General features: G+C 38.2%; 193 protein-coding genes, 1 tRNA gene, 1 pseudogene and 1 riboswitch (1 of these 196 cut by a window edge). Of the genes and pseudogenes, 158 read left to right on the top strand and 37 right to left on the bottom strand.

The window, feature by feature from the left end; all coding sequences use genetic code 11:
• Positions 1 to 681 carry the 3' portion of a Nif3-like dinuclear metal center hexameric protein gene (locus ACRX5O_RS01995; protein WP_433904390.1) on the top strand. Its footprint begins 435 nt before the window's first position, so the window shows 681 of its 1116 coding nt (coding positions 436-1116); the start codon falls outside the window, past its left edge; the stop codon is at positions 679 to 681.
• 45 nt (positions 682 to 726) lie between these two features.
• Here ACRX5O_RS01995 and ACRX5O_RS02000 read toward each other — a convergent pair whose 3' ends face one another.
• Together ACRX5O_RS02000 and vrrA are read right to left on the bottom strand one after the other, a co-directional pair.
• The gene (locus ACRX5O_RS02000) at positions 727 to 1665 is read right to left on the bottom strand and encodes a 4-hydroxy-3-methylbut-2-enyl diphosphate reductase (RefSeq protein WP_433904391.1); all 939 of its coding nucleotides are present in this window, start codon (positions 1663 to 1665) and stop codon (positions 727 to 729) included.
• A gap of 102 nt (positions 1666 to 1767) precedes the next feature.
• Entirely contained in the window at positions 1768 to 2412 is a 645-nt protein-coding gene (gene vrrA, locus ACRX5O_RS02005; protein ID WP_433904392.1) for a VrrA/YqfQ family protein, read from the bottom strand.
• A 221-nt stretch (positions 2413 to 2633) separates the two neighbouring features.
• Here vrrA and ACRX5O_RS02010 point away from each other — a divergent pair, with 221 nt between their 5' ends.
• Positions 2634 to 3944 carry a DEAD/DEAH box helicase gene (locus ACRX5O_RS02010; RefSeq protein ID WP_433904393.1) on the top strand — a complete coding sequence of 437 codons (1311 nt, stop codon included), beginning with the start codon at positions 2634 to 2636 and terminating at the stop codon, positions 3942 to 3944.
• Between the two features lie 19 nt (positions 3945 to 3963).
• Positions 3964 to 4860, top strand: a complete 897-nt coding sequence (locus ACRX5O_RS02015) for a deoxyribonuclease IV (protein WP_433904745.1) — start codon at positions 3964 to 3966, stop codon at positions 4858 to 4860.
• Between the two features lie 39 nt (positions 4861 to 4899).
• Here ACRX5O_RS02015 and ACRX5O_RS02020 read toward each other — a convergent pair whose 3' ends face one another.
• Positions 4900 to 5154, bottom strand: coding sequence for a DUF2624 domain-containing protein (locus ACRX5O_RS02020; protein ID WP_433904394.1), 255 nt, complete (start codon positions 5152 to 5154; stop codon positions 4900 to 4902).
• 151 nt (positions 5155 to 5305) lie between these two features.
• On the opposite strand from ACRX5O_RS02020, the gene ACRX5O_RS02025 reads away from it, so the two are divergent.
• Genes ACRX5O_RS02025 through ACRX5O_RS02035 form a run of 3 tightly spaced genes read left to right on the top strand, consistent with a single transcriptional unit; the run spans position 5306 to position 7355 of the window.
• Complete coding sequence (locus tag ACRX5O_RS02025) at positions 5306 to 6094, top strand: metal ABC transporter ATP-binding protein (protein WP_433904395.1); 789 nt, start codon at positions 5306 to 5308, stop codon at positions 6092 to 6094.
• Positions 6091 to 6942, top strand: coding sequence for a metal ABC transporter permease (locus tag ACRX5O_RS02030; RefSeq protein WP_119709152.1), 852 nt, complete (start codon positions 6091 to 6093; stop codon positions 6940 to 6942). The genes ACRX5O_RS02025 and ACRX5O_RS02030 overlap by 4 nt, the downstream gene beginning before the upstream one ends.
• The gene (locus ACRX5O_RS02035; RefSeq protein ID WP_433904396.1) at positions 6939 to 7355 is read left to right on the top strand and encodes a Fur family transcriptional regulator; all 417 of its coding nucleotides are present in this window, start codon (positions 6939 to 6941) and stop codon (positions 7353 to 7355) included. The genes ACRX5O_RS02030 and ACRX5O_RS02035 overlap by 4 nt, the downstream gene beginning before the upstream one ends.
• A gap of 4 nt (positions 7356 to 7359) precedes the next feature.
• On the opposite strand, the gene ACRX5O_RS02040 is transcribed toward ACRX5O_RS02035, so the two are convergent.
• A complete protein-coding gene (locus tag ACRX5O_RS02040; protein ID WP_433904397.1) occupies positions 7360 to 7929 on the bottom strand; it encodes a hypothetical protein in 570 nt (189 codons plus the stop codon).
• 127 nt (positions 7930 to 8056) lie between these two features.
• Between ACRX5O_RS02040 and ACRX5O_RS02045 the strand changes: the two genes are divergently transcribed.
• A complete protein-coding gene (locus ACRX5O_RS02045) occupies positions 8057 to 8434 on the top strand; it encodes a hypothetical protein (RefSeq protein WP_433904398.1) in 378 nt (125 codons plus the stop codon).
• 57 nt (positions 8435 to 8491) lie between these two features.
• On the opposite strand, the gene ispG is transcribed toward ACRX5O_RS02045, so the two are convergent.
• The 3 genes from ispG to ACRX5O_RS02060 all read right to left on the bottom strand — a co-directional run bounded on the left by ispG (position 8492) and on the right by ACRX5O_RS02060 (position 10943).
• On the bottom strand, positions 8492 to 9589 hold the full coding sequence (gene ispG, locus ACRX5O_RS02050; RefSeq protein WP_433904746.1) for a flavodoxin-dependent (E)-4-hydroxy-3-methylbut-2-enyl-diphosphate synthase: 1098 nt from the start codon (positions 9587 to 9589) through the stop codon (positions 8492 to 8494).
• 126 nt (positions 9590 to 9715) lie between these two features.
• Complete coding sequence (locus ACRX5O_RS02055; RefSeq protein WP_433904399.1) at positions 9716 to 10072, bottom strand: hypothetical protein; 357 nt, start codon at positions 10070 to 10072, stop codon at positions 9716 to 9718.
• Positions 10073 to 10172: 100 nt separating this feature from the next.
• Entirely contained in the window at positions 10173 to 10943 is a 771-nt protein-coding gene (locus ACRX5O_RS02060; RefSeq protein WP_433904400.1) for a DUF1189 domain-containing protein, read from the bottom strand.
• 269 nt (positions 10944 to 11212) lie between these two features.
• Between ACRX5O_RS02060 and ACRX5O_RS02065 the strand changes: the two genes are divergently transcribed.
• Complete coding sequence (locus ACRX5O_RS02065; RefSeq protein ID WP_433904747.1) at positions 11213 to 12826, top strand: Na/Pi cotransporter family protein; 1614 nt, start codon at positions 11213 to 11215, stop codon at positions 12824 to 12826.
• Positions 12827 to 12870: 44 nt separating this feature from the next.
• Positions 12871 to 13353 (top strand): DUF456 domain-containing protein, encoded by a 483-nt coding sequence (locus ACRX5O_RS02070; protein ID WP_433904401.1) that lies wholly within the window; start codon positions 12871 to 12873, stop codon positions 13351 to 13353.
• A gap of 37 nt (positions 13354 to 13390) precedes the next feature.
• Here ACRX5O_RS02070 and ACRX5O_RS02075 read toward each other — a convergent pair whose 3' ends face one another.
• Complete coding sequence (locus tag ACRX5O_RS02075) at positions 13391 to 14086, bottom strand: Crp/Fnr family transcriptional regulator (protein WP_433904402.1); 696 nt, start codon at positions 14084 to 14086, stop codon at positions 13391 to 13393.
• A 373-nt stretch (positions 14087 to 14459) separates the two neighbouring features.
• On the opposite strand from ACRX5O_RS02075, the gene ACRX5O_RS02080 reads away from it, so the two are divergent.
• From ACRX5O_RS02080 to phoU, 8 genes are all read left to right on the top strand, one after another.
• Positions 14460 to 15068 carry a superoxide dismutase gene (locus ACRX5O_RS02080; RefSeq protein ID WP_433904403.1) on the top strand — a complete coding sequence of 203 codons (609 nt, stop codon included), beginning with the start codon at positions 14460 to 14462 and terminating at the stop codon, positions 15066 to 15068.
• Positions 15069 to 15177: 109 nt separating this feature from the next.
• Positions 15178 to 16389: an MFS transporter gene (locus ACRX5O_RS02085; protein ID WP_433904404.1), complete on the top strand. Its 1212-nt coding sequence runs from the start codon at positions 15178 to 15180 to the stop codon at positions 16387 to 16389.
• Between the two features lie 55 nt (positions 16390 to 16444).
• Positions 16445 to 18529 carry a peptidoglycan D,D-transpeptidase FtsI family protein gene (locus ACRX5O_RS02090; RefSeq protein WP_433904405.1) on the top strand — a complete coding sequence of 695 codons (2085 nt, stop codon included), beginning with the start codon at positions 16445 to 16447 and terminating at the stop codon, positions 18527 to 18529.
• A 151-nt stretch (positions 18530 to 18680) separates the two neighbouring features.
• Complete coding sequence (locus tag ACRX5O_RS02095) at positions 18681 to 19655, top strand: PstS family phosphate ABC transporter substrate-binding protein (protein WP_433904406.1); 975 nt, start codon at positions 18681 to 18683, stop codon at positions 19653 to 19655.
• Between the two features lie 127 nt (positions 19656 to 19782).
• Positions 19783 to 20754: a phosphate ABC transporter permease subunit PstC gene (gene pstC, locus ACRX5O_RS02100; protein WP_433904407.1), complete on the top strand. Its 972-nt coding sequence runs from the start codon at positions 19783 to 19785 to the stop codon at positions 20752 to 20754.
• A gap of 1 nt (position 20755) precedes the next feature.
• Entirely contained in the window at positions 20756 to 21640 is an 885-nt protein-coding gene (gene pstA / locus ACRX5O_RS02105; RefSeq protein ID WP_433904408.1) for a phosphate ABC transporter permease PstA, read from the top strand.
• 74 nt (positions 21641 to 21714) lie between these two features.
• Positions 21715 to 22494, top strand: coding sequence for a phosphate ABC transporter ATP-binding protein PstB (pstB, locus tag ACRX5O_RS02110; RefSeq protein ID WP_433904748.1), 780 nt, complete (start codon positions 21715 to 21717; stop codon positions 22492 to 22494).
• Between the two features lie 62 nt (positions 22495 to 22556).
• Positions 22557 to 23216: a phosphate signaling complex protein PhoU gene (gene phoU, locus ACRX5O_RS02115; protein WP_433904409.1), complete on the top strand. Its 660-nt coding sequence runs from the start codon at positions 22557 to 22559 to the stop codon at positions 23214 to 23216.
• 26 nt (positions 23217 to 23242) lie between these two features.
• Here phoU and ACRX5O_RS02120 read toward each other — a convergent pair whose 3' ends face one another.
• Both ACRX5O_RS02120 and ACRX5O_RS02125 read right to left on the bottom strand, forming a co-directional pair.
• The gene (locus ACRX5O_RS02120) at positions 23243 to 23755 is read right to left on the bottom strand and encodes a hypothetical protein (RefSeq protein ID WP_433904410.1); all 513 of its coding nucleotides are present in this window, start codon (positions 23753 to 23755) and stop codon (positions 23243 to 23245) included.
• Entirely contained in the window at positions 23748 to 24116 is a 369-nt protein-coding gene (locus tag ACRX5O_RS02125) for a hypothetical protein (RefSeq protein WP_119709135.1), read from the bottom strand. The genes ACRX5O_RS02120 and ACRX5O_RS02125 overlap by 8 nt, the downstream gene beginning before the upstream one ends.
• Positions 24117 to 24429: 313 nt before the next feature.
• On the opposite strand from ACRX5O_RS02125, the gene ACRX5O_RS02130 reads away from it, so the two are divergent.
• From ACRX5O_RS02130 to ACRX5O_RS02205, 16 genes are all read left to right on the top strand, one after another.
• Positions 24430 to 24918 carry a DUF4912 domain-containing protein gene (locus ACRX5O_RS02130; protein WP_433904411.1) on the top strand — a complete coding sequence of 163 codons (489 nt, stop codon included), beginning with the start codon at positions 24430 to 24432 and terminating at the stop codon, positions 24916 to 24918.
• Positions 24908 to 26089 carry a glycosyltransferase family 4 protein gene (locus tag ACRX5O_RS02135; protein ID WP_433904412.1) on the top strand — a complete coding sequence of 394 codons (1182 nt, stop codon included), beginning with the start codon at positions 24908 to 24910 and terminating at the stop codon, positions 26087 to 26089. Before ACRX5O_RS02130 ends, ACRX5O_RS02135 begins: the two co-directional genes overlap by 11 nt.
• A 40-nt stretch (positions 26090 to 26129) precedes the next feature.
• Positions 26130 to 27572 (top strand): nucleotidyltransferase family protein, encoded by a 1443-nt coding sequence (locus ACRX5O_RS02140; protein ID WP_433904413.1) that lies wholly within the window; start codon positions 26130 to 26132, stop codon positions 27570 to 27572.
• 1 nt (position 27573) lies between these two features.
• A complete protein-coding gene (locus ACRX5O_RS02145; RefSeq protein ID WP_433904414.1) occupies positions 27574 to 28203 on the top strand; it encodes a hypothetical protein in 630 nt (209 codons plus the stop codon).
• A gap of 74 nt (positions 28204 to 28277) precedes the next feature.
• On the top strand, positions 28278 to 28427 hold the full coding sequence (gene rpmG, locus ACRX5O_RS02150) for a 50S ribosomal protein L33 (protein ID WP_066049658.1): 150 nt from the start codon (positions 28278 to 28280) through the stop codon (positions 28425 to 28427).
• Positions 28428 to 28497: 70 nt separating this feature from the next.
• Positions 28498 to 29064 carry a 5-formyltetrahydrofolate cyclo-ligase gene (locus ACRX5O_RS02155; RefSeq protein WP_433904415.1) on the top strand — a complete coding sequence of 189 codons (567 nt, stop codon included), beginning with the start codon at positions 28498 to 28500 and terminating at the stop codon, positions 29062 to 29064.
• Positions 29057 to 29833, top strand: coding sequence for a DUF92 domain-containing protein (locus tag ACRX5O_RS02160; protein ID WP_433904416.1), 777 nt, complete (start codon positions 29057 to 29059; stop codon positions 29831 to 29833). Before ACRX5O_RS02155 ends, ACRX5O_RS02160 begins: the two co-directional genes overlap by 8 nt.
• 56 nt (positions 29834 to 29889) lie before the next feature.
• The gene (locus tag ACRX5O_RS02165) at positions 29890 to 30846 is read left to right on the top strand and encodes an L-lactate dehydrogenase (protein ID WP_119709129.1); all 957 of its coding nucleotides are present in this window, start codon (positions 29890 to 29892) and stop codon (positions 30844 to 30846) included.
• A gap of 62 nt (positions 30847 to 30908) precedes the next feature.
• Positions 30909 to 31100, top strand: a complete 192-nt coding sequence (locus tag ACRX5O_RS02170) for a hypothetical protein (RefSeq protein WP_433904417.1) — start codon at positions 30909 to 30911, stop codon at positions 31098 to 31100.
• Between the two features lie 141 nt (positions 31101 to 31241).
• A complete protein-coding gene (locus ACRX5O_RS02175) occupies positions 31242 to 32762 on the top strand; it encodes a rhomboid family intramembrane serine protease (RefSeq protein ID WP_433904418.1) in 1521 nt (506 codons plus the stop codon).
• A gap of 140 nt (positions 32763 to 32902) precedes the next feature.
• On the top strand, positions 32903 to 34360 hold the full coding sequence (locus tag ACRX5O_RS02180) for a spore germination protein (protein ID WP_433904749.1): 1458 nt from the start codon (positions 32903 to 32905) through the stop codon (positions 34358 to 34360).
• 124 nt (positions 34361 to 34484) lie between these two features.
• Positions 34485 to 34685: a YqgQ family protein gene (locus ACRX5O_RS02185; protein WP_119709126.1), complete on the top strand. Its 201-nt coding sequence runs from the start codon at positions 34485 to 34487 to the stop codon at positions 34683 to 34685.
• An 11-nt stretch (positions 34686 to 34696) separates the two neighbouring features.
• On the top strand, positions 34697 to 35674 hold the full coding sequence (locus ACRX5O_RS02190; protein WP_433904419.1) for an ROK family glucokinase: 978 nt from the start codon (positions 34697 to 34699) through the stop codon (positions 35672 to 35674).
• Positions 35675 to 35924: 250 nt separating this feature from the next.
• A complete protein-coding gene (locus tag ACRX5O_RS02195) occupies positions 35925 to 37805 on the top strand; it encodes an LTA synthase family protein (RefSeq protein ID WP_433904420.1) in 1881 nt (626 codons plus the stop codon).
• A 116-nt stretch (positions 37806 to 37921) separates the two neighbouring features.
• The gene (locus ACRX5O_RS02200) at positions 37922 to 39109 is read left to right on the top strand and encodes a M14 family metallopeptidase (protein ID WP_433904421.1); all 1188 of its coding nucleotides are present in this window, start codon (positions 37922 to 37924) and stop codon (positions 39107 to 39109) included.
• A 73-nt stretch (positions 39110 to 39182) separates the two neighbouring features.
• Positions 39183 to 40328 (top strand): YqgU-like beta propeller domain-containing protein, encoded by a 1146-nt coding sequence (locus tag ACRX5O_RS02205; RefSeq protein ID WP_433904422.1) that lies wholly within the window; start codon positions 39183 to 39185, stop codon positions 40326 to 40328.
• 55 nt (positions 40329 to 40383) lie between these two features.
• Here the strand turns inward: ACRX5O_RS02205 and ACRX5O_RS02210 are convergent, their stop codons facing one another.
• The gene (locus ACRX5O_RS02210; RefSeq protein ID WP_119709121.1) at positions 40384 to 40557 is read right to left on the bottom strand and encodes a DUF2759 domain-containing protein; all 174 of its coding nucleotides are present in this window, start codon (positions 40555 to 40557) and stop codon (positions 40384 to 40386) included.
• A 236-nt stretch (positions 40558 to 40793) separates the two neighbouring features.
• On the opposite strand from ACRX5O_RS02210, the gene ACRX5O_RS02215 reads away from it, so the two are divergent.
• Both ACRX5O_RS02215 and ACRX5O_RS02220 read left to right on the top strand, forming a co-directional pair.
• A complete protein-coding gene (locus tag ACRX5O_RS02215) occupies positions 40794 to 41426 on the top strand; it encodes an MBL fold metallo-hydrolase (RefSeq protein ID WP_433904423.1) in 633 nt (210 codons plus the stop codon).
• A gap of 138 nt (positions 41427 to 41564) precedes the next feature.
• On the top strand, positions 41565 to 42641 hold the full coding sequence (locus ACRX5O_RS02220) for a class I SAM-dependent methyltransferase (RefSeq protein WP_433904424.1): 1077 nt from the start codon (positions 41565 to 41567) through the stop codon (positions 42639 to 42641).
• Positions 42642 to 42700: 59 nt separating this feature from the next.
• Here ACRX5O_RS02220 and ACRX5O_RS02225 read toward each other — a convergent pair whose 3' ends face one another.
• Both ACRX5O_RS02225 and ACRX5O_RS02230 read right to left on the bottom strand, forming a co-directional pair.
• Positions 42701 to 42946 (bottom strand): DUF2626 domain-containing protein, encoded by a 246-nt coding sequence (locus ACRX5O_RS02225; RefSeq protein ID WP_066049620.1) that lies wholly within the window; start codon positions 42944 to 42946, stop codon positions 42701 to 42703.
• 86 nt (positions 42947 to 43032) lie between these two features.
• Complete coding sequence (locus tag ACRX5O_RS02230; protein WP_433904425.1) at positions 43033 to 43731, bottom strand: helix-turn-helix transcriptional regulator; 699 nt, start codon at positions 43729 to 43731, stop codon at positions 43033 to 43035.
• 201 nt (positions 43732 to 43932) lie between these two features.
• Between ACRX5O_RS02230 and ACRX5O_RS02235 the strand changes: the two genes are divergently transcribed.
• Positions 43933 to 44310, top strand: a complete 378-nt coding sequence (locus tag ACRX5O_RS02235; RefSeq protein WP_433904426.1) for a Spx/MgsR family RNA polymerase-binding regulatory protein — start codon at positions 43933 to 43935, stop codon at positions 44308 to 44310.
• A gap of 165 nt (positions 44311 to 44475) precedes the next feature.
• Here ACRX5O_RS02235 and ACRX5O_RS02240 read toward each other — a convergent pair.
• Positions 44476 to 44547 (bottom strand) — tRNA-Gln (locus ACRX5O_RS02240).
• Between the two features lie 143 nt (positions 44548 to 44690).
• Here ACRX5O_RS02240 and comGA point away from each other — a divergent pair.
• The 8 genes from comGA to ACRX5O_RS02280 all read left to right on the top strand — a co-directional run bounded on the left by comGA (position 44691) and on the right by ACRX5O_RS02280 (position 48921).
• Positions 44691 to 45764 (top strand): competence type IV pilus ATPase ComGA, encoded by a 1074-nt coding sequence (comGA, locus tag ACRX5O_RS02245; protein WP_490885379.1) that lies wholly within the window; start codon positions 44691 to 44693, stop codon positions 45762 to 45764.
• Entirely contained in the window at positions 45751 to 46782 is a 1032-nt protein-coding gene (comGB, locus tag ACRX5O_RS02250) for a competence type IV pilus assembly protein ComGB (RefSeq protein ID WP_433904427.1), read from the top strand. The genes comGA and comGB overlap by 14 nt, the downstream gene beginning before the upstream one ends.
• Before the next feature lie 19 nt (positions 46783 to 46801).
• Complete coding sequence (gene comGC / locus ACRX5O_RS02255; protein WP_119709116.1) at positions 46802 to 47122, top strand: competence type IV pilus major pilin ComGC; 321 nt, start codon at positions 46802 to 46804, stop codon at positions 47120 to 47122.
• 43 nt (positions 47123 to 47165) lie between these two features.
• Complete coding sequence (gene comGD / locus ACRX5O_RS02260) at positions 47166 to 47549, top strand: competence type IV pilus minor pilin ComGD (RefSeq protein ID WP_433904751.1); 384 nt, start codon at positions 47166 to 47168, stop codon at positions 47547 to 47549.
• On the top strand, positions 47533 to 47853 hold the full coding sequence (comGE, locus tag ACRX5O_RS02265; RefSeq protein ID WP_433904428.1) for a competence type IV pilus minor pilin ComGE: 321 nt from the start codon (positions 47533 to 47535) through the stop codon (positions 47851 to 47853). The genes comGD and comGE overlap by 17 nt, the downstream gene beginning before the upstream one ends.
• The gene (comGF, locus tag ACRX5O_RS02270; RefSeq protein WP_433904429.1) at positions 47840 to 48280 is read left to right on the top strand and encodes a competence type IV pilus minor pilin ComGF; all 441 of its coding nucleotides are present in this window, start codon (positions 47840 to 47842) and stop codon (positions 48278 to 48280) included. Before comGE ends, comGF begins: the two co-directional genes overlap by 14 nt.
• Positions 48277 to 48648: a hypothetical protein gene (locus ACRX5O_RS02275; RefSeq protein ID WP_433904430.1), complete on the top strand. Its 372-nt coding sequence runs from the start codon at positions 48277 to 48279 to the stop codon at positions 48646 to 48648. Before comGF ends, ACRX5O_RS02275 begins: the two co-directional genes overlap by 4 nt.
• A 66-nt stretch (positions 48649 to 48714) precedes the next feature.
• Entirely contained in the window at positions 48715 to 48921 is a 207-nt protein-coding gene (locus ACRX5O_RS02280; protein ID WP_433904431.1) for a YqzE family protein, read from the top strand.
• 10 nt (positions 48922 to 48931) lie between these two features.
• Here the strand turns inward: ACRX5O_RS02280 and ACRX5O_RS02285 are convergent, their stop codons facing one another.
• A complete protein-coding gene (locus ACRX5O_RS02285; RefSeq protein WP_433904432.1) occupies positions 48932 to 49726 on the bottom strand; it encodes a YqhG family protein in 795 nt (264 codons plus the stop codon).
• Positions 49704 to 51392 carry a DEAD/DEAH box helicase gene (locus ACRX5O_RS02290; RefSeq protein WP_433904433.1) on the bottom strand — a complete coding sequence of 563 codons (1689 nt, stop codon included), beginning with the start codon at positions 51390 to 51392 and terminating at the stop codon, positions 49704 to 49706. Before ACRX5O_RS02290 ends, ACRX5O_RS02285 begins: the two co-directional genes overlap by 23 nt.
• 167 nt (positions 51393 to 51559) lie before the next feature.
• Positions 51560 to 51651: riboswitch (glycine riboswitch) on the top strand.
• Between the two features lie 139 nt (positions 51652 to 51790).
• Here ACRX5O_RS02290 and gcvT point away from each other — a divergent pair.
• From gcvT to gcvPB, 3 genes are read left to right on the top strand one after another with little or no spacing between them, the layout of a single operon-like run.
• Positions 51791 to 52903, top strand: coding sequence for a glycine cleavage system aminomethyltransferase GcvT (gcvT, locus tag ACRX5O_RS02295; protein ID WP_433904434.1), 1113 nt, complete (start codon positions 51791 to 51793; stop codon positions 52901 to 52903).
• Positions 52904 to 52919: 16 nt separating this feature from the next.
• On the top strand, positions 52920 to 54266 hold the full coding sequence (gene gcvPA / locus ACRX5O_RS02300; RefSeq protein WP_433904435.1) for an aminomethyl-transferring glycine dehydrogenase subunit GcvPA: 1347 nt from the start codon (positions 52920 to 52922) through the stop codon (positions 54264 to 54266).
• A complete protein-coding gene (gene gcvPB / locus ACRX5O_RS02305) occupies positions 54259 to 55716 on the top strand; it encodes an aminomethyl-transferring glycine dehydrogenase subunit GcvPB (protein WP_433904436.1) in 1458 nt (485 codons plus the stop codon). The genes gcvPA and gcvPB overlap by 8 nt, the downstream gene beginning before the upstream one ends.
• 170 nt (positions 55717 to 55886) lie before the next feature.
• Here gcvPB and ACRX5O_RS02310 read toward each other — a convergent pair whose 3' ends face one another.
• The gene (locus ACRX5O_RS02310; RefSeq protein ID WP_119709106.1) at positions 55887 to 56267 is read right to left on the bottom strand and encodes a rhodanese-like domain-containing protein; all 381 of its coding nucleotides are present in this window, start codon (positions 56265 to 56267) and stop codon (positions 55887 to 55889) included.
• A 173-nt stretch (positions 56268 to 56440) separates the two neighbouring features.
• Here ACRX5O_RS02310 and ACRX5O_RS02315 point away from each other — a divergent pair, with 173 nt between their 5' ends.
• From ACRX5O_RS02315 to ACRX5O_RS02330, 4 genes are all read left to right on the top strand, one after another.
• Positions 56441 to 57277, top strand: a complete 837-nt coding sequence (locus ACRX5O_RS02315) for a lipoate--protein ligase family protein (protein WP_433904437.1) — start codon at positions 56441 to 56443, stop codon at positions 57275 to 57277.
• 387 nt (positions 57278 to 57664) lie between these two features.
• Complete coding sequence (locus tag ACRX5O_RS02320; protein ID WP_433904438.1) at positions 57665 to 60217, top strand: vitamin B12-dependent ribonucleotide reductase; 2553 nt, start codon at positions 57665 to 57667, stop codon at positions 60215 to 60217.
• A gap of 106 nt (positions 60218 to 60323) precedes the next feature.
• Positions 60324 to 61349 (top strand): spore photoproduct lyase, encoded by a 1026-nt coding sequence (gene splB / locus ACRX5O_RS02325; protein WP_433904439.1) that lies wholly within the window; start codon positions 60324 to 60326, stop codon positions 61347 to 61349.
• Between the two features lie 107 nt (positions 61350 to 61456).
• On the top strand, positions 61457 to 62341 hold the full coding sequence (locus ACRX5O_RS02330) for a patatin-like phospholipase family protein (RefSeq protein ID WP_433904440.1): 885 nt from the start codon (positions 61457 to 61459) through the stop codon (positions 62339 to 62341).
• A 16-nt stretch (positions 62342 to 62357) separates the two neighbouring features.
• Here ACRX5O_RS02330 and ACRX5O_RS02335 read toward each other — a convergent pair whose 3' ends face one another.
• Positions 62358 to 62732, bottom strand: coding sequence for an SA1362 family protein (locus ACRX5O_RS02335; protein WP_433904441.1), 375 nt, complete (start codon positions 62730 to 62732; stop codon positions 62358 to 62360).
• 364 nt (positions 62733 to 63096) lie between these two features.
• On the opposite strand from ACRX5O_RS02335, the gene ACRX5O_RS02340 reads away from it, so the two are divergent.
• The 3 genes from ACRX5O_RS02340 to efp all read left to right on the top strand — a co-directional run bounded on the left by ACRX5O_RS02340 (position 63097) and on the right by efp (position 65352).
• A complete protein-coding gene (locus ACRX5O_RS02340; protein ID WP_433904442.1) occupies positions 63097 to 63621 on the top strand; it encodes a YqhR family membrane protein in 525 nt (174 codons plus the stop codon).
• 86 nt (positions 63622 to 63707) lie between these two features.
• A complete protein-coding gene (locus ACRX5O_RS02345; RefSeq protein WP_433904443.1) occupies positions 63708 to 64769 on the top strand; it encodes a M24 family metallopeptidase in 1062 nt (353 codons plus the stop codon).
• A gap of 25 nt (positions 64770 to 64794) precedes the next feature.
• Entirely contained in the window at positions 64795 to 65352 is a 558-nt protein-coding gene (efp, locus tag ACRX5O_RS02350; RefSeq protein WP_433904444.1) for an elongation factor P, read from the top strand.
• A gap of 55 nt (positions 65353 to 65407) precedes the next feature.
• Here the strand turns inward: efp and ACRX5O_RS02355 are convergent, their stop codons facing one another.
• Positions 65408 to 66085, bottom strand: a complete 678-nt coding sequence (locus ACRX5O_RS02355) for an SIMPL domain-containing protein (RefSeq protein WP_433904445.1) — start codon at positions 66083 to 66085, stop codon at positions 65408 to 65410.
• Between the two features lie 158 nt (positions 66086 to 66243).
• Between ACRX5O_RS02355 and spoIIIAA the strand changes: the two genes are divergently transcribed.
• From spoIIIAA to spo0A, 22 genes are all read left to right on the top strand, one after another.
• Positions 66244 to 67161 (top strand): stage III sporulation protein AA, encoded by a 918-nt coding sequence (gene spoIIIAA, locus ACRX5O_RS02360; protein WP_433904446.1) that lies wholly within the window; start codon positions 66244 to 66246, stop codon positions 67159 to 67161.
• Positions 67162 to 67677: a stage III sporulation protein SpoIIIAB gene (gene spoIIIAB / locus ACRX5O_RS02365; protein ID WP_433904447.1), complete on the top strand. Its 516-nt coding sequence runs from the start codon at positions 67162 to 67164 to the stop codon at positions 67675 to 67677.
• Between the two features lie 32 nt (positions 67678 to 67709).
• Complete coding sequence (gene spoIIIAC, locus ACRX5O_RS02370) at positions 67710 to 67916, top strand: stage III sporulation protein AC (RefSeq protein ID WP_077213937.1); 207 nt, start codon at positions 67710 to 67712, stop codon at positions 67914 to 67916.
• Positions 67917 to 67924: 8 nt separating this feature from the next.
• On the top strand, positions 67925 to 68320 hold the full coding sequence (gene spoIIIAD, locus ACRX5O_RS02375) for a stage III sporulation protein AD (RefSeq protein WP_119709093.1): 396 nt from the start codon (positions 67925 to 67927) through the stop codon (positions 68318 to 68320).
• 36 nt (positions 68321 to 68356) lie between these two features.
• On the top strand, positions 68357 to 69565 hold the full coding sequence (gene spoIIIAE, locus ACRX5O_RS02380) for a stage III sporulation protein AE (protein WP_433904448.1): 1209 nt from the start codon (positions 68357 to 68359) through the stop codon (positions 69563 to 69565).
• A gap of 10 nt (positions 69566 to 69575) precedes the next feature.
• A complete protein-coding gene (spoIIIAF, locus tag ACRX5O_RS02385) occupies positions 69576 to 70190 on the top strand; it encodes a stage III sporulation protein AF (RefSeq protein WP_433904449.1) in 615 nt (204 codons plus the stop codon).
• Positions 70191 to 70871 carry a stage III sporulation protein AG gene (gene spoIIIAG / locus ACRX5O_RS02390; protein ID WP_119709090.1) on the top strand — a complete coding sequence of 227 codons (681 nt, stop codon included), beginning with the start codon at positions 70191 to 70193 and terminating at the stop codon, positions 70869 to 70871.
• Positions 70872 to 70886: 15 nt separating this feature from the next.
• Positions 70887 to 71432, top strand: coding sequence for a SpoIIIAH-like family protein (locus ACRX5O_RS02395; protein WP_066047158.1), 546 nt, complete (start codon positions 70887 to 70889; stop codon positions 71430 to 71432).
• 254 nt (positions 71433 to 71686) lie between these two features.
• The gene (accB, locus tag ACRX5O_RS02400; RefSeq protein WP_433904450.1) at positions 71687 to 72196 is read left to right on the top strand and encodes an acetyl-CoA carboxylase biotin carboxyl carrier protein; all 510 of its coding nucleotides are present in this window, start codon (positions 71687 to 71689) and stop codon (positions 72194 to 72196) included.
• 13 nt (positions 72197 to 72209) lie between these two features.
• Positions 72210 to 73568: an acetyl-CoA carboxylase biotin carboxylase subunit gene (gene accC, locus ACRX5O_RS02405; protein ID WP_433904451.1), complete on the top strand. Its 1359-nt coding sequence runs from the start codon at positions 72210 to 72212 to the stop codon at positions 73566 to 73568.
• A 17-nt stretch (positions 73569 to 73585) separates the two neighbouring features.
• Complete coding sequence (locus tag ACRX5O_RS02410) at positions 73586 to 73993, top strand: Asp23/Gls24 family envelope stress response protein (RefSeq protein ID WP_119709082.1); 408 nt, start codon at positions 73586 to 73588, stop codon at positions 73991 to 73993.
• Between the two features lie 140 nt (positions 73994 to 74133).
• Complete coding sequence (nusB, locus tag ACRX5O_RS02415; RefSeq protein WP_433904452.1) at positions 74134 to 74532, top strand: transcription antitermination factor NusB; 399 nt, start codon at positions 74134 to 74136, stop codon at positions 74530 to 74532.
• Positions 74533 to 74562: 30 nt separating this feature from the next.
• Positions 74563 to 75417 (top strand): bifunctional methylenetetrahydrofolate dehydrogenase/methenyltetrahydrofolate cyclohydrolase FolD, encoded by an 855-nt coding sequence (folD, locus tag ACRX5O_RS02420; RefSeq protein ID WP_433904453.1) that lies wholly within the window; start codon positions 74563 to 74565, stop codon positions 75415 to 75417.
• A gap of 143 nt (positions 75418 to 75560) precedes the next feature.
• Positions 75561 to 76919, top strand: a complete 1359-nt coding sequence (gene xseA / locus ACRX5O_RS02425; RefSeq protein WP_433904454.1) for an exodeoxyribonuclease VII large subunit — start codon at positions 75561 to 75563, stop codon at positions 76917 to 76919.
• Positions 76912 to 77145 (top strand): exodeoxyribonuclease VII small subunit, encoded by a 234-nt coding sequence (locus tag ACRX5O_RS02430; protein WP_119709078.1) that lies wholly within the window; start codon positions 76912 to 76914, stop codon positions 77143 to 77145. Before xseA ends, ACRX5O_RS02430 begins: the two co-directional genes overlap by 8 nt.
• Positions 77145 to 78038 (top strand): polyprenyl synthetase family protein, encoded by an 894-nt coding sequence (locus tag ACRX5O_RS02435; protein ID WP_433904752.1) that lies wholly within the window; start codon positions 77145 to 77147, stop codon positions 78036 to 78038. Before ACRX5O_RS02430 ends, ACRX5O_RS02435 begins: the two co-directional genes overlap by 1 nt.
• Before the next feature lie 136 nt (positions 78039 to 78174).
• A complete protein-coding gene (gene dxs / locus ACRX5O_RS02440) occupies positions 78175 to 80079 on the top strand; it encodes a 1-deoxy-D-xylulose-5-phosphate synthase (protein ID WP_433904753.1) in 1905 nt (634 codons plus the stop codon).
• Positions 80076 to 80918: a TlyA family RNA methyltransferase gene (locus ACRX5O_RS02445; RefSeq protein ID WP_433904455.1), complete on the top strand. Its 843-nt coding sequence runs from the start codon at positions 80076 to 80078 to the stop codon at positions 80916 to 80918. The genes dxs and ACRX5O_RS02445 overlap by 4 nt, the downstream gene beginning before the upstream one ends.
• A gap of 142 nt (positions 80919 to 81060) precedes the next feature.
• On the top strand, positions 81061 to 81510 hold the full coding sequence (gene ahrC, locus ACRX5O_RS02450; RefSeq protein ID WP_119709076.1) for a transcriptional regulator AhrC/ArgR: 450 nt from the start codon (positions 81061 to 81063) through the stop codon (positions 81508 to 81510).
• Positions 81511 to 81526: 16 nt separating this feature from the next.
• Positions 81527 to 83215 carry a DNA repair protein RecN gene (recN, locus tag ACRX5O_RS02455; protein ID WP_433904456.1) on the top strand — a complete coding sequence of 563 codons (1689 nt, stop codon included), beginning with the start codon at positions 81527 to 81529 and terminating at the stop codon, positions 83213 to 83215.
• A 131-nt stretch (positions 83216 to 83346) separates the two neighbouring features.
• A complete protein-coding gene (gene spoIVB, locus ACRX5O_RS02460) occupies positions 83347 to 84636 on the top strand; it encodes a SpoIVB peptidase (protein ID WP_433904457.1) in 1290 nt (429 codons plus the stop codon).
• 230 nt (positions 84637 to 84866) lie between these two features.
• Complete coding sequence (spo0A, locus tag ACRX5O_RS02465) at positions 84867 to 85670, top strand: sporulation transcription factor Spo0A (RefSeq protein ID WP_433904458.1); 804 nt, start codon at positions 84867 to 84869, stop codon at positions 85668 to 85670.
• A 105-nt stretch (positions 85671 to 85775) separates the two neighbouring features.
• Here the strand turns inward: spo0A and ACRX5O_RS02470 are convergent, their stop codons facing one another.
• Entirely contained in the window at positions 85776 to 86576 is an 801-nt protein-coding gene (locus ACRX5O_RS02470) for a CsxC family protein (protein WP_433904459.1), read from the bottom strand.
• A 146-nt stretch (positions 86577 to 86722) separates the two neighbouring features.
• Positions 86723 to 87301, bottom strand: coding sequence for a hypothetical protein (locus ACRX5O_RS02475; protein ID WP_433904460.1), 579 nt, complete (start codon positions 87299 to 87301; stop codon positions 86723 to 86725).
• Positions 87302 to 87474: 173 nt separating this feature from the next.
• Here ACRX5O_RS02475 and ACRX5O_RS02480 point away from each other — a divergent pair, with 173 nt between their 5' ends.
• The gene (locus tag ACRX5O_RS02480; RefSeq protein WP_433904461.1) at positions 87475 to 89049 is read left to right on the top strand and encodes a flagellar assembly protein A; all 1575 of its coding nucleotides are present in this window, start codon (positions 87475 to 87477) and stop codon (positions 89047 to 89049) included.
• 16 nt (positions 89050 to 89065) lie between these two features.
• On the top strand, positions 89066 to 89806 hold the full coding sequence (locus tag ACRX5O_RS02485) for a glycerophosphodiester phosphodiesterase (RefSeq protein ID WP_433904462.1): 741 nt from the start codon (positions 89066 to 89068) through the stop codon (positions 89804 to 89806).
• Between the two features lie 8 nt (positions 89807 to 89814).
• Here ACRX5O_RS02485 and ACRX5O_RS02490 read toward each other — a convergent pair whose 3' ends face one another.
• Positions 89815 to 90066 carry a DUF2627 domain-containing protein gene (locus tag ACRX5O_RS02490; protein WP_433904463.1) on the bottom strand — a complete coding sequence of 84 codons (252 nt, stop codon included), beginning with the start codon at positions 90064 to 90066 and terminating at the stop codon, positions 89815 to 89817.
• A 135-nt stretch (positions 90067 to 90201) separates the two neighbouring features.
• Between ACRX5O_RS02490 and ACRX5O_RS02495 the strand changes: the two genes are divergently transcribed.
• The 14 genes from ACRX5O_RS02495 (at position 90202) to ACRX5O_RS02560 (ending at position 107894) form a co-directional block, all read left to right on the top strand.
• Positions 90202 to 92262, top strand: a complete 2061-nt coding sequence (locus ACRX5O_RS02495) for a sigma 54-interacting transcriptional regulator (protein WP_433904464.1) — start codon at positions 90202 to 90204, stop codon at positions 92260 to 92262.
• A 134-nt stretch (positions 92263 to 92396) separates the two neighbouring features.
• Positions 92397 to 93302 (top strand): phosphate butyryltransferase, encoded by a 906-nt coding sequence (yqiS, locus tag ACRX5O_RS02500; RefSeq protein WP_433904465.1) that lies wholly within the window; start codon positions 92397 to 92399, stop codon positions 93300 to 93302.
• A 33-nt stretch (positions 93303 to 93335) separates the two neighbouring features.
• The gene (gene bcd, locus ACRX5O_RS02505; RefSeq protein ID WP_119709067.1) at positions 93336 to 94430 is read left to right on the top strand and encodes a branched-chain amino acid dehydrogenase; all 1095 of its coding nucleotides are present in this window, start codon (positions 93336 to 93338) and stop codon (positions 94428 to 94430) included.
• 69 nt (positions 94431 to 94499) lie between these two features.
• On the top strand, positions 94500 to 95624 hold the full coding sequence (buk, locus tag ACRX5O_RS02510; protein WP_433904754.1) for a butyrate kinase: 1125 nt from the start codon (positions 94500 to 94502) through the stop codon (positions 95622 to 95624).
• Positions 95625 to 95640: 16 nt separating this feature from the next.
• A complete protein-coding gene (gene lpdA, locus ACRX5O_RS02515) occupies positions 95641 to 97062 on the top strand; it encodes a dihydrolipoyl dehydrogenase (protein ID WP_433904466.1) in 1422 nt (473 codons plus the stop codon).
• Between the two features lie 71 nt (positions 97063 to 97133).
• The gene (locus tag ACRX5O_RS02520; RefSeq protein WP_433904467.1) at positions 97134 to 98129 is read left to right on the top strand and encodes a thiamine pyrophosphate-dependent dehydrogenase E1 component subunit alpha; all 996 of its coding nucleotides are present in this window, start codon (positions 97134 to 97136) and stop codon (positions 98127 to 98129) included.
• 14 nt (positions 98130 to 98143) lie between these two features.
• Positions 98144 to 99127, top strand: a complete 984-nt coding sequence (locus tag ACRX5O_RS02525; protein WP_119709063.1) for an alpha-ketoacid dehydrogenase subunit beta — start codon at positions 98144 to 98146, stop codon at positions 99125 to 99127.
• A gap of 31 nt (positions 99128 to 99158) precedes the next feature.
• Positions 99159 to 100424 carry a dihydrolipoamide acetyltransferase family protein gene (locus ACRX5O_RS02530; protein WP_433904468.1) on the top strand — a complete coding sequence of 422 codons (1266 nt, stop codon included), beginning with the start codon at positions 99159 to 99161 and terminating at the stop codon, positions 100422 to 100424.
• Between the two features lie 129 nt (positions 100425 to 100553).
• Entirely contained in the window at positions 100554 to 102416 is a 1863-nt protein-coding gene (locus ACRX5O_RS02535) for a methylmalonyl-CoA mutase family protein (RefSeq protein WP_433904469.1), read from the top strand.
• Complete coding sequence (gene scpA, locus ACRX5O_RS02540; RefSeq protein WP_433904470.1) at positions 102409 to 104589, top strand: methylmalonyl-CoA mutase; 2181 nt, start codon at positions 102409 to 102411, stop codon at positions 104587 to 104589. Before ACRX5O_RS02535 ends, scpA begins: the two co-directional genes overlap by 8 nt.
• Positions 104589 to 105635: a methylmalonyl Co-A mutase-associated GTPase MeaB gene (gene meaB, locus ACRX5O_RS02545; protein WP_433904471.1), complete on the top strand. Its 1047-nt coding sequence runs from the start codon at positions 104589 to 104591 to the stop codon at positions 105633 to 105635. Before scpA ends, meaB begins: the two co-directional genes overlap by 1 nt.
• A gap of 169 nt (positions 105636 to 105804) precedes the next feature.
• On the top strand, positions 105805 to 106242 hold the full coding sequence (locus ACRX5O_RS02550; RefSeq protein ID WP_119709059.1) for a BrxA/BrxB family bacilliredoxin: 438 nt from the start codon (positions 105805 to 105807) through the stop codon (positions 106240 to 106242).
• Between the two features lie 115 nt (positions 106243 to 106357).
• Complete coding sequence (locus ACRX5O_RS02555) at positions 106358 to 107362, top strand: aromatic acid exporter family protein (RefSeq protein WP_433904472.1); 1005 nt, start codon at positions 106358 to 106360, stop codon at positions 107360 to 107362.
• Between the two features lie 16 nt (positions 107363 to 107378).
• Entirely contained in the window at positions 107379 to 107894 is a 516-nt protein-coding gene (locus ACRX5O_RS02560; RefSeq protein ID WP_433904473.1) for a L,D-transpeptidase, read from the top strand.
• A 40-nt stretch (positions 107895 to 107934) separates the two neighbouring features.
• On the opposite strand, the gene prli42 is transcribed toward ACRX5O_RS02560, so the two are convergent.
• Complete coding sequence (prli42, locus tag ACRX5O_RS02565) at positions 107935 to 108030, bottom strand: stressosome-associated protein Prli42 (RefSeq protein WP_162927785.1); 96 nt, start codon at positions 108028 to 108030, stop codon at positions 107935 to 107937.
• Positions 108031 to 108165: 135 nt separating this feature from the next.
• Here prli42 and mce point away from each other — a divergent pair, with 135 nt between their 5' ends.
• From mce to gnd, 6 genes are all read left to right on the top strand, one after another.
• A complete protein-coding gene (gene mce, locus ACRX5O_RS02570; RefSeq protein ID WP_433904474.1) occupies positions 108166 to 108591 on the top strand; it encodes a methylmalonyl-CoA epimerase in 426 nt (141 codons plus the stop codon).
• Positions 108588 to 110138 (top strand): acyl-CoA carboxylase subunit beta, encoded by a 1551-nt coding sequence (locus ACRX5O_RS02575; protein ID WP_433904475.1) that lies wholly within the window; start codon positions 108588 to 108590, stop codon positions 110136 to 110138. Before mce ends, ACRX5O_RS02575 begins: the two co-directional genes overlap by 4 nt.
• A 75-nt stretch (positions 110139 to 110213) precedes the next feature.
• Positions 110214 to 111332: a tripeptidase T gene (locus ACRX5O_RS02580; RefSeq protein ID WP_433904476.1), complete on the top strand. Its 1119-nt coding sequence runs from the start codon at positions 110214 to 110216 to the stop codon at positions 111330 to 111332.
• A 126-nt stretch (positions 111333 to 111458) separates the two neighbouring features.
• A complete protein-coding gene (locus ACRX5O_RS02585) occupies positions 111459 to 111932 on the top strand; it encodes a chemotaxis protein CheW (protein ID WP_433904477.1) in 474 nt (157 codons plus the stop codon).
• 75 nt (positions 111933 to 112007) lie between these two features.
• On the top strand, positions 112008 to 113282 hold the full coding sequence (locus tag ACRX5O_RS02590; RefSeq protein ID WP_433904478.1) for a DNA polymerase IV: 1275 nt from the start codon (positions 112008 to 112010) through the stop codon (positions 113280 to 113282).
• A gap of 135 nt (positions 113283 to 113417) precedes the next feature.
• Complete coding sequence (gene gnd, locus ACRX5O_RS02595; RefSeq protein WP_433904479.1) at positions 113418 to 114824, top strand: NADP-dependent phosphogluconate dehydrogenase; 1407 nt, start codon at positions 113418 to 113420, stop codon at positions 114822 to 114824.
• A 114-nt stretch (positions 114825 to 114938) separates the two neighbouring features.
• Here gnd and zwf read toward each other — a convergent pair whose 3' ends face one another.
• Positions 114939 to 116408: a glucose-6-phosphate dehydrogenase gene (gene zwf / locus ACRX5O_RS02600; protein ID WP_391559411.1), complete on the bottom strand. Its 1470-nt coding sequence runs from the start codon at positions 116406 to 116408 to the stop codon at positions 114939 to 114941.
• A gap of 333 nt (positions 116409 to 116741) precedes the next feature.
• On the opposite strand from zwf, the gene ACRX5O_RS02605 reads away from it, so the two are divergent.
• The 4 genes from ACRX5O_RS02605 (at position 116742) to rnz (ending at position 120269) form a co-directional block, all read left to right on the top strand.
• On the top strand, positions 116742 to 117626 hold the full coding sequence (locus ACRX5O_RS02605) for an ABC transporter ATP-binding protein (RefSeq protein ID WP_433904480.1): 885 nt from the start codon (positions 116742 to 116744) through the stop codon (positions 117624 to 117626).
• 3 nt (positions 117627 to 117629) lie between these two features.
• Positions 117630 to 118427, top strand: coding sequence for an ABC transporter permease subunit (locus tag ACRX5O_RS02610; protein ID WP_433904481.1), 798 nt, complete (start codon positions 117630 to 117632; stop codon positions 118425 to 118427).
• A 16-nt stretch (positions 118428 to 118443) separates the two neighbouring features.
• Positions 118444 to 119244, top strand: a complete 801-nt coding sequence (locus ACRX5O_RS02615; protein WP_433904482.1) for an ABC transporter permease — start codon at positions 118444 to 118446, stop codon at positions 119242 to 119244.
• Positions 119245 to 119342: 98 nt separating this feature from the next.
• Positions 119343 to 120269 (top strand): ribonuclease Z, encoded by a 927-nt coding sequence (gene rnz, locus ACRX5O_RS02620; protein WP_433904483.1) that lies wholly within the window; start codon positions 119343 to 119345, stop codon positions 120267 to 120269.
• A 37-nt stretch (positions 120270 to 120306) separates the two neighbouring features.
• Here the strand turns inward: rnz and namA are convergent, their stop codons facing one another.
• The 4 genes from namA to ACRX5O_RS02640 form a co-directional block, all read right to left on the bottom strand.
• Positions 120307 to 121326: an NADPH dehydrogenase NamA gene (namA, locus tag ACRX5O_RS02625; RefSeq protein ID WP_433904484.1), complete on the bottom strand. Its 1020-nt coding sequence runs from the start codon at positions 121324 to 121326 to the stop codon at positions 120307 to 120309.
• 70 nt (positions 121327 to 121396) lie between these two features.
• Positions 121397 to 122554 (bottom strand): glycosyltransferase family 2 protein, encoded by a 1158-nt coding sequence (locus ACRX5O_RS02630; protein ID WP_433904485.1) that lies wholly within the window; start codon positions 122552 to 122554, stop codon positions 121397 to 121399.
• A gap of 418 nt (positions 122555 to 122972) precedes the next feature.
• Positions 122973 to 123158 (bottom strand): hypothetical protein, encoded by a 186-nt coding sequence (locus ACRX5O_RS02635; protein WP_433904486.1) that lies wholly within the window; start codon positions 123156 to 123158, stop codon positions 122973 to 122975.
• A 940-nt stretch (positions 123159 to 124098) separates the two neighbouring features.
• Positions 124099 to 125217, bottom strand: a complete 1119-nt coding sequence (locus ACRX5O_RS02640) for an oxygenase MpaB family protein (protein ID WP_433904487.1) — start codon at positions 125215 to 125217, stop codon at positions 124099 to 124101.
• A gap of 454 nt (positions 125218 to 125671) precedes the next feature.
• Between ACRX5O_RS02640 and ACRX5O_RS02645 the strand changes: the two genes are divergently transcribed.
• The 28 genes from ACRX5O_RS02645 (at position 125672) to ACRX5O_RS02785 (ending at position 157493) form a co-directional block, all read left to right on the top strand.
• Entirely contained in the window at positions 125672 to 126871 is a 1200-nt protein-coding gene (locus tag ACRX5O_RS02645) for a coiled-coil domain-containing protein (protein ID WP_433904488.1), read from the top strand.
• A gap of 313 nt (positions 126872 to 127184) precedes the next feature.
• On the top strand, positions 127185 to 128942 hold the full coding sequence (locus ACRX5O_RS02650) for a sensor histidine kinase (RefSeq protein ID WP_433904489.1): 1758 nt from the start codon (positions 127185 to 127187) through the stop codon (positions 128940 to 128942).
• Between the two features lie 4 nt (positions 128943 to 128946).
• Positions 128947 to 130500, top strand: coding sequence for a response regulator transcription factor (locus tag ACRX5O_RS02655; RefSeq protein WP_433904490.1), 1554 nt, complete (start codon positions 128947 to 128949; stop codon positions 130498 to 130500).
• An 81-nt stretch (positions 130501 to 130581) separates the two neighbouring features.
• On the top strand, positions 130582 to 131877 hold the full coding sequence (locus ACRX5O_RS02660) for an ABC transporter substrate-binding protein (protein WP_433904491.1): 1296 nt from the start codon (positions 130582 to 130584) through the stop codon (positions 131875 to 131877).
• 337 nt (positions 131878 to 132214) lie between these two features.
• A complete protein-coding gene (gene bglB / locus ACRX5O_RS02665; RefSeq protein WP_433904755.1) occupies positions 132215 to 133258 on the top strand; it encodes a beta-galactosidase BglB in 1044 nt (347 codons plus the stop codon).
• A gap of 82 nt (positions 133259 to 133340) precedes the next feature.
• On the top strand, positions 133341 to 134345 hold the full coding sequence (locus ACRX5O_RS02670) for a TRAP transporter substrate-binding protein (protein ID WP_433904492.1): 1005 nt from the start codon (positions 133341 to 133343) through the stop codon (positions 134343 to 134345).
• Between the two features lie 12 nt (positions 134346 to 134357).
• Complete coding sequence (locus tag ACRX5O_RS02675; RefSeq protein ID WP_433904493.1) at positions 134358 to 134879, top strand: TRAP transporter small permease; 522 nt, start codon at positions 134358 to 134360, stop codon at positions 134877 to 134879.
• A gap of 24 nt (positions 134880 to 134903) precedes the next feature.
• Positions 134904 to 136202 (top strand): TRAP transporter large permease, encoded by a 1299-nt coding sequence (locus tag ACRX5O_RS02680; RefSeq protein WP_433904494.1) that lies wholly within the window; start codon positions 134904 to 134906, stop codon positions 136200 to 136202.
• A 279-nt stretch (positions 136203 to 136481) separates the two neighbouring features.
• Positions 136482 to 136649, top strand: coding sequence for a hypothetical protein (locus tag ACRX5O_RS02685; RefSeq protein ID WP_433904495.1), 168 nt, complete (start codon positions 136482 to 136484; stop codon positions 136647 to 136649).
• A 1126-nt stretch (positions 136650 to 137775) separates the two neighbouring features.
• Complete coding sequence (locus ACRX5O_RS02695; RefSeq protein WP_433904497.1) at positions 137776 to 138072, top strand: DUF2961 domain-containing protein; 297 nt, start codon at positions 137776 to 137778, stop codon at positions 138070 to 138072.
• A gap of 71 nt (positions 138073 to 138143) precedes the next feature.
• A complete protein-coding gene (locus ACRX5O_RS02700) occupies positions 138144 to 139478 on the top strand; it encodes an ABC transporter substrate-binding protein (protein WP_433904498.1) in 1335 nt (444 codons plus the stop codon).
• A 92-nt stretch (positions 139479 to 139570) separates the two neighbouring features.
• Entirely contained in the window at positions 139571 to 140461 is an 891-nt protein-coding gene (locus tag ACRX5O_RS02705) for a carbohydrate ABC transporter permease (protein ID WP_223588955.1), read from the top strand.
• Positions 140462 to 140479: 18 nt separating this feature from the next.
• Positions 140480 to 141367, top strand: a complete 888-nt coding sequence (locus ACRX5O_RS02710) for a carbohydrate ABC transporter permease (RefSeq protein WP_433904499.1) — start codon at positions 140480 to 140482, stop codon at positions 141365 to 141367.
• Positions 141368 to 141437: 70 nt separating this feature from the next.
• Complete coding sequence (locus tag ACRX5O_RS02715) at positions 141438 to 142781, top strand: NosD domain-containing protein (protein WP_433904500.1); 1344 nt, start codon at positions 141438 to 141440, stop codon at positions 142779 to 142781.
• Between the two features lie 49 nt (positions 142782 to 142830).
• A complete protein-coding gene (locus tag ACRX5O_RS02720; protein WP_433904756.1) occupies positions 142831 to 143139 on the top strand; it encodes a glycoside hydrolase family protein in 309 nt (102 codons plus the stop codon).
• Positions 143140 to 143490 carry a GH32 C-terminal domain-containing protein gene (locus tag ACRX5O_RS02725; protein ID WP_433904757.1) on the top strand — a complete coding sequence of 117 codons (351 nt, stop codon included), beginning with the start codon at positions 143140 to 143142 and terminating at the stop codon, positions 143488 to 143490. It abuts the gene before it with no gap.
• Between the two features lie 99 nt (positions 143491 to 143589).
• Positions 143590 to 145338: a cache domain-containing sensor histidine kinase gene (locus ACRX5O_RS02730; RefSeq protein WP_433904501.1), complete on the top strand. Its 1749-nt coding sequence runs from the start codon at positions 143590 to 143592 to the stop codon at positions 145336 to 145338.
• 13 nt (positions 145339 to 145351) lie between these two features.
• Positions 145352 to 146896, top strand: coding sequence for a response regulator (locus ACRX5O_RS02735; protein ID WP_433904502.1), 1545 nt, complete (start codon positions 145352 to 145354; stop codon positions 146894 to 146896).
• Positions 146897 to 148517: 1621 nt separating this feature from the next.
• Positions 148518 to 148877, top strand: coding sequence for a hydrogenase maturation nickel metallochaperone HypA/HybF (locus tag ACRX5O_RS02740; protein ID WP_433904503.1), 360 nt, complete (start codon positions 148518 to 148520; stop codon positions 148875 to 148877).
• On the top strand, positions 148874 to 149533 hold the full coding sequence (gene hypB / locus ACRX5O_RS02745) for a hydrogenase nickel incorporation protein HypB (RefSeq protein WP_433904504.1): 660 nt from the start codon (positions 148874 to 148876) through the stop codon (positions 149531 to 149533). The genes ACRX5O_RS02740 and hypB overlap by 4 nt, the downstream gene beginning before the upstream one ends.
• Positions 149518 to 151800 carry a carbamoyltransferase HypF gene (gene hypF, locus ACRX5O_RS02750; protein ID WP_433904505.1) on the top strand — a complete coding sequence of 761 codons (2283 nt, stop codon included), beginning with the start codon at positions 149518 to 149520 and terminating at the stop codon, positions 151798 to 151800. Before hypB ends, hypF begins: the two co-directional genes overlap by 16 nt.
• A 33-nt stretch (positions 151801 to 151833) precedes the next feature.
• Positions 151834 to 152085 (top strand): HypC/HybG/HupF family hydrogenase formation chaperone, encoded by a 252-nt coding sequence (locus ACRX5O_RS02755; RefSeq protein ID WP_433904506.1) that lies wholly within the window; start codon positions 151834 to 151836, stop codon positions 152083 to 152085.
• Positions 152042 to 153148 (top strand): hydrogenase formation protein HypD, encoded by a 1107-nt coding sequence (gene hypD, locus ACRX5O_RS02760; protein WP_433904507.1) that lies wholly within the window; start codon positions 152042 to 152044, stop codon positions 153146 to 153148. The genes ACRX5O_RS02755 and hypD overlap by 44 nt, the downstream gene beginning before the upstream one ends.
• 5 nt (positions 153149 to 153153) lie before the next feature.
• On the top strand, positions 153154 to 154161 hold the full coding sequence (gene hypE, locus ACRX5O_RS02765) for a hydrogenase expression/formation protein HypE (RefSeq protein WP_433904508.1): 1008 nt from the start codon (positions 153154 to 153156) through the stop codon (positions 154159 to 154161).
• 54 nt (positions 154162 to 154215) lie between these two features.
• Positions 154216 to 154734 carry a cytochrome b5 domain-containing protein gene (locus ACRX5O_RS02770; RefSeq protein ID WP_433904509.1) on the top strand — a complete coding sequence of 173 codons (519 nt, stop codon included), beginning with the start codon at positions 154216 to 154218 and terminating at the stop codon, positions 154732 to 154734.
• On the top strand, positions 154734 to 155639 hold the full coding sequence (locus ACRX5O_RS02775; protein WP_433904510.1) for a hydrogenase small subunit: 906 nt from the start codon (positions 154734 to 154736) through the stop codon (positions 155637 to 155639). The genes ACRX5O_RS02770 and ACRX5O_RS02775 overlap by 1 nt, the downstream gene beginning before the upstream one ends.
• Positions 155632 to 157038: a nickel-dependent hydrogenase large subunit gene (locus ACRX5O_RS02780; RefSeq protein WP_433904511.1), complete on the top strand. Its 1407-nt coding sequence runs from the start codon at positions 155632 to 155634 to the stop codon at positions 157036 to 157038. The genes ACRX5O_RS02775 and ACRX5O_RS02780 overlap by 8 nt, the downstream gene beginning before the upstream one ends.
• Positions 157038 to 157493: a hydrogenase maturation protease gene (locus ACRX5O_RS02785; protein ID WP_433904512.1), complete on the top strand. Its 456-nt coding sequence runs from the start codon at positions 157038 to 157040 to the stop codon at positions 157491 to 157493. Before ACRX5O_RS02780 ends, ACRX5O_RS02785 begins: the two co-directional genes overlap by 1 nt.
• Positions 157494 to 157642: 149 nt before the next feature.
• Here the strand turns inward: ACRX5O_RS02785 and proC are convergent, their stop codons facing one another.
• Positions 157643 to 158488, bottom strand: a complete 846-nt coding sequence (gene proC, locus ACRX5O_RS02790; RefSeq protein WP_433904513.1) for a pyrroline-5-carboxylate reductase — start codon at positions 158486 to 158488, stop codon at positions 157643 to 157645.
• A gap of 461 nt (positions 158489 to 158949) precedes the next feature.
• On the opposite strand from proC, the gene ACRX5O_RS02795 reads away from it, so the two are divergent.
• Entirely contained in the window at positions 158950 to 159918 is a 969-nt protein-coding gene (locus ACRX5O_RS02795; protein ID WP_433904514.1) for an MBL fold metallo-hydrolase, read from the top strand.
• Between the two features lie 43 nt (positions 159919 to 159961).
• Here ACRX5O_RS02795 and ACRX5O_RS02800 read toward each other — a convergent pair whose 3' ends face one another.
• Positions 159962 to 160873 (bottom strand): DMT family transporter, encoded by a 912-nt coding sequence (locus ACRX5O_RS02800; protein WP_433904515.1) that lies wholly within the window; start codon positions 160871 to 160873, stop codon positions 159962 to 159964.
• 115 nt (positions 160874 to 160988) lie between these two features.
• Between ACRX5O_RS02800 and ACRX5O_RS02805 the strand changes: the two genes are divergently transcribed.
• Together ACRX5O_RS02805 and ACRX5O_RS02810 are read left to right on the top strand one after the other, a co-directional pair.
• Positions 160989 to 162392: an aminotransferase-like domain-containing protein gene (locus tag ACRX5O_RS02805; RefSeq protein ID WP_433904516.1), complete on the top strand. Its 1404-nt coding sequence runs from the start codon at positions 160989 to 160991 to the stop codon at positions 162390 to 162392.
• A 67-nt stretch (positions 162393 to 162459) separates the two neighbouring features.
• Positions 162460 to 163263 (top strand): SDR family NAD(P)-dependent oxidoreductase, encoded by an 804-nt coding sequence (locus tag ACRX5O_RS02810; protein ID WP_433904517.1) that lies wholly within the window; start codon positions 162460 to 162462, stop codon positions 163261 to 163263.
• A gap of 23 nt (positions 163264 to 163286) precedes the next feature.
• Here the strand turns inward: ACRX5O_RS02810 and ACRX5O_RS02815 are convergent, their stop codons facing one another.
• A complete protein-coding gene (locus tag ACRX5O_RS02815) occupies positions 163287 to 163466 on the bottom strand; it encodes a YqzH family protein (protein ID WP_433904518.1) in 180 nt (59 codons plus the stop codon).
• A 159-nt stretch (positions 163467 to 163625) separates the two neighbouring features.
• On the opposite strand from ACRX5O_RS02815, the gene ACRX5O_RS02820 reads away from it, so the two are divergent.
• Together ACRX5O_RS02820 and ACRX5O_RS02825 are read left to right on the top strand one after the other, a co-directional pair.
• Positions 163626 to 164885: a Y-family DNA polymerase gene (locus ACRX5O_RS02820; RefSeq protein WP_433904519.1), complete on the top strand. Its 1260-nt coding sequence runs from the start codon at positions 163626 to 163628 to the stop codon at positions 164883 to 164885.
• A 12-nt stretch (positions 164886 to 164897) separates the two neighbouring features.
• The gene (locus ACRX5O_RS02825; RefSeq protein WP_119709030.1) at positions 164898 to 165230 is read left to right on the top strand and encodes a YolD-like family protein; all 333 of its coding nucleotides are present in this window, start codon (positions 164898 to 164900) and stop codon (positions 165228 to 165230) included.
• A gap of 35 nt (positions 165231 to 165265) precedes the next feature.
• On the opposite strand, the gene ACRX5O_RS02830 is transcribed toward ACRX5O_RS02825, so the two are convergent.
• Positions 165266 to 165475, bottom strand: coding sequence for a CDGSH iron-sulfur domain-containing protein (locus ACRX5O_RS02830; protein WP_433904520.1), 210 nt, complete (start codon positions 165473 to 165475; stop codon positions 165266 to 165268).
• Between the two features lie 145 nt (positions 165476 to 165620).
• On the opposite strand from ACRX5O_RS02830, the gene ACRX5O_RS02835 reads away from it, so the two are divergent.
• Positions 165621 to 165950, top strand: coding sequence for an iron-sulfur cluster biosynthesis family protein (locus tag ACRX5O_RS02835; protein ID WP_433904521.1), 330 nt, complete (start codon positions 165621 to 165623; stop codon positions 165948 to 165950).
• A gap of 106 nt (positions 165951 to 166056) precedes the next feature.
• Positions 166057 to 166587 carry a hypothetical protein gene (locus tag ACRX5O_RS02840; RefSeq protein ID WP_433904522.1) on the top strand — a complete coding sequence of 177 codons (531 nt, stop codon included), beginning with the start codon at positions 166057 to 166059 and terminating at the stop codon, positions 166585 to 166587.
• A 16-nt stretch (positions 166588 to 166603) separates the two neighbouring features.
• Here ACRX5O_RS02840 and ACRX5O_RS02845 read toward each other — a convergent pair whose 3' ends face one another.
• A complete protein-coding gene (locus ACRX5O_RS02845; RefSeq protein WP_433904758.1) occupies positions 166604 to 167530 on the bottom strand; it encodes an alpha/beta hydrolase in 927 nt (308 codons plus the stop codon).
• An 81-nt stretch (positions 167531 to 167611) separates the two neighbouring features.
• A complete protein-coding gene (locus ACRX5O_RS02850) occupies positions 167612 to 168514 on the bottom strand; it encodes a hydroxymethylglutaryl-CoA lyase (protein ID WP_433904523.1) in 903 nt (300 codons plus the stop codon).
• A 150-nt stretch (positions 168515 to 168664) separates the two neighbouring features.
• Here ACRX5O_RS02850 and ACRX5O_RS02855 point away from each other — a divergent pair, with 150 nt between their 5' ends.
• The 3 genes from ACRX5O_RS02855 (at position 168665) to ACRX5O_RS02865 (ending at position 170345) form a co-directional block, all read left to right on the top strand.
• Positions 168665 to 169354, top strand: a complete 690-nt coding sequence (locus ACRX5O_RS02855) for a CoA transferase subunit A (protein WP_433904524.1) — start codon at positions 168665 to 168667, stop codon at positions 169352 to 169354.
• A gap of 15 nt (positions 169355 to 169369) precedes the next feature.
• A complete protein-coding gene (locus ACRX5O_RS02860; protein WP_433904525.1) occupies positions 169370 to 170029 on the top strand; it encodes a CoA transferase subunit B in 660 nt (219 codons plus the stop codon).
• A gap of 64 nt (positions 170030 to 170093) precedes the next feature.
• Positions 170094 to 170345 (top strand): YqkE family protein, encoded by a 252-nt coding sequence (locus ACRX5O_RS02865; RefSeq protein WP_433904526.1) that lies wholly within the window; start codon positions 170094 to 170096, stop codon positions 170343 to 170345.
• A 368-nt stretch (positions 170346 to 170713) separates the two neighbouring features.
• Here the strand turns inward: ACRX5O_RS02865 and ACRX5O_RS02870 are convergent, their stop codons facing one another.
• A complete protein-coding gene (locus ACRX5O_RS02870; RefSeq protein WP_433904527.1) occupies positions 170714 to 171622 on the bottom strand; it encodes an aldo/keto reductase in 909 nt (302 codons plus the stop codon).
• Between the two features lie 85 nt (positions 171623 to 171707).
• On the bottom strand, positions 171708 to 171842 hold the full coding sequence (gene mciZ / locus ACRX5O_RS02875; RefSeq protein ID WP_160546505.1) for a Z-ring formation inhibitor MciZ: 135 nt from the start codon (positions 171840 to 171842) through the stop codon (positions 171708 to 171710).
• 73 nt (positions 171843 to 171915) lie between these two features.
• Here mciZ and ACRX5O_RS02880 point away from each other — a divergent pair, with 73 nt between their 5' ends.
• Together ACRX5O_RS02880 and ACRX5O_RS02885 are read left to right on the top strand one after the other, a co-directional pair.
• The gene (locus ACRX5O_RS02880; protein WP_433904528.1) at positions 171916 to 172470 is read left to right on the top strand and encodes an NUDIX hydrolase; all 555 of its coding nucleotides are present in this window, start codon (positions 171916 to 171918) and stop codon (positions 172468 to 172470) included.
• Entirely contained in the window at positions 172467 to 173630 is a 1164-nt protein-coding gene (locus ACRX5O_RS02885) for an endonuclease Q family protein (protein ID WP_433904529.1), read from the top strand. Before ACRX5O_RS02880 ends, ACRX5O_RS02885 begins: the two co-directional genes overlap by 4 nt.
• A 31-nt stretch (positions 173631 to 173661) precedes the next feature.
• On the opposite strand, the gene ACRX5O_RS02890 is transcribed toward ACRX5O_RS02885, so the two are convergent.
• Positions 173662 to 174222: a GNAT family N-acetyltransferase gene (locus ACRX5O_RS02890; RefSeq protein WP_433904530.1), complete on the bottom strand. Its 561-nt coding sequence runs from the start codon at positions 174220 to 174222 to the stop codon at positions 173662 to 173664.
• Positions 174223 to 174380: 158 nt separating this feature from the next.
• Between ACRX5O_RS02890 and spoIIM the strand changes: the two genes are divergently transcribed.
• The 16 genes and pseudogenes from spoIIM to ACRX5O_RS02970 all read left to right on the top strand — a co-directional run.
• Positions 174381 to 175025 carry a stage II sporulation protein M gene (spoIIM, locus tag ACRX5O_RS02895; protein ID WP_433904531.1) on the top strand — a complete coding sequence of 215 codons (645 nt, stop codon included), beginning with the start codon at positions 174381 to 174383 and terminating at the stop codon, positions 175023 to 175025.
• A 117-nt stretch (positions 175026 to 175142) separates the two neighbouring features.
• On the top strand, positions 175143 to 175601 hold the full coding sequence (gene fur, locus ACRX5O_RS02900; RefSeq protein ID WP_119709011.1) for a ferric iron uptake transcriptional regulator: 459 nt from the start codon (positions 175143 to 175145) through the stop codon (positions 175599 to 175601).
• Between the two features lie 716 nt (positions 175602 to 176317).
• Entirely contained in the window at positions 176318 to 176545 is a 228-nt protein-coding gene (locus ACRX5O_RS02905; RefSeq protein ID WP_391559503.1) for a YqzK family protein, read from the top strand.
• Between the two features lie 6 nt (positions 176546 to 176551).
• Positions 176552 to 177442: a site-specific tyrosine recombinase XerD gene (gene xerD, locus ACRX5O_RS02910; protein WP_433904532.1), complete on the top strand. Its 891-nt coding sequence runs from the start codon at positions 176552 to 176554 to the stop codon at positions 177440 to 177442.
• 196 nt (positions 177443 to 177638) lie between these two features.
• Positions 177639 to 178820 (top strand): phosphopentomutase, encoded by a 1182-nt coding sequence (gene deoB / locus ACRX5O_RS02915; protein WP_433904533.1) that lies wholly within the window; start codon positions 177639 to 177641, stop codon positions 178818 to 178820.
• 22 nt (positions 178821 to 178842) lie between these two features.
• Positions 178843 to 179664 carry a purine-nucleoside phosphorylase gene (locus ACRX5O_RS02920; RefSeq protein WP_433904534.1) on the top strand — a complete coding sequence of 274 codons (822 nt, stop codon included), beginning with the start codon at positions 178843 to 178845 and terminating at the stop codon, positions 179662 to 179664.
• Between the two features lie 35 nt (positions 179665 to 179699).
• A complete protein-coding gene (locus ACRX5O_RS02925; protein WP_433904535.1) occupies positions 179700 to 181004 on the top strand; it encodes a pyrimidine-nucleoside phosphorylase in 1305 nt (434 codons plus the stop codon).
• 122 nt (positions 181005 to 181126) lie between these two features.
• Positions 181127 to 182296 (top strand): D-alanyl-D-alanine carboxypeptidase family protein, encoded by a 1170-nt coding sequence (locus ACRX5O_RS02930; RefSeq protein WP_433904536.1) that lies wholly within the window; start codon positions 181127 to 181129, stop codon positions 182294 to 182296.
• A gap of 125 nt (positions 182297 to 182421) precedes the next feature.
• On the top strand, positions 182422 to 182772 hold the full coding sequence (gene spoIIAA, locus ACRX5O_RS02935; protein WP_119709004.1) for an anti-sigma F factor antagonist: 351 nt from the start codon (positions 182422 to 182424) through the stop codon (positions 182770 to 182772).
• 3 nt (positions 182773 to 182775) lie between these two features.
• On the top strand, positions 182776 to 183216 hold the full coding sequence (spoIIAB, locus tag ACRX5O_RS02940) for an anti-sigma F factor (RefSeq protein WP_433904537.1): 441 nt from the start codon (positions 182776 to 182778) through the stop codon (positions 183214 to 183216).
• A 13-nt stretch (positions 183217 to 183229) separates the two neighbouring features.
• Entirely contained in the window at positions 183230 to 183988 is a 759-nt protein-coding gene (gene sigF / locus ACRX5O_RS02945) for an RNA polymerase sporulation sigma factor SigF (RefSeq protein ID WP_433904538.1), read from the top strand.
• A 125-nt stretch (positions 183989 to 184113) separates the two neighbouring features.
• Positions 184114 to 184734, top strand: coding sequence for a stage V sporulation protein AA (locus ACRX5O_RS02950; RefSeq protein WP_433904539.1), 621 nt, complete (start codon positions 184114 to 184116; stop codon positions 184732 to 184734).
• A complete protein-coding gene (locus ACRX5O_RS02955; RefSeq protein WP_433904540.1) occupies positions 184724 to 185146 on the top strand; it encodes a stage V sporulation protein AB in 423 nt (140 codons plus the stop codon). Before ACRX5O_RS02950 ends, ACRX5O_RS02955 begins: the two co-directional genes overlap by 11 nt.
• Before the next feature lie 25 nt (positions 185147 to 185171).
• Positions 185172 to 185741, top strand: coding sequence for a stage V sporulation protein SpoVABEA (spoVAEA, locus tag ACRX5O_RS02960; protein WP_433904541.1), 570 nt, complete (start codon positions 185172 to 185174; stop codon positions 185739 to 185741).
• Positions 185734 to 187215 carry a spore germination protein gene (locus tag ACRX5O_RS02965; protein ID WP_433904542.1) on the top strand — a complete coding sequence of 494 codons (1482 nt, stop codon included), beginning with the start codon at positions 185734 to 185736 and terminating at the stop codon, positions 187213 to 187215. Before spoVAEA ends, ACRX5O_RS02965 begins: the two co-directional genes overlap by 8 nt.
• 120 nt (positions 187216 to 187335) lie before the next feature.
• Positions 187336 to 187563, top strand: a pseudogene (locus ACRX5O_RS02970) (diaminopimelate decarboxylase); the annotation flags it as partial.

Raw genomic sequence — 187563 nt, forward strand, 5'->3', positions numbered from 1 at the left:
GGGTATGAAGAAGCTATAAAAAAAGCATTAGGTGATGCGGGAGCAGGTTCAATAGGGCAGTACTCTCACTGTTCCTTTACATCTGAAGGAAAGGGAGAGTTTATTCCTTTAGAAGGGGGAAATCCTTTCTATGGGACGATAGGAAAAGTGGAGCAAGTGGAAGAAGCTAGAATTGAGACCGTGTTTCCTGCTCATCTAGAAAAGAAGGTACTATCTGCTATGATGAAAGCACATCCATACGAAGAAGTAGCATATGATGTGTACCGACTAAAAAATAAATCAAAGTCACTTGGTTTGGGTAAGATAGGGACCGTCCAAGAAACAACCCTCCGAGAATTCGCAGATTTTGTGAAAGTAGCCCTAGATGTACCTACCGTTCGAGTCGTTGGGGACTTAGATTCTAAGGTGAAAAAGGTTGCTGTACTTGGTGGGGATGGGAATAAATATATTCAAACTGCAAACTTCAAAGGTGCGGATGTATATATAACGGGTGATATGTATTATCACGTTGCTCATGACGCCATGATGCTAGGATTAAATATCATTGACCCAGGTCACAATGTAGAAAAGGTGATGAAGCAGGGAGTGGCAAACAAGCTTACGGAAATGTGTAAGCAAAAGGGATATGAAGTAAATATTTTTGCGTCAACCATCCATACGGACCCTTTTCAATTTGTATAAGCAACAAAAAGCCACGAAATTTTTCGTGGCTTTTTGTTGCTTATATTAATTTTTTACTTTAGGTAATATTTTGTGAAGTGGTACTTTTTTCTCTGGGGTCCATGTAGATTCATCAATAGGATTAAATTGCTCGATAAAGGCAATGACTTCTTTTGTAATAGGAGTAGGTGTTGATGCTCCGGAGGTTACTCCTACGGTTCGTGCATCTTTAATCCAATCAATATTTAATTCTGATATATCACTAATTCGATAAGCCTTCGTCCCCGCAATCTCTTCGGAAACTTGCGCCAGACGATTGGAGTTATTACTTTTTGGATCACCAACAACGATCACTACATCAGCCTCACCTGCTTGTTCGGCAACCGCTTCTTGTCGAACTTGTGTAGCCATACAGATTTCCTTATGGAATTCTGCATGTGGATATTTCTTTTCAATTTTCTCCATAATATGGCCAACATCCCATTGACTCATTGTTGTTTGATTCGTGACAAGTATTTTGTCAGCATGAATGGCTAATAAATCAACATCCGCTTCCTTCTCTACAAGGTGAACGATATCAGGAGCTACTCCAATCGCTCCTTCCGGTTCCGGATGCCCTTTTTTACCAATATAGATCACTTGATAACCTTCATCCTTTTTTGCTTCAATCAGCTGATGGGTGCTTGTTACATCTGGACAGGTAGCATCGATTGTAACAAGTCCTTTTTTCTTTGCTAACTCTCTTACTTCCGGAGATATTCCATGGGCAGTAAATATAACAGTCCCTTTATCTACTTGTTCAAGTATTTGTTTTCGATTAGGGCCGTCTAGCGTAATAATCCCTTCTTCAGCAAAAGCATCCGTAACGTGCTTATTGTGTACAATCATTCCTAATATATATATAGGCCGTGGCAGAGATTTATCAAGTGCTGCATTTCTTGCGATGACCATCGCGTCAACAACACCGTAGCAATAGCCACGGGGTGATATTTTTATAACTTTCATTGAGTTGGTTCTCCCCTTTAAGCATGCTTATTCTATCATTATATATAAAGTGTTAGGATTATACAAAGAAGAGAAAAAGGAATATGCACCAAGCATATTCCTTTATACATATATTTTAGGTACTGATTTTCCTTGTAATTTTTTCGATACCTTTTCTTCGATCTCTATCGAATGTGTATCGTTTTCAGTACTCACTGGGTTTGTGCGTTTCCGTTTTGTTTTTGTTTCAGATTTTTGATCAGTGTTGGTGGACTCTATGTCTACATCTTCCTTAGTTTCCTCATCCGAACTCGCAGCATTTAAACCACGGTATAGTTTCCACATTGCTGGTAAGTTTTTAACAATTGGACCATATTGCTGTACCATCGGTCCGATTTGCTGTGCGGTGTTTAAAACCCGTTGCGTATTATTCAAGAAACCCGTAATTGCTGTGGGGTCTGTTAGTGATTTTAACAGACCGCCACCTGCAGCTGGTGCAGCAGAGCGAGAAGCATTGCCAAACATTTGCATACCGACTTGTGCGCCTTGAGTTTTCCCTTTGCCAAGTATTTTAGCAAGTAAACCTCCACCGCTATTTCTTGTGGCACCCCTCATTCCTCTTGCAGTATTCACCCCCATAGGGGCTCCCCTCATTCCCATATTCCCCATTCTTGCAGGGGGCATCATTGGTCTCATTTGGTTTCGTCCAAATCCAAGCATAGGTTGAGGCATTCCTCCTCGAACAGGAAATGGTTGTCTTGGTGGCATACGAACACCCTCCTTTCATATTTTTCCCTCTTATACCCTATGCAACAAATGGATATTTGGTCTAGGTGAATGATGATAAGTTATGAACTGGTTTGAAAATACTGTAATTCGTAAAACATAATTATATGGGAAGTGAACTGTAGGTGGCGCTTTATGAAGAACTTTATTATAATTACATGATGGGTATGGACATCCTTACCAAAACTGAAGGAGCTTTAAAAATGACGAAGACAAAATTTTCAACGTATCAACTTAAACCATTTATAAACAAGGCAATTGAAGCCATTGGATTTTATGAACCAACTGAAATTCAAGAAAGATTGATTCCGACGGTACTAAAAGGTGAAAGTGCAATTGGACAATCTCAAACAGGGACTGGGAAAACACATTCGTATGTATTACCAGTTCTTCATAAAATTAATCCTATGAAGCAAGAGGTACAAGCTGTTATCACCGCGCCAACAAGAGAGCTTGCCACGCAAATATACCAAGAGGTATTAAAGGTCACCGAGCATGCGAATGAGGGTGAAGAGATCACAAGTCGTCTTTTTATCGGTGGCACAGACAAAGTTCGTACCATTGAGAAACTAAAAACTCAACCACATATCGTTGTTGGGACTCCAGGTCGTATTAATGATTTAGTAAAGGAACAAGCCCTTTTTGTACATACGGCAAGCATGTATGTAGTCGATGAAGCGGATTTAATGCTTGATATGGGATTTTTAGAAGATGTTGACCAAATTGGAGCAAGAATGCCAGAAAAGCTTCAAATGCTTGTTTTTTCAGCAACCATTCCAGAAAAGCTAAAACCATTTCTGAAGAAATATATGGAAAATCCAAAGTACATTCATATCGAACCGAAGCAGTTAACTGCAGCAAAAATTGAACATATTCTTCTTCCATCAAGACATCGTGAAAAGTCAACACTCGTGTATGAGGCACTAAAGCTGTATAACCCGTATTTAGCGATTGTCTTTACTAATACAAAGAAAAAAGCCGAGGAAGTTGCCACGGCACTTACTCATAAAGGCTTGAAGGTTGGTAGAATTCATGGGGATTTAAGTCCTCGTGAACGTAAGCGGATGATGAAGCAAATCACGGATTTAGAATTTCAATATATTGTGGCTACCGATTTAGCTGCAAGAGGTATTGATATTCCAGGGATTAGCCATGTGATTAACTATGAACTTCCAACTGACTTAGATTTTTATGTACACCGCGTCGGTAGAACAGCTAGAGCGGGGAATTCGGGAGTAGCTCTCACTATTTATGAACCATCTGATGAAGATGCATTAAATAGGCTTGAAAAACTGGGGATTGAATTTAAGCATATTGATATAAAAAAAGGTGAACTCTCGGAGCTTGAAGATCGCAACAGACGTAAAAAGAGAACGAAGCAGTCTGATGAGGTAGATAAGCTGGCGAAGTCTTTTGTTAAAAAACCAGCAAAGGTGAAGCCAGGCTATAAGAAGAAGATGCAGTTTGAAATGGATAAAATTAAGAAAAGACAGAACCGATTGAAAAAGAAATAACAGGTGGGAGAGTGTGAAAATGCTAAAATTAGGTTCACATGTTTCAATGAGTGGGAAAAGTATGTTGCTAGCATCAAGTGAAGAAGCGGTCTCATATGGTGCGAATACTTTCATGATCTACACAGGTGCTCCTCAAAATACTAGAAGAAAGAAAATAGAAGATTTAAATATCGAAGCAGGTCAAAAGCATATGGAGCTAAATGGAATCAATCTAGAAGATATTGTTGTTCATGCTCCATATATTATTAATATTGGAAATACTACGAACCCAGATACATTTGACCTTGGGGTAAGATTTTTAAAATCAGAAATCGAACGTACAGAGGCGATCGGTGCAAAGCAAATTGTTCTGCATCCAGGAGCACATGTAGGAGCAGGGGAAGAGGCTGGAATCAAGAAGATCATTGAGGGTCTTAATGAGGTTCTAACAGGAAATGAACAGCTTCAGATTGCTCTAGAAACAATGGCTGGAAAAGGATCTGAATGCGGAAAAAGCTTCGAAGAATTAGCGATGATCATCGATGGAGTCAAACATAATGAGAAGCTTTCTATTTGCTTTGACACTTGTCATATTCATGATGCGGGGTATAATATTGTTGAGGATTTTGATGGAGTTCTTAATGAGTTTGATAAAACCATTGGAATTGATCGCTTAAAGGTCCTGCATATAAACGATAGTAAGAATGATCGTGGTTCAAGAAAAGATAGACATGAAAATATTGGATATGGAAAGATTGGATTTGATGCGCTTTCTTATATCGTGCATCATCCGCAGCTAATGAGTATTCCAAAAATCCTTGAAACACCGTTTGTTGGGGAAGATAAGAATAATAAAAAAGCACCGTACAAACAAGAGATTGAAATGTTAACTTTAAAGATATTTAACGAAAACTTACTCGAACATATTATGGCATAGAAAAGAGAAGGCTCATTGAATAATGGGCCCTCTCTTTAATTATTTAGTGAATTGTGTAACCAACTGACTGACGGCTTTTGCTGTCGCAGGGCTCGTTAATCGTTCAATTTCCTTTAACAGTTTCGCTCTTTCAGAGGTATTGAAAATATCTACATGTCGTCCCCTAAGATAAGATGCAATTTTTTTCGCCTCATTAACGCTAATGGCAACCCCAAATTGTTTGGCGTATTTCAGTAACTCTTCTGCCGTGATTGTGTTTATTTTGTGATTAACAATTGAATGAAAAATACTCACGAATTCACCACTCCCTGATGTTAATCTATGTGGCTACCAAATAAAAGGTGTAAACAAAGAGGGCAGGAAGTACTTCCTTTACATCTCTTCATTTCTCATGTATACTACTTTTTGTAAATCGGAATGATTCTGATAATAATAGGTGGTTAAAATGGAAGATATTATAAATGTAAATAAACTGACATATAAGTACGAAAAGGAAAATGTACTTGAAGATATTCATTTTTCGGTTCCTCGCGGAGCATTTTTAGGACTTGTTGGACCTAATGGGTCAGGAAAGTCTACTTTACTTAAAATAATCTTAGGCTTATTAAAGCTTCAAAAGGGAGAAGTCGAATTATTTGGAACAGCCATTGAGCAGTTTAAAGATTGGCATCGAATAGGCTTTGTTTCTCAGAAAGCAAATTCCTTTAACTCGGGATTCCCTGCAACAGTATACGAAGTTGTATCAAGTGGGTTAACCAAAAAAGTGGGATTGTTTAAAAGGCATAAGGAAGAGGATAAAGAGAAGATACGAGCAGCGATTGATTCTGTGGGGCTAACTGAAAAAATAGGAAGCAATATCGGTGAGTTATCAGGAGGACAACAACAAAGAGTTTTTATAGCTCGTGCATTAGTAAGTGACCCAGACTTACTTATCTTAGATGAGCCAACAGTTGGTGTTGATGCAAAGAATGTCCAAACCTTCTACGAAATGCTTACGGAGCTTAATCAAGATCGAGGTATTACTTTAATTTTAGTAACTCATGATATCGGCACGATTACAGATAAAGTTACCCATGTTGCTTGCTTGAATAAGCATATGCACTTTCATGGTGATACAGAGGAGTTTGAAAAACAAAATATGTCTGACCTATATGGCCATGATGTTCAAGTTCTTATGCATCAACATGACCATCACCATCATCATGTTCATCATCACGGAGGGGAAAACCGGTGATTGAAGCGATATTTAAATACGAATTTTTACAAAATGCATTTCTTACAGGTGCAATCATTGGAATAATTGCACCTTTACTCGGTGTCTATATTGTTGTAAGAAGACTTTCTCTAATAGCCGATGCTTTAAGTCATGTTACCTTAGCCGGAATAGCTGCAAGCTTGCTTCTTGAAAAAAGGTTTTTGCTCACTACGGGATTAAATCCCATCTATTTAGGAATGACCTTTTCTGTAGTAGGTTCTCTGTTTATAGAAAAGCTTAGAACCGTTTATAAACATTATCAGGAGTTGGCTATCCCAATTATATTGTCTAGTGGTATTGGCTTAGGTGTTATTTTTATTTCATTAGCCGATGGTTTTAATACAGATTTATATAGTTATTTATTCGGTAGTGTTAGTGCAGTTAGCCGAACAGATTTAATCATTATCATCATCATCAGTATGATTGTGGTAGCTTTTATTACGCTTTTATATAAGGAATTATTTCTTCTATCATTTGACGAAGAACACGCAAAAGCCTCAGGTATAGCGGTGAAGTCTCTTCATTTCTTTTTCATTGTTTTAGTTGCATTAGTCATTGCAGCTTCGATGAGAATTGTTGGAATTTTACTAGTATCTTCTCTCATGACTCTCCCTGTAGCTGCAAGTATTCGGGTTGCAAAAGGATTTAAACAAACAATCCTACTTTCTATCGTTTTCGGAGAAGTTTCTGTACTCGGTGGGCTAACCATATCTTATTATCTTGATTTGGCTCCGGGTGGAACGATTGTAGTTATTGCTGTATTGATTCTCATTCTTGTTATATTATTAAAGAAAATGTTCCAATGGAAACATGAGGTGAGAGTATGAATGTAACGGAAGCTCTTGAGTTATTAAAAAATAAAGGCTACAAGCATACAGGGAAAAGAGAAGAAATGCTTGGTCTTTTTGCTAACAGCAATAAATATTTAACGGCTAAGGACGTGCTTGACCAGATGAAGGATCATTATCCTGGGTTAAGCTTTGATACGATTTATCGCAATCTCTCGTTATTTGTAGATCTAGGTATTTTTGAAATGACTGAATTATCAGGTGAAAAACATTTTCGTTATTCTTGTGAAAGTAAACACCATCACCATCATTTTATTTGTTTGGACTGTGGAAAAACGAAGGAAATTGATACTTGCCCCATGAATAGTTTACAGGAAAGCTTGAAGGACTATGATATCTCTGGCCATAAATTTGAAATTTATGGCCGATGCCCAGAATGTACGGTTAATTGAAAATTTAACAATTGAACCATTTCTCTACCCAATTATTGGCTTCCTTCCAACTAAAAACTCTTTTTACCTCATTTGGAAGGGAGCCCTGATTATAGGGCGTATCAAATAGAAGTACAGGTATATGGCATTTTTTAGCAATTTCAATGGCATTTTCATACTTATCTTCAAAAAATATTTCCACCCCGTACTTTTTTGCTGCTTCAACTTTTTCATGTGATCCGATAAGCTCTAAATGATCGTAGCCGATCCCATGGTTAATAAACCACTCTTTGGTCACCTCTAACACATTTTCTCCACGTGCGCTGATAAAAATTAATTCGTGGTGTTTTCCCCATTCTGATAATACTTCCTTTGCACCCATAGCTAACGGGGACATAGTGAAGATGTCTGCCTCTTTTTGTTCATACCAATCGGTAAATTCTTTTTCTGGAACATTCACTACTTTTAATAAATCATAGTCAGTTAAATCTGCGAGTGATAATTGTAATTGAAAGGCTTCATTTATAAAAGGAACAATAGCTGCAGGGCAGGTAATGGTTCCATCAATATCAAATCCTAATGTTCTTTTCTTCATGTAGTACTTCCCCATTTCGTTATATTCCATAATTGAAAATAGTCGAATTAGAAATGATTAACAACATAATTGTTGTGTAAAAGCAAATAATAATACTGCTCCTATCAAAGGAAAGCGAGGGATCAATATGGCAGATCAAGAACGCAACAACGAAGGGTCATTCGATTACCTTCGTACGAGCGACAATGTTGGTGAAACAAATAAATACCAACCTGCAGATTATTTAGAAGAAACCTCAGCTGAAATTGCTGCACCAACTACTTTTAACAGAGAAAGATCAACAAATAATGTTGGTCAGACGATGAAAAGCGGCACAGGGATAGGGTTTGCTGCTTTAATCATTTCTATCCTTTCATTGTTTGTTGCACCAATCTTGTTTGGAGCAGTTGGGATTGTATTAGGGTTTATCGCCCGAAGACGTGGAGCAACTGGCCTTGGTAGCTGGGCTATCGGGATTGGAGCGATTTCCATCATTGTCGGTATGTTTATACTACCATTTTTTTAACCGCTACAGATAAAAGAAGAGGCTCCGGCTATTACGCCAGAGCCTCTTTCCTTCATATTATGATTGCAGTGCTTCCTCATCACGTTTTGCTTGAAATTCTGCTGCAATTTGATCGATTTCCTTTTTAAGCTCTTCAACCATTGTCGCTTCAGGAACTTTGCGGACAATTTCCCCTTTACGGAATAAAAGGCCTTCGCCTCGAGCTCCCGCTATTCCAATATCGGCTTCTCTAGCTTCACCAGGACCATTTACCGCACAGCCCAATACTGCCACTTTAATTGGTACTTTAATCTGCTGAATGTACTCCTCTACCTCATTTGCGATCGAAATTAAGTCAATTTCAATTCTTCCACATGTTGGACAAGAAATAAGTGTTGCCGCATTTGAAGATAAACCAAATGATTTTAATAATTCACGGGCAACCTTCACTTCTTCTACAGGGTCAGCACTAAGTGAAATTCGAACGGTGTTACCAATTCCCTTGCTTAAGATCGCTCCCAAACCTGCTGCACTTTTTACAGTACCTGCAAACAAAGTTCCTGATTCAGTAATTCCAAGATGTAAAGGGTAATCGAACGCTCTTGCCGCTTTATCATAGGCTTCAATAGCAAGATTTACATCTGATGCCTTCATACTGACGATGATATCGTGAAAGTCGAGGTCTTCTAAAATTTTGATATGGTGCAAGGCACTTTCTACCATCCCATCAGCTGTTGGGTACCCATATTTCTCTAATATTCTTTTCTCCAACGAACCAGCATTGACACCAATTCGGATTGGAATGCCCTTTTCTTTAGCCGCTTTAACAACTGCCTCCACTTTTTCGCGGCGACCAATATTACCGGGATTAATACGGATTTTATCCGCTCCTCCCTCAATGGCTTTTAGAGCTAGTTTGTAATCAAAGTGGATATCTACCACTAGAGGAATATTAATTCTTTTTTTAATTTCAGAAATGGCGTTAGCTGCTCTTTCATCAGGGCAAGCAACACGCACGATTTGACAACCGGCTTCTTCTAGCCTCTTTATTTCAGCAACCGTGGCCTCAACATCATGAGTTTTTGTGGTAGTCATGCTTTGAATAACAACCTCATTATTTCCACCAATAGTTAAAGGTCCGACTTTTATGGGACGAGTTTTTGTACGATGTATAATTTCACTCAACAGTGATTCTCTCCTTTTGAAAAAAAGATCTAAAATAATCTTAGTACTTTCCTATTGAACATTGTAACAATGAACGTTAATGGTGACAAGAATCTTGATAACGGGAAAAAGTCTCCATTATTGTGAGTTGCTATCGGACTTGCTGTAATCAGGAAATAGGTATGACTTTCCGGCTTGAATCTCCTCTGGTTTTTTGCCTTTATTTAATTGAATAAAATCATTTACTACTTTTTCTATAGGAACTGGTACTGCTCCCTCAATTTGTGCCTCTATGATCGAAAGAACAGTTTCTCCCTGCTCCACGGTTTTACTAAAAGATGCAATAACAGTCTCTTCTGTATGATTCACTTTAGAATCTACTTTAATGGATTCTATCGTTTCATTGTTTGTGTTTGGTATCGTACCTATGCTTAAGTCAACATATATGATATACAAAATAAGAGTAACTAGTAGAGAAACGATGAGACGTTTCATGGACGATTCTCCTTATTAGTAGAGTTACTCTATTTATATGCAGTAGATAGATTGATAGTACAAATAAAAAAAGAAAAACGCGTAATATCGCGTTTTTCTTTTATTGCTTAGCTTTCTGAGGGATTTCTCGTACTGTTAAATACAACATAATGATAGAAACAAACCAATTAATTAGGAAACCGCTAGGAACGTTCGTTTGAAAAGCTTCCATTATCGTAAAGAAAATAGTAGGGAGAGTCACACTATAAGCTGATAGTCTCCACAATTGACGATATGGTAGATTACGACTGGTTACATTCTTAATAAATAGACCGAACAATGCAAGAATGGTAATTTCAATAAATTTGATTCCGCTTGAAAAAATATAAATGGTAAGTGCAAGGACGGGAATAATAACTGCCAATAAACCGTCAACAGAATGGATCACTTCCAAGATACTGTCCTTCGTAATGTTTAGGTCGGATAAAGTTGAATAGTCGTAAGTGTCGAGCGTTCCTCCTGCAATGAGAACAAACTCATTTTGAAGAAGAGCGAAGGCATTCTCATAGCCTTCTAAATCATTCTCACTAACTTCACCAGTAGAATCAAAAATGATTGTAAAATCTGCATCCTCAATATAGATCGGTTCCTCTTGGTCTGCTGAGAGCTCACCATTTTCTATTGAAAAATCAGGAAGCTCCTTATCTACTGTGTGGGCGGCTGTCTCAATTCCATTATTTATAGCTGAACTTACATAGCTAACGGTTGGAATAACAGAAACGAGAGTTAGTAGAAAGACATAAAGAATGGTTTTTCCAATACCTTGGAATCTGGTTTTAGCAATGTCTTTAGGAGAGTAGAGACTTTTAAATAATTGCTGAAATATGTTCATGAGCGCATGACACACACCTTTCTATGTAATCCTTCATTATTTTATCGTGATATGGCTTTGTTGTCCAAGTAAACACGATTCGTTAAAAAAATAGGGATGTGCTTTGTAACATAATTGTAACATTACTATCCTTTTGTTAAGGCATTGTAAATTTGAAGATAATAATATTTACTTTTTTCTTTACGTTACACATAATGATTAAGGGGTTTTTAAGAATAATGTCGAAAAAAGTGTAGGGGTTGAATTACTTGGAATTAAACATCCAGCAAATGATTTTTGAGTTTTTAGGTGGCCTTGGAATTTTCTTGTTTGGTATCAAGTTTATGGGGGATGGCTTGCAAAAGTCGGCAGGAGATAAATTAAGAGATATTCTTGATCGATTTACAACCAATCCTTTCATGGGTGTGTTAGCAGGTATTATTGTTACAGTGCTAATCCAAAGTAGTTCTGGTACTACGGTCATTACCGTTGGGTTAGTTAGTGCTGGTTTTATGACATTACGACAAGCAATTGGTGTCATCATGGGGGCAAACATCGGTACAACCGTTACCGCATTTATCATTGGTATTGATATTGGTGAATATGCGCTTCCAATTATTGCTCTTGGTTCAATCCTTATATTCTTCTTTAAAAGCAATAAAACAACTAGCATTGGACAAATTATTTTTGGGTTCGGTGCATTGTTTTATGGATTAGAGTTAATGAGTGGTGGGATGAAGCCGCTAAGAAGCTTAGAGGCATTTCACGAGTTAACCGTTAATATGAGTTCTAATCCTATTTTAGGTGTTGTGATTGGAACGGTATTTACGGTTATTGTACAAAGTTCTAGTGCAACGATTGGGATACTACAAGGTCTATATGCCGAAAATCTAATTAATATTGATGCTGCACTTCCTGTATTGTTTGGAGATAATATTGGAACAACGATAACAGCTGTTTTAGCATCAATTGGTGCATCGGTTGCAGCAAGAAGAGCGGCTGCCACACATGTACTATTTAATCTCATTGGTACAGCCATCTTTATGATTTTATTGATTCCTTTTACTAAAATTATCACATCTTTACAAGGTGTTTTAAATTTAAATGAAGAAATGACGATTGCTTTTGCTCACGGTATCTTCAATACGACAAATACAATTATTCAGTTTCCGTTTATTGGATTACTTGCACTTATTGTGATCAAACTAATACCAGGTGATGACTCTCTGATTGATTACAAATCGAAGCATTTAGACCCTAACTTTATAAAGCAGTCTCCTTCTATTGCTTTAGGACAAGCAAAGGAAGAAGTGTTAAGAATGGGGCAATTTGCCATTAAAGGGTTAGAGGAAACAAGTAATTTTGTTAATACAAAGCAGAACAAGCATGCAGAATCAGCGTATCAGTTAGAAAGTGCAATAAATAATCTTGACCGAAAAATTACCGATTATCTAGTGCAACTAGCTACAAGCCCTCTCTCAACAAATGATTCAGAAGAGCATACAACGCTAATGGATACGGTTCGTGATATTGAGAGAATAGGGGACCATTTCGAAAATATTGTTGAGCTTGTTGAATATCAAAATTCAAATAAAGTAAAAATTACAGAGAGTGCAATGAAAGATTTAGAAGAAATGTTTGCTTTAACTATTTCGACTGTTCAAGAAGCGCTTCAATCTCTTGATCATAAAGACTTGGATGCGGCTCGTCATGTAGTTGAAAAAGAAAACCAAATTGATAAAATGGAAAGAACTCTTCGTAAGCAACATATACTTCGTTTGAATGAAGGAAAGTGTTCCGGTTCTGCAGGGATTGTGTTTGTTGATATTATTAGCAATCTAGAGCGTATTGGTGATCATGCTGTAAATATTGCAGAAGCAGTTCTTGGAGTAAGACATTCTTAAAAAACAAGGGATCCTCCCTTGTTTTTTTGTACAGAGGTGACAAGATGGAACTAGTGTATTGGCTTATCATTGTATTGTTTTTTCTAGTTTCTTTTGTAGGTTTGATTTATCCGATCATTCCAGGTATGTTATTTTTGGTTGGCGGTTTTATCGTTTACGGCTTATTATTCTCCTTTGAACCTTTTAATTGGTTATTTTGGAGCATTCAAAGCTTATTTGTCCTCTTATTATTTGGCGCAGATTATTTAGCGAATATGTTTGGTGTAAAAAAATTTGGTGGCTCAAAAGCAGGGATATGGGGAAGTACGATTGGATTATTAATAGGTCCGTTTATCATCCCAATACTAGGGATTATTTTGGGGCCCTTTATTGGTGCGGTTATTGCAGAACTTCTTATAAATAAAAGAGGCTTGAGTGAGTCCTTACGGGTTGGTGTTGGGTCAGTAGTTGGGTTTATTAGTAGCGTGATTACAAAAGGGCTTATTCAATTATTTATGATTATATATTTTGTCTTAGTGGTACTTTAAGAAAGAAGAGAAAAGAGGTTTTGAGCCCTTTTCTCTTTTAGTTTAACCCGCATATTTCATGTGGGCAGTTTTGACAATCTACTTCTTGCTTTAAATAGGCTAAATTTTTTACGGTAAACTTTTGTTGATCATACGATATAACATCTAGTTCCCTAAGTTCCTTTAACATTCGCTGTATGACTTCTCTTGTTCCATACGTAAGACTTGCGAGTTCCTGGTGGGTGAGTGGTAAGTCAATTAAAATTCCCTTTTCAGTCATTATTCCGTAACTATTACAAAGTCGAATTAAGATACTATAAAGTCCACCTTTTTTTCCGTTCATAATTAGATCCTGGCACTTCATTTGAGCTTTTAAATATCTAGTGCTAAGCCAAGAAGTCAATGCACTCATGACGCGAGGTGAACTCATCGCAAACTTTTCGAACTCTTCTCTTTTGATTATAAGAAATTCGCAATCTGAAATGGTTTTTGCAAAAAAGTGATAAATCGGATTTGTTTTAAATAATTGATATTCAATGATTAATTCTTCTCCATTAAGAATTTTAATAATAAATTCCTTGCCTCTCATATGAACTCTTCCAAGAGACAGACTTCCCTGTAAAAGAATATAAATATGACTCACTGAATCTCTTTCATTAAATATGGTTGTACCTGCTTTTACTTTCTGTATATTTTCTTTATCTATAAATTCTTGTATGAGTAAGCTATATAATGAAACATTTATTTCATTCATGTAATACCCGCCTTTCCTCTCCTCTCTTTGATTTAATAAAAATACATAAAGAGTGTCAATAACGTAGTGTCCTTTAAAAAGAACAACAAACGGCTGCTATGACTTAAATCATTGACATGACGCTAATATTTACAATTTTGACAAATTATCGAAACATCAGAAATGGTATGATGAAAGGAGGAAATACCATCTAGTAATGCGAATATTTCTTTCCAGAAAGGGTAATGTAAATCTGTTGGCTTAAGCTTAATATTTGAACAATGTTGCCAAGTTTGGTAATCTTAAGTTAATAACTTTAGGAATATCCAAATGTTAAAAATGAAAGGATTTTTCTAAAGAAAAAATCATTATACATATATAGGAGGAGTTATTCATGGCATTCGAATTACCGCAATTACCTTATGCTTACGACGCTCTAGAACCACATATCGACAAGGAAACAATGAACATTCACCACTCAAAACATCACAACACATACGTAACGAACTTGAATAATGCTTTAGCTGGGAATGAAGAATTGCTGTCAAAGTCAGTTGAAGAAGTAATTGCTAATCTTGATGCAGTACCAGAAGCTGCTCGCACAGCAGTGCGTAACAACGGTGGTGGACACGCTAACCACACATTATTCTGGCAGATCTTATCTCCAAATGGGGGAGGAGAACCTACTGGTGATCTTCTAGATGCAATCAATGCAAAGTTTGGAAATCTTGATAGCTTTAAAGAAGAATTCGCAAAAGCTGCTACAACTCGTTTTGGTTCTGGTTGGGCTTGGCTTGCGGTAAATAACGGAGAACTAGAAGTGACAAGCACACCAAATCAAGACTCTCCATTAATGGAAGGGAAAACACCAATCCTTGGTCTTGATGTTTGGGAGCACGCTTACTACTTAAAATTCCAAAACCGTCGTCCAGACTATATCAATACTTTCTGGAACGTTGTAAATTGGGATGAAGTTTCAAAGAGATATGCTGAAGCAAAATAAATAAACAAGAAACGACGTGGATAATTCCACGTCGTTTTTGTTTATTTTGTACATAATTAAGGTGTCCTTGTTGAAAACTACCCTTAGATACGAAGGGGAGTTTCTATTCATGAGTAAAGTTAAAAAATTAATTGGTGACATCGATCTGACAAAGGATTTGCTTCTACTTTTGTTAATCGGAGGTCTGTATTCCTTAAGTGTTGCTTTATCCAATACATTTGTAAATATTTATTTGTGGAAACAATCCGGTGATTTTAAAGATTTAGCTATTTATAACCTCTCAGTTGTTGTTCTCCAACCTTTAACATTTATCCTAGCAGGCAGATGGGCTAAAAAGATTGACCGAGTAATAGTTTTGCGTATTGGAGTCATTTTTTTAGCTATTTTCTACCTAACCGTTTTAACAATAGGAACCAATGCTTCGCAATTTTTAATTGTGTTAGGAGGATTACTAGGGATTGGTTATGGTTTTTACTGGCTGGCCTTTAATGTGTTAACCTTTGAAATTACGGAACCAGAAACAAGAGATTTCTTTAACGGCTTTTTAGGAATTCTGTCTTCTGTTGGAGGAATGATCGGTCCTATTGCTGCTGGAACTGTGATTTCAAAACTAGAGAAATTAACAGGGTATTCCGTTATCTTTGCTACTTCCTTAGGGTTATTTTCCGTTGCGGTTATTCTAAGTTTTTTCTTAAAGAGAAGGCCTGCGAATGGAAGATACATGTTTTTAAGGATTTTGGAAGAGAGGAAAAACAACTTTAATTGGAGGCAAATTACGAACGCTCATTTTGTCCAGGGAGTTAGAGAAGGAACGTTTGTATTTGTAATTTCGGTATTTGTATTTATTACGACTGGAAGCGAATTGGCACTAGGAACCTTTGGATTGGTGAATTCAGGAATTGCCTTTATTGGGTACTATTTTGCTTCACGTTGGATTAAAAAACAGCATCGAAAAAAAGCCATTCTTCTCGGTGGTATACTATTGTATTTAGCTATTTTGTTATTAGTATTTAACCTCACTTATACAAAGCTTTTAATTTACGCTGCGATCATTGCCATTGCTTATCCGATGCTATTGGTACCATATTTATCGATGACCTACGATGTAATCGGTAAAGGCTGGAATGCTGCAGAAATGAGAATTGAATATATAGTGGTCAGAGAAATTTTTCTGAATTCGGGAAGAATTGTCTCTATTCTTATCTTTTTAATGGCTGTATCATTGTTTGATCCAAAAGAAAGTATCCCAATCCTTTTATTATTGATTGGATCGGGGCATAGTCTAATTTATTTTTTTGTTAGGAAAATCGAATTTCATTGATAGTAACCGCCTCTCCTATTGAATATTGGGAGGGGCACTGAAATGAGGTGGAGAAATGCATCAGGAAAAGAAGAAAAAAAAGAAGAGAAAGCAGCTACCTGTTCGGTTAAATATGCTGTTTTTTTTCGTGTTTTTGCTCTTTTCCATTCTTGTACTTCGCCTTGGCTTTATCCAAATTGTCTATGGAGAAGATTATCGTAGGGAGATAGAAAGAACAGAGGATGTTACCATCAATCATCCCGTTCCAAGAGGTCGCATGTACGATAGAAATTTTAGAATGATTGTTGATAATGCCCCTCAAAAGGCAATCGCTTATATAAATCAAGGACATGGACCAAAAGAAATGTTACAGGTTGCAGAGAGATTAGCTTCAATTATTACGATGGATTCAAGCAGGATTTCCGATCGAGACAAAAAAGAGTATTGGATGATGCGTTTCCCTGATGAAGCAGAAAACAAGGTGCAGGAAAAAGAAAGGAAAACTTTTAAAAAAGGACTAACCACCCAGGATTGGAATAAAAAGATTTACCAATTAACGTTAGAACGAATAACGCAAAAGGATATCGAACAATTAAGTGAGAATGATTTGGAGATCATATCCATATGGAAGGAATTAAGAAACAGTACGGAATTTACTCCGCAAGTGATAAAAAATAAAGATGTTTCAGATAAAGAGTTTGCAGAAGTAAGTGAAAGCTTGCAATCTTTACCTGGTATAGAAACGATTACTGATTGGGAAAGAGTGTATAAGTTTAACAATACGTTAAAAACAGTCCTTGGAAAAGTGACTGACACAAAGGAAGGGATACCGAGAGATCATCTGGATTACTACGTTGCAAGAGAGTATAACCGCAATGATCGGGTTGGTAAAAGTTATATTGAATATCAGTACGAGGACGTCCTTAGCGGGCAAAAATCAAAGATTAAGAAGGTCACAAACAAATCTGGAGAAATCATTGAGTCAGAAACCATATCTGAAGGTGAACAAGGGAATGACCTTATATTAAGTATTGATATGGAATTGCAACTAGCAGTCGAAAAAATAATTGAAGACGTGCTAATGAAAACGAAGGCAAACAAGGATACCGAGTTTTTAGACCGAGCATTTGTCGTCTTAATGGATCCCCGTACAGGTGAAGTTTTAACAATGGCTGGAAAGTTATTGGTGCAGAATGATGATGGAAACTATGAAGCAGAAGATTTTTCATTAGGGAATATTACTACTTCCTACAATGTTGGTTCGACTGTAAAGGGTGCAACGATTTTGACAGGTTACCAACGGGGAGTAATAAAGCCTAGAACTATACTAGTTGATGCCCCTATGAAAATAAAAGGAACACCTGTGAAGAAATCTTGGCAGAATTTTGGTCCGATAGATGATGTATACGCACTAAGAAGATCTTCCAATGTGTATATGTTTCATACCGCAATAAAAATTGGAAAAGGTCATTATGTATACGATAAACCATTAATTCTAGAACCGAATACCTTTCATATTGTTCGTGATTCCTTCGGTCAATTTGGTCTCGGAACTAGAACGGGAATTGATCTTCCCAATGAAACCATCGGATTTAAAGGAACAAGCACAAAGCCTGGGTTTTTATTGGATTTAGTGATCGGGCAATATGATACATACACACCCATGCAGCTTGCCCAATATGTAAGTACAATCGCAAATGGGGGAAATCGACTACAGCCAAGAATGGTGAAGGAGATACGGCAAACGAATCTTCAAAATATACATGCTCCTGGGACACTCGTGAGGGAGATAAAACCAAAAATACTAAATCGAATTGATGTTAATGAGGCGAATATTAAGAGGGTACAAGAGGGCTTTCGCCAAGTCATGCAGCATCCGTTAGGAACGGCTTATAAAGAATTTAAGGGTGCTGCCTATTCGCCAGCTGGAAAAACGGGAACTGCACAGGCCTTTTATGATGGGCCATCAAGGAATTTATATAAAGAGCCGCCAGCTGTGATGAATTTGAGCCTAGTGGCGTATGCGCCTTCCAACAATCCTGAGATTTCGATGGCTGTAGTTGTCCCGTGGGTATATACAGGGGAAAAAGGACCTTCTCCTAATTTGGAAATAGGGAGAAAAGTGTTAGATGAGTACTTTCATTTAAAGAAAACAAAATAATAGTATGCCCAAATTCCGACAGGTTCACACACATTTCTACTTAATTTACAAAACCTTTACAATCGATTAAAACCCCTTTAACAGTTCAGTATTATTGTATTACTTGTAGGACAGAATAAAACAACCTTTATTTCTTAGGAGGAATTACCGAATGAAAAATCTCAAGAAACTCAGCCTACTTCTAATGCTTGCAGCCGTTATGTCCATTATTGCTGCTTGTGGTGGCGGAGAAGATGAAGCTACTGAAGGTACGGAAGGTACTAGCGAAACAGCTGAATTAGAAGGATCTGTAGTAATTGATGGTTCAGGTACAGTTTACCCGTTCATGGTTGAAATGGCTGAACAATATATGACAAATGCTCAAGAAAATGTTTCAGTTGAAGTTGGACGTGCTGGTACTTCTGCTGGTTTCAAGAAATTTTTAGTTGAAGATGGTACAGACTTCAATGATGCTTCTCGTCAAATTAAGGAAGAAGAAGCTGCAACTGCTGAAGATTTAGGAATTGAAGTTCAAGAAATGAAAGTTGCTTTAGATGGATTAACATTTGTAATTAACCAAGATAATGACTGGGCTGAAGAGCTTACTCAAGATGAAGTAAAACAAATCTTCTTAGGTGAAAAGAAAAACTGGTCAGATATTCGCCCGGATTTCCCTAATGAGCCAATTGTGACGATGGGCCCTAATGAAAACCACGGAACATATGAGTTCTTCTGGGAGAAAATTCTTGAAGAGCAAGACTTAGTTGAAGGTGTGAACCTACAGCAAGACTATTCAACACTTGTAGACTTAGTTTCTAAAGAAGAAAATGCTATTGCTTTCTTCGGTTACGGTTACTATGAAAACAACAAAGATAAGCTAAAAGCTGTAAAAGTTGACTTTGGTAACGGTGGGGTTGAGCCTACTTTAGAAACAATTGGTGAAGGTGAAGAGTTTGCTTATTCTCCGTTCACTCGCCCAGTGTTCACTTACTTAAACGTAAATATGGCAAAAGAAAAGCCTCAAGTATTAGATTATGCAATTTACACAATTGAAAATGCTCAAGATGTTGCTAAAAATACTGGTTTCGCTCCATTAACAGACGAAGAAGTGGAAGCAACAATCAGCACTCTTGAAGGATTAAAATAATAAACAAGGTATTCAGATACTAATCTGAAGTACTAAGAAGATGAGATGGTTCATTCTCATCTTCTTAGCTGTTTAAAATTAGAATAAATTGAGTCATTCTTTTTATGATAAGGATGATAGGGTTTGGATGAAAGGGGTTTTATCCTTGGAAAAAGATGTAACAAAGGAATCAAACACGTTAAGTGTTCGAGAGATGATTGCGAAAAACAAGCAATCTGTTAGTACAGCTAGTATTTTAGAGGGGTTAATGCCTAAAATACTACTCACAATTGCTATTATTTCTATTTTAACAACTATAGGTATTGTACTAACTTTATTAACCGAGACAGTCGCTTTCTTTAGAGATGTATCCTTTGTAGAGTTCTTTACTAGTACCGTCCTAAAGCCATTAGGGGAAAATGCACAGTTCGGAGTTTTGCCATTACTAACTGCAACGATCATTTCTTCGACCATAGCCATGTTAGTAGCGATTCCTATTGGATTAATGACAGCTGTGTACTTAAGTGAGTATGCGTCGGATAGAGTTAGAAAGTTACTAAAACCAATGTTAGAAATACTTGCGGGTATTCCAACGATTGTATATGGTTTCTTTGCTTTTACATTTGTTACTCCCCTATTAACAAAGCTAATACCTACACTTGAGCCTACTAATATCCTCAGTCCTGGTATAGTTATGGGGATTATGATTATCCCAATGGTTGCCTCTTTGTCAGAAGACGCAATGAGCTCCGTGCCTAATGCAATGAGGGAAGGAGCCTTAGGATTAGGGTCGACAAAATTCGAAGTAACCTGGAAGGTAGTCGTTCCCGCTGCTATATCTGGAATTGTTGCTTCATTTGTTCTCGGAATATCCCGTGCAATTGGTGAAACGATGATTGTAACGATAGCAAGTGGAAGTAACAAAGTCTTCACATTTGATATTACCCAATCCATGCAAACAATGACTGCATATATAGTAGAAGTTACAGGAGGAGATGCTCCTGCAGGTTCCACCCTTTATTACAGTCTTTACGCAGTGGCAATGACATTATTTGTTTTTACATTAGTTATGAATTTAATTGCCCAATATATCTCTCGTAAATTTAGGGAGGAATATTAAGATGAAATACGTTGATACAACTCAAGTTCAAAAAAAGATGTCATCTCGTCTACTTACTAATCGTATAGCAAAAACTTTGTTTCTTTTAGCTACCTTATTTGGACTACTTGTTTTGGTCGTATTAATTTATCGAGTAGTTGCACAGAGCCTTGGCTGGATTGATTTTGATTTCTTAAATAATAGACTTTCTACAAACCCAGAGAGAGCCGGAATAAAGGGAGCTATTATGGGTACCTTGTGGTTAATGCTAGTGGTCGCACCAGTGACGTTAATCTTAGGAGTAGGTACTGCCATTTATTTGGAGGAGTATGCAAAAAAAGGGCGTTTACAAGCCTTTATTCAAATGAATATATCTAATCTAGCTGGAGTTCCTTCAATCGTTTTTGGAATTTTGGGATTAACGATCTTTGTAAGAGGATTAAATTTAGGGGCAGTTGTTTTAGCCGGTGGTTTTACAATGGCTCTATTAGTTCTTCCGGTAGTAGTCGTTGCGAGTCAGGAAGCAATTCGTGCGGTTCCTCAGTTTTTAAGGGAAGCTTCCTATGGAATGGGAGCGACGAAATGGCAAACGATTAAAAACGTAGTTTTACCTGCAGCACTACCTGGGATATTAACCGGTGTTATTTTAGCATTATCCCGTGCAATTGGTGAAACAGCACCACTTGTAGTAATTGGTATTCCAGCATTTATTATTCCACTACCTGAAGGTATGTTAGATAAATTTACGGTCATGCCGCTGCAAATTTATTACTGGACCATTGATTCAGCTTTAGTGGATGAATATGCAAACCTAGCTGCTGCAACGATTGTTGTTCTATTATTAGTATTATTCATAATGAACTCTATAGCAGTGTTAATAAGAAACAAATTTCAAAGAAGATTTTAATTGGGTGGAGGGGTTTTACGATGGTCGTTTCAACATACAGTGAAAATAAAACAGCAGAAGAGTCTAGTGATCATATGGGTGTAAACAAGGAAAGTAAGAAGAACCTTGCTTATCAAACGAAGGATTTAAACCTTTGGTACGGTACAGACCATGCATTAAAGAACATTAACCTTGATATAAATGAGAGGGAAGTTACAGCCATTATTGGTCCTTCAGGATGTGGGAAGTCAACGTTTATTAAAACGTTAAATCGAATGGTTGAACTGATTCCAGTGGTGAAAATTTCTGGAGATATTTTGTATCGAGAAAGAAATATACTAGATAAATCATATAAAGTGGAAGATTTACGAACAAATGTGGGGATGGTATTCCAAAAGCCAAATCCATTCCCAAAATCCATTTATGAAAATATTGCATATGGCCCAAAAATTCATGGGATTCGCAATAAAAAAGTACTTGATGAGATCGTTGAAAAGAGCTTGCGCGGTGCCGCAATATGGGATGAAGTAAAGGATCGTTTGAACGAAAATGCGTACGGTCTATCAGGTGGTCAGCAACAACGTCTTTGTATTGCACGCTGTTTAGCCATTGAGCCAGATGTTATTTTAATGGATGAACCTACATCAGCCCTTGACCCTATTTCGACTCTTAAAGTGGAACAATTGGTTCAAGAGCTTAAAAAGGATTATAGTATCATTATTGTTACTCATAATATGCAGCAAGCTGCCCGTATTTCTGATAAAACGGCATTTTTCTTAAATGGAGAAGTAGTTGAATTTGACGATACAAATAAAATATTCTCAACTCCTTCTGATCAACGTACAGAAGACTATATTACTGGTCGCTTCGGGTAATATACAAAAAACAAACGATTTGATTGTAAAGAACACCAATCGGAGATGAAAGGAAGTCAAATATGGTTGTACGTGAAAAATTTCATTTTGATCTTAAGGAACTTCAGAATAAGCTGATTGAGCTCGGTGAGTTTGCCGATCAAGCATTAAGCGAAGCAATTAAAGCATTAGAAACAAAAAACGTTGAACTCGCTTTAGAAATTATGGAGAATGATACGAGAGCAGATGTCTTGTATGAAGAAATTAACGACTTTGCTATTCTATTAATCGCAAAGCAACAGCCTGTTGCGATTGACTTACGTCGAATTATTGTTGCCATTAAGATCGCAACAGATATCGAGCGGATTGCCGATTTTGCCGTAAACGTAGCTAAATCAGCTATTCGAATTGGTGGTGAGGAACATGTAAAGCCGATTGTCCGTATTAGAGAAATGTACGAGGCAACATCTAAAATGTTAAAGCTTTCGTTAGAATCATTCATCGAGGAAGATGTACAAAAAGCAAAACAAGTTGCGGATATGGACGATGAGGTTGATCATTTATACGGTCAAACGATTCAGGAACTATTAAGAATCAATCAGGAAAAGCCGGAATTTTTGGCGCAAATCACACAACTATCGTTTACTTGCCGTTATTTAGAAAGAGCGGCGGATCATGTGACCAATATAGCTGAACACACGTTTTATCTTGTTAAAGGTAGACATTATGATTTAAATGAATAATATAAAAAGCTGAAGAGAATTCATCTTCAGCTTTTTGTTATGATCTTTGCAAGTTGTTCGTAAGTCATATCACTTTTTACGACAAACTCACCTAGTTGAACTTTTGTATGAGAACCAGTATTGATTAAATACTGCTCGAAATCAAAGGCATCAGTGATTATTCCTGCATCCTTTAAAAGTGTGGCAATCTCACTTGATTGCATACCACTAATAATGTTAAGCTTGTACTCCTTAACAGCTTCTGCAGGCTTCTCCTCTTCTTTTGCTGCCTCTTCTTTCGTTGTATCCGTTTGTTCTGTCTCTTTTGTTTCTTCCTCTTCAGTTGGTGTTGCTTCAGCGTCTTTTGCCTTTGCTTCTAACTCTTCATATGCTTTTTCATCAACTACTTTATATCCCTTGTCTTCTACTTGAGCAATTAACTCTTCATTGCTTAATTTTGCTGCTGCTCCATTATCTCCAGAAAAATAATAATAGGTCCCAAATATACAAGTTGATAAGAGGAGACCAAAAGCAAATGCTCTAAGGTGAATCTTATTCATAGGTTTCTCCCCTCATAGAAAATTCATTTAAAATAATCTCAACATCCTCGATGGGAAGAGAAGATTGCTTTGCAATTTGTTCAATTGAGAGACCTTGTTGGGATAGTGACCAAACTTGATTCTTTAATATTGCATGAACTTCTCTTTTTTGAGAAGCAGTACCAGAGAAGTCAGAATCAGGTACTAGAAGTTCCTCTTCAAGAATCTTTATTTTTCTCTTCATTTGGTATAGCTCTTGAATTTGGTTTAGGGATAACTGATCGATTTCACTCTTAAGCTCTTTCACTGGATCCTTAACAAAAAAGGATAGGACGAAGAGTAGTATTGATACAACCAATAAACTTAGTAACACATATTCCATTTCTTTCACCTCTTAAAAATCAATAAAAACATTGTATCACTATATACGACAATTTTCGAATCAAAGTAAGAAGATAAGAGGGTTTTGTCGAGGGAAATGAGAAAAAAAGGTCGAAATGACTAGTTTTTCTTACAAGACTTGTAAATAAAAAAAATAATTCTTCCTATAAAGAAGGTGTGACGGGGATAAGCAGATTACGACAAAATGTGTTTATTGTGAGAGAAACCTATCAATGCTACGATGAAACTAACAAATAGGTATTTTTAAAGAAAGAAAACATATACTGTTAATTTCTAAATTCTTGAGGTGCATAATGACGATTGTTTCCAATACATTAGCTAAAATAAAAGAAAAGGATGGGATACACACTCAATTTATTGCTAAAGACAAGCTTTTCGTATGTTGGTATACATCACCGCTAAAAATGGATGTTATACAACGCTTTTTTAAACAGTCTATAGAAGGTCAGATTGTGAGAGTGTATGACGTGACCAAGCAATTACGTAATAATGAGGCAACTTGTCCTTACCTAGATATAAGAGTTCCCTTACAACAAAACTATTGGACGTTAAAAGGTTTGAAAGAAAACAAGGTATATTTGCTGGAATTAGGGTTTTTCTTGGAAGATCAATACTTCCCAGTTCATCGTTCTGAGTTTATTCAAATAGCACAAACTGATTTCATTGAAGAACAAAAATCACTTCGTATGGTTGTAAGAAATTCACGTGGCTGGAATGAATATGTAAGCACATACAGCTTCTATGAAAATGTGAAGGAAAGTGAGTGGGAACGTGAACAATAAGAAAATTCTTATGCTTTCATGGGAGTACCCTCCTAATGTTGTTGGAGGCTTGTCCAGACATGTGGAAGGATTAGCTAAAGCATTAACCTCAATTGGCTATCAGATCCATATCATAACGACTTGGATTGAGGAGCTTCCTATGTATGAAAGAAAAGGAAATATAGAAATATTTAGAGTGGTTCCCTTAAATGAGGGAGACCCCAGTTTTATTCGTTGGGTCGGAGGCTTGAACTTAGCAATTATTCATCAAGCTACGGATCTTTTGGAAGAACATGAATATGCTTTGATTCATGCTCATGATTGGCTCGTAGGCGCTGCTGCGGTGACATTGAAAGAGAAACGACAATTACCTTTAGTTACTACGATTCACGCTACTGAACATGGTAGGAACGAAGGCATATATACTGAAATGCAAAAGAAAATTTATGAACAAGAGAAAGAGCTCATTCATCATTCAGATAAAGTCATTATTTGCAGCACATCTATGAAAGAAGAAGTACTTCACATTTTTGATATAGAGCCCCAAAAAATTGTCATGATTCCCAATGGAATAGATACAAGCATTGCCAACATTATTTATAGTAAAGAAGTATTGGGGAAATTCCCTATCCATCCAGAGAAAAAAATGGTGTTTTCAATTGGTAGGATGGTAAAGGAAAAGGGTTTCCATACTCTTATTGAGGCAGCGAAAGAGATGGAAAGAAGTCGACCTGATGTTTACTTTATTATTGCTGGGAAAGGTCCGATGCTCCAAGAGTTTAGACATCGAGTGGAAATGCTCGGGCTGAAAAATATTCATTTTATTGGATTTGTTACAGATGCTGAGAGAGAAGCCCTTTTTAAGCAATGTTATTTAGCTGTGTTTCCAAGTTTGTATGAGCCTTTTGGGATCGTTGCGCTAGAAGCTATGGCCTATTCGAAACCAACGATTGTATCAAATGTTGGAGGTCTAAAGAGCATTATTCATCATCTAAACACGGGTTTATTAATGAGCAGCAATAATCCAAAGAGTTTTATTGAGCAGGCAACGATTCTTTTAGACAATAAAGAACTTGCTATTCAATTAGGTGAGAGTGGGAAAAGAATGGTTGAGGCTATGTATAGCTGGAAAAGAATTGCGGAGGATACACACCGAGTTTTTGAAGAAACAGTTTTGCAGATTAGGTTATAACTAAGTTCGCACAAACAAAGGATGTAGGGGAGAGATAAGAATGAAGGGCGTGATTTTGGCTGGTGGGAAAGGTTCCCGGATGTCGCCACTTACATTGTTAACTCCAAAACCTCTCGTACCCATCATGAATATTCCTGTAATTGATCTTTGTATCTCATGGTTAAAATCACAGGGAGTAACTGAAATAGCCATAACAATCCATCATCTAGCGACGAAAATACAAAAACATTGTGGTGACGGGAGCAAATATGGAGTAAAGCTTGTTTATTTCTATGAGACAAACCCAATGGGTACTGCAGGTGGTCTTCAAGCTTTAAAGGAGTTTATTGATGGAACATTTATTGTGATATCTTCAGATGTGGTTAATCAATTTGATCTTAAAAAGGCTGTTACCTTCCATTTTGAATCAAGAAGTGACCTTACGGTAATAACAACCTCGATAGCACACCCAGAGCATTATGGGATAGTCATTAAAGATAAAAAAGGAAAAGTTCGTTACTTTTTAGAAAAGCCACCACAACACTTAATCTTTAGTGATCAAATTAATACAGGAATTTATATTATTGAACCAACCATATTAAACTATATTCCAAGCGACCGTCCATTCGATTTTAGCCATGATTTATTTCCTCTATTACTACAGAAGAATGTTGCTCTTTACAGCTTTAGTTTGGAGGGCTACTGGATTGATATTGGTCAGATTCATACATATCACCAAGTTCATCGAGATTATTTGTCACCCTTCTTGGGATGGGAAGAAAGAAGAGGTTACAAGGAGATTAAAAAGGGTGTGTGGGTTGGTCCGAACTGTGAGATTGATCCATTGTGTAGAATTGAAGGTCCGGTTCTTATTGGTGAAGGTTCTCAACTTAGTTCAAATACGATCATAGGTGCCAACACCGTCATCGGTAATAATTGTGTAATTGAGAGTGACTGTTTTATAGAAGATTCTATTCTATGGGACGGAGTTCAAATTAAAAAGGATTCTCACATTGTAAATTGTGTCATTGCTTCATTTGTTGTGGTTGAAGAGGGAGCAAGTATGGTAGATAATATGTTGGTGTTTGGAAAGAAAGAGATACAGAGTAAAATAAGTAGAAGTATCACTTCTAAACCTGTGGATTTTTTTGAAAGTGGACCCACCTATGAGCATGAGGATCATCCCGGTAGTGAATACAGTATGGAGAAACTTGAAACCAAAATACCATTTGATGCAATAGTGACCGTAACAAAAATTCACTGTCCATCAAATTTAAAAAGTAAAATGGTTAGAATACTCATTGAGAGTATGCTTGAAAAGACTAAGGATATAAACATAAAAGAAGGAATCAAGCTCCACTTGAGTGATAATCGTTGGGTATATATTTTTCCGTTCGAAATGGAAGAGTATATTACCATCTATACACATGCGGAGAGTATCGAAGTTGCTAGAGCAATGGCCTATGAATGCCGTAACCAAATAACGATCTATCAAGGGGTGTAAAATGATAACAAATACGTATTTGTCAATGGAAAAGGACCCAGTTGAGCACACTCCTAATATGAGAAAACAGTTTTCAACTATTCCTGGTATTTGGATAGGTGGGAATATGCACTGGATTTCAAATGGGCATGAAAAATTAATTTCTTCAGAGTCGATTTCCATTCATGTTAAAGAAGAAAGTATCCATTCAAAAGTTCGTTTGTTCCAAGTATATGTCAGAAATCATAACGTAGTGGAAAAGAACATGAAGCTAGTCTTTATGAGCCGTCACCACGAAGTAGCGACCGAGCACCTCTCGTTTGTATCGCCCCTTGAAAAAGTAATTTTTCATCATTCAGGTGAAAAAATGTTTCTAGTAAATGGGCGGTCTGAAGAAGGAACAATTCAGCAAACCGTTCAGCCTCTTTGGAATATTCCAACTGAACAAATATGGGCAGATCAAACCAAAGGAATATTGAAATATCAACCGATGGGAAAGGGAGCTGCTGCAAGTATCTTTACACTCGATTTAACTATTCCTGCTCAAACTCTAAGAAAAGGCACCGCATGGGTGATTCAAGGAACTGAGAAGAATTTGCTTCTACATCTTAATGATACAATTTTAAAAAAACACACTAGCATTTCAAAATAAATAATGGTATTATAGAAAAGTCGTATGAACAAATAACGAACAAGTCTGAACAGATAGAGTTTGGAGGGATAAATATGCGTGTGAACATTACATTAGCTTGCACTGAAACTGGTGATCGTAACTATATCACTACAAAAAATAAGCGCAATAACCCAGATCGTATCGAGCTGAAAAAATATTGCCCAAGATTAAAGCGAGTTACTTTACACCGTGAAACAAAATAAGCAGTAGGGTCATTCCCACTGCTTTTTTTTGTGTTTACAAACAAATATTCAGATACCAGGGGGAAATTCATTGACTAGTAAAAGGTCCCTTCGCTCCATCCTTCAACAAGATCTTCAGCAAAAGCCGCAACAACAATATGAAAACCAATCCACTCAGATTGCTACTCGTTTATTCAAAACAGAGGAGTGGAAGGACGCTACTACCATTGCAATTACCATTTCAAGAACACCTGAAGTAGATACATACCCCATCATTCGTGAAGCCTGGCAAACAGGGAAAACGATTGTTGTTCCAAAGTGTCACAAGCAGACTCGTACAATGACTTTTCATGTTATTCAATCTTTTGAACAACTAGAATCCGTCTTTTTTGGTCTACTAGAACCAATTGTCAGTCAAACGGTTGAAGTTCATAAAAGTAAAATAGATTTAGTTATTGTCCCAGGCTTAGGGTATACAACAAATGGCTACCGTATAGGTTTCGGTGGTGGTTATTATGATCGATTTCTAAGTGATTATGAAGGTAAGACCATCTCTTTGGCTTTTCCAGAACAAATCTTACTTTCCCTTCCGTTAGAACCACATGATATTCCTGTAAAAAAGCTTATTTCCCCAGAGGAGGTTATTAGTATTGATTGAATATATCCTAATACCTTCCTTTATCATTTTGGCATCCCTTCTTGGGTATGCCTTGCGCTTTTTGACGAAGTCAGGAAGTGTTTTAGCCGTATTTGTCGGGCTACTTATTTGCTTTGGCTTAGGGATAAAAGGATTGATTTTATTAGGGATATTTTTTGCTTCTTCAAGTTTTTGGTCTGTATACAAAAGGAAGGACAAGATGGTAGTAGAAGAGAAGCATGCAAAGGGTTCAAGGCGGGATTATCAACAAGTGTTGGCAAATGGTGGAATGGCGGCACTAATAAGCGTTTTGTATGGATTCTTTCAAACCAATAGTTTACTTTTAGCTTTTTGTGTTTTTATTGCTACTTCTAACTCTGATACTTGGGCATCGGAAATTGGCACGTTAAGTAAAAAACGCCCTTACTCTGTTCGTACATTTTCAGTTGTCGAAAGGGGAACGTCGGGAGCAGTCAGTCTGTTAGGGACAATGGCAGCGGTAGTAGGTGCAATGGTGATTGCCTATTCATCTTATGTACTATTCAACTTACAAATATCTGAATTTTGGGTGATTTTTCTATTTGGGTTTCTCGGCAATGTCATTGATACTTTCCTCGGTGCATATGTACAAGCATTGTTTAGGTGTTCACGCTGTGGAGTGGAAACCGAGAAAATGGTTCATTGTCAAAGAAAAACAGCCTTAATTAGAGGAAGAAAATTCTTTAATAATGACGTTGTTAACTTTATATCTGGCTTTGCTCCTGCGATTGCGATATTGTTAATGTATTAGGTCATGAAAATAATTGATTGTGGAAACCATAAGTAATGAACTAAGGAGGGAATGGAATGAAAAATCATGTTAATCGTGTAGCTCTAATTGGAACAGGTGCTGTAGGTTCGAGTTATGCATTTGCACTGTTAAACCAAGGGGTAACGGAAGAACTAGTGCTAATTGATTTAAATAAAGAAAAATCAGAAGGTGATGCTATGGATTTGAACCATGGGATGCCTTTTGCTCCAAGCCCAACAAAGATATGGTTTGGTGATTATAGTGATTGTAAAGATGCTGATTTAGTTGTCATTTGTGCAGGGGCAAATCAAAAGCCTGGTGAAACAAGATTAGACCTAGTTGAAAAAAACACCCGTATTTTCAAAGGGATTGTTGAGCAAGTTATGGCAAATTCCTTTGACGGTATTTTTTTAGTTGCTACAAATCCGGTAGATATTTTAACCTATGCTGTCTGGAAATTTTCAGGCCTGCCTAAGGAGAGAGTCATCGGATCTGGTACGATTCTCGATACAGCAAGGTTTCGCTACCTGTTAGGAGATTACTTTAATGTGGATACAAGAAATATTCATGCCTACATTATCGGTGAGCATGGTGATACTGAGCTTCCTGTATGGAGTCGCGCTGATATTGCCGGCATTCCAATTTCACAATGGATTAAGAAAAATAGTGAGTATAAGCAAGAGGATTTAGAGGAGCTATTTCTTAACGTAAGGGATGCAGCTTATCACATTATTGAAAGAAAAGGCGCGACTTTTTATGGAATCGCCATGGGCTTAGTTCGTGTAACAAAAGCGATCCTGCAAAATGAAAATTCGGTTCTTACTGTTTCAGCCTACCTTGATGGGGAATACGATCAAAAAGATGTATACATAGGCGTACCTGCAGTAGTGAACAGAAATGGCATTAGAGAAGTAATCCATTTGGATTTAGATGAAACAGAGAAGGTAAAGTTTGCTCACTCTGTTAAAGTGCTAAAAAAGACAATGGAACCTGTCATGAAGATTGAAAAATGATTTTCATTTGTCATGGATAAAAATGAATTTGACGTTTCAAACTATAGGTAGGAGGGATGAAAATGTCACGTTTATTTTCCATGGTATTAGTTGGTATTGGTGGCTATTATGCCTATAAGAATCGTTTTCGATTGGTTAATATCGTACTCGGTAGTCCAATGTTAAGAAGACTCGTTGTTAGTTCTTTAATGAATGTACCGTTTGTTCGAAATCTAATGACAAAAACGGTATTCTCAGGACGTCCTGCCTATTAATAAAAAAGACCAAAGTTTCGTACTTTGGTCTTTTTTATGTTCATTTATCGTTTGTGAAAGTACCAAACTCAAAACTTTTTTATTAGGAACTAATCTCGTATATAATGTGAGTAAATGTTTGTAAAGGAAAGAGGGGGAAGCTTGAATAAATTAGAAGATTATTTATTTTGGAAGCTTGCAAATTTTCTTATTCATAAAAAGGAGTATCGACTGTTAAGGACCTCTCCTTCGCAAGAGGAATTGTGGTTTGAAAGAGTAGAAAACAAACAAGTACCAATTATTCGCCTCAGACGGATCGACTTAGACTGGAGCAATTGGCTTGCTCGGGATATTGAGAATAGTGGAAACAATGGTGAAGCAATCCGACGTCAATTGATTCGCGGCGAGGCAAACGTATTAAATATATATGTGTCAGCCTATCCACCGGTCGATGATTATGATTTTCTACTTTCAGAAAAAAAGATTCTCAAAACAAATGTTACAACAAAGGTGATTACCCGGGACACATATAATAAGGAAATATCTGAATTGGAACATGTATTCAGTGAAGAAATACCACTTGAGAGCAAGGAGGAGTACTCTCTAAATGAAATTGAACTCTTAAAAAACGCTACGTTAGAAACAGCTATTGAACGTATAAAAATTGAGAAGTCAATGTTTGAAAATGGAAAACCATTATTTACATATTTCTTCATAGTCCTCCAAATCATTGCTTTCCTTTTTCTTGAATGGAAAGGTGGCAGCACAAATACGGCCACACTCATCAAGTATGGTGCGAAGTTCAATCCGCTTATTTTAGAGGGAGAATGGTGGAGGTTTTTAACACCCATCCTACTTCATATCGGATTTATTCATTTATTTATGAATACATTGGCGTTGTACTATCTTGGCCCAACGATTGAAAGAATATATGGACGAATGAGATTTCTTTTTATATACTTGGTCGCTGGTTTTAGTGGTTCACTGGCAAGTTTTTTATTCACTACAAATCTTTCGGCTGGTGCAAGTGGAGCAATCTTTGGCTGCTTTGGAGCTCTTCTATACTTTGGGCTTAACTATCGTTCCCTCTTCTTTCGGACAATGGGCTTTAATGTTCTTGTTGTCATTGCCATCAACCTGTCTCTTGGTTTTACGATCCCAGGAATTGATAACGCTGGTCATCTTGGTGGTCTTATGGGAGGATTTCTAGCCACAGCGATTGTCCATTTTCCAAAACAAAAAAAATGGGTACAGCAACTATTGTTTTTATTCCTTACTGTAGCAGCGATGGGTAGTGTGTTATGGTATGGATACGCAAATCCAGAAAAAATTACAGATACACAATCGGTTATGGTCTTGTCTCAGGTGTATCTTCAAGACGAGAATTATGATAAAGCTTATCATTTATTGAGTAATGCCATTCAAACTCATCAGTCCTCTGCAGAATTATTTTTTCAGCTTTCTTATGTTGAGATTAAACGAAACGATCTATCTTCTGCGGAAATACATTTACAAAGGGTAATTGAACTTGATAAATACTTTCATGAGGCATTCTATAATCTTTCCCTCATTTACTATGAATTAGGAAACATAGAAGATTCACTTACATATGCACAAAAAGCAGCTGAGCTTGCTCCCAATCGAGAGGAGTATCAAAGTTTTATAGACAAATTACAAGAATAAATCCATTTTTCCCAAGGTGATGTTTTTTAGCATCACCTTTTTCAATTGATAGAGTATGTTTTTTTGGGGGGATGTCTAAGATGTTGAAGTATACATGGAAATGTTTGGAGCAAGCTCTTCAATTGAACGAGGTGGACGCTATGGAAGCAGCAAAACATAAGGTGAGTTCAAAACTACATACCAATACAAGTTATTTAAGGGATGCTCTTGGTGTTGATAAAAGCTTTGATGTTATTCAGTTAGATGTAGAATACGCAGAGAAAGGAATGGCGTTTTATTTTGTCGATGGCTTTGTAAAAGATGATATTCTTCACTATTTAATGAAGCTGTTAGCAGATTTAAAGAAGGAGCAGCTTGAGCCTGATGCACTGAGTGCGTTGCTAAAAACGTATATTCCTTATGTCGAAGTAGAAACTACCGACGATTTGGATAAGGTTGTTGACACCGTATTAGCAGGTCCTACAGCTCTTCTTGTAGATGGGATACCAACGGCCATTCTAATTGACGCAAGAACCTACCCAGTTCGTGGTCCTCAAGAGCCGGATATTGAAAGGGTGGTTAGAGGAGCAAGAGATGGCTTTGTCGAGACACTAGTTTTTAATACAGCCTTGACACGAAGAAGAGTGAGAGATCGTACGTTACGGATGGAATATTTGCAGGTTGGGAGAAGATCAAAGACTGATATCGTCATTAGTTATATAGAAGATATTGCGGATCCCCATATGGTTAAACAGCTGAAAGATTCTTTATCAAAAATTGATACGGATGGCTTACCAATGGCAGACAAAACAATCGAGGAATATTTGTCAGGTAGACATTGGAACCCGTTTCCTGTTATTCGATATACAGAAAGGCCGGATACAGCTGCAACACACTTATATGAAGGACATGTATGTATTATCGTTGATGGGTCACCGAGTGTGATCATTGCACCGGTTACCTTTTGGCATCATCTACAGCATGCAGAGGAGTATCGGAACAAACCCATTGTTGGTGCGTATCTTAGATTAGTACGTTTTATTGCGGTTTGGTCTTCTATTTTTTTGTTGCCAATGTGGTATTTATTAGCAACGAATAAAGAATTGTTGCCAAAAGCTCTTGCCTTTATAGGGCCAAATGAGATGGGACAAATACCGCTCTTTTTACAGTTTCTGCTGATTGAGATCGGGCTCGATGTGCTAAGGATGGCAGCTATTCATACTCCATCAGCTTTAGCAACTGCACTTGGTCTTGTTGCAGCCTTGATGATTGGACAAGTTGCTGTCGAAGTAGGATTATTGAGTAACGAAGTCATATTATACTTCTCTATTGCAGCGCTTGGAACGTTTGCAACACCAAGCTATGAGTTAAGCTTAGCATCAAGATTAGTAAGGCTGTGCTTACTAATTTTTACAGCGTTATTCCATACGATAGGGTTTGTGGTAGGGACCGTATTACTAATTCTATTGCTTGCAAATATGAAATCTTTTGGTGTCCCATATCTTTGGCCATTCATCCCCTTTGATATAAAAGCACTAAAAGATGTTTTAATTCGATCACCAATTCCTTTAAAAAGTAAGAGACCAGAAGTTTTACATCCACAAGATCCTGATAGATAACGCATGTCTTTCTTTTTAGAAAGGCATATTTTTTTTGCAGTATTGAGTAAAGCGTGGTTTTCGATTATACTTTTTATGAAAGCGTTTGTACAAGCTTTCACAATTTAGTGTTTGAGGTAAATACATGAAGAATACATATGATATTCAACAATTTTTAAAGAAATTTGGAACCATTATTTACGTTGGTGACCGCCTTGCTGATTTAGAGTTGATGGAGGAAGAACTGAAGGAATTATATCAATCTCAGTTGATTGAAGAACAGGACTTTCAAACGGCATTATTTATTGTCCGTCATGAAATTCAACAATTAAAAAATAAAGAATAGTAGGTGTGAATATGACAGATAAGTGGTTGGTTGGGGTAGATTTAGGAGGAACAACAACAAAGCTTGCTTTTATTAATCAATACGGTGAAATCTTAAAGAAATGGGAAATTCCAACAGATAATAGCAATAAGGGGAAAAATATTACGATAAATATTGCCAAATCAATTGATCAGGCTCTTGAGGAATTAGATCAGCCTAAAAGTAAGCTTTCAGGGATAGGAATGGGTGCACCTGGTCCAGTGGATTATGCAACTGGCATTATCTACAACGTTGTAAACTTAGGTTGGGATGATAACTATCCTTTAAAGGATTTATTAGAAGTAGAAACATCTTTACCTGCTATCATTGATAATGATGCTAACTGTGCGGCACTTGGTGAAATGTGGAAGGGTGCTGGAAATGGTGGGAAGGATATCGTTGCTGTCACGTTAGGAACAGGAGTTGGAGGCGGTGTGATCGCTAACGGGCATATTGTTCAAGGTGTAAGTGGGGCGGCTGGTGAAATTGGTCATATTACATCCATCCCTGTTGGTGGAGCGCCTTGTAACTGTGGAAAAACAGGCTGCTTGGAGACCATCGCTTCAGCAACAGGTATCGTTCGAATAGGAAAGGAAAAACTTCAAGCGGCACAGGATTCAAGTGGAGAACTCGCATCGATTTATCGTGAAGAGGGTACCATCTCAGCCAAAAATATATTCGATGCTGCGAGAAATGGGGATGTCCTTGCAAAAGAAGTAATTGAAGAAGTAAGTTTTCATCTTGGATTAGCATTAGCAAATATTGCAAACACACTTAACCCAGAAAAAATTGTTCTTGGTGGAGGAGTTTCAAAAGCGGGAGATATTTTACTAGACAGCGTTCGTCAAAACTTTGAGAAATACGCCTTCTCAAGAGTAAAGGAATCAACAAAAATCGCTGTTGCGACACTCGGAAATGATGCAGGTGTTATTGGTGCAGCTTGGTTAATAAGGGATTATGTAAGTAAATAAAATGGGAGGAGCCTCTACAATTATAGTGGAGGTTCTTTTTTTATTTTTAAAAAATGGGACAAAGTTGAAACTATTTTAGGTTTCAAACGTCTATTATTAGGGTAATATGGAGGTCAGTAATTTAACATTCTATAAAACAATTATAATGATGAGTTTGATTTTTCGTTAAAAAAGTATTAAGATTATTTTTGGTTAACTATAATTATACCAAAAAATACCATTGACCAAAGATACAGGAGGTACCAGCTGCATGAACAAGTTGAAATGGTCAAAGTTCCCTTTGATTGCGATTGCAATCGTATTGCTCTGGATAAAAACGTATATCGTTTATAAAACTAGCTTTGATATTAAAATTGAAAACTGGAGACAAGAGTTTATTTTATTTATAAACCCGCTAAGTTTCCTTATGTTTATCTTTGGTATTGGCTTGTTTTTAAAGGGAAAAAGCCAAAACCGATTCATTATTACGACAAGTTTTCTTATGTCGGCCGTTTTGTTTGGTAATGTTGTTTTTTATCGTTTCTTTAATGATTTCTTAACAATACCGGTATTGTTCCAAACAAGTAATATGGCGGACTTAGGAAGTAGTGTGAATGAACTATTAGAATGGAAGGATCTTTTATATTTCACTGATTTCTTTCTTATTGTTGCATTTGTCTTACGGAGACCAACCTTAACTGAACAGAAGAGTCGTAATAAAGTGGTGATAAGTGCGTATTATTTACTTACTGCTGCCATTGCATTTTTTAATTTAGGTTTGGCTGAAGCAGAAAGACCACAACTCCTTACTCGTACATTTGATAGAGAAATGCTTGTTAAAAATATTGGAACATATAATTACCATATTTACGATGCCTTTTTACAGTCCAAATCATCCGCTCAAAGAGCATTAGCAGACGGCAGTGAATTGGTGGATATTGAAAACTATGTTCGAGCGAATTACAAGCGTCCTAGTGATGATATGTTTGGAATTGCCGAAGGAAAAAATGTGATTTTAATTTCAATGGAATCAACTCAAAGCTTTGTCATTAATCAGGAAGTAAATGGCCAAGAAATTACTCCTTTCCTAAATCAATTTATTAAGGAAAGTTATTATTTTGATAACTTCTATCACCAAACCGCACAAGGCAAAACGTCAGATTCTGAGTTTATCGTTGAAAATTCTCTATATGGCTTAAGCCGCGGGGCAGTATTCTTTACTCATTCAGAAAATGAGTATCGAGCGACACCAGAAATTCTAAATGAAAATGGGTATTACACAGCTTCTCTTCATGCTAATAACAAGAGCTTCTGGAATCGTGATTTAATGTATGATTCATTAGGCTATACAAGATTCTATGCCCTAGGTGAGTATGACGTAGATGAGACAAACTCGATTGGTTGGGGACTTAAAGATATTCCTTTCTTCGAACAATCAGTTGATCATTTATTAAATATGCCAAAACCGTTTTACTCGAAATTTATTACTCTAACTAATCACTTCCCATTTGAACTTGGCGAGGAAGATTTGTATATTCAACCTTATGATTCTACTAATAAAACAGTAAATAATTATTTCCCTACGGTCCGTTATCAAGATGAAGCATTAAAACTGTTTATTGAGGATTTAAAGGCAACTGGATTGTACGAGGACTCAATAATCATCCTTTATGGTGATCATTACGGAATATCGGAAAATCATAATAAGACAATGGGTGAGTTTTTAGGAAAAGAAATTACACCGTTAGAGAGTACACAGCTTCAAAGAGTACCATTAATTATTCATATTCCTGGGCAAGAAGGAAAGGTTATTCACAATGTTTCAGGTCAGGTTGATTTAAAGCCTACAATCCTTCACTTACTAGGAATTGATACTAAGCAAAATATTGATTTTGGTTCGGATCTGTTTTCTAAAGACTATACAGAGTTTACAGTGCTTCGTGATGGAAGTTTTATCACGAAGGACTATGTATACACGAAAGGCACATGTTATGACAAATCGACAGGGGAAGCAATTGATTCTGTTGATGCTTGCGAGCCATACATGGAAAAAGCGAAAAATGAGCTAGAGTACTCTGATAAAATTGTTTATGGAGATTTGCTTCGGTTTTACGAAAAATCTGGGAATATCAAAAAAGAGACAAATGAGTGATCAAAGAGAAGCCTACTTTTTGTAGGCTCTTTTTTATAGCTCAGATTTCCCTATTCTTTCTAGGAATCTTTTTTCATCTTCTTCATATGAATCGATAAAGGAAGGAGATGATGGTCTTGAAAGTTAAGGTTCGGACTGGAGACTCATTGGACTATTATAGTCAATTATTTATGTTGCCAATTCATTTGCTGCTAGACGCTAACAAACTGACAAAAGATACGATCCTTGAAAAAGGGCAAACGATACAGATTCCAGGATTTGATCTAGAAACTCGTTGTATCGGCCAGGATGATGCTTTCTGGAGACTAGCTCTTCACTATAATCTTTCCATTGATGCATTATTGTTAGTCAATCAGAAGCGTAATCCAAACAGCTTTGAGCAAGGTGAAGCTGTTAATATTCCAAAGCGAATGATTAAACCAATTATACATGGGCAGACATTTTATGATTCAGCCCAACTTGAAACAGATATTAAAAAGCTTGTTGAAGTGTATCCTTTTGTCTCAACAAGTACCATTGGGCAAAGTGTACGTGGAAATCCAATTCATGAGCTTCGGTTCGGAAAGGGAGATTTAAAAATACACTATAATGCTTCTTTTCATGCGAATGAATGGATTACTACCCCGATTCTCCTACAGTTAGTGAATACCTTTCTATTAGGATTAACCAATCAGAGAACGATCAGAGGAATAGATATTCAGGCCCTTTATAACCGTGTGGATGTTTCTATCGTACCTATGGTGAATCCAGATGGAGTGGATTTGGTTTTACATGGTCCGTTAGAAAGTGAAAGGGATAATTTAAGAACATACAACGGTGGCAGTAGTGATTTTGTAGGTTGGAAAGCAAATATTCGTGGAGTTGATCTAAATAATCAATTTCCGGCAAAATGGGAAATTGAAAAAGAGAGGAAAATACCAAAAGCACCGTCGGCTAGAGATTTCCCTGGTAATGAACCTTTAACAGAACCTGAGGCAATCGCAATGGCTCAACTGGCTAAAGACAGAAATTTTCATCGACTATTGGCCTTTCACACACAAGGAGAAGAGTTTTATTGGGGTTATGAGGGGTTAGAACCTTCGGAGGCACATTCGCTTGCAAACGAGTTTGAACGTGTTAGTGGATACCGTTCTGTACAGTATATTGACAGCCATGCAGGCTATAAGGATTGGTTTATACAAGAGTTTAAAAAGTGCGGGTTTACGTTTGAACTTGGGAAAGGAATCAATCCACTCCCATTATCACAGTATAGAAAGATATACCATGAGATGCTAGGGATTTTTTTAGCTGCCATGTATGTTTAGGAAAGTTTTTACTTGTTCACCGCAATAGAGAAAGGTAAAATGAATTTAATTGTCTTTAAGGAGGAAAAGAATAGTGTTTTCAGTAAAAATTAAACAGGCACTTTATTTCATTCTTTTCCTTCTTTTTGTTGTTCTATTGTTTGGGTGTAGTAAGGAAAGTGTACCAAATAGCTTACCTCAATCATTACATAATAATGAGTTAAAAAAGAAGGAAATACCCCTATCATTTATTGGTGGTGAAGTTATGCTACCAATTAAAGAGATGAAGGGAAGCTTTTCTTCCGCTAGTGGCTGGTTAGATAATCAAACAATATTGTATGTAACCGATACTAGTGAGGGCTCCGCCTTATATTCCTATGACTTAGTGGAAGGTCAGTCGACACTGTTGTATTCGAGTGTCTATCCTATTGTTTCGGTAACTGTTAATCCTAATAGAAGCAGCATACTTATTCATTCCTCACCTAATTCAAGTACGGGATTGGTGACGATTATCTCGTCAAGTGGAAAGATCATCTTGTCTTCAGAGATACCTTCGAATGAATTGGCTATCGAATGGAATGAGTATAATGAAAATCTTTTGCTAATAACGAGCTTTACAGAAGATTGGCAATATCACACCTATACATTAGATATAAGCAATAATACACTTGCTCAAATAACCATCCCTCAACCATTTGCATATTGGAGTAATGTAAACGAAATTCTATATCTTGATTGGCGTACGGATAGTCCATCGCTTTCTGCGCCGTTAAAAAAATATAATATTAATAGTAAAGTAAGTAAGGATGTCTTGAAGGATGTCTATCAGGTAGATGTTTTTCCGAAACACACGCTTACCATAACCATAGACCCTAGTGAGGAATCATCTATAGGAAACTACACATTTTATGACCAGGACTTTCAAGTGAAGTCACGATTGTTGTTGCCGCAGCTGTCGAATTTTTCAGGATGGTCTGTTCCTTTTTATGATTATAACAAGGATTCTCATGCATTCTATACATTTAAGCCAGAATATAGTTCGGAGATTGACACCTACGAAGGGACCTTCGACCTTATAAAGTTTTCAGTCGAGTCTAATGAGGAGCTTGTAGTAATCGAAGACTTAGTAAATGAACCTATCAGCTGCTCCCCTAACGGAACATTATGTCTGTACGGGTACAGCCTAGAGAACCTCCTCCTCCTTGGTGAGAAAAAGGAATTAGGGTTGATAGAAGAATAAAAAAGGACTGTGAAAATTTCTTTTCACAGTCCTTTTTATCGCATCGCTATTTTAGTTAGTGCGTTGCTGGATATCCATGGTGGATCACAGTCATAACTGTAAAGAAACCGAAAACAGCTAAAGTTCCTACAGCAAAAAATAAACCTAGGAAATTTTTGTTTTTTAGTGAACTAAATGCTCCATATGCTGCTAGCAATGTAACTAAAGCAAATATAATGACCAATCCCACTTTGACAGCCCCCTTTATCAAATGGTAAAGACAAATGCCTTTTATCATTTCGTGCATATTCAGTATTCTATGTAACGTAAGTGTTTACATTCGTATTTTATTGTATCGGTTTTTATCCCATTTGTCGAGGTCTAAAAATGACACATTCTTGACGTTAATTCTGTAGAGCAATATTTCTCCTTTCCATAAAACTAGTGTAAAATATTCTTAAGATCTAATGATATGGAGGAAATGTTATGAAATGGGAACAGGTCCCCCTCGGTCCGTTACAAACCAACAGCTATATCGTAACCGAAGGGAATCATTGCCTCGTTATTGACCCGGGGGATGAAGGGAAAAAACTTATTCAATTACTAGAAAAAAGAAAAGTGGTACCACAAGCAATCCTGTTGACACATGCTCATTTTGACCATATTGGAGCAGTGGACATCATTAGAGACCATTATCGTGTACCCGTATACATACATAAGAAAGAAGAAAGCTGGTTAGGAGATCCTTCTTTAAATGGTTCGAAGTTCTTTATGATGCCAGTCTCTACATCAGTAAAGCCAGCAAATATTTTCTTTGAAAAGGAAGAAACAATAACCATTGGAGACTTTACTTTTTCCGTGTTTGAGACGCCTGGACATTCTCCTGGTAGTGTCTCGTTTTACTTTGAGGAAGCAGAATTTGTTATTTCAGGAGATGCGTTGTTTCATCAGAGTATCGGGAGAACAGACCTGCCTGGGGGAAATCATGATCAGCTTCTGAAGAGTATTCATAGTAAACTACTTGTACTTCCCGAGCAAACGTTAGTATTGCCTGGACATGGATACACAACAACTATTGGTGACGAGATGGATTCCAATCCGTTTTTAAATGGTTTTTAACAAATGAAAAGACCCTTCTCATGTGAGTAGGGTCTTTTATAGGGATACTTCCATTCCTTCTTTGGGAGGGATGGTTAATTACTATTACGATATTACAAAATAAATACTGTGTCAATAGAGGATAGTGGGGATATGATAGTGAAGGAAAAGATAAAAGAAATGATCACTTCATCCAAACAACAGCAAATCTCATATGCTGAATATATGTCAGTAGCTTTATATGATAGGGAAAGTGGCTATTATATGAAAGCTGGGGAGAAGGTTGGTCGTCAAGGAGATTTTATTACAACAAGTAACATTGGAAATATTTATGGCCAGCTAATTGCAAGGTGGTACTATAAGCAAGTATCCAAGGGGGTTATCCCTGCTAATGTTTGTGAAATCGGAGCTGGATCAGGAAGATTTGCTCAAGCATTTTTGGAAGAATGGAGTGTATTAACTACCGAACCTATTACATATTTCGTTTTAGAGGCCAGTCCTTTTCATCAGCAACTTATACAAAAAGGGATGGATGATGGGAAAATTAAAATAATTGATAGCTTGAGTAAGCTTAAAGGCTTCCATGGAATGATTTTTTCAAATGAGTTATTCGATGCTCTCCCGGTACATGTTATCGAGAAGAACAAGGGGATCCTTCATGAAGTGATGATTACGGTAGAGAACGAGGACTTAAAGGAGTTTTTAGTACCGCTAGCAAACACGAATGTTCAATCCTATGTGTCAGAATATATGCGAAACTTGCGAGAACACGAGCGAGCAGAAGTACCCGTAGCAATGGTTGAATTCATTAAAGAGGTTTCAAAAATAATTGACTCAGGAATTTTGCTATCTGTTGATTACGGTTATACTGACTCAGAATGGGAAGAACCAGCCCGATCACAAGGTAGCTTAAGGGGATATTCAAAACACACAATAAAAACAAACCTTCTTGCACACCCAGGCGAGATGGATATCACATCACATGTGCAGTGGGATCCATTCATTCGGATTGGAAAAAAGTATGACCTTAACTTAGAACGATTTATGAGGCAAGATGAATTCTTCTTAGAGATTGGTATTTTGGATTTATTGAAAGATCATTATGATCCAAATCCTTTTTCGGAACAAAGTAAACGAAACCGAGCGATTCGGAGTTTAATCACTCCGGGTGGAATGAGTAGCCATTTTCAAGTAGTTGTCCAATCGAAAAATTTATCAAAGGAGTTCTCTATATAATAAAAAGCGATGGATCAATTCCATCGCTTTTTCCCCTTTTTCATGGGGCTTCGTTCCTATTAATGCCCGCCAGCACCTGGTGTCATCATAAATGTTGTCCAGTATGTAAAGCCAACGAAGAACACTGTTAAATAGGCACCGAAAATATAAATATACATACGTTCAGAAAGCTTTAGGTAGCTTAACAGAATGAAAAACCCCGTTTGACCAAAGAATAGCAATGATGTTTGTGGCATATGCCCTAGGTAGAACATAACGGCAAAAATACCTGTCCAAAACCCCATTACTCTAAACATACGATCCATATGATCCCTCCTTTTCACCCTACAAGTCCCTTACCTTACAATATTATAATGTAAACGCTATGAAAAAGTAAACAGGAGTTTGTTTTTTAATTCGTGATTAATGCTTGATAAGCACAAGCATCGCAGCCCTTGATTAAGTTTTGCTTCTCTATAAGCTGGGCGTCATTAAAAAGTGACTCAAACATCCCTTTTAAAAATTCGTGATGTGTTTCACAAATAGCATCTGGATGTTCTGTCGCAATTTCTTTAAATGGACAGTTGAAAATTTGGAAGTATATACGAGTCTGGTCTTCACTCACTTCGAATTCTGGATAGAAGCCAGCCATTGTTGCAGCATTTTTTAACGTATTTAACTTTTGTTCAAACGTAGGGAACTCTCCATAATGAGATCTGGCCATTTCTTGCTCAATCATTTCCTTACCAAATCTTTTCCCGGTCATTCGTAATACTTTATGACCTTCTTCTCCGAGAGAGAGCATGGATTCCATAGTAATTTTAGCTAACATTTGATAGTCTCGGAACGGAAAATTTAACTGAATGACGTCTTCGGACAATCGGTATAACCTACTTGGTCTACCACCTTTGCCTGTTTTTTTTGTTTCCGAGATCAGCATATTCACATCTTCAAGCTTAGAAAGATGTAATCTTGCTACGTTCGGATGAATATTAAAATTGTCTGCAATTTCTTGAACGGTAACTTCCTGATGTCTTTTTGTAATGTACTGATAAATGTAATAACGAGTTGGGTCCGATAATACATTTGTTATTTTCAATGTTTGTTCCATCTTAGCCACACCTCTCGGATCTCCTTAAATTTATTCCATTATAATACAGGCGACGGTAGTAAAAACTGTATTCACTATAAGTTTATAAAATGTTCACAACTTGTTGGCGAAATATTGAACAAATAACTATACAAATGTTATACAAAAGATTAAAATATATTTAACAAAACAATGAAAACACCATCAAAGGCGGGGAAAAGGATGAATGATTTGATATTTTTCACTTATCCAAGTTGTACATCTTGTCGAAAAACGAAGAAGTGGCTGACAGCCAATGCAGTTGCATATGAGGAGAGGCATTTATTTAAAGAAACTCCGACAAGTGAGGAGCTAAAAGAATTACTTTCTCTTACCACAGAGGGATTGGACGAATTGCTTGCCACAAGAAGTCGAATATTTAAAAGTCTTAATCAGGATGTGAATGATCTTACTCTTTCACAGGTAATCAATATGCTCGTTGAAGAACCTAGATTGCTAAAACGACCTATTGTTACTGATGGCAAAAAGTTAGTGGTCGGTTACAATCCAGACGCATTAAAGAGCATCGCGAACAAAAAAATGATAAAAAAAAGTAGCTAACAGTAATAAAAAAGGGAAGACCGCGGTCTTCCCTTTTTTATTTGTTGTCCAGCTACGAAAGCTAGCCCCTCGGGGTCATAAGCCAAATCCCTCCGGAAGGCAGGCCTTCCTCCAAGATCCGTCTTATGCCTGTCGGGGCTGAACAAGCTTTCTCCGCTTTTCTAACTGGGCTAGCTGGATTCGAACCAACGCATGACGGAGTCAAAGTCCGTTGCCTTACCGCTTGGCTATAGCCCATCTTCGTAATAATTAATGATGTAACTAACGTGTTTGTACTAATTATTATGTTTGCTTTGTTGAAAAATATACACACTTTTTCTCCCATCATTTACTATTGAAGTGATACGATAGGTTTATCCAAATGAAAAGGTGGTGTCTAATTGGTTACTTCGATTGAAGAATTAGCCGATCGAATGTTGAAGGATGCTGTTATAAAGCAAGCAACCGATATCCACATTATCCCCCGAAAGCATGACACTCTTGTTCAATTCAGAGTGGCACATCGCCTCGTCACTCGCTACTCGTTCCCTATTGAAGAATGCGAAAGGTTAATCTCCCATTTTAAATTCAGTGCATCCATGGATATTGGGGAAAAAAGACGTCCCCAAAACGGTTCGTATTCGATAGTGGTCGATCATCAGCAAATTGGTTTGCGCCTTTCTACTCTTCCAGGTAACAAGAAAGAAAGTTTAGTTATACGACTGCTCCCCGAACACCAATCAAATCCTTCCTACCAAGTTTCCTTATTCCCTTATATGACAAATAAGCTTCTTGCCTTACTTAAACATGCCCACGGATTAATTATCTTGACTGGTCCAACTGGAAGTGGGAAAACCACAACCTTATACACCTTGCTCGAAAAGAGTACGAATTTATTTGACCGAAATGTGATTGCTTTAGAAGATCCAATTGAAAAGGAAAGTGACGCTGTTTTACAGGTTCAAGTGAATGAAAAAGCTGGAATATCATACGCGGCTGGTTTAAAAGCCATCCTTCGTCATGATCCAGATATTATTATGGTGGGGGAAATTCGGGACAGTGAGACAGCCAAAACGGCCGTGAGAGCCGCGTTAACAGGCCATCTTGTGTTATCAACCATGCACACTCGAGATGCAAAGGGGGCCATTTATCGACTCCTTGAGTTTGGAGTAGATTGGATTGAAATTGAACAAACTCTTGTTGCTGTAACGGCTCAAAGGTTAGTAGAACTTAGTTGTACACTCTGTACAACCGAATGTTCAAGCACTTGTTTTGTTTGTGAGCGTTCAAAGAAAGCATGTGTCTTTGAGATATTAGCTGGTCAACCATTAAGTCATGTCATTAATGAGGCAAGAGGAGAGAAAAGAGTGTATGACTATACGACACTAAGAAAGGTCATATCGAAGGGGATTGCACTCGGTTTTATTAAAGAAACGGAGTATGATCGATGGGTGTTAGACAATGAAATCAAATAAGTGGTTATTAACGGAACAATCCAACTTGCTAAAACATGTGGGAGAATTACTGGATAGGGGGTACTCTCTTGCCGAAGCGTTGGAATCTACTTCTTTGCAGATGGCAGAAGGGAAGAAAATCCAGCTTAATAACAGCATAAAATTACTAAGAGAGGGTTTCGCTTTTTCGTTAGTTATTCAAAAATTAGGATTTCACCAAACCTTAGTTAGCTATGTGTATTTTGCAGAGCAACATGGTGGCCAAGCTTACGCGTATAAAGAAGCAAGTAAATATATGATGAAGCAGCAGAAAGATAAGAAAGAACTAATTAAAGTATTAACTTATCCTCTTATTCTTGTTTTTACTACTATTATCCTATTTGTATTTGTTGATCAATTTCTTTTACCAAAGTTTGTATCTCTCTTTCAATCCATGGGTTTGCCTTCAAACCTCTTTACAAGGGTTATTATCCTTATTGGCTCTACTTTCCCCTTCTTTAGTACTCTCTTAGTCGTAACTCTACTTATTTTTGCTAGTTACTATCTTTTTGCATTCAAAAATTATTCCGCCATGAAACAAAAAAAGATTTTAGTATCCATTCCGTGGTGTGGTCCGTTTTTCCAATTATTAATTACTCACTATTTTTCTGTGCAAATGAGCTATTTGTTAGGTGGGGGGCTTTCAATTTATGAGGCGGTTAGTCTCTTCGAAGGGAATAAGGAAAACAAGTTTGATCAAGAACTAGGAGTTTATTTAAAGCAACATCTATTAAAAGGGACTAGTCTAGAAGAAATCATTAAAAAGCAGACGATATTTGAAGGTGATTTATCAATTATCATACAGCACGGGCAAAAAAATGGCCGGCTTGATCAAGAGCTTCATTTCTTTAGCAACTATTGTATGAATAGATTCCAAGAAAAAGTGAATTATATAATGAAATTTATTCAACCGTCTATTTACCTACTCGTAGGATTATTGGTTATTTCAATGTATTTATCCATCCTACTTCCAATGTTTCATTTAATGGATGGTATATAAATCTTAAGGAGAGAAAAAAATGAAAAAATTCATCCAAAATGAGAAGGCTTTTACACTTATTGAAATGATGATTGTTTTGCTTGTGATTTCAGTATTATTAATCATAGCAGTACCGAATATCAGCAAGCATAACAGCAATATTAAGGAAAAAGGATGTGAAGCTTTTATAAAAATGGTAGAGGCACAGGTTCAGTCCTTTGAAATGGACAAAAATCGTTTGCCAACAGGTTTGGCAGAATTGCAAACAGAAGGGTTTTTACAAGAAAACCAATCGACCTGTCCAAATGGAGATATCGTGACGATCTCGTCTACGGGAGCTGTCACAGCTAATAATGAATAACAATAATGGGTTTACTTTAATTGAATCTATTTTTGTGTTAAGTATGTTTGTTTTGATTGTCTCGTTTTCTTTTCTTTTTGTTCGTCCTCAAATGTTTTTCCTCGATAAACAGCTCTTTTTTTCTCAATTCAAAGACGACCTTTATTATATGCAACAATATGCTATTTCAAATCATACAGTTGTTTCTGTAAATATCCTCCCCCTATCTCATCGATATTACGCTAAGGATCAGAATGGGAAATATATTGTCGATCGAACCTACTCAAACAAGGTGAACATTAGAGAAGGTTCACAAAACTTGTATTTTCGATATAACACCTCTGGAAATATAAATACCTTTGGGACTTTATATATTGACATACAAGAAGAACGGTATAAATTTACGTTTAACATAGGGAAGGGGAGATTTTATGTTGTACAAAACTAATGGCTTTTTCCTTGTTGAACTTTTGCTTTCTCTGTCAATTTGGTTGGTACTAACTTTATTTTTACTACCAATGTTTATTCAGGTGAGCAAGCAGTCACTTAACACCCAATATAGTCGTGAGGCATCAAAGATATTATATGACTCCTTACAGGAAGTAATGTTTACCGGAACTATCAAAGACCCATTAACAGTAGAAAGAAAAGGGAGGTCATTTACTGTGATAAAGGAAGTGTCTAAAAATGAGGTGTGTGTAAGATATGAAAATTCCTTTAAAAAGGAAGTTCTCATATGTGACAGTTTTTAATAATCAGGGATTTACTTTAATAGAGATGTTGGTATCTTTCTCTATTTATTGTATGCTTGCTTCTTTTTTACCCTATATTTTTTCAATTATTTTGAACATGAACCATGTTGCGAACCGCACACAACAACTAGAATTCGAGCTCTTTATTAGTCAGTTAAATACGGAACTTCAAGGTTGTGATTATGTTGAGGTGAAAAACGGGAAGCTTTATATGCAAAGTGTTGGGGAATTGGTCACGTATGAGAAATATGGGCCATATATCCGTCGATTGGTACAATTTCAAGGTCATGAAATAGTTTTGCAAAATATTAATAGTGTTGAGTTCAAACAAAATCAAAAAAGTATCTCAATTCTTGTTATTGGTAACAATAATGTTGTATATGAGGACCAACTGTTTCCTTTCCTTCAGGTGGTGGGAGGTCCATGAATGAAAAGGGGTTTATGTATCCTATTAGTTTATGTATTTTTCTACTAGTCTCTCTATTTTTAACGATTGAGTTTAATCAGTACGTATCGGAAAAAGGGATAGTGGCTTCAGTCAATCAACAAGAAAGACGACAGTATTTATTTTTGCTCACATCAAAGAAGATTTCTGAGGAAATGGCAAGAGGTGTGATTCCGGTAGATGGAATGACAACATATTCAGACACCAAAGTGACGTATACGGTTAAGCAAATTTCTAGCCAACATGTGGAAGTTACTTATTTTCTGATTCAGGGTACTCTTTCTGTTAAAGCGATAGCCCAGTACGAGGTGGGAAGCGGAAAATTAGTAAGATGGTTGTTACCAGTGTAGCTTCCTTTGGGTTTAGTTAACTAGTATTTGGTCATACTGTTAATGACTAAAAGGGAGGAAAAAAACATGAGCGCAGTAAATGATTATGTGAAATACATTACACAAACGATAGTAAAATATATTGATCAACCGAAGGAAGAAAGAAAAAAAATCAGGAAGGAAAAAAAAGAAACGAGAGAAGCATTTGCTTTTCGCTGGTTTGGTATTATTCCATATGTCATTATGATGAACAGAGGAAAGAGAGAGAAATCATTTAAAGGGAATGACAAATGAGTCGTTCCCTTTAAATTGCTTTTTCGGATAAGTAAAAAATACCGCCGTTTATAATCGAAATCTGAACTTTTGGCTCGTATTGCTCCTGTAAGGCTCGTTTTTCATTTTCATAGCTTTCCCCTTTTTCCTCCGCTTCTTCATAAAAATGCTCCAGCAATCTCAAGTCTTTTGACCAGCGTTCTCTAGCCAAGTTTGCCCATGAATGATCTTCTTCAAGAATGTTTGAACGAATCATATTCTGAATTCGTGTTACCCCACTATTCGGCATAATAAGTGGTGATAAGGTAAAAGAGTAATCAGGTATTTTGCGAGCTAATTGTAATCTTATTAGTTCTTCGTGGAAGTTCTCGATTATTTGTCCATTAATTAATTGTAGACCTATCGACCGAAAGACGTCTCTTTTACGGTCACATTGATAGGAGATTTTTACATTCATACCTAACCAAGGGCGCAATGGTACTTGTTGACCCATGGTTGCTTGATGATCTTCATAGAGCCGAATATACCCAGCAAGGTTTTTAGTTGAGTTAAATATTTGATGAAGTCTTGGTGAACCAAAGTGTATGACCTCTCCTTTAATATCGTCAGGTGTCTTTTTTTGATCCGTAATAAGCGTAAGTTCCATAGGGTTTGGAACTCCACCTGTTTTTTCTAAGTAATGCCAATAAAACGGGCGATTCATTAATTCCTTATCTAGTTTAATCGTTAATTGCACAGTTAAATATGAACCGGTATTCGCGAGTATTTCGCATTGGTTAGCAGTAAAGTACTTCACCAAAAAATTATGAATTTCCTGTTGCTGCACGATAATCACCATCCTTTACTTCTTCAGCAAATTGAATCATGGAAGCTAGGTTGTCCATTTTTATTCGCATTTCCCCTTCAGAGGTGGAGTTTCCGAATATATCTGAAAGATGATCCTCAAAGCTACCAAACTCTAAACGAGTAAGAATATCATCGAGATCACCAATCACTTTTTCAAATAAATTAATTTTTTCATGTAGTAGCTTAAGGACATGTTCTTCCACTGTACCTTTAGTTGCAAAATTATAAATCATCACGTCTTTTTCTTGCCCTAGACGATGAATTCTCCCGATACGTTGCTCTAGTCTCATAGGATTCCAAGGCAGATCAAAGTTAATGATATGATTACAGAACTGAAGATTAATTCCTTCTCCTCCTGCTTCGGTTGCAATAAGGACCTGTACATTGTTTTCAAAAAGCTGTCTCATCCAATCTTTTTTACCTCTTTTAAATCCTCCGCGGAAGGGAACGGAGCTGATTCCATTTTGCTTTAGAAACCATTGAAGATAGAGTTGAGTGGCTCGATATTCCGTAAAGATAATGACTTTATCATTTACCTTCTGAATCAGTTCAAGAGCTTTAACGGCCTTGGAATTCGTATGAACGGCGTTTACCTTCTCGATTAAATATGTGATTTGATCTTGGTATTCCTTTGATGGGTTTTCCTTCTTTTCAAGCATATTTTTTAATGTGAAAAAGACTGCTTCTCTACTACTGCATGCTTCTCTTTGCAGAGTCATGACTGAGAAAGCGGATGTAGTTGTCCAGTCTCCCTCTGACCGTAGTTCAGTAACAGAATCATACAAATCCTGCTCTTCCTTAGTAAGCTCAATAGGGATTGTTTCAACTTGTCTCTTCGTCCATTCAATACCTGTGTCTGCTCGACGATTTCTGATCATCACTTTATTCACAAGCTCTTTTAAATGTTCATTATCGTTAATATCTCGGGAATCCTTCTTATATTTTTCATTAAACACAGATTCATTTCCTAGATGACCAGGTTTTAAGAGAGAGACAAGGTTGAAAATCTCACCAACTCGATTTTGAATTGGGGTTGCTGTTAGAAGTAAGCAGAATTTTTTCTTTAAGCTTTGTACAAATTCATAGTTTTTTGTTTTATTGTTTTTTAATTTATGTGCTTCATCAATAATAATAAGATCATAATCTTGGGAGAGAATGATTTCTCTATGAGGAGCCCGTTTAGCTGTATCAATAGAAGATACGACCACATCACATTGTTCCCAGACATAGCTTTTACGTTGTGAAACTGCCGGAATATAAAACTTACTTGTTAACTCGTATGACCATTGGGTAACGAGGGAGGCGGGAACAAGAATGAGGACTTTTTTTACAAGACCTCTGATCATGTATTCTTTTAAAATGAGTCCTGCTTCGATCGTTTTCCCTAGACCTACTTCATCTGCAAGAATGGCTTTTCCGTTCATGTTTTCAACTACTTGCTTGGCGACTTCTAGCTGATGGGGAAGCGGTGTTAAATTGGGAAGATGTTTGGGAGCTTGTAATCCCTCAAAGTTATCAATAACCGTATGTTTTTCTACCTCTACCGCTAGCTTATATAACTCAAAGTTCCCCCAAGGACCATCATTTGTAATTTTCTCTACCAGCCCCTCCTGCCAAGAGGAATCAAACTCAATCTCTACCGTCATAAAAACAACTCCCTTTTTGATCGATAAATATATTGCCGTATGGGTTTCGAAATGGTAGGATGATAATATCTTAAAAGTTTTGAAATTTGTCACATTATAGTTTATTTTGACGAATGTTCTATAAGTACAGCTTAGTATTATCCAAATTGGGAATTTTTATAATGCGAATGAGAACAAGGGGAGAGACTACTTCAAAGTAGCGCCGAAGGAGCAAGCAAAAATTTGTGAATCTCTCAGGCAAAAGAACTCTTGTTTGACGCAGCTCTGGAGAGCGCTTCATTCATTTGAAGCCACCAAAGGGGACAGCCAAACGGTAAACTTTCAGGTGCCAGGACAGAGACCTTTCTTAAGCAAAGAGGGGGGTCTCTGTCCTTTTTTTATGATTTTATAAGGGGGAAATGATAGTGGCGCAACTAAAAAGAACACCGATTTTTGACGTGTATCAACAGTATGGTGGGAAAACCATTGACTTTGGAGGATGGGAACTGCCTGTTCAATTTTCAAGCATTAAAGAAGAACATGAGGCTGTAAGAACGAAGGCAGGATTGTTCGATGTTTCTCATATGGGAGAAATTGAAGTGAAAGGGACAGACAGTTTGGCATTCCTTCAAAAAATGATGACCAATGATGTATCGAAGCTGCAAATTGGTGGTGCACAATATACTGCTATGTGCTACGAGAATGGTGGTACTGTCGATGATCTTCTAATCTATAAATTGAATGACGACCATTATTTGCTTGTTGTAAATGCTTCAAATATCGAAAAAGACTTTACATGGTTAAACGATTATGTTGAGGGGGATGTAAGGCTTCAAAATCTTTCTGAACAAATGGGCCAGTTAGCTCTTCAAGGGCCACTTGCTGAACAGGTTCTCCAGAGGCTTGTTGAAACAGTTGACCTTTCGACAATTGGATATTTTAAATTCCAAGAGAATGTTTCCATTGGAGGAAAAGAGGCGCTTGTTTCAAGAACTGGGTACACCGGAGAAGATGGCTTTGAGGTGTACTGTAATAGTGAGGATGCGACTTTCCTATGGGAAACAATTCTTGAAGCAGGTAAAGAAGAAGGCGTTCTTCCTTGTGGCTTAGGCGCTCGTGATACCCTTCGCTTCGAGGCTAATTTGGCCCTTTATGGTCAGGAGCTTTCTTCCTCAATTTCTCCGTTAGAGGCTGGTATTGGTTTCGCTGTGAAAGTAAATAAGGAAGAAGATTTTATTGGGAAGCAAGCTTTAAAGCAGCAAAAGGAAGCTGGAGTCCCTCGTAAACTTATAGGAATTGAAATGATTGACCGAGGCATCCCAAGACATGGATATCCGGTGTATGTGGGTGAACAACTAGTAGGAGAAGTAACAACTGGAACACAATCACCTACGTTGAAAAGAAATATTGGCTTAGCGTTAGTTGATTCAGCAGTCGTATCTAGAGAGTCGGAGCTAACAATTGAGATTCGTGGGAAACGCTTGAAGGTGAAAGTGGTACCAACACCATTTTATAAAAGGGAAAAGAAATAAGGGAGGAACAAAAGTCATGAAGCATCGCTACTTACCAATGACAGAAACCGATAAAAAAGCCATGCTAGAAGAGATCGGAATTTCCGATGTACAGGAGCTTTTTAACGATATTCCAGAAAGTGTTCAGTTTAAGGGAGAATATAATATAAAAAAAGCTAAATCGGAGACAGCCTTATTAAAAGAATTAACAATTTTGGCAGCTAAAAATGCCGACTTACGCTCACATACTTCCTTTTTAGGAGCTGGTGTGTATGATCATTACATGCCTGTCATTGTTGACCATGTTCTTTCACGTTCAGAATTTTACACAGCGTATACTCCTTATCAACCTGAAATCTCACAAGGTGAGTTACAGGCGATCTTTGAATTTCAGACAATGATTTGTGAATTAACAGGTATGGACGTAGCTAACTCTTCTATGTACGACGGGGGTACCGCTTTGGCAGAAGCAGCGATGCTAAGCTCTGGTCATACGAAGCGTAAAAAGGTACTTCTCTCTAGTACGGTACATCCAGAAACAAAGGATGTAGTCAAGACGTATGCAAAAGGACAATACGTAGAAGTCGTAGAGATTCCATACAAAGATGGTGTCACTGATTTAGATGCTTTAAAGAGCGAAATGGGTGATGATATTGCAGCGGTTATCGTCCAGTATCCAAACTTCTTTGGAAGAATCGAGCCGATGAAGGAGCTCGAAGAAATCATTCACGCGAACAAAGCAATGTTTGTAGTATCGAGCAATCCTTTGTCCCTTGGTGCATTAACACCTCCGGGAGCGTTTGGTGCTGATATTGTAGCGGGAGATGCACAGCCGTTTGGAATTCCAACTTCATTTGGTGGACCACATTGTGGTTATTTTGCGGTAACGAATAAATTGGTTCGTAAAATTCCTGGTCGCCTAGTTGGTCAAACAAAAGATGATCAAGGAAGAAGAGGATTTGTTTTAACTCTTCAAGCAAGAGAACAACATATCCGTCGTGACAAGGCAACATCTAATATTTGTTCCAACCAAGCGTTGAATGCTTTAGCTGCTTCTGTCGCTATGACTGCCTTAGGGAAAAAAGGAGTCAAGGAAATGGCTGTGAGCAATATCCAAAGAGCCCACTATGCAAAGAAAGCATTTGAAAATAAAGGATTTACAATTGCCTTTAATGGACCGAGTTTTAACGAATTTGTTGTTGTATTAAATAAGCCTGTGAAAGAAGTGAACCAACAGCTTTTACAGGAAGGAATCATTGGAGGTTATGATCTCGGTCGTGATTATCCAGAGTTGAAGAATCACATGCTCGTGGCAGTAACTGAACTACGTACAAAAGAAGAAATAGATCTATTTGTTGATAGAATGGGGGATTATCATGCATAAGGAAGACCAAGCGCTCATTTTTGAATTAAGTACCTCTGGCCGAGTAGGGTATAGTCTCCCAGAGATGGATATCCCTGAGGTAAACTTAGATGATTTAATTCCAGCAGATTATTTGCGAGCTGTTGAACCAAATCTACCCGAGGTTTCTGAGCTTGATATCATGCGACATTACACAGCTCTTTCAAAAAGAAATCATGGCGTTGATTCCGGTTTTTACCCTCTTGGATCTTGTACGATGAAATACAACCCAAAGATCAACGAAAACGTTGCTCGTATGGCTGGTTTTGCTCATCTACATCCACTTCAAGATGAAAGCTCTGTTCAAGGTGCATTAGAGCTTATGTATGATCTTCAGGAGCATCTAATTGAGATTACGGGTATGGATGAAGTGACGTTACAGCCTGCAGCAGGAGCACATGGTGAGTGGACGGGACTTATGCTCATTCGTGCCTTCCATGAAGCAAATGGCGACAAAAATAGAACAAAGGTAATTGTACCAGACTCCGCTCACGGAACAAATCCAGCTTCAGCAACGGTCGCAGGGTTTGAAACAATCACTGTTAAGTCCGATGAAAATGGATTGGTCGATTTAAATGACCTAAGAAGCGTTGTTGGAGAAGACACTGCTGCCTTAATGCTAACCAATCCAAATACTCTTGGTTTATTTGAGGAAAATATTCTGGAAATGGCGCAGATCGTTCACGAAGCTGGTGGAAAGCTTTATTATGATGGAGCAAACCTAAATGCAGTTCTTTCCAAAGCTAGACCAGGAGATATGGGCTTTGATGTTGTCCATTTAAACCTTCATAAAACATTCACTGGTCCACATGGTGGCGGTGGTCCAGGTTCTGGTCCTGTTGGGGTAAAGAAAGATTTAATTCCATTCTTACCAAAGCCAGTCGTTACGAAGAAGGACGGAGTTTTTGTATTGGACTACGATCGTCCACAGTCAATTGGCCGTGTAAAACCGTACTACGGTAATTTTGGGATTAATGTAAGAGCATATACGTATATTCGTACAATGGGTCCTGATGGATTAAAAGCAGTAACTGAATACGCGGTTTTAAATGCGAATTATATGATGAGACGCCTTGAACCATATTTTGATTTACCGTTTGACAGACATTGTAAACATGAGTTCGTACTTAGTGGAAAGAGACAAAAGAAGCTTGGTGTTCGTACACTAGATATCGCGAAGCGCCTGTTGGACTTCGGCTATCACCCACCAACTATTTACTTCCCTCTAAATGTAGAGGAATGCATCATGATTGAGCCAACAGAAACAGAGTCGAAGGAAACTCTAGATGCATTTATCGAAGCAATGATCCAAATTGCAAAGGAAGCAGAAGAGAACCCTGAAATCGTTCAAGAAGCACCACACACAACAGTTGTTGGAAGATTGGATGAAACGACAGCTGCGAGAAAGCCGATTTTAAGGTATCAAGCTTAAATATATGTAGAAACAAGCACGAGATTTCTTGTGCTTGTTTTTTTGAAAACATAAGGATGTGGGATCTACGTTGGAGTTTAGTGCCCGTGATATCCAGATATTAGTGGGATGGGTGAACTAAATTCAAACAAAAAAGGATTCCGCTCTAAAGAGCTAGGAATCCTTTCTTCTTACTTCACTTTAATTTTACCAGACCACTTTTTGAATCCGCCTTCAAGGTGAGAAAGATCTTTATAGCCTTTACGGTAGAGTGTTTGTGCTGCACGGCCACTTCTCATCCCACTTTGGCAATATAGATAAACCGGTTTGTCAGGACGAATTTCTTTCATGCGCATTTTAAATTGCGATAGAGGAATGTTTCTAGCTCCTAAAATATGTCCTGCTTCATACTCATTCGGTTCACGCACATCAATTAGTTGAGCTTTTCGATAGCCTTCACGGAATTGTTGTTCATTCAGTGTTTTTACAATTTTACGTTGGTAGAGCCAAGTAATCACAGAGTAAGCGATAATGGCAACTACTAGTATAAGGATAAAATAAAGAGTATCCATAAAGTTACATGTCTCCTTTCGAACAAGCATCACGCCAAGTTATATTATATCGGTGTTGAGACTTTGGGTAAAGAGGAACAACTTAATTTTTGAGTACATGTTACTTTCATTCACTCGTTTCTTTTGATAAGCTAATAGAGCTAGATTTCAACATTAGAAAAAGAGGTTTCATTATGAACAAAGAAATATGGGGTTTCATTGATTCAGGAGAAGGATCTCCTTCTTTTAATATGGCATTGGATGAAGCATTACTTGATTGGCATAGTAAAGGAGAAATTCCACCAATTATCCGTTTTTATGGCTGGAATCCGGCTACACTTTCTATAGGATATTTCCAAAAGGTTGAGAAGGAAATAGATCTTGATAAGGTGAAAGAACATCATCTCGGTTTTGTACGTAGACCAACCGGTGGGAGAGGAGTACTTCATGACCAAGAGCTGACCTATAGTGTTATTGTGACAGAAGAACATCCCGACATGCCTAAAACGGTAACAGAAGCATACCGTGTGATTTCTGAAGGAATATTAAAAGGGTTTCAGCTACTAGGGTTAGATGCTTACTTTGCGGTTCCTAAAACAGCAGAGGAAAGAGATTCTCTAAAAAATCCTCGTTCAGCTGTTTGCTTTGATGCTCCAAGCTGGTATGAACTCGTTGTAGAGGGAAGAAAAGTGGCAGGAAGTGCGCAAACAAGACAAAAGGGTGTTATTTTGCAGCATGGTTCGATCCTACTAGATATAGATGAAGATAAGCTGTTTAGTCTTTTTAAATATTCGAACGAAAGAGTAAAAGAACGGATGCAAAAAGCCTTTAAAAACAAGGCTGTGGCCATAAATGAGATTAGTTCAAGAAAAATAGACGTAGAAGAAGCCAAACATGCTTTTAAAGAGGGATTCGAACAAGGGCTAAATATAGAATTGCAACCCTTTGAATTATCGGAAGAGCAGCTAGAATATGTTCATAAACTAGCGCGCGAACGTTATGAAAGTGATGAGTGGAATTTTAAAAGATAAGCGTCGAAATATGTCGCTTTTCTTTTTTTTGTAAAGTTATAGGAAAAAAGCCTATAGTACGTAGGTTTGTCTCATTGTTAGAAAAAGCAAGGAGCGAAATTTGTTAAATTTTATCGCTTTTGCTCGAAAATCTACAAAAATCATCTCTTTTCGCTAGATTCTTAATTTTTTTGAGTTTGACAAATTTGCTGGCGTTTGACCTAAACACAATATATAGTGGTTGTTTTGGAAAAATATATACTATATGTAGACAATATAGTTGATTTCACAATTGGACTGTGGTAATTTAAGAATATTCCTAGCTGCGCTAGATTCTGGATTTCTATTAGTAGTTTTTTACAGAATAGATTAAAAGAAGTATTTGTATATTTTAAAGGAGTTGTGTGTATGTCTGTTGCGTTTAGAAAAAAAATGAATATTGATGTCGAGAGCTTAAACAAGGACATTAGCTTGTTTCCTCAGGTGCATCCAGTAACCCCAGATATGAAGATTACTCATAAAGGGGTATCAAGACTTGTTATGCTTGACCGTTATACATTTAAAGATACGGAAAAGCTAACATTATCGAACGGAGATTTTGTTGTTCTTACAATTAAAGAAGATCCAAAGTTTCCTGCTAGAGGTCTTGGATTTATTCTTGAAATTGATTGGGACCTAAAGATGGCTAAAGTGCTTGTTGATGAGGAGTTTAGAGGTGTTCTAGATGACCCGGAAGAAGCTAGTACAGGAGTTATCAATCGTTCGCTTGATGTCATTGAAAAGCCATTGGAAGTGTTCTATGAGCAAATTGCGAAACGCAACGCAACAGGCTTGGCTTCAGTAGAGAGAACAGAAGAAAAGAAGGCTGAATGGTTCCAGAAGTTTTACCAGGAACTAGTTAACTTAAATTTCATTCCAGCAGGACGAGTTCTTTATGGAGCAGGTGCTGGAACAGAAGTAACATTCTTTAATTGTTATGTTATGCCATTTGTTCAAGATTCTCGTGAAGGAATTTCAGAGCATCGTAAGCAAGTAATGGAAATCATGAGCCGTGGTGGCGGAGTTGGAACGAACGGTTCAACTTTAAGACCTAGAAATACACTTGCTCGTGGAGTAAACGGTAAATCATCTGGTTCAGTATCATGGTTGGATGATATTGCAAAGCTAACTCACTTGGTTGAACAAGGTGGGTCGCGCAGGGGCGCCCAAATGATCATGTTAGCGGACTGGCATCCTGACATTATTGAATTTATTATTTCAAAAATGCAAAACCCAAGAATTCTTCGTTTCTTACTTGAGACAACAAAAGATGAAACGATTAAAAAATATGCGAAAGAAAAACTAAAGTTTTCTCCTCTTACAGAGAGTGAGCGTTCTATGTACCAAGGAATCGCAAATTATAAAACTATTCCAGGTCATGGTGGTTTTTCTGAGAAAAACATTGCAGACGCTGAAGAAAAGCTTGCTACTGGAGGAAATTTCTCCGTTCATAACTCAGAATTCTTAACAGGCGCAAATATTTCTATCTGTTTAACGAAAGAGTTTATGGAAGCAGTTGAAAATGATACTGCGTACGAACTTCGTTTCCCAGATGTGGAAAGCTATAATGCTGAGGAAATGAAGATTTACAACGAAGAGTGGCATAAAGTCGGGGACGTTCGTGAGTGGGAAAAACAAGGCCATAAAGTACGAGTTTACAGAAAGATCCAAGCAAAAGAATTATGGAATCTTATCAATATCTGTGCGACTTACTCAGCAGAGCCTGGTATTTTCTTCATCGACAACGCAAACGACATGACAAATGCAAAAGCATATGGTCAACAAGTAGTTGCTACAAATCCATGTGGAGAACAACCACTAGCACCATATTCCGTGTGTAACCTTGCTGCCGTAAACTTAGCGGAGATGGCAGATAAAGAGACAAAAACGGTTAATTTTGAAAAGTTAAGACAAACGGTCGCTGTAGGCGTTCGTATGCAAGATAACGTTATTGATGCAACTCCTTACTTCCTTGAAGACAATAAGAACCAAGCATTAGGGGAAAGACGTGTAGGACTTGGTGTAATGGGCTTACATGATCTTCTGATCTATTGTGAGACAGAATACGGTTCTGAAGAAGGAAATGTTCTTATTGATAAAGTGTTTGAAACGATTGCAACGACGGCTTATGAAACCTCTGTTGAACTAGCGAAGGAAAAAGGAAGCTTCCCGTTCCTTGTAGGCAATACAGATGTTGAAACGAATCGTCTTCGTCAAGCATTTACGCAAACGGGCTTTATGCAAAAGATGCCTGAGCATGTGAGAGAAGCTATTCTAGAAAACGGAATCCGTAATTCCCACTTGCTAACAGTAGCTCCTACAGGATCTACTGGAACAATGGTAGGTGTATCAACGGGTCTTGAGCCTTACTTCTCGTTCTCATACTTCCGCAGTGGACGTCTTGGGAAGTTTATTGAAGTAAAGGCAGATATTGTACAAGATTATCTTGACCGTCATCCGGAAGCGGATGCTGACCAATTACCAAGCTGGTTCGTGTCAGCGATGGAGCTTTCACCTGAAGCGCATGCGGATGTACAATGTGTCATCCAAAGATGGATTGATAGTTCAATCAGTAAAACGGTAAATGCACCAAAAGGATATAGCGTTGAGCAGGTAGAAAAGGTGTATGAGCGTCTATACCGCGGTGGAGCAAAGGGTGGTACCGTTTATGTGGATGGATCACGTGATAGCCAGGTATTAACACTGAAGGCAGAAGAAAATACGGCTGATGAGTTTGAGCCAAATGTGGAAAAAGCACATGTGGTATTAGTTGATACAATTACGGATCTTCGTTCAACAGATGTGACCATTGGTTCTGAAGTTGGAAATACTTGTCCTGTATGTCGTAAAGGAAAAGTAAAAGAAATCGGTGGCTGTAACACTTGTACAAACTGTAACGCACAGTTAAAGTGTGGTCTATAATTTGAGTCAAAGAGGATGGAAATAATTGTTCCATCCTCTTTTTTCGTTTCTTTATTTTTTTGTTCATACTACCTGTATAACTAGGTTGATGAAATGAGGGAAAAAAATGAAGCCGTTCGTTCCACAGCTTGTTTATATAGAACCAGGTGCACTAGAGTATGAACTCGGTAAAGAATTGAAACAAAAATTTGAAGATATGGGCCTTGAAATAAGAGAAACAACTTCACATAATCAAATTCGTGGAATTCCTGGAGACAATGAGCTTCAGCAATACCGTAATGCAAAGTCCACATTAGTTGTTGGTGTAAGAAGAACATTAAAATTTGATACATCTAAGCCATCAGCAGAATACGCCATTCCTTTAGCAACGGGCTGCATGGGGCATTGTCACTACTGTTATTTACAAACCACATTAGGAAGTAAGCCGTATATTCGAACATACGTAAATCTAGAGGATATTTTTAATCAGGCTCAAAAATATATGGATGAACGAGCTCCAGAGATCACTCGATTCGAAGCCGCTTGTACATCAGACATTGTTGGTTTAGATCATTTAACTCATTCCCTAAAGAAAACGATCGAGTTTATCGGTCAAACAGAGTATGGTCAGCTTCGTTTTGTAACGAAATATCATCATGTCGACCATCTGCTAGATGCGAAACATAATGGGAAAACACGATTCCGCTTTAGTGTGAATTCGCGGTATGTTATTAAAAATTTCGAACCGGGAACATCAACATTTGATGAACGTCTTGAAGCCGCTAAGAAGGTCGCGAATGCGGGATATCCACTTGGCTTTATTGTTGCTCCTATTTACCTTCATGACGACTGGAAGGAAGGGTATCAAGAGTTATTTGAGCGTCTAAGTGACTCGTTACAAGGAATTGAGTTACCTAACTTAACCTTTGAATTAATTCAGCACCGATTTACAAAGCCAGCCAAAAAGGTAATTGAAAAGCGCTACCCGAAAACAAAGCTCGAAATGGATGAAGAAAAAAGAAAATACAAATGGGGACGTTACGGAATAGGAAAGTACGTGTATCAAACCGATGAAGCAGCTGAAATGGAGCAAACGATTCGAGGGTATGTAAAAGAGTATTTTCCTAATGCAGAGGTTAGTTATTTTACTTAAAACCCAATATGATAAAAAAATAAAATGATTTAGATTGTCCGCCGTACTATTTCATGAAGCTACTGCTTAAAGATGTATCATATACGTGCATCTAAGGAGTGACTCTCATGTATATTGACGGCGTTTTTTCTGGGGGAGGCATTAAGGGGATAGCCTTAGTTGGTGCCTATGAAGCAATTGAAAATAGAGGCTTTCGATTTAAAAGAGTGGCAGGAACGAGTGCAGGCTCAATTATTGCGTCGTTAATTGCTGCAGGTTATACGAGCAAAGAGGTTTATGAGCTTATAAATGAATTGGATTTAAAAACGTTTTTAGATACTCGTCCTTCTTATCTACCCTTTCGAGTGGCTAAATGGATTCTGCTTTATTGGAGACTTGGTATTTACAAGGGACAGAAACTTGAAGAGTGGCTTGCTGAAAAGCTTGCACAAAAAGGTGTTCGATCATTTGCAGACCTAGAACCTCAAGCTTTAAGAGTTGTCGCTTCGGATTTATCAAATGGCAGATTAATTATCCTCCCAGATGATTTGCCGTACTATGGAATTAATCCAAATTCATTTTCAGTTGCGAAAGCGATCCGAATGAGCTGTAGCTTACCGTATTTCTTTGAACCTGTTAAAATCAAGCATGACCATACGACAAGTACAGTTGTTGATGGTGGAGTTCTTAGTAATTTCCCCATGTGGCTATTTGATAGTGAGAATGTAAAGAAGGTCAGACCCGTATTAGGAATCAAACTGTCTCATAGTATTCAGGATCGACCGAATAAACAAATTACCAACGCAATTAAACTATACGAGGCGCTGTTTGAGACAATGAAGGATGCTCATGACTCGAGGTATATTTCAAGAAAGCATGAAAAAAATATCATCTTTATCCCTACAGAAGGGGTATTAACAACGGAGTTTGAATTGACCGAGGAAAAAAAGCAAATCCTTTTCGATTTAGGGAAGGAAAGAGCTTCCCAATTCTTTTCAAAGTGGAGTTATTAAAAAGAAAACCGAGCGTCTAAAACGATGCTCGGTTTTTCTTTTTACCTTTTCGCCCTTCAATGACCGTTAAATGTGTGGCTGATTTGGATTTATTCGCATGCTTTTTTAACGAAGTAATGGAGCCACTTTTGGCTGAAGGTTTCCGACCCTCTTTTTGTAAATGCTTCTTCTTTGAACGCTTAGCAGCTTTGCGGAACGCATGCTGTTCTTTTTTGTCGGGACTTCCCTTATAAAAATGTCGAACCAAAAAGTACAGAATGACTCCGACAATTGCAAACACAAAAATACTTTTAAAAAATTCACTAGGATTGACCATAAGTCTAGAAACTACTCCAATAGCAGCTAAAGTAACTAAACAAACGATAAAAATAAGCGAAGTTCGATTTTTCATGAAAGCCACCTCCCTAAAAGCATGATTAGCATTTTTTTCCGCTTTTAAACTAGCTGCTCTGACAATTACACAATTTCCACCCATTGTTCGTTAACGATGATGAGGAGATTGGGCTTGCACATATTAATGGTGAGGTTGTTATTGTATAAAACGTTTTAAAGGTATTAATTAATTTATGCAACTTTCCACGATATTGGAACACCGTTTTTACATTTGGTTAATAAAATCTTATCTTATATTTATTCTACTAGAAAAGGAAAAAAACCTCTATCATGTAGACTTAAATTGACAGAAATCAAATTATTTTTATTTATAAGTAAGGAAAGAAATACCGTGGGACATAATACAAATGGAGGTGGTTTTAATGGCAGAAAACGAGGGGAAATATGAGCAAGAACAGCATGAAAAACCATTATCATTTATGGCTATGGTCATTATCACAGGGTTTGTAGGAGGAATGCTATGGAGTGGTCTTGCATTTATTGCATGGTATTTTAACTTCACTGAGATTCATCCAAGGGTTATCCTAGAGCCATGGGCGATCGGCGCATGGAAGAAACAATGGCTTGGTACAGTCATTTCGATTATTCTTCTCGGAGTTATTTCAATCGGAGTTGCCATTATGTATTACATAGCGCTCAGACGTTTTAAGAGTATATTTATTAGCATGGGCTTTGGACTTGTGTTACTGGCATTGGTATTGTTCGTACTTAACCCAATCTTCCCTGGAATTCCTCCATTTAGAAAGATGGAGTTAAATACATTAATTACTACAGCTTGTTTTTATATTTTATATGGGACGTTTATCGGTTATTCGATTTCCTATGAGGAACATGAGATGAAGAGAATAAAAAAGGCAAACCATGAACCTCCTTTCTCTCCAGACTAGTGTAACGAAAAAAGGATGTGTTAGAATGTTCTTATTGAGCATTCTTTTTTCGTTTAACTGATTAAGAATACGAAAGGGAGAGAATGATGGGAAAATTAAATAAATTAAGAGCTGAGATAGAAAAGTTAAATGTTGATGGCATCCTTATTACAAGTAGTTTTAATCGTCGCTATATGTCTAACTTCACTGGGTCAGCAGGCGTTGTCCTCATTAGTAAAGACCGTGCACAATTTATTACTGACTTTCGTTACGTCGAGCAAGCAGAAAAGCAATGTGTAGGCTTCGAAATCGTAAAGCATAACGGTACCATACCTGAGGAAGTAGCAGTACAAGTTAAAGAGCTTGGAATCACTAGACTAGGCTTTGAACAAGAACATGTTACATATTCTTCTTATCAATCCTATAAAGAAGCTTTGCAATCAGAACTAGTACCATTATCAGGCGTTATCGAAAAGTTGCGCTTGATAAAGACTGACGCAGAGATTAAGATATTAAAGGAAGCAGCAAAGATTGCAGATGCTGCGTTTACACATATTTTAGGCTTTATTCGTCCTGGCATAACAGAGTTAGAGGTTTCGAATGAGCTTGAGTTCTTTATGAGAAAAAGAGGTGCAACTTCATCATCTTTTGATATAATTGTTGCTTCGGGAATTCGATCTGCACTTCCTCATGGAGTGGCTAGTGAAAAAGTGATTGAAGCAGGTGATTTTGTAACACTTGACTTTGGGGCATATTATAAAGGCTACGTATCCGACATTACAAGAACTGTATCAGTTGGAGAACCTGATGATAAGCTAAAGGAAATTTACAATATTGTTTTACAAGCGCAATTACTCGGGATGGAAGGAATCAAACCAGGAATGACGGGAAAAGAAGCCGACGCATTGACAAGAAATCATATTTCTTCCCATGGGTATGGTGAATATTTTGGTCATTCAACGGGACATGGTATTGGTCTGGAAGTGCATGAAGGACCTGCACTATCAGTAAGATCAAATCTTGTTCTTGAAGAAGGAATGATTGTAACTGTTGAACCTGGTATATATATTCCAGGGCTTGGCGGTGTTCGTATTGAAGATGATACGATTATTACGAAGGATGGAAATGAATCCCTCACTTACTCTACAAAAGAACTTATTATTCTTTAATGCATCTTATTAGGAGGATTTATTAATGATTTCAGTAAACGATTTTCGTACAGGTTTAACAATTGAAGTAGATGGCGGCTTATGGCGCGTAATGGATTTCCAACACGTTAAGCCTGGTAAAGGTGCGGCATTTGTTCGTTCGAAGCTTCGTAACCTGCGTACAGGAGCGGTTCAAGAGAAGACATTCCGTGCGGGTGAGAAGGTAGCAAAAGCGCAAATCGATAACCGTAAAATGCAGTATCTATACGCAAACGGAGAGCAACATGTATTCATGGACGTGGAGTCATATGATCAAATCGAGCTTCCAGCAACAGCAATTGAGTACGAACTAAAGTTTTTGAAAGAAAACATGGAAGTTCATATCATGATGTATCAAGGTGAAACACTAGGAGTTGAACTTCCTAATACTGTTGAGCTTGAAGTTGTTGAAACAGAGCCAGGGATCAAAGGTGACACAGCATCTGGCGGAACAAAACCTGCTATTTTAGAAACGGGTCTATCTGTTCAAGTACCTTTCTTTATTAACCAAGGTGATCGTTTAATCATTAACACAACAGAAGCTTCATACGTTTCAAGAGCTTAATAATGCACTTACAATTGCGAATAAAAAAGACACTCGAGTGAGTGTCTTTTTTATATTACGAAGTAAATTGGAAGACAGCCGTAATGGTTGCCTTTACTTGTAGTAAACCTGGTTCTATCGTTGTACTTACTCCTTTTACCATAGGCATCGTAGTATAAAGTGGCTCAGGGATCGTTACAGCACTGCCTCCTTCAATAATGAGTATAGGAGGATGATTGAGTTGAACACGTATGGCTTGAGCAATCGCTGCAGCCTTCTGTGTCGCATCATGAACGGCAAGAGTGAGTGCTTGTTGTTCTTGAGTTAATCTATTCTTTGCTGAAAAATTAATCGCTAGTATACTGTTTGCTCCACTTTCTATTGCTTTATCAACGACCATGCCAATTTGATCCATATTGGATAATGTAACTGTTAAACGATGCTCTACTTTATAATTTCTAAACGTTTGCACACCATCAACAAAGTCGTATTGAGGGAAAATGGAATAATCAGATGTTCTAATTTTTTCCCTTGGAATTTGCAGGGAAAGCAAAGCATCCACAACAGCAGAACTCACTTGTGCATTTTCTCGCTGTGCGGGTACAAGTTCCTTATTCTCCGTGATAATCCCAATAATGACATCGGCTTGGTCTGGCTGTATATCAACTGTTCCTTCCCCTATCACCCTAATTTCATTTGTACTAGTTGCTCTAGCAGGATAATGGTTCCATACTCGCGTGTAATCTTGATACATATCAACTCCTCCTTTTTTCAATACTTCTCCTTTGTAAAATGTATGCAGTCTAAGTAATAAGATTCTACTCTCAATTATAGAATTCAGGAGTCATAATGTGGCCAAGCAGGCATACAAATGAATTAATGAGAAAGGTTGTGAGGACAGGAGGAAAGGTTATGGAAGACGTTATTGGTATGTTACCTAAAGCAATTGCCAATCAAATGAATCAACTGTCTCCCTTTCAATTAAATGATATGGAAGAAATTCGAATCAGAATTGGTCGCCCATTGGAGATCACCTGTGGGGGAAAACCAATCTTTTTATCTTATACGGTAAAAGCAGAAGATGCGATACAACTGCTGAATAAGATCAGTCATTTTTCTATCTATACATTAGAGGAAGAATTAAAAAGAGGATATGTTACGGTGGCAGGCGGCCATCGGGTGGGCCTTGCTGGGAAAGTTATTTTGGATGCGGGCAAGGTGAAAGCAATTACAGATGTTTCCTCTTTTAACTTCCGTATAGCAAAAGAGAAAATCGGGATTAGTCATAGTCTCCTCCCGTTTCTATATGAAGGAGACTGGTTGCATACCATGATCATTGGTCCGCCACAGACAGGAAAGACAACGTTAATAAGAGATTTAGCGAGAGTGATTTCAACAGGTACAAAAACGATCCCGGCAGCCAAGGTAGGAATTGTTGATGAGCGATCTGAGATTGCTGGAAGTATAAATGGTGTTCCTCAGCTGACATTTGGACCGAGAGTGGATGTATTAGATTCTTGTCCAAAAGCGGAAGGGATGATGATGATGATTCGCTCTATGAGCCCTGATGTGCTAGTTGTAGATGAAATTGGTAGGGAAGAGGATGGCGAGGCTATTTTAGAAGCAGTTCATGCAGGGATCTCGCTTTTAACGACGACACATGGCCATTCGTACGCAGATATTGTTAAAAGACCCACATTAACACCGATCATCAAGAGTGGAATATTTCAAAGATTCATCGAATTAAGCCGATTAGAAGGGCCAGGCACGATACTTTCTGTGAAGGATCAAAATGGTAGGGAAATTGTCAGAAAAGTGAGTGTGACATAAATGATAAAGTTAATCGGAGCCGTTTTTATTATCATTGCTACTACTTGGACGGGCTTTGAAGCCTCTAGGCACTTAACAGAAAGGCCTCGACAGCTAAGACAATTAAAGTCAGCGTTACAATCACTTGAGGCTGAGATCATGTATGGTCATACCCCTCTTCATGAAGCATCTAGAAGATTAGCTTCACAGCTTTCCAAGCCTCTTTCTTGGTTTTTTGAATCCTTTTCGAAGAAACTAACCAACTCTGAAACTACGGTAAAAGATGCGTGGGAGGAAAGTCTTCAAGAGGTTTGGAAGCTCACAGCGTTAAAACAAGGAGAATATGAGATTATGAAGCAATTTGGTGAGACACTTGGGAGACATGATCGTTTCTCGCAACAAAAACAAATTCGTTTGGCGTTAACCCATCTAGAGCGTGAAGAAGCGGATGCGTATGACAAGCAATCGAGATATGAAAAAATGATGAAAAGCTTAGGATTTCTATCAGGATTACTTCTAGTTATTCTACTGATGTAAAAAATCGAATGTGGTCTTAGGAGGAAAATCGAATGGGTTTAGAAGTAGATATTATTTTTAAAATAGCTGGAGTAGGTATTGTAGTTGCATTTTTACACACAATTCTCGATCAAGTCGGAAAGAAAGAGTACGCTCAGTGGGTAACTTTATTTGGCTTTATTTATATATTGTTTATGGTTGCTTCTATTGTGGATGAATTATTTCAAAAAATCAAATCAGTGTTCCTATTCCAAGGGTAAAGGAGGGTTTGACGATTGAAATTTTACAAATAGTTGGGTTTGCACTTATTGCTACCTTTTTAGCTCTTGTAGTAAAGGAGCAAAAACCAAATTTCGCCTTTTTGCTAATCGTATTTGTTGGATGTTCCATCTTTCTCTATTTAATCGATCAAATCTACGCGATAATCCATATGCTTGAAAAAATAGCGATAAATGCAAATGTAAATATCATTTACGTAGAAACCATTCTGAAAATCATCGGAATTGCTTATATCGCGGAGTTTGCTTCTCAAATTACAAAGGATGCGGGACAAGCTGCAATTGCCTCGAAAATTGAGATGGCTGGGAAAATACTAATACTTGCCATGGCGATTCCCATTTTGACTGTACTGATAGAAACAATCATTGCATTAATCCCAAATTAGTTGAGCCACTGAACAGAATAAAAGAAGGTGAAAAAGTTGAAGCAACTGATTTTCAAAACAATCTCTCTCTTATTTCTCATCCTATTTGTGTCTGCCCCAATAAGTAAGGCGGAGACAAACGACGAAACTCAATCTTCTTCACAGTCAGTCCTAAATCCTGAACAAATGATGGAGGAACAGCTTGAAGCTTTAGATATTGATGAAATGAAGGTGTTTTGGGAAAAGATTACGACAGAATACGGAGGGTTTCTCCCGGAAAGTCAAAAGGGAAGCCTATACGATTTTATTAAAGGGGACAAGCAATTTTCCTTAAAAGAGTGGACGAATGGAATAATTAAATTTATATTTCACGAATTTGTTGTGAATGGAAAGCTTCTTGGCACCCTTATATTACTTACCGTGTTCTCAATGTTCTTGCAAACACTACAAAACTCATTTGAAAAGAGCACAGTTAGTAAAGTAGCGTATGCGATTGTATTTATGGTGTTAATTATTATCGCGCTAAATAGTTTTCATATAGCCATCCAGTATACAAATGATACGATAACAACTATGATTTCCTTCATCTTAGCGCTTATACCGCTTCTTCTTGCATTAATCGCCTCGTCGGGGGGACTTGTATCTGCAGCCTTTTTCCATCCAGTGATTTTATTCCTCATGAATAGCAGTGGAATGTTCATACAATATGTTGTTTTACCACTTCTGTTTTTAGGAGCAGTACTAAGCATTGTGAGTATTTTATCAGAGCATCACAAAGTTACTCAATTAGGCAACCTGTTAAGAAATTGGAGCATTGGATTACTCGGGATCTTCCTTACCGTTTTCCTTGGTGTTCTAAGTGTACAAGGAGCTTCGGCAGCTGTGACAGATGGGATTACGATTCGAACAGCGAAATTCATTACCGGTAATTTCATCCCTGTTATTGGACGAATGTTTACAGATGCCACTGACACGGTGATTAGTGCTTCTCTTTTACTGAAAAATACCGTTGGAATTGCAGGGGTTGCCATATTACTACTAATTGTCGCTTTTCCAGCAATCAAGATATTAATGATTGCCTTTATTTATAAGTTTGCAGCAGCCGTTTTACAGCCTCTAGGAGGAGGACCAGTTATCGCTTGTTTAGAAATCATTAGTAAAAGTATTGTTTTCGTGTTTGCTGCTTTAGCTATCGTATCTATGATGTTTTTTTTAAGTTTAACCGTTGTCATAGCAGCAGGAAACCTTACGATGATGGTTCGTTAGGAGGGGTGAAATGGATTTTCTAAAAGATTGGATCACAAATATTATCCTTTTCGTCTTGCTGGCAACAGTTGTTGATATGCTGCTTCCGAATTCGAATATGCAAAAATACACCAGGATGGTTACTGGATTATTGCTAATAGCTATTATTCTTTCACCCGTTCTGAAAATATTATCTAGTGATTTCGAGGCGAGCCTCTCCTCCATCACGGAAGTGGACTCCATATCAGAAAAAAATATAGAAAATTCAATAGAATTGAAGAAAAAAGAAATACAAGCCTCTTTTGATGCATATGCTTTAGAAGAAGTGGCTGTCCAATTAAAAAAGGACGTTGAAGAGGAGTTGATGGAACAGTACGGTTTAGAGATTGCTAGTATCGATTTATCAATGGATGAAACGAGCAGCGCGACCTTCCCAGACAATCTACAAGAGATATCTGTTACGTTACGAGAATCAACAACGGAGGATGTAGTAGAAGTCGTACAAATGGTTGATATTGATACGAACTCACCTCTTCCATCTAATTCGGAAAGTGAACAAAACGAGGAACTGTCTTCACTTCTCTCTGAAAAATGGGATGTAAACAAAGACGCTGTTGAAGTCTTCATAGAAGGGGGGAACAAATAAGTGGAAAATGATACAGAAAAAGATAAAGAACCTAACAATGATAAAGGGCCAATTACATTCCTAAAAAAACTATTTAGTAAAGATAGCCCTCCTGAGAAAAAGTCTAGTAAATATCAATACTTTTTAATCGTCTTATTAATTGGAGCCGCCATTATGTTAGCAAGCAATTTGCTAATAAATCCAAATCCAAGTCCTTCAGCTGTGGAAACGGGAGCAAATGCCGAGGAATCAAGCGAAGACGTCGAAACATTTGGACAGAAAAAAATTGATGGGAATGAAATCATTGCCGCCTATGAAGATCATTATGAGAATCAATTAAAGGAAACACTTGAGGGGATTGTCGGCGTTGGAGAAGTGATTGTAGCAGTAAATGTCGACGCGACTGAGAAAAAAATACTAGAAAAAAATGTGGTTGTTCAGTCCCAAAAAACCGAAGAGGTTGACCGTGAGGGTGGGCAAAGAACAGTCGAAGACCAATCAAAGGATGAACAGTTAGTGATTATCCGAGATGGGGAAAAAGAGGTTCCTATTGTAATAGAAACGAAGAAGCCTGCCATTCGCGGTGTCATCGTAATTGCAAAGGGAGCTGATAATATACAGGTGAAAAAATGGATACTCGAATCGGTAACAAAACTATTAGATGTGCCGGTTCACCGAGTGTCTGTTATGCCAAAAAAATAAGAGGGGGATTTATAGATGTTATTGAAAAAACAAACGGTTTGGTTATTAACAATGCTTAGCTTAGTTGTTGTATTATCGGTATATTATATTACTTCTCCAGAACAGCAAATGAACAATATGGCAACGGTAGAAAAAGAGGCAGAGGAAGATTCAACGGTAAGTGGCGAAAATAAAACAGAATCTGGGGAGACAGTAATCTCTAGTACTGCTAGCGATGAAATGTTTGAAGCATTACGCTTAGAGCTAGATGAAGAGAGAAGTAAATTAAAAGAAGAGCTAGAAACGACAGTTGCATCAACTGATCTTCCAACGGAAGACATTAATGCAGCCCTTGATAAAATCAAAGAATTAAATGATGTTACTCAAAAAGAAGCATATCTTGAAACGATGATTGTAGCAATGGATTATGATGACGCTTTAGTAAGAGTGACTGATGACGAGGTTCGTGTCACTGTCAAAGCAAAGAGCCACTCTCCAGCAGCAGCGAATGAAATCTTAAAGTTAGTTCGTTCTGAATTAGGCGGATTAAAGCCAGTTGTACAATTCCAAGTTAGTAAATAATCAGAAAACGGAAAGCCAAGGTGCTTTCCGTTTTTTAATCTACCACCGCCTGGGAGACAAGCAACCCAAATAACTACAACTTTAGTCGTAGAAGGTAAATATGTATGAAAAATTTAAAAAAATCTTATATTTCAAAAATGAAAACGTGTTCTTTTGTCGAATATGTATATAGAGGAATAAAGGTTGAACTTCTATGAGGTCTTATCGTATGATATTAGTATCTAGTGCTAAAAAGTAAATTAGAGGTGAGTATGATGTTAAAGGTTCAAGAAATTAGAGAAATAATAAAACTTGTAGATCAATCAAGTCTAGATGAATTTGTTTATGAATACGAAGGTGCAAAAATTAAAATGAAAAAGAATGCGGCTCTGGGAACAGTGACTGTAAAGGAACAAGTTACACCAGCGCCTGTAGTCGTTGCTGAAAGAACACCAGCACCAGTGGCTGCTGTAGAGGTAAAGCAAGAGGAGCAAATCGCACCTCAAGCACAACCAGCACAAACACCTGCTGCTGATACTTCAAACTTACATAAAATCACTTCACCGATGGTTGGGACTTTCTACCAATCGCCTTCACCTGATGCTGATGTGTATGTTAAGGTTGGCTCAAAGGTTTCAAGTGATTCAGTGGTTTGTATCGTAGAAGCAATGAAGTTATTTAATGAAATTGAAGCTGAAGTTAACGGAGAAATTGTAGAAATACTTGTAAAAGACGGACAGTTAGTGGAGTATGGTCAACCGTTATTTTTAGTGAAGCCAGAGTAAGGAGCTGTCTGCTATGATAAAAAAGTTATTAATTGCGAATCGAGGAGAAATAGCCGTTCGTATTATACGAGCTTGTCGTGAGCTTGGGATTGAATCTGTTGCTGTATATTCTGAAGCGGACCGTGAATCTTTACATGTTCAGCTTGCAGACGAAGCATATTGCATTGGGCCAACTGCATCAAAGGACAGCTACTTAAATTTTACTAATATCATTAGTGTAGCTAAGCTCACAAGCTGTGACGCGATCCATCCTGGTTATGGTTTTTTAGCTGAAAATGCTGACTTTGCTGATCTTTGTAGAGATGTGAATATCACATTTGTTGGACCATCTCCTGAAGCTATCTCTAAGATGGGGACAAAGGACGTCGCACGTGAAACAATGAAACAAGCAGGCGTTCCCATTGTTCCAGGATCCCAAGGAATCATTAAAGACGATGAAGAAGCAATCGAATTGGCAAATAAAATTGGTTACCCTGTTATAATAAAAGCGACTGCTGGTGGGGGCGGAAAAGGGATTCGTGTGGCCCGAACGGAACAGGAGCTAATCAAAGGGATTAATATTACTCAACAAGAAGCATTAACTGCTTTTGGTAACCCTGGTGTGTATATCGAAAAGTTTATTGAAGAGTTCCGACATGTTGAGATTCAAGTTCTTGCTGATAATCATGGTCATGCCATCCATTTAGGGGAAAGAGATTGCTCCATCCAAAGAAGACTTCAAAAGCTTCTTGAGGAAACGCCATCCCCAGCCTTAGACGGAGAAGTAAGACATGAGATGGGAACCGCAGCCGTTAAGGCAGCACTAGCGGTTGATTATTCCGGTGCAGGGACAGTAGAATTTATTTATGATTATCAAAATCGTAAGTTTTACTTTATGGAAATGAATACTCGTATCCAAGTAGAACATCCTGTCACAGAGATGGTAACTGGCGTTGACCTTATTAAGGAACAAATTAAAGTGGCATCTGGTGAAAAGCTTAGTTTAACCCAAGAAGAAGTTACTTTTAATGGGTGGGCGATTGAATGCAGAATTAACGCAGAAAATCCAATGAAGAAATTCATGCCTTCACCTGGTAAAATAGAAATGTATCTTCCTCCTGGAGGTTTAGGAGTTCGTGTGGATTCAGCTGCATATCCTGGTTATACGATTCCTCCATACTATGACTCCATGATTGCGAAGCTGATTACGTACGGAAGTACTAGAGAAGAAGCAATCGCACGCATGAAAAGAGCGTTAAGTGAATTTGTCATAGAAGGAATTCATACAACCATTCCATTCCACTTAAAACTCTTAAATCATGAAAAGTTTGTTGAAGGAGACTTTAACACGAAATTTCTTGAAATGTATGATTTAATGGAAACAGGAAAATAAAGTTGGAGGTGCTTTGTATGAGCGAAAATAACATCTTGGAAATGAACCCAGGAAACTCTGGTCTTGGGAAAGTAGAGATTGCACCTGAAGTGATTGAAGTAATTGCTGGTATTGCTGCTTCTGAAGTAGAAGGAGTTTCTCAAATGAGAGGAAACTTTGCATTAGGGGTCGTTGAGCGATTAGGTAAGAAAAATCATGGCAAGGGTGTTAAGGTGGAGCTTGGAGAAGACGGAATTAAAGTTGATGTGTATTGCTTAATGAAGTTTGGTGTTTCCATTCCAACTGTTGCTCAAAAGGTTCAAGATAATATTCGACAAGCGCTTTTGAATATGACTGCACTTGATGCTAAGGAAGTAAACGTGCATATCGTTGGCATTCAGTTTGAAAGTACGAAGCAAGAGGTTGAACAAGAACAAGAGCTGTAATTTACACACTCTAAAGAGTCAAGGACAACAAAAAAGTCTTTGGCTCTTTTTTCTTTTGAGTATTTCATGTATGATGAGTTATTATGCTATGATCATATTGATGATTAGGGTATCTCAACCAATAAAGGAGTTTAGGATAGATGAAAAGAAGAACGGCAAGAGAAAAAGCATTACAAGCATTGTTTCAAATTGATATAAGTGAAGCAGATCCAAAGGAAGCGATTCTTCATGTATTAGAAGAAGAGCGTGGAGATGACTACCTCTCTAATCTAGTTAGTGGGGTTGTGGAACACAAAAATGAGATAGATGAAATGATTAAAGAGCATTTAGAAAAATGGACAATTGAGCGAATTGCACCAGTAGATCGGAATCTGTTAAGACTGGCTGTTTATGAACTTGTATACTTGAAAGAAGAAGTACCTGCAAACGTTGTTATCGATGAAGCGATTGAGATTGCGAAAGTTTTCGGAGACGAGCATGCTAGTCGATTTGTAAACGGAGTTCTCTCGAAAATAAAGCAACAAACAGAAAAGCAGTAATTCCGCTTTTGCTGATAAGGGGGAATGATAATGACAGCTCAAACAATTGATGGGAAAGAAGTTAGTAGAAAAAAGAGAATAGAAATCCAGGCGAACGTTCAGAACCTCAAAAAAGAAGGAGTGGTACCGGGCTTAGCGGTTATTTTAATCGGGAATGATGATGCTTCACGTACATATGTGGCTAACAAGCAGAAAGCCTGTAAGGAGCTTGGAATCTACTCGGAGCTTTCTACATTCGACTCAACTGTTACTCAAGACATATTGATATCTAAAATTTATGAGCTTAATGAGTGTAAAGAAATACATGGGATATTGGTACAGCTTCCACTTCCAGAACACTTGGATGAAGACGAAATCATTAATGCTATTTCACCGATGAAAGACGTTGATGGTTTTCATCCAATTAATGTGGGAAAGATGGTCATAGGACAAGATGCATTGATGCCATGCACCCCCTCGGGTGTGATAGTGATGCTCGAAGATAATGGTATTTCTCTATCTGGAAAGCATGTTGTGATTGTGGGGCGAAGCAATATCGTCGGAAAGCCCCTGGGGCAAATGCTTTTAAACCGTGATGCTACGGTTACTTACTGCCATTCAAAGACTCGTGACTTAGCATCATACACGAATCAAGCAGATATTTTAATTGCCGCTGTAGGGAGAGCTAATTTTATAACTGCCGACTATGTAAAACAAGGGGCAGTAGTCATTGATGTTGGAATAAACAGAAACGAAGAAGGGAAGCTCTGTGGTGATGTTGCTTACCATCAAGTAAAAGACATGGCCTCCTACATTACCCCAGTACCAGGTGGAGTCGGTCCCATGACCATTACCATGCTCATGTATAACACAGTCAAAGCCGCACGAAAAGCTATTCAAGGATAGATTTTCACAAAAAACAGCCCTTTTTTATAGGTAATCCCTTTTCCAAACCATCAAGACGTGACTGAAAAGAGATTTATCCTTATAATTAGATAGGACTGTTTTTTTTTGCGTGATCCATACCTTTGCTGAAAAAGGAGTACTAAATGGAAGAAAAGCAATATGTAACAATAACTGCCTTAACCAAATATATAAAAAGAAAGTTTGACGCCGATCCACATTTACAGGATATGTATGTAAAAGGGGAAATTTCAAACTTTAAACAGCACTCCAGTGGACATATGTACTTTACTTTAAAAGACGAAAAAGCAAGAATCCTGGCTGTCATGTTTTCGAGCTTTAATAAATCCATTAAATTCAGACCAGAAAATGGTATGAAAGTGTTAGTGAAAGGTGATATCACCGTATACGAACAAAGTGGTCAGTATCAAATGTACATAAAAGAGATGCAGCCCGATGGAATCGGCGATCTTTATCTAGCTTTTGAACAGCTAAAAGAAAAACTATTAAAACAAGGTTTATTTTCAAAGGAATATAAAAAACCATTGCCAAAATACCCCCACACTGTTGGGGTAATTACCTCTCCTACGGGAGCAGCGATACGAGATATTCTAACGACCCTTAAAAGGAGATACCCGATTGCTAATATAATGGTCATTCCCGCCCTTGTTCAAGGAGAACAAGGCGCTGCATCCATTGTAAAGGCAATCGAACAAGCAAATCAATCTCAAGAAATTGATGTATTGATTGTTGGCCGCGGTGGGGGATCGATTGAGGAACTATGGTCGTTTAATGAGGAAATAGTGGCGAGGGCCATATTTGCATCTAGGATTCCGATTATCTCTGCTGTTGGTCATGAAACAGACACAACCATTGCTGATTATGTAGCGGATCTTCGAGCACCGACTCCTACGGGTGCGGCAGAGCTTGCTGTTCCGCATATTGATGAATTAATTGAAAGAGTGTTAACAAGACAAACAAGGATTATTCGAAAAATTAAAGAGAAGATAAATGTACAAGCACAGCGATATGATCGTTTGAGTAAATCATACGCCTTTAAGTACCCACAAAGATTGTATGAACAAAAGTTAGAGCAGGTTGATAAGTCAACAGAATTATTACAGAGAGCAGCACAAGCTTTATTTTTAAATAGAAATGAAGGATATATTCGTACCAAACGGAGACTTGAAAGAAATAATTTGAATACGCTTCTTCAAACAGCCGTTATGCAGCAAACAAAGACGGAAAAGGCATTAAATCGTACCTTTGCTAACCTTCTTTTAACTAAGAAAAAAGAACATCAAAGAGTGAATATGGCATTGGATGCATTAAGCCCTTTAAAAATTATGGATCGAGGGTATAGCCTCGTATACAATGAAGACGATCACTTAGTAAAAAGCACGGAACAAATCCGACTTAATGATAATATTAAAATAAAACTTGTAGATGGTTCTATCACTTGTGAAGTGTTAGAGATCGAGGGGAAGGATCAAACAAATGAGTAAAGAAACGAAAATAAGCTTTGAAGAAGCAATGCAGCAACTTGAAGATATCGTTGAACAACTAGAAGAAGGTGATGTACCTCTAGAAGAGGCGATTTCTATTTATAAAAAAGGAATGGAGCTTTCAAAGCTTTGTCACGATAAGCTCCGCAATGTAGAAGAGCAGCTAACAGAAATTCTTACGGAGAATGGGAAGAAGGAAACCTTCTCTATTCAAGAGGAGGAATAATAGTGAAGAAAGTGGGATTTACCTCCTTTTCTAAAAAGTATAAAGAGCTAGTGGAAGCTTATTTAAATGAATCTGTTAGTAAATTAACTGCACCTTCACTAATTAAGGAAGCGATGCTCTACTCGTTAGAAGCAGGTGGCAAACGTATTCGTCCGTTATTATTATTCGCTACATTAGAAGCGTTTGGTAAGAAGGGGGAATTAGGTTTAGAAGCGGCTGCAGCGATAGAAATGATCCATACGTACTCTTTAATTCATGACGATCTTCCGAGCATGGATAACGATGACCTACGAAGAGGAAAACCAACAAATCATAAGGTGTTCGGAGAAGCATATGCTATTCTTGCTGGAGACGCCCTTTTAACGTACAGCTTTCAAGTAATTTCAAGTGCATCTGAACATATACCGGCCGAAGTGAAAATTCAACTTATTACTGAGCTAGCAAAAGCATCAGGGGCAGAAGGAATGGTAGGTGGACAAGTAGCCGATATGGATGGGGAAGGGAAAGACTTAAGTCTTAATGAACTTGAATACATTCATATCCATAAGACAGGGAAGTTACTTGCGTACAGCGTGGTTGCTGGAGCCATGATTGCCGGAGCAAATACTCACCAATTAGAAAAGTTTGCTACATTTGCTCACCATTTAGGTTTAGCCTTTCAAATTAGGGATGATATTCTAGACCTTGAAGGTGATGAAGAAATCATCGGAAAGAAAGTGGGTAGTGACGAACAAAACAATAAGAGCACATATCCATCGTTGCTGACGATGGAGGGGGCAAGGCAATCGTTACTAGAGCATATTTCGCTTGCAAAGGATTCCCTAAATAGTATGGAACTTGAAACGGATATTCTTAAAGAAATCACGGATTTAGTAGCTAACCGAAATCATTAATGAGAGTGTAAACGGAAAACATTTGGAAAAATGTCTATAATACGGTACTCTTAATGTATACAGCAAACGAAAAACCTATGAACAACTAAGAAAAAGATTGGCAACAATTAAGAGATGAAAGTGAGTGGTCCTACTAGTGGATCTGTTATCAATTAAAGACCCTTCCTTTTTAAAAGGGCTTTCTCAACAACAACTACAAGAATTAAGTAACGACATCAGACAATTTTTAATAGAAAAATTATCAGTTACGGGTGGGCATATTGGACCGAACTTAGGAGTAGTAGAGCTGACCATTGCTCTTCATACTTGTTTTTCAAGCCCAAAAGATAAAATTTTATGGGATGTTGGTCACCAATCATATGTCCATAAAATTTTAACAGGTAGAGCAAGTGAGTTTGACACGCTAAGACAATATAAAGGCTTATGTGGATTTCCAAAGATGATTGAAAGTGAACATGATGTATGGGAAACAGGGCATAGTTCTACCTCTTTATCCGCTGCTATGGGAATGGCGATAGCAAGGGATTTAAAAAAGGAGAAATCTTTTGTTGTCCCTGTGATTGGTGATGGTGCATTAACTGGTGGAATGGCACTAGAGGCATTAAATCACATCGGTCATGAAAAGAAGAACCTCATCGTTGTCTTAAATGACAATGAGATGAGCATTGCACCAAATGTAGGAGCACTTCACAGTATCTTAGGGCGATTACGAACGGCTGGGAAATATCACTGGGCGAAAGATGAACTGGAGTATTTGTTGAAGAAAATTCCTGCTGTTGGAGGAAAATTAGCGACAACGGCCGAGAGAATAAAAGATAGCCTGAAGTATTTGTTAGTTTCAGGTATGTTTTTTGAAGAGATGGGCTTTACGTATCTAGGACCAGTAGATGGTCATAATTATGATGAACTATTTGAAAATTTAGCATACGCAAAAAAGACAGAAGGACCGGTTCTTTTACACGTGATCACTAAAAAAGGGAAGGGATATCATCCTGCAGAAAGTGATGTAGTGGGTACTTGGCACGGAACGGGACCGTATAAAATTGAAACAGGAGCTTTTCCAAAACCGGCTGAAACCCCTCCGCCAGCATGGAGTAAATTGGTAAGTGAAACGGTTCGTAGGCTGGCTCGAGAGGATGAGAGAATCGTTGCGATCACCCCTGCGATGCCTGTTGGTTCGAAGCTTGAGGGATTTGCAAGTGAATTTCCTGATCGTATGTTTGATGTGGGAATTGCTGAACAGCATGCTGCGACAGTAGCTGCAGGTCTTGCAACCCAAAAGATGAAGCCGTTTTTAGCCATTTATTCGACTTTCCTACAACGAGCCTATGACCAGGTGGTTCATGATATTTGCCGTCAAAACTTAAATGTTTTTATTGGTATTGATCGTGCAGGGCTTGTAGGTGCTGATGGAGAAACTCATCAAGGAGTGTTTGATATTGCCTTTATGCGACATGTGCCAAACATGGTGCTGATGATGCCTAAAGATGAAAACGAAGGGCAACATATGGTCAATACAGCCTTAAAGTATGATGATGGACCGATTGCCATGAGATTCCCTCGAGGAAATGGAGTGGGAGTTTCATTGGATGAGGAGCTTAAAACGATTCCAATTGGTACTTGGGAAGTATTAAAAGAAGGCGAAGATGTGGCTATTTTAACTTTTGGGACAACGATTCCAATGGCGTTAGAGGCAGCAAATCGTCTTGAACAGCAGGGGATTCGTGTGAAGGTCGTCAATGCTCGATTTATTAAACCGTTAGACCGGAAGATGCTATCAGATCTGTTAGAACGTAAAATGCCTGTATTAACAATCGAAGAAGCCGTCCTTCAAGGTGGATTTGGAAGTTCTATTTTAGAGTTTGCATCTGAAAATCGTTATTTTGATGCAGTGATTGATCGCATGGGGATTCCAGATCAATTTATTGAGCATGGAAGTGTTGATGAGTTATTAAAAGAAATTGATTTTACTGTGGATTCAACGATTCGCAAAGTAATCGAACTTACACAGGTTAAAGGGAAAAAGGGTTCACTACTATGAAAAGTAAAAAAGAAAGAATTGACGTCCTGCTAGTTGAACGAGGGTTAATAGAAACTAGAGAAAAAGCGAAACGAGCGATCATGGCAGGACTCGTATATAGCAATGAAAACCGATTGGATAAACCAGGTGAGAAAATAAGCAGCGATCTTCCGTTAACGATAAAAGGAAATGTCATGCCATATGTAAGTAGGGGTGGCTTAAAGTTAGAAAAAGCACTGAAGGAATTTGACGTACATGTCGAAGGAAAAGTTTTGTTAGATATTGGTGCTTCCACCGGCGGATTTACGGACTGTGCATTACAAAATGGAGCTAAACAATCGTATGCCTTAGATGTCGGATATAATCAGTTAGCATGGAAGCTGAGACAAGATGAACGAGTCATCGTCATGGAACGGACAAATTTTCGTTATGTGACACCTGCTGATCTGTCTGGTGAGATGCCGAATTTTGCTTCAATCGATGTTTCGTTTATATCATTAAAGCTTATTCTCCCTGTGTTAAAAACTCTTTTAGTGCCCAACAGCGATATTATTGCTTTGGTCAAACCACAATTTGAGGCTGGTAGAGAAGAGGTTGGGAAAAAGGGAATCGTAAGGGATCCAAAGGTTCATGAAGCGGTCATAAATAAAATCATAGACCTTTCTTTGTCTCTTGGTTATGATGTCAAAAATCTATCGTTCTCACCAATCACCGGTGGCGATGGCAATATTGAGTTTTTACTCCATTTAGGCTGGGAAGGTGAAAAGGAGCAAGGAAATAACCATCTTTCTAAGAAGCCAAGCCAAATTGTTTCAGAAGCTCATGAAGTATTAAAATCAAAGGGGAATGTAGAAGAATAAGCGTCATGCTTGTTCTTCTTTTTATTGTAGGTATACTTTGACGAGATAAGCAAAAGGATGTATATTTATACATATATACTACAAAAGTTGAAAATATATTACAAAATATTACAGATTTTTTGAAACAATCAGGGGTGAAAACATGAATAAAGGTCAACGTCATATTAAAATTAGAGAAATCATTACGAGCAATGATATTGAGACACAAGATGAATTAGTTGATGAACTAAAGTTTGCTGGATTTAATGTAACACAAGCAACCATTTCGAGAGATATTAAAGAACTACACTTAGTAAAAGTGCCGCTTATGGATGGAAGATACAAATATAGTCTTCCTGCCGATCAACGTTTTAATCCTCTCCAAAAATTAAAGAGAAATTTAATGGATGCTTTCGTTCGAATTGATAGTGCAGGTCACTTACTTGTTATGAAAACATTACCAGGTAATGCCATGGCCATTGGTGCACTGATAGATAACTTAGATTGGGAAGAGATTTTAGGAACGATTTGTGGAGATGATACGATCCTCATTATTTGTAGAAAAGAAGAAGAAACGATTACGATTTCCAATCGATTCCTTGAAATGCTCTAAATAGAGGTGAAACCAGTTGTTAACCGAGTTGTCGATTAAAAACTTTGCAATTATTGAAAACCTAACTGTGTCCTTTACAAAAGGATTGACCGTTTTGACAGGTGAAACAGGAGCAGGTAAATCGATTATAATCGATGCTGTTCATCTTCTTGTCGGGGGAAGAGGTTCGTCAGAATTTGTTCGACATGGGGAAGAAAAAGCTGAAATTGAAGGGCTTTTCCAATTAGAGAGTTTGACGCATCCTAGCTATCAAAAAGCCGAAGAGTTTGGAATAGAGATTGAAGAGGGAATGCTTATTTTAAGAAGAGATATATCACAATCGGGTAAAAGTGTTTGTCGCATAAACGGCAAACTGGTGACGATATCTACCTTGCGTGAAATAGGGTCAACATTAATTGATATTCATGGACAACATGAGCATCAAGAATTAATGGAGGAAGCTAAGCACCAAAAGCTTTTAGACCAATTCGGGGCAAAAGTAATATCAAGACAACTAGAAGAGTATTCGAAATTATATCGAAGCTATGAGCAGACCTCCAAAAGGTTAAAAAGTTTGAGTGAAAATGAACAGAAAATGGCTCATCGTCTGGATCTGATTCAATTTCAATTTGATGAAATTCAAAAAGCGCAGTTAGTAATTAATGAAGATGACCAATTACTTGAAGAAAAGAAACGATTGTCTAATTTTGAAAAGGTTTATGAGGGCCTTTCTAATAGCTATTCTGTGCTTCAAGGAGATCAAAAGGGATTGGATTGGATAGGTCTTTTAATGAGTCATTTAGAAGATGTTTCAAGTGTCGATCATCAATATCAAGAGTTAGCTGATACGGTTTCGACTAGTTACTATGCCTTAGAGGACGTCGCTAGAGAGCTTAGAAGTAAAATGGATAGTCTTGAGTTCAACCCAGAACGGTTGCATGATATTGAAAGTAGACTAAACGAAATCAATCAGCTAAAGAGAAAATATGGAAAAACGATTGAAGAGATCATAGAATACTCAGCTAAAATAGAAGAAGAGATAGAAACATTACAAAATAAAGAAACGCATATCAATGCCTTAAGCAAAGAACTAGCAGCGATAAAGAAAGATTTAGTTCTCGAAGCGAAAGAGTTGACCTCCACACGGTTGCAGTTTGCGGAGAAGCTAACAAAATCGATACACCGTGAATTAAAAGAGCTTTATATGGATAAAACAGTATTTGAAGTACGTTTTCACTCGGATTATGATGTGTTCACTCCTACAGGGTGTGATCAAATTGAATTTTTTATCTCTACAAATCCAGGAGAACCATTAAAGCCTCTATCCAAGGTAGCATCTGGTGGAGAGTTATCGAGAATGATGCTAGCCTTAAAAAGTATTTTCTCTAAACATCAAGGCGTTACTTCCATTATTTTCGATGAAGTGGATACAGGAGTCTCAGGACGTGTAGCACAGGCCATTGCAGAAAAGATTTATAAAGTAGCTGTTTCATCTCAAGTACTTTGTATTTCCCATTTGCCTCAAGTGGCAGCTATGGCTGATACCCATCTTTATATTTCAAAGGTTACCCAAAAAGGAAGAACAAAAACCTCGGTGCAATCATTATCAGAGCCAGATAAGGTAAAAGAAATCGGTCGAATGATATCTGGAGTAGAAATTACCGATTTGACCCGTGAGCATGCGAAAGAATTACTCCATTTAGCTAAGGAAATGAAGGTAACTTGAAAAGCTATCCATAACGGGTAGCTTTTTTATATCGGAAGAGGTTATAAATGCGCCTTAAGCAGGCAAAATTAAAGATGTAGCCATAAAGAAAGAAAAAAGTGTGTGTGGACTAGAAGCGAGGAGAGTGAAAGATGTTGAGGCATGAACTTCTTAGAAAAATAATTGGTGGAATTCTCCTTGTTTCATTAGTTGCCATAGGATTTTCGAAACCGTTTCAAGATTACCTTAGTATCCCCAAAAGCATTACCCTGTTTGAAGGTGAAAACCTTATTTTACAAAAATCTACTCCTGTATCTGCTGCCGTCACAGCAAATTCTACTCTTTCTGTTCAACAAGATGATCAAACCGTGTCATTACAAGCAAAGAAATACGGGAAAGATGAAATGCTGCTTGAACTAGCAGGTTTCCCTATTAAAAAGGTCGATGTAGACGTATTAAAGGATTTTAAAGTCATTCCAGGTGGACAGTCTATCGGTGTGAAGCTTAATACGGTAGGAGTCCTTGTCGTTGGTCACCATCAAGTAAATACAGCAGAAGGCAAGAAATCTCCAGGTGAAATTGCAGGAATTAAAGTAGGCGACATTATTACAAAGATTAACGGTCAAAAAATTGAAAAAATGTCAGATGTAGCACCATTTGTTCAAACAGCAGGTCAAAAGGGTGAACCATTAAATATTGAAGTAAGCAGAGAAGATGGCAAAATTGAAACAAAGCTTATGCCATTAAAGGAAGCAGGAGAAGAGAATTTTAAGCTCGGCTTATATATTCGTGACTCGGCAGCTGGTATTGGAACGATGACGTTTTATCATCCGGAATCGAAAAAGTATGGTGCTTTAGGACATGTTATTTCGGACATGGACACAAAAAAGCCTATCGTAGTTGAGGATGGTCAAATTGTTCGCTCAACAGTCACGTCTATTGAAAAAGGAAGCAATGGAGATCCAGGTGAAAAACTTGCCCGTTTCTCTTCCGATAAAGAAGTAATTGGTGACATTCAAAGAAATAGCCCTTTTGGAATATTTGGTAAGCTTTCAAAAGAAATTACCAATGGAGTAATGGATAAAGCACTTCCAATAGCCCTCTCACATCAAGTTAAAGAGGGTCCGGCTAAGATACTAACGGTTGTAGATAATGATCAAGTTAAATTATTTGATATCGAAATTGTAAGCACCATTCCACAAAAGTTTCCGGCTACAAAAGGAATGGTCATTAAGGTAACTGACCCAGAATTACTTGAAAAAACAGGTGGGATTGTTCAAGGGATGAGCGGAAGTCCGATCATACAGGATGATAAAGTGGTTGGAGCCGTAACGCATGTGTTCGTCAACGACCCTACTTCAGGCTATGGTGTTCATATCGAATGGATGCTAAATGAAGCAGGCATCGATATTTACGAAAAACCAAGAGAAAAGGCGAGTTAAGGTGGAGGCTTTACGCCTCTCCTTTTTTTATTCGAAAAATAAAGATTTTTCGACAAAAGTACAGAATAAGTCGAATACGGGCGAAAATCGAAGAAAAATAGAGATTTATACCATTTTTTTAGATTTTTTCAAAAAAGAAAAGGATTTACTGTTGCATTGTCGAATTGGTTAGTAGATTATATATATAGATAATTGTTCAGGTGAGAATATTTTTGAGGAGGAAACATGTAGTGAAAAAGATAAAAGTATGTGTAGTTGATGATAATAGAGAGCTAGTTGGCTTACTGAAGGACTATTTAGTGTCCCAAGAAGATATGGAAGTCGTTGGTGCAGCTCATAATGGTCAAGAATGTTTGGATTTATTAGAAAAAGTGACTCCTGATGTTCTTGTTTTAGATATCATTATGCCACACTTAGACGGGCTAGCGGTTCTTGAAAAGTTGCGTGAAACTCGAAAGTCTCCGATGCCGAACGTTATTATGCTTACAGCATTCGGCCAAGAGGACGTAACTAAGAAAGCGGTAGAACTAGGAGCTTCTTACTTTATCTTAAAACCATTTGATTTAGAAAATTTAGGAAACCATATTCGTCAAGTGAGTGGAAAAACAAGCGCTGTCATGAGATCGTCCTCACCATTAACAACTAGTCCAATGTATCGTCAACAAATGGAATCAAAACCGAAAAATTTAGATGCAAGTATAACTAGCATTATCCATGAAATTGGTGTACCGGCTCATATTAAGGGGTATTTATATTTACGTGAAGCTATTTCTATGGTTTACAACGATATTGAACTGCTTGGATCAATTACAAAGGTATTGTATCCTGATATTGCTAAGAAATATAATACTACGGCTAGCCGTGTAGAACGTGCAATTCGTCATGCCATTGAGGTTGCTTGGAGCCGAGGAAATATCGACAGCATTTCGAGTCTTTTCGGTTATACAGTGAGCATGTCAAAAGCAAAACCTACAAATTCAGAATTTATCGCGATGGTTGCTGATAAGCTTCGTTTAGAGCACAAGGCTTCTTGAAAGAGTTAGAAGAAGAGTAAAGCCATCATTCAGTATTATTATTTATAAGGAAAGTCAAAACCCAATGACAAGTGTTCATTGGGTTTTGTGTGGTTATGGGGATTATTAATAATGATGATGGTTATCTTTATCCTCGTCATCTTTGCATACATGTTTCTGCATTTTAACCTGTTGATTTTGTAGGACCTTTAAAGTCAGTTCAACAACCATTTTTTCTTCGATTTTTGTGAAGGTACCTTCTTCAAATGGTGCACAGATTTCTCCCTCAGGGCCAAAGACCGTTCCCATTTTTCTATTTAGGGCTTCATCCATTTCAATAAAATGACTTGCGATTAATTCACAATACGGTAGCTCGTTGAAAACCTCACCACTAATTTGGTTGTACTCGGATAGGTCAGCTGAAAGCAATTTTTCTTTGGAAGCATATCCATGTGGTAGTGGGGAAGACATGAAATACTCGAACTCAGTCGTTTTAGGACCAGCTTTAAAAGCAGGTTTGTTTAAAAAATCTATTTGAGTGACTGCTTGAAATGGGACATCGACCGTTAAGGAGTGAATGCTTGAAGAGACAAAATCTTTCCCTCCTGCTTTAGGTGTTGCATATTGAATGTTTTTTCTAACAAATCCCTTTAAGAATAGCTTGTTTGTCGGTAGCAATAGACGACATTGTACTAGCTTTAGGTTTTTCTTAATTTTTTTGATTTCTAATACCGGCTCAGGAAACTCAATAATGGAATCAAGGTCAATTTGTACAGTTGTTTCCCCTAATACTACAGGAACTTTCATAAAAGGATACGAATTTACTACCTCTGGTGTTACGGGTGTGTTACTTACCTCTTGTTGAACAGATGATGATTTTACAACTTTCTTTTTTCCGTGAGAATCATGATGCTCAAAAAATGACATGTTAAATTTTCCCCTTTCTGATGCTTGTTATACATGATTAGTGTATGATTCGCTTGTCCGGATGTATGGACTAATGGACAGGTGTTTTAGCCTGTTTATGTTTTGTGCATAACAAAGAAGGAACCATAAAAACAGTTCCTTCTGGTTTAAAGTTTAATTATTTGGTTTTGCCATATCCTAAACTGTTTTTCACAATATAGATCCAATAATAGAATGGAGTTAGTACCCTCTTCTTTTATATTCTTTGTTGTAATAATTTTGGTAGATATGATTTCGAATATAGGCGCTTCATTTTGATAAATCGTTTGTTCAAAGTGAGTGGAAGGTTCTGGTTGTTGGTCATGGTTTATGAAATCATACTGTATTTTTTCATTGCTCAAAGGAATCATTGGAGGGTACGTATATTCTAATTGACATGTTTTTTTCCACGGAATAAGAAGATTTTCTATGTGGATGTTTGAGTTGTTTAGTTTTGTATAGGTGATTTCAGCATGAAGTTTACCGGAAATCCAAAGTCGATTTGCTACTAGGTTTATTTGGTATTCAGGGTGAAGGGTAGTCCAGTTGATGTCTAATATTTTGTTTGTTCTTTCGCTAATTTTAATGGTTTTATTAATCGTAAAGTCAAATTTTGAATGAACGATTTCAACTGGGACTCTTATATAACGGGGGACTGAGTTAGAATTTGAAAGTTGCTCATAAGGGTGATGATTGTTTTCATTCATAAAAATCCCTACTAACATATAATATATTTACTTAAAAATATGATACTGCTCTTATAGTTATCACTTGTTGGGACAAAGTTTTGTTTTTGTATGAAGAAGATTGATCATGTATATTCAAGTAACCATCTTTCATATATACTTAAAGTACTATTATGATTAGGGTGACGGCATTCATGGACCTAATAAACAATGAATATTTTCGACTGGAAGAGGAGAACGGATCTATCTTTATTACTGTCTTACAAAAAGGCTTTTCACTTAATCGATTGGATCAGCTTGTTCGAGAGCATCCGAGAATAGCGATCACAAAATTTGTAGAGTTGAAAACTAGTTTAGAACAGGCAAAAAATGAGAAGATACATGTCGGTGAATGGAAGCCTCTTATTTCTATTTCTATTAGTGAAAATAAGATGATTGCAAAAATGCGCCTTCGCGCAACAGAAGCACAATTACATAGCGAACGTGAAAAACTAACGGCCGACATAATGGAAGCCCTAGATGTCCATGGAATTAAAAATGGAATATTGGAAGCGGAAGTAAAGCAACCACTTGCAAATAAGGAATTAGTCGTAGCAAAAGGTGAACCCGCCCTTAATGGAGCGGATGCAGTTGTGCGGTATTTTCAATTATCTGACCGAAAACCGACGATTCGTGAAGACGGAAAAGTGGATTTCTTTGATTTGCATTTTATTGATGAAGTGAAAGCTGGAGAATGGCTTGGTGAAAAGAAGTCATGTACAGAAGGTGTTCCTGGGAGAAATGTACTGGGAGAGGTTTTGCTTCCGAAAAGAGGGAAGGACAAACCCTTGTTTTATGACCATAAGACAGTTGAAAAGATAGAAAAGGACGAAGTAACCACTTTGAAAGCGCTTGTAGATGGAGTTGTCCAATACAAAGATGGGAAAATTTCTGTTGGGAACCATCTCATCATTAATGGAGATGTTGGAACGGGTACTGGAAACATTCAATTTGATGGAAGCGTCACAATTAACGGCATTGTTTCAGCGGGCTTTAGTGTCAAAGCTACTCAGGATATTTCAATCTTAGGGGAGCTTGGCATAAGTGGGGTCAAAGAAGTGGAATCCGAAAGCGGTGACATTTTTATTAAAGGTGGAGTGTTCGGGAATAACATAACCATTATTAAAGCAGCAAAAAATATATTCTTAAAACATGCTAATGAATGTACTCTAGAAGCTGGTGAGGATATTCATATTGGTTATTATGCGTTAGGCGCAAAGATTAAGGGAAGAAATATTATGGCTAACGAACAAAAGGGTAAAATTATCGGAGGAACCATTGAGGCGAAGGGGAAGGTAAGTGCTGCTGTATTTGGCAATAGGCTAGAAAGGAAGACATTTATTCAAGTTGAAGGATTCAATCGTTTCGAATTAGAACATGAGCTTTCAGAGTTGTTGTTGAGCTATAAAGAAAAAGTGTTCTATGTGGAAGGGCTTAAAAAGCAACTCGAATCGTTTGAAGACTTACAATCGCATCTAAATGAAACACAATTCAAGCAATTTCAACGTTTAAAGACCGTGTATGAGGACGAAATGATTGAAGTGTCCTTTTTAGAGGCACGAAGAAAAAACGTCATGAAGCTTCTTGAGACAAAGGGAGAAGGTCAAGTAAGTATACAAGTTGCAGCGTATCCAGAAACGACACTACAAATCAAAAATAAAAAAAAACATGTTCGAACATTAATAAAAGGTACGATCTACTGTGATAGGAATACACTTTACTCTGAATAATGGAGGTACGAGCATTATGACGGAAGTAATTGCACATCGAGGCTATTCAGCTAAGTTTCCTGAGAATACGATGATAGCATTTCATGAAGCTGAATATGCAAATGCAGATGGAGTAGAGCTAGATGTCCAGCTTTCAAAGGATGGTGAAGTGGTAGTCATTCATGATGAAAAGCTAAACCGCACGACAAGTGGAAAAGGATATGTAAAGGACTTTACACTTCAAGAATTAAAAAATTTGAATGCGGGAGTATTGTTTCCTGATTTAAAAGAAAAACAAACAATTCCTACATTAGAAGAAGTATTCTCTTGGCTAACGACAAATACATTAACCTGCAATGTTGAATTAAAAAATGGTGTGTTTCGTTACGAAGGAATGGAAGAAAAAGTGATACAATTAATTCGTCAATACGATCTCTCAGAACGAATCGTAATTTCTTCGTTTAACCATTACAGTATTGTTGATTGCTATAGACTTGCTCCAGAAATCGAGATTGCCCCTTTGCTATCAGAAGGTCTATATATGCCATGGGTATATGCAGCTTCTATTCAAGCGAAAGGGTTTCATCCCCATTATTTAGCAGTGCCCAATGAGGTGATCGGTCCTTCCTTAGAGTCAGGAATTGCTGTGAGGCCATATACAGTCAATAAAGAAGCTGAGATGGAGAGATTGTTCCAAATCAACTGTACAGCGTTTATAACAGATGATCCAACCATAGCGGTTAAACTTCGGGATAAATATAAAAAAGACAAAGCGTAATCATATTTTTACGCTTTGTCTTTTTTTTGTGTCTGAAATCGAGCTTGTACTTTATTTTTTTTGCGATCTCTGCGAAAGATAAAACCTGCCACGAAAGATAATCCTGCCACAAACAGAAAAAGACCAATCAGAAATTGAAGCCAAAGATATGGAAAGGGTGAAAGAAGGATCCCGAACAGCATATCTCGCATGAGTTTAATACCGTATGCAGCTAAAAAGCCAGGTATTAATAAGATAAGTAACGCAAATATTCTAATCATAGGCAATCCCTTCAAAACGAAAGTGTGGTCTCCTCTGCCATCATAAATTATTCTCCCAATTTGTCAAGATGGAATATTCACATTAAAATAGAGACATGCAATATTTTTCATTATACATATAGAGTAGGTGATTTTTTGCAGACAGTCATGATTGTAGGGGCCGGTAAGGGTGGAACTTCTATATTAAAAATATTAAAAGAAACAGCTATGCTTAATGTCAAAGTGGTGATTGATCATGATTTAGAGGCTGAAGGAATAAAACACGCAAAATCGGAAGGGATCATTACAGATATTGATTGGCGTAAATATATAGAAACAGTTGATATTATTATTGAGGTAACTGGTGATGAAAATGTTTTCCATGAATTAAGAGATGCTCGCTCTAAGAATACGGTTCTTATTCCTGGAAGTGTAGCCTTCCTTGTTACCATGTTAATTGAAGAAAAAGAAAAGTTGCTTGATAAAGTGCAAAATGATGCATATAAGCATGATCTAATTTTTAATTCGACTGACGATGGGATGATTGTAGTAAATAAAGACGGGGTAGTTACCCTTTTTAATAGCAGTGCGGAGAGAATGACAGGAATTAGCCAGAAAGAGGCGATTGGAAAACCAATCGTCGAGGTTATTCCTTCAAGCCAGTTGCCACGTATTTTAAAAACTAGGAAAATTGAAGCGAATCATGAATTGGTATTAACGAATGGAATGCATGTGATAACCACCCGAATCCCAATGATTGATGAAAATAATCAATTAATTGGGGCATTTTCTGTCTTTAAAGATAAAACAGAGTTAATGGACCTGGCGCTTGAAATAACGAATTTAAATGAGATAAGGACCATGCTTCAAGCGATTATTCAGTCTAGTGATGAAGCAATTTCTGTTGTGGACGAAAACGGAAATGGGATTATGATTAACCCTGCTTATACTAGGTTAACAGGATTGACGGAGGAACAAGTCATTGGTCAACCAGCCAATGCTGATATATCAGAAGGCGAAAGTATGCATATGAAAGTACTCCAAACGAGAAGACCGGTAAGAGGAGTAACGATGAGAGTTGGACCAAATAAAAAAGATGTCATTGTCAATGTCGCTCCTATAATCGTTGATGGAAAACTAAAAGGAAGCGTCGGAGTCATTCATGATATGTCCGAAATTCAAAGCTTGAATAAAGAGTTGAGTAGAGCGAGGCAAATTATTCGTACTCTTGAAGCGAAATACTCCTTTGATGATATTATTGGACGTTCGGAGGAAATCCAGCTTTCGATTGAACAAGCAAGACTTGGTGCGAAAACTCCTGCAACGGTATTGCTTCGCGGTGAATCAGGAACGGGAAAGGAGCTCTTTGCGCACGCAATCCATAATGGAAGTGATCGGAAATATAACAAGTTCATCCGTGTAAATTGTGCGGCATTATCAGAAAGTCTGCTTGAGAGTGAACTGTTTGGCTATGAGGAAGGAGCGTTCTCAGGTGCGAAACGTGGGGGCAAAAAAGGGTTATTTGAAGAAGCGAATAATGGAAGTATTTTTCTTGATGAGATTGGTGAGTTGACGGCCAATACACAAGCAAAGCTGTTAAGAGTTTTACAGGAAAATGAAATTACAAGAGTGGGTGGGACCAAATCGATCCCGATTAATGTTCGAGTGATCGCTGCCACGAATGTAAATATTGAGAAAGGCATTGCGAACGGTACTTTTCGGGAAGACTTATATTATCGTCTCAATCGAATGCCTATTCATATTCCTGCTTTGAGATTCAGAAAAGAGGATATTCCTTTGCTTTGCGAAAGGCTCATTCAGAAAATCAATCAAGATTATGGACGAAATGTGGAGGGAATCACTCCGCTCGCAATGAAGCAACTTATGCGTTACGATTGGCCAGGCAATGTTCGAGAATTAGAAAACATTCTTGGAAGGGCAATCATTTTTATGACCAACCATGAAACAGAAATTGATATTATGCACGTTCCTGCTTTAATTAAGGAGCAAGATCAGTTGCCAAAGGTGTCAGCTGAGGATGAAAAAAAGGAATCGCTCGCAGAACTGGTTGAAGAGTTTGAAGCGAAAATAATCGCTCAAACCTTAGCGGAGTTAAAAGGAAATAAAACAGCAGCTGCAAAGAAATTGGGATTATCCGTTCGAAATTTATATTATAAGCTCGATAAATACAATCTTGCCAGAAGTGGCATGCAATAAATTTCACACAATGAAATAATTTGCAGGATAATTCATGCAAAATAAAACGTTTTCATATTTTATTTTTTGGCATGCTTCTTGCATAATGTTATACAGGAGTATCGCAAGTTTGGGTAAAGAGGGGTTGAACTTACATGACATTGGATTTGCTAATTGAAAGAGCAACCCAATATGAAGAAAAGACCGTAGCAGTAGCGGCGGCAGATGATGTAGAGGTTATTGAAGCAGTTATAGAGGCTCTAAGGCTTAGGATAGCTAATTTCTTTCTATATGGAGATAAAGAGCAAATCTTGTCTATACTGAGGGAAAAGGCCCCGGAGCTAGTAAAAAGTGAAAAAATAAAGATTTTTCATACCAACTCAAGTGCTTCTGCTGCTGAACATGCAGTTAAAGCAATTAAATTAAATGAAGCAAATGTACTTATGAAGGGTAATATTCCAACAGCCGCCATCTTAAAGGCAGTACTTAATAAAGACTACGGATTACGAACAGGGAATGTGCTGTCGCATATCTCCGTTTTTGAAGTTGCTGGTTATGACCGTTTTACGATTGTTACCGATGCAGCCATGAACATAAATCCGGATTTAGATACAAAAATTCAAATCGTTAATAATTCGGTAAAACTTGCGAAATCAATCGGGATTGAAACTCCGCGTGTTGCTGTCATTGCAGCAGTAGAGGTCGTAAATCCATCCATGCCAGCAACAATGGATGCAGCGATCTTAACTCAAATGAACCGAAGAGGCCAAATAAAGGATTGCATCATTGATGGACCATTTGGTCTTGATAATGCCATTTCTCTCGAAGCTGCTAAGCAGAAAAAGATTAACAGTGAGGTGGCTGGACGAGCTGATATTTTACTAGTGCCAACTATTGAAGTAGGAAATACACTATATAAATCACTCGTATATTTTGCTGGTGCTAGGGTTGGAGCGATCATCGCCGGAGCAAAAGTACCAATTGTTTTAACATCTAGAGCAGATTCAGCGGAAAGTAAAGTGTATTCACTTGCTCTTGCAATATGTTCTGTTTGTAAATAAAGAAAACACTGTTGGTTGAGGAGGAAGAAGTAAATGGAAATTTTTAAGTATATGGAAACTTATGACTACGAGCAATTGGTGTTTTGCCAAGATAAACAATCTGGATTAAAGGCGATTATCGCTATACATGATACAACATTAGGTCCGGCCTTAGGTGGAACGCGGATGTGGACATACGAGTCAGAAGAAGCTGCGATTGAAGATGCCTTGCGTCTAGCAAAGGGAATGACCTACAAAAATGCAGCGGCTGGATTAAATCTTGGCGGTGGAAAAACAGTTATTATTGGTGATCCGCGTAAAGATAAAAATGAAGAAATGTTCCGTGCGTTCGGTCGATACATTCAAGGATTAAATGGACGCTACATTACAGCGGAAGATGTAGGAACAACGGTTGCAGATATGGATTTAATTCATGAAGAAACGGATTACGTAACGGGTATATCACCGGCATTTGGTTCCTCCGGGAATCCATCACCTGTCACTGCATATGGTGTTTATCGTGGGATGAAAGCTGCTGCAAAGGAAGCGTTCGGCACGGATTCACTTGAAGGAAAAGTTGTTGCCGTACAAGGTGTAGGAAATGTAGCATATAACTTGTGCCGTCATCTTCATGAAGAAGGTGCACAATTAATTGTTACGGATATTAATAAAGAAGCTGTACAAAGGGCTGTTGAGGAATTTGGAGCCAAAGCGGTAGAGCCGAATGAAATTTATAGTGTGGATTGTGATATTTATGCACCATGTGCTCTTGGAGCAGTAATTAATGATAACACGATTCCGCAAATTAAAGCGAAAGTCATTGCAGGAGCTGCAAACAACCAGCTACGTGACCCACGCCATGGTGATATCATTCATGAAATGGGAATTGTTTATGCTCCAGATTACGTGATTAATGCAGGCGGAGTAATTAACGTAGCAGATGAGCTATACGGCTATAATCATGAGAGAGCAATGAAAAAAGTTGAGACGATCTACTCGAATATTGAAAAGGTAATTGAAATTGCAAAACGTGATAGAATTCCGACATATAAAGCGGCTGATCGAATGGCAGAAGAGCGAATCGAAAGAATGCGTAATTCTAGAAGTCAATTCCTACAGAACGGACATCATATTTTAAGTCGACGTTAATGCACTGACAAGGAAAGGCTGAGGATTTCAGCCTCTTGTCTTTTACATAGTAGTATAAGCTTGGATACAATGGAGGTTTACACGTTGCACGAATTAATGAATCGAATTCTTGTGATCAATCCTGGTTCTACATCAACGAAAATCGGAGTATTCGATAATGATCTTTCAATTCTTGAAAAGACCATACGACACGAATCAGACCAGATCAATTCGTTTGACAATATCATTGACCAATATGAATTCAGAAAACAAACGATACTTGAAACGCTTGATATTGAAGGGATAAATATTTCAAAGCTGAGTGCTGTTTGTGGACGTGGTGGCTTACTTCGCCCCATTGAAGGTGGGACGTATGAAGTAAACGATTTGATGCTTTTAGACTTAAAGGCTGGTTATTCAGGGCAACACGCATCAAACCTGGGAGGAATTATTGCCTTTGAAATTGCATCGGGTTTAAATATCCCAGCATTTATTGTCGATCCAGTTGTTGTAGATGAACTTGATCCTATCGCACGTATTTCTGGTTTTCCATTAATTGAACGGAAGAGTATTTTCCATGCACTTAATCAAAAAGCGGTTGCTAGAAGGGTGTCGAAGTCCCTCGGAAAAAGGTATGAGGACCTGAACCTAATTGTGACTCATATGGGTGGAGGAATCACTGTAGGAGTTCATAAAAATGGAAGAGTGATTGATGTGAATAATGGACTGCATGGTGATGGACCATTTAGTCCGGAGCGTGCGGGTACAGTACCAGCAGGTGATTTAATTTCCTTATGTTATTCAGGAGATTTTTATAGAGAAGAAGTTATGAAGAAACTAGTCGGTCAAGGTGGGCTAGTTGGGTATCTTGGTACAAATGATGCGCTAAAAGTAGAAGAAATGATCAGTAAGGGAGATAAGCAGGCAAAGCTTATATACTCAGCGATGGCGTATCAAGTTGCGAAAGAGATTGGAGCAGCGAGTAGTGTATTGGCAGGAAAAGTGGATGCCATTATCCTTACAGGTGGATTGGCATACGGGAAAGGATTTGTTAAAGAAATCAGTGATCGTGTCAATTGGATAGCAGACGTCATGATTGAACCTGGTGAAAATGAGTTACAGGCTCTTGCAGAAGGTGCGTTAAGAGTGTTAAGAGGAGAAGAAGAGGCGAAACAATATCCAAATAGAATAAAAGATACCGTTCATAGCAAGTAACGAGGAGGGTTTTGGTTTGGCAGAAGAATATGATTTAGTCATTTTAGGTGGAGGAACTGGTGGATATGTGGCAGCGATACGTGCGTCACAGCTTGGATTAAAAACGGCAATCGTTGAGAAAGCAAAGTTAGGCGGAACTTGTTTACATAAAGGGTGTATTCCTAGTAAAGCATTACTTCGAAGTGCAGAGGTATATCGTACGACTAAGAAAGCGCAAGATTTTGGCGTAATTGCCTCAAACATTTCATTAGATTTCGGTAAGGTTCAAGATAGAAAGAATAAAATAGTTGAGGGCCTCCATAAAGGGGTTCAACACCTTATGAAACAAGGTAAAATTAGCGTATATGAAGGAACTGGCAGGATCCTAGGTCCCTCTATCTTTTCACCAATGCCGGGTACCATTTCGGTAGAGATGAATAGCGGAGAAGACAACATGATGCTGATACCGAAAAATGTCATTGTCGCAACTGGTTCTCGTCCTCGTACGTTAGAGGGTCTTGAAATCGATGGTTCACAGGTACTTACCTCTGATGAGGCATTGCAACTTACTTCTGTTCCTAAATCGATTATTATTGTTGGCGGCGGTGTGATTGGAATAGAGTGGGCATCGATGCTTTCGGATTTTGGAACAGATGTCACTGTAATAGAGTATAGTGATCGCATTATTCCAACAGAAGATCGCGAAATTTCAAAGGAAATGCAGCGCTTAATGAAGAAAAAAGGAATCAAATTGGTTACCAGTGCAAAAGTCTTACCAGAAACTCTAAAAAAGGAAAACGATGTTTCGATTTCTGCTGATGTAAAAGGAACTATTAAGGAATTTTCAGCCGAGAAGATTTTAGTTTCTGTAGGTCGCCAAGCAAATGTTGAAGGAATTGGACTTGAAAATACGGATATTGAGATAGAAAAAGGAATTATTAAAACAAACTCTTTCTATCAAACAAAGGAATCCCATATTTATGCAATTGGTGATGTCATTGGCGGACTTCAGTTGGCTCATGTAGCTTCACATGAAGGAATTGTTGCGGTTGAGCATATTGTTGGTGAGAAGCCTTCTCCAATTGATTATAGTCTTATTTCTAAGTGTATTTACTCCAATCCTGAGGTAGCAAGTGTAGGATACACAGAGGAAGAAGCGACGGAAAAAGGATTAGAGGTAAAAGTAGGGAAATTCTCCTTCCGAGCCATCGGTAAAGCACTTGTGTATGGTGAATCAGATGGATTTGTAAAAATCATTGCTGATAAGAAAACGGATGATATTTTAGGTGTCCATATGATCGGTCCGCACGTAACAGACATGATTTCAGAGGCAGGGTTAGCTAAAGTGTTGGATGCAACTCCATGGGAAATCGCTCATACGATTCACCCTCATCCTTCGTTATCTGAAGCAATCGGAGAAGCAGCCCTTGCCGTAGATGGGAAAGCTTTACACGGATGAGTGTGTGTCCACTCCATAAATACAAATGTCCACAAAGGGTGTCTGTCACCGTTAAATAGGAGGTTATGATAATGGGTGAAAATCGTCATCTTGAGTTAGGTTTGAGTGATGAAACGGTTTTAGAAATGTATGAAATGATGCTGCTTGCTCGTCGAATTGATGAGAGGATGTGGCTGTTAAATCGCGCGGGTAAAATTCCATTTGTTATTTCGTGTCAAGGTCAAGAGGCAGCTCAAGTCGGTGCAGCATTTGCACTAGATCGTGAGAAGGATTATGTTCTTCCATATTATCGAGATATGGGTGTTGTCTTAACTTTTGGTATGACCGCGAAAGATCTAATGTTGTCAGGTTTTGCTAAGGAAGAGGATCCAAACTCAGGTGGGCGTCAAATGCCTGGTCACTTTGGACAAAAGAAAAACCGGATTGTCACAGGTTCTTCTCCAGTAACTACGCAGGTTCCTCATGCAGTTGGAATTGCCCTTGCTGGTAAAATGGAAAACAAAGATTTAGTGACATTCGTTACGTTTGGAGAAGGCTCATCGAATCAAGGAGACTTTCATGAAGGCGCAAACTTTGCTGGAGTTCATAAACTTCCAGTCATCTTTATGTGTGAAAACAACAAGTATGCGATTTCCGTTCCGATCGAAAAACAACTTGCGTGTGAGAATGTTTCCGATCGAGCCATTGGTTATGGCATGCCAGGTGTAACGGTGGATGGAAACGATCCACTTGAAGTATACAAGGCAGTGAAAGAAGCAGCAGACCGCGGGCGTCGTGGAGAAGGCCCAACATTGGTAGAGACCGTTTCTTACCGATTAACTCCTCACTCCTCTGATGATGATGACCGAAGCTATCGCGGTCAAGAAGAGGTAGCGGAAGCAAAAGCGAAGGATCCAATTCTTACATTTGCTTCTTATCTAACAGAAGTTGGACTCCTAAATGATGATATAGCAAAGGAAATTAATGATCGAATAATGAAACAAGTAAATGAAGCAACCGACTATGCAGAAAATGCACCATATGCAGCTCCTGAAAGTGCATTAAAGCATGTGTACGCTGAGAAGTAAGGGGGAAGAAATCAATGCCTGTAATCTCATATATTGATGCGGTAACTATGGCGATCCGTGAGGAGATGGAGCGCGATTCGAAAGTATTTGTCTTAGGTGAAGACGTTGGTAAAAAGGGCGGTGTGTTTAAAGCAACGCAAGGCTTATATGAGCAATTTGGTGAGGCTCGAGTAATTGACACTCCACTAGCTGAATCAGCCATTGCAGGAGTTGGAATAGGCGCAGCGATGTATGGTATGAGACCAATTGCTGAAATGCAGTTTGCTGATTTTATTATGCCCGCAGTGAACCAAATTATTTCCGAAGCAGCAAGAATCCGTTATCGCTCTAACAATGATTGGAATTGCCCTATTGTAGTGCGTGCTCCGTATGGTGGAGGCGTTCACGGTGCGCTGTACCATTCTCAATCAGTTGAGGCGGTATTTGCCAATCAACCTGGTCTAAAAATTGTTATGCCTTCGACTCCTTATGATGTAAAAGGTCTGTTAAAGGCAGCTATTCGTGATGACGATCCTGTTCTGTTTTTTGAGCATAAGCGTGCCTATCGCTTAATCAAAGGGGAAGTTCCGGCTGATGATTATGTTCTTCCAATCGGTAAGGCAGATGTAAAACGAGAGGGAGAAGACATTACCGTCATTACTTATGGTTTATGTGTTCACTTTGCTCTACAAGCCGCAGAAAAATTAGCAAGTGACGGGATTTCAGCCCATATCCTTGACTTACGTACCGTGTATCCTTTGGATAAAGAGGCGATTATTGAAGCAGCTTCTAAAACAGGAAAGGTCCTGTTAGTGACGGAGGATAACAAGGAAGGCAGCATTATGAGCGAAGTAGCGGCGATCATTGCTGAGAACTGCTTGTTTGATTTAGATGCACCGATTAAGCGCTTAGCGGGCCCTGACATACCAGCTATGCCATACGCACCAACGATGGAAAAGTACTTTATGGTAAATCCAGATAAGGTCGAAAAAGCGATGCGTGAGCTTGCTGAATTTTAATAGGATTAAAGGTTAACAAGGAGGTAATGAATTGGCTATCGAACAAATCAAAATGCCTCAGCTTGGGGAGAGTGTAACAGAAGGAACGATTAGCAAATGGCTCGTTTCAGTTGGGGACACGGTAAACAAATATGATCCTCTAGCAGAGGTAATGACTGATAAAGTAAATGCAGAAGTACCTTCATCCTTCTCAGGAAAGATTGTCGAACTTATTGCTAGCGAAGGAGAAACATTAGAGGTTGGTGCGATTATTTGTACCATCGAAATCGAAGGGCAAGATAGTACACCTCAGGAAACGATAACAAAGAATCAAACAAAGGAAAATGTTCAAAAGCCTGAAGTAATAAGTGATACGCCTAATAAAGCACGCTATTCACCAGCAGTCTTAAAGCTTTCTGGGGAGCATGGAATTGACTTAACACAGGTATCAGGTTCTGGAGCGGGTGGTCGAATTACTCGTAAAGATCTTCTGGCGATCATAGAGTCTGGAGCCGTTCCGACACCTCAACCAAAAGCGGAAGCTGTTCCAACTGCTCCAGCTCCAAAAGCGGTAGAAAAAGCAGCGCCTGCTTCAATTGATGTTCCTGTAACAGCCGGGGATATAGAAATTCCGGTTTCAGGTGTTAGAAAAGCAATTGCGGCTAATATGTTACGCTCCAAGCATGAGGCACCACATGCCTGGACGATGGTTGAAGTCGATGTGACGAATTTAGTTGCATACAGAAACTCCATCAAATCGGAGTTTAAGGCAAAAGAAGGGTTTAACTTAACATTCTTTGCTTTCTTTGTAAAAGCAGTCGCTCAAAGCCTAAAGGAATTCCCGCAAATGAACTCTATGTGGGCAGGAGATAAAATCATCCAGAAGAAGGATATTAATATTTCCATAGCTGTTGCAACAGAGGATGCTTTGTATGTTCCAGTTATTAAGCACGCGGATGAAAAGACCATTAAAGGGGTTGCGAGAGAAATTACTGAACTAGCGTCTAAAGTGAGAGCTGGAAAATTAACAAGTGCTGATATGCAAGGTGGTACGTTCACTGTTAACAACACCGGTTCGTTTGGATCAGTTCAATCCATGGGAATTATTAATTACCCACAAGCAGCCATACTACAGGTAGAATCCATCGTTAAACGTCCGGTTGTCATGGATGGAGGTATGATTGCTGTAAGAGACATGGTTAATCTTTGTCTATCGCTAGATCATCGCGTTCTTGATGGACTTGTGTGCGGAAGATTCTTAAAACGGGTGAAAGATATCCTTGAGGCTACCACAAAAGAAAATACATCTATCTACTAATACAAAAAAGCCGTTGTCTATGAGACAGCGGTTTTTCTCCTTTGCAATTATTCCCATGTGTACTACAATAAGGGTAAGATCAATAATTTTGAATTTTACCTCAATTTATCTTTCGGAGGGAGGGGAGCCGTGGCAAATTTGACACGGCATACAATGCAAATAAAAGATATGAAACATGCGTCATTCCCACTTTGGCAAGAAGAGGACTGGACCGAAAAAAGTGAACAGTCACTGAAAGGAAAAAAGGTAGAACATTTAATAAAACATACATACGAACAGATAAAAATGAAACCGCTTTATTTTAAAAAAGAACAACACTGTTCTCAATTTCCTGGTGTCCCAGATTATCGAAGAGGAATTGATTCGTATTCGGGCGAGAAGCAACCATGGAGAATAGCTCAGACCATTCACGCGTCTACCGTAAATGAGCTAAAAGACAAGATGGAAGCTGCAATCAAAGGCGGACAGTCCGCTGTTTCTTTCTCTGTTCAAGAGGATATCTCCTATCAATCTATATTTGAAGCGTTTACGGACCGTTTCCCAGTTTGCGTTCATGCAAAGAAACGTCACCAATCCAAACTCCTTTCAGAGCTCGCTAGCGTCAAAGAGAGAAGTGATATACAAGGCTTTATCGCAACGGATCCGTTAGCCCAATTGGCTTCAGATGGCTATTTAGAAGAGCCAGTGAACGATTTGTATGATGAATTAGCAAAAAATATTCAATTTGCCTCACAAAAATTCCCAGAACTAAAAACAATTCTTGTCGACACAACTCCCTATCATAATGGGGGGGCTAACGCCGTCCAAGAGATTGCGATTTCTCTTGCAACTGCCGTATTCCACCTAGAAGAACTCTCAAATCGAAACATACCGATCGAAACAATACTATCTAAATATATTTTTCACTTCTCAGTAGGAGCCAATTTCTTTATGGAAATTGCTAAGTTAAGAGCAGCCCGTATGCTTTGGAGTGAAATCGTAAAAGCATACGGAGGAAGTACCGAAAATCAAAAGATGGTCATATCAGCACAAACATCAAGCTTTACAAAAACAGTGTATGATCCATATGTGAATCTTCTTCGTTCTAGTAATGAAGCATTTGCTGCAGTCATCGGAGGGGTTCAATATTTGCATGTAAGTCCATTTAATGAGCTCGAAGGGAACGGAGCAGAGTTCTCAGAGCGAATTGCTCGAAATACTCAACTTATTCTAAAAGAAGAAGCGCTTATTTGTAAAACACATGATCCAGCTGGAGGTTCATGGTATATAGAAGAACTAACTGACGAGATTTCCAAGAAGGCTTGGGAGCTGTTTTTACAAATCGATGATAATGGCGGTATGCTATCCTCCCTTGTTGATGGTGACATCCAAACACAAATCTCTAAAGTATTGGATAATAGAAAGAATGATAGTTTCACAAGGAAACAATCGATTGTCGGCACCAATATGTACGCAAATTTGGAAGATCAGCCATTAAAATTATGCATGCAGCAAAAAACAACACCTGAAGCAGTAGCCATCAAGATACCCGAGCTAAAGCAATCTAGACTTTCAGAACCCTATGAAACCCTTAGAAGGCTTTCTGAAAAACTAGAACGGCAACCAGTGGTGGGGATAATTTGTATAGGTGGGTTAAAACAGTTTAAACCACAAGCAGATTTTATTGCGGGCTTTCTTGCACCAGGTGGAATTGCTACAGAAAAAAGCGAGGGAACTGACAGTTGGGAACAAATTCAGAAATATATTGAAAGTAGTAACCATTCAACTTACTGCTTGTGTGGAGCGTTTGGAGAATATGAAGAATTGGGGCTTTCCATCGTGAAAGAATTTCATACGAATTATCCGGAAAAACGACTATATTTGGCAGGGCTTCCTGAACAAAAGGATGTATGGCTTCAAACAGGTGTAACGGACTTTTTTCATCGACAAAGTAACTGCTATGATTCTCTATCGAGTCTCTTGACTGAAATGGAGGAAACCACTCATGCTTAATAAACCCAATTTTCGTCAAATAAAGATTTCGTCCTTTAAGGAAGAAAAGAGTAACCGAGAAAAAGAAGAAATAACTGACTCCATAGAGGATTTATCTTTCGAAACAAATGAACAAATCAAAGTAAAATCTCTATATACGAGAGAAGACCGCGATCATTTAGCGCATCTTGGAGATTTACCTGGTTTGCCCCCCTTTACAAGAGGACCATATCCTACGATGTATGTTAATAGGCCTTGGACGGTAAGACAGTATGCAGGCTTTTCTACCGCAGAGGAAAGTAATGCATTTTATCGTAGAAATTTAGCAATGGGGCAAAAGGGATTGTCAGTAGCGTTTGATTTAGCCACCCATAGAGGCTATGACTCTGACCATCCACGCGTCGTAGGTGATGTAGGAAAAGCAGGTGTTGCTATAGATTCTGTACTCGATATGAAAACCTTGTTTGATGGCATTCCTCTTGACCAGATGTCTGTCTCAATGACAATGAATGGAGCCGTTTTGCCAATTATGGCCTTTTACATTGTAACGGCTGAGGAGCAAGGGGTGCGTAAGGAACAGTTATCTGGGACGATTCAAAATGATATTTTAAAAGAATATATGGTTCGTAATACATATATTTATCCACCAGAAATGTCGATGAAAATTATCGCTGATATTTTTTCGTATACTTCTAAGTATATGCCGAAATTCAATAGCATTAGTATTTCAGGATATCATATGCAGGAGGCGGGAGCACCAGCTGATATTGAGCTTGCTTACACACTAGCAGACGGACTCGAATATGTTCGAACAGGTCTAAAAGCGGGTATTGATATTGATTCCTTTGCCCACAGATTATCGTTTTTTTGGGCGATTGGTATGAATTATTTCATGGAAGTAGCTAAGATGAGGGCAGGGCGTTATATTTGGGCAAAGATGATGAAGTCGTTTTCTCCTCAAAGTGAAAAATCTATGGTCTTACGTACCCATTCCCAAACATCTGGATGGAGCTTAACGGAACAGGATCCGTTTAATAATGTGACTCGCACACTTATCGAAGCGCATGCAGCAGCGATGGGCCATACTCAATCTCTTCACACAAATGCACTAGATGAAGCTATTGCCCTTCCAACTGATTTTTCTGCTAGAATTGCTCGTAATACGCAGTTATTTCTTCAGGAAGAAACCGGAATCACGAATGTGATTGACCCTTGGGGTGGATCGTATTATGTTGAAGCACTAACAGATGAGTTGATTAAACGTGCGTGGGAGCATATTGAAGAGATTGAAGAGCTAGGTGGAATGGCAAAAGCAATTGAAACGGGATTGCCAAAAATGAAGATTGAAGAAGCGGCAGCTAAGCGCCAAGCCAAAATTGACTCTGGTGAGGAAACAATCATCGGTGTCAATCGGTACCGAGTTGATAAAGAAGAAGATATTGAGATTTTAGACATAGATAATACGGCTGTAAGATTAAAGCAAATTGAAAAACTGGCATATGTAAAAGCAAATAGAGACGAGCTAGAAGTAAAGCGAACTCTAGAAGCATTAACAAAAGGGGCACAGACAGGCGAAGGAAACCTCCTTGAACTTGCGGTAAACGCAGCTAGGGCTCGTGCAACAATCGGGGAAATTTCAGATGCGGTGGAAGCTGTTGCAGGAAGACACAAAGCGATTATCCGCTCAATTAGTGGAGTATATAGCTCTGCGTACTCGAATGAAGAGGAAATGAAAGAAGTTCAGCGTATGACAGAGGAATTTCTAGAAAATGAAGGACGCCGGCCAAGAATCCTTATAGCCAAGATGGGACAGGACGGTCACGACAGGGGAGCAAAAGTGATATCAACGGCCTTTGCTGATTTAGGATTTGATGTGGATATTGGACCGTTATTCCAAACGCCAAAAGAGACCGCTTTACAAGCGATCGAAAATGATGTTCACGTGATTGGAATAAGCTCACTTGCTGCCGGCCATAAAACACTGCTTCCACAACTAATGAAAGAATTAAAGGACTTAGGTCGGGATGATATTTTAGTGGTAATCGGTGGAGTAATCCCTGCTCAAGATTATGACTATTTATATGATCAAGGGGCTGCCGCAATTTTTGGACCTGGGACTGTCATTCCAGTAGCCGCTCAAAAGGTGGTAAGAGCTATCTACGAGCGATTAGGCTATGAGGAAGTGGAAAAGTAATGAAAGATAATCATTTAGAGAATAGCTTTTCTTCTGCAAAACGATTTCACAAAAAAGTAAATAATGCACCAACGGTTGAGGAGCTTTGTTCAGGACTAAGGAACGGAAATCGCTCTATGCTCGCTCAAGCGATCACATTAATCGAAAGCAATGCCGACCACCACTTTAAAAAGGCGCAGGAACTTCTTCAACAAATTCTTCCCTTCTCAGGTAAATCAGTGCGAATTGGCATTACAGGTGTACCAGGAGCGGGAAAAAGTACCTTTATCGACTCATTTGGGATGTACTTATGTGAGCAAGGCATTAAGGTAGCTGTTCTAGCCGTTGATCCAAGCTCTAAGCGTAGTGGAGGAAGTATTTTAGGGGACAAAACGAGAATGGAACATCTATCTAGGACAGAGTTGGCCTTTATTCGTCCCTCTCCCACGGGAGGAAAGCTAGGTGGCGTACATCGAAAAACAAAGGAGTCTATTGCTCTTTGTGAAGCCGCAGGTTATGAAGTGATTATTGTTGAAACAGTTGGTGTGGGACAAAGTGAAGTAGTGGTAAGAGACATGGTAGACTTCTTTATGCTCCTTGTTTTAACAGGTGCTGGTGACGAGCTGCAAGGGATGAAAAAGGGAATCATGGAGCTTGCCGACGCCATTGTCGTAAATAAAGCGGATGGTAAAAATGAAGCTGCTGCACGAAAAACAAGGGATGAATATAATCAAATTCTGCATTTCCTTCAACCCTCAACTACTAATTGGGAAACGAGAGCGCATGTATGCTCAAGCTTATATAATAAAGGAATTAAGGAAATTTGGCAGACAATTGAACAATTTATCCATGAAACGACCCAATCAGGAGAGTTTGAGGAGCGAAGAAGAAAACAAACAAAGGATTGGATGCACGCCTTAATCACGGACCAGCTTCAGTTACAGTTTTACGCTCACGAAAAAATAAAAGAATTGCTTCCTCATCTTGAAAGAGCTGTTGTTGATGGTGATCAGACGGTTACCTCTGCAGTAGACCTTCTATTCAAATATTTTTATGAAAAAAAATAAAAAAAGGAAGGTCACACATACGGTGACCTTCATCTAAGGAGTAGGGGTATGATCTAGCTGTGCTTATATCATACCCTTTTTTCATTACCCTAAACCTTTCTGATTGTATATTTGTATCTCATATTGGTATATTGAATATATAATATTGAAATACTGGAGGGATCTTTTCGTGAATATGGATTTTAATTTATTTATGAACGATGTGGTTCGACAAGCGCGACAAGAAATTGTTGCTGCTGGATATACAGAATTAAAGACGTCAGAAGATGTGGATGCTGCGCTTTCCAAGTCAGGTACAACACTTGTAATGGTAAACTCAGTATGTGGCTGTGCAGGTGGAATTGCTCGTCCAGCTGCGATGTATTCTGTTCACTACGATAAAAAGCCTGATCAATTAGTAACGGTTTTTGCTGGTCAAGATAAAGAAGCAACAGCAACAGCACGTTCTTATTTTACTGATTATCCACCATCTTCTCCATCTTTTGCTTTATTAAAAGACGGAAAAATTTTAACAATGGTTGAACGCCATGAAATTGAAGGACATGAACCAATGGCAGTTGTACAAAAGTTACAAGAAGCATTCGATAAATATTGTGAAGAAGTGTAACCTCAGGTCTCTGAGGTTTTTCTTTTTGAATCTTCATCGGTTAACAGTTGAATTGAAAGCGTCATCAAGGGTAAGGTAACTAATGGGAAATTAACATATAGGAGTAAAATATAAAATGGAATTTAAAATTGGTTACCGAACGGTAAAGACCGCGTTGGGAGCAGCTGCTTCCATTATGATTGCTCAGGCTTTTGGCCTTTCGAGTTTTACATCTGCGGGTATCCTTACCATCCTTTGCATTCAAGTAACAAAGAAGAAAAGTGTACGTGCTTCCTGGGAACGGTTTTTAGCTTGCATGGTGGCAATGGTTTTTTCAATCATTATTTTTGAAGGAATTGCTTTCCATCCCGTCATGATCGGACTTTTATTATTATTATTCATTCCTACAGCGGTAATGGTTGGAGCAAGTGATGGGATTGTGTCGAGCACGGTTATTATTCTGCATTTATACTCAGCTGGACATATTACAAAGAGTTTATTATTGAATGAATTAGGCTTAATTATTATTGGAATTGGTGTGGCCTTAATTATGAACTTGTATATGCCAAGTTTAGAAAATAAGCTGATTGATTATCAAAAGAAAATAGAAGAGAACTTCAAAGCCATCTTTGACGAAATTATCTTATATTTAAAGAATAATAAAACGGATTGGGATGGCCATGAAATCCCTGAAACAGCGTCGCTTATTGATGAGGCAAAGACCCTAGCCTTTCGTGATGTAGAAAACCATTTCCTCCGAAACGAGAACTTATATTATCACTATTTTAAAATGAGAGAGAAGCAATTTGAAATTATTGAAAGAGTTTTGCCTCTTGTTAGTTCCATTTCTCTTACCGTCGAACAGGGAGAGATGATTGCGGAATTCATTGAAGATCTCTCAAATAATATCCACCCGGGGAACACAGCGGATATTTATATTGAAAAATTAGAGAGAATGAGAGTGGAATTTCAGAAAATGGAGCTTCCTCGAACACGTGAGGAATTTGAGACTCGGGCGGCTCTTTTGCACTTTACAAAGGAAATGGAGCAATATTTAACGATTAAAAAGGACTTTGTTGGAATGAAAAAACCAAAAGCGAATAAAAGGAAGAAGATGCTACAAACTACTAAGGAGAAATAATACGGAAGGTGAACATATGGTATCCTTTCTTTTAGCCTTACTTCTAGCATTTACTTCAAATCCTATTTGGCCATTAGGAGAAAATCCTCTTCCGGGGGATCCCTTTTTAATTGTCAATAAAGCTACAAATGAAGTAGCTTTAATTAATGAGAATCGAGTTCAGACAGTGGTAAAAGCTGCAACAGGCAAAACGGAGGAGTTAACGCCTGAAGGATTATTCACGATAACGGTTAAGGCAAAAAATCCATATTATCGAAAAAACAATATTAATGGTGGAGATCCAGAAAATCCACTAGGTACAAGATGGATAGGATTTGACGCAAATGAAACCGATGGAAGAATATATGGTCTTCATGGAACCAACACTCCAAGCTCCATAGGAAAGTATGTGTCGCAGGGATGTGTCAGACTTCAAAATGAAGCCATCGAATCCCTCTATGATTTCATTCCAATAGGCACAAAGGTATTAATCACAACAACAAATGAAAACTATGCAGAAATAGCAAAAGAATACGGTGCGATTTCAAAATAAAAAGTCACTTAAGGTAAACCCTTAAGTGACTTTTTGCTATTTATAAAAATGCAATGACTCCAGCCAGTATGGTAGATGCTAACATCGCAAATAGCATTAAATAAACAACAATCTTTTGTGTTTTCTTATTTCCCATTTTCTATCTCCTCTCAGGCAGAAACTTTTCTACGTTTATTTTACTAGGAAAAGATAAATTGAACAACCGCTCAGGTTCTGGAAGGGATTTTTGTCCAAAAAGCGAATATTTATAATTATATTACTTTTGAGGGAGATGGAAAAAGTGATAAATAATGTCGATCACATTGGGATCGCTGTAAAATCTATTGATGCAAGCTTGCCTTTTTACACAGAGGTTCTTGGGTTAAAACTTGTAGGAATTGAAGAAGTCCCATCAGAACAAGTAAAAGTAGCCTTTATAGACACGGGAAACGTCATGTTAGAGTTATTAGAAGCGGCAAATTTTGAAAGCGCTATCTATAAATTTGTCGAAAAGCGCGGAGAAGGAATCCATCACATTGCTCTAGGGGTAAATTCCATAGAATCTAGGATTCAGGAATTAAAAGAAAAGGGTGTACAAATGATTCATGACGATCCAAAAGAAGGAGCACATCATGCAAGAGTGGCCTTTATGCATCCAAAATCAACTCATCATGTGCTTTTAGAATTGTGTCAAAGAGATGGGGGGAGTCAAAAATGATCGACATCTATGAGAAAATCAATGATTTATATGACCGGAAAAGAGAAGTAGAGTTAGGTGGGGGAGATCAAAAAATTGAAAAGCAGCATGAAAAAGGAAAGCTGACAGCAAGGGAGAGAATCGAGCTTCTTGTTGACAGTGGGACCTTTATTGAGCTGAACCCTTTTATTGAACATAGATGCAAGGATTTTGGTTTGGAAAATCAAAAGGGTCCAGGCGACGGCGTCGTTACTGGATATGGAAAGGTAAATGGTCGTCCAATCTACTTGTTCTCTCAAGATTTTACGGTTTTTGGGGGAGCTTTAGGGGAGATGCATGCGAATAAAATTGCGAATGTAATGGATTTGGCTGTGAAAAATGGTGCACCATTTATTGGGCTGAATGATTCGGGTGGAGCTAGAATTCAAGAAGGAGTCGTGTCTCTCGATGGCTACGGAAAGATCTTTTATCGAAATGCCATATACTCGGGAGTCATTCCGCAAATATCTGTGATTATGGGTCCGTGTGCAGGTGGGGCGGTGTATTCCCCAGCCATCACTGATTTTGTGTTTATGGTCGATCAAACGAGTCAAATGTTTATAACAGGTCCAAAGGTAATTGAAACGGTTACGGGTGAGAAAATAAGTCCCGAGGATTTAGGAGGGGCAAAGGTACATAACTCCATAAGTGGAAATGCGCATTTTCATGCATCAACGGAGGAAGAAGTACTTGCGGGGGTCCGACAATTATTAAGCTATCTTCCGCAGAATAATGAAGAAAAAGCACCGATTGGTCAGTATGAAGATGATTGGGATTACCGTCCTGATTTAACCGATGTGGTACCATTTGACGCGGTCCGTCCGTACGATGTGAGAAAGGTAATTGAGCAAGTAGTAGATGAAGATTCTTTCATGGAGGTTCAAAAGGATTTCGCCAAAAATATCGTTGTCGGGTACGCTCGAGTGAAGGGTGAAGTAATTGGATTAGTATGTAACCAACCGAAGTTTATGGCCGGTGGGTTGGACATAGACTCGTCTGATAAAGCAGCCAGATTTATTCGTTTCTGTGACTCGTTTAACATACCTATTATTACATTTGAGGATGTAACGGGCTTCTTCCCTGGTGTAAAGCAGGAACATGGTGGAATCATCCGACACGGAGCGAAAATATTGTATGCCTATTCAGAAGCAACGGTTCCAAAATTAACGATTATTTTGCGAAAAGCTTATGGCGGAGCCTATGTTGCATTAAACTCGAAATCTATCGGTGCTGATCTTGTATTTGCTTGGCCCAACGCTGAAATAGCAGTGATGGGACCGCAGGGGGCTGCGAATATTATTTTTGCAAGAGAAATTAACCAAAGTGAAGATCCAGAGGCAACAAGAGCACAAAAAATTGAGGAATATCGTGAAAAGTTTGCTAATCCATATGTGGCCGCAAGTATGGGGATGGTAGATGACGTCATTGATCCGCGTGAAACAAGAATTAAAATTATCCAATCTTTAGAGATGCTTCGTAATAAAAAAGATACTCGTCCTAATAAAAAGCACGGAAATATTCCCCTTTAATCCCATTCATTTGCTGATTATGATACGAAAAAGTTATACTACAAGAGTGAGTGAATGATTGATGGAGGGTACAGGATGATTAATGAAGAAAGATTGTTAAAGGAATTTCTTGAGCTCGTTCAAGTGGACTCAGAAACGAAGAATGAAGCAGAAATTGCAAAGGTATTAAAACAGAAATTTTTAGAGCTAGGCGTTGACGTGGTTGAAGACGATACAACTGCTACGACTGGACATGGGGCAGGAAACTTAATTTGTACACTTAAAGGCTCAAAGGAGCAGGTAGACACAATCTACTTCACTTCCCATATGGATACGGTTGTGCCTGGTAAAGGAATCAAACCAAGCATTAAGGATGGTTATGTAGTAACAGATGGTACAACCATTCTCGGAGCGGACGATAAAGCGGGACTTGCTGTTATGCTTGAAGTGGTTCGTGTGTTAAAGGAACAATCCATATCGCACGGAACGATTCAATTTATCATTACTGTTGGAGAAGAGTCTGGATTGGTTGGTGCCAAAGCATTAGACCCATCCTTACTTGTAGCAAAATACGGCTATGCTCTAGATAGTGACGGTAAAGTAGGTAATATTATTGTTGCTGCACCTACGCAGGCAAAAGTAAAGGCAACGATTTTTGGAAAGACAGCACATGCAGGCGTGGCACCTGAAAAAGGCGTATCGGCTATTACGATTGCAGCAAAAGCCATTTCAAGAATGCCTCTTGGTCGCATTGATGAGGAAACAACTGCAAATATCGGTCGTTTTGAAGGCGGTACGCAAACCAATATCGTTTGTGACCACGTTGAAATCTTAGCTGAGGCACGCTCGTTGGTAAATGAGAAGATGGAAGAGCAAGTGCAAAAAATGAAAGCTGCATTCGAAGAAGTGGCCTCTGAAATGGGTGGCAGAGCAGAGGTTGATGTTCAAGTAATGTACCCTGGCTTTAAATTTGGAGAAGGAGACCATGTGGTTGAAGTAGCGAGAAAAGCGGCTGCCAAAATTGGTCGATCCTCCGAGCTGTTAAGAAGCGGCGGGGGCAGTGATGCGAATGTAATAGCTGGATTTGGAATCCCTACCGTAAACTTAGCGGTGGGTTATGAAGAGATTCATACAACGAATGAAAGAATGCCTATTGAAGAACTCAATAAGTTGGCAGAGTATGTGATTGCTATCATTGAAGAAGTTTCTGCCTAATAGACAAAGAGTGAGGAGAGATCCTTCACTCTTTTTTTGTTACTTTCGATAGACAAAATAGCAGGAATGTTAGTATGATACAGGTATAAAGTATGATGCCTTTGTGCTAGATTGGAGCGAGTACCCATGCTTACAACAACAAAAGTAGTCGTTTTTCAAGTAGGGACGGAAGAATACGCGATTCCTATTGAACATGTGATTTCGATAGAGAAGGTGGAAGGAATTACACCAATCCCCCATTTACCTGTGTACGTGAAAGGAATCGTGAAAGTAAGAGGAGAATTACTGCCTGTTCTTGATTTTGAGGAGATCTTATATCACCGAACCATTCAGTACAATGATCAAACGAGGATGATTGTCGTAAAGACAGATGAATTAACCATTGGAGTCCTTGTTAACGACGCAAAAGAGATTATTGATATTGAAAAGGAAAATTTAAAACAGTTAGGGTTAGTAGCATTTAATAAAACAAGTTACTTTTCTTCCATTGCCAACTTGGATTCTCGTTTAATTACAATGATCGATCCATCTAAGCTTGTTCAATCGCTAGAAGGAATAAATGAAATCCAACAATATATGAAATCACACCAAGAAGAGTAGCCAGGCTGTGGCTCTCTTTTTTTCGTCATCCAATTCTTCTGGTAAAATATAAGGACAATGGTGAGGAGGTGGGCTATGCGAGAAATGTACCCGAAAAACGGTCGTGTCATCCTTCATGTGGATATGAATAGCTTTTATGCGTCTGTGGAAATGGCTTACGATCAAAGTTTAAAGGGGAAGCCACTTGCGATTGCGGGCAATGTTGAGGAAAGACGCGGAATCATTGTTACCTGCAGCTATGAAGCAAGAAATGTAGGGGTGAGAACGACAATGCCGTTATGGGAAGCTAGAAAACTATGCCCTGAGTTAATTGTGATGAAACCTAATTTTGAGCGCTATCGGGCTGCCTCTGTAGCTATCTTTGATCTGTTAAGGCAGTTTTCGGACCTTGTAGAGCCGGTTTCCATTGATGAAGGATATGTAGATATTACTGAAAGCTACGAGTTTGGATCACCTCTTGAAATTGCAAAAACGATTCAAGCAAGGATGTTAGAACAGTTTGATCTTCCTTGCAGCATCGGAATTGCTCCCAATAAATTTTTAGCAAAAACAGCATCTGATATGAAAAAGCCATTAGGAATAACGGTTCTTAGAAAAAGAGATATCAAACATGTTCTGTGGCCAATGAATGTGGGTGAAATGCACGGTGTTGGTCAAAAGACAGCTGAGAAATTAAAAACAATTGGAATACATACGATTGGTGACTTAGCAAAAGGAAATGAGATTCAGTTAAAATCACTTCTCGGAATCAATGGAGTACGTCTTAAGGAACGAGCGAATGGTATGGATCTCCGAGAAGTGGACCCGAATTCTGTTTCTGACTTTAAAAGTGTTGGAAACTCAACCACGCTTCCGAAGGATGTCACAAATGTCAGAGAGTTAAACGAGGTTTTGGAGAAACTGGCTGAGAAGGTATCTGCAAGACTAAAAGCAAAACAAGTGTTGGCAACGGGATTAAGTGTAACGATACGTTATAAGGATCGAAAAACGTTGACTAGAAGTAAAAAACTAAATAATCCAGTAGATAAACAAGATGAAATTTCTCAACTTGCAAAAAAATTATTTCATTCCAATTGGAATGGGAATGCCATCCGTCTTCTTGGAATCACAGGTACAGACTTAATACATGTTAATGAAGCAGTGAAACAGCTCGATCTTTTCTCTTATGAACGTGATGCAAAAAAAGAGCCGCTATTAAATGCTGTTTCAAAATTAAAAGAAAAGTACGGTACGGCCATCATAAATCGTGCAGGAATGGTTCGGAAGAAAAAGCAAACGCCGTCAATTGGGACAGATACAAGCTTTAATAAAGATTTTTTACATACGGCGAGAGATAGGAAAGAAGAGTAACATAGTTAAAAAAATTCAGGAAAAAATATATTTGAATATTTAATTAATCACCTTACTTGCGCTTTTTGCTTAATCTTGCTAAAGTAAAGTGGATTCTTATGTATATAAGTATTTAGCTAGAAGGGAAGTAAAAAAATGACAAAACAACAATTTGGTGTTATTGGGTTAGCGGTAATGGGGAAAAACCTTGCTTGGAACATCGAGAGTCGAGGCTATACAGTCTCAGTTTACAATCGTTCAAGCGAAAAAACAGATGAAATGCTTGCGGAATCAAATGGAAAAAATATATTTGGTACATATAGCATGGAAGAATTTGTTGAATCATTAGAAAAGCCACGTAAAATCATGCTTATGGTTAAAGCTGGTGGGCCAACTGATGCGACAATTGAACAATTAAAGCCATTACTTGATAAAGGTGATATCGTTATTGACGGTGGAAACACGTATTTTGTTGATACACAGCGCCGCAATAAAGAACTTAGTGAATTAGGTATCCACTTTGTTGGAACAGGCGTTTCAGGCGGAGAAGAGGGTGCGCTTAAAGGGCCTTCTATTATGCCAGGTGGACAAAAAGAAGCGTATGAGTTAATTGCACCTATCTTTAAGGATATCTCAGCGAAGGTTGACGGTGAGCCTTGTACAACGTATATCGGTCCAGATGGAGCAGGTCACTATGTGAAAATGGTTCATAATGGAATCGAATACGGAGATATGCAGTTAATCTCTGAGTCATACTTCCTATTAAAGCATGTACTTGGTCTTAGCGCAGACGAGCTTCATGAAGTATTTGCTGAGTGGAACAAAGGCGAGCTAGATAGCTACTTAATCGAAATTACAGCTGATATTTTTACGAAAAAAGACGAAGAAACAGGTAAGCCACTTGTTGACGTTATCCTTGATACAGCAGGACAAAAGGGAACAGGTAAGTGGACAAGCCAAAGTTCTCTTGACCTTGGGGTACCACTACCAATCATTACGGAGTCCGTATTCGCTCGTTTCCTTTCAGCAATGAAGGAAGAACGTGTTCATGCTAGCAAAGTATTAGGTGGACCAACTGCGAAGGAATTCACTGGTGATAAGAAGGCATTTATCGAGTCAGTTCGTAAAGCTCTTTATATGAGTAAGATTTGTTCATACGCACAAGGCTTCGCACAAATGCGTGCAGCTTCAGAAGAATATAACTGGGATTTACAATACGGAGAAATTGCGATGATCTTCCGTGGAGGATGTATTATTCGTGCTCAATTCCTTCAAAAGATTAAAGAAGCATATGATCGTGACGGACAGCTTAAAAACTTATTACTTGATCCATATTTCAAGGAAATTGTTGAAAGCTACCAGCATGCTCTTCGTGACATCATGGTTGTTGCCGTTCAAAACGGTATTCCTGTACCATGTTTCTCTGCTGCGCTTTCATACTACGACAGCTACCGTACAGAAACACTGCCAGCGAATCTGTTACAAGCTCAACGTGACTATTTCGGTGCACATACGTACCAACGTACAGATAAAGAAGGAACATTCCATACAAACTGGTTCTAAGCCTTCTAGAAGCAAAAATAGCCTACCCAATAGGGTAGGCTATTTTGCATGCCATTGATAAGCGTCTAGGGGGCGTAAAAAAGCTCCTATCCTAAATGGACAGGAACTTATTTTTTAGCACTTATCAACGTCAAAATTAGAGATTGGCCACCAATGGAATCCATCTTTCTCAAGAAGCTCATCCGCTTCACGAGGGCCCACAGTACCTGCGTTGTAGTTAGGGTAGTTCTCGGCCTTTTGATTTTCCCAAACATCAGAAATCTTATCAACAAAGCTCCAAGATAGAGCAACTTCATCCCAATGTGTAAAGTTGGTTGCATCACCGCGCATGCAATCGAATAAAAGCTTCTCGTATGCCTCTGGTGTATTTAACCCATCGATCCCACGATTTGCATAGTTTAACTTAACAGGAGTTGCTGCGATGTTTTGACCCGCTTTTTTCGCATTTAGATGAAGCGTAATGCCTTCGTCTGGTTGAATATGAATCACAAGCAGGTTCGGATTCAATGTTTCCTCAGGGCTATAATATAGGTTCATAGGAATGTCTTTAAACTGGATAACAATTTTTGTAGATTTGGAATCCATTCTCTTTCCTGTACGTATATAAATAGGAACCCCTGCCCAGCGGAAATTGTCAATCATCAGTTTTCCAGCTACATATGTTTCCGTGTTAGATTCAGGGTTAACCATTTGCTCTTCACGGTACCCTAAAACTTCTGTGCCTTCTACTGTGCCTTTGTCATATTGGCCGCGAACGAAGTATTCTTTTACTTCTTCACCTTCAATTGGACGAAGAGCACGGAGGACTCTCACCTTTTCAGAGCGAATTTCTTCTGTTGTTAGCTTAATTGGCGGCTCCATCGCAAGTAATGCGACCATTTGGAGCATATGGTTTTGAACCATATCTCTTAACGCACCGCTTTTCTCATAATAGCGTCCGCGCTCTTCAACTCCAAGAACTTCACTGGAAGTTACTTGAATATTCGAAATATAACGGTTGTTCCAAAGCGGTTCGAAAATCGCATTCGCGAATCGAATAACTTCTATATTTTGAACCATTTCTTTTCCTAGGTAATGGTCAATTCTGTACACTTCATCTTCAGAGAAGGCAGTTCTGATTTGATCATTTAGCTCTTGTGCTGATTGAAGATCATGACCAAATGGTTTTTCAATGACTAAGCGTTTAAACCCACTCACATTGGTCAAGCCATCTTCTTTTAAATGGAGTGCAATGGTTCCAAAGAACTCAGGTGCCATCGCTAAATAGAAGATGCGGTTGCCTTGTAAATCATAATTTGAGTCCAGTTGATTTGCTAGGTTATTAAGCACTGCGTATGAATTTGAATCAGTTACATCATGTGAATGATAGTAAAAATGCGAAGCAAATTCATCGATTCGATTTTCTTTTTGAATAGAAGACTTTACCGATTTTTTGATGTTTTCTTGGAATTCCTCATTTGTTAATGGTCTTCTTGCAACTCCGATTACAGCAAATTTGTCTGAAAGCTTTCCTTTTTCAAACAGTTTATAGAGCGAAGGATACAGTTTTCTATTTGCTAAATCACCAGTTGCTCCAAATATCATGATTAATGCAGTCGGTTTCTCGTTTTGTGTCACGTTAAGAACCTCTCTTCCAGGGTATTTCCATGTTATATATGTATTTTTATAAAAAAAAATTGACCTATACAAGTACAGAATTTTATCGGTTTCTAGCGAAATAAGCAAATAATTCTTCACAAAATTACGTATTTATTTTTAACCAAATCGCTTGAACTATCCTCAATGAAAATGAAAGCGTTATTTATTTATTTTATGAAATGTTTTAATAAAAATATTTCATAAAATCATTGTTGCCTTATTTTTCATGTAGTATGATGGTGTTAGATAGATTAACTGTCTAAAAAGGAGGCTTTCTTTATGAATGTGATTGAAAGCAATCAGTTAACGAAAATGTATGGAAAAGCAAGAGGAATTTCCAATGTCAGCTTCTCAGTAAAAGAAGGGGAGATTTTTGGATTCATTGGACCAAACGGAGCTGGGAAATCGACAACCATTCGAACACTGCTTGCACTTATTTATCCAACAAGTGGAAGTGCTACGATTTTTGGGAAGGACTGTATAAAATATGCTCCTGAAATTAAAAAGGAGATTGGTTATCTTCCATCAGAGGTCTTTTATTATGACAATATGAAGGTTATTGACTTGCTTAAGTATTCTGCAAGCTTTTATAAAAAGGATTGTACAAAGAGAATACGTGAGCTTGCTGAAGCATTAAATCTAGATCTCTCTAAGAAGATTGACGATCTTTCGCTTGGTAATAAAAAGAAGGTTGGAATCGTTCAAGGATTATTACACGAACCGAAGCTCATTATTCTTGATGAGCCGACAAGTGGCTTGGATCCATTAATGCAACAGAAATTTTTCGAATTATTAAGAGAAGAAAATAAGAAGGGGGCAACCATTCTTTTCTCCTCTCATATTTTAAGTGAGGTTCAAAAGCTTTGTGACCGTGTAGCCATTATTAAAGAAGGAGAAATCGTGAAAGTCGAGACGATGAGCGCGTTAACAGAGAATAGTTATAAGAAATTTAGACTAGAAGCTGTTAATCAAGTCACTACTGAAGTTTTTCAGCTAGACGGTGTGACCGATATTAAGGTGAAAGAAAAGACGGTGTCCTTTATTTACAAAGGGAACATGAATGCAATTATAAGCAAAATAGCAGAAATACCACTTAAAAATTTGTGGGTAGAGGAACCATCCCTTGAAGAGATTTTCATGCACTACTACGAAAAGGAGGAGTAGAAGGTGAATATCTTTCTTCATGAAGTAAGAGCTTATCGAAAGTCGACGATTATCTGGACAGTTTCCCTTATCGCCCTTGTGCTCTTTTTTATGTCACTTTTTCCTTCCTTTGCGAAAGATGCGGAACAAGTGAACGAGCTTTTAAAAACCCTCCCGGAAGCATTGCGTAAAGCGGTTGGGATTGAAATTGGTAGCTTTACTAGCATCCTTGGTTTTTACTCGTATGTTTTTATGTATATTGCGTTATGTGGTGCGATACAGGCGATGATGATAGGTGCTTCTATCCTCTCCAAGGAGGTACGTGAAAAGACAGTTGATTTTCTTCTTACCAAGCCGGTTTCAAGGTCAACGATCATTGTGTCAAAGCTTTCTGCGGCATTTGTGTCTATTGCCATTACTAGCCTATCCTTCATTCTCTGTGCTTATTTTATTGCTTCATACGTAAAGACGGAGAATTTTAATGAACAAGCATTTTTTCTTCTTTCATTTTCGCTCTTTTTTGTTCAGGTTATGTTTTTAGCCATTGGAGTGATTGCATCAATGCTATTGCCTAAGTTGAAATCGGTTCTTTCTTTATCACTAGGTGTCGTTTTTGCTTTCTTTTTTATTGGAATGTTTGGTTCTACAGTGGGTGAAGCTTCCGTTCGATATATCACTCCATTCAAGTATTTTGACTCGATGTATATTATTAAAAACAGTCAGTATGAATGGTCGTATTTGATAGTCGGTTTGGTGTGGATCGTAGCAGCTCTCGTTGCTAGCTTTGTTATCTATACTAAAAGGGATATGAATGCGGTATAAGAAAGGAGGGGTTAAGGTGAATGTATTTATTAGAGAGTTAAAAGCACTAAGAAAGTCACTTGTTATTTGGTCTTTAGGTATTCTTGCTATGGTAGCTGGGGGAATGAGTAAGTACGGAGCAACAGAATCTTCCGGTCAGTCTATTAATGATCTCATGGCTAGTATGCCAAAGGCCATGCAGGCCATTATGGGAACAGGTTCGTTGGATTTAACGACTGTTAGCGGCTATTACGGTATTTTGTTTTTATATTTAATTGTAATGACCACGATTCATGCCGTGATGTTAGGTGCGAACATCATCTCAAAAGAGGAAAGAGATAAAACAGCAGAATTTTTATTAGTGAAACCAATCTCTAGAAAACAGGTGATCTTTTCAAAATGGATGGCATCCTTGGTAGCTATTATTGTACTAAATTCCGTCACTTTTTTGATTTCTCACTTAATGGTGGATTATTATAATAAGACAGATGAGTCGTATCTGATACAGATTGCTGAATTGATGGGTGGTATGTTTATCCTACAACTCCTGTTTTTATCCTTAGGAACATCAGTTGCAGCTAGCATTAAGCATCCTAAGAGGGCTGCAAGCATTTCTACAGCAGTGTTACTAATTGCCTTTTTCTTATCAATGGCTATTGACCTTAACGAAAATCTGGAGATTCTTTCTGTCTTCACTCCTTTCAAATATTATGAGGCAAAAGACATCATTGGCGGAACCGGGTATGAAGCAATATATATAACGGTAAGCGTCCTTTTAGTTGTGGCCATGACGATCTATACCTTTATCGCTTATGAAAAGAGAGATCTGCATATATAGTAAGAATCTCGTAACAAATATGGTATAGTGATAGTAAGAATGCTAGTAATCCGATGTCTTTGATGACGTCGGTTTTTTTACATAAAGGAGCGTATAAAATGGATATTTTATTTCTTGGTACGGGGGCAGGGGTTCCGGCAAAACTTAGGAACGTAAGCTCTCTTGTACTGAAGCTGTTGGATGAGAGAGGGACACTTTGGATGTTTGATTGTGGTGAGGCCACTCAGCATCAAATTTTACACACGTCTATTAAGCCACGCCGTATTGAAAAGATATTTATTACTCATCTTCATGGCGATCACATATATGGTTTGCCTGGTTTATTGTCCAGTCGATCCTTCCAGGGTGGAGAGTCACTCGTTACAGTTTATGGCCCTAAGGGGATTAAAGATTACGTAGATATTTCTTTGCAAGTAAGCGGAACGTATTTAAAGTACCCTCTAAAGATTGTAGAAATTGAAGAGGGGATTGTATTTGAAGACGAGCAGTTCAAGGTTGAAGCTCGTAAATTGGAGCATGGAATTCCATCATACGGCTACCGAGTCGTGGAGAAGGATCGTCCAGGCTCTTTATTAGTAGAAAAGCTACAGGAAGCAAATATCCCACCGGGTCCTTTATATAAAAAAATTAAGGCTGGAGAAAACGTAGTTTTAGAAGATGGAAAAATCATTGATTCTTCCGAGTTTCGGGGTGAGGATATAAAGGGTAGGATCGTAACGATTTTAGGTGATACAAGACTATGTGACAACGCCTATTTACTTGCTTCAAATGCTGATCTTCTCATCCATGAGGCTACTTTTTCTAGGGGAGAGGAACAGCTTGCGTATGATTATTTTCATTCAACGACTACACAAGCAGCACAGGTCGCACGAGAGGCTGGCGTGAAACAACTGTGTCTTACTCATATCAGCTCTAGATATGACAAAAGAACTTCCCAATTACATGTGGAGGAAGCGAGAGAAGTGTTTCCGGATACCGAAATTGCCGACGATTTTAAAGAAATTTCTATTCCTGTACACAAATAAATCGGGTACCGTTTTCGGTCCCGATTTTTTTCAGATACTAATTCCAGCCTCTACTGTACTGCACAGGAGATTCTAGATCCACACCAAGCTCTTTTGCAGCTGCTCTTGGCCAGTATGGGTCTCGCAGGAGCTCTCTAGCCAAAAGAACTAGATCTGCACGTTCATTTTGTAAGATTTCTTCTGCATGTAGCGCATTTGTGATTAAGCCAACTGCACCTGTTGGAATTTGGGCATCTTGTTTGATTTGATCAGCAAATGGAACTTGGTAACCTGGGAAAGTTGGAATTTTTGCACGTACAACTGCTCCCGAACTCACATCAATGAGGTCTACACCTTGCTCCTTCATCCATTTTGCCATCGTTACATAATCGTTTACTTGTAAGCCGCCTTTAGTCCAATCAGTAGCTGATACACGTACGAATAACACGCCACTCCACACTTCTTTTACTGCTTCTATGACTTCTTGCAAGAAGCGATAGCGATTTTCAAGCGAGCCGCCGTATTCGTCTGTACGGTGATTGGATAAAGGTGACAGGAATTCATTGATTAAATATCCATGTGCTGCGTGGATTTCAATTACATCAAAACCAGCTTCCTTCGCACGGCGAGCAGCTGATTGGAAAGACAATACCGTTTCACGGATCTCTTCAAGGGTCATTTCCTTTGGCATTTTCATTTTCTCATTATACGGAATCGCTGATGGAGCAAGAATATCACCCTCTAATTCGGCTTTTCTGCCTGCATGAGCGATTTGGATGCCTGTCTTTGCTCCATAAGCCTTCATTCCGTCTGATAGTTCCTTAAGACCTTCAATATGCTCGTCGCTCCAAATGCCTAAATCATATGAAGAAATCCTTCCTTGAGGTGTAACGGCAGTTGCTTCTAATATAATAAGGCCAACCTGGCCAACTGCTCTACTAATATAATGTGTGCGATGCCAGTCTTGGATATGTCCGTCTTGTTCATGGCTTGAGTACATGCACATTGGTGCCATGACAATTCGATTTTTAAATGTTACATCCTTGATGGTATAAGTACTAAACAGTTTGTTTTCCATTTATATCCTCCTAGTCTTTCGGTATCCTAAATATCTACAGTATAGCAAGAAACATTACATCTGGAAAAAATTACGCCTCATTGTCACGTAAATCTTTTAAACGATATTTTGTCCCTCTCCAAATGATTCCGCCTCGTATAAAGGTAAGGAAGCTAGCACGTATAATGGAATAGATAAATAATAAAGCTGTGAAAGGAAAGAGGAGAAACATCCAAGGCGAATATCTAGTCATTCTTTTTATAATCATGGAATAGATCATTCCGAGTAAAAGAATATTCCCAACACTTAAGGTAATAAGTGTACGGTCAAAAGAAAATAAGGTAAGGAAGGGGAGAACCTGTGATACAAACACTCCGAAGATAGCAAACAACACCATACTAATTCGGTAATGTAAACCAGCAAACGTATTTTTCTCTAAGCCAATAAGTGCTTCTTTTACCGTTGAATACCACTCTACCTCAAGGAGAGTCAGAGCGGTGACCATTCGATGTCTAAAACCCACTTCCTTCATCTTTTTTCCGAGCATTAAATCATCATCCGGACGCATTTTTATTACTTCGTGAGTTCCTAGCTTCTCATACGCTTCTTTTCTCACTAAGTTAAACGCCCCAATTCCAATTCCTACTTTAGAGCGAGGACTGTTAGCTAACCAAGGACGCTTAAAATAAGAAAATCCAAACATAAAAAAGGCGATAAAGCTATTTAACCAAATGCGCTGACCTCGTAAATTTGGAGCAGCCGTTAAGTGGTCCAGCTCATATTTCATAAAATAATGTACCGCTTTTCCGATTGCTTCCTTATGAAATAAGACATCTGCATCCGTGAATAGGAGAAGTTCTCCTCTTGCTTGCTTAGCGCCAACAAACAACGCATGATTCTTTCCTAACCATCCTGGTGGAAGATCAGTGATGTGGATAACGTTTACATTTTTATTTGCAGACTGCATCTCGTTCATAATGTTAGGAGTGTTGTCGGTGGATCGGTCGTTCACCAAAATCCATTCCAAATGACCATAATTCTGTGAAAATTGGCTTTGTAAGCTCTCTTTTACACCTTTTTCCTCATTACGTCCCGCAACAATAATGGACACTAAAGGACCGCCCTGAGACGTAGGTTCGTTTTCGAGACGATCGATTCTCTGAAGCCCGATCTTTGCATCAATAAAGATCAGAAGCCAGACCACAATGCTGATAGCTAATAAAGTAGAAACCATAAGAAATAAGGACATCTAAACACCCTTCTGTTTATAAGTATTATAATTTCGATTATACCTTTTCAATTGGAAAGAACAAATAATGGACTCTCTCTAGGTTAAAGGTAAAAGAACGAAACCTTTTTTCAGTTGGGAGGTAACATAGCGAGTGAAAAAATACAAAGGATCTGCAAGTATGATGAGAATAGTCCGAATAGAGACACTGATATTAATAATACGATGATAAGAAAGTGGATTAAAGATGAAGAATTACTTGGAGAAAAGAAAGGGAATAGATGGTATGTAAAGAAAGCAGATCTAGAAACTTTCTTCTTGAAAACTCGTTAATACACTATACTAGTTTCATGTTAAATAACTCATTGCTCTCACGATTAACATTTATAAACAGGAGTTCCGGAATATCGGAACTCCTGTTTAAGAGGAAATGATACCCCTATAACGCTTCTAGCATAATTCCGCAAGTTACAAGATAGGCCGTACCACTAACAAGAAGTACAATCCCAGTAATAGCAAAAGCCAAATCACTACTCATCCGTTCCACTAGAACAGTATTAAGGACATTTAGAATAATTAAACCAACACAAAACGCTAATGTAACCCACAATACATTTACCCCCACAAAGCTCCCACCTTTATTAAGTACTACAAATAGTTTTCACGCTTATTAGCTGTCTATACACGAGTTGGCAAAAATTACAAGAAACTATAAAACGATTCTCTAAAAGAGAATCGTTAAAATTTAACTGGATATGTTATATGCTTTTGCTGGTTGAGGATTGCTTTCTCGGCCACACAAAATAGCTTAAGCTAATTACAAGGTCAATCCCTAAAACTAGCGACCATATCTTTATGACCGTTAAAAGGCCCTCGGTACGGCTTGGATCGTTCACTATGTAAACTACCGTTTCAAGTAGAGTAATGCCAATCAAGTACGCCACTACATGCTTTCCCCAGCCTTTTATATTGGTTGAAAAGTTTAACTCTACTGGAAGAAAAAACATATATTCGTTGTGGTATAATAGAGAAGACAATTGCATAAAGCAGGGTGGGGCGATTGATCCTTCCGTGAAGGGGGGTGATAATCGTGGATTTAGATACAGCGATGTTTATGATTGCGCTGGTTACTCTAATCATACTTTTGATTGATAAAATAAAAAAGTAAAACCCACCCTGATCTTGGCGGACAGGTGGGCTCTACTTCTAGAGAATACTAAGTTCATGCCAATCGCACACTTTTGCGATTATGCGTTGTCAGAGTAAGCGTAGTGTTACCAGCACTGCGCTTATTTTTAATATACGGATTATCTACCCTTATTATAGACTAAATTTACGAAAAAATAAATGAATGAAAAATGTAATCTAATAAGCAAGTAATTATTAAAGATTTAAAAGTTATTTAAGTTTCTTTATGAAAACTTTACCCTCCCTTTATTTAGGGGTAAAAGTCATAATTTACCTTAAGAGTATATCTGAAGGGAGGGTTTGATAATGTCTAAAGTTCACGTCATGATTCCTCTACCTACTAAAGTTTGATATTTGTACACCTGATTGTTTTATTGTTACACCCTTTTCTCCTCAATTCCCCAAGCATTCTGCAATTCAGTTGGGATAAGAAATTTAGTATATTCATAATCGGTCATCGCAAGTGACTGGCGCTTCAGTATGGCTAACCCAAGTCGATTGACCATGCTTCCAAAAAAGCCCGTATAATCTGGATCAAGCAAAAAGCCCGTTAGCTCTTTGAATTTCATAATTTTTATCCAGTTGGAGTGAGGAACTTCCATCCAGTCTGCTATTTCGTCCCCTGCGGTTTCTCGAATTAAAGCTGGGATTATATTGTCAAACAACTCACCAGGAATGAGGTCTGCGTGAAATTCAAGTAGAGCACGAGTCATCTGAACCCCTTCAGGAGATGGTCCATGGTGTCTTTTTTTAATCATTATCTCTAACTGCTTTGCCTCTAGGATGGTTTCTGGGAGAATATCTTTTCGAACTCCCAGCATAATTCCCACTATTTTCCAAAAGTACAGGTAATCTTCCGCTTGTTTATCTGTTACTTTCATACCTAGTTGACGAAGCCCATCTATGACGACTATGGAAAAGGTTATTAGAGTACCAAGCAGATCCTCCTGACAAATGGGGATGCCATTCTCTTTTTCGTCCCATCTGCCGGTCTTTTGCACCAAATGGCGAATGGCTGAATGCATGAGACGGACTTTTTGAATGGCTTTGATTCCTTGTCCTCCGGATTCAAGTCCACCTGGCGCTAAGATATGAAGAACGAATTGCCCTGTTTCAGCTATTCTGCGGTAAGCGTTTTGACCTAAGCGATAACTGAAAGTAAGGACCTTCACGCCTTTACGTGCTGCGTAACAATTCACAAGTGAGCTTGTTGATAGTAAGAAGGTGATGGCAATGCCATGTTCCTGAAATAGATCAGTCGCGTTTTTTATTCTGGCCAAGTCTACTCCTTCCGGGCAATGAGCGGTATTTCTCAGCCAAAATTCAATGGTATCCGGTAATTCTTCTGGATACTCCTGATTATTGTGCATTAATCGCTTCAATAATTCGTTTACGGATCCAACCTGACTGTTCTGAAACAGTTCATCCATTATTCGGTCCAGAACTGGATCGCCTTCCATCCGCAGCTTCTCCAAACACTCGTCTGTATATAACATCCCTTTCCCCCTCCTCACTAACCCTTAGTAGAACAGTAGACTTGAAACATTTACATAAATCTTCCTATCGGGAGACTAATATGTAAACATGATTGAAGTTAACAAAGGATTATTTAAGAAAATTTTACCATAATAATAACGATAAGTTGTTAGATTTTTCCGACATTACCCAATGCATATATCGTAAGAGGTATTCCTAAAAAATACCCTATAAAGAAGACACTACGAAAAAGGTCTCTTTTATAGGGTACTTTTATGTATATTACTTTTCAGCTATTTATATTTATATAAAACATGTTGAATCCTGTAATATTTGAAATATATTTGTAACTTTCCCATAATATTATTGTCAAATTTTGATGATATAATACTATTAACATATATATTTGTCGAAATCAATAAATGCCATTATACATATAAATTGTTTCACTGCCGGGAGCAGGGAGGACCTAAATTGAAAAAAACTACATTAATTACACTTATTACAACATTCACACTTGGAGTAGGTAGCTTGCTTACTGTTTCACCAGTAAACGCGGAATCCATCCAAAATATTCAAAACAGTATTGTAAACGCTCAACAACAGCTTAGTAGTTTACAAGCACAGCGATCGGAAGTAGAAGCACAAATCCAAAAGATTGAACAAGCTATTGCTGACAACAGTGCTAAGATTGAATCTACAAATGCTCAAATTGCGGAAACACAGACTGAAATTGAACAACTGAACAGTGCGATTGATGAGATTGAGGAGCGAATTGGGGTCCGTAATGAAAAATTGAAAGCCCGTGCTGTTTCTTATCAAGCTAGCGGTGGTCAATTAAGCTATTTAGATGTAGTCTTTGGTTCCAAAAATTTTGGTGATTTTATTGACCGTGTTGGAGCAGTGACAAAAATATTAGATGCTGATCGAGAAATGATAGAAGCACATGAAGAGGATAAAAAGGCAGTAGAAGAGAAATACAAGGCTGTCGAACAAAAGCTAAATGACCTGAACAGTATGAAGGTTGAACTTGAGGGAATGCAAGCTCAAATTGCTGAGCAAAAGGCAAACAATGAGGCACTAAGAGCACAGTTGGTTAATCAAGAAAATGATAGTTTAGCAGAAATTTCAAGTCTTCAACAGCAGAAAGCAGAATTACAAAGAGCTGCTGAGGCTGCGAGAACAGCTGTTTCTGACACGGCAAACCCTAATACTGGGACAAGAAAAGGAACTTCTGTAAGTAGCTCTAGTTCCATACCAGTTTCTAATGGAGCAGTTTCATCTGATTCTATTTCGACTGTAATCAATGCAGGTAATAAATATATTGGAAATTCAGTCTATGTATTTGGCGGTGGAAGAACAGCCTCCGACATTGCAAACGGACGTTTTGACTGTTCTGGTTTTGTATCTTGGGCATTTTCACAGGCTGGTGTTCGTGTTGGTGCTAGCACGGATTCCCTAAAAAATACGGGGACACCTGTATCTGTAAGTGAGATGAGACCTGGTGATATGGTATTTTTTAATACATATAAACAGGATGGACATGTTGGAATATATATTGGTGGCGGCAGATTTATCGGATCACAAAGCTCAACAGGTGTAGCTATTGCCAATATGTCAAGTGGCTATTGGGCAAATACGTTTAACGGTAGAGTTATGAGAGTTATACATTAATAGATTAAAGACAGGGATTTTTCCTTGTCTTTTTATTTGGAGTTACAGTAAGAAACGCCGGTTTTATGACCGGCGTTTCTTCATTAGTCTGTAACAATCATCTCTGTTTTCTACACAAAAAAGTCGGTTTTTTATAGTAATCCATTCGTGTTTTTCTATTACACTAGTATAAAATTGGGAATATTATTCCCTTTATTAAAAAATGAAAACGTTGTCTTGCTAAGTATACTAAATTACAGCATTCCCTTTATGAACGCTCCACAGATGGAGCCGTTTTATAAGCCTTATATGCTAAGGGAGATCATTAAATTACATGAAAAAGATATGGGTCAACATTGCGAATTTCTATAAAAGTTTAAAACTGAATGCAAAGTTATTTATAACGATCATGTTAATTATGTTGACCACACTGGCATTCGTATTGGGTGGACTTCAATATGCGTTTTCCTTTTATGATGAACAACTCTATACAAAATCCTCACAAGTGTTGATGATGTCATCTAATACGATCGAAAAGGAGTTAGATAGAGTAGAAGAAGTCAGCTACAATATTGCGGTTGATCCACAGATTCAAAGGATCTTATCAGAGCTTCAAGCTGATGTAACCGGTTATGATTTCCATCGTCTTCAACAAGAAATTGAAGATGAATTGGCCAAATATATCGGCTCTGAAAACTACATTCAATCTATTTATTTATATGATTCAGTAGGAAGGGAATTCTTATCCGGTTCCAGCAGCCATCCCCTAAAGAAGGAAGATAAAAATCTTGCTTTTATTCAAGCTGATAAGTACGAGGGGGAAAACCATTGGATGGAACTTGATGAATATAATGGAGACTTAATTTCAGCCCGCCTCATCCTTTCATATGAGCAACTAAGTTTTGAGAAGATCGGAAAGCTCCTTATTCGGGTAAATTTAAATAAAATTGTAAGCGATTTACCGAAACCTCAAGGGGAGATTGCAGGAAATATTGTTATTACGCAAGGAAATCGGGTTATCTTTTCTGAAAAAGAAATGGACTATTTGAGCGATTATACGTACCTTACGAAAAATATGCAGGGGTACAGTATTGAAAACATCAAGGGAGAAAGAACGTTTATCAACCATATAACAACGAATTTTGATGGGTGGACTTATTGGAGCATCATTCCTTTTGATAGGATGTTTGCAAAAATTACGGCCGCAAAATATACATTGTTGTTGGTATTTATGATCATGTTCGTTTTTCTTATTACCATTGGCTTTAAATTTTTAAGGAAGCTTACGAATCCCATTTTGGACTTAGCAACGACCATGCAGGAAGTTCAAAACGGCGATTTTAACGTTGTTCATAGATTAAATCCTGCTATTCAAAATGACGATGAAATCGGAATTCTTTACCGCAATTTTAAAACAATGATTCAAAGAATTGATGAGTTGATACAAGAGAATTTCTCAAAGCAGCTGCTGATAAAGGAAACGGAGTTTAAAGCTTTACAGGCTCAGATCAATCCACATTTTTTGTACAATACACTGGAGTCTATTAACTGGTTGGCAATCACAAGAAAACAGGAGCAAATTTCTAAGATGGTTGAATCCCTCGGCCATCTAATGAGGAACTCCCTAAATTTTAAAGAGGATATCATTCTGTTTGAGGAAGAACTTGATATTGTGAACAGCTATTTAACGATTCAAAAGTACCGATTTGACGATCGATTCGACATCGACATGGACATTCCCGCCTATGTTAGAAAGTATAGGATTCCGAAATTAATCATACAGCCTCTACTTGAAAATACGTTCAAGCATGCAGTGGAGCCTTCTATCTACACGATGAATATTAAACTATCTGCTTATCAAGAGGAAGATAAACTTTATATCCAGATTGAAGATAATGGACCAGGTATTGACCCCCTGATCTTGCAAAAGGTCAAAGAAGGCTTGGTAAAACCTAGAGGGACGGGAATTGGATTAAATAATATTGACGATAGAATCAAGCTTTATGCTGGAGAACACTATGGATTAAGAATTGAAAATCTTTCGGGGAATGGGACCGCGATTACTGTGGTTTTACCTGTTAGGACGGGGTGATTAGATGACTTATAAGGTGTTAGTAGCTGATGATGAAAAGATTATTCTTGAAGGGATTTCTAGTGTAGTTGATTGGAAGGCGTTGAATACCGAACTTGTGGCAACTGCAAGAAACGGGATTGAAGCATATGAAAAGATTATCGATTTAGAACCAGATATTGTGATCAGCGATATCCGAATGCCCGGTATGGATGGGCTCAGTCTAGTATCGAATGTCAACAAGAAGTTTCCTTCCATCAAGTTTATTCTCTTATCCGGATTTAACGATTTTGAATACGCGAGGACCGCCATGCAATATGGTGTCAAAAAATATTTGTTAAAGCCTTGTAATGAAGAAAAAATTACGGCTGCGTTACACGATGTTATTACCGAATTGAAGGAACAAAACGCCAAGGATACCTTTGTCAGTGATCTTCGGGCAAAATATGAAAAGGCGCAGCCTTATATAAAATCTCACCTATTAATGGAATTCTTAACTAGTAAAAACTATTCAAATAAAGACTTATCTTACTATCAGCGACTTTTTGATATAGAGATAAAGAATGAAAAAGTTAGGCTCATCCTTTTTAAGGTGGAGGGTGACTTTACCTATCAGCATTTATTTGCGATAAAAAATATTGGAGCAGACATATTTGAGTCTATTATGCTAAGCAGCAATATTGGAGAATATGCACTGTTTCTTATCAAGGATGATAATGACTGGGAAAAACTGCATCGTCAAATTACACAAATCAGGCAGCTTATTTCTCAATATTTCAAGAGTGATACCACTGTGGCTATAAGTGAAGGGGATTATATTGGTAACGCCAGAAACTTGTACCGTGAAGCAATGGAGTGTTTGGAACATCGCTTTTATTTAGGAGAAGGAAGCATTATAACGAAAAAAGATCTATTTCCCATAAATACTCACTTTCCAAGCGAAAGGATCATGGATGAACAGCAAATCATTATAAAAATTAAATCAGGACATATTCAGGATGTAGGGAAGGAGATCGATATCATCTTTGAAAAAATGGCTGATTTGCGGATAGGGATTGACTTGACAAAATCCTACTGTATCCAGCTATATCTTTCCGTTATTCAGACGGTAGATACAGAGCATATGCAAGACTACCTTATGGGAACCTCCGCATTGCTAGGTATGGAAACCGTACAGCAAATGAAAGAATATATCGAAGTAACTGCCAAAAAAATGACAAATCAATACTATAATCATTTCAAATCAAAACAGTCCTCTGTTATTGACCGAGTAATAGAAATTGTAGAAGAGAATCTTAGTAATCCCGATCTTACTCTTAAAATGGTAGCGAATAACATCCTTTATATGAATCCAGATTATTTAGGAAAACTGTTTAAACAAGAAACTGGTCAGAGGTTTTCTGCTTATCTTACGAAACAAAGAATAGAAAAAGCAGTTGAATATATTTTGGAAATGGATAACGTAAAAGTTGGAACGTTAGCGGAAATGATAGGTTTTAAGGATAACCCACAATATTTTAGTCAAGTTTTTAGAAAGTATACTGGGTATACACCTTCAGAATATCGAAAAGTAACATAGTGTACCCATCCATTCCTTATTTGTCGCCCAAAATCGTTTCCATTCATTTTAGAAGTTTATTCACCAGAGGGGGGATAAAAATTGAGAAGGCTTGGCCCGGTATTTTTATGTTTCATATTGCTTCTAACCGTCTCTGGATGTAGCCCCAGCAGTGGAAATTTGAATAGAGATAACGGTGAACATGAAAAAGTAACCCTTCGTGTATCCTGGTGGGGAGGTCAGCAAAGAAATGATTACACCTTGAAGGTTATTGAGTTGTATGAAAAGGAAAACCCCCATGTGGAGATTGAACCCCAATTTGGGAATTGGGACGATTATTGGAGAATGCTCGCTCCAATGGCTGCCACGAGCAAACTACCTGATGTGATTCAAATGGACACTGCCTACCTCTTTCAATATGGTAAAAAGGGGCAACTTGAGGATTTATCAAAATATATCTCCGATGGTACCATTGATGCCCATTCGATTGGAGAAAATGTGCTTGCCGGTGGAAAGAATGATGATAAATTATACGGATTTACATTAGGATCAAACGTCCTTTCCGTTATTACAAATGATGGGATATTAAATCAGGCGGGTGTTGTCATTGATGATGATAACTGGACTTGGGATGACTTTGAAAAAACCGCAATTGCTATAAGAAAGGCAACAAGAAAATACGGCACAAATGGAATGTATCCTGCGGATGTATTTTTTCCTTACTATTTACGAACAAAAGGTGAACGATTTTATAATCAAGATGGTACAAGTCTTGGCTATTCGGACGACCAGCTATTCATAGATTACTTTAAAAGGCAACTTAGATTAATAGATGAGAACGCTTTCCCGACACCTGACGTACAAGCACAGATAAAAGGGCACGAAGCAGAGTTTATTGGAAATGGAAATGTTGCAATGACTTGGAATTGGTCCAATCAATATTCCACATTCGCCCAATCTTCAGATTCCTCTTTATCAATCTTGCTCCCACCTGAGCAGGCAAAGGAAAAAGCGTTATTTTTAAGACCAAGTATGTTTTTCTCCATCCCTAAGAGTTCAAAGAAAAAAATAGAAGCTGCCAAATTCATTGACTTTTTTGTAAACAATGTGGAAGCAAATAAGTTGATTAAAGGTGAACGAGGTGTTCCAGTATCTTCAAAGGTTATAGAAGGAATCAAGCCAGGATTAACAGATGTGGAAGCAAATATCTTTCAGTATGTTGAAAAAGTTTCTCGAAATGTAAGTAAATCGGATTCACCTGATCCACTTGGAAATTCAGAGGTCATAAGGGTGTTGAAGGATATTACAGATAAGATCTTATTTAAGAAAATTACTCCAGAAGATGGTGCGAAGATGTTTAGAGAAGAAGCAGAAAGGATTTTACAAAGCAATAAGTAGTGCATAACATGATTAGCACCCCCTTTTGATTTGGGCAGATTTAGGATAGAACAATAGCAATAAATGATAGAAACCAGCCGTTGCTGGATTTTTTATTTTATTAATAAGTTGATAAGAGTATTAACTTCTTCCAAAATCACTGATTAAAAACATCAATGTTTTTTAAACCTAGACCTCTGTTTTTTAAATTGTTCCAAGAAACCGCATTCATTACAATGAACCTATAAGATTTGATAGCGCTGACAAATATTAAAAAAAGATGATTTTCGGAGGGATATCTGTGATAAAGGAACAGGTTATTGAAAAAAGAGAAATCATTCATTCTATAAATTTATTAATGAAGAACCTTACAAAAATACAAGATGATTCTGGAGAATTTTTGCTTAATTTTGATGGGCTAATTGTTGACGATAAAAGCTGGAATGTTTGGAATTGGCCTCAAGGTGTGGGTCTATATGGAATCTATAAATATTGGAAATTGACTAATGACCCAAAAGCGATTGAAATTATTAATCGTTGGTTTGAAGCAAGATTCGAAGAAGGTGTGCCGCCTAAAAATGTGAATACAATGGCACCATTTCTTACACTGGCTTGTTTGTATGAGGATACAAAGAACCAGACATATATCCCGTATTTGGAGGATTGGGCTGAATGGGTGATGCATGATATGCCCCGTACAAAGGAAAATGGCTTACAGCATATGACCTACGGACCAGAAAATAAAAATCAGTTATGGGATGACACATTGATGATGACTGTGCTCCCTCTAGCGAAAATCGGGAAATTACTAAACAAACCCGAGTACTTAGAGGAAGCCAAACAACAGTTCCTAATCCACATCAAATATTTAACTGACAGAAAGACTGGTCTATGGTTCCACGGCTGGACATTCGAAGAAAATCATAATTATGCAGAAGCACTGTGGGCAAGAGGAAATTGCTGGATTACCATTGCCATTCCTGAAATTATTGAAATATTGGACTTGAAAAAAGGAGATTTCCTTCGTGAATGCCTAATAGATACATTAAACAGACAAATTGAAGCACTCGCAAAGTACCAACATGAAAGCGGATTATGGCATACATTACTAAACGACCCATCCTCTTATTTAGAAGCATCTGCCACAGCTGGATTTGCATATGGAATCCTAAAATCCGTTCATAAAAGATATGTAAGCCAGGACTATAAAGAGGTCGCCCATAAAGCTATTGAGGGAATCTTGAAGGAAATTAATCAAGAAGGAGCATTGCAAAAAGTCTCAGTCGGTACCGGTATGGGAGATACATTACAGTTTTATAAAGATATCAGAACAACTACTATGCCTTATGGACAATCGCTCGCGGTTTTATGTTTAAGTGAGTATTTACATTCTTATATTTAATAGATGTTAGTTGGTTCTCTCTAAAAAGGTTTCAGTTGCCATGTACAAAAAATAGAGCGGAATATATTCGGGAGGGAAAGAAATGAAGAGAAACTTTCTACTGGTACTTGTAGGAATATTATTGCTTGCAGTGATTTCCGGTTGTAGCACCAAAACTCAAGCAGAAGAAAAAATCTTACTCAGATTTGCTTATGCAAGTAACAGTCAACCAGTAATCGATTCAATGAAGGAATTTGGAAGATTGGTTTCTGAAAAAACAAATGGAAAGATTGAAGTTCAATATTACCCGGATGCACAATTAGGCGGAGAAAGAGAACTAATTGAATTAACCCAAACGGGAGCGGTTGATATTACAAAAGTAAGCGGATCTGCTCTAGAATCTTTCTCGAAAAAATATTCTATTTTCGGCATTCCATACTTGTTTGATAGCGAAGAACATTTCTATAAGGTAATGGAAAATGAAAAAATTATGAACCCCATTTATCAATCAACGGAAGACCTTGGTTTTGTCGGATTAACTTATTACGATAGTGGTCAAAGAAGTTTTTACATGAAAGATTCTCCAATAGAGACCCCTGCTGATTTAAAAGGCAAAAAAATAAGGGTTATGCAAAGTGAAACGGCTATAAAAATGGTGGAGTTGCTGGGCGGTTCCGCCACACCAATGGGTAGTAATGAAGTATATACCTCATTACAGCAAGGCATCATTGATGGAGCTGAAAACAACGAGTTCGTACTTGTGACGGCTGGGCATGGTGATGTGACAAAATACTACTCTTATGATGAACATACGAGGGTCCCTGATATGGTGGTCATGAATACTGAAAGATTAAAGGGCCTAACAAAGGATCAAAGAAATGCCATTTATGAGGCGGCCAAAGAATCAACAGAATTTGAAAAATCGGTATGGAAAGAAGCAGTTGAAAAGGAGAAACAGACAGCGATAGAAAAACACGGTGTTGTCTTTAATGAAGTAGATAACAAGCCTTTTCAAGAAGCTGTTCAACCGCTTCATGAACAATTTAAAAACAGTAAGGAGTTTTCAAAAACCTATAATGCGATTCGCAGTTTAAGTGAAGATGAGTGATAGGAGGAGGAAATGGTGAAAAGTATCAAAAAAGTGATTGACCGAACGCTTGAATGTATTACGGGTACATTATTCCTTGTGATGGTAACGGTTACAATGTGGCAGGTTATCAGTCGTTATATCCTGAATAGTCCTAGTTCGGTTACAGAAGAGTTTCTTAAATTCGCTTTAATTTGGCTATCGATGTTATCAGCTGCTTATGTGGTAGGGAAAAAGAAGCACATTGCTTTTACACTGTTAAGTGATCGTTTTAAGGATAATAAAAAGTTGTCAATTGATATCGTGATTCAAACGAGTTTCTTATTCTTCTCAGGCATTATTATGTTGTATGGAGGAGCACGGGCAATTTCCATTACAATGGCACAATTATCACCTTCTCTGCATTTACCAATGGGATTGGTTTATCTCTCATTACCAGTCAGTGGAGCATTAGGGCTTTTTTACAGTATTCAAAATATGATCGAACTATTTTCTGAGAAAAAACAAGTAATTACGGATAATGGAGATCAATTTCCAGAAGAGAGAGTTGTTTAAATTATAGAAAGAAGGTGAACTCGCATGGTTTTACAAGCCACGATCATTTTAGTCTTAGTATTTGCCGTTCTACTAGCTGTAGGAATACCGATCGCGATAAGCATTTCAGTCGCTTCCTTGGCAACGGTTTTATTGGTATTGCCATTTGATGTAGCTGTGTTTACATCAGCACAAAAAATGGTGGCCAGTCTGGATAGCTTTTCGTTAATTGCTGTACCGTTCTTTATATTATCAGGAATCATAATGAATAATGGAGGAATTGCCGTTAAGTTGGTGAACTTCTCCAAGGTATTAACGGGGAGAGTCCCTGGTTCCTTGGCTCACTCCAATGTCATGGGAAATGCGCTTTTTGGTAGTATTTCTAGTTCAGCTATCGCGGCATCAACAGCCATTGGAGGTGTGTTGGTCCCACTTCAGGAAAAAGAGGGATATGACAAAAAGTTTGCAGCGGCAGTTAATATTGCTTCGGCCCCAACCGGAATGATTATTCCTCCAAGTACGGCGTTTATTATCTTTTCGTTAATAAGCGGAGGAACCTCCATTGCTGCTATGTTTATAAGTGGGTACGTAATCGGAATTCTATGGGCTCTTGCGATCATGATTGTTGCATTCATGATTGCAAAAAAGAGAAATTTCCCCATCACATCTAAGGCAAAGAATGTTAATGTAAAAAAAATCTTTATTGAAGCCATACCAAGCTTGTTATTGATTTTTATCATTATTGGCGGGATTCTTACTGGAGCTTTCACAGCTATCGAAGCATCTGCCATCTGTGTAGTATATTCATTATTTCTTGCTCTTGTATACTATAAATCACTTACACTCAAACAATTACCGAATATTCTTGTGCAAGCGGTTGAGATGACAGGAATTATCATGCTATTGATTGCAGCGTCCTCGCTCATGTCTTTTGCCATGGCGTTTACTGGTCTGCCAGCAGCGATTAGCAGCTTTGTTTTAGGGATTTCTGATAATCCAATTATCATTCTGTTTATCATGAATATTGTCTTGTTACTCATTGGATGTTTCATGGACGTTGCTCCTGCGATTTTAATCTTTACACCGATCTTTTTACCTATTGCTACTAGCATAGGGGTACACCCTGTCCATTTTGCTATGTTTTTCATTTTTAACTTATGCGTGGGCTCAATTACACCACCTGTTGGTACGGGACTGTTTGTTGGAGCCAGCGTAGCGAAGGTGAAAATCGAGGAAGTTCTCAAGCCGCTCCTTCCTTTTTATGCAGCTATATTTGTTTTATTAATGCTCATTACTTATGTACCGCAAATCAGTTTGTTCTTACCAAATTTACTGGGGCTATAGATGTTCGTAGGAGGGTAAACCTTGTTAAGAAAAGCTAGTATTATGTTGTAAATTAAGTAATCAAAGAAGTTCAGTGATGGACTTCTTTTTTTGTACCCTATTATTAATTTATTTCAATATATTTCGGGAACCGATAGGAATTTGGTTGGAATTGGTTTTAGTGATATATACCCAAACTAATGTTAAATTTCCTTACAAATAAGTGTTTTGAATAAAGGTGTTTTTGAACGACATGCAGAATAAATCAGGTGTATAAATATGTCCTGAGGGGGGCTTTTTATGAAACCAGTTTGTGATGGGTGTTATATCAAAGCTTTGCTAGAAGAAAGTAGAGAAGTAATTGGCCTGTTCCACAACCAATATCTAAGATTGATTCCATGGGTATCTCTTTCAACTTATTCAGAACATGTGGAGTGCTGTTCACTGCTGGTTTTAAAAAATAAATGATGTGGCAGGTTTAAAGAAGTCTCTTTTTGTAAAGAGGTTTTTTTGTTTTATTGCTGCAAATCAATATACCCGACAATCCAAGATATCTAAAACCCAGTATCTTTTGTCAGAAGAACGGGGGAAGATATCGGGATTTTAATTTTAACTTGTGGAATTAAGACTGAAGGGATTACTTATTTTTTAACTTGTAAATTTCTCTGGAGTGTTCGGAAATCATTTGATCATTTCGACTTTGAGAATTGTAGCTCCACAAGAATATGCTTCGGAAGCGATACCTCGCACGAAGGAAAAGTGGTAGCTTTTTCGAGCCATCTGTACTTCGCTCTTCTCTCTACGATAAGTCAACATCGAATCGCTGTTGCTCCTGCGCCAAAGCATATTCAAAGAAGCTGCTGTTCAGCTCGTTGCAAAGCCCATGATGTCTTTTCAAAGATGGCAATCATGTGTTTTGCAAGTGGTTGCTTTCGCTCTTCGTGTTTCCTTTATCTCTTATGCCCTGTGCCTGTCACCTCATCGAAAAAAGTGGAACAAGCTTCTAATTATTCTGGAATGTTTGTTATTGAAAAAGTTCTAAATATATATAACCTTTTCTAAAAAAGTTAGAATTTTATTAAAACACCTTAATTATTACAATAAAAGTGTAAAGAGGATTTACAAAAACGTTAGAGGGGGCAAAAGGAAATAAAAGTTAATCATTTTTACTTCAAGAAATGTAACCGTTATCAAGTTTTTGAAAAAGAATAGAAACAATGGAGGAGAATGATCAATGAATGTATAGCAGCCTAATAGCCCATTAGGGGGATTACCATTTATTAAGAATGCAAGTTCAAAACGCGAATCAAGTTATGACCGTACAGTGGAAAATAGAGATTTTACCGTAGTGGAACCTGGTGCAACTTACGTAATGGCTGATTATTTGCAGCCTCAATGAACTGTTATTTTCCGATGCCATTTGCGGATGGTGCGAAAATTCAATTAATCAATGAAAGTGAAGAAAAAGTAGAGAACTTATTCTATTATGTAGATTATGAGGCATATGACAGCAAGGACCAAATTCCTGATGATATGGGAAGATTCCATGCTACCTGGAACCGTGAAAATCCTTGTAAAAAGGTAGTGTTTGACAGTGATATTGAAAATCCTGCCCCTTGGGACCTTCCAGGTAAAAATACAACGGGTGATGAAAACTGTCATTCTCGATGCGGAAGGGAAAGGCCATTATGTAGGATGCGTCTTAAACATTGACAATTTCGATGCCTCTAATCAAGAGTATACATGGCCAGGCGAGGGTGATGACATGTTCTTCATTGATGGGGAAGAATGGCCGCCATCGATTCATGGTACAGGGACCGAAGATTATTTTAATGCAGCATGGGGTTTTCCTAGTGGTGAATATGCCGGTCCATATCACGGAGTATCTTAGGGAAGCGATGTCCAAGAGCACTTTGGCAAAAGGATAGATAATTTATTTAATAATTAAGGAGGCTTGTTGCGGTGAAGAAAAAAGGGATCCTATCAATTGTTTCATTATTATTAGTATCATCTCTCTTTTTATCGGGTTGTTCGGGAGAAAAAACAGGAAGTTCCGAAGCAAAAGGTGATAACAAAACGATTACGGTTCTTGTTGAAGGGGGAAGCCCGGCCTTTAAGGTAGCAAAAGAAACCGCTGCGGAATTTAAAGAGGAAACAGGCTATACAGTTAAAATTGAATCCGTTCCCTATACCGGAGTCTATGACAAACTTAAGGCTGAGGTAGCTTCACAGGCAGGAGCATTCGATGTTGCAACCATCGATATACTTTGGTTTCCTGCTCTAGCTGGCGGACTTTTACCGTTAGAAGATCTCATGACAGATGACCTTAAAAATGATTTATTCCCAGGATTAGTAGAAGGCGGAAGTTATCAGAATAAGGTTTATGGAATGCCGGTATGGACGAACGCCAAAAATTTAATCTACCGTAAAGATCTTTTCGAAGATGAAAAGAACAAAGCTGATTTCCAAGCGAAGTATGGATATGAGCTACATCCGCCAACAACATGGGATGAATATAGTGATGTTGCCAAGTTTTTTACTAAAGATACCGATAATGATGGAAAAGTGGATATGTACGGAACAACGGTCTTTGGTGCGAACAATGGAGATGCGGTAGCCAGCTGGCTTGATCATGCAGCCCAAGCAGGTGCGAAACCATTGGTAGTTGGTGATAAAGGCAAAGTTCTTGTCAATACGAAACCGTATGTTGATTCTTTACAATTCTTAGTTGATCTTTTGAAAAAGGATCAATCGGTTCCATCAGGTGCACTTGAAATGGCATCTGCTGAAACTTCTGAGCTATTTTGGAATGGAAAATCTGCAATGATGCTTGCATGGGGTCACTTTTATGTCCCTTCAAATGACTCTAAACAATCAAAGGTAGCAGGAAAAGTTGGAAGTGCTCCAATGATTGGCGGAGGAGCACGAATAGGTGCTGTCCCAGGCCCATGGTATCAGGTTATTCCTAGTTCTTCCAAAAAACAGGAGATCGCCAAGGAGTACCTCAACTTTATTTATGAAAAGAATGAACTATTTATGAAATCATTGGGTGTAGCAGCGAGAAAATCTGTATTTGAAAGTTATAGCACGCAGCAGGGCTATGAACATTTGAAACCGCTTATGACGACATTAAGCGGACCACAAACACAAAATCGACCTGCTATTAAGGAATGGCAAGAAATTGAAAGTGAAGCACTCATTCCAGCCGTGCAATATGCCCTTTCCGGTGAAAAAACACCTCAAGAGGCACTTGATTGGGCAGCAGATGTAATCAAAGATTTATTACCGCCACAGTAAAATAATATGTTTAAATAGAACCTTTTCATTGGACTATTTTTTCAATGAAAAGGTTCTAAAAAATAACATTTTGATAGAAAGGAGCGGTTTTGTTGAGACTGAAAAATGGGGCATTATCGACGATCTTTTTCTTTCCTGCAGGGATCTTTATGTTGGTATTTCTGGTCTATCCAATTTTTCTTTTAATTAGAGACAGTTTTTATAAGATTGATATCATTAATCCTTCATTACGAGAATTTGTCGGTTTTGCAAACTATACAAACTCGTTGACTTCCGAACGTTTTTTAAAAGCCCTTTGGAACACAGTGGTATATATAGGAGTAGCGGTGGGTTTCGAGTTTATCTTAGGGCTTATCCTTGCTTTGCTTCTCAGCAATGCTTTTAAAGGAAGCCAATTTATTCGGACTCTATTGTTAAGCCCGCTTATGCTGGCACCTTTAGTTACAGGGATAATTTGGAAGTTTATGCTTAATGATCAATTCGGCATTATCAACTGGGGGCTTTATAAACTTGGAATACTTTCTGACCCGCATCAAATACTCTGGTTATCAGACTCACGTTTTGCACTCTATTCTACGATTATTGCAGACATCTGGTTAACAACGCCTTTCATTATGCTCGTTCTATTAGCAGGTATTAAAGGAATTCCTATTAGTTTATATGAATCTGCTGATATGGATGGGGCCAATAAATGGCATAAGTTCCGTTACATTACTTTTCCTTCTCTTATCCCAGTCGCAACCGTAGCCTTATTAATTCGTATTATTGATGCTGCAAGAACATTTGATATTGTGTGGGTACTAACGCAAGGAGGACCAGGTTTTTCTTCCGAGCTGCTAAGTACTTATATGTATAAGACATTGACCCGATATGGAGAAGTGGGGCAGTCAAGTGCCATGGCCGTCATTTTTATCATCATTTTATTAGTCCTAAGTTCTTTCTTCATTACAAAAATGTGGTCACCTAGGAGAAGACATTCATAAGGAGAGGTGAAATAGATCATGGCCCACACGCCAATAAAAGAAACGATTGTTGAAAAACCAGTTTGGCTTACTAGTTTTCATTTTAAACATAAAATATGGACGCTGATTGTATTGGTGGTCACCTGTTTACTGGCTTTATTATTCCTAGGTCCGTATCTCTATCTACTATTAACATCATTGAAACCATCCGCCGAGGCAGTGACTGCACCCCCGACTTTATGGCCCTCGAAATTTTCAATAGAAAATTATAGGAAAATGTTCGAATACTTGCCTATAGGAAAGTACTTTTTTAATAGCTTAATTACGGCCGGTGCCAGCACCATTTTAAGCGTATTCTTTGGTGCGATGGCTGCTTATGGAATTTCTAGGTTTTCTTCCATAACAGGAAGTTACTTTTTGTTATTTACGTTAGTGATCAGAATGGTACCAATGATTAGTATTGCGATTCCGATGTATATGATTATAAAAAGTATGGGCTTGATTGATACCCATTTTGCCTTAATCTTGGTGTATACCAGCTTAAATGTCCCATTTGCCATTTGGTTAATGATAGGTTTTTTTGACTCGGTTCCAAAGGAATTTGATGAAGCGGCAAGGGTGGATGGATGCAGCTGGATCGGGGCCTTTATCAGAATTATTCTTCCGGTGTCACTTCCTGGACTGGCAACGACTGCTATCTTTACTTTTATGTTAGCTTGGAATGATTTTTTGTTCTCGTTACTCATGACCAGTACGAATGCCAAAACGGCGACAGTAGGAATTTCAGAATTTTTAACTGCTTATAATCTTGATTTAGGGCCAATGACAGCTGCGGCCATCTCATTTAGTCTGCCTGTTATGATATTTTCCTTTTTCGTACAGCGTTATATTGTAAGTGGCATGACTTTAGGAGCAGTAAAAGAATAACGACTTGATCTTGAATCAAGGAAAAAGTAGTTTATGAACAAACACACTAAATTGATAGGAGAATTTATTTATGGCTAGTAAAAATTATTACGACGTAACAGAGTGGCCTGTCGGTAATCCTTATGAGGATATTGGTGAGGTAATCAATAGCATTATAGCAGATATTAAAAGTAGGCAAACGGACACTGATGTGAATAAAGGCGGAAAGCCGGGTGCGGTTATCTATATTCCACCGGGAGATTATCATCTTGGCAGTCAAGTAGTTATAGACATCAGTTATCTTAAAATTATGGGTTCTGGACACGGGTTTACATCTTCGAGTATTCGTTTTAATACTTCTGAGAATGAATGGGCGGATTTGCATGAATTGTGGCCGGGAGGAAGTCGCATACTCGTAGATATTCCCATAGAAGTAAATGACGAGGAATATAAAGGAGCTGCATTTTATGTTGAACGAAGTGGAAATCCCCGAATAAGTTCGGTAGAGTTTTCTGACTTTTGTATTGATGGTTTGCATTTTATTGAAGATGGTTCAGGAGAAACAAATCCGGAAAACACATACACTAACGGGAAAACGGGTATTTATGTTGCAAGTGCTTGTGACTCATTTCGGATTAAAGGCATGGGGTTTGTGTATTTAGAGCATGGAATTACTATTTATCATGCAGATGCACTGACTATACATGATAATTTCATAGCTGAATGTGGTAACTGTATAGAACTACGAGGTTGGGGACAGGCTTCAAAAATAACCGATAACTTGATAGGAGCCGGTTTTAAAGGATATTCAATTTACGCTCAAAATTTTGGTGGACTTTTGATTACAGCGAATAATGTTTTTCCGCGAGGTGCGAGCAGTATCTATTTTGATGGTGTGACACGTTCTAGTATCACAAATAATAGACTTCACTCATTTTATCCAGGAATGGTGGTATTCAGGGAAAATTGTTCGGAAAACTTGGTTTCTTCAAATCACTTTTTACGTGACCATGAACCTTGGACTCCTTTTCTGGGAATAGACAATGGTTTAGATGATTTGTATGGTCTCCTCTATATCAGTGGCAATAATAATTCTGTAATTGCTAATCACTTTTCTGAAGTAATTAATACTCAGAACATCAAGCCGGTAGGTGCAACACCTGTAATCATACGTATTGTTTCGGGTAATGGAAATTATATTTCTAATAATCATGTTGTTGCCACGGAGGTTCATGCCAAGATAAGTGATTCTTGTTTCTCTGCGCAAGTAGAAGCTTTGTTGACTACCAAAGCATCAGAGCCGCTTACCGTAACAACAGTATTGGTAGAAAAAGAATCGCTTCAAAATACGATTCTTGATTCGGGAAGTGATGCACAGGTTGTTATGGACAAGACTGTAAATGCATTCAGAGCCACTCCAACGCCAGGAGCATAAATAATATATTCAACTATGTTTTTGTGGTAGTTTTTGTTCCAAAGTTTCAATTGCAAGTCGGACACTTGAAAGTCTTTTTGGTTCTAAAACACAATATTTTGTCGGCGATTTCGACGGCCATAGCTTTACAATTGATGGTTCCGATCAAAAAGTCAAATGGCTAGATAGCGGCAAGGATAATAATGCTGGAGTCAGTTGGTCAGACACAATAGATGCGAGACGAATTTATATCGGCTGGATGAGCAACTGGAGGTATGCAAACGAAACTCCGACTCAAGGGTGGAGAGGTGCGATGACGCTTCCACGAGAACTATTTCTGACATCCACGGGTCTGTTGATTCAAAAGCCAATAAAGTAACTGGAAAATCTCCGTGCCGAACATATCCACCTTGAGAATCAAATACTAGAACCAGACACAAATCTCCTTTTGAACCTTCAAGGAACGACTTGTGAAATGATTGTGGAATTTGAGTTTGAAGTAGCAAAGGAATTTGGGATAAAAGTGTTGAAATCAGCCAAAAAAGAAACAGTGATAGGGTATAATGTTGAAAAAGAGGAAATTTACATTGATAGAAGAAACTCAGGTGAAACCACTTTTAATGGATTCTTTCCATCTATCGATCTTTCTTCGATTGAGGTATTTACAAATAATGGGGAAATGACCATGACCAGTCTGATCTTTGAATTAGCTCATCCGCAATCATATTAAAAAGTGGATTGGCTTGACCGATGGACAGTGAACCAATCAAGTATTCTATCACCAGAGTAAGTATGACCATGGACAAAATTTATAAACTGGAGAAACATAATGGCTAAACTAATGAGACTCATCGAATCTCCAATTAAGCGGAAGATTATCTTATTAGCACTGTTTTCAGCACTTATCCCTTTACTTGTTATTGGTCCTTTAACGTTCATTTATTTTAGTAAAGTAATAGAAAATAAAGTGTCTACCACGATTGATAACTTTTTAACGATTGTCGATTGGAATATTAATGCTTTTGCAAGCAATGTAGAGAATTTATCGAATGACATCTTTCTTTCAAATGAAATACAGTCTTATTTAACCTATAAAAAAACAGATGCAAAGTTATACAGATTAGAAACGTCATCTCTAGAAAACTTGAATAATATTACAGTGGTAAATAACCCCTATATCAATGCGATTTACGTTGGGAATGAAAATCACGGCTTTTTGAAAGTAAACCGCGGGGAACGGAATTTGAAATATGACATCTATCAAGCGGTAAAAAAGTCCAATATCTATCCGCGTTTACTCCATAGTCAGTGGCAGGGTGAATGGCTAAATGGCAGTAATTTAGAACTTGTGAAAGATAGTAATCAATCTTTACTTTATGGAAGAAATATTCGAGATCTTGGAACGAAGGAACAAATTGGGACTGTCCTGATTGATCTTGATCGATCTTATTTTGAAAATATGTTTAAAAATAGTAACCCTCCAGGCGATATATTAATAGTGGATGGGGATAAAATCCTGTTTTCTAGCAGCAATCGTTTCTCCTCCTCTCAGGTAGCCAAAATCATTCAAGGTCGTGAGGAAAGCGGAACAAGTAAAAAAGTAATCAATGGAACACGATATTTCTTTAATTATCATACAAACAAAAAAACAAATTGGGATGTCGTCAGTATGATCCCCTATGAAACGATTGTTCGTGAGGTTAACCAACTTCGATTGATAACGATTTCATTACTAGTGATCGCATTAATCATCTCCTTAATTTTTGCTTTATTTATAACGAGGAGAATAACAAACCAGTTAAGTTTGCTGCGCATGGTTACGGAAAAAATGGAAAAACGAGAGGAAATAGTAGGTATTCATTTTAACAATGAGGATGAAATTGGGGAGATTGGGAAACAGATTATTCACCTTTATAATTGGAATAATCATTTAACAAAAAGGTTATATAAATCACAGATTAAGGAAAAGGAAGCAGAGCTATTAGCCTTGCAAAGCCACATTAATCCGCATTTTTTATATAATACGTTGAACACCGTTTATTGGATGGCAGAGAAAGTACAAGCGAAACAAATAGCAAAAATTGCGATCAACTTGTCGAAAATCTTTAAGCTTACCTTAAATGAAGGAAATCATATTACCTCCGTAAATAATGAAATCGAGCAAGTAAAAAGTTATCTGGATATCCAAAATATTCGTTTTGACCATAAAATCCACTACACATTTATGATTGAACCTGAAATTATGGAAGAAAGTATCATTAAATTGCTGTTACAGCCCATTGTAGAAAACTCTGTTTACCATGGGTTAGAACATCAGGAAAGCGGAACGATCATGATTGAAGGGACAAAGGTCGAGGAAGGTTTACTTTTCATTATTCGTGATACCGGAAAAGGATTTGACATGAATGTCTTAGATAATAACAAAAAGGGTTATGCTTTAAAAAATATTAATGAACGATTGAAGCTTTATTATGGAAAGGAATATGGATTAAAGATTGAGAGTGAAATAGGAAAGGGAACTACCGTTTATCTTAAGGTTGGACTAAAGAATGATGAAATCATCCATGACAAGCTTTAAGGAGAATTCTATTATGTATAAACTTTTAATTGTTGATGATGAAAAAATTGTAATTGAAGGCTTAAATTCAGCAACTAACTGGCAGGAGCATCAAATTGAAATTGTAGGATCTGCTTCAGACGGAGAAGAAGCACTTAAAGAAATTATGAATAAGAATCCTGATATTGTGTTAGCTGATATAAGAATGCCTAAATTAAATGGATTGGATCTCATTCAAGAAACAAAGGCTCTTAATCTAGATACTGTTTTTATCATTATAAGCGGCTATTCAAAGTTTGATTACGCCAAAAGGGCGATTCAACTCGAGGCAATCGACTATCTGGTTAAACCTATTGAAGTAGAAGAAATTGTTCATTCTATTAAAAATGCCATTTTAAAACTAGAAAAAATAAAAAATGAAAAACAAGCAACGGAACGGATGAATGAATATCAAATGGCTTTAGAAGAAAAGCGTGTTCTTGATTTCTTGGTTGGCCAAAGATTTGTTGCGCCGGAAAAGGATCAAAAGCTACAACGTTTTTCTTTTTTAAACATCGGATTGAAGGGGTTTTCCTGGGAAGATTCAAATGCCACTGGAAAAATTCAAGCTTCCTTAGAGCGTATAAAAAGCCTATTAGAAAACAGGAAGATAGAGAGCTTTATCTATACGATTGATAGTGAAATCGTCATCATGTTTTCAAACTCTGGTTCAGAGTTTGGGAATGACTTGGTTCAGGATCTTGTGTCATTGATCTATCATGATATAAAAATAAAACCGATGGTTGGAATCAGTAATATCTATGAAACGATTTCGGGCATAAAGAAAGCCTATAGTGAAGCAAAAGAAGCGTTGAAAAATGGTATTTTTTCAAACCAGTTCATCACCTATTATAAAGAATTAGAAACGTTCAATCATTCCTTTGGCAATCGTATTATTGAAAAAATTGATACATTTTTTAATGAAAAAGGCCCGGACCTTCTTAGCGGCATGAATCTTTTTATGGACAAAATTTTTCTCGATTGCCAAAAGAGCAGCCTGCCCCCAGAAAAATCAAAATACGTCTGTTTTAAAATTGTTAATCATTTCTTGGAATTTATCGAAAGTGAATATGAAGTTAGTAAAAGTGGCGGCGAACGATATTTAGTCTACCAAGAATTAAATCAACTTCAGTCTATGGAAGAAATCAGAGTTTGGCTTGAACAATTTATTGAGCAATCAACTGTTTTTTTAAATGAAAACCACGTTTCCTATAATGAAAAATTAATCATCGATTTAAAAAGTTTCATTCATGCTAATTATAAAGATCCAATCGTTCTAGATGATTTAGGCAAGCTGTTCCATAAGAACCCTGCCTACCTATGCAGCTTGTTTTCTAAGGCAGTCGGCAACACCATCTTTGAATATATTACAAAGGTCAGATTAAAAAATGCAAAAAAACTATTAAGAACCACAAATTTAAAGGTATCCGAAATTTGTAAGCAGGTAGGCTACGAAAATCAAAAATACTTTAATCAAGTATTCAAGAAAAATATCGGAACAACCCCTGGTCTCTATCGTTCACAGCACATACTAAAGTAAGTGTTGGACGAGAGTAATTTGTTGGGGGAGGACACATGAATTTATGTGCTCGGACGAGTGTTATTTAGAGTACCCGCTTGAATCAATGTGCGAAATGGAGAATAATTCAATTAAGCCCCTGGAGGCGATTGGTAAATGAATAGACAAAAGATGAATCTTCGAAATATCTTTACAAAAATAGTAGCGAGACTTATTTTCTGAGTTCTCTATATATGCAATGTTTTTATATCCTTCTCCTTTCCTTCTAAAGTGGTCTGCCTCCTAGAGTGCCAGACCACTTCGTAGCTTAGTTCATACGGAACTAGGCTATTTTATTTTATTAAACAAAAAGCACCACAAATACGGTGCAAATTTATATACATTTTTAGCTGTAAAGTTACGTTTTGTTATTGGAAACGGAACCCGTTAGATTTTGAATCACTCTTTTTGTTTTCCTCAATCTCGTTTTATAACATCTTCATAAAATCTTCTTCATATGCTATGTCTATTGCTGTTTGCGGTTTCAACGTCGAACGCTATAAAGTCTTCCATTAGAAATGCACCCTTCCTTTTTAACGATAATAGCGAGTGTAGTAAGGATAAGTGTTATGGCCATATTCTTCTGGATCTTCTTGATAGTAGTGAATTAATGATAATACTTTGTCTTTTAGCTCTTCTTTAGTGGGAGCAAAGCAGCTTCTACTGTAACCGACGAATCTCCATATTCACGCTTTTCTTTGTATCACTTCGCCATTTTTATCCACGTAATTTACAAGGCCGTGAATAACGTATCCTACTTGATTCTCTATTTGCCACAATTGATAGGTGTGAATATTTCTTAAACTCTTATAGTCTAATAGTTTTTTAGTGAGAAATTGATATTCCTTTTCCCCATTGTCAAATAAGAAAATAAGCACATCCTCTCTCAAATGAAATTCAACAGAAACAAGAGTTTCAAATGATGGAGGAAAAACCATTTCTTTATTGGTTCCAGGAACGCCTCCGATCTGGATTGAGTATAAGGGAATTTAGTCGTAACCCACACCAAGTCAATTCAAAATTTATGTTCCAAGGGAGAGATTAATCCGTTTTATCAAAGCATTAAGGGGGAAATAAGCCTGAGAGTCCTACCAAATGCTCCTTTTTTACTAAAGAATTATTTAGAGGAAAGTAAAAGGAATAATTACCCACAGGAAACAATTTCAAAAGGAACAGATAACATGTACCAAAAGTGTAGCGTAAATGGTTGTATTGCTAAGATACCAACTATAAAAATTACAGAATGGAATGGACGTTGTCCTCGACATAACCAAGGGTTGCTTAGTTGAGAAGGAGTTCTTAGTCCCGACTCAAAAGAAATCCGTTGTAATGTTGATAAACCCACCAACATCTAATTGTGTTGTCAATTACAGTCCACTCACGTGGAGTGCTGTTCACTACTTGTAAGAAAAGATAAATAAAGGATGTAATAGTGAGTAGAGAGCCTTTCCTGAGTGGAAGGCTCTTTGTTTTTAATATAACTACGGGGCAAATATAACACTTACCGCTTATACAGCTTATGAGCGGTATGTTACAAAGTGTTCTTTTTAATAAACCCAAGCATAAACATTTAAGAGAGATAATAACAAAAGGTGTGTTAAGGATGCATGAGATGTCGCTTATGTCTGAAATTATAAAAATAGTTTCTGAAGATGCTAGATTACATGGTATAAGCAAAGTAGACAAAATAGATGTGATTATTGGTGATTTATCAAATGTACTGCCTGATGCTCTAGAGTTAGCATTTTTCCATTTTCGGAAACAAGGATTAGGCATTCTTGGTGAAAATACAAACTTAGAAATTATACGTGAAGTGGCGATAGCAAAATGTCAAACATGTCTGTTTGAGTTTACACCCGACTATAGAATGGCGCTATGTCCAAAGTGCGAACTACCAAATTGTTTACTCGTTTCCGGTGAAACCTTTAGGGTTGAATCATACGAAGGAAGTGATGAACTGTGAAAATCAAGTTACAAGAAGATGTGTTAAAAGATCAAATCTTGGCTGCTGCATTCAATAGAGAAACCTTTAAAAAAAAACATACTCTTGTCATTAACGTAATGAGCTCTCCAGGGGCGGGTAAAACGACTTTACTGGAAGAAACGATTAAAGCCTTAATGAATGAGTTTCATATGGCTGTGATAGAAGGAGATTTAGCAACGGATCTGGATGCAGAAAGATTACGTTCGCTAGGAGTCCAAACAGTTCAAATTAATACGGTAGGGGGATGTCACCTTGATGCAAGGATGATTACGAAAACATTACCGGATTTTGATCTAGACTCCATTGACATTCTCTTTATTGAAAACATTGGGAACTTAGTTTGTCCATCTGGTTATGATTTAGGACAAGATTATAAAGTGGTGGTTTTAAGTGTTCCTGAAGGAAATGATAAAATCCCGAAATATCCTGTTATGTTTCGACGTACAGATGTAACAATTATTAATAAAATTGACCTCCTTCCTTATGTATCTTTCAATTTAGAAGAAGCGAAAAGAAACTTAAAAGAAATTAACCCACAAGCGCAATTGAAAGCATTATCTGCAAAAACGGGTGAAGGGATGGAAGGATGGATCAATTGGATAAAGGATGCTTATCTTCAATGTACAAAGCGATAAAAGTAATCGTGACTGGAAAGGTGCAGGGAGTTGGTTTTCGCCCATTTATCTACCATCTTTCAAAACAATATCAACTCAATGGAACGGTCCAAAATAACCTAAATAGTGTCACCATTATGGTTGAAGGAGAAGAAAGAAATTTAGAGAAAATGGTGGATGAAATCAGAAGGTATCCTCCTAGATTGGCAAAAATTAATGAGATAAACATTCATCAAATTCCACTCGCCCATTATAAAGAATTTACGATTATTCCCAGCCGAAAAAATGGACGGTCTATTCCCTGGATACCTGCGGATGCGGCGATTTGTAAGAAATGTTTGGATGAAATGAACGACCCATATAATCGACGTTTTCACTATCCATTTATTAATTGCACTCAATGCGGACCGCGCTATACGATTATCAATCGTCTTCCTTATGACCGTCCAAATACGACAATGAAGGAATTTCCTATGTGCCATGATTGTGGAGAAGAGTATGAAGATCCATCGAATCGAAGGCACCATGCTCAGCCTATTTGTTGTTCAGATTGTGGACCAACCGTTACGCTTTATGACCAAGGTGAGAAACCATTAGCTGAAAATCAATCAGCCATCATGCAAACGATTGATCTGATTAAAGAAGGAAAGATTGTGGCCATTAAAGGAATAGGTGGCTTCCATTTAGCTTGTGATGCTTATCAAGAGAGTGTTGTTGACCGGTTAAGACATGTAAAGAAACGACCGCAGAAACCGTTGGCGGTCATGGTCAAGTCTTTAGAGGTGGCAAGAAATCTATGTCATATTTCCAGCCAAGAAGAAGATCTCCTGACGAGCCCCGAAATGCCGATTGTTATTTTACAAAGAAAAAGAGATGGAGTATTACCACAAAATATTTATCCAGGTTTATCAACACTTGGGATTATGTTGCCTTATACTCCTCTACATCATCTTTTATTTGAGAATAATAAATTGGAATGTATCGTGATGACGAGTGCTAATCCTTCTGGTTTCCCTATTTTATATAAAGATGCTCATTTAGAACATTTACAAAACTTATGTGATTATATATTAACTCATAATCGTAAAATCGATTTTCCTATTGATGATTCGGTTGTTCAATGTGATGAAGAAAATACGATATTTATACGGCGTGCTAGAGGATTTGTTCCAGAGCCGCTTAAAACAACATCCAATGTGGATCATATTATTGCATTTGGAGGAAACCAAAAGAATACATTCTCCATCGGAAAACAGAATAACATTGTCATGAGTCCTCATGTAGGTGATTTAGAAAACGAAGAAATGATTGCCTCCTTTGAAGAACAACTGCATCATTATAAAGAATTTCTAGGGGTTAAAGAAGTGAATGTGGCTGTCGACAAGCACCCACTATACACATCCACTTCTATCGCCAAAAAACTCAATCGTAAAATTATATCCATTCAACACCACCATGCACACCATGTATCTTGTATGGAAGATAACGGTCTTACCGAACCTTGTTTAGGTATTATATTAGATGGTACAGGATATGGAGAAGACGAGAATATTTGGGGCTTTGAATTTCTTTATGGAGATGCAAAATCTTTTGAACGACTAGCTCACCTGAAATACACTCCTCTTCCAGGTGGAGAAAAAGCCGTGAAAGAACCATGGAGAAATGCAGTTGGGATGCTGCTTTATTACTGGCCGCAAGAGGGAAAAGATTTATGTATGAAACTTTTTCCTGAGAGATTAAAAGAAATAAACATTATGGAACAGATGATAGTCCATCAGATGAATACGCCTATGGCTGGAACATGTGGCCGCCTGTTTGATGCCGTTAGTGCCATTTTAGATATCTGTTCGATTTCAACGTATGAAGGCGAAGCAGCGATCAAATTATCTGATTATATGAATAGAACCGAACTTGAAAGCACAGGGGAGATGTATTCATATCATCTAATAACACACACTCCAAACCAACTTCAACTTGACTTATCTCCTATGCTTTATCAAATCATTCAAGACAAACTTCAACAATCCACTACTGCAATCATACAGAAGTTTCATACCACATTGGTGTCTTGCTGTATACAGATGATTTTAACACTATTGAGGAATAGACCAGATTTAAATAGAACAGTCGTACTGTCAGGTGGCTCCTTCCAAAACGTTTTTCTTGCCAGAGAGATTCAGAAAGGTCTTCAAAAAGAAGGATTTAACGTCTTTACACATAAACATGTCCCCTGTCACGATGGAGGCTTATCATTAGGACAAATCATCATTGCTGCTCATCAGTTGTAAGGATGATAAAAGAAATGAAGGTGGTGAATTAATTTGTGCTTAGGAGTACCAGCCAAAGTCATTGAAATTGAAGGGGAAAGAGCTCTTGTAGATGTAATGGGTTCGAGGATGTATGTAGGGATCTTTTTTGTTCCAGAGGTTAGAATCGACGATTATGTTTTACTTCATGCGGGGCAGGCCATTACCGTAGTGGATGAGGAATATGCCAAAGAGAGTATAGAAGAATGGAGGAATGTGTTAGATGGCAGACATGGACCATTTTTCAGATCCGGTCTTAACTCGTAATTCAGTTGAAGCAGTTATCGATTTAGCGAAGAGATTTAAAGAAGAAAAAGGCAGAATTCCAGTATTCATGGAGGTATGTGGTTCACATACGATGGCATTAGCCAAAACAGGAATAAAAGCGAGATTGAAAGATTATGTACAGTTGATTGCGGGACCGGGATGTCCTGTATGCGTCACAGATCAAAAGTCGATCGATGCAATGATCCAATTATCAGAAGAGCCTAACACAATTCTTTGTACTTTTGGCGATATGATGCGTGTTCCTGGTTCTAAATCTACTTTAATGAAAGCGAAAACAGATGGAAAGGATATCAGAGTCGTTTACTCTCCATTAGATAGTGTGAAAATAGCAGAGGAAAATCCTGATAAGGAAGTCATTTTTTTAGGAATTGGATTTGAAACAACGATTCCAATTCTCGCTCTTGCAGTTCGCGAGGCAGCAAGAAAGGATGTAAATAATTATTCGATATGGATGACAACAAAATTGGTGGAGCCTGTTTTAAGAGCACTTCTTAGTTCGGGAGAAGTAAAGCTTGATGGATTTCTTTTGCCTGGTCATGTTTCCGTTGTTTTAGGAAAACAGAGCTACCGTTATTTAGTGGAAGAATATGCTATTTCGGGTGTCATTACTGGTTTTGAATCCGTTCAGTTACTCAGTGGGATTTATAAGCTGCTGAATCATCAGCTGGAAAAAAAGGTTAAAATCATCAATGATTATACATATGTTGTAAGAGATAAAGGAAATGTCGTTGCTCAAAGTTTACTAGAAGAGTATTTAGAAGCCCATGATGAGGCATGGAGAGGGATGGGGACGATTCCTAAAAGTGGATTAGTTCTCAAAGAGAAATATGCGCAATACGATGCAAAAAAGAAGTTTAACATTTTGATAGGGGTGCCGAGAGGAACCAAATGCCGCTGTGGTGAAATTGTTCGAGGATTAATTACACCAGAAGAGTGTGTGCTGTTCAGTAAAGGTTGTACTCCCACTCATCCTATTGGTCCATGTATGGTATCAACAGAAGGAACCTGTGCGGCACATTATCAATTCATGAGGGAGGTGTAACCGTAGTGCAACGAATTAGTCTAGCTCATGGAGAAGGTGGAGAATTAACACACCAACTGATACAAGATATCTTTATTCAATCATTTGGACATTCAGAGGAAACACTGTTTGATTCTGCGATTCTTACCATTCCTACGCAAACCATCGCTGTAACAACAGATAGTTATGTGATAAAACCTATTTTCTTTCCTGGTGGAAATATAGGTAAGCTGGCTATCACAGGAACAGTAAACGATTTAGCTGTAAGTGGTGCTATTCCTCACGTGATAACTGCTGGATTTATTATTGAAGAAGGGTTTCCGATAAAAAGTCTAAAAGAGATTGTTAACACTATGGCAGGGGAAGCAAAAAGAGCCGGGGTGAACATTATTGCTGGTGATACGAAAGTAGTCGAAAAGGGGAGTGCGGATGGCCTTTTTATAAATACGACAGGGATTGGTGTGATGCAAGAACAGCATCGATTGAAACCTGAAATGGTTCAAGAAGGAGATTGCGTAATCATTAGCGGTACAATAGCGGATCATGGGGTCGCTATCCTGAGTGCTCGCCAGGAGCTAGGGTTGCTCACAGATGTTAGAAGTGATTGTGCATTATTAAACCACATGATTCATGAGCTCTTGGAGGAAGTCAAAGGAATTCGGATCATGCGGGATCCAACAAGGGGGGGATTAGCCACAACTCTAGTAGAGCTATGTGAAGACTTTCATTTTACAATTGAAATAGATGAAGCTTCTATTCCGGCACGTAGGGATGTTCAAGGTGCATGTGATATTTTAGGTTATGATCCTCTTTACCTAGCAAATGAAGGGAAAGTAGTTATCATCGTTGATTCAAATGATAAACAAAAGGCACTTGATATCTTGAAGAATCATGAGATAGGAAAGGATGCAAGTGTTATTGGTCAAATTACATCCTGTCATATTCAATCCGGGAAACTACTTTTAAAAACAGCTGTTGGTACAACAAGAAGACTTAATCGCCTATCTGGTCAGCTTTTGCCTAGAATTTGTTAATCATTTTGATATGTAAGCATAGGATAGGGCAAACGGCCTAAAGGGGAGAGCATCATGCAAAACATCGAAATGATTAGAATGCAAATAAATTATCTTGTTACACAAGCACGTCATGATATTTATACGTTATCTACCTTGAGTGACACTTCCATGAAGCCGCAAATTTTTCAACGGTTATGGGATGCACTATCAACTATTCATTTTCTTAGTGAATGGCTGGCAAATCAAGCGAAGAATAGTGATCATATTTTACCTTCACAACCATCTATGCCTGTTCCTTCAGGGAATTTAAATCACTCACAAATTCCTCCTTTACCCAATCCACCTATATCACAGTCTAATCAACGAACGTTTACAGTTGGAGAATTAGCCACATTTACTGGGAAAAATGGGAGACCAGCTTATGTTGCGGTCAATGGCATTGTCTATGATGTGACAAACAATCGGGCTTGGGCAGCTGCTACTCACTTTGGCTTAATTGCAGGCAAAGATTATACACAGGAATTTGCTTCTTGTCATGCTGGGCAACAATCGATCTTAGCTACACTACCTGTTGTAGGGAGGTTGGTTTAATGGAAGGGAAAATTTTGCCACCAGAGTCTTTAACAAATGAAGCCATTGCGGAAAGGTTAACAAGTACGGCACTGGAGAGCCTCAAAAAGAGGATTATCAAGAAAAAAAACCTCATTTACTTAGAATTAAATGGTTGTTCCGGTAATATCATTTCCTTGTTAAACGGGCAGAATCCCGACTTTGAGTACACGTTAAATTCAATGGTTGATCTTAAGTTTTGCAATAGTTTAATGGCTGCTGAAGGAGAGCGGGCGATCGAAAAACTAATAAATGCGATGGACGAAGAGTATATTCTAGCAGTTGAAGGAGCTGTGGCGTTAAAAAACAATGGTTTATTCAATATTATCGGCAGCTGGCAAGGAAAGCCTCTTACAGGCCTTCAAGCAGCTAAGATGCTCGGGGAAAAGGCTTCACATATTTTAGCCGTGGGGGCTTGTGCCACACATGGCGGGGTGTCAGCAGCAAAACCCAATCCATCCCAATCTGTGGGGTTGCAACAGGTCCTGCCTGACAAAAACATGATTAAACTTCCCGGATGTCCTGTTCATCCAGACTGGTTTTTAGGGACATTAGCGCATCTTTTATTATATGGGGAGCCGGAAACAGACAACTTAGACCGGCCATTAATGTTTTATAGCACGCTTATCCATGACCGGTGTCCAAGAAGACCGTTTTTTGACCGAGGCATTTTTGCTGAAAAATTAGGGGATAAAACATGTTTATTTAAGCTCGGATGCCGGGGCCCTGTGACGAGAGTAGATTGTCCAACAAGGCAATGGAATGGTCATGTGAATTGGCCGATAGGAGATAATACGCCATGTATTGGCTGTGCTCAGTTTGGTTTTCCAGATGCTATGGCGCCGTTCATTAGTTATGACACGACAAGGGTGGTGAAGAATGAGTAAGAGAATCGTGATTAATCCGTTGACACGAATAAGCGGTTTTATGGAAATTGATGTGATTATCGACCAGAATCAAGTCGTTGATGTCAAAACAAAAGGAAATTTATTTCGCGGCTTTGAGCAAATGTTAGTAGGAAGAAGTCCGTTCGATGCCGTTTATTTTACTCAGCGAATATGCGGCATTTGCTCTGCAGCCCACTCAATGGCTTCATCCCTTGCTTTAGAAGATGCGTTAAACGTTGAACCAATGGAACAAGGAAAATATTTACGAGATATCATCCATTGTTGTGAGTTTTTACAAAATCATATCCGCCATTTTTATCAATATACTGTTCCTGACTATGTAAAGATTGAACAAAATTCTCTTTTCCAGACCGACCATGACGATTTTCGATTACCCAAAAACATTAATGACCGGATTTCACAGCATTACTTTGATTCCCTCAAGTTCAGTCGTCTAGCTCACGAGATGTTAGCCGTTTTAGGTGGTAAAGCTCCCCATAATCATGGGGTTTTTATTGGAGGGATAACCACACAGGCAACAGCCGAGAAAGTCGTTCATATCGATTCTATTTTAGGGGGAATTTCCAGATTTATTGATGAAAAAATGATCCCAGATGTATATGACATTGCGCACTTCTATGCAGACTATTTTCGCATAGGCGGAGGGTATGGCAACCTTTTAACCTATGGTGCTTTTAACCATTATAAGGAGTTAGGCACACTATATGTGGATCCGCTTGTATCCACAACGGAATCTGTTGAAGCATTTGATGAACGTAAAATTCAAGAAAAAATAGATTACTCCTATTTCAAATCAATAACTAACAGCAACCAACCAAATGAAGAAGTGACAGAGCCGGATATGGACAAAGAAAAAGCCTATTCCTGGGTGAAAGCACCAAGATATAATGGGCTCCCTATTGAGGTCGGACCGTTGGCAAGATTAATACTAAGTGGAGCGTATAACAACGGAATCTCCGCTATGGATCGAACGATTGCCAGAGCACTAGAAGCAAAGAAAATCACAGAAATTATGAAAATATTACTTCAGCAAATCATTCCAGGAGTAGATGTGCAAAAAAAATATGAACTCCCAGAATTGGCATCTGGAAGGGGGTTAGTGGATACAACGAGAGGGGCACTAGGTCATTGGCTAAAGATTCGAGATAAGAAAATCTCCTTCTATCAAATCATTACTCCTTCCACATGGGATTTCTCAACTAGGGATGATAATGGTTTTAGAGGTACTGCTGAAGAAGCCTTAGTCGGTACGCCTATTCAGAATCCAGATAAACCTGCGGAGATTGGCAGAATTCTTCGTTCCTTTGATCCGTGTATGTCATGTGCGACTCATGTATATAGTCCAGGAAAACAAGTAAAAACCATAAAGGTGTTTTAATGGAAAAAATAATTGTTTTAGGTATTGGCAATCAATTAATGATGGATGATGGAATTGGAATTTATCTAATTGAGCAACTATCCATGCTGAATCGTACCCCGTATGTATCTTTTTTGATTGGAGAATCAGATATTGATTACTGCATGGATCAAATAATGAAAGCTACATTTGTAATCATTGTGGATGCTGTATTTTCAGGAAACAAACCAGGAGAGCTTACCGTTTATCCACTTGCTAATTTACATGAATATCAAACTTTAAACATATCAGCGCATAACTTTCACTTGTTTCAATCATTGTATCAGCAGAAAGAATCAAAAAAGGGTTATCTCATAGGAGTAGAGCCTTATGAGATAAGGTTCCATATAGGATTAAGCAAAACTTTAAGAGAAAAATGGAAAACGATTTTACAAGATGTATCACAGACCATTGATAGGTTGATTGCAAAGAATTGAGTGTGTTATAGATCTTCAGATTATCAAATCAGATGGAGTAGCGATTGAAGAAGCAATCAATAGATAAAAAAGGTCAACCAGAAATCTGGCTGACCTTATAATACGAACGGGTGCGTTAGTTAGAAAAGGAGCGTTAAATACATATTTTACTACAAAGTCCTGTGCACACTCTCCATTTGCTCGGCAATGTTCTTCCCTAACCGTTTCGACTGCGCCGTTGCCTCTTTGATACATTCAACAAAAGCTTCTTGTACACCGTGCCCTGCAAGAATTTTTAATCCAGCTTCTGTTGTTCCGCCAGGACTTGTTACCGCATGGCGAAGCTCCTGTGGTGTTTTTGTCGTTTTGGCTACCATTTGTGCTGCCCCTATTAAGGTTTGAACAATTAATTGTTGTGCCATATCTCGCTCTAAGCCTATTTCAACGGCGCTTTTTTCCATTGCTTCGATCAAATAATAGATATAGGCAGGACCACTACCGGATAGGCCTGTGACCGCATCTAACTGGTGTTCCTCTACAAAAGCTGTCATTCCCACTGTATCAAAAAGCATTTGCACATTTCTTTTTTGATCGTCATCTACTTTGGCATTGACAGCAATCGCTGTGGCGGATTGTCCTACGGCTGCTGATGTATTAGGCATCGCTCGAACGATCGCAAGCTGCTTTTGTGAGAGTAATTCAATGGAATCCATTGAGACACCTGCTAAAACAGAGACAATCAGCATGTTAGACTTTAATAAATGTCGTACTTGTTCAATGGAGGCTGCAGCATCTTTTGGTTTCATCGCAAGTAGAACCATGTCTGCTCCTTCCAATAGTTCACGATGATCATACGTGGAGCTTACGCCGTATTGCTCGTGAAGTGTTGCCAGTCTATCTGCATTGCTGCGATTGGTCACCCATATTTTTTCAGGGTTGATTAATTGATTTTCCACAATCCCCGCTACTAATGCCTCTGACATTGATCCTGCTCCGATAACCGCTATTTTCTCCACGTTTCTTCCTCCTAAAATCCATTTATAAAAACAAAAAGACCCTTCATCCTAACAAGGACGAAAGGTCTTAGCTTCCGTGGTACCACCTTCATTTACACTTTTCCTCAAACAATGGGAAAGTGCAACTCAAATCCGTTAACGCCGGAGAACACGGTTAGGTTTGCCTAACAGCTCATAAGGTAGGTTCGGTGGGTAAGGGACGGTAAAGCCTTTCAGCCGGTGAGCTTTACTCTCTTTTGTCTTTTGCCACGTACTGGCCTTATTCATTGCCACTTTAACGCTCTAAATGATTTACTAGTGATTATGCAAGATAACCAACCCTTCTGTCAAGAGGGAATGCAGCCTGACTTTTCGCATTTTTCAAAAAACGATATATGAAAATAATGACATTCTTGATAACATTGGGTAAAATATACATATGTACTATTGTTATATAACAATTATAATCAAGGGGTTTGAATATGACAGAATGGCGTGATGGAATTGCAAAGATGGTTTTGCCTACTCCTTTTCCAGTCGGCGATGTGAACGTGTATGTAATAAGGGGGGAACGTTTGACATTAATAGACGTCGGTCCAAATACGGAGGAAGCATTTGTATCGCTTCAAAATCAACTAGCTCAACTTGGTCTCCAGCTAACAGATATCGAACAAGTCATACTAACCCATGATCATCCGGATCATGCTGGTTTGCTCGATCGGTTTTCTCCTGATTTAGAGGTTTACGGACATGCTAACAATGAACGCTGGCTAGATCGAACCGATGAGTTTTATCATGACTACGATTCTTTTTATCGGCAGTTGTTTGTGGAATGTGGCATTCCGGACAAGTATTATGACCCTTTTATCGGTGGAATGAAACAAATGCTCTTGTTTTCCTGCAACCGATCGTTATCAGGTACGCTTTCTGAGGGGGAAGTTCCGATAGGATTACCTGAATGGACAGTGATTGAAACGCCTGGTCATGCCCAGAGTCAGATCGGTCTATTTCGTAAAAAGGATGGGGTGCTGATTGGAGGAGATCTTCTATTGGCGCATATTTCTGCGAATCCGCTTCTGGAGCCTCCGCTCCCAGGAGAGAGAGAACGTCCAAAACCACAGCTTCAAGTCAATGATTCCTTGCAGAAGCTTCTTACCCTTCCTATTCGTCTTACTTATACGGGACATGGAGAAGAGGTAACGGATGTTCATGGTCTTGTTGAAAAGAGACTCTCTCATCAAGTTTTGCGTGCTGAGCAAGTGAAGGAATGGCTGGAGCAGGAATCTATGACCGCTTTTCAAATATGTCAACGCTTATTTCCTTCGGTCTACAAGAGACAGTTGGGGTTGACCATTTCAGAATCCATCGCACAGTTAGATTATTTATTAGATGGTAAAAAAATACAAGGTACAAAGGTAAATGGGACCTTTGTTTATAGTGCGGATCTATAAAAAATAATGAAGCTCCTTCCTAAAAAAGGAAAGGAGCTTCATTTTACCCTTTTTGCGAAAGAGTTTTTTTCCATAGTAGAGATTGTAAAGCAGGGTAGTTCACTAAAATCGTCCCTAACAAAATGGTAGCGGCACCAATCCCGGTATACCATGTCATTTCTTCCTGATAGAAGGTGACACCTAAGCCAACAGCGATAAGAGGTGAAATATATAGCCATGTGGACGGGAAGACTGGATCCGTTTTTGTCACAAGCCAATAATATAGGCTATGTCCAACCATAGAGCCAATGATGATTAGATAAAGAAGGGAACCGATGGATGCTGTGTGAATCAATGATGATGGTTGAACCTTCTCTGTTATCAATGATAGTAGGAATAAAAGTAAACCACCGTGCATCATTTGAACGGCGTTTAATACAAGGGGAGAAGCAACGATTTTCTCCTTCACCTGTTTGGTATAAATCGTCCCTGAAGCATAAAAGACTTCACCTACTACGATTGCTAGACATCCCATGATCCATAAGAAATGTACGTTTAAAGAAATGCTCGGCAAAATTAACACGACTACTCCAGCCAATCCAATCATACAACCTATCATGGATGTATAAGACGTTTTTTGTTTTAGTAAAAGGGTGGATATGATTAAAATCATCATGGGTCCTGTTGCTGATAGAACCGCTGCTACTCCTGAAGAAACGTACTGTTCAGCCCAATATAATGTGGCGAATGTTCCGAACGTTAACCCTACTCCAGTAAAAAAGAGCTCTTTTCTAAAAAGTATTTTTAAAGAAACCTTGTCCTTCCACCTCATAAATAGAAATAATAGAAACCCGGCACTGAAAAATCGAAGTCCTGCACCGAAAAACGGTGGAATTCCCGCATCCACACCTATTTTAATCGCTAAAAAGGTGGTTCCAAAGATAAAGCACATAAGTAAATAAAACAAAATAATCATTTTCCATTCCTCCTTGCCACTAATCATACCGCTAGAAGAATAGAACAGTTGTAGATGAACAGAACAGATGATGTTAAATTATGTTACAATCAAAAATCATAAGGGGGTGTCTTTAATGAGTAAACACGCGCAACGAAAGTATCTTTTTGAGGAAGTATACGAGTATTTATGGCAAAGAATAGAGCGTTCGGACTGGAAGACTGGTGACAAGTTGCCGTCGATTCGTGAATTGTCATTGGAAATGAACGTTCATCGGCTGACCGTTTTCAAAGCTTATCAAATGCTGAAGCAACAAGGTAAGGTGTTTGTAAAAGATAAATCTGGTTATTATGTTCAAGGAAGTTCCACACCCCCTTTAGATGGCCACTCTTTGCTTCGAGCTAATGAGAAAACATATAACCTATCTGACATCCATCAGCAAAGCGTCCAATATCAGTTTTCACAAGCATTAATTGATCCTAATCTATTGCCAAATCACTTCTTATCAGATTATGTAAAAAAGGTTTTTGATTTGTATCCTAAGGTGCTTTCTACCTACTCTACCGTACAAGGGGATATGGAGCTGCGTGATACATTGGCGAACTATTTTATTAAACGCTATAAAACTCATCTTTCCCTTGATGATATCCTCATCACTTCAGGCTCTCAGCAAGCTCTCCATCTAATCGCTCAATTATTTATCAAACCAAGAGATACGGTGCTACTGGAGCGGCCAAGCTATAGTGCTGCAATTGATATTTTTAAAAGCCAGGATGCCCATTTGATAGCGATCGATATTCAGCCTTATGGCTATGATTTAGAGCAAGTTGAAATGCTTATGAAAAAATACAAGCCGAGACTGTTTTATGTGAACCCAACCTTTCATAATCCAACCGGTTATACGGTCCCAACGGCACAACGAAAGAAGTTAGTGGAATTAGCTGAACGATACAACTGTTTAATTGTTGAGGACGATGCGTATCACGATATTTATTTCGAAAAAGCTCCACCACCGCCTCTTTATACATTTGATACAGCTGGTGTCGTCATTTATGTGAGAAGCTTTTGCAAATATGTTTCACCTGGACTACGTGTGGCAGCTTGTATTGTTCCACCTGCCTTGAAAGATGGCTTGCTTACAGTGAAAGCACTTGCCGATAATGGCTCCCCACTACTTAATCAAAAAATCTTTCTGCACTATTTTTCCTCTCCTCGGCTGCAGCAGCACTTAGAAAAGCTTAGAATTGCTCTGCAAATTCGTAAGGAAATTATGGAGGAAGAATTACAGAAGACGAATTGGAGCTGGGTAAGTCCTGATGGAGGCTTAAATTTATGGGTTGAGCTTCCTGCCCCTCTTCCGACAGATAAGTTGTTACAGAAAGCGATTGAGAATTCGGTTTCCTTTGTTCCTGGATTGATTTGTGATCCTTTGCAACAAGGATTTTCTTCTTCGCTTCGTTTAAGTTATTCTTACGCCAATGAAGAGCAGTTGAGGGTAGGGATTAGAAGGTTAATCGAGGTAGTGAATACGTATGCATGATTTTTTAGCTTTTTTTAAAGGGTTTGTGGTAAGTTATATGTAGCTCGACAAATGCTACATAGATAAGATGGTGATTGTATTGGAACAATTAAAAGGGAAACATATTGTTATAACAGGAGCTTCATCAGGGATTGGAGAAAAGGTGGCTCTTATGGCGGCTGAGCGCGGAGTGCGGCCCATTCTTATAGCTCGTTCTATTGACAAGCTACAAACAATTGGTGAGGAAATTAACCGAAAAACGGGTGTTAATGCCTTGTTTTTTCAGTTGGATGTTGGTGATATCAATCAGGTTCAACAGGTGTTTTCACAAATTAAGCAAGAGGTTGGTCATATCGATATTCTCGTAAACAATGCTGGGTTTGGCGTGTTTGATTCCTTCCATGAGGCCGATTTTGCTGATATTGAAAAAATGTTTCAAGTGAACGTACTCGGTTTAATGGCTTGTACGAAAGAGGTTCTTCCTGTGATGATGGCTCAAAATTCAGGTCATATCATTAATATTGCCTCACAGGCCGGCAAGCTTGCCACTCCTAAGTCCAGTGGATATTCGGCTACGAAGCATGCGGTGTTAGGATTTACGAATAGCTTACGACTAGAGCTTGCAAAATCAAATATACGTGTATCGGCGGTAAACCCTGGTCCGATAGAAACCAATTTCTTTTCAATTGCTGATAAATCAGGAAACTACGTAAAAAACGTGAATCGATTCATGCTGAAATCGGATTATGTTGCTGAAAAAATTATTCAATTAATGCTCAACCCTAAGCGTGAGCTTAACCTTCCAGGCTGGATGAATATGGGGAGTACCATCTATAATCTCATCCCAGGATTAGCTGAACGCTTTGTTGGCGGCTTTTTCGATAAAAAATAAAAATCACCTTGTGGGTGATTTTTTTAATTGGTCAAATATTCATAAACAGCATCGTTGATTAATTCAAATAAAGGAACCTGATCCTCTTGTGCTTGTTCTTCTACTATCCGTTCGTACAATTTCTCATAGTCTTCTTCACTTGCCTCGTGCTCGTACTGCTGAAGGCATTGCCTAATCATTTTATAAATAAGTTTCTTCTCCATTCCCTTACACCTCTTCTTTAGCCATTATAACTTACCAATATTCACAAAAGGAAATAGAATAAAATTTCCATTGAAACCGAACGTATATTCGCTTAATATAAGAATATACTAAAAAGAGAACGAATGTTCCTATTTGATGTTTGGGAGAGAGAGAACAAGATGATTAATTACAGTGAGTTGCCCCATCAAACCATTTTATGTGTGGACATGAAGAGCTTTTATGCAAGCTGTTCGGCTGTCATGGAAGGACTGGATCCACTTGAGTGTTATTTGGCAGTGATTGGAGATAAAGAGCGAGAGGGAAGTATTGTATTAGCTGCATCACCGAAGTTAAAGAAGGAATTTGGTATTAAAACCGGATCAAGGAAGTTTGACATTCCAGACGATCCGAAAATTCAAGTAGTTGAGCCGAAAATGGCTACTTATTTACGTATTTCCACTGAAATTACGAAGGTGTTTCATCGTTACGTTCCAAAGGAGGCCATTCATACGTATAGCGTCGACGAAAGCTTTCTGAAAATTGATGGAGCCCTTCATTTATGGGGAGATGCATGGACAGTTGCACAGAAGATTCGTGATGATATTGAGCGAGAATTTCAGCTGCCCTGTGCGATCGGAATTGGTCCGAACATGCTATTATCAAAGCTTTGTCTTGATTTGGAAGCGAAAAAGAAGGGAATTGCTGAATGGACGTATGAGGATGTAAAAACAAAGCTTTGGAATGTTTCTCCTTTACGTGAGATGTGGGGAATCGGAAGAAGGGTAGAGAAAACATTAAATGGAATGGGAATTTTTACGGTCGGTCAGCTTGCTCGCTTCGATTTGCAAAAGCTTGAGAAAAAGTTTGGGATTATGGGAAATCAACTTTACCACCACGCATGGGGAGTGGATTTATCCGAAATTGGAGCACCTATTATGGAGGGACAAATTAGCTTTGGGAAAAGTCAAATATTGCTTCGTGATTATAAAGAAGAAGTAGAAATCAAACGCGTCATTCTAGAAATGTGTGAAGAGGTTGCGAGAAGAGCAAGAACCCATAAGAAGGCAGGTCGAACAATCAGCTTCGGCATTGGTTATAGTCAGGACGAGTTCGGAGGAGGCTTTTACCGTTCGCGGTCGATTGAGGTACCGACGAACGTCACGATGGAGCTGTATGATGTTTGTCTACGTCTATTTGCTGAGCACTACGAAGGAAAAACGGTACGGAAAATCTCCATCGCCCTTAGCAATATTTGTGATGATACAGACTATCAGTTAAATATTTTTGAACCGAATGGCTGGAAGGAACGAGAGCTCGGGTATGTTGTGGACCGTATCCGCAATCGGTACGGGCATGGCGCTCTATTGCGTGCGGTATCGTATACAGCAGCGGGAACAGCCAAGCATCGTGCCAAGCTAGTTGGCGGTCATAAGAGGTAAGGAGGAACAAGGATGATTCGAGATAGAGGAAGAATCAAGTGGACATCAATGATGCTTCCTGAGCATGTTAAGCTACTGCGCGATTGGGCGGAAGAGGATTCTTACGAGAAAGAAAAGGAGATGGATGAACAAAAGCTGGAGGAGATGAACCATTTGTTATTAGCGGCGATGGAGGAGCATCAAGCGGTGATGGTTACTCATTATCGTTACCGGAAGCACGAATTGATTATCGGACAAATCCATTATTGGGATGAGCTTCAGCAAAGGCTTCATATTGTTGATCATTTTGGGGAGGTTCACCGAGTCCCCCTTTCGAGCATTGTAGATGTACAAATGAAGGAGTAAGAGCAGTCTCCGAAAAGGAAACCGCTGCTTAAAGATTATTCAGGAGTTTTTACTGCGCGATCACGGGCCTGAAACTTTCCTTTATGCGCTCCATCACAAAAGGGACGTTTGGATGAGAGACCACAACGGCATAAAGAGAACGTGGGTTTCGTTTCAAATACATTTCCGTCCATATCAATCAATTCAACCTCACCAGTGACACGTAAAGAACCGTTGTCCATTACTTTAATCTGAACCTTCGACAAACTGACCACTCCTACCAAAAAATGTAATAATTTCGTAAAGAATTCATTGCCGAAAAGCAAATCATAGGGCAATAAAAAAACGCTATGTTACAATGATTATATGAAGTGGCATAGGAAACATGATGAAAAGCTGGAGGAACAGATAATGAATATTACGATAACAGAAATAGCAGCAAAGAAAATTAGCGAGAAAATAAATGGAAAGCAAGGATTTTTGAAGCTAAAGTACGATATAGAAGGCTGTGGGTGTGTAGTAAGTGGCGTACCAACTCTATGGTTAGTGAATGAGCTGGATGAGGATGATGATAAAGCCATTGAAACGAACGAGCAAACGGTGTATATCGAAAAATCAAAGGCAGTATTTCTTGATGAAGAATTAAAAATTGATTTCTCTCAGAATGCAAATACATTCCAATTAAAAAGTGTAGGACAATACCTAAACCCAAGAATGGCCTTTGTCGATAAAACAAAATAGAACTATTCAACGAGCAGATCTACTACAAAAGTGGATCTGCTTTCTTTTTATAGAAAATTAGCATTTTTTGGATATTTCTTGCATTCACTGATAGTGGGGGGATGATATGCGAAATTGGCGAGGAATACTGCTAATTGGTATTGCTATTCTACTCACATCATGTCGGGCAGCAACTATAGAAGTGGCAGTGCCTTTTGAAGTAAAAGAGACGATTGTAGAAGAAAAGCTTACGGATGGAGTCATCATCATGTATACAACAGCTCAAGAGCATGAAGGAGAAGATTTTGATGCGATAAGCATCGCATATCTGGAGGGAGATGAAGAGAAAGGCTGGACGAATGAAGGCGGTAATCATTGGGAATATAAAGGAACTAACCCACTAACCGTCTATTACCAAGACATATATGATTATAGTAGTCAGGGGAAAATTCTGAGTAGATTTCAGCTTACATATGGACAGATAGAAAGTGCGGACATTGTATCTATTGAAGGATCGGAAACTGGCAATCAATACGTCAATTTAACCATAATCGAAAAAGAAGGAAAGAGGTATTTTTTTGAAATGAAAAAGTACCCTTATATTCGGGCACTAGATAAGGAAAAGAAAGTGATTGCAGAAGAGAAGCCGAGACGTTAGAAATGTCTCGGCTTTTTTATTTATCACTTAAAAGTGGGGAAAAAACAAAATCATGCAGAAACTCGTCAATGACTTGTTCGTAATCTTCCTTATTTTCGTTTAACGATTGGGCATGAACACCATTTTCAGCAAGAAATAATTTTTTAGGTCCTTTTTTCTTTTCATATAGGGCTTGCGTCATCGTTGGAAGAATAAAATCATCCTTTTTGCTGTGAATAAAAAGAATGGGTTTTTTGATCCCATCGATAACAGTAATAGGCGCAATGCTTTGCAGCGAGTAGCGGTCCCGTACACGGAGGAACAAGTCTGCAACAGGAAGAAACACCTTTCCAGGTAATCGTAACTCGCGCTTTAAACGATATGCAAGCTGCTCTTTAAAGTCGGAAAAAGGGCAATCTGCAATGTAAAAATCAGCACCATCCTCGAGCATTCCTGCATACAAAAGCATGGTTGCTGCTCCCATTGATTCCCCATGAATACCAAGAAGGAGATGTGGGCCTTGGTCTGCTTTTAACCAGTCAACAATCGCTTTTAAATCAAATTTTTCATAATGACCATAGCTAGTTGTTTTTCCTCCCGATTCCCCGTGGCGCCGATGATCATAAATGACGGCGTTAAATCCTCTTTCAAGAAACAAGTTCATATATTTAATCGAATTGACTTTATTTTCGGTCACTCCATGACAAATAATCACGTACTTCTTTGTATGATGTGGCTCCAACACAATCGTTTTTAAGTGGTAACCAAATGGGGAAGTGATAAGAACTTCTCGTTTCGGAATTCGTTCGAAATCCTCAGGGTTGTAACGACCTGCCGTCTGTTCCCGATCAACAACGAAAAGGGGATCCTTCGTTCTCATATACATGATCCGATTCGTAAAATAAAGACCAAACGTGATCAAAAATAAAAAAAAGGCAAAAAGGAAACGGAGTGCTTTTCTCAGGCAAACATCCCTCCGATACATGTTTTACTTAATTTTACCATTCAACAGGAATTTAAAACAAAAAAAGCTTAGAAAGCATCTCTAAGCTTTTGACTGAAGAGTATAAAAAGAGCTTGAAATTGGTTTTGGAAGATGAGGAGCGATAACATCTATGGCCTGAACAAGGAGAGGTAATTGTATGCCCGTTTGAATTCCCATTCTTTCAAGCATAAAAACAACATCCTCAGTCGCTACATTTCCAGACGCACCTGGAGCAAACGGACAACCACCAATTCCCCCTGCAGATGTATCAAAGCGGGAAACCCCAGCTTGTAGAGCAGCAAAAATATTGGCAAGACCCATTCCGCGAGTGTCATGAAAATGGGCGGTAATGAGCGTATTCGAAAAGAGTGTTGTGAGTTTTGAAAACAAAGAGTACGATTCATGTGGAGCGGCCATTCCGATCGTATCAGCAACGCTTAGTTCATCGGTACCAGCTTGAACAAATTGTTGGCAAAGTTGTATCGTATCTTCATCCTTTATATGTCCTTCAAAGGGACAATAAAAAGCAGTAGAAATGCAGGTGCGGACAAAACAACCATTCTCTTTAAGCTCTTTTATAATCGGAAGAAGCTCAGCTGTCGCCTGAGAGGTTGTTCGGTTTATATTTTTTTGATTGAAGCTATTACTCACTCCTACGAATAAAGCAATTTCCTTACTGTTTGTTAATAGAGCACGCTGAATACCTGCACGGTTAGGGGCAAGAACAATAGTTCGAATGGTAGGATCAAGAGAGTTCAAGACAACCTCGTCTGCATCACGCATTTGTGGAACCCATTTCGGTGATACAAAAGAAGAAACCTCCATTTCTTTTATACCTGATTTCTTTAAATGAACAATAAACTGATTCTTAACGTTAGTCGGAATAAAAACGCTTACATTTTGAAGGCCATCACGAGGACCGACTTCAATAATTGTCACTTTGTTAGGTAAATCAATCGTCATGTTTTTTTCACCCCTTCATACGTTAATTGTAGAGTGATTGATTTTAAATATGCAAGAATAATAGAAATTTTCATGAAATAAAAGGGTTTTTCTATTTCCGCTAGAAATATAAAAGTGGTAGCGTTTACATAAAGAGAAGGGGTGAATGGTGTGAAACCAATTTATACGTCTTATTTAGAGGCGGTAAAGGATATTCATGATGGTGCAACTCTTATGGTGGGGGGATTTGGGCTTTGTGGCATTCCTGAAAATTTAATTTTAGCTCTCGTTGAAAAGAAAGTCACTGACTTGACGGTCATTTCTAATAACTGTGGAGTGGATGAATGGGGTCTAGGGCTATTACTAAAAAATAAGCAGATTAGAAAAATGATTGGGTCCTATGTGGGTGAAAACAAAGAGTTTGAAAGGCAAGTTTTATCAGGAGAGCTTGAAGTGGAATTGACCCCACAAGGGACGCTAGCTGAAAAGATTCGAGCCGGTGGAGCAGGTATTCCTGCCTTTTATACGCCTGCTGGAGTAGGCACTCCCATTGCTGATGGGAAAGAGACAAGAGTGTTTAATGGAAAAGAATATTTACTAGAAGAGGCCCTGCAAGCCGATTTTAGCCTTGTTCGAGCTTGGAAGGGAGATAAAATGGGAAATCTCATTTATCATAAGACGGCTCGAAATTTTAATCCAATGATGGCTGCTGCAGGGAAAGTAACCATTGCAGAGGTAGAACAGTTATATGAAACAGGGGAACTGGGCCCGAATGAAATCCATACGCCGAGCATTTATGTTCAGCGACTCATTGTTGGAAAGCAGGAAAAAAGGATTGAAAGACTAACCGTTAAGGGCTAGAAAGGGAGTGGGGACATGACAAATATTCGTGAAAGAATTGCAAAAAGAGCAGAAAAGGAAATTGAAAGTGGCTATTACGTTAATTTAGGTATAGGAATGCCAACTCTTGTTGCAAATTTTATATCAAAGGATAAAGAGGTCGTTCTACAATCTGAAAATGGATTACTTGGGATTGGGCCTTTTCCTAAAGAAGAGGAAGTAGACGCGGACTTGATTAATGCGGGGAAAGAAACCGTTACGGCTATACCAGGAGCTGCTTATTTTGATAGTGCAGAGTCATTTGCGATGATTCGAGGTGGGCATGTCGATATCGCCATCCTAGGAGGGATGGAAGTATCCGAAAATGGAGATTTGGCGAACTGGATGATTCCAGGGAAAATGATTAAAGGCATGGGTGGAGCTATGGACCTGGTTCATGGGGCGAGAAAAATCATCGTCATCATGGAGCATACGAATAAAAAAGGTGACGCAAAAATCCTTAAAAATTGTAGTTTGCCTTTAACGGGTCAAGGTGTAGTGGACCGAATTATTACTGACAGAGCTGTCATTGATGTAACTTCTAATGGGTTAAAGCTTGTGGAAGTGGCAAAGGGCTATACGGTAGAGGATGTGGTTGCGTCTACTGAACCTGAGTTGTTAATTGATGATAAGGTGCGATTAGATGCATTTGAGTGATGGATAGAACGATGACCGAACATTTGGTATAATATTCGTCATCAACATGTAGAGAGGGATTTGAATGAAAAAGAAAAAACAAACTCGCCCGGCTCAAAAGAAAGTCGAAGATAAACCAGTCACTCTTGGTGACCTATTGAATGTGGACCTAGTTAAACAATTAAAGAATACAAAAAATGAACTAGAGGAGGAAGCTCAAGCTAAAAAGGTAGCGGAAGAGGAAAGAAAAAGAGAAGAACGCCGCCTAAAAGAAAAAAACAAAACGTTCGAAGAGCTTCTGAATGAAAGTGAATTTGATTGGAAGAAATTTAAATGATTGCATGTGTAGGTCCTTCATCTTTGTGATGAAGGACCTTATTCATTAGTGTGAAAAAAAGGTCTATGAAAATCAAAAGCGGTTGAAGGGAGAAGAGAAATGAAGTTCATCGGGCTTATGAAGATCAAAAGCGGTTGAAGGGAGAGGAGAAATGAAGTTCATCAGGTCCATGAAGGTCAAAAAGAGTAGGCATTAGAGGAGAAACGGTCTTCATTGGGTTGATGAAGACCACAACTGTTTAAATCTAGATTAGAAAAGGTCTTCATCGTATTTATGAAGACCCACAATGACCTAGATAGAGAGGGCAAATGGTCTTCATCTCATCGGGCCATAACCAAATACTTAGGATTTTCTCCGTCTAGGTTATATCACCGATGCTGACCATACACATTCGCTTTTGAAACTTCCTTAATAAAAGAAACCTCTTCTTCTGTTAAGGCTTGAGAGCGTACAGCATTTGCATTGTTTTTCACTTGTTCCACTGAGCTTGCACCAGCAACGACACTTACAATGGTCGGGTTATGAAGAACGTATCGTAATGCAACTTCAGTTAAAGATCGATCCCCAAAATGGTTTCTCAATTGTAATAAGAGCGAGCGTAACTCTTCCTCTGAATAATCCATAAAGCCCTTTTCCGTAATTTTATTCACACCAACATCACTTAATAAACCCTTTGCGACAGGTCCTCGTGCCACAACTGAAATCTCCTTCTCACGAAGAACGCTTAGAGCTTCCTCTTCCGGACGGCGATCAAGGATACTGTACTGCATCATCACGGATGAGATATTAGATTTACTAGCATATTCTCGAATCACATTTGGTCGGATCGAGGATATGCCGTAATATTTAATAAGACCTTCACTAACCAGCTCTTCAAATGCCTCAATGGTTTCATCAATCGGATCATCCAAAGTTCCGCCATGAAGTTGATATAAATCAATATAATCAGTTCCAAGTCTAGTAAGACTGTCTTTAACTGCTTCCTTAATATACGTTTTGCTCGGATCCCAGCTCCAACCATCCTTATTGTTGTTCCAGCGATTGCCGACCTTTGTTGCAATAATTACCTGCTCTCGAACAGGCTTCAAAACTTGTCCGACAATTGATTCATTCACTCCAAAATCGTATAAGTCTGCCGTATCAAAATAATTGACTCCTTCTTCAAGAGCGGCGTTGATGATTCGTTCTGCTGCAAGTGCATCTGTTCCAAGCGTCATGCATCCAAGTCCTAGCTCTGTTACATACAAATCCGACTTACCGAGACGTCTCTTTTCCATGGGATTAAGCACCTTCTTCTATAAAATAGTTTACCTTCTACTCATTATTTTACAGAAAATTTTCCATTGATGCGAAGAACAAGCATTACTTTTTCTTTCTCTCGTCCTCTACCCAGTCTTTTACAAGAGTATAGTCTTTAGAATATTGGAGAAGTTTGTGTCGAATTTCCCATGCTTTCCCGACAAGAACGATTCCTTTTCCATGTAAGTATATTTTCATCACTTTCCTCCAAATTAAGGTATGATAAAATGTATGAGGAAACTAGCTGACTATAGAACAGGAGTGGAGACAAATGAGTTCATCCTTTGAAGAAAAAACAATAAAATCAGAAAAGATCTTCTCTGGGAAAATCATCTCGTTACAGGTAGACGATGTGGAGCTGCCAAATGGAAAGCATTCGAAACGCGAACTGATTAAACACCCAGGGGCAGTTGCTGTTATTGCGATTACGGATGAAGGAAAAATGGTAATGGTTGAGCAATACAGAAAGGCTTTGGAAAGAGATGTAGTGGAAATCCCTGCAGGAAAGCTTGAAAAGGGAGAAGAACCATCCCTTTGTGCGAAGCGTGAGCTAGAAGAAGAGACAGGTTATGTATGTAAAAGCCTAGACTGGTTGATTTCTTTTTACACATCACCTGGATTCGCGGATGAAATTGTTCATTTATATGTGGCACGTGGATTAGAGAAAAAAGAAGACGCTGCACCACCTGACGAGGATGAATTTGTTACATTAGTAGAGCTAACGCTTGAAGAAGCACTAGAGTACATAGAAGAGAGAAAAATATATGATGCAAAAACAGCCTACGCTGTTCAATACTTACAACTTCAAGAGGCATTAAAGAAATGAACTCGTACTTCGCCGACCTTCACATTCATATTGGGAGAACATGGAATGGGAAGGCAGTGAAAATAACGGGGTCAAAATCATTAACGTTTACGAATATTATTCAGCACGCGAAAACGATTAAAGGATTGGATATTATAGGAATCATCGATTGCCATTCACCTGAGGTCATTCAAGAGATGGAAGCATTGATGAGTGAAGGGGAAATAACAGAGGCTAAAAGAGGTGGTTTGCTGTATGGAGACATGCTTATCCTAATGGGTTCTGAACTGGAAATCTATGACGATAACTGCAAGGGACCCATTCATATACTAGCCTTTTTGCCTGACATGGCTCGATTAAATGAATTTTCACAATGGCTTTCCAATCATTTGAAAAATATCAACCTAAGCTCACAGCGTGTGTATGTCACGGGACTTGATTTGCAGAAAAAGGTGAAGGAGCTAGGGGGATTATTTATTCCGGCCCATGTATTTACTCCTTTTAAAAGCCTGTTTGGAAAGGGAGTAGAACAGTCACTCACCGAAGTATTTGACCCAGACTTAATAGACGGTATTGAGCTTGGATTAAGCGCGAATACGCAAATGGCAGATCAAATAGGAGAGCTTCACCGGTATTCGTATGTGACGAATTCGGATGCACACTCATTAGGAAAAATTGCAAGAGAATATCAGCAGATAAAAATGAAAGAATTGTCTTTTACTAGCTTTCAGGAGGCTTTATACAACCAAGAGGGTCAGTATGTGGAGGCCAATTATGGACTTGATCCATTGCTTGGAAAGTATCACCAAACCGTATGTGCGAACTGCAATGAAAAAGTGCTTGTGTCCGATCATTCATGTGAAGCTTGCGGCCATACAAAATTCATTAAAGGCGTCGCAACAAGAATACGAGAGCTTCAAACCTCTAAAGAGGGAAAGAAGGGGCGTCCTCCATATATTCATCAAGTGCCTTTAGACTTCATTCCAGGACTCGGACCAAAGCTTTTTCAAAAATTACTAGATCATTTTGGCACGGAAATGGCCATTCTCCATCACGTACCGGAAGAAGCTCTACATGAGGTTGTACCAAAACGCGTGGCAGAATTAATTGTTTCAGCTAGAAATGGAGAACTTCATTTCCATGCAGGCGGTGGCGGAACGTACGGGAAGATTATTGATTAGGAGAGACAGTAGAAAATACTGTCTCTTCTATTTATTTAAGCTTTGAAAAAACACAGGTATCCCTAAGTGTTTTTCCATCCGCACTTTTACTATTATTTTTTAAGGTGGCTTCTAGTGTAAATCCGAGTTTTTCAGGAATGCTTCGACTAGCGATATTATCCGGATCACAACGGATTTCCACGCGATTCGCTTGCAAATCTTCAAATACAGTATTTATTAAAGCAGTTGTTGATTCAGTTATATACCCCTTTTTTGTCAAGCGACTGTCACACCAATATCCGATCTCAAAGCATCCTGCCTCCCAATTGATTCGGTGCAGCCCTGTTGAACCAATAAATTGATGATCCTCTTTTCTAAAAATATGAAGACGAATATCCTCTTTTAATATAAATTGTGCATACGATTTTCTAACCCCTTCTTCTACCTCCTCAAGCGTTTGATTAGTATGAGCGAAAGGGAGCCACTGTTGTAATTCGTTTAGGGAAGCTTGAATGGCTTCATACACAAGATGACCGTCTCCAGGCATACAAGGCCGAATATAAAGACGCTCTGATTCTATTTTTTCTGGAAAATCTATTAATATAGGCTTCATTCGATATTCCTCCTAAATATAGAGATTTTGAGTATTATAACTGGTTAGTTATGGAAATGGCAAGAGGATTTATAACAGTTTTAGGAATCTATCTAGTCATACCTTTACTAGAGTTAGCATACATTTTACTAACTGAATTGTAAGGGGAGGAAAGGCAATTGAAGAAAAGAAAATACCAGAACGTCGTAGCAATGCATTTCCGCGAGCACTCCTCGATTTATTTATTTGTCGTGGTGTTATTTCTAATGGGGGTCATCTTTGGAGCGATTATCGTCAATAGTTTAAGCTTTACCCAGAAGGAAGACTTATTTTATTATTTGTCACAATTTTTCGGACAAGTATCAGACGGAAAAGTAGCAGCATCAAAAGATTTGTTTTATCAAAGTTTTTTTCATAACAGTAAGTTTGTGGGGCTCATGTGGGTATTAGGTGTGTCAATTATCGGCTTACCGATTACACTCATACTTTTGTTTATGAAAGGAATGGTTGTTGGGTTTACGGTCGGTTTTTTAGTGAATCAAATGGGCTGGGAAGGTTTTGTTTTATCATTTGTATCTGTACTACCGCAAAATCTATTAATTATCCCAGTGTTTATTATCGGTGCAACCCTGTCAGTAGCATTCTCACTAAAGATGATTCGAAGACAGTTTATGAAAAAACAGGGCCAACCAATCATGCCGATGCTAGGTGGATACGTAGCAGCCTTTTTAGCCGCTCTCGTATTCATTGCCATAGCAGCTGCCATTGAGGCATATGTATCACCATTATTAATGAAATCAATTGTTGAATCGATTCACTCTTAATTATAATTATTTTTATAAGATAATTGTTATTTTTGCTTATTTGTAATTATTTTATTTTGAAAGTCTATTCCCATCTGTTATAATGGGTATTGACAGTGGCGAGGGAGGACTTTCGTGATGGAAAATAGAATTGATAGAATAAAAAAACAGTTACATTCGTCCAGTTACAAGTTAACACCTCAGCGCGAAGCAACCGTTCGAGTGTTATTAGAGCATGAAGAGGATCATTTAAGTGCGGAAGATGTATACCTCCTTGTAAAAGAAAAATCGCCTGAGATTGGATTGGCAACTGTTTATCGAACTCTAGAATTACTTACAGAATTGAAAATTGTTGATAAAATAAACTTTGGAGATGGAGTCTCAAGGTACGACTTAAGACAAGAAGGTGCAGCACACTTCCATCACCATTTAGTATGTATTGAATGTGGAGCAGTTGACGAAATACAAGAAGATCTACTTGAAGATGTGGAAGAAACGGTAGAGCGCCGCTGGAACTTTAAAATTAAAGACCACCGTTTAACCTTTCATGGTATTTGCCACCGCTGTCATGACAAAGTAGAGGCAGAAGAAGAATAAACCAGCAAAACCTTTTCAAATGGAAAGGTTTTTTATTTTGGCTTTTTTTAATAGATTTGATTTCGATTAAAGTCCGACTGGGTGGCTGATTCGGACAGGAGTCGCTCGAAAATCGCAATTCGAGTCTTAATGAAGCCTTGATACGGACACAAGTAGTGTTTTTTCCTCACTAAGAAGTCCGAATGGAAGGCTAATTCAGACAGGAGTCACTTGAAAATCGCAATCAGAGTCTTAATGAAGCCTTGATACGGACACAAGTAGTGTTTTTTCCTCACAAAGAGTCCGAATGGAGGGCTGATTCAGACAGGGGGCGCTTGAAAATTGCAATCAGAGTCTTAATGAAGCCTTGATACGGACACAAGTAGTGTTTTTTCCTCACAAAGAGTCCGAATGGAAGGCTAATTCAGACAGGATTCGCTTGAAAATCGCAATCAGAGTCTTAATGAAGCCTTGATACAGACACAAGTAGTGTTTTTTCCTCACAAAGAGTCCGAATGGAAGGCTAATTCGGACAAGAGCAGTTTTGTAATCGATTTTTAAGTCTGAATGAGTGGACTATTTGGACAGGAGCAACACTCTCTACAAAAAATGCCTGTATTTTAAGAAGAGATAAGGAACCTTAGGTATAATTCTTGTCCAAACTGGCATACCCTTTACTAGTAGGTTCTTTAAGAGTAAGAGCCAATACTTTATTTTGGACTTGGAGGACATCAGAAATGAAAACGTGGTTTCAGCTCGTTTTTCAAACCTTGAAGGTATTTATCCTTTTTACCGGATGCACAATCCTCTTTTATTATGGTATTATGTGGGTAAATGAAGAGTATCAAGATTATCATCGATACGATGAACCAAACGGGACAGCGGTAAAGGTGTCAGCGAATGTAGATGCTGAAAAATCTACATGGTTTGATCGCATCGTTCTTTTTTACTTAAATGGGGAGTAATGTTGGATGGAAGATGAGCTAAAGGACTTTATGCATTTTCTGATAGTTGAAAAGGCATTAGCTAAAAATACGATTGTATCATATGAACGAGATTTAAAAGCGTACTTAAAATATATAAAGACAGTAGAAAATGTTCAATCCATTAACGATATCGGCCGGATTCAGATTGTACACTTTTTAGGTCATTTAAAAGAACACGGAAAATCGTCAAGAACGATTGCGAGAAATATAGCCTCTATACGCGCTTTTCATCAGTTCTTATTACGTGAAAAAGTAGCAGAGCAGGATCCTTCTGTACATATTGAAACACCTCAGCTTGAACGAACACTTCCAAAGGTGTTGAATCTGCAAGAGGTAGAAAGATTGTTAGAGGCACCAAAGCTTAATAACCATTACGGATTGCGCGATAAAGCGATGCTGGAGCTTTTATATGCAACAGGAATTCGTGTAAGTGAACTAATTGGTTTGAATCTCGATGATGCCCATTTAACGATGGGATTTGTTCGTTGTATCGGAAAGGGAAATAAAGAGCGGATTATTCCATTAGGCCGAACAGCCGCAACAGCCATTCAAGAGTATTTAGACAAGGGACGGCCGCAATTCATTAAAAACCAGCGTGAAGAATCGTTGTTCGTCAACCATCATGGAAGAAGATTAACAAGACAGGGATTCTGGAAGATTTTAAAGGGATTAACAAAGGAAGCCGGCATTGAAAAGGAACTAACTCCTCATACACTTAGACATTCCTTTGCTACACATCTTCTCGAGAACGGAGCGGATTTAAGAGCGGTTCAGGAAATGCTAGGACATTCGGATATATCGACTACGCAAATATACACACATGTAACGAAAACACGTTTAAAGGACGTGTATAGTCAATTCCACCCAAGAGCCTAATAGATTAAGAGAAAGTAATAAATGTTCAAAAAGCTGCCATGAAAAGATAGCAGCTTTTCGTTGTGTTTTATATGAAACTTCTTGTACAATGGAGATGTCAGACTTCTGACGTTGTAAGATATTGAACCCTCAGATTAATATTTGGGAAAGCTATTTGATGAGAGTTGTAAACGGTTAATTTTAAGGAGGAGAATGAATGCCTTATCAATATAAACGGATTTTTTTAGTTGTGATGGATTCTGTTGGGATCGGTGAAGCAAAGGACGCCGAGAAATTTGGAGATAAAGGTTCGAATACATTAGGTCATATTGCAGAAAGAATGAATGGTTTACATATGCCGAATATGGCAAAGCTTGGCCTTAGTAATATTGAGCCAGTAGGTGGAATTGAAAAAGCGGATTCCCCGCTTGCTTACTATACAAAAATGCAAGAAGCCTCTAATGGAAAAGATACGATGACAGGTCATTGGGAGATCATGGGGCTCAATATTAAAACCCCATTTAAAGTATTCCCGGATGGTTTCCCAGATGAATTGTTAGCTGAACTAGAAGAAAAGACGGGTAGAAAAATTATTGGAAATAAGCCTGCCAGTGGAACGGAAATTCTCGATGAACTGGGTGAAGAGCATATGAAGACAGGTGCATTAATTGTCTATACGTCTGCTGATTCCGTTTTGCAAATTGCGGCACATGAAGACATCGTTCCGATTGAAGAGCAATATAAAATCTGTAAAATAGCTAGAGAGCTGACCTTGGATGAAAAATACATGGTCGGTAGAATTATTGCCAGACCATTTGTAGGAGAACCAGGGAATTTTAAGAGAACAGCGAACCGTCATGATTATGCACTAAAGCCATTCGCTAGAACAGTAATGAATGAATTAAAGGATAGCAAGTTTGATGTGATTGCGATAGGGAAGATATCAGATATTTACGACAGCGAAGGAGTAACTGAGTCTTTGCGTACGGTGTCTAATATGGATGGAATGGATAAGCTTGTTCAAACGCTTGATATGGATTTTACAGGCTTGAGCTTTTTAAATTTAGTTGATTTTGATGCATTATTTGGACATCGTAGAGATCCTATTGGCTACGGAAAAGCTCTAGAAGAGTATGACGCTCGCTTACCTGAAGTATTTGAAAAACTAAAAGATGACGATTTGTTAATCATTACGGCTGATCACGGAAATGATCCGGTTCACCCTGGAACAGACCATACACGTGAATACGTTCCTTTATTAGTGTATTCACCTGTCATGAAGGGTGGAAAAAAACTGCCGATTCGTGAGACATTTGCAGATATTGGAGCAACCGTAGCAGAGAATTTCCAAGTGAAAATGCCAAAGTACGGAAAAAGCTTTTTAAACGAATTAAATTAAATTCTTAAAGGAGTTTTGTAAGATGGACGTGTTAAACATAAATAATTCAGCTTCTTTTTTAAAGGGAAAATACAAAAAAACACCAAAAATTGGATTGATCCTTGGTTCCGGGCTAGGTGTGCTTGCAGATGAGATTCTTGAGCCTACAAAAATTCCATACAATGAAATTCCAGATTTCCCAGTTTCAACAGTAGAAGGACATGCTGGACAGCTTGTATTTGGGACGTTAGAAGGTGTTGAGGTCGTCGCTATGCAAGGGAGATTTCATTACTACGAGGGCTATAGCTTTGATAAAGTGACATTTCCTGTTCGAGTAATGAAAGAACTTGGTGTCGAGATACTAATTGTCACAAATGCAGCAGGTGGCGTAAATGAGTCCTTTAATCCAGGTGATTTAATGTTAATTACCGATCATATTAATAATATGGGATCGAATCCATTAATCGGACCAAATGATTCAAGATTAGGTGTACGCTTCCCTGATATGTCTGAAGCCTATTCAAGAGATTTACGTGAAAAAGCAAAGCAGGTAGCTAATGGATTAGGTCTTGCTCTTCAAGAGGGAGTGTATGTTGGAAACACTGGACCTACATATGAGACACCAGCAGAAGTTCGTATGTTACGTGTGATGGGTGGCGACGCAGTTGGAATGTCAACTGTTCCGGAGGTTATTGTAGCAAGACATGCTAACTTAAAAATTCTAGGCATCTCTTGTATTTCCAATATGGCAGCTGGAATACTAGACCAGCCGTTAAATCACGAGGAAGTAATAGAAACAACAGAAAAAGTAAAACATGACTTTTTAAGATTAGTTAAAGCAGTGGTTAAGGAAATAGGAGCATAAAAGATAACAATATTCCTTATAAAGCGGTGAGAAAAATGAGAATGGTTGATATTATTGAGAAAAAACGTGATGGCAAAGAATTAACGACAGAAGAAATTCAATTTTGTATAAAAGGATACACAGATGGAAGCATTCCTGATTATCAAATGAGTGCTCTTACAATGGCAATCGTGTTTCAAGGGATGTCAGAGGATGAAAGAGCGACTCTAACTATGGCTATGGTTGAGTCAGGGGACCAAATCGATCTATCTGCGATACATGGAATCAAGGTGGATAAACACTCTACAGGAGGAGTGGGAGATACAACCACTCTAGTATTAGGCCCATTGGTAGCTTCTGTAGGCGTACCTGTTGCCAAAATGTCCGGAAGAGGGCTCGGACATACAGGTGGAACCATTGATAAACTTGAATCGGTTGAAGGTTTTCATGTGGAATTAAAAAATGAAGAGTTTGTCCGACTAGTGAACCAAAATAAAATAGCGGTTATTGGCCAAAGTGGGAACTTAACACCAGCTGATAAAAAGCTTTACGCCCTTAGAGACGTAACAGGTACGGTAGAGAGTATTCCATTAATCGCTAGTTCCATTATGAGTAAAAAAATTGCAGCTGGCGCGGATGCGATTGTGTTAGACGTAAAAACCGGTGCTGGAGCTTTTATGAAAACTCTTGAGGATTCTCGTGAACTTGCGAAAGCAATGGTACGAATTGGAAACAATGTTGGCCGAAGAACGATGGCCGTCATCTCTGATATGAGTCAGCCTCTAGGATTTGCTATTGGAAATGCTTTAGAAGTAAAGGAAGCCATTGATACGTTAAAAGGGGAAGGCCCAGAAGACTTAACAGAACTTTGTTTAACCCTTGGTAGCCATATGGTCCTGTTAGCTGATAAAGCTACGAATGTAGAAGAGGCACGTCAAATGCTAAAGAATGCCATAAAGGATGGTTCAGCACTTGAAACATTGAAAGTCTTCCTTCGTTCTCAAGGAGGAGATGATTCTGTTGTTGATGATCCATCAAGACTCCCTCAAGCCAGCTTTAAGATAGAAGTAGAAGCGAAGGAAGAGGGCTATATCGCAGAAATTATTGCAGATGAAATTGGAACAGCTGCCATGCTTTTAGGAGCTGGTAGAGCAACAAAGGAATCAGAAATCGATTTAGCTGTTGGACTTCTATTAAAAAAGAAAATTGGAGATCAAGTTCAAGTAGGAGAATCTATTGTTACCATTTATAGTAATTTTGAGAATGTCCAAGAAGTAAAAGAAAAGATTTATAATAGCATCACAATCACGAAAGAAAAAGTCTCAGCCCCCATTCTAGTTCATGAAGAAATAACCGAATAGCAAGTGTAAAACCTTCCTAATATTAGGAGGGTTTTTTATTTTTTTCTTTGATTGGTTCTTTTTGTATATTTTCTCTTTACTTGGTGAAAAATGGATGTATAAAGAATGGAGGGCTATGTGCTATGAAGAAGATTCTATCATTATTAATGGCTTTTACTTTTTTAACATCTATTGCAACCCCAACTTTTGCTGAAGAGAAAACAACGGGTGTTGAGCTTGTTGATAATGCAAAGTCAGCCGTATTAATTGAAAGAGATACTGGAACAATTCTTTATAACAAAAATAGTGATGAAATGCTTCCACCTGCTAGTATGACAAAAATCATGACGATGCTGTTAATTATGGAAGCTATCGACTTAGGAAAAATAAAATGGGATGAAAAAATTCGAACAAGTGAGTATGCTGCTTCGATGGGAGGTTCTCAAATTTTCCTAGAGCCTGGGGAAGAAATGACCTCTGAAGAAATGCTCAAAGGGATAGCGATCGGTTCTGCAAATGACGCTTCCGTTGCGATGGCGGAAAGAATTGCAGGTTCCGAAGAAGCTTTTGTCGAGATGATGAATGCGAAGGTTAAAGAACTAGGCTTGAAAAATACGGTTTTTAAAAATGTTACCGGTTTACCGGAGGATGGACATTATAGTACAGCTCATGACATGGCAGTTATGTCAAAAGAGCTATTAAAATATGAAGGAATTACAAAATTTACAGGTACATACGAAGCCTATCTACGCGAACAAAGCGATAAAAAGTTTTGGCTTGTTAATACAAATCGTCTCGTTCGTTTTTATCCTGGGGTAGATGGGTTAAAAACCGGTTTTACTAACGAGGCAAAATACTGCTTAACGGCAACCGCAGAGAAAGATGGAATGCGTGTGATTGCAGTTGTCTTTGGTGCCCCAACCTCTAAAGAACGAAATGCACAAATTTCAAAGATGCTGGACTTTGCTTTTGCACAGTATCAAACTCATCCAATGTATGAAAGAAGTTTTTCAGTGGGTGAAGTTAAGGTGAGTAAAGGTAGTGAGAGCAAGGTGGAGGCCCTTACGAGTGAACCGATTTCCTTGTTAACGAAAAAAGGGGAAAAAGTGGATGATGTAAAGAAGGAAATCACTTATGAAAAAGATTTAAAAGCACCAATTGAAAAAGGGCAGACCATTGGTACGTTAAAACTCGTAAAAAATGGAGAGACACTTGTGTCAAGTCCGCTTGTAGCGAAAGCATCTGTGAAAGAAGCAAATTGGTGGACGCTTTATAAACGCGCGTTTGGTATGTTCACAAAAACGACCAAATAAATATGTCGAATGTTTTTTTATTCATACTTTTTTTAGCGAATGAACACTAGTTTTGTCTGTAAGAAGGAAATCGTCATTCCAATATCGAAAAAGACTCACTATACCACATAAGGAGGCTATGGATAGTGAGTCTACACATTGATATGGAAACAAAGAACGATGTCTTATTGTTACGACTTAGCGGCGAATTGGACCACCATTCTGCAGATGTACTTCGTGCAGAAGCAACCAAAGCCATTGAAACACATGATATACGTCATATTATTCTTAACCTAGAGCAGTTGGATTTTATGGATAGTTCAGGTTTAGGTGTGATTCTTGGGAGATATAAGCAAATTAAGCAGCAACATGGTGAAATGGTTGTTTGTGCAATTTCACCTCCTATTCAAAGACTTTTTGATATGTCTGGCTTATTTAAAATTATCCGTTTGGAGCCGACAGAAGAATTTGCTCTTCGAGTATTGGGGGTAGCGTAAACAATGAAAAATGAAATGCAGCTTCAATTTACTGCTTTAAGTCAAAATGAATCTTTCGCACGTGTCACGGTAGCGGCTTTTGTTGCTCAGTTAGATCCGACTATGGATGAATTAACGGAGATTAAAACCGTCGTATCTGAGGCAGTGACAAATGCCATTATTCACGGTTATAACAACGATCCTTCAGGTACGGTCTTTATCTCAGTAAAGATTGAGGAAAGTTTTATTGAGTTGGAGATAAAAGACGAGGGCTCTGGAATTTTGGATATTGAGGAAGCAAGACAACCTTTATTTACAACCAAGCCAGAGTTAGAAAGATCAGGAATGGGCTTTACAATAATGGAAAATTTCATGGATGAAATTGACGTTCATTCAGAGCTAGGGATAGGTACCACAATTCGATTAAGAAAGCATTTAGCAAAGAGCGAAATGCTATGCAATTAAGGGAGTATTGCTTATGGATGTGGAGGTAAAGACTGATAGCAAACAAACGTATTTAAAGGATCATGAAGTGAAGGATCTAATCAAGAGAAGTCAAGATGGAGATCAAGAAGCTCGAGATACAATTGTGCAAAAAAATATGCGTCTTGTTTGGTCAGTTGTTCAACGCTTTCTCAATCGAGGCTATGAACCAGATGATTTATTCCAAATTGGATGCATAGGGTTATTGAAATCTGTCGATAAATTCGACTTATCTTATGATGTGAAATTTTCAACCTACGCAGTACCGATGATCATTGGAGAAATCCAACGCTTCATCCGCGATGACGGATCTGTTAAAGTGAGCCGTTCCTTAAAAGAAATGGGCAATAAAATACGAAGAGCGAAGGACGAATTGTCCAAAAACCTAGGAAGAATACCAACTGTTTCCGAAATAGCGGAACATTTGAATCTGACTGCAGAAGATATCATTTTAGCTCAAGAAGCAAGCCGGCAACCGTCTTCTATCCACGAAACTGTGTATGAAAATGATGGAGATCCGATTACCTTACTCGACCAAATCGATGATGGGAATGAAGGGAAATGGTTTGATAAAATTGCACTAAAAGAGGCAATTCGAGAGCTGGATGAACGCGAGAGGCTGATTGTTTATTTACGTTATTATAAGGACCAAACACAATCTGAGGTGGCAGAACGACTAGGGATATCCCAAGTTCAAGTATCCAGGCTGGAAAAAAAGATATTACAACAAATGAAAGATCGAATGGATTTATAATCCGTTCGATCTTTTTGTTTTAATTGGATATTTACCCCATTTAACCCACTTATTGGTGAACATGAAGGAAAACAATACATAGCATACTATTTATACGAGGAAATCACTGTGTGGGAGTGAACGTTGTGGAAAATACGATTTACATCCGAATGCGACATCGTCTCCAAGTTCGACCTCACGATTCCATAAAACTTCAGGATGTTGCGCAAATAATCGCTGAAGATTCACTGTTAGAAAAGGTAAAAGATTGCATTGTTTATACGGTGTCAGAGAAAGACCAAAATATTATTATTTTGGATGTTATGAAAGTAATACCCATCTTAACAAATGTGGTTGAACAAATAAATATTGAAATTATTGGTCAAACACAAACGATTGTTGAGGTAGTGTACAAAAAAATCGGGGTATCTATCCCTCTTTTTATTCTCATTTGGCTTCTGTTGTTTTTTGGTGCAGCACTCGCCATTATGAATTTCCATGAGGATGTTAGTATGCAAGCGGTCCATCAGCGGATATATAAGATTATTACGGGCAAGGAAAATGTAAAACCACTATTACTGCAGATCCCTTATTCAATTGGCCTAGGACTAGGTATGATCTTATTTTTTAACCATGTATTTAAAAAACGTCTAAATGAAGAACCTAGTCCGCTAGAAGTTGAAATGTTCAACTATCAGCAAGACCTGGACCGCTATGTAATTATTAATGAAAATGAAGAAAGTATGAAACGAATTCATGATCATTAATATCGTATTCATCATTTTTATTGGGCTTGCTGGAGGGATTGCAGTTGGTTCAGGGTTTGTCGCTTTCCTCGCCGTTTTAGGAATTATTCCAAGGCTTACTCAATTATCAAAAACCATGAAGATGATTCATTGGTATGAATGGTCTGTCGTTTTCGGTGCAATTGCTGGTACAATTGCCTCTCTAAGAGAACCTGCTCTCTTTTTACCTTCCATCATATTAATTCCGTTAGGCCTTGCTGGAGGAGTATTTGTTGGTTTACTTGCAGCTGCCTTAACCGAGGTATTAAACGTTTTTCCTATCCTGGCAAAAAGAGTAAGAATAGAGGACAAAATTATGATCTTGATGATGGCCTTTGTGTTCGGTAAAATTTTCGGTTCCCTGTTTCATTGGATGTACTTCGTAAATGAGTAAATAAGTTAAGAAAGGAACATTTCCTATGGATAGACGGCGCCGCGTGATTCTTGTAACAGACGGAGATGAATACGCAAGAAAAGCAGTCGAACATGTTGCGAAGGAAATTGGTGGAAGATGTATTTCTATGTCGTATGGAAACCCAACGACGATATCAGGGGAGGAAATGGTCAAGCTCATAAAGAAGGCACCCAATGATCCGGTTCTTGTCATGTTTGATGATAGTGGATACGTAGGAGAAGGTGCTGGAGAACAGGCAATGAGGTATGTGGCAACACATAAAGATATTGAAGTTCTTGGTGTATTAGCGGTTGCAGCAAAAACAAGAAAAGCCGAATGGACTAAAATTGATGTTTGTGTGGACCGCTACGGTGAACTCACTCCTTATGGGGTAGATAAATTTGGTGAAGCAGATTTAGAACTTGGAAGAATGAATGGAGACACCGTATATTGTGTTGATGAGCTTCATGCACCTGTTGTAGTTGGGATAGGTGATATAGGAAAAATGGCTAGGAATGACGATGTTAAAATAGGAGCTCCCATTACACATAAAGCGGTACAAATCATCCTAGAAAGGAGTGGATTCTATGACTAAGAAACCAATCAATCCCCTACCGATTCCTTCTCTTGACGAACTTGAAAATTATATGAAGGAACATGTTGGACTAGAGGAAACATTTGATATTGGTGTCAGAAAGTTTAAGGTATTGAAAAAGGATGTGCATTTGTATTATTTAAATGGTCTAGTGGACACGAACGTAGTTATTCAAAACACAGAGGAAATTGTAAGAATCAATGACCATGAGAAAACCACTTCCAATTATTTAGCCTTAATAGAAAATCGATTAGTTCATCAATCTGTATCTAAAATTAAGACAATAGGTGAAATAGTTGACCAAGTTCTTACAGGAACTCTTGTCATTGTTGTTGAGGGGTATTCAGAAGCATTAGTAGTGGATGTAAGAGCGTACCCTGGTAGAACTCCTCAAGAACCTGATACAGAGAAGGTAATAAGAGGATCTCGAGATGGCTTTGTAGAGAACTTTATCGTGAATACGGCGCTAACTAGAAGAAGAATAAAAGACGGAAGATTGCGCTTTGAAAAGCTAACGGTTGGTGAGAGATCAAAGACAGATATTGTAATTGGTTACCTAAAGGATGTGGCAAATCCTGACCTCGTGAATATTATTAGAAAAGAACTTGAATCCATTGAAATTGATGGATTAACAATGGCAGATAAAGCAGTGGAAGAGTTCCTTGTAAAGCAAGGGTATAACCCGTATCCTTTAGTAAGATATACTGAAAGAGCCGATATTGCAGCAACACATATTTTAGAAGGACATGTCTTAATTTACGTGGATACATCACCAAGTGTTATTATCACGCCTACTACATATTTTCATCATTTACACCATGCAGAAGAGTATCGTGAATCCGCACTCGTTGGTACAGTCGTACGTTGGACGCGCTTGTTTGGTGTATTAGCATCCTTGTTTTTACTTCCGTTATGGTTTTTATTTGTATTGGAGCCTGAGTTATTACCAAAAGCCATAAAGTTCATTGGTCCAAACAAATCAACAAATATTCCAACAGTCGTTCAATTGTTTTTGGCCGATTTCGGAATCTTGTTTTTACGACTGGCAGCTATTCATACGCCAACTCCGTTGGCAACCTCAATGGGCTTAGTTGCAGCCGTACTCATTGGCCAAATTGCCATTGATGTGGGCTTATTTGTACCAGAAGTGATTTTGTACGTTGCGGTTTCGGCGGTTGGAACTTTTACCACTCCAAGTTATGAACTTGGAATTGCGAATAATCTTATGAAGCTTTTCTTATTAATTGTTGTAGCGATATTTAAACTACCAGGTTTTGTGGTAGGGGTAACGGCCTATATTTTATACTTAACAAGTATTCGGTCATTGAACAGTCCATATATGTGGCCGTTCATGCCGTTTCATCCCAAAGCCTTTCTTGAAGTGCTTTTCCGTAGGTCGGTTCCGGGGACAAAGCTTAGACCAAGCATTGTTCAGCCTAGAGATCGTTACAGACAAAAAACAAACGGGAGCTAAATGGGAATATTGCGAATTTACTATATCTATGGTAAAGTAATGTTTAATTTCAAACTGGTTTAATCAACAAATAGACAGCCTAGCTGTCTATTTGTGTATCCATAGAAGTGAGGGGAAGAAATGTTTTTTCATGGTTCATCAAAGATAAATGAAAGAGGCCACTTAGAAATTGGTGGTGTCGATACGACAGACCTCGTAAAAGAGTTCGGAACACCTGTATATGTTTATGATGTGTCATTGATTCGTGAGCGAGCAAGAGGTTTTAAACAAACCTTTGACCAACTAGGTATAAAAGCTCAAGTTGCTTACGCTAGTAAAGCATTTTCCACGATTGCTATGATCCAATTG

Origin of the sequence: Robertmurraya mesotrionivorans, from assembly GCF_050971805.1 — a bacterium.
In the GTDB taxonomy this organism is placed as follows: domain Bacteria; phylum Bacillota; class Bacilli; order Bacillales; family Cytobacillaceae; genus Robertmurraya_A.

Excerpts from the sequence above, each read along its gene's own strand:
- ACRX5O_RS02015 (WP_433904745.1), top strand. The coding sequence starts at position 3,964 with ATGCTAAAATTAGGTTCACATGTTTCAATGAGTGGGAAAAGTATGTTG.
- comGB (WP_433904427.1), top strand. The coding sequence starts at position 45,751 with ATGAAATCAAATAAGTGGTTATTAACGGAACAATCCAACTTGCTAAAA.
- ACRX5O_RS02410 (WP_119709082.1), top strand. The coding sequence starts at position 73,586 with ATGAGCGAAAATAACATCTTGGAAATGAACCCAGGAAACTCTGGTCTT.
- ACRX5O_RS02340 (WP_433904442.1), top strand. The coding sequence starts at position 63,097 with ATGGCAGAAAACGAGGGGAAATATGAGCAAGAACAGCATGAAAAACCA.
- ACRX5O_RS02870 (WP_433904527.1), bottom strand. The coding sequence starts at position 171,622 with ATGGAAAAGAGACGTCTCGGTAAGTCGGATTTGTATGTAACAGAGCTA.
- ACRX5O_RS02575 (WP_433904475.1), top strand. The coding sequence starts at position 108,588 with ATGATCGACATCTATGAGAAAATCAATGATTTATATGACCGGAAAAGA.
- comGE (WP_433904428.1), top strand. The coding sequence starts at position 47,533 with ATGTTGTACAAAACTAATGGCTTTTTCCTTGTTGAACTTTTGCTTTCT.
- ACRX5O_RS02580 (WP_433904476.1), top strand. The coding sequence starts at position 110,214 with ATGATTAATGAAGAAAGATTGTTAAAGGAATTTCTTGAGCTCGTTCAA.
- xseA (WP_433904454.1), top strand. The coding sequence starts at position 75,561 with ATGGAAGAAAAGCAATATGTAACAATAACTGCCTTAACCAAATATATA.
- ACRX5O_RS02825 (WP_119709030.1), top strand. The coding sequence starts at position 164,898 with ATGATTCGAGATAGAGGAAGAATCAAGTGGACATCAATGATGCTTCCT.
- ACRX5O_RS02675 (WP_433904493.1), top strand. The coding sequence starts at position 134,358 with ATGGTGAAAAGTATCAAAAAAGTGATTGACCGAACGCTTGAATGTATT.
- ACRX5O_RS02180 (WP_433904749.1), top strand. The coding sequence starts at position 32,903 with ATGGAAGCAGCAAAACATAAGGTGAGTTCAAAACTACATACCAATACA.
- meaB (WP_433904471.1), top strand. The coding sequence starts at position 104,589 with ATGAAAGATAATCATTTAGAGAATAGCTTTTCTTCTGCAAAACGATTT.
- ACRX5O_RS02395 (WP_066047158.1), top strand. The coding sequence starts at position 70,887 with ATGTTATTGAAAAAACAAACGGTTTGGTTATTAACAATGCTTAGCTTA.
- ACRX5O_RS02735 (WP_433904502.1), top strand. The coding sequence starts at position 145,352 with ATGTATAAACTTTTAATTGTTGATGATGAAAAAATTGTAATTGAAGGC.
- ACRX5O_RS02930 (WP_433904536.1), top strand. The coding sequence starts at position 181,127 with ATGAAGAAGATTCTATCATTATTAATGGCTTTTACTTTTTTAACATCT.
- ACRX5O_RS02070 (WP_433904401.1), top strand. The coding sequence starts at position 12,871 with ATGGAACTAGTGTATTGGCTTATCATTGTATTGTTTTTTCTAGTTTCT.
- ACRX5O_RS02555 (WP_433904472.1), top strand. The coding sequence starts at position 106,358 with ATGGAATTTAAAATTGGTTACCGAACGGTAAAGACCGCGTTGGGAGCA.
- ACRX5O_RS02880 (WP_433904528.1), top strand. The coding sequence starts at position 171,916 with ATGAGTTCATCCTTTGAAGAAAAAACAATAAAATCAGAAAAGATCTTC.
- ACRX5O_RS02225 (WP_066049620.1), bottom strand. The coding sequence starts at position 42,946 with ATGGATCGTATGTTTAGAGTAATGGGGTTTTGGACAGGTATTTTTGCC.
- ACRX5O_RS02955 (WP_433904540.1), top strand. The coding sequence starts at position 184,724 with ATGATCATTAATATCGTATTCATCATTTTTATTGGGCTTGCTGGAGGG.
- ACRX5O_RS02355 (WP_433904445.1), bottom strand. The coding sequence starts at position 66,085 with ATGTATCAAGATTACACGCGAGTATGGAACCATTATCCTGCTAGAGCA.
- gcvPA (WP_433904435.1), top strand. The coding sequence starts at position 52,920 with ATGAAGCATCGCTACTTACCAATGACAGAAACCGATAAAAAAGCCATG.
- ACRX5O_RS02680 (WP_433904494.1), top strand. The coding sequence starts at position 134,904 with ATGGTTTTACAAGCCACGATCATTTTAGTCTTAGTATTTGCCGTTCTA.
- ACRX5O_RS02905 (WP_391559503.1), top strand. The coding sequence starts at position 176,318 with ATGAAAACGTGGTTTCAGCTCGTTTTTCAAACCTTGAAGGTATTTATC.
- accB (WP_433904450.1), top strand. The coding sequence starts at position 71,687 with ATGTTAAAGGTTCAAGAAATTAGAGAAATAATAAAACTTGTAGATCAA.
- ACRX5O_RS02925 (WP_433904535.1), top strand. The coding sequence starts at position 179,700 with ATGAGAATGGTTGATATTATTGAGAAAAAACGTGATGGCAAAGAATTA.
- namA (WP_433904484.1), bottom strand. The coding sequence starts at position 121,326 with ATGGAAAACAAACTGTTTAGTACTTATACCATCAAGGATGTAACATTT.
- phoU (WP_433904409.1), top strand. The coding sequence starts at position 22,557 with ATGGTTGTACGTGAAAAATTTCATTTTGATCTTAAGGAACTTCAGAAT.
- ACRX5O_RS02275 (WP_433904430.1), top strand. The coding sequence starts at position 48,277 with ATGAATGAAAAGGGGTTTATGTATCCTATTAGTTTATGTATTTTTCTA.
- ACRX5O_RS02140 (WP_433904413.1), top strand. The coding sequence starts at position 26,130 with ATGAAGGGCGTGATTTTGGCTGGTGGGAAAGGTTCCCGGATGTCGCCA.
- ACRX5O_RS02850 (WP_433904523.1), bottom strand. The coding sequence starts at position 168,514 with ATGACGATTGATTTACCTAACAAAGTGACAATTATTGAAGTCGGTCCT.
- rnz (WP_433904483.1), top strand. The coding sequence starts at position 119,343 with ATGGATATTTTATTTCTTGGTACGGGGGCAGGGGTTCCGGCAAAACTT.
- ACRX5O_RS02815 (WP_433904518.1), bottom strand. The coding sequence starts at position 163,466 with ATGGAGAAGAAACTTATTTATAAAATGATTAGGCAATGCCTTCAGCAG.
- spoIVB (WP_433904457.1), top strand. The coding sequence starts at position 83,347 with ATGTTGAGGCATGAACTTCTTAGAAAAATAATTGGTGGAATTCTCCTT.
- ACRX5O_RS02145 (WP_433904414.1), top strand. The coding sequence starts at position 27,574 with ATGATAACAAATACGTATTTGTCAATGGAAAAGGACCCAGTTGAGCAC.
- ACRX5O_RS02835 (WP_433904521.1), top strand. The coding sequence starts at position 165,621 with ATGAATATTACGATAACAGAAATAGCAGCAAAGAAAATTAGCGAGAAA.
- pstB (WP_433904748.1), top strand. The coding sequence starts at position 21,715 with ATGGGTGTAAACAAGGAAAGTAAGAAGAACCTTGCTTATCAAACGAAG.
- ACRX5O_RS02280 (WP_433904431.1), top strand. The coding sequence starts at position 48,715 with ATGAGCGCAGTAAATGATTATGTGAAATACATTACACAAACGATAGTA.
- ACRX5O_RS02865 (WP_433904526.1), top strand. The coding sequence starts at position 170,094 with ATGAAAAAGAAAAAACAAACTCGCCCGGCTCAAAAGAAAGTCGAAGAT.
- sigF (WP_433904538.1), top strand. The coding sequence starts at position 183,230 with ATGGATGTGGAGGTAAAGACTGATAGCAAACAAACGTATTTAAAGGAT.
- ACRX5O_RS02040 (WP_433904397.1), bottom strand. The coding sequence starts at position 7,929 with ATGAAGAAAAGAACATTAGGATTTGATATTGATGGAACCATTACCTGC.
- ACRX5O_RS02445 (WP_433904455.1), top strand. The coding sequence starts at position 80,076 with ATGAAAAGTAAAAAAGAAAGAATTGACGTCCTGCTAGTTGAACGAGGG.
- ACRX5O_RS02585 (WP_433904477.1), top strand. The coding sequence starts at position 111,459 with ATGCTTACAACAACAAAAGTAGTCGTTTTTCAAGTAGGGACGGAAGAA.
- ACRX5O_RS02820 (WP_433904519.1), top strand. The coding sequence starts at position 163,626 with ATGATTAATTACAGTGAGTTGCCCCATCAAACCATTTTATGTGTGGAC.
- ACRX5O_RS02860 (WP_433904525.1), top strand. The coding sequence starts at position 169,370 with ATGACAAATATTCGTGAAAGAATTGCAAAAAGAGCAGAAAAGGAAATT.
- ACRX5O_RS02195 (WP_433904420.1), top strand. The coding sequence starts at position 35,925 with ATGAACAAGTTGAAATGGTCAAAGTTCCCTTTGATTGCGATTGCAATC.
- ACRX5O_RS02170 (WP_433904417.1), top strand. The coding sequence starts at position 30,909 with ATGTCACGTTTATTTTCCATGGTATTAGTTGGTATTGGTGGCTATTAT.
- yqiS (WP_433904465.1), top strand. The coding sequence starts at position 92,397 with ATGACATTGGATTTGCTAATTGAAAGAGCAACCCAATATGAAGAAAAG.
- ACRX5O_RS02080 (WP_433904403.1), top strand. The coding sequence starts at position 14,460 with ATGGCATTCGAATTACCGCAATTACCTTATGCTTACGACGCTCTAGAA.
- ACRX5O_RS02185 (WP_119709126.1), top strand. The coding sequence starts at position 34,485 with ATGAAGAATACATATGATATTCAACAATTTTTAAAGAAATTTGGAACC.
- ACRX5O_RS02215 (WP_433904423.1), top strand. The coding sequence starts at position 40,794 with ATGAAATGGGAACAGGTCCCCCTCGGTCCGTTACAAACCAACAGCTAT.
- ACRX5O_RS02485 (WP_433904462.1), top strand. The coding sequence starts at position 89,066 with ATGACGGAAGTAATTGCACATCGAGGCTATTCAGCTAAGTTTCCTGAG.
- rpmG (WP_066049658.1), top strand. The coding sequence starts at position 28,278 with ATGCGTGTGAACATTACATTAGCTTGCACTGAAACTGGTGATCGTAAC.
- ACRX5O_RS02710 (WP_433904499.1), top strand. The coding sequence starts at position 140,480 with ATGGCCCACACGCCAATAAAAGAAACGATTGTTGAAAAACCAGTTTGG.
- ACRX5O_RS02045 (WP_433904398.1), top strand. The coding sequence starts at position 8,057 with ATGGCAGATCAAGAACGCAACAACGAAGGGTCATTCGATTACCTTCGT.
- ACRX5O_RS02890 (WP_433904530.1), bottom strand. The coding sequence starts at position 174,222 with ATGAAGCCTATATTAATAGATTTTCCAGAAAAAATAGAATCAGAGCGT.
- mce (WP_433904474.1), top strand. The coding sequence starts at position 108,166 with ATGGAAAAAGTGATAAATAATGTCGATCACATTGGGATCGCTGTAAAA.
- xerD (WP_433904532.1), top strand. The coding sequence starts at position 176,552 with ATGGAAGATGAGCTAAAGGACTTTATGCATTTTCTGATAGTTGAAAAG.
- hypF (WP_433904505.1), top strand. The coding sequence starts at position 149,518 with ATGTACAAAGCGATAAAAGTAATCGTGACTGGAAAGGTGCAGGGAGTT.
- ACRX5O_RS02120 (WP_433904410.1), bottom strand. The coding sequence starts at position 23,755 with ATGAATAAGATTCACCTTAGAGCATTTGCTTTTGGTCTCCTCTTATCA.
- ACRX5O_RS02800 (WP_433904515.1), bottom strand. The coding sequence starts at position 160,873 with ATGATTATTTTGTTTTATTTACTTATGTGCTTTATCTTTGGAACCACC.
- ACRX5O_RS02885 (WP_433904529.1), top strand. The coding sequence starts at position 172,467 with ATGAACTCGTACTTCGCCGACCTTCACATTCATATTGGGAGAACATGG.
- ACRX5O_RS02520 (WP_433904467.1), top strand. The coding sequence starts at position 97,134 with ATGGGTGAAAATCGTCATCTTGAGTTAGGTTTGAGTGATGAAACGGTT.
- ACRX5O_RS02055 (WP_433904399.1), bottom strand. The coding sequence starts at position 10,072 with ATGAAACGTCTCATCGTTTCTCTACTAGTTACTCTTATTTTGTATATC.
- ACRX5O_RS02345 (WP_433904443.1), top strand. The coding sequence starts at position 63,708 with ATGGGAAAATTAAATAAATTAAGAGCTGAGATAGAAAAGTTAAATGTT.
- ACRX5O_RS02095 (WP_433904406.1), top strand. The coding sequence starts at position 18,681 with ATGAAAAATCTCAAGAAACTCAGCCTACTTCTAATGCTTGCAGCCGTT.
- gcvT (WP_433904434.1), top strand. The coding sequence starts at position 51,791 with ATGATAGTGGCGCAACTAAAAAGAACACCGATTTTTGACGTGTATCAA.
- ACRX5O_RS02630 (WP_433904485.1), bottom strand. The coding sequence starts at position 122,554 with ATGTCCTTATTTCTTATGGTTTCTACTTTATTAGCTATCAGCATTGTG.
- comGD (WP_433904751.1), top strand. The coding sequence starts at position 47,166 with ATGTTTGTTTTGATTGTCTCGTTTTCTTTTCTTTTTGTTCGTCCTCAA.
- ACRX5O_RS02810 (WP_433904517.1), top strand. The coding sequence starts at position 162,460 with ATGGTGATTGTATTGGAACAATTAAAAGGGAAACATATTGTTATAACA.
- ACRX5O_RS02235 (WP_433904426.1), top strand. The coding sequence starts at position 43,933 with ATGAATGATTTGATATTTTTCACTTATCCAAGTTGTACATCTTGTCGA.
- ACRX5O_RS02730 (WP_433904501.1), top strand. The coding sequence starts at position 143,590 with ATGGCTAAACTAATGAGACTCATCGAATCTCCAATTAAGCGGAAGATT.
- ACRX5O_RS02025 (WP_433904395.1), top strand. The coding sequence starts at position 5,306 with ATGGAAGATATTATAAATGTAAATAAACTGACATATAAGTACGAAAAG.
- pstC (WP_433904407.1), top strand. The coding sequence starts at position 19,783 with ATGAAAGGGGTTTTATCCTTGGAAAAAGATGTAACAAAGGAATCAAAC.
- ACRX5O_RS02840 (WP_433904522.1), top strand. The coding sequence starts at position 166,057 with ATGCGAAATTGGCGAGGAATACTGCTAATTGGTATTGCTATTCTACTC.
- ACRX5O_RS02670 (WP_433904492.1), top strand. The coding sequence starts at position 133,341 with ATGAAGAGAAACTTTCTACTGGTACTTGTAGGAATATTATTGCTTGCA.
- ACRX5O_RS02965 (WP_433904542.1), top strand. The coding sequence starts at position 185,734 with ATGACTAAGAAACCAATCAATCCCCTACCGATTCCTTCTCTTGACGAA.
- ACRX5O_RS02640 (WP_433904487.1), bottom strand. The coding sequence starts at position 125,217 with ATGTTATATACAGACGAGTGTTTGGAGAAGCTGCGGATGGAAGGCGAT.
- ACRX5O_RS02805 (WP_433904516.1), top strand. The coding sequence starts at position 160,989 with ATGAGTAAACACGCGCAACGAAAGTATCTTTTTGAGGAAGTATACGAG.
- ACRX5O_RS02685 (WP_433904495.1), top strand. The coding sequence starts at position 136,482 with ATGAAACCAGTTTGTGATGGGTGTTATATCAAAGCTTTGCTAGAAGAA.
- ACRX5O_RS02065 (WP_433904747.1), top strand. The coding sequence starts at position 11,213 with ATGATTTTTGAGTTTTTAGGTGGCCTTGGAATTTTCTTGTTTGGTATC.
- ACRX5O_RS02430 (WP_119709078.1), top strand. The coding sequence starts at position 76,912 with ATGAGTAAAGAAACGAAAATAAGCTTTGAAGAAGCAATGCAGCAACTT.
- ACRX5O_RS02090 (WP_433904405.1), top strand. The coding sequence starts at position 16,445 with ATGCATCAGGAAAAGAAGAAAAAAAAGAAGAGAAAGCAGCTACCTGTT.
- ACRX5O_RS02490 (WP_433904463.1), bottom strand. The coding sequence starts at position 90,066 with ATGATTAGAATATTTGCGTTACTTATCTTATTAATACCTGGCTTTTTA.
- efp (WP_433904444.1), top strand. The coding sequence starts at position 64,795 with ATGATTTCAGTAAACGATTTTCGTACAGGTTTAACAATTGAAGTAGAT.
- scpA (WP_433904470.1), top strand. The coding sequence starts at position 102,409 with ATGCTTAATAAACCCAATTTTCGTCAAATAAAGATTTCGTCCTTTAAG.
- ACRX5O_RS02075 (WP_433904402.1), bottom strand. The coding sequence starts at position 14,086 with ATGAATGAAATAAATGTTTCATTATATAGCTTACTCATACAAGAATTT.
- splB (WP_433904439.1), top strand. The coding sequence starts at position 60,324 with ATGAAGCCGTTCGTTCCACAGCTTGTTTATATAGAACCAGGTGCACTA.
- gcvPB (WP_433904436.1), top strand. The coding sequence starts at position 54,259 with ATGCATAAGGAAGACCAAGCGCTCATTTTTGAATTAAGTACCTCTGGC.
- ACRX5O_RS02310 (WP_119709106.1), bottom strand. The coding sequence starts at position 56,267 with ATGGATACTCTTTATTTTATCCTTATACTAGTAGTTGCCATTATCGCT.
- ACRX5O_RS02920 (WP_433904534.1), top strand. The coding sequence starts at position 178,843 with ATGGACGTGTTAAACATAAATAATTCAGCTTCTTTTTTAAAGGGAAAA.
- spoIIIAB (WP_433904447.1), top strand. The coding sequence starts at position 67,162 with ATGATAAAGTTAATCGGAGCCGTTTTTATTATCATTGCTACTACTTGG.
- ACRX5O_RS02480 (WP_433904461.1), top strand. The coding sequence starts at position 87,475 with ATGGACCTAATAAACAATGAATATTTTCGACTGGAAGAGGAGAACGGA.
- ACRX5O_RS02740 (WP_433904503.1), top strand. The coding sequence starts at position 148,518 with ATGCATGAGATGTCGCTTATGTCTGAAATTATAAAAATAGTTTCTGAA.
- spoIIIAF (WP_433904449.1), top strand. The coding sequence starts at position 69,576 with ATGGATTTTCTAAAAGATTGGATCACAAATATTATCCTTTTCGTCTTG.
- zwf (WP_391559411.1), bottom strand. The coding sequence starts at position 116,408 with ATGATATTTGGAGCAACTGGTGATTTAGCAAATAGAAAACTGTATCCT.
- ACRX5O_RS02060 (WP_433904400.1), bottom strand. The coding sequence starts at position 10,943 with ATGAACATATTTCAGCAATTATTTAAAAGTCTCTACTCTCCTAAAGAC.
- ACRX5O_RS02605 (WP_433904480.1), top strand. The coding sequence starts at position 116,742 with ATGAATGTGATTGAAAGCAATCAGTTAACGAAAATGTATGGAAAAGCA.
- ACRX5O_RS02650 (WP_433904489.1), top strand. The coding sequence starts at position 127,185 with ATGAAAAAGATATGGGTCAACATTGCGAATTTCTATAAAAGTTTAAAA.
- bglB (WP_433904755.1), top strand. The coding sequence starts at position 132,215 with ATGAAGAACCTTACAAAAATACAAGATGATTCTGGAGAATTTTTGCTT.
- ACRX5O_RS02655 (WP_433904490.1), top strand. The coding sequence starts at position 128,947 with ATGACTTATAAGGTGTTAGTAGCTGATGATGAAAAGATTATTCTTGAA.
- ACRX5O_RS02190 (WP_433904419.1), top strand. The coding sequence starts at position 34,697 with ATGACAGATAAGTGGTTGGTTGGGGTAGATTTAGGAGGAACAACAACA.
- comGC (WP_119709116.1), top strand. The coding sequence starts at position 46,802 with ATGAAAAAATTCATCCAAAATGAGAAGGCTTTTACACTTATTGAAATG.
- ACRX5O_RS02470 (WP_433904459.1), bottom strand. The coding sequence starts at position 86,576 with ATGTCATTTTTTGAGCATCATGATTCTCACGGAAAAAAGAAAGTTGTA.
- mciZ (WP_160546505.1), bottom strand. The coding sequence starts at position 171,842 with ATGAAAATATACTTACATGGAAAAGGAATCGTTCTTGTCGGGAAAGCA.
- ACRX5O_RS02035 (WP_433904396.1), top strand. The coding sequence starts at position 6,939 with ATGAATGTAACGGAAGCTCTTGAGTTATTAAAAAATAAAGGCTACAAG.
- ACRX5O_RS02785 (WP_433904512.1), top strand. The coding sequence starts at position 157,038 with ATGGAAAAAATAATTGTTTTAGGTATTGGCAATCAATTAATGATGGAT.
- ACRX5O_RS02795 (WP_433904514.1), top strand. The coding sequence starts at position 158,950 with ATGACAGAATGGCGTGATGGAATTGCAAAGATGGTTTTGCCTACTCCT.
- ACRX5O_RS02715 (WP_433904500.1), top strand. The coding sequence starts at position 141,438 with ATGGCTAGTAAAAATTATTACGACGTAACAGAGTGGCCTGTCGGTAAT.
- deoB (WP_433904533.1), top strand. The coding sequence starts at position 177,639 with ATGCCTTATCAATATAAACGGATTTTTTTAGTTGTGATGGATTCTGTT.
- fur (WP_119709011.1), top strand. The coding sequence starts at position 175,143 with ATGGAAAATAGAATTGATAGAATAAAAAAACAGTTACATTCGTCCAGT.
- nusB (WP_433904452.1), top strand. The coding sequence starts at position 74,134 with ATGAAAAGAAGAACGGCAAGAGAAAAAGCATTACAAGCATTGTTTCAA.
- ACRX5O_RS02475 (WP_433904460.1), bottom strand. The coding sequence starts at position 87,301 with ATGAATGAAAACAATCATCACCCTTATGAGCAACTTTCAAATTCTAAC.
- pstA (WP_433904408.1), top strand. The coding sequence starts at position 20,756 with ATGAAATACGTTGATACAACTCAAGTTCAAAAAAAGATGTCATCTCGT.
- ACRX5O_RS02230 (WP_433904425.1), bottom strand. The coding sequence starts at position 43,731 with ATGGAACAAACATTGAAAATAACAAATGTATTATCGGACCCAACTCGT.
- ACRX5O_RS02335 (WP_433904441.1), bottom strand. The coding sequence starts at position 62,732 with ATGAAAAATCGAACTTCGCTTATTTTTATCGTTTGTTTAGTTACTTTA.
- ACRX5O_RS02010 (WP_433904393.1), top strand. The coding sequence starts at position 2,634 with ATGACGAAGACAAAATTTTCAACGTATCAACTTAAACCATTTATAAAC.
- ahrC (WP_119709076.1), top strand. The coding sequence starts at position 81,061 with ATGAATAAAGGTCAACGTCATATTAAAATTAGAGAAATCATTACGAGC.
- ACRX5O_RS02165 (WP_119709129.1), top strand. The coding sequence starts at position 29,890 with ATGAAAAATCATGTTAATCGTGTAGCTCTAATTGGAACAGGTGCTGTA.
- ACRX5O_RS02780 (WP_433904511.1), top strand. The coding sequence starts at position 155,632 with ATGAGTAAGAGAATCGTGATTAATCCGTTGACACGAATAAGCGGTTTT.
- vrrA (WP_433904392.1), bottom strand. The coding sequence starts at position 2,412 with ATGCCACCAAGACAACCATTTCCTGTTCGAGGAGGAATGCCTCAACCT.
- ACRX5O_RS02590 (WP_433904478.1), top strand. The coding sequence starts at position 112,008 with ATGCGAGAAATGTACCCGAAAAACGGTCGTGTCATCCTTCATGTGGAT.
- spoIIIAC (WP_077213937.1), top strand. The coding sequence starts at position 67,710 with ATGGGTTTAGAAGTAGATATTATTTTTAAAATAGCTGGAGTAGGTATT.
- ACRX5O_RS02775 (WP_433904510.1), top strand. The coding sequence starts at position 154,734 with ATGGAAGGGAAAATTTTGCCACCAGAGTCTTTAACAAATGAAGCCATT.
- buk (WP_433904754.1), top strand. The coding sequence starts at position 94,500 with ATGGAGGTTTACACGTTGCACGAATTAATGAATCGAATTCTTGTGATC.
- ACRX5O_RS02330 (WP_433904440.1), top strand. The coding sequence starts at position 61,457 with ATGTATATTGACGGCGTTTTTTCTGGGGGAGGCATTAAGGGGATAGCC.
- ACRX5O_RS02290 (WP_433904433.1), bottom strand. The coding sequence starts at position 51,392 with ATGACGGTAGAGATTGAGTTTGATTCCTCTTGGCAGGAGGGGCTGGTA.
- gnd (WP_433904479.1), top strand. The coding sequence starts at position 113,418 with ATGACAAAACAACAATTTGGTGTTATTGGGTTAGCGGTAATGGGGAAA.
- ACRX5O_RS02770 (WP_433904509.1), top strand. The coding sequence starts at position 154,216 with ATGCAAAACATCGAAATGATTAGAATGCAAATAAATTATCTTGTTACA.
- prli42 (WP_162927785.1), bottom strand. The coding sequence starts at position 108,030 with ATGGGAAATAAGAAAACACAAAAGATTGTTGTTTATTTAATGCTATTT.
- ACRX5O_RS02560 (WP_433904473.1), top strand. The coding sequence starts at position 107,379 with ATGGTATCCTTTCTTTTAGCCTTACTTCTAGCATTTACTTCAAATCCT.
- ACRX5O_RS02315 (WP_433904437.1), top strand. The coding sequence starts at position 56,441 with ATGAACAAAGAAATATGGGGTTTCATTGATTCAGGAGAAGGATCTCCT.
- spoIIIAA (WP_433904446.1), top strand. The coding sequence starts at position 66,244 with ATGGAAGACGTTATTGGTATGTTACCTAAAGCAATTGCCAATCAAATG.
- ACRX5O_RS02525 (WP_119709063.1), top strand. The coding sequence starts at position 98,144 with ATGCCTGTAATCTCATATATTGATGCGGTAACTATGGCGATCCGTGAG.
- hypD (WP_433904507.1), top strand. The coding sequence starts at position 152,042 with ATGGCAGACATGGACCATTTTTCAGATCCGGTCTTAACTCGTAATTCA.
- spoIIAB (WP_433904537.1), top strand. The coding sequence starts at position 182,776 with ATGAAAAATGAAATGCAGCTTCAATTTACTGCTTTAAGTCAAAATGAA.
- ACRX5O_RS02085 (WP_433904404.1), top strand. The coding sequence starts at position 15,178 with ATGAGTAAAGTTAAAAAATTAATTGGTGACATCGATCTGACAAAGGAT.
- folD (WP_433904453.1), top strand. The coding sequence starts at position 74,563 with ATGACAGCTCAAACAATTGATGGGAAAGAAGTTAGTAGAAAAAAGAGA.
- ACRX5O_RS02125 (WP_119709135.1), bottom strand. The coding sequence starts at position 24,116 with ATGGAATATGTGTTACTAAGTTTATTGGTTGTATCAATACTACTCTTC.
- accC (WP_433904451.1), top strand. The coding sequence starts at position 72,210 with ATGATAAAAAAGTTATTAATTGCGAATCGAGGAGAAATAGCCGTTCGT.
- ACRX5O_RS02320 (WP_433904438.1), top strand. The coding sequence starts at position 57,665 with ATGTCTGTTGCGTTTAGAAAAAAAATGAATATTGATGTCGAGAGCTTA.
- ACRX5O_RS02130 (WP_433904411.1), top strand. The coding sequence starts at position 24,430 with ATGACGATTGTTTCCAATACATTAGCTAAAATAAAAGAAAAGGATGGG.
- bcd (WP_119709067.1), top strand. The coding sequence starts at position 93,336 with ATGGAAATTTTTAAGTATATGGAAACTTATGACTACGAGCAATTGGTG.
- ACRX5O_RS02000 (WP_433904391.1), bottom strand. The coding sequence starts at position 1,665 with ATGAAAGTTATAAAAATATCACCCCGTGGCTATTGCTACGGTGTTGTT.
- spoVAEA (WP_433904541.1), top strand. The coding sequence starts at position 185,172 with ATGGATAGACGGCGCCGCGTGATTCTTGTAACAGACGGAGATGAATAC.